General features: G+C 67.2%; 157 protein-coding genes and 3 pseudogenes (1 of these 160 cut by a window edge). 90 read left to right on the top strand and 70 right to left on the bottom strand.

Annotated features, from left to right (window positions below):
- Positions 1-29: 29 nt before the first annotated feature.
- Positions 30-356, bottom strand: a complete 327-nt coding sequence (locus tag U4Y91_RS19275; protein WP_321806384.1) for a DUF4148 domain-containing protein — start codon at positions 354-356, stop codon at positions 30-32.
- A gap of 2,568 nt (positions 357-2,924) precedes the next feature.
- Here U4Y91_RS19275 and U4Y91_RS19270 point away from each other — a divergent pair.
- The gene (locus U4Y91_RS19270; RefSeq protein ID WP_321806383.1) at positions 2,925-4,241 is read left to right on the top strand and encodes a replication initiation protein; all 1,317 of its coding nucleotides are present in this window, start codon (positions 2,925-2,927) and stop codon (positions 4,239-4,241) included.
- Between the two features lie 89 nt (positions 4,242-4,330).
- Here the strand turns inward: U4Y91_RS19270 and U4Y91_RS19265 are convergent, their stop codons facing one another.
- The 4 genes from U4Y91_RS19265 to U4Y91_RS19250 all read right to left on the bottom strand — a co-directional run bounded on the left by U4Y91_RS19265 (position 4,331) and on the right by U4Y91_RS19250 (position 9,065).
- Positions 4,331-5,362: a ParB/RepB/Spo0J family partition protein gene (locus U4Y91_RS19265; RefSeq protein ID WP_321806382.1), complete on the bottom strand. Its 1,032-nt coding sequence runs from the start codon at positions 5,360-5,362 to the stop codon at positions 4,331-4,333.
- Positions 5,355-6,050 carry a ParA family protein gene (locus U4Y91_RS19260; protein WP_006759638.1) on the bottom strand — a complete coding sequence of 232 codons (696 nt, stop codon included), beginning with the start codon at positions 6,048-6,050 and terminating at the stop codon, positions 5,355-5,357. Before U4Y91_RS19260 ends, U4Y91_RS19265 begins: the two co-directional genes overlap by 8 nt.
- Before the next feature lie 126 nt (positions 6,051-6,176).
- Positions 6,177-6,353 (bottom strand): hypothetical protein, encoded by a 177-nt coding sequence (locus tag U4Y91_RS19255; protein WP_321806381.1) that lies wholly within the window; start codon positions 6,351-6,353, stop codon positions 6,177-6,179.
- A 1,587-nt stretch (positions 6,354-7,940) separates the two neighbouring features.
- Positions 7,941-9,065, bottom strand: a complete 1,125-nt coding sequence (locus U4Y91_RS19250) for an MBL fold metallo-hydrolase (RefSeq protein ID WP_321806380.1) — start codon at positions 9,063-9,065, stop codon at positions 7,941-7,943.
- 83 nt (positions 9,066-9,148) lie between these two features.
- On the opposite strand from U4Y91_RS19250, the gene U4Y91_RS19245 reads away from it, so the two are divergent.
- From U4Y91_RS19245 to U4Y91_RS19230, 4 genes are all read left to right on the top strand, one after another.
- Complete coding sequence (locus tag U4Y91_RS19245) at positions 9,149-9,799, top strand: TetR/AcrR family transcriptional regulator (RefSeq protein ID WP_321806379.1); 651 nt, start codon at positions 9,149-9,151, stop codon at positions 9,797-9,799.
- A 193-nt stretch (positions 9,800-9,992) separates the two neighbouring features.
- Complete coding sequence (locus U4Y91_RS19240; RefSeq protein ID WP_044849164.1) at positions 9,993-10,484, top strand: flavodoxin family protein; 492 nt, start codon at positions 9,993-9,995, stop codon at positions 10,482-10,484.
- A 604-nt stretch (positions 10,485-11,088) separates the two neighbouring features.
- A complete protein-coding gene (locus U4Y91_RS19235) occupies positions 11,089-11,868 on the top strand; it encodes a ProQ/FinO family protein (RefSeq protein WP_321806378.1) in 780 nt (259 codons plus the stop codon).
- 882 nt (positions 11,869-12,750) lie between these two features.
- Complete coding sequence (locus U4Y91_RS19230; protein WP_321806377.1) at positions 12,751-13,812, top strand: DMT family transporter; 1,062 nt, start codon at positions 12,751-12,753, stop codon at positions 13,810-13,812.
- Between the two features lie 125 nt (positions 13,813-13,937).
- Here U4Y91_RS19230 and U4Y91_RS19225 read toward each other — a convergent pair whose 3' ends face one another.
- The 9 genes from U4Y91_RS19225 to U4Y91_RS19185 form a co-directional block, all read right to left on the bottom strand.
- Entirely contained in the window at positions 13,938-14,303 is a 366-nt protein-coding gene (locus tag U4Y91_RS19225; protein WP_321806376.1) for a bleomycin resistance protein, read from the bottom strand.
- A gap of 118 nt (positions 14,304-14,421) precedes the next feature.
- Positions 14,422-15,012 carry a nitrogen fixation protein NifQ gene (locus U4Y91_RS19220; RefSeq protein ID WP_321806375.1) on the bottom strand — a complete coding sequence of 197 codons (591 nt, stop codon included), beginning with the start codon at positions 15,010-15,012 and terminating at the stop codon, positions 14,422-14,424.
- An 85-nt stretch (positions 15,013-15,097) separates the two neighbouring features.
- On the bottom strand, positions 15,098-15,523 hold the full coding sequence (locus U4Y91_RS19215; RefSeq protein ID WP_321806374.1) for a TOBE domain-containing protein: 426 nt from the start codon (positions 15,521-15,523) through the stop codon (positions 15,098-15,100).
- A 193-nt stretch (positions 15,524-15,716) separates the two neighbouring features.
- The gene (locus tag U4Y91_RS19210; protein WP_321806373.1) at positions 15,717-17,216 is read right to left on the bottom strand and encodes an efflux transporter outer membrane subunit; all 1,500 of its coding nucleotides are present in this window, start codon (positions 17,214-17,216) and stop codon (positions 15,717-15,719) included.
- On the bottom strand, positions 17,213-18,166 hold the full coding sequence (locus U4Y91_RS19205) for an HlyD family secretion protein (RefSeq protein ID WP_321806372.1): 954 nt from the start codon (positions 18,164-18,166) through the stop codon (positions 17,213-17,215). The genes U4Y91_RS19210 and U4Y91_RS19205 overlap by 4 nt, the downstream gene beginning before the upstream one ends.
- A gap of 2 nt (positions 18,167-18,168) precedes the next feature.
- Positions 18,169-18,381 carry a DUF1656 domain-containing protein gene (locus tag U4Y91_RS19200; protein WP_321806371.1) on the bottom strand — a complete coding sequence of 71 codons (213 nt, stop codon included), beginning with the start codon at positions 18,379-18,381 and terminating at the stop codon, positions 18,169-18,171.
- A gap of 34 nt (positions 18,382-18,415) precedes the next feature.
- The gene (locus U4Y91_RS19195) at positions 18,416-20,566 is read right to left on the bottom strand and encodes an FUSC family protein (RefSeq protein ID WP_321806370.1); all 2,151 of its coding nucleotides are present in this window, start codon (positions 20,564-20,566) and stop codon (positions 18,416-18,418) included.
- Positions 20,563-21,042 (bottom strand): MarR family winged helix-turn-helix transcriptional regulator, encoded by a 480-nt coding sequence (locus tag U4Y91_RS19190; protein WP_321806369.1) that lies wholly within the window; start codon positions 21,040-21,042, stop codon positions 20,563-20,565. Before U4Y91_RS19190 ends, U4Y91_RS19195 begins: the two co-directional genes overlap by 4 nt.
- A gap of 269 nt (positions 21,043-21,311) precedes the next feature.
- Positions 21,312-23,021 (bottom strand): dihydroxyacetone kinase family protein, encoded by a 1,710-nt coding sequence (locus U4Y91_RS19185; protein ID WP_321806368.1) that lies wholly within the window; start codon positions 23,019-23,021, stop codon positions 21,312-21,314.
- Between the two features lie 355 nt (positions 23,022-23,376).
- On the opposite strand from U4Y91_RS19185, the gene U4Y91_RS19180 reads away from it, so the two are divergent.
- Positions 23,377-24,585: a collagen-like triple helix repeat-containing protein gene (locus U4Y91_RS19180; protein WP_321806367.1), complete on the top strand. Its 1,209-nt coding sequence runs from the start codon at positions 23,377-23,379 to the stop codon at positions 24,583-24,585.
- Between the two features lie 165 nt (positions 24,586-24,750).
- Here the strand turns inward: U4Y91_RS19180 and U4Y91_RS19175 are convergent, their stop codons facing one another.
- The gene (locus U4Y91_RS19175; RefSeq protein ID WP_321806366.1) at positions 24,751-25,869 is read right to left on the bottom strand and encodes a sigma-54 interaction domain-containing protein; all 1,119 of its coding nucleotides are present in this window, start codon (positions 25,867-25,869) and stop codon (positions 24,751-24,753) included.
- A gap of 514 nt (positions 25,870-26,383) precedes the next feature.
- Here U4Y91_RS19175 and msuE point away from each other — a divergent pair.
- The 4 genes from msuE to U4Y91_RS19155 all read left to right on the top strand — a co-directional run bounded on the left by msuE (position 26,384) and on the right by U4Y91_RS19155 (position 31,092).
- Positions 26,384-26,944: an FMN reductase gene (gene msuE / locus U4Y91_RS19170; RefSeq protein WP_321806365.1), complete on the top strand. Its 561-nt coding sequence runs from the start codon at positions 26,384-26,386 to the stop codon at positions 26,942-26,944.
- A gap of 36 nt (positions 26,945-26,980) precedes the next feature.
- Positions 26,981-28,084 carry a dimethylsulfone monooxygenase SfnG gene (gene sfnG, locus U4Y91_RS19165; RefSeq protein WP_321806364.1) on the top strand — a complete coding sequence of 368 codons (1,104 nt, stop codon included), beginning with the start codon at positions 26,981-26,983 and terminating at the stop codon, positions 28,082-28,084.
- 181 nt (positions 28,085-28,265) lie between these two features.
- Positions 28,266-29,495 carry an SfnB family sulfur acquisition oxidoreductase gene (locus U4Y91_RS19160; protein WP_321806363.1) on the top strand — a complete coding sequence of 410 codons (1,230 nt, stop codon included), beginning with the start codon at positions 28,266-28,268 and terminating at the stop codon, positions 29,493-29,495.
- A 148-nt stretch (positions 29,496-29,643) separates the two neighbouring features.
- Positions 29,644-31,092, top strand: coding sequence for an APC family permease (locus U4Y91_RS19155; protein WP_321806362.1), 1,449 nt, complete (start codon positions 29,644-29,646; stop codon positions 31,090-31,092).
- 43 nt (positions 31,093-31,135) lie between these two features.
- Here the strand turns inward: U4Y91_RS19155 and U4Y91_RS19150 are convergent, their stop codons facing one another.
- Positions 31,136-31,783: a LysE family translocator gene (locus U4Y91_RS19150; protein WP_321806361.1), complete on the bottom strand. Its 648-nt coding sequence runs from the start codon at positions 31,781-31,783 to the stop codon at positions 31,136-31,138.
- 105 nt (positions 31,784-31,888) lie between these two features.
- On the opposite strand from U4Y91_RS19150, the gene U4Y91_RS19145 reads away from it, so the two are divergent.
- Positions 31,889-32,737, top strand: coding sequence for a LysR substrate-binding domain-containing protein (locus U4Y91_RS19145; RefSeq protein ID WP_321806360.1), 849 nt, complete (start codon positions 31,889-31,891; stop codon positions 32,735-32,737).
- Between the two features lie 24 nt (positions 32,738-32,761).
- On the opposite strand, the gene U4Y91_RS19140 is transcribed toward U4Y91_RS19145, so the two are convergent.
- Positions 32,762-33,652: a LysR substrate-binding domain-containing protein gene (locus U4Y91_RS19140; protein ID WP_321806359.1), complete on the bottom strand. Its 891-nt coding sequence runs from the start codon at positions 33,650-33,652 to the stop codon at positions 32,762-32,764.
- A gap of 153 nt (positions 33,653-33,805) precedes the next feature.
- Between U4Y91_RS19140 and U4Y91_RS19135 the strand changes: the two genes are divergently transcribed.
- Positions 33,806-36,859, top strand: a complete 3,054-nt coding sequence (locus U4Y91_RS19135; protein ID WP_321806358.1) for an FAD-binding and (Fe-S)-binding domain-containing protein — start codon at positions 33,806-33,808, stop codon at positions 36,857-36,859.
- An 81-nt stretch (positions 36,860-36,940) separates the two neighbouring features.
- Here the strand turns inward: U4Y91_RS19135 and U4Y91_RS19130 are convergent, their stop codons facing one another.
- From U4Y91_RS19130 to U4Y91_RS19120, 3 genes are all read right to left on the bottom strand, one after another.
- A complete protein-coding gene (locus U4Y91_RS19130; protein ID WP_321806357.1) occupies positions 36,941-37,243 on the bottom strand; it encodes an XRE family transcriptional regulator in 303 nt (100 codons plus the stop codon).
- A gap of 88 nt (positions 37,244-37,331) precedes the next feature.
- Positions 37,332-38,486: a branched-chain amino acid ABC transporter substrate-binding protein gene (locus tag U4Y91_RS19125; protein ID WP_321806356.1), complete on the bottom strand. Its 1,155-nt coding sequence runs from the start codon at positions 38,484-38,486 to the stop codon at positions 37,332-37,334.
- 626 nt (positions 38,487-39,112) lie between these two features.
- Positions 39,113-40,015 carry a DMT family transporter gene (locus tag U4Y91_RS19120; RefSeq protein ID WP_321806355.1) on the bottom strand — a complete coding sequence of 301 codons (903 nt, stop codon included), beginning with the start codon at positions 40,013-40,015 and terminating at the stop codon, positions 39,113-39,115.
- Positions 40,016-40,072: 57 nt separating this feature from the next.
- On the opposite strand from U4Y91_RS19120, the gene U4Y91_RS19115 reads away from it, so the two are divergent.
- The 4 genes from U4Y91_RS19115 to U4Y91_RS19100 all read left to right on the top strand — a co-directional run bounded on the left by U4Y91_RS19115 (position 40,073) and on the right by U4Y91_RS19100 (position 43,003).
- A complete protein-coding gene (locus tag U4Y91_RS19115) occupies positions 40,073-41,053 on the top strand; it encodes a LysR substrate-binding domain-containing protein (protein ID WP_321806354.1) in 981 nt (326 codons plus the stop codon).
- Between the two features lie 162 nt (positions 41,054-41,215).
- The gene (locus U4Y91_RS19110; RefSeq protein ID WP_321806353.1) at positions 41,216-41,875 is read left to right on the top strand and encodes a nitroreductase; all 660 of its coding nucleotides are present in this window, start codon (positions 41,216-41,218) and stop codon (positions 41,873-41,875) included.
- 33 nt (positions 41,876-41,908) lie between these two features.
- Positions 41,909-42,376 (top strand): sodium:proline symporter, encoded by a 468-nt coding sequence (locus U4Y91_RS19105; protein WP_321806352.1) that lies wholly within the window; start codon positions 41,909-41,911, stop codon positions 42,374-42,376.
- 153 nt (positions 42,377-42,529) lie between these two features.
- Positions 42,530-43,003, top strand: coding sequence for a hypothetical protein (locus tag U4Y91_RS19100; RefSeq protein ID WP_321806397.1), 474 nt, complete (start codon positions 42,530-42,532; stop codon positions 43,001-43,003).
- An 89-nt stretch (positions 43,004-43,092) separates the two neighbouring features.
- Here the strand turns inward: U4Y91_RS19100 and U4Y91_RS19095 are convergent, their stop codons facing one another.
- From U4Y91_RS19095 to U4Y91_RS19065, 7 genes are all read right to left on the bottom strand, one after another.
- Positions 43,093-43,482, bottom strand: a complete 390-nt coding sequence (locus U4Y91_RS19095) for a carboxymuconolactone decarboxylase family protein (RefSeq protein ID WP_111017994.1) — start codon at positions 43,480-43,482, stop codon at positions 43,093-43,095.
- 15 nt (positions 43,483-43,497) lie between these two features.
- A complete protein-coding gene (locus U4Y91_RS19090; RefSeq protein ID WP_321806351.1) occupies positions 43,498-44,910 on the bottom strand; it encodes a purine-cytosine permease family protein in 1,413 nt (470 codons plus the stop codon).
- Between the two features lie 115 nt (positions 44,911-45,025).
- Positions 45,026-46,495 (bottom strand): aldehyde dehydrogenase, encoded by a 1,470-nt coding sequence (locus U4Y91_RS19085; RefSeq protein ID WP_321806350.1) that lies wholly within the window; start codon positions 46,493-46,495, stop codon positions 45,026-45,028.
- 12 nt (positions 46,496-46,507) lie between these two features.
- Entirely contained in the window at positions 46,508-47,545 is a 1,038-nt protein-coding gene (locus tag U4Y91_RS19080) for an LLM class flavin-dependent oxidoreductase (protein ID WP_321806349.1), read from the bottom strand.
- A gap of 11 nt (positions 47,546-47,556) precedes the next feature.
- Positions 47,557-48,492 carry a flavin reductase gene (locus U4Y91_RS19075; RefSeq protein WP_321806348.1) on the bottom strand — a complete coding sequence of 312 codons (936 nt, stop codon included), beginning with the start codon at positions 48,490-48,492 and terminating at the stop codon, positions 47,557-47,559.
- A gap of 1 nt (position 48,493) precedes the next feature.
- A complete protein-coding gene (locus U4Y91_RS19070; RefSeq protein ID WP_321806347.1) occupies positions 48,494-49,312 on the bottom strand; it encodes an alpha/beta hydrolase in 819 nt (272 codons plus the stop codon).
- On the bottom strand, positions 49,281-49,883 hold the full coding sequence (locus tag U4Y91_RS19065) for an amino acid synthesis family protein (protein WP_321806346.1): 603 nt from the start codon (positions 49,881-49,883) through the stop codon (positions 49,281-49,283). The genes U4Y91_RS19070 and U4Y91_RS19065 overlap by 32 nt, the downstream gene beginning before the upstream one ends.
- 107 nt (positions 49,884-49,990) lie before the next feature.
- On the opposite strand from U4Y91_RS19065, the gene U4Y91_RS19060 reads away from it, so the two are divergent.
- The 10 genes and pseudogenes from U4Y91_RS19060 to U4Y91_RS19015 form a co-directional block, all read left to right on the top strand.
- Positions 49,991-50,281 carry a DUF1330 domain-containing protein gene (locus tag U4Y91_RS19060; RefSeq protein ID WP_321806345.1) on the top strand — a complete coding sequence of 97 codons (291 nt, stop codon included), beginning with the start codon at positions 49,991-49,993 and terminating at the stop codon, positions 50,279-50,281.
- 127 nt (positions 50,282-50,408) lie between these two features.
- A complete protein-coding gene (locus U4Y91_RS19055) occupies positions 50,409-51,098 on the top strand; it encodes a GntR family transcriptional regulator (RefSeq protein ID WP_321806344.1) in 690 nt (229 codons plus the stop codon).
- Between the two features lie 206 nt (positions 51,099-51,304).
- The gene (locus tag U4Y91_RS19050) at positions 51,305-52,273 is read left to right on the top strand and encodes a flavin reductase family protein (protein WP_321806343.1); all 969 of its coding nucleotides are present in this window, start codon (positions 51,305-51,307) and stop codon (positions 52,271-52,273) included.
- A 150-nt stretch (positions 52,274-52,423) separates the two neighbouring features.
- A complete protein-coding gene (locus tag U4Y91_RS19045; protein WP_124530047.1) occupies positions 52,424-53,464 on the top strand; it encodes an ABC transporter substrate-binding protein in 1,041 nt (346 codons plus the stop codon).
- 141 nt (positions 53,465-53,605) lie between these two features.
- The gene (locus U4Y91_RS19040; RefSeq protein ID WP_124921528.1) at positions 53,606-54,490 is read left to right on the top strand and encodes an ABC transporter permease; all 885 of its coding nucleotides are present in this window, start codon (positions 53,606-53,608) and stop codon (positions 54,488-54,490) included.
- Between the two features lie 86 nt (positions 54,491-54,576).
- On the top strand, positions 54,577-55,377 hold the full coding sequence (locus tag U4Y91_RS19035) for an ABC transporter permease (RefSeq protein WP_124921529.1): 801 nt from the start codon (positions 54,577-54,579) through the stop codon (positions 55,375-55,377).
- A gap of 11 nt (positions 55,378-55,388) precedes the next feature.
- Positions 55,389-56,495 carry an ABC transporter ATP-binding protein gene (locus tag U4Y91_RS19030; RefSeq protein WP_124921530.1) on the top strand — a complete coding sequence of 369 codons (1,107 nt, stop codon included), beginning with the start codon at positions 55,389-55,391 and terminating at the stop codon, positions 56,493-56,495.
- 11 nt (positions 56,496-56,506) lie between these two features.
- The gene (locus U4Y91_RS19025; protein WP_124921531.1) at positions 56,507-57,214 is read left to right on the top strand and encodes a GntR family transcriptional regulator; all 708 of its coding nucleotides are present in this window, start codon (positions 56,507-56,509) and stop codon (positions 57,212-57,214) included.
- Between the two features lie 117 nt (positions 57,215-57,331).
- Positions 57,332-58,792, top strand: coding sequence for an NAD-dependent succinate-semialdehyde dehydrogenase (locus tag U4Y91_RS19020; RefSeq protein ID WP_321806342.1), 1,461 nt, complete (start codon positions 57,332-57,334; stop codon positions 58,790-58,792).
- A gap of 192 nt (positions 58,793-58,984) precedes the next feature.
- Positions 58,985-59,401, top strand: a pseudogene (locus U4Y91_RS19015) (methyl-accepting chemotaxis protein); the annotation flags it as partial.
- 18 nt (positions 59,402-59,419) lie between these two features.
- On the opposite strand, the gene U4Y91_RS19010 reads toward U4Y91_RS19015, so the two are convergent.
- The 5 genes from U4Y91_RS19010 to U4Y91_RS18990 are packed head-to-tail and all read right to left on the bottom strand — an operon-like array spanning position 59,420 to position 64,709.
- Positions 59,420-61,093, bottom strand: a complete 1,674-nt coding sequence (locus tag U4Y91_RS19010; protein WP_321806341.1) for an electron transfer flavoprotein-ubiquinone oxidoreductase — start codon at positions 61,091-61,093, stop codon at positions 59,420-59,422.
- A 21-nt stretch (positions 61,094-61,114) separates the two neighbouring features.
- Positions 61,115-61,780: a HutD family protein gene (locus U4Y91_RS19005; RefSeq protein WP_321806340.1), complete on the bottom strand. Its 666-nt coding sequence runs from the start codon at positions 61,778-61,780 to the stop codon at positions 61,115-61,117.
- Positions 61,777-62,721, bottom strand: a complete 945-nt coding sequence (locus tag U4Y91_RS19000; RefSeq protein WP_321802390.1) for an electron transfer flavoprotein subunit alpha/FixB family protein — start codon at positions 62,719-62,721, stop codon at positions 61,777-61,779. Before U4Y91_RS19000 ends, U4Y91_RS19005 begins: the two co-directional genes overlap by 4 nt.
- A complete protein-coding gene (locus U4Y91_RS18995; protein ID WP_321806339.1) occupies positions 62,718-63,497 on the bottom strand; it encodes an electron transfer flavoprotein subunit beta/FixA family protein in 780 nt (259 codons plus the stop codon). The genes U4Y91_RS19000 and U4Y91_RS18995 overlap by 4 nt, the downstream gene beginning before the upstream one ends.
- 27 nt (positions 63,498-63,524) lie before the next feature.
- On the bottom strand, positions 63,525-64,709 hold the full coding sequence (locus U4Y91_RS18990; RefSeq protein WP_321806338.1) for an FAD-binding oxidoreductase: 1,185 nt from the start codon (positions 64,707-64,709) through the stop codon (positions 63,525-63,527).
- Positions 64,710-64,886: 177 nt separating this feature from the next.
- Between U4Y91_RS18990 and U4Y91_RS18985 the strand changes: the two genes are divergently transcribed.
- Positions 64,887-65,852, top strand: coding sequence for a LysR family transcriptional regulator (locus U4Y91_RS18985; protein WP_415750480.1), 966 nt, complete (start codon positions 64,887-64,889; stop codon positions 65,850-65,852).
- 17 nt (positions 65,853-65,869) lie between these two features.
- The gene (gene hutG, locus U4Y91_RS18980) at positions 65,870-66,679 is read left to right on the top strand and encodes an N-formylglutamate deformylase (protein WP_321806336.1); all 810 of its coding nucleotides are present in this window, start codon (positions 65,870-65,872) and stop codon (positions 66,677-66,679) included.
- Between the two features lie 212 nt (positions 66,680-66,891).
- Here hutG and U4Y91_RS18975 read toward each other — a convergent pair whose 3' ends face one another.
- Entirely contained in the window at positions 66,892-67,494 is a 603-nt protein-coding gene (locus U4Y91_RS18975) for a helix-turn-helix domain-containing protein (protein ID WP_124488097.1), read from the bottom strand.
- A 250-nt stretch (positions 67,495-67,744) separates the two neighbouring features.
- Between U4Y91_RS18975 and glnT the strand changes: the two genes are divergently transcribed.
- From glnT to U4Y91_RS18950, 5 genes are all read left to right on the top strand, one after another.
- Positions 67,745-69,133, top strand: coding sequence for a type III glutamate--ammonia ligase (glnT, locus tag U4Y91_RS18970; protein ID WP_321806335.1), 1,389 nt, complete (start codon positions 67,745-67,747; stop codon positions 69,131-69,133).
- A 12-nt stretch (positions 69,134-69,145) separates the two neighbouring features.
- A complete protein-coding gene (locus U4Y91_RS18965) occupies positions 69,146-70,054 on the top strand; it encodes an amidophosphoribosyltransferase (RefSeq protein WP_321806334.1) in 909 nt (302 codons plus the stop codon).
- A complete protein-coding gene (locus U4Y91_RS18960) occupies positions 70,042-70,731 on the top strand; it encodes a protein glxC (RefSeq protein WP_193093122.1) in 690 nt (229 codons plus the stop codon). The genes U4Y91_RS18965 and U4Y91_RS18960 overlap by 13 nt, the downstream gene beginning before the upstream one ends.
- 25 nt (positions 70,732-70,756) lie before the next feature.
- On the top strand, positions 70,757-72,118 hold the full coding sequence (locus tag U4Y91_RS18955) for an FMN-binding glutamate synthase family protein (protein WP_034191060.1): 1,362 nt from the start codon (positions 70,757-70,759) through the stop codon (positions 72,116-72,118).
- A 187-nt stretch (positions 72,119-72,305) separates the two neighbouring features.
- On the top strand, positions 72,306-73,703 hold the full coding sequence (locus U4Y91_RS18950; protein WP_321806333.1) for an ammonium transporter: 1,398 nt from the start codon (positions 72,306-72,308) through the stop codon (positions 73,701-73,703).
- 197 nt (positions 73,704-73,900) lie between these two features.
- Here U4Y91_RS18950 and U4Y91_RS18945 read toward each other — a convergent pair whose 3' ends face one another.
- Entirely contained in the window at positions 73,901-74,206 is a 306-nt protein-coding gene (locus tag U4Y91_RS18945; RefSeq protein WP_321806332.1) for a hypothetical protein, read from the bottom strand.
- 322 nt (positions 74,207-74,528) lie between these two features.
- Between U4Y91_RS18945 and U4Y91_RS18940 the strand changes: the two genes are divergently transcribed.
- Entirely contained in the window at positions 74,529-75,476 is a 948-nt protein-coding gene (locus tag U4Y91_RS18940) for an SDR family oxidoreductase (RefSeq protein ID WP_321806331.1), read from the top strand.
- Positions 75,477-75,527: 51 nt separating this feature from the next.
- Here the strand turns inward: U4Y91_RS18940 and U4Y91_RS18935 are convergent, their stop codons facing one another.
- The 8 genes from U4Y91_RS18935 to U4Y91_RS18900 all read right to left on the bottom strand — a co-directional run bounded on the left by U4Y91_RS18935 (position 75,528) and on the right by U4Y91_RS18900 (position 85,011).
- Complete coding sequence (locus U4Y91_RS18935) at positions 75,528-77,876, bottom strand: DUF1989 domain-containing protein (protein ID WP_321806330.1); 2,349 nt, start codon at positions 77,874-77,876, stop codon at positions 75,528-75,530.
- Between the two features lie 113 nt (positions 77,877-77,989).
- Positions 77,990-79,360, bottom strand: a complete 1,371-nt coding sequence (locus U4Y91_RS18930; protein ID WP_321806329.1) for an NAD(P)/FAD-dependent oxidoreductase — start codon at positions 79,358-79,360, stop codon at positions 77,990-77,992.
- A gap of 73 nt (positions 79,361-79,433) precedes the next feature.
- A complete protein-coding gene (locus U4Y91_RS18925) occupies positions 79,434-80,300 on the bottom strand; it encodes a bifunctional methylenetetrahydrofolate dehydrogenase/methenyltetrahydrofolate cyclohydrolase FolD (RefSeq protein ID WP_321806328.1) in 867 nt (288 codons plus the stop codon).
- Complete coding sequence (purU, locus tag U4Y91_RS18920; RefSeq protein ID WP_321806327.1) at positions 80,297-81,154, bottom strand: formyltetrahydrofolate deformylase; 858 nt, start codon at positions 81,152-81,154, stop codon at positions 80,297-80,299. Before purU ends, U4Y91_RS18925 begins: the two co-directional genes overlap by 4 nt.
- Positions 81,155-81,237: 83 nt before the next feature.
- Positions 81,238-82,368, bottom strand: a complete 1,131-nt coding sequence (locus U4Y91_RS18915) for an aminomethyltransferase family protein (RefSeq protein WP_321806326.1) — start codon at positions 82,366-82,368, stop codon at positions 81,238-81,240.
- A gap of 48 nt (positions 82,369-82,416) precedes the next feature.
- Positions 82,417-83,433, bottom strand: a complete 1,017-nt coding sequence (locus U4Y91_RS18910; RefSeq protein WP_321806325.1) for a DUF3445 domain-containing protein — start codon at positions 83,431-83,433, stop codon at positions 82,417-82,419.
- Between the two features lie 10 nt (positions 83,434-83,443).
- Positions 83,444-84,379, bottom strand: coding sequence for a PDR/VanB family oxidoreductase (locus U4Y91_RS18905; protein ID WP_321806324.1), 936 nt, complete (start codon positions 84,377-84,379; stop codon positions 83,444-83,446).
- Entirely contained in the window at positions 84,376-85,011 is a 636-nt protein-coding gene (locus U4Y91_RS18900) for a dimethylamine monooxygenase subunit DmmA family protein (RefSeq protein ID WP_321806323.1), read from the bottom strand. Before U4Y91_RS18900 ends, U4Y91_RS18905 begins: the two co-directional genes overlap by 4 nt.
- A 224-nt stretch (positions 85,012-85,235) precedes the next feature.
- Between U4Y91_RS18900 and U4Y91_RS18895 the strand changes: the two genes are divergently transcribed.
- From U4Y91_RS18895 to U4Y91_RS18885, 3 genes are read left to right on the top strand one after another with little or no spacing between them, the layout of a single operon-like run.
- Complete coding sequence (locus U4Y91_RS18895) at positions 85,236-86,327, top strand: sensor histidine kinase (RefSeq protein ID WP_321806322.1); 1,092 nt, start codon at positions 85,236-85,238, stop codon at positions 86,325-86,327.
- Entirely contained in the window at positions 86,327-86,980 is a 654-nt protein-coding gene (locus tag U4Y91_RS18890; RefSeq protein ID WP_321806321.1) for a response regulator, read from the top strand. The genes U4Y91_RS18895 and U4Y91_RS18890 overlap by 1 nt, the downstream gene beginning before the upstream one ends.
- Before the next feature lie 17 nt (positions 86,981-86,997).
- Entirely contained in the window at positions 86,998-87,759 is a 762-nt protein-coding gene (locus U4Y91_RS18885; protein ID WP_321806320.1) for a PAS domain-containing protein, read from the top strand.
- A 116-nt stretch (positions 87,760-87,875) separates the two neighbouring features.
- On the opposite strand, the gene U4Y91_RS18880 is transcribed toward U4Y91_RS18885, so the two are convergent.
- A complete protein-coding gene (locus U4Y91_RS18880) occupies positions 87,876-89,564 on the bottom strand; it encodes an APC family permease (RefSeq protein ID WP_321806319.1) in 1,689 nt (562 codons plus the stop codon).
- Between the two features lie 350 nt (positions 89,565-89,914).
- Between U4Y91_RS18880 and U4Y91_RS18875 the strand changes: the two genes are divergently transcribed.
- The 7 genes from U4Y91_RS18875 (at position 89,915) to U4Y91_RS18845 (ending at position 94,551) form a co-directional block, all read left to right on the top strand.
- Positions 89,915-90,262 carry a hypothetical protein gene (locus U4Y91_RS18875; RefSeq protein WP_321806318.1) on the top strand — a complete coding sequence of 116 codons (348 nt, stop codon included), beginning with the start codon at positions 89,915-89,917 and terminating at the stop codon, positions 90,260-90,262.
- A 10-nt stretch (positions 90,263-90,272) separates the two neighbouring features.
- Positions 90,273-90,839 (top strand): TetR/AcrR family transcriptional regulator, encoded by a 567-nt coding sequence (locus U4Y91_RS18870; protein ID WP_321806317.1) that lies wholly within the window; start codon positions 90,273-90,275, stop codon positions 90,837-90,839.
- Between the two features lie 226 nt (positions 90,840-91,065).
- Positions 91,066-91,491: an organic hydroperoxide resistance protein gene (locus U4Y91_RS18865; RefSeq protein WP_321806316.1), complete on the top strand. Its 426-nt coding sequence runs from the start codon at positions 91,066-91,068 to the stop codon at positions 91,489-91,491.
- A 67-nt stretch (positions 91,492-91,558) separates the two neighbouring features.
- Positions 91,559-92,593 (top strand): alpha/beta hydrolase, encoded by a 1,035-nt coding sequence (locus U4Y91_RS18860; RefSeq protein ID WP_321806315.1) that lies wholly within the window; start codon positions 91,559-91,561, stop codon positions 92,591-92,593.
- Positions 92,594-92,868: 275 nt separating this feature from the next.
- A complete protein-coding gene (locus U4Y91_RS18855) occupies positions 92,869-93,240 on the top strand; it encodes a CidA/LrgA family protein (RefSeq protein WP_321806314.1) in 372 nt (123 codons plus the stop codon).
- Positions 93,237-93,971: an LrgB family protein gene (locus tag U4Y91_RS18850; RefSeq protein ID WP_059526012.1), complete on the top strand. Its 735-nt coding sequence runs from the start codon at positions 93,237-93,239 to the stop codon at positions 93,969-93,971. Before U4Y91_RS18855 ends, U4Y91_RS18850 begins: the two co-directional genes overlap by 4 nt.
- 244 nt (positions 93,972-94,215) lie before the next feature.
- Complete coding sequence (locus U4Y91_RS18845) at positions 94,216-94,551, top strand: hypothetical protein (RefSeq protein ID WP_321806313.1); 336 nt, start codon at positions 94,216-94,218, stop codon at positions 94,549-94,551.
- A gap of 156 nt (positions 94,552-94,707) precedes the next feature.
- Here U4Y91_RS18845 and wrbA read toward each other — a convergent pair whose 3' ends face one another.
- Together wrbA and U4Y91_RS18835 are read right to left on the bottom strand one after the other, a co-directional pair.
- Positions 94,708-95,310: an NAD(P)H:quinone oxidoreductase gene (wrbA, locus tag U4Y91_RS18840; RefSeq protein WP_321806312.1), complete on the bottom strand. Its 603-nt coding sequence runs from the start codon at positions 95,308-95,310 to the stop codon at positions 94,708-94,710.
- A 61-nt stretch (positions 95,311-95,371) separates the two neighbouring features.
- Positions 95,372-96,097, bottom strand: coding sequence for a pirin family protein (locus U4Y91_RS18835; protein ID WP_321806311.1), 726 nt, complete (start codon positions 96,095-96,097; stop codon positions 95,372-95,374).
- 127 nt (positions 96,098-96,224) lie between these two features.
- On the opposite strand from U4Y91_RS18835, the gene U4Y91_RS18830 reads away from it, so the two are divergent.
- The 3 genes from U4Y91_RS18830 (at position 96,225) to U4Y91_RS18820 (ending at position 99,656) form a co-directional block, all read left to right on the top strand.
- On the top strand, positions 96,225-97,139 hold the full coding sequence (locus tag U4Y91_RS18830; protein WP_321806310.1) for a LysR family transcriptional regulator: 915 nt from the start codon (positions 96,225-96,227) through the stop codon (positions 97,137-97,139).
- 94 nt (positions 97,140-97,233) lie between these two features.
- The gene (locus tag U4Y91_RS18825) at positions 97,234-98,355 is read left to right on the top strand and encodes a Fic family protein (RefSeq protein WP_321806396.1); all 1,122 of its coding nucleotides are present in this window, start codon (positions 97,234-97,236) and stop codon (positions 98,353-98,355) included.
- A gap of 317 nt (positions 98,356-98,672) precedes the next feature.
- Positions 98,673-99,656 (top strand): lysozyme inhibitor LprI family protein, encoded by a 984-nt coding sequence (locus U4Y91_RS18820; RefSeq protein ID WP_321806309.1) that lies wholly within the window; start codon positions 98,673-98,675, stop codon positions 99,654-99,656.
- Positions 99,657-99,881: 225 nt separating this feature from the next.
- On the opposite strand, the gene U4Y91_RS18815 is transcribed toward U4Y91_RS18820, so the two are convergent.
- A complete protein-coding gene (locus tag U4Y91_RS18815) occupies positions 99,882-101,150 on the bottom strand; it encodes an alginate lyase family protein (RefSeq protein ID WP_321806308.1) in 1,269 nt (422 codons plus the stop codon).
- A gap of 553 nt (positions 101,151-101,703) precedes the next feature.
- On the opposite strand from U4Y91_RS18815, the gene U4Y91_RS18810 reads away from it, so the two are divergent.
- The 8 genes from U4Y91_RS18810 to U4Y91_RS18775 all read left to right on the top strand — a co-directional run bounded on the left by U4Y91_RS18810 (position 101,704) and on the right by U4Y91_RS18775 (position 108,913).
- The gene (locus U4Y91_RS18810; protein ID WP_321806307.1) at positions 101,704-102,714 is read left to right on the top strand and encodes an AraC family transcriptional regulator; all 1,011 of its coding nucleotides are present in this window, start codon (positions 101,704-101,706) and stop codon (positions 102,712-102,714) included.
- An 11-nt stretch (positions 102,715-102,725) separates the two neighbouring features.
- Positions 102,726-103,400 (top strand): NAD(P)H-binding protein, encoded by a 675-nt coding sequence (locus U4Y91_RS18805; RefSeq protein WP_321806306.1) that lies wholly within the window; start codon positions 102,726-102,728, stop codon positions 103,398-103,400.
- Between the two features lies 1 nt (position 103,401).
- A complete protein-coding gene (locus U4Y91_RS18800; RefSeq protein WP_321806305.1) occupies positions 103,402-104,382 on the top strand; it encodes a patatin-like phospholipase family protein in 981 nt (326 codons plus the stop codon).
- A gap of 108 nt (positions 104,383-104,490) precedes the next feature.
- Complete coding sequence (locus U4Y91_RS18795) at positions 104,491-105,108, top strand: START domain-containing protein (protein WP_321806304.1); 618 nt, start codon at positions 104,491-104,493, stop codon at positions 105,106-105,108.
- 111 nt (positions 105,109-105,219) lie between these two features.
- Positions 105,220-106,053 carry an oxidoreductase gene (locus U4Y91_RS18790; RefSeq protein ID WP_321806303.1) on the top strand — a complete coding sequence of 278 codons (834 nt, stop codon included), beginning with the start codon at positions 105,220-105,222 and terminating at the stop codon, positions 106,051-106,053.
- Between the two features lie 40 nt (positions 106,054-106,093).
- A complete protein-coding gene (locus U4Y91_RS18785) occupies positions 106,094-106,942 on the top strand; it encodes an SDR family NAD(P)-dependent oxidoreductase (RefSeq protein WP_321806302.1) in 849 nt (282 codons plus the stop codon).
- 451 nt (positions 106,943-107,393) lie between these two features.
- Positions 107,394-107,807 (top strand): DoxX family protein, encoded by a 414-nt coding sequence (locus tag U4Y91_RS18780; protein ID WP_059449243.1) that lies wholly within the window; start codon positions 107,394-107,396, stop codon positions 107,805-107,807.
- Positions 107,808-107,968: 161 nt separating this feature from the next.
- Positions 107,969-108,913, top strand: coding sequence for an SDR family oxidoreductase (locus U4Y91_RS18775; protein ID WP_321806301.1), 945 nt, complete (start codon positions 107,969-107,971; stop codon positions 108,911-108,913).
- A 463-nt stretch (positions 108,914-109,376) separates the two neighbouring features.
- On the opposite strand, the gene U4Y91_RS18770 is transcribed toward U4Y91_RS18775, so the two are convergent.
- Positions 109,377-109,991 (bottom strand): c-type cytochrome, encoded by a 615-nt coding sequence (locus tag U4Y91_RS18770; RefSeq protein WP_321806300.1) that lies wholly within the window; start codon positions 109,989-109,991, stop codon positions 109,377-109,379.
- Between the two features lie 519 nt (positions 109,992-110,510).
- Here U4Y91_RS18770 and U4Y91_RS18765 point away from each other — a divergent pair.
- The gene (locus tag U4Y91_RS18765) at positions 110,511-111,092 is read left to right on the top strand and encodes a hemerythrin domain-containing protein (protein ID WP_321806299.1); all 582 of its coding nucleotides are present in this window, start codon (positions 110,511-110,513) and stop codon (positions 111,090-111,092) included.
- A gap of 70 nt (positions 111,093-111,162) precedes the next feature.
- On the opposite strand, the gene U4Y91_RS18760 is transcribed toward U4Y91_RS18765, so the two are convergent.
- The gene (locus tag U4Y91_RS18760; protein ID WP_321806298.1) at positions 111,163-111,534 is read right to left on the bottom strand and encodes a DUF3564 family protein; all 372 of its coding nucleotides are present in this window, start codon (positions 111,532-111,534) and stop codon (positions 111,163-111,165) included.
- Between the two features lie 107 nt (positions 111,535-111,641).
- On the opposite strand from U4Y91_RS18760, the gene U4Y91_RS18755 reads away from it, so the two are divergent.
- The 5 genes and pseudogenes from U4Y91_RS18755 to U4Y91_RS18740 all read left to right on the top strand — a co-directional run bounded on the left by U4Y91_RS18755 (position 111,642) and on the right by U4Y91_RS18740 (position 115,501).
- Positions 111,642-111,845, top strand: a complete 204-nt coding sequence (locus tag U4Y91_RS18755) for a hypothetical protein (protein WP_321806297.1) — start codon at positions 111,642-111,644, stop codon at positions 111,843-111,845.
- 370 nt (positions 111,846-112,215) lie between these two features.
- Positions 112,216-112,642: pseudogene (locus U4Y91_RS36775) on the top strand (RNA-directed DNA polymerase); the annotation flags it as partial.
- Positions 112,643-113,008: 366 nt separating this feature from the next.
- On the top strand, positions 113,009-113,338 hold the full coding sequence (locus U4Y91_RS18750) for an H-NS histone family protein (RefSeq protein ID WP_321806296.1): 330 nt from the start codon (positions 113,009-113,011) through the stop codon (positions 113,336-113,338).
- 259 nt (positions 113,339-113,597) lie between these two features.
- Positions 113,598-114,845, top strand: coding sequence for an MFS transporter (locus U4Y91_RS18745; protein WP_321806295.1), 1,248 nt, complete (start codon positions 113,598-113,600; stop codon positions 114,843-114,845).
- Between the two features lie 89 nt (positions 114,846-114,934).
- The gene (locus U4Y91_RS18740) at positions 114,935-115,501 is read left to right on the top strand and encodes a DNA-binding protein (RefSeq protein WP_321806395.1); all 567 of its coding nucleotides are present in this window, start codon (positions 114,935-114,937) and stop codon (positions 115,499-115,501) included.
- 207 nt (positions 115,502-115,708) lie between these two features.
- Here the strand turns inward: U4Y91_RS18740 and U4Y91_RS18735 are convergent, their stop codons facing one another.
- The 4 genes from U4Y91_RS18735 to U4Y91_RS18720 all read right to left on the bottom strand — a co-directional run bounded on the left by U4Y91_RS18735 (position 115,709) and on the right by U4Y91_RS18720 (position 119,098).
- On the bottom strand, positions 115,709-116,785 hold the full coding sequence (locus tag U4Y91_RS18735; protein ID WP_415750478.1) for a polyamine ABC transporter substrate-binding protein: 1,077 nt from the start codon (positions 116,783-116,785) through the stop codon (positions 115,709-115,711).
- A 276-nt stretch (positions 116,786-117,061) separates the two neighbouring features.
- Entirely contained in the window at positions 117,062-117,283 is a 222-nt protein-coding gene (locus U4Y91_RS18730; protein ID WP_321806398.1) for a hypothetical protein, read from the bottom strand.
- A gap of 397 nt (positions 117,284-117,680) precedes the next feature.
- Positions 117,681-118,373 carry a pentapeptide repeat-containing protein gene (locus U4Y91_RS18725; protein WP_321806293.1) on the bottom strand — a complete coding sequence of 231 codons (693 nt, stop codon included), beginning with the start codon at positions 118,371-118,373 and terminating at the stop codon, positions 117,681-117,683.
- Between the two features lie 86 nt (positions 118,374-118,459).
- Positions 118,460-119,098, bottom strand: a complete 639-nt coding sequence (locus tag U4Y91_RS18720) for a TetR/AcrR family transcriptional regulator (protein WP_124488064.1) — start codon at positions 119,096-119,098, stop codon at positions 118,460-118,462.
- Positions 119,099-119,327: 229 nt separating this feature from the next.
- On the opposite strand from U4Y91_RS18720, the gene U4Y91_RS18715 reads away from it, so the two are divergent.
- From U4Y91_RS18715 to U4Y91_RS18700, 4 genes and pseudogenes are all read left to right on the top strand, one after another.
- Positions 119,328-120,452, top strand: a complete 1,125-nt coding sequence (locus tag U4Y91_RS18715) for a Rieske 2Fe-2S domain-containing protein (RefSeq protein WP_321806292.1) — start codon at positions 119,328-119,330, stop codon at positions 120,450-120,452.
- Between the two features lie 12 nt (positions 120,453-120,464).
- Entirely contained in the window at positions 120,465-122,201 is a 1,737-nt protein-coding gene (locus tag U4Y91_RS18710) for an FAD-dependent oxidoreductase (protein ID WP_321806291.1), read from the top strand.
- Positions 122,162-122,671, top strand: a pseudogene (locus tag U4Y91_RS18705) (acetoacetate decarboxylase); the annotation flags it as partial. The gene U4Y91_RS18710 and the pseudogene U4Y91_RS18705, both read left to right, overlap by 40 nt.
- 54 nt (positions 122,672-122,725) lie before the next feature.
- Positions 122,726-123,976 carry a saccharopine dehydrogenase family protein gene (locus U4Y91_RS18700; RefSeq protein ID WP_321806290.1) on the top strand — a complete coding sequence of 417 codons (1,251 nt, stop codon included), beginning with the start codon at positions 122,726-122,728 and terminating at the stop codon, positions 123,974-123,976.
- Between the two features lie 160 nt (positions 123,977-124,136).
- On the opposite strand, the gene U4Y91_RS18695 is transcribed toward U4Y91_RS18700, so the two are convergent.
- Positions 124,137-125,006 (bottom strand): LysR family transcriptional regulator, encoded by an 870-nt coding sequence (locus U4Y91_RS18695; protein ID WP_321806289.1) that lies wholly within the window; start codon positions 125,004-125,006, stop codon positions 124,137-124,139.
- A gap of 138 nt (positions 125,007-125,144) precedes the next feature.
- Here U4Y91_RS18695 and U4Y91_RS18690 point away from each other — a divergent pair, with 138 nt between their 5' ends.
- On the top strand, positions 125,145-126,323 hold the full coding sequence (locus U4Y91_RS18690; RefSeq protein WP_321806288.1) for a multidrug effflux MFS transporter: 1,179 nt from the start codon (positions 125,145-125,147) through the stop codon (positions 126,321-126,323).
- Positions 126,324-126,458: 135 nt separating this feature from the next.
- Here the strand turns inward: U4Y91_RS18690 and U4Y91_RS18685 are convergent, their stop codons facing one another.
- Entirely contained in the window at positions 126,459-127,553 is a 1,095-nt protein-coding gene (locus tag U4Y91_RS18685) for an AraC family transcriptional regulator (RefSeq protein ID WP_321806287.1), read from the bottom strand.
- A 258-nt stretch (positions 127,554-127,811) separates the two neighbouring features.
- Here U4Y91_RS18685 and U4Y91_RS18680 point away from each other — a divergent pair, with 258 nt between their 5' ends.
- From U4Y91_RS18680 to U4Y91_RS18670, 3 genes are read left to right on the top strand one after another with little or no spacing between them, the layout of a single operon-like run.
- Entirely contained in the window at positions 127,812-129,203 is a 1,392-nt protein-coding gene (locus tag U4Y91_RS18680; protein WP_321806286.1) for an APC family permease, read from the top strand.
- Between the two features lie 54 nt (positions 129,204-129,257).
- Positions 129,258-130,655, top strand: a complete 1,398-nt coding sequence (locus U4Y91_RS18675) for an aspartate aminotransferase family protein (RefSeq protein WP_321806285.1) — start codon at positions 129,258-129,260, stop codon at positions 130,653-130,655.
- A 36-nt stretch (positions 130,656-130,691) separates the two neighbouring features.
- Positions 130,692-132,116: an aldehyde dehydrogenase family protein gene (locus tag U4Y91_RS18670; RefSeq protein ID WP_321806284.1), complete on the top strand. Its 1,425-nt coding sequence runs from the start codon at positions 130,692-130,694 to the stop codon at positions 132,114-132,116.
- Between the two features lie 67 nt (positions 132,117-132,183).
- Here U4Y91_RS18670 and U4Y91_RS18665 read toward each other — a convergent pair whose 3' ends face one another.
- Entirely contained in the window at positions 132,184-133,038 is an 855-nt protein-coding gene (locus tag U4Y91_RS18665) for a FadR/GntR family transcriptional regulator (protein WP_321806283.1), read from the bottom strand.
- 233 nt (positions 133,039-133,271) lie between these two features.
- Between U4Y91_RS18665 and U4Y91_RS18660 the strand changes: the two genes are divergently transcribed.
- From U4Y91_RS18660 to U4Y91_RS18625, 8 genes are all read left to right on the top strand, one after another.
- Positions 133,272-134,480 carry an ABC transporter substrate-binding protein gene (locus tag U4Y91_RS18660; protein WP_321802505.1) on the top strand — a complete coding sequence of 403 codons (1,209 nt, stop codon included), beginning with the start codon at positions 133,272-133,274 and terminating at the stop codon, positions 134,478-134,480.
- Between the two features lie 69 nt (positions 134,481-134,549).
- Complete coding sequence (locus U4Y91_RS18655) at positions 134,550-135,410, top strand: branched-chain amino acid ABC transporter permease (RefSeq protein WP_124521209.1); 861 nt, start codon at positions 134,550-134,552, stop codon at positions 135,408-135,410.
- Positions 135,407-136,450, top strand: a complete 1,044-nt coding sequence (locus tag U4Y91_RS18650; RefSeq protein WP_321806282.1) for a branched-chain amino acid ABC transporter permease — start codon at positions 135,407-135,409, stop codon at positions 136,448-136,450. Before U4Y91_RS18655 ends, U4Y91_RS18650 begins: the two co-directional genes overlap by 4 nt.
- Positions 136,447-137,214: an ABC transporter ATP-binding protein gene (locus U4Y91_RS18645; protein ID WP_321806281.1), complete on the top strand. Its 768-nt coding sequence runs from the start codon at positions 136,447-136,449 to the stop codon at positions 137,212-137,214. Before U4Y91_RS18650 ends, U4Y91_RS18645 begins: the two co-directional genes overlap by 4 nt.
- Entirely contained in the window at positions 137,211-137,912 is a 702-nt protein-coding gene (locus tag U4Y91_RS18640) for an ABC transporter ATP-binding protein (protein WP_321806280.1), read from the top strand. The genes U4Y91_RS18645 and U4Y91_RS18640 overlap by 4 nt, the downstream gene beginning before the upstream one ends.
- A 34-nt stretch (positions 137,913-137,946) precedes the next feature.
- Positions 137,947-139,227 (top strand): Zn-dependent hydrolase, encoded by a 1,281-nt coding sequence (locus U4Y91_RS18635; RefSeq protein ID WP_321806279.1) that lies wholly within the window; start codon positions 137,947-137,949, stop codon positions 139,225-139,227.
- Entirely contained in the window at positions 139,224-140,726 is a 1,503-nt protein-coding gene (locus U4Y91_RS18630; protein ID WP_321806278.1) for a M81 family metallopeptidase, read from the top strand. The genes U4Y91_RS18635 and U4Y91_RS18630 overlap by 4 nt, the downstream gene beginning before the upstream one ends.
- Before the next feature lie 120 nt (positions 140,727-140,846).
- Positions 140,847-142,043: a beta-propeller fold lactonase family protein gene (locus tag U4Y91_RS18625; protein ID WP_321806277.1), complete on the top strand. Its 1,197-nt coding sequence runs from the start codon at positions 140,847-140,849 to the stop codon at positions 142,041-142,043.
- A gap of 177 nt (positions 142,044-142,220) precedes the next feature.
- Here U4Y91_RS18625 and U4Y91_RS18620 read toward each other — a convergent pair whose 3' ends face one another.
- Positions 142,221-142,979, bottom strand: a complete 759-nt coding sequence (locus U4Y91_RS18620) for a hypothetical protein (RefSeq protein WP_321806276.1) — start codon at positions 142,977-142,979, stop codon at positions 142,221-142,223.
- A 149-nt stretch (positions 142,980-143,128) separates the two neighbouring features.
- Positions 143,129-143,263: a hypothetical protein gene (locus tag U4Y91_RS18615; protein WP_006750603.1), complete on the bottom strand. Its 135-nt coding sequence runs from the start codon at positions 143,261-143,263 to the stop codon at positions 143,129-143,131.
- 419 nt (positions 143,264-143,682) lie between these two features.
- Here U4Y91_RS18615 and U4Y91_RS18610 point away from each other — a divergent pair, with 419 nt between their 5' ends.
- The 5 genes from U4Y91_RS18610 to U4Y91_RS18590 all read left to right on the top strand — a co-directional run bounded on the left by U4Y91_RS18610 (position 143,683) and on the right by U4Y91_RS18590 (position 148,813).
- Positions 143,683-144,114, top strand: coding sequence for a hypothetical protein (locus U4Y91_RS18610; protein WP_321806275.1), 432 nt, complete (start codon positions 143,683-143,685; stop codon positions 144,112-144,114).
- Between the two features lie 107 nt (positions 144,115-144,221).
- Complete coding sequence (locus U4Y91_RS18605) at positions 144,222-145,034, top strand: alpha/beta hydrolase (protein ID WP_321806274.1); 813 nt, start codon at positions 144,222-144,224, stop codon at positions 145,032-145,034.
- Positions 145,035-145,219: 185 nt separating this feature from the next.
- Positions 145,220-146,389 carry a class C beta-lactamase gene (ampC, locus tag U4Y91_RS18600; RefSeq protein ID WP_321806273.1) on the top strand — a complete coding sequence of 390 codons (1,170 nt, stop codon included), beginning with the start codon at positions 145,220-145,222 and terminating at the stop codon, positions 146,387-146,389.
- A 249-nt stretch (positions 146,390-146,638) separates the two neighbouring features.
- Positions 146,639-147,550 carry an NAD-dependent epimerase/dehydratase family protein gene (locus U4Y91_RS18595; RefSeq protein WP_321806272.1) on the top strand — a complete coding sequence of 304 codons (912 nt, stop codon included), beginning with the start codon at positions 146,639-146,641 and terminating at the stop codon, positions 147,548-147,550.
- A gap of 360 nt (positions 147,551-147,910) precedes the next feature.
- Positions 147,911-148,813 carry a LysR substrate-binding domain-containing protein gene (locus U4Y91_RS18590; RefSeq protein ID WP_321806271.1) on the top strand — a complete coding sequence of 301 codons (903 nt, stop codon included), beginning with the start codon at positions 147,911-147,913 and terminating at the stop codon, positions 148,811-148,813.
- Between the two features lie 192 nt (positions 148,814-149,005).
- On the opposite strand, the gene U4Y91_RS18585 is transcribed toward U4Y91_RS18590, so the two are convergent.
- The 7 genes from U4Y91_RS18585 to U4Y91_RS18555 all read right to left on the bottom strand — a co-directional run bounded on the left by U4Y91_RS18585 (position 149,006) and on the right by U4Y91_RS18555 (position 158,730).
- Entirely contained in the window at positions 149,006-150,400 is a 1,395-nt protein-coding gene (locus U4Y91_RS18585; protein WP_321806270.1) for an efflux transporter outer membrane subunit, read from the bottom strand.
- A complete protein-coding gene (locus U4Y91_RS18580; RefSeq protein ID WP_321806269.1) occupies positions 150,397-153,588 on the bottom strand; it encodes a multidrug efflux RND transporter permease subunit in 3,192 nt (1,063 codons plus the stop codon). The genes U4Y91_RS18585 and U4Y91_RS18580 overlap by 4 nt, the downstream gene beginning before the upstream one ends.
- Positions 153,585-154,829 carry an efflux RND transporter periplasmic adaptor subunit gene (locus U4Y91_RS18575; protein ID WP_321806268.1) on the bottom strand — a complete coding sequence of 415 codons (1,245 nt, stop codon included), beginning with the start codon at positions 154,827-154,829 and terminating at the stop codon, positions 153,585-153,587. Before U4Y91_RS18575 ends, U4Y91_RS18580 begins: the two co-directional genes overlap by 4 nt.
- Before the next feature lie 280 nt (positions 154,830-155,109).
- Positions 155,110-155,466 (bottom strand): DUF4148 domain-containing protein, encoded by a 357-nt coding sequence (locus U4Y91_RS18570; RefSeq protein WP_321806267.1) that lies wholly within the window; start codon positions 155,464-155,466, stop codon positions 155,110-155,112.
- A 173-nt stretch (positions 155,467-155,639) separates the two neighbouring features.
- Positions 155,640-156,782, bottom strand: coding sequence for an FAD binding domain-containing protein (locus U4Y91_RS18565; protein ID WP_321806266.1), 1,143 nt, complete (start codon positions 156,780-156,782; stop codon positions 155,640-155,642).
- A 37-nt stretch (positions 156,783-156,819) separates the two neighbouring features.
- A complete protein-coding gene (locus U4Y91_RS18560; protein ID WP_321806265.1) occupies positions 156,820-157,695 on the bottom strand; it encodes an alpha/beta hydrolase in 876 nt (291 codons plus the stop codon).
- Between the two features lie 315 nt (positions 157,696-158,010).
- Positions 158,011-158,730 (bottom strand): TetR/AcrR family transcriptional regulator, encoded by a 720-nt coding sequence (locus U4Y91_RS18555; protein ID WP_321806264.1) that lies wholly within the window; start codon positions 158,728-158,730, stop codon positions 158,011-158,013.
- A 351-nt stretch (positions 158,731-159,081) separates the two neighbouring features.
- Here U4Y91_RS18555 and U4Y91_RS18550 point away from each other — a divergent pair, with 351 nt between their 5' ends.
- Genes U4Y91_RS18550 through U4Y91_RS18540 form a run of 3 tightly spaced genes read left to right on the top strand, consistent with a single transcriptional unit; the run spans position 159,082 to position 162,260 of the window.
- On the top strand, positions 159,082-159,813 hold the full coding sequence (locus tag U4Y91_RS18550) for a YoaK family protein (protein ID WP_321806263.1): 732 nt from the start codon (positions 159,082-159,084) through the stop codon (positions 159,811-159,813).
- Positions 159,814-159,861: 48 nt separating this feature from the next.
- Complete coding sequence (locus U4Y91_RS18545) at positions 159,862-160,803, top strand: glyoxalase (RefSeq protein ID WP_321806262.1); 942 nt, start codon at positions 159,862-159,864, stop codon at positions 160,801-160,803.
- Positions 160,804-160,817: 14 nt separating this feature from the next.
- Positions 160,818-162,260 (top strand): alginate export family protein, encoded by a 1,443-nt coding sequence (locus U4Y91_RS18540; protein ID WP_321806261.1) that lies wholly within the window; start codon positions 160,818-160,820, stop codon positions 162,258-162,260.
- A gap of 18 nt (positions 162,261-162,278) precedes the next feature.
- Here the strand turns inward: U4Y91_RS18540 and U4Y91_RS18535 are convergent, their stop codons facing one another.
- Positions 162,279-163,184 (bottom strand): LysR family transcriptional regulator, encoded by a 906-nt coding sequence (locus tag U4Y91_RS18535; protein ID WP_321806260.1) that lies wholly within the window; start codon positions 163,182-163,184, stop codon positions 162,279-162,281.
- Positions 163,185-163,304: 120 nt separating this feature from the next.
- Between U4Y91_RS18535 and U4Y91_RS18530 the strand changes: the two genes are divergently transcribed.
- Together U4Y91_RS18530 and U4Y91_RS18525 are read left to right on the top strand one after the other, a co-directional pair.
- Positions 163,305-163,955, top strand: coding sequence for a DsbA family oxidoreductase (locus tag U4Y91_RS18530; protein WP_321806259.1), 651 nt, complete (start codon positions 163,305-163,307; stop codon positions 163,953-163,955).
- A gap of 200 nt (positions 163,956-164,155) precedes the next feature.
- The gene (locus U4Y91_RS18525; protein ID WP_415750479.1) at positions 164,156-165,193 is read left to right on the top strand and encodes an MBL fold metallo-hydrolase; all 1,038 of its coding nucleotides are present in this window, start codon (positions 164,156-164,158) and stop codon (positions 165,191-165,193) included.
- A gap of 22 nt (positions 165,194-165,215) precedes the next feature.
- Here the strand turns inward: U4Y91_RS18525 and U4Y91_RS18520 are convergent, their stop codons facing one another.
- Positions 165,216-166,124 carry an AraC family transcriptional regulator gene (locus U4Y91_RS18520; protein ID WP_321806257.1) on the bottom strand — a complete coding sequence of 303 codons (909 nt, stop codon included), beginning with the start codon at positions 166,122-166,124 and terminating at the stop codon, positions 165,216-165,218.
- 397 nt (positions 166,125-166,521) lie between these two features.
- Here U4Y91_RS18520 and U4Y91_RS18515 point away from each other — a divergent pair, with 397 nt between their 5' ends.
- The 3 genes from U4Y91_RS18515 (at position 166,522) to U4Y91_RS18505 (ending at position 172,225) form a co-directional block, all read left to right on the top strand.
- Complete coding sequence (locus U4Y91_RS18515) at positions 166,522-169,413, top strand: ATP-binding protein (RefSeq protein ID WP_321806394.1); 2,892 nt, start codon at positions 166,522-166,524, stop codon at positions 169,411-169,413.
- A 165-nt stretch (positions 169,414-169,578) separates the two neighbouring features.
- The gene (locus U4Y91_RS18510) at positions 169,579-171,474 is read left to right on the top strand and encodes an amidohydrolase (RefSeq protein ID WP_321806256.1); all 1,896 of its coding nucleotides are present in this window, start codon (positions 169,579-169,581) and stop codon (positions 171,472-171,474) included.
- Between the two features lie 79 nt (positions 171,475-171,553).
- Entirely contained in the window at positions 171,554-172,225 is a 672-nt protein-coding gene (locus tag U4Y91_RS18505) for a phosphohydrolase (RefSeq protein WP_321806255.1), read from the top strand.
- A 353-nt stretch (positions 172,226-172,578) separates the two neighbouring features.
- On the opposite strand, the gene U4Y91_RS18500 is transcribed toward U4Y91_RS18505, so the two are convergent.
- From U4Y91_RS18500 to U4Y91_RS18485, 4 genes are all read right to left on the bottom strand, one after another.
- Positions 172,579-173,691: an alkene reductase gene (locus U4Y91_RS18500; RefSeq protein ID WP_321806254.1), complete on the bottom strand. Its 1,113-nt coding sequence runs from the start codon at positions 173,689-173,691 to the stop codon at positions 172,579-172,581.
- A gap of 161 nt (positions 173,692-173,852) precedes the next feature.
- Entirely contained in the window at positions 173,853-175,070 is a 1,218-nt protein-coding gene (locus U4Y91_RS18495) for an MFS transporter (RefSeq protein WP_321806253.1), read from the bottom strand.
- A gap of 663 nt (positions 175,071-175,733) precedes the next feature.
- A complete protein-coding gene (locus U4Y91_RS18490) occupies positions 175,734-176,651 on the bottom strand; it encodes a LysR family transcriptional regulator (protein ID WP_321806252.1) in 918 nt (305 codons plus the stop codon).
- A gap of 71 nt (positions 176,652-176,722) precedes the next feature.
- Positions 176,723-177,467, bottom strand: the final stretch of a protein-coding gene (locus U4Y91_RS18485) for a xanthine dehydrogenase family protein molybdopterin-binding subunit (protein ID WP_321806251.1). It continues 1,517 nt past the right edge of the window; the window shows 745 of its 2,262 coding nt (coding positions 1,518-2,262); the start codon falls outside the window, past its right edge; its stop codon occupies positions 176,723-176,725.

Genomic DNA, 177,467 nt, shown 5'->3' with positions numbered 1-177,467 from the left:
CGATGCGGGGCTTTTCTCGCGAGGGGCGCTTATTGGCTTGCGCCAGCGGCTTCGCCCGCCTTCTTCTGAGCGTTCTGCAGGTTCTGCGGATAGTTCGGATCGTTGGCCGCCGGCTTGTAACCCGCGTCTTCGAGTTTCTTCAGTTCGGCGGTGTTCTTCGCGCGCGCTGCCTTGTGTTCGGCTTTGCGTTTTGCCCGTGCTGCCTTGCGTGCTTCACGCTTCGCAGCTTTCGCATCCGATGCGGCGGATGCGGCCGGTGCGCTGGCGTCGGTCTGCGCGAACACCGGAGCGGCCGAGCCGAAGAGGAACGCGGCTGCCGTAGCAGCCAGCGTCAGTTTTTTGATCTGGATTCGCATCGCTGAACTCTCTTTTCTGATTGGTCACGGAGTGAAAGTACATCGAAATACCGCCCCTGCCCCTGGCCGGTCTTCATGTCACGATCAGGGCCTTTGCATCATAACCGCGTTGCAAAAAATGTGGCGCTATCGTGCGCACATTCTTGGGGATACACGTATGGGAAACGTCGCATCGTCACGTCTCCCGCGTGCCCGTCCGATCCTCGTTTCGCCGGGACCACGGCAATGCATCGCGCTCGCGGATCACGCGACGTGCGCGACCGCCGCAAACATGTGACGAAGCGCATTGTTCCGTCGATACGATGCAGGTTGCCGATGAGGATGAGATCCGTTTCGGCGCATCGCGCGCGCGTACGACGCCGCCTGTTTCATCCGTGGAATTTGCTGTTCCCGCAACGCGATCGTCGCCTCATGAGCGGAACACGCGACGAAACCGGGGACCTGTGCGTCATGTTGCGATTTGCGGCCGCGCGAACGATGGCTCCTCCCATAAATGACCACGATTCATTCCGTGCCGAGTCCGCCCCGTTCCGCTACACGTCGGCCCGATACGGTGCGAACGATCGGGTAACCGGTGGCCGCATGCATGGTTACCTGTTCGGCACGGTTGGTCGCCACTTCTGGGAGATGACATTTGCAGGCAGAGACGACATTTGCCGCACAAGGTGAGCGCTTCGATCGGCATTCGTTCACGATCGCGCATCAGCGTCATACGAGCGGTCGCATGTGCGCATGCGCCTCGCGCGTCATCGTATCGGCGTCACGAAGAGTTTTGCACCTGTGCGACAGGCACGCCGGCGCGTCTGGCGCTGCGCGCATACGTCACAGCTTTTCCATCGGGTGCCTGTATCTCGTGCGGACGCGTCGCACGGACGGTCCATCAACCCAAGGGGCACCTTGTCGGTGAGCCTTTACAGGACCCGATAACTTCCGGCGGTGAGCATTTTCGGGATTCGAGTGTGTGTCCGGCGAGGGTGAGCCTGGTTGACGGCGCTCGCCTCACGTTCGGAACAATGTCGGGATCGTCGTGATCGAGGCGCGCTTGATCGTCGTCTCGACCGGCACAGGGATGCGATTCTTGTCCAGCCTGTCGAGATGCCGTACCGATTCCGATACAGGCCCAAAGGTAGAAAACTATGAGGCCGAATGAACGGAGCAAGAGCCGGGGGTTTCGTCCGCGCACTGGTCACTGACCGAAAAGTGCCGGACGAGCCGGCGCGCGATAGCCGAAGACTTATCCACGGAAGCGCGGGCACAGACGCCAAAAAAACCGCTTCCAGATGAATTCCGGAGATTTCCCACTGCCCTGAAGCGTGCCCGCAATATTCCTGTGTCGGGCGCGATGGCCGTCGCCTACGGGTAATCCCGGACGGAGAAACCTCCCGCTGGGAGCATTTTCCGATCCCATAGGTGGGAACCTATGTCCTGAAAACGCGGATTCCTTCCCATAAGTTTCTACGTTTGAGTGTTTGTTAGTAGGTACTCACCTCCGCGGGAAGCCTTGTCAGGCCTGGGAGGCTTGCAGAATGAGGCCAAATATCGGGGGATCCACAGGCTGGAGACCTGGATTGCTGTGCCCGTCGAGCCCATTGGAGTCCCTTTGGTAGCGGTTTATGGGGGTTGTTTTTCTGCACAGGCACACGTGTGTTTACATCTTTGGTAAACAACGTTTACTTCTTTAACTACTTTTAGACGGCTCACAGCCTTGTCTGGCAAGGGTTTGACAGGTGTTCGGTACCCATTTATGGGAGCACAGGCGGAAGTGTATGGGGTTTCAGGTCTGTGGATTTGGGGAATCGGGTACCGCGTTGTGGGAAATAGGGGTTGTGGATATGGGGCACGCGTAGCCTGTTATGGGAATTCGGCCCAAAAATGCTTCAGGTAGCCCTCTATGGGGGAATCCATTGGTAGCCATTTATGGTGCGTTCCAGCTGATCTGTTTGTGGCGCCGGGCACAGCATTTTATGTGGGGTAGCCGGTTATGGGGCGGACTTCAGGTAGTCGTTTATGGGTGCCCTGTATTGACCGCGTGATCTCGTTTGGCTCGTCCCTTTCGTTGTGGCGTCCCATAAACAGGATCAGGCCGGTAGAAAGGTTGCCTTCTATGGGGGAATCTGAAGGTAGTCATCCATGGGGAGCATTTTCGCCTGCCGGGCACCGTTGAAGACAAAACGCCCCGCCGGTGGATTTCGACAGGTACCCATTCATGGGGTGTGTTAAAGGTAGCGCGTTATGGGAGGAACGCTGATCGTGTTGCAGGGCACCACGAATCGGGTTCGCCAATCCAGTTCGAGTCGATTGTTTCCCATGAATGGGTACCTTCGATAGGGCAAGTCTTATGCCGGATCCTGGCGACAAACCACACAGGTAGAAGGTTTTGGGAGCTGTTTTTGACCGAAAGGTATATGGATATGGGGCTCCGAACAAATAGGAAAACTTGGATTTTTCCTTTTGTGATAGGATGTTAGCATCGATAGTGAAAGTGATACTGTAGAAAGAGGCGTTGCTCGGTGGCTTGAAAAGGTATAAAGTCCGCCATCAACACGGTCACCTTCTCCGGACATCACGATGCCGCGCAAGCCCGCAATCAAAGGCTCCGACAAGCAGGTTTCGCTATTTCAGACGCCCGAGCCTCCCGATCTGTTGCGCAAGGCGGTCCAGGCCATTCATATCGCTCCGAAGTCCGGAAAGATCGGACTGCAGCAGCGCAAGATGTTCAGCTCGTTGATCAAGAACGCCCTTCGTCAGGAAGCGTTCGAGCCCGGCCGGACGAGCTTCTCGATCTCGATCGCCGCGCTCTCGCACGAAAGCGGGTTGAACAGCAACAACACGAAGTACGTGAAGGACACGGTCAACTCGCTGATCAGTACCGTCGTCAACTGGGACTACCTTGCGGCCGACCGCTCGACGGTGTGGAAGGCGTCGGGCCTGCTCGCGGGCGCCGAGCTCGAGCAATCGGTGCTGAAGTACAGCTTCTCCGACCAGATTCGCAGCGAGCTGCTCAATCCGGAGATCTACGCGCTCATCGATATGCGGATCGCGCGCGAGTTTCGGCGCTCGCACTCGCTTGCCCTGTGGGAAAACACGGTGCGCTACGAGGGGATCGGCATCACGGCGAAGATTCCGCTGCCAAAATTCCGCGATCTCATCCTCGGTCAGGACAAGGCATCGCAATCGTACAAGGAGTACAAGCTCTTCAAGAGCAAGGTCCTGGTGCCGTGCATTCAGGAGGTGAACGAAGTTTCCGACCATACGCTCGAGCTGATCGAACACAAGTCAGGTCGCAGCGTGGAGGCCGTCCAGTTCAAGGTGACGCGCAAGCAGAGCGCGGATTTGGTCGAGGAAGGCGACGTCAAGAACGAAGCACTCGTCGACGAAGTCGCCAAGTTCGGCATCCCGCGTTCGGAAGCGCGCCGGCTGATCACGCAGTACGGTGTGCAGCGCATCAAGGCGGCAATCGCCTATACGCTCAATCGGACTACGAAGAAGAATGCAGCCCCTGTCGACAACGTGGCCGCGTATTTCCGCAAGGCACTGACACACGGCTATACGCTGGCCGACGGTCAGGGGACCGAAACGGCCGCGCCGGCAAAGGAATCCGCGCAGAGCAAGCAGGAACAGATTCGCGACAAATACCTGGCGGCGAAGGTCGACGAAGCCGGTGCGTATTTCCGCGAGCTGGAGATCGACGACCAGACCAAGCTGATCGAGCGCTACAACGAGACGGTGGCCGGTTCGAAGGATCTCACGCTGTCGCCGAAGAAGAAGGCGAGCAAGCTGGCGCAAACCAGTTTCTTCCGTTGGCTGGCGATCGACACCTGGGGTGAACCGACCTCGGACGACTTGCTGGAATTCCTGCTGAAAAGCAGCCTCGCGACCAACTGATCAAGGCCTCGCAGCCTGGCATGCGCCGCGCGCCGGACTTCATCCGGTTGCGCGGTGCCATGCAGGCGCGGGGCCTTTGTCTTGCGCGCCTACTTTTGCGCGGTTTCAGCCAGTTCGGCGACGTACGCGTCGATTACGGTCTTGAGCCGGTCGGCGAGTGCTTCCTGGTGAGACGCATCGACCCCCTTCAGTTGCAGATCCAGACGCCCGTCCGGATAGGTCTTCAACTGACCGATCGCGCGTGATTCGAGCGCGAAATCGTGACGGGCGCTGTAGCGCGTGCGCCCTGCCTTCTTGTTGCCGTCGCTCTGCGCGCGCAGGAAATTCTCGAGGTCGCGCACCGACTTTTTCCGGTCGATCACCGCGGTGAGCAGCCGGTCGGCAGCCGGTTCGCCCAGGCGCTCGAAAATCAGCTTCAGGAAGTACGCCGCCTGCAGGCCGACCACATCGTTCGCGCTGGCCATCCGTTCGAGCAGCGTGTTGGGCAGTGCGTTCAGCGACAGCGTCTTGCTGATCGATGCCTTGTCCTTGCCGATCTTTTCCGCGAGCGTGTTCTGGTCGGGGAAGACCTTTTCGTCGAGAAGACGCTTCCACGCGACCGCATCGTCGAAGATCGTCTGGCGCTCGTGGTCGTGGTTGGCGCGATACGCGATCGTATAGAGCTGCTCGGGCGTGTGGTCCGTGCGAAACGTCGCGTTGATCGTCTCGTCGCCGTTGATGCTCGTCGCGCGCAGGCGGCGTTGCCCGTCGATCACGACGAGCTTGCCGGGAAATTCCGGGAGCCGCGTGACCTTGATCGGCTCGATCTGCCCTTCCCGCTTCAGTGTCAGTGCGAGTTCGTGCAGGCTCGATTCCGAATAGAACACGCGCGGGTTGAACGGGTTCGGGATGCAGTCCTTGACCGCGACTTTCTGCGGCGCGCCGAGGTCGATCGCATCGGCGGACGTGGTCGAGGTGGGGGCGACGGGGGGAGCGGCTTCGACGGCGGGATTCGACGCGGGCACCGGCTCCGGCAGGCGAGTTTCGAGCGCCGCGTTTTCCTGCGCGAGCCCGCGCAGCAGGCCGGCCGCGAGATGCAGGTTGCCGGTCGGCTTCTTCTCTTTTGAGGTGTCCTTAGCCATGAGCGGCTCCGGTAGCGCGCGTCGACGCGATGTATTGGGCCATTTCGGTGACCAGCCGCTCGATTTCCGCGCGGGCTTCCTTCAGCCCCTTCAGGTATCGATTGTGATGATGGATCGTGGTGCCGAGGGCGAACGTCTGCCGGTAGACCTCTCGCTGCGCGATCTGGCTGTCGAGCAGATGCTCCCCTATTTCTTCAGCCCTTAGAATTTTTAAAATTTCTTCACGCATTTTAGTTTTTCCATTGACGCTATTCAGCATCAGCGCGGAAGACAAATTCGGGTTCCGAACGGCGCGCATCGACTCGATCATCCGAATCATCGCGACGGTGCTGTACAGGTCGGCTGGCGATGGGGACAGCGGTACGAGGCAGAAATCGGCGACTTCGAGAACGGACGCGATGCGCGGGTCTTCGAGGTTGCCCGGGCAGTCCACGACGATCACATCGAAATTTGCATCCTGCTTCTTGATCTCGCCGCCGATGCCGCGACCGGCGGGGGCCAATGACAGAACCGTCATCGGGAGCGTATTTTCCCCGCTCGTGACCCATCTGACCGAGGTGCCTTGAGGGTCGGCATCGATCAAGGCGACCTTGTTACCGCCGGCCTCGAAGGCCGCCGCGATATTGACGGAGATGGTCGTCTTTCCAGTACCACCTTTTTGATTACTAACGGCGATCTTGAAAGCCATTAAATTCCTCCAAGGAGTTTTGCGTAATATATGCAGTTGTTGTTGAAAAGTCCAGAAAAGTGTTAGATGGGCAGAGAAATTTTCTGATCAATGTGGTTGTCACGTGACAAGCAGGCCAAATGGCTATCAGATTATTCCTTGAATTGAAATCGGCTGAAAAATAAAAACGAACAACACTTCATTCGAGATGGAAAGTGCTAATGGAGTGCTGAGGACTTCAGCGGTGGAAGCGACAACAATCGCGGTGCGGTTTCCAAGGATGATTTCGTTTTCGCCCTGGAAATGCTGGGGCAGGTCTTCCATCTACTTGCGATCTTGAACGGCGTCGGAATCTGCAGTTGTCACGTGACAAGTCGATGCGGATGACTAGAACCGCAAATGCCCGTCGACGGGGCATATGCAGATTCGACGCGCAGTGGACTCGTTGGGGATTCTTTCTTCCTCTTTCCTCATTGCAGCTGTTGCACTCAGATATGCTGGTGCTGCGACTGCGACTGCGACTGCGACTGCGACTGCGACTGCGACTGCGACTGCGACTGCGACTGCGACTGCGACTGCGACTGCGACTGCGACGGATGCGGTTGTTACGTGACAACCTGCCTCAGTGGCGATTCCGGGCGGATTCGCTTGCCTCAATGCACCACTATAGAAGTCGCTAGCGTGAAGAAATTCGTGCGATATACGAAGTGGACGTGGTCGATCGGGTCAGGTCACGGATGGGCAAGCCGTTCGAGTCGCACGGTTGTCACGTGACAACCGCTGAGGTCTCATGTCGGCATGACCTGCTTGATACCGATGCGGGGTCTTCATTGGTAAGCCAAACGAACATGTTGTGCGAGCTGGAATGTGCGAGCGAGCGGCACTGGCCGGGTGGCTGGGCGCATCCTCTTGCATTCTTGAACTGCGCGGGCTCTCAATCTCCGCGCGGCATAACAGACAGGCGTCTTGGGGGGCTATGATATGACCCCAATAAATCGGGCCGATCTGCATTCACCGTTACCACGACGACACGGCAAGGGAGGGGGAGGGTTGATATTCGGAGCTTTGTTGTGTCAACGAGTAATTCGATGGTGGCGGGCATCGGCATCGTTTCGCGTATCTTTATCGCGCGACGGCTTTTGGGGGCGAATTCATGCATGTCGGCGAGGCGAGTTGACGCAAATCGGCGGGGTCGTGAAACATTTCTCCAAAAAGGTCCGTCTCCGTAAACCCTTGTCGAGCAACCAGTTGCGCCACTTTCTTCATGTTGTTTCACGCAAACTGAGCATGATTGATGGGCAAAATGGGGGCGCATGGATCTCGAGCGTGCTATCGGGATCAAGCGATGGAAAACGAGGCAAAATCGTATCAATAAAAACGTACTTTGTAGTGAACAATACGTTCCGCTTTAAGGAGGCGATCGACATGCCGTCGACCTGCGACGCGCGCCGAACAAACCGACGGGGATTCAAGAAATGCGACTCCCCTCTTCATCGCCAGTTGTCACGTGACAACGCGCTGCCCCGGCGGTGCCGGATTGCGAATCTGTGGGTGTTAGGAGAAATCGAAGCGGGCGCCTGGCCGATGTTGAATTTACGGAGCGCCCCAAGACTGCGTCGAGCTAATACTGATTCTGTAGACGGCCTCGGATGAGCGTCTCCGATGGACTCGGCCAATGTCTATCGCAGCGCATACGAAAACGGGGATCTGCAGAATCTGCGTCAAGAAGGTAAAGCACATTGCCACCATCGGGCCGGCCGTGTCTATCTCGGATAGCGCCGGAGGTCAGATTTCCGGCCTCACCGATCATCGTCACCGACCATCAACAACGCGTTCGCTACCAAGCCCCGTATCGCGATGAAAATTCGCCGCCGCGACGTTTCCGCCCAGAAACCGTCGCGGCCATCGAACCTACTTCGTCGCTTGCGATGCGCACAGTTGCCACCGGCGTGTCTTCGTTGCGGGAGTCTTTGCCGGTTCATCGACCGATCGCCACCAGCGCTCGCCGCGATGCGGCTTATTCAGATCGAGTCGCTCGCCCATCCTGGGCGTTGACAGCTCGACGCCACGCACCATGGCCAGCGCGGTGACGCGCTCGAACGGTTCTTGCCAACGGTGCATTGCGAGATCGAACGTGCCATTGTGAATCGGCATCAGCGTGCGACCGCGCAGGTCGATGTGCGCCTGCACGGTTTCTTCCGGCTGCATGTGCACGTACGGCCATTGCGGGTCGTATGCCCCGGTCTCGATCAGCGTCACGTCGAAGGGCCCAAGACGTTCGCCGATTGTCCGGAAACCGTCGAAATAGCCGGTGTCGCCGCTGAAGAACACGCGTAGATCTTCGTCGATGACGACCCACGACGCCCACAGCGTGCTGTTGCCGTCAAACAGGCTGCGCCCGGAGAAGTGCTGCGCCGGTGTCGCGATCAGCGTCAGGCCGTCGACGTCGATGCTCTGCCACCAGTCGAGCTGGCGTACCTTCTGCGAATCGATACCCCATTCGATCAGGCGGTCGCCGACGCCCAATGTCGTGACGAACACGCCAGTGGTGGCCGCAAGCGCGAGCACCGTGTCACGGTCGAGGTGATCGTAGTGATCGTGAGACAGGATCACGCCGCGCAACGGCGGGAGGTCCTCGAGCGCAATCGGCGGCGCATGGAAGCGCTTGGGGCCGACGCGCCGGAACGGCGATGCACGTTCGGCAAATACGGGATCGGTCAGCCAGAACTCACCGCGCAGTTTCAACAGTAGCGTGGAATGCCCCAGCCGATACAGGCTGCGGTCAGGGGCCGCGTCGAGTTGTTCGCGAGTCAGCGAATCGATGGGCAATGCGCCTGTCGGAACCGTGTTGCGCGGCTTGTTGACCAGCATGTTCCATGCGATACCGAGCGTCTTGCCGAAGCCTTCGACCGGTCGCGGTGCGACGTTGCTGAAGCGTTCGCCGTTGTGCTGCGGCGACTCGCCGGACAGCGTGCGGCCACGCCTGGCGGCGGCGAAACCCAGTACGCGATGAAGAAAAACGAGAGGCGAAGCCATGTCGATTCGTCCGGAAATGAAAGTACACCGAGCAGTGTAGTTTATCCCTGGGAAAAGTAAACTCAGCGGTGTAAAATTTTTGTATGGATACGAGCACTTCTCCCCAGCGCCTGACCGACCGAAAGCGTGCGGCAATAATCGCCGCGGCGATCGAGGAATTTCTCGCGGCCGGCTATGACGCAACCAGCATGGATCGCATTGCCGCGCGCGCCGACGTGTCGAAGCGCACCGTCTACAACCACTTCCCGGGCAAGGAAGCATTGTTCGCGGCGATCCTGCATCAGCTGTGGGACGCGACGCTCACCGCCGGCGCGCCGGCCTACTGCGCCGACGTGCCGCTGCGCGATCAACTGCTCGCACTGCTGGGCCGCAAATTGCGGTTGCTGAACGACGAAGCGTTTCTCGCACTCGCACGCGTCGCGATCGGTGCGGCCATCCACTCGCCGGAACGCGCGCGCGACATGGTCGAACGCATGGGCGAGCGCGAAGAAGACGTGACGGTCTGGATTCGTGCGGCCGCGGCGGCCGGCCGGCTGACGGTGACCGATCCGGTATTCGCCGCGCATCAGCTGCACGGAATCGTGAAAGCGTTCGCGTTCTGGCCGCAGGTGACGATGGGCCAGCCGCCGCTCGGTGTGCGGGAGCAGAAGAAGGTCGCGGAAACGGCTGCCGACATGTTTCTTGCGTACTACGTGCGTGCGGACCGCGCTGGTGCGAGTACCGGGCAGGACTGACCGCGCGTCGTGCGAAGCGCGCAGTGGAACAGGCGCGTCGATATACTCGATGTGCGCTGCGTCTGCCACCTTGAAGAATGTGCCATTCGACAACGGACGAACGCAGTCCCGGGCACACACGTCGACGTAGCCCGTTTGAGCCGTACCGACGTGTGCGGCGGACGCATTTGAAACCGAACGCGAGCGAACCCCGATGAAGACGCTGTTGATCGTCTATCACACGATGACCGGAGGCACGCAGCAGATGGCCGAGGCGGCCGCGGATGCCGCGCGCCAGCAACCGGGCGTCGACGTCAGGTTGCAGCGTGCGGATGCGACGAGCGCGGATGACGTGCTCGCCGCCGACGCCTACCTCTTCGCGACGCCGGAAAATCTCGCCGCGATGTCCGGGCTGATGAAGGATTTCTTCGATCGCTGCTACTACGCGGCACTCGATCGCGTGAACGGCCGTCCGTATGCGGCGATGATCTGCGCAGGCAGCGACGGACAGAACGCGTTGCGCCAGATCGACCGGATCGCGACCGGATGGCGGCTCAGGAATGTAGCGCCGGGCCTGATCGTCTGCACCCATGCGCAGACGCCGGAGCGCATCCTCGCGCCGAAGACGATCGGCAGCGAGGATCTCGCGCGCTGCGCGGAGATCGGCGCGGGCCTTGCCGCAGGGCTTGCGCTCGGCGTGTTCTGATTCGCGGCGATCAAGCCGGCCGGCGCGGAGCCGCAACTGCGCGCAACGACCGGAGCGCGACGTCTCGTGTGCCGCGTTCGATGGCCGCGAGTACTGGCGATGCGCACATTTGCGGGACACCGCTCCTGCGAACCGCATTGCCGTTCGCGGCAGCGACACCCAGCGACACCAATAGCATGTCGATGCCCTGGTCAGTCTTGGCCGATACTCGCGGTCGATGATGTTCGGTCACGGGCTTTTCACGTGAGGCGCACTGAGGCGAGAAAGTGAAGCAAGAAAGTCCAGAAAGCGACACTACGTAACGCGTGTGTCGATACCTGTCGAAAACGCCGCCATAATGCGCATCACGACTGCGCGGACGCCTTGCCTGCCACCCGGATCCGTCAAATCCGAACCGGTGAGTCAACCGACTGCCGCGCGTACCGGTATACTTCCACTCCTGCCTTTGTCCGGCATCGTGGCCGGGTGCCTGAAACAGTGGTGGTGGCGATGCGGCCCCGCAATGATCCGCATCGGTGGCAGACGAGCCGCAGGCGATGCGGCGAACGCCGATGTGCGGAATGGCCGCACGAACCACACCTTATATTCCTGGTGGATTGAATTTATGGGTTTTGAACAACTTGCCGAATTGCGGGCGCAGCTCGCAGCCAAGGCCAAGCAGGAGCGCAACGCGAAGCGACCGGCTACGCAACCGGACGCAGGCGCGAAGCCGAAGTCCGGCGACCGGCCCGCTCGTGGAGCCAAATCGGGTGCCGGGGCCAAAGCGCCGTCCGGCGCGAAGCCCGCCTCGGCGAAGCCGTCGACGCCGGTCGATCCGGTCATCGTCGCGATCGGCAAACTGCAGCGCCGGTTCCCGCGCGCGTTCCCGAAGAATCCGGCTCCCAAGGTGCCGCTGAAGGTCGGTATCTGGGACGATCTCGCTCGCGAGGCGCAAGCCGTCGGCCTGAGCGAAGCCGAACTGCGCGAGGCGATGTCCACGTGGTGCCGCGGCAATCGCTACTGGTCGTGTCTCGTCGAAGACGCGGTGCGGGTCGATCTGCAAGGTAACGAAGCCGGACGCGTGACGCATGACGATGCGGCGCGTGCGCGCCGGCTGAAGTCGCGTCGTCCGGGCAACAAGGGCGGCGCACAAGCAGCGAAGGGCGCACCGCAGCAGCCGAAGGCGGATGCACAGCCCGACACCGCCGCGCCGCAGCCGGCAGCCGCGGAAGCACCGGCCGCCGCAGCACCGGTCGACGCAGCACCGGTCGACGCAGCACCGGTCGACGCAGCACCGGTCGACGCAGCACCGGTCGACGCAGCACCGGTCGACGCAGCACCGGTCGACGCAGCACCGGTCGACGCAGCACCGCAGGCCGAGCAGCAAACGGCCGCGAGCGAGTAACACGCGATGCGCCGCCGCGCGATATGCGCGGTGACGGGCGGCCTTCACCGCGCATATCGCGCATCACATGACAGACCGACCTGTCCTTGCCCGGGCGGGTCGGGACTGCCTCCGCTGGTCGCACAGCCAGTCAGTCTCACCCGATCAGCATCGAACTGCCAATCGAACCGACGACGAAAGCACGTCGGCGGACGCGGCTTGCGCAACGTGTCGCTTACGTCGGGCGCGCGCGGCGACTACGCATCGGGGAGCGTCGGCGTGCATCGTGAATGCACGGTGCCGTCCCATCCGGAGAACGTTTCGCAGGCGGGCGTCCCGTGCGACTGCGTAGCCACGCTTGCGCGCAGATGGTCGACGCGTGCGCCATCGGGTGCGTGACCAACGCACATCCGCTTGCGTTCAATCACGATAATTCGTTTTCCTAATTTAATCGGGTCGGAGATGAAACCCGGATTCGCACCCCCGCGAATATGTCTCGCGTGAACTGTTGTCAGGCGTGAAGTACGGCTGTATTCGAGGGCCGGATGTGCGATGTCCGGACGCGTCGCCACGGCCGCCCGCTCGTCAGTTGGCGACCCGTAACACAAGCGCGATAATCTCCCCGGCACGAGTCGTCGGGCCGGCCTGCATTGCCGACCGCGCATGATGCGACAGGAACCTGAAAGTCTGCGCAGTTCGCCCGACATTCCCCGACACTGAAAGGCACCGGCAAACCGCAAGCGCTACCGCATCGCACGCAACCTGCCGATTCCATACGCCCGACGCCCGACGCCCGACGCCCGACGCCCAACGCCCAACGCCCAACGCCCAACGCCCAACGCCCAACGCCCAACGCCCAACGCCCAACGCCCAACGCCCAACGCCCAACGCCAAGACCGCATCATGAACCCGAGACATTCCGCGATTCTCGTCGCGCTCACCGCCGCCGCGCTGTTCGGCGCCGCGACGCCGCTCGCCAAGGCACTGATCGGCGCGATGTCGCCGTTCATGGTCGCGGGCCTGTTCTATCTCGGCAGCGGGATCGGCCTGGGCGTCGGGATCCTGCTGCGCGGTTTGCGCCGCCGCCGCGCGCCGGCCGAGGGCGCAGCGCCGCTGCAGCGCGTGGACCTGCCGTGGCTCGCCGGCGCGATCGCGGCCGGCGGCGTCGCGGGTCCGGCGCTGCTGATGCTCGGGCTGTCGAGCACGCCGGCCGCAACGAGTGCGCTGCTGCTCAATCTCGAAGGCGTGCTGACGGCGGTCATCGCGTGGGTCGTGTTTCGCGAGAACGTGGATCTCCAGGTGTTTCTCGGCATGGTCGCGATCGTCGCCGGCGGCACGCTGCTGTCTTGGGTGCCGGGGCGCGCGGGCGTGCCGGTCGGCGCGCTGCTGATTGCCGGCGCATGCCTGTGCTGGGCGATCGACAACAACCTGACCCGCAAGGTCGCCGCGAACGATGCGATGGTCATCGCGTGTGTGAAAGGCCTGGTCGCCGGGCCCGTGAACATCGGCATCGCGCTCGCGACGGGTGCGTCGCTGCCCGCCGTTCCGGCCGCGGCCGCCGCGATGCTGACCGGCCTCGGCGGCTACGGGATCAGTCTCGTGTTGTTCGTCGTCGCGCTGCGCCATCTCGGCAGTGCTCGCACGGGCGCGTATTTTTCGGTGGCGCCGCTGTTCGGCGTCGTGCTGTCGTTGCTGATCTGGCCGGCGCTGCCGTCGGTCACGTTCTGGATCGCGGCCGCGCTGATGGCGCTCGGCATCTGGCTGCACGTGCGCGAACGGCACGAACACGAGCACGCGCATGAGCGGCTCGAGCATACGCACCGGCATCGGCACGACGAACATCATCAGCACGCGCACGACTTTCCGTACGACGGCGATGAACCGCACACGCATCCGCACGTGCATCTGCCGATCACGCACAGTCACGCGCATTTCCCGGACATTCACCACCGCCATCGACACTGATCGCGCGGCACGGGAGCACGACCCGCGCTGCATGCCACGCGCATCGCAAGGTAACCGTTTATGGGGCCGTCGTTCGTGTCCGCTGCACGGCTGCGGCGTCGATCGACGGGGCGAACCGTAGCGCGTCAGTCGTCCGTCTGAATCAACCGGATCAACGATCCGTCCGGGTCGATCAGCGCGCCGACGGTGCCGCCCCATGCCTCGCGTTTCGGCCGATGCGCGCGCGGCCAGCCGGTCGTTTGCTCGGGAATGCCGGCGGCGAGTACCTCGTCGAAAAACGCACCGACGTCGGCGAGCCGGAAGCAGCAGCTGAACCAGCTCGTGGCAGGATCGAGACCGGGATGCGGAAAGAATTCCAGCAGCAGGTCGCCGCGTCTCAGGATCATCCAGCCGTCGTCGCGCCAGGTTTCGACGAAGCCGAGCTTCGCGTAGAAATGCGACGTGGCTTCGAAATCGCGCGACGGCAGATTGGGACTCGCAAAATCGGACAAGGCTGTTCCTCCGGTGGGCGTAGCGATCGAACGAACGCGCGGGAAAAAGTGCGGACGGATGTCGCGCATGATCGGTCAAACGATGCGCACCGGCAAGCCGCGCAGGCCGCCGCCGCGACTATCGTCCCGGGGGAAAGCAGAATCCGAAATCCTCGCAGCCCGGGCATCCTGGGGCGGGCCCGGGCGGCAGGCCGAGCGATGCGGCCGCTTCTTGCGCGAGAAATTTCTTCCAGCGCAGGTTCGCGACATTGCGTGCGGCGAGCGCGGGGAAATAGCGGTCGAGCAGCGCGGATACCGCGGCGCGTCCGTCGAGGCTGAGATCGCGCCACAGGTGATCGGGGCGCAGGCACGCATGCGCGATGATGGCCGCGACGCAGTCGGCATCGTCGCGTGCGACGGCGCAATGCGCATCCTGCATCAGCCGCGCGTGCAGTGTCGCGACGAACTGCGCGTGCGCGGCCGGCAGCGGCGCGATGGCGGCCGCCGGCACGAGCGCGGCGGCATCGTCCGAACCCAGGCGCGGAAACTGGCGGGCAAGCAGGCCGCTCAACCGCGCGGGAGACAGGCCGAGCAGCGCGAGCTCGTTGCGGCATGCGCGTGCCGCAACGAGGGTGCCGAACAGACGTGCATCCGGAGAATCGGCGTCGGCCGCCCCGGACAGCAGCGATTGCAATACGCGCTCGTGCGCGTGCTCGAGCATGGACGTCATGGTGTGCGTCTGCGCGCCGGTCGAGCGTCGCACGCCGCTCGCGGGCGCGGCGCACGACGGATCGTGAGTGCGGTCGACAGGGCGCTCACTCGACCCCGACGATCACGCTCGACGCCTTGAAGATGGCGGACGCGGCCTTGCCGCTCGCGAGGCAGAGACGATCGACGCTGTCGTTGGTGACGATCGCGACGATCTCGGCACCGCCCGCCGCCTTGATCACGACTTCCGAATTGACCGCACCTTTCGCGATCGACGACACGGTGCCCGCGACGCAGTTGCGGGCCGACACCTTGTTGCTGTCGACGTCGACCATCACGATCACCGACGATGCCTTGATGAGCGCGAACGCGTTCGTGCCGGCCGCGAGGCCCAGCGATGCGACGCTGCCATGCGTGATCACCGCGACGATGTCGAGGCCGTCCTGGGTACGCAGCGTGATTTCGTCGTTGACCGCACCGGGCTTGACGGCGCCGATCTGGCCGGCGAATTGATTACGGGCGCTGGTTCGCATGATGACTCTCCGGGAAATGGGCAGCCCGACGGGCGGGCGGCGAATGACGGAAACTGCGGACGAGTTTACCGGCAACGCAGGCGACGCGCGACGTCGGCATCGACATACCGGACATGCGAAACCGCGCACGATGGCGCGGGACGGCAGACGTGTCGTGCACGCCGGCTGCCGCCCCGCGCGCGCTTACTCGCGCTTACTTTGCAGCGGCCGGCGCAGCAGCCGATGTACCCGCCGCCGACGTCTGCTGCGCCGCAGCGGGCGCAGCATCGCCTTCCCATCCGCCGCCGAGCGCGAGGAACAGCTTGACCTGGTCGGCGGCGACCTGGCCCTCGGCCGCGGCGAGCTGCGCGCGCACGCTCGTCAGCGTGCGCGTCGCATCGAGATCGGAGATGAACGACTCGCGGCCGGCCGTATAAAGCCGGTGCGTTTCGTCAGCGGAACTGCGCGCCGATTCGTAGGCCGTGCGCAGCGCATCGGTGCGCTGCACGTCGGCAGCATAGGTCGCGAGGCTCGACTGCGTTTCGCGCAGCGCGTTCAGCACGACGCCGTCGAAATGCGCGAGCGCGCCACCGGTCGCGGCTTCGGCCTCGCGCACGCGCGCGCGCTGGCCGTTGACCGGAAACGACCAGCTGATCAGTGGTCCGAACGACCAGCGATTGGTGGTGGACGAGAACAGGTCGGCGGCGACGCCGACCGAGCCAGCCGACGCGCCGATGCTGACCGACGGAAACAGCGCGGCGGTCGCGACGCCGATCCGCGCGGTCGCGGCGGCCAGCTGACGCTCGGCTTCGCGCACGTCGGGGCGGCGGCGCAGCAGCGCGGCGCCGTCGCCGATCGGAATCGGCTGGCGCAGCTTCGGCAGCCGCTCGCATTCGGCGACCGCCTTCGGCAGGTCGGCCGGCGAGCGCGCGAGCAGCGCGGCGAGCTGGTACTGCGCGATCTTGCGGCGGCCTTCGAAACGCGGGATGTCGGCCGCGAGCGTGCGCACCTGCGTGACGCCGCGCGTGACGTCGGTCTGGTTGCCGCGCCCCGCGTCGCGCAGCCGTTGCGACAGCTTCACGCGCTGCTGCTGCAGCGCGAGCGACTGCTTCGCGATCGCGAGCTCGTCGCCGGCGGAGCACGATTCGACGTATGCGCGCACGACGTCCGCGACGACCGTGATGCGCGCGAGGTCGGCGGCCGCCTGCACGGCTTCGCTGTCCGCGCGCGCAGCCTCGACGCCGCGTCGCAGCTTGCCGAACAGGTCGAGCTCGTACGACACGCTGATGCCGACCGCGCCTTCGTTCACGACTGGCAGCTTGTTTTCGAGCAGATACTGTTCGGCCGATTCCTGCGCGCGCTGCACGGCGGCTTCCGCGCGGCCGGAGAAGCCGCCCTGTTCGTTCGCGACTTCCAGCGCCGCGCGCGAACGCGCGAGGTTGGCCGCGGCGACGCGCAGGTCGGTGTTCGATTTCAGCGCGCTGCGCACGAGTTCGTCGAGCACGGGATCGTCGTACAGCTGCCACCAGTTGCCGGGCACCGCGTCGCGCGACACGAGCGTGCCGTTCGCGTCGTCGAGCGCATGGTTCGCGAGCGGCGCATTCACGTACGCCTGCTGCGGCAGCCTGTAGTCGGGGCCGACGGATTTGCACGCGCCGAGTGCGAGCGCGAGCGGCGCGAGTGCCGCCGCGAGGCGCAGGCCGTGCCGCTTCATTGCGAGGCTCCCGTCGCGCTGATGGCCGCGGGTGCGGATACCGCGGAGGCGCCGGCGGTCGGCTTGGCGTTAGCGTCGCGGCGCGTGTCGGTGCGCATCGCGACGGTCGCGGTGCGCCCTGCGATCATCCGGAAGTCGTCGGGCACCTCGTCGAGCACGACGCGCACCGGCACGCGCTGCGCGAGCCGCACCCAGCTGAATGCCGGATTCACGTTCGGCAGCAGGTTCGCGCCTTGCGTGCGGTCGCGATCCTCGATCGCGGCGACGATGCTCTGCACGTGGCCGCGCAGCGGCCGCGGCTCGCCCATCACGACGATGTCGACCGGCTGGCCGATGTGAATGCCGCGCAGCTTGGTTTCCTCGAAGTAGCCGTCGACGCGGAACGAATTGCGGTCGACGACCGACAGCACCGCGCGACCGGCCGGCACGTATTCGCCGACGCGTGGCGCGCGATCGTTCAGGTAGCCGTCGACGGGACTCACGATCGTCGTGCGCTGCAGGTTCAGCTTCGCGGTGTCGAGCGACACCTGCGCGTCGGCGACGGCGGCTTCGCCCTGCTCGACGCGCGTGCGGCTTTCCTCGACCTGTTCGCTGGCGACCAGGTTGCCGAGCTGCAGGTTGCGCGCATATTCGCGCTTCGCCTGAGCGAGGGTCGCGCGGCGCTGCGCGAGCGTCGCGTCGGCCAGCCGTTGCGCGAGCGCGTAGCGGGCCTGGTCGATCACGAACAGTACCTGGCCGCGCTTCACCTCCTGGTTGTCGGCGACCTGCACCGCGGTGATGAGCCCCGCCACGTCGGGTGCGACCTGGATCACGTCGGCGCGCACGTGGCCGTCGCGTGTCCACGGCGAGAACATGTAGTAGTTGATGATCCGCCACAGCACGAGGGCGGCCACGACGACGACGATCAGGGTGAGCAGGATCTGCCCTGCCGAGAGCCAGGTTTTTTTCACGGTTAGCTAGCCATGAGATGGTGAGACACGATGACGACCGCGGCAAGCACGAACACGTAGATGCCGAGGTCGAAGATCGAACGGTGCCAGACGAGGCGGTAAAAGCCGACGCGTTCGAGCAGCGCGCGCACGACGATGTTGATCAGATAGGCGATCAGCATCAGCACGAGCGGAGCCGGCACGAATACGCCGAAGATGTCGATTTCGCCGATCATGGTCGCGGTCGGAAAGACAGGTTGGAAAGCGGGATCATGCGCGTGCTCCGTCCGGTGCGGCTTGCGGCGGCTGCGCGGATGCGGCCGGGTACAGCGACAGGCGCAGGCCGACGAGCGCGTGCAGCGTATCGCGCAGCCGGCGGTGCGTCGCGGGCGTGACCGGCGCCGCGGGCGCGCCGGGCGTCGTGCCGCCGTCCGCCGGCGCGGCGGAAGTGCCGGGCAGGTTGCGCCCGGCCACGCGCTGCAGCGCGTCGTCGATCGATGCGAGCAGCGCGGGCGGTGCAGGCTGGCGCGCATTCGCGGCCGCGCAGCGCGTGTAGTGATCGTTGACGCCGGCCAGCACGCGGTCGATCGCATCGGGCACGTCGCCCGTCAGCTTGCGGCGCGAGCGGCGCAGGTCGAGCGCGTTCAGCGCGATGCGCAGGTCGCGGAAACTCTCGATCGACGGATGGCGGTGGTCGTCCGACGCGCCGAGGCGCGGCAGCAACTGCGTGACGCGATCGAGCATGCGCGACGCATGGTTGCGCTGGTCGTCGAGCGGCTGCGTCGACGCGGAGCGCGCGACGTCCTCCCAGCCCGAGCGCAGCAGGCGCCGCACCGCGAGCTCCGCGCCGAACGGACGCGTCGCGCGCGTCCATACGTATGCAAACAGCAGCCCGGCGACACCCGCGAGGTTGCTGTTCAGGAACACGAAGAAGTCGGCGTCGTATGCGCTCTGGATGCTGATGAAGGTGGCGGTGTTCACCGCGACGAGCATCGTCACCATGTTGAATTGCGGGCGCGGCAGCAGCGTGCCGATCAGGATGAACGGCCCCGCGAACATCAGCACGAGCATCGGGAAGTCGTGCACGTGCGGCAGCACGACGAACAGGTACAGCCCGGCGAACACGACGCTCGCGGCCGTCGACAGGAAGAACTTGAACACCAGCGGCGCCGGTTCGTCGAGCGCGGCGAAGAAGCTGCACGACACGGCCACGAGCGTGACGGCCGCGGCACCATCGTGCCAGCCGGACGAGATCCACAGCCAGCACGCGAACACGATCGCGAACACGACGGTCAGCGTCGAGAACAGCATCATCCCGCGATCGAAGAAGCGTTCGGTGCCGCCGAGCCGCCAGTGCCGGTAGCGCGGCTGCCAGACACCCGACTCGTTCGCGATCAGTGCGCGCAGCGAGCGGCAGTCCTGCCAGATGTCGATGACCTGGCGCAGCCGCCACAGCGCGTTCGACAGCAGCGCGCCGTCCCAGCTCGTTAGCGCGCCGTCGGCCGGCTGCAGCGCGGCGATGCGCTCGCGCAGGTGGTCCGCGACCGGGTCGTGGGCCATGTCGCCGTCGCTGCCGGCCTTCACGGCCGGCAACGGCGCGTCGAACCACTTCGCTGCGTCGGCGAGCAGCGCGTCGAGCGCCGGCGGCCGCACGTGCAGGTCGCGCATCAGCGCGATCAGCGGATCGGCGAGCGACGACATCAGCGGCAGGAACAGCTGCATCCGGCCGGCGAGCGCCTGCGCACGGGCGAGCACGCGCGGGTGCGCATGGTCGTAGCTCAGCTGGCTCAGCAGGAATTCGAGGCCGGTGATGGTCGCGGCGAGGCGCTGCCGGCACGCGGACAGCGCCTTGCCCGCGATATGCCCGGACAACGTCTCGCGGCCGTAGAACGCGGCGTCCTTGAACCATGCGTCGGTACGCTCGATCAGCGTCGGCGCGAGCCGGTTCGGGAACACGGCGCTGCCGACCACGCTCGCGCACACGATGCCGAGCACGATTTCCTCGGTTCGCGCGATCGCGACGTCGAAGATCGTCGACGGATCGGTTACCGTCGGCAGCGCGACCAGCGGCATCGTGTAGCCGGCGAGCATGAACACGTAGCTGCGCGCGGTGCGGTCGGAGATCGCGAGATAGAGCAGCGTGCCGCACCATGTCGCGACGATGATGCTGAACAGGAACGGCGTCTCGACGAACGGCGGCACGAACAGGATCGCGGCGGCCGCGCCGAGCGCGGTGCCGAGCGCGCGATACAGCGCCTTCGAGCGCGTCGCGCCGACGAACGGGTTCGACACGATGTAGACGCTCGCCATCGCCCAGTAAGGGCGCGGCAGCTGGAAATACAGGCCGAGGTACAGCGCCAGCATCGACGCGGCGAACGTCTTGCCCGAGAACAGCCAGTCGCGAAGGCTCGGATAGGTCATGACGCGGAATCGGCGGGGCGGGACGGACGCGACGCCGGATGCTGCGCATCGGCCGCGTTGAACGCGTTCAGCACGCGCAGCGTCGCTTCGAGATCGGCGCGCGTGATGCCCTTGAGCACCTGGGCGCGCAGCACGCGCAGGTCTTCTTCCATCTTCGCGGTGACCGCGCGGCCGGCGGCCGTCAGCGAGATCGTCTTCGCGCGGCGGTCGTGCGGATCCTCGTCGCGGCGTGCGAGGCCGGCCGCGCACAGCTGGTCGAGCAGGCGCACGAGCGACGGCCCCTCGATGCCGACGTGTTCGGCGAGCGTACCCTGGCGCACGCCTTCGCCGAGGCGGCCGGCGATCAGCAGCGGCGTCGCGCAGGCCTCGGATACGTTGTACGCGGTCAGCATGGCGTCGCTCGTGCGGCGCCACTTGCGCGCGGTGAGCACCAGCAGGCTGCTGACGGCGAGGCGGAGGTCGTGCAGATTGGTCATGGGCGAGATGATAGGAGCAAAAACATTCGATAGCAAACTATCGGTTTTGTCACCCGGGTGTCATGCCGCACGCCGGGGCGCCGGCCTGCAACGCGCAATTCGGACGTCCGGCCCGGAGCGGGTCAACTTGTAAGGTTGCGAGCGCGCGGTGCGCCGTGATGCCGCGCGGCAACCCGATGGATCGACCGGATCACGCCGTCTGGTCCGACCGGGAGATCGCGCCCGGCGAACGCCGGCTCGCGAGGCCGGCGCGTCGCCCGGATCCCCGCCTACCGCACGTACGGCAGCAACGCGCGCAGCCAGTACGCGACCGCCACCGCGCCGCCGTCCGGCGTGCCGATCGCGCGTTCGCCGAGATAGCTCGCCCGTCCCGCACGCGGTGTCATGCCGGCCGTCTGCTGCGCGCCGTGTTCGGCGGCGTCCACGGCGGCCGCCCATGCGCTCGCGGGGTCGCGGTCATGGTCGAGTGCGTGGTCGAACGCATCGGCGGCGGGCACCAGCGCGTCGAGCATCGTCCGGTCGCCGGCGCGTGCGCCGCCCAGTTCGGCGATCGCATCGGCTGCGCTGCGCAACGCCGCGGCCCAGTCGCGCGCCGACGGCTCGGCGGTATCGGCCGCCGCGGCGAGGCGCCGCGACGCGCGCAGCAGCGCGGTCGCGTAGAACGGTCCCGAACTGCCGGCGATCGCGCGGCGCAATGCGGCGCCGAGCGCCGCGAGCGTGCCGGCCGGCGTGCCGTGCGCGGCGTCCGGCAACGCGAGGATCGCCTGCGCGGCGCGCTGCATGCTCGCGCCGAGATCGCCGTCGCCGGCGGCCGTGTCGAGTTCCGTCAGGGTCGCCTCGTGGTCGATCAACGCCTGCGCGACCGCATGCAGCGCAGGCTGCAGCCGGGCGGCCCACGCGCGACCGGCCGCATCGAGCGGCGCCAGCGGCTCGTCGTGCGCGGCGGCCGCGGCCACGCGAATCTGCGCGTTGACGGCGCCGCCGCCCGGCCATGCGCGCGCCTGCGTCGGCGCGTCGAGCAGGGCGACCCGTTCGTCGTTCAAGCGCAGCAGCGAGATCGAGCAGCCGGGCATGTCCAGCGCGGACAGGAACGTGCCGGCCCATGCGCGCGTGACGGTGATGCCGCGCCGGCTCAGGTTGTCGTACGCGGCGCGCAGCACGATCGCCAGTTCCATGTCCGGCGTCGCGCCGAGACCGTTGACGAACAGTGCGACGCGTTCGCCGCGATCGAGCACGAGGTCGGTGACGATGCTCGACAGCAGCGTCTCGACGAGCGCGTCGGCCGGCATCGGCGCGGTGCGTTCGACGCCTTTCTCGCCATGGATGCCGAGGCCGAGCTCGATCTCGTGATCGGCGAGGCTGAACCCCGACTTGTCGGCGCCGGGGATCGTGCAGCCGTCGAGCGCGACGCCCATCGTGCCGAGGTCGGCGGCCGCGTCGCGTGCGATCGCCGCGACGCGGACAAGCGGCAGCCCGCGCGCGGCGGCCGCGCCGGCCAGCTTGTGGATCAGCACGGTGCCGGCGATCCCGCGCCGCTGGCCGCGCTCGACGCGGCCGCGCAGCGACACGTCGTCGGCGACGATCACCGTCTCCACCGGAATGCCCTCGGCGCGCGCGAGTTCGGCGGCCAGCCCGAAATTGAGGCGGTCGCCGGTGTAGTTCTTCACGACGAGCAGCGCGCCGTTCGGGCCGGCGCTCGCGCGGAGCGCGGCGAGCACGGCGTCGGTCGGAGGCGACGTGAACACTTCGCCGCAAACGGCCGCGCTCAGCATCCCTTCGCCGACGTAGCCGCCGTGCGCGGGCTCGTGACCGCTGCCGCCGCCGGACAGGATCGCGACGGGGCGCCGCGACGGTTCGGGCAGCGGCTGGCGGACGAGCACCTGCTCGTCGCCGAGGATCGCGACATGCGGCGACTGCCGCGCGATGCCTTCGAGCATTTCGCGCACGACATCGGACGGGTGGTTCACGAGCTTTTTCATGGCGACGGTTTCCTGACGATGGGACCGAGCCCGGCGGCACGCGGGTGGTGCCGCCGGGCTGCGTACTGTGGATGGTAGACGGTGGATGGCAGGCGGCGCGCTCCGAAAGCAGTGCGCCGCGCGCTCGGCGTTACGTAACATCGAAGCATTCGTAGCACGAATGTAACGATAACAGTGCCGCTCATGGGCATGAAACGCATCGATCGCGATCGCGGGCAGGCGCTTGTACGGGCGCGCGGGCGCCGGCACGGCGGCGGGAAGGCCCCGTTCGCTCGCGCCAATGGCATGGAAAATGCTGTTTCTTCCTCCGGTCCTCAATCGAACATTCCATCGCCCGGACCGCGAGGAGACCACCATGTATCGCACCCGCATTGTCACGTCCGCGGCGTTGCTCGCCGCCGCCGGCGTGCTGGCCGCCTGCGGCGGCAACGACGTCGCCGCGCCGTCGAGCGCCGCCGCGAGCACCAGTGGGGCAACCATCGCCGGCAACGCGCCCGGCAGCAACACGCCGGACGGAGGCTGGGGCACCAGCGGCGCCCCCGGCACGCGCGGCGTCGTGAGTACCGCCGGCGCGCTCGCGGTCGGCGTCGGCTCGACCGTCAGCGCGGTGTCGTTGCCGGTACTCGGCAACGCCGTGACGCGCAGCGCAGGCGACACGATCTCGAGCGTCAGCACGATTTCGCGCGCCGCGACCGATGCGCTCAGCGACGGGCTCGGCAGGATCGGCTCGACGTCCGATCCGGTCGGCACGACGGTTGCCGGCCTCGGCGACGTCGTCGGCGCAACGGCGAATCCGGTCGCGGGCCTCGCGCAGACCGTCCGCGCGCTCGGCTCGGGGCCGCTGGCGCCCCTCGTGCCGGTGACCACCCCCGTCGGCGCGGCGCTCGACACCGTGGCCGGCGGCCTCGGCACGGCGGGCAATACGGTTGGCGCGACGCTGGCGTCGGGCGCCGTGCAGCAGGTCACGCAGCCGCTCAGCTCGGCCGTCACGCCGCTCGTCATCACGGCCGGCCAGGCAACGCAGCAGATCGGCGCGACCACGGGCCTCGGGCAGCCGGTGGCCGGCTTGCTCGGGCAGGTCGGCGGCGTGCTGGCGACGACCGGCTCGCGGATGGGCGCCGTTTCGTCGCAACCGGCGGTCGGGGCGGTGGGCGCAGTCGTCGGCGCGCTCGGCAATACCGTCACGAACGCAGGTGGACTCGTGAACGCCAGCGGCCCGAACGGCGCCGCGCCGATTCCCGGCCTGATCGTGAGTCTCGCGGGCGCTTCCGTCACCACCGTGCAGAACGGTCCGTCGAACGGCGCGCCGAGCGGTTCGAGCGCGTCCGGCCCGCTCGGCGGCTTGCTGTCGGGGGCCGGCTCGACGCCGCTCGGGTCGCCGACCGGTGCGCTCGGCGGCGCGGCCGGTGCCGGCGCGGCGAGTCCGCTTGCTCCGGTGACCCATCTCGTGTCGACGGTCACCGGTGTGGTCGGCGGTGGCGCGGGCGGCGCCGGTGCCGCAGCGAATCCGCTCGCGCCCGTTACGTCGTTGCTCGGCGGTGTGACGGGCGGCGTCGGGAAATAGTGGCGTACCGCGCGGCGAGCGGCCGGATGACGCGCGGCTCGCCGCTGCGGGAACGCGCGCCGCATCGTCTGCGCCGAGCCACGCCGTCGACGATGCGCGACGCGCCGACGCGGCCGTCACCCGCAGCGCTGACGTGCGGCACCGCGTGCAGCCGCGCGATCGCGCCTACTTGGCTGCCGCGATCGCTTTCGCGCGAATCAAGCGCGCACGCAGCACATTGCGGCTGATGCCGAGCAGGCGCGCGGCCTGAATCTGGTTGCGGTGACTGAAGTCGAACGCGACCCGCATCACGGTGTCCTCGATGTGCTCGAACAGGTTCTCGTGCGCCTCGTCGAACAGCGCGCACAGCGCCAGCTCGAGCGCTTCCTGGGCAGGCACCCGGCTCGCCGCTTCCCGCGCGGCCGTGACCGGCACGCACGACGACGACAGGTTCAGGTCGGTGTCCTGCAGTGCATCGTGGCGGCTCACCAGCAGCGCGTGATGCATCACGTTCTCCAGTTCGCGGATATTGCCGGGCCACGAATGCGCTTCGAGCCGGCGCGCCGCGCGCGGATCGATGCTGCGCGGCCCGTAGCCGAGACGGCCGCGGTATGCGTCGAAGAAGTGGCGCGCGAGCGGCAGGATGTCGCCGGGCCGTTCGCGCAACGTCGGCACGTCGAGCCGCACGACGTTGAGCCGGTAGAACAGGTCGCCGCGAAACCGTCCGTCCGCCACCGCCTGCTGCAGGTCGACGTTGGTCGCGGCCACCACGCGCACGTCGATCGGGATGCCCGTGCGCGAGCCGAGCCGCACGACTTCGCGCTCCTGCAATACACGCAGCAGCTTGACCTGCATCGACAGCGGCAGGTCGCCGATCTCGTCGAGAAACAGCGTGCCGCCGTTCGCGGCCTCGAACCAGCCCGGCTTCGTGCCGGCCGCGCCCGTGAATGCGCCTTTCTCGTGACCGAACAGTTCGCTGTCGACGAGCGTGTCGGAGAGCGCGCCGCAATTCACGGCGACGAACGGCCCGCCGCCGCGATGGCTGACGTCGTGCACGTGGCGCGCGATCAGCTCCTTGCCGGTGCCGGTTTCGCCGACGATCAGCACGTTCGCGTCGCTCGGCGCGACGCGCCGCACGCGCTCGAGCAGCGCGAGCGAACGCGGATCGACGAATACGTGCGCGCGTGGGCGGGCCGGTGCGTGCTGCGCCGGAAGGGCGGGAGCGGGCGCGCTATGCGATTCGTCCGGCTGCGCGGTGACGACACGAAGATTGACGGGACGCGGCGTGGCAAACAGGGAAGTCATGGCGATGAAAGCGTGAGTCGGTCGAACGGGCCGGACCCGCGCCGGCGGGCGCCGCGGTCCGGTTGCTGCCCGGTCAGCAGAGTGTTCAGTGTTTTGCGCCGCACGGGAAACATCGATTTCTGATAACGAAAGCGGGATTGCTGCGCAGGATGCAACGGCGCGGGAACGTGCTGCCGTGACAGCGGATTCGACGGCATCGCGCTCGGCGCGATGCGCGCGGGTCGTTGCAACCGGACGGCTGGAGCGCGCGACACTGCTGATTGAGCAGCAGCGCATCAGCACGGCTGTTTCCGCCGGTTCATCATCGTGCGGAATATCGATGTGACGTGATTTCCGGAACACTTGCCACGGTCGACCATATGGCTGCGGAAGCCATGCCAGGCGGGCGATCGAACAATACTTCGCGATGCAGAGGATCGACGCGATCGCGCCTGCGTCGACAATGGCACGCTCCTTGCGAACCCGACACGGTATCGGCGCGACAACGCGCAGCTCGACAACGGGAACGCATGGCATGAGCAACACCCTCAACGTCGTCGCCATCTCGGGCGGCCTGCAGCGGCCGTCACGCACGCTGGCGCTGACGAACGCGATCGTCAGCGCGCTCGGCGATGCCTTGCCGATCGACACACGGTCGATCGAACTCGGCGAAATCGGCAGCCGGCTGGCCGGCGCGCTGAAGCGCGCGCAGGTACCGCCCGATCTCGACGCGCTGATCCGCGCGATCGAGACGGCCGATGCGCTCGTCGTCGCGAGCCCCGTGTATCGCGCGTCGTACACCGGCCTCTTCAAGCACCTGTTCGACCTCGTGCATCACGAGTCGCTGGTCGATGTGCCGGTGCTGCTCGCGGCCACCGGCGGCAGCGAGCGGCATGCGCTCGTGATCGACCATCAGCTGCGGCCGCTCTTCAGCTTCTTCCAGGCGCGCACGCTGCCGATCGGCGTGTATGCGGCCGAAAGCGATTTCGACCGCTACGAGATCGCGAATCCTGCGCTGCGCGCACGCATCGCGCTCGCGGTCGAGCGTGCGGTGCCGCAGCTGCGTCCTCGCGCGCTTGCCGCCGCGACCGCATAGCCCGTCTCTCGTTTTCCCATTCGATCAGGACTTCTCATGAGCATTCACGAACCTTCGGCCGGCGGCGTCAAATTCGCATACTGGGTGCCGAACGTCAGCGGCGGCCTCGTCGTCAGCACGATCGAGCAGCGTACCGACTGGAGTCTCGAATACAACCAGGCGCTTGCGCGCACGGCCGAGGCGGCCGGCTTCGACTACGCGCTGAGCCAGATCCGCTTCACGGCCGGCTACGGCGCCGAATACCAGCACGAGTCGGTCTCGTTCAGCCAGGCGCTGCTGCACGCGACGACGAAGCTCAAGGTGCTCGCGGCGATCCTGCCGGGGCCCTGGCATCCGGCCGTGGTCGCGAAGCAGCTCGCGACGATCGACCATATTTCGAACGGTCGCATCGCGATCAACGTCGTCAGCGGCTGGTTCAAGGGCGAGTTCACCGCGATCGGCGAGCCGTGGCTCGAGCACGACGAACGCTATCGGCGCTCGAAGGAATTCATCCAGGCACTGAAGGGCATCTGGACGCAGGACAACTTCACGTTCAAGGGCGACTTCTACCGCTTCAACGACTACACGCTGAGCCCGAAGCCCGTGCAGAAACCGCACCCGGAGATCTTCCAGGGCGGCAGTTCGCGCGCGGCGCGCGACAACGCGGCCAGCGTGTCGGACTGGTACTTCACGAACGGCAATACGCCGGAGAACCTGAAGGCGCAGATCGACGATATCCGCGCGAAGGCCGCTGCGAACAACCATCGCGTGCGGATCGGCGTCAACGCGTTCGTGATCGCGCGCGACACCGAGGAAGAGGCGCGGGCCGTGCTCGACGACATCATCCGGCACGCACATGTGGAAGCCGTGCATGCGTTCGGCGATGCGGTGAAGGAGGCCGGAAAGGCGTCGCCGGAAGGCGAGGGCAACTGGGCGAAATCCACGTTCGAGGATCTCGTGCAGTACAACGACGGCTTCCGCACGAACCTGATCGGCACGCCGCAACAGATCGCCGAGCGGATCGTCGCGCTGAAGGCGATCGGCGTCGATCTCGTGCTCGCCGGGTTCCTGCATTTCATCGAGGAAGTCGAGTACTTCGGCAAGCGCGTGCTGCCGCTCGTGCGCGAACTGGAAGCGCAGCGGCAGGCGGTTGCCGCGTGACGCGCGGCGCCTGCGCGCTGAGGCGCTGAAGCGCTGAGGCAGGCCGCGCACCGGGCGGGCGAACGGCCTGCCTGCGATGAGCGTCGCAGGTGAGGCGCCTGACGCTTCGCCCATCGAAACAGGCGGTCGACGGATGCCTGCGCGGCGTCGTCGATCCATGCAGTTTTTTGCCGGAAATTCCATGTCCACGGAAATCATCGAAGAAAATACACGACCGCAAGCAGACGCTGCGCCCGTTCCCGTCATCGGCTCCGATGCCGAAGCGCTCGACGTCGCACATCAGGTCGCGGCGCGACTCGCCGAACATGCGGCGCTGCGCGATCGCGAACGGAAGCTGCCGCTCGACGAAATCGAGCTGTTTTCGTCGAGCGGGCTGTGGGGGATCACCGTGCCGCGCGAATACGGCGGCGCGGAAGTGTCGAACGTCACGCTCGCGGAAGTGATTGCGATCGTCTCGCAGGCGGACCCGTCGATCGGGCAGATTCCGCAGAATCACTACTGCCTGATCGAGGATATTCGTCTCGAAGGCAACGAGGCGCAAAAGCGCTTCTTCTTCGATCTCGTGCTGAAGGGCGCGCGCTACGGCAATGCGTTTTCGGAAGCGGGCGGCAAGAACGTGCTCGACATCCGGACCCGCGTGCGCCGCGACGGTGACGGATTCGTGCTGAACGGCCGCAAGTTCTACTCGACCGGTACGCTGTTCGCGCACTGGATTCCGGTGCTGGCCCTCGACGAGGCGGACCAGGCGGTACTTGCATTCGTGCGGCAGGGCGCGCCGGGGCTTACCGTGGTCGACGACTGGAGCGGCTTCGGCCAGCGCACCACCGCGAGCGGCACGGTGATCGCCGAGAACGTGCGCGTAAGCGCGTTCGAGATTTTCCACACGCAGCGTTCGTACGATCGCCCGACCTTCGCGGGCCCGTTCGCGCAGATCACGACGGCCGCGATCGATCTCGGCATCGCGCGCGCCGCGCTGCAGGACACGATCGCATTCGTGCAGCAGCATGCGCGGCCCTGGATCGACAGCGGCGTCGAGCGCGCGAGCGAGGACCCGCTGACGATCGCGCAGATCGGCGACATCGCGTACCGCGTGCATGCGGCCGAAGCGCTGCTCGCGCGCGCGGGGCGCTTCGTCGACGTCGCGAAGCGCGAGCCGGACGAGGACACGGTCGCGCAGGCCGCGATCGCCGTCGGCGAGGCGAAGATCGCGACGACCGAGGTATCGCTGCTCGCGGCGAGCAAGCTGTTCGAGCTGGGCGGCAGCAAGTCGACGCTCGCGAAATACAACTTCGACCGCCACTGGCGCAACGCGCGCGTGCATACGCTGCACGATCCCGTGCGCTGGAAATACCACGCGATCGGCAACTACTACCTCAACGGCGTGAAGCCCGCGCGCCATTCGTGGAACTGACGAACCCGCGCCGGCGTCGTCGCCGCGACGTCGTTCCGATGCGCGCCGCGGCGCGCATTTTCGTACGGGCGCACGCAGCGGCCCGCGTCGAGGCCATGCCACGGACGCGGCACACGCCGCGCCGCCTCAATCATGACAAGGTGAATCGATGAGTCATCCAGCCACAACCGCGCAGGCGCTACCCGCGCCGGGCACCGCGCCGCAGGCAGGCGGCCTGCGGCGCAATTACCTGAGCCTGCCCGAGCTGATCGCGCAGTCGATCGGCCTCGTCGGCGTGTCGGGCGGGATCGGCGTGCTGATTCCCGCGGTGTTCGCGACGGCCGGCAACGGCACCTGGCTCGCGTACCTGTTCGCGATCGTCGCGCTGCTGTTCTCGTCGTGGAGCATCTCGGTGTTCGCGCGCGATTCGGCGTCGCCGGGCGCGCTGTATGCATACGTGTCGGCCGGCATCGGGCCGACATGGGGCGCCATCTGCGGCTGGTCGCTGCTGATCGCCTATGCGGTGGCCGCGGCGGGCATCCTGCAGGGCACGATCAACACGTTTCTCGTGCTCGGCCGCGAAACGGGGCTGCTCGGCGCCGCCACGCCGCTCGGCACGGTGCTCGGCCTCACGATCGTCACCGCGTTTGCCGCGTGGTACATCGCGTTCCGCGACATCCGGCTGTCCACGCGTTTCACGCTGTTCGTCGAGCTCGCGACGCTGCTGCTGATCGCCGCCGTCGTGATCGGAACGATCGCATTCGGCGGTCATCCCGTCGATCGCGCGCAGCTCACGCTCGAAGGCGTGAAGCCGACGCAGCTGCAGCTCGGGATGGTGCTGGCGTTCTTCAGCTTCACCGGGTTCGAGAGCGCGACCGTGCTCGGCGCCGAGGCGCGCGACCCGTTCCGCGCGATTCCGCGTGCGGTGCTGATCAGCGTGGTCGGGCCGGCGCTGCTGTTTGTGGTCGGCGCGTACGGGATGGTCGGCGCGTTCCACGGGCAGACGCCGCCGCTCGATCGCGTCGACGGGCCGCTCGCGGTGCTCGCGCACCGGCTGGGCGCCGGATGGGTCGGGGTGCTGATCGACGCAGGGGTGGCGCTCAGTTTCTTCGCGGCATTCTTCTCGTCGATCAACGCGGCGGCGCGCATCGTCTATACGTTCGGACGGCAGGGCGTGCTGCATGCGTCGACCGGGCGCGCGCACGAGACGAACGCGACGCCGCACGTCGCGGTCGCGCTGATCGCGGTGCTCGCGCTGGCGACGGCGCTGGTGCTGACCGCACGCGGCACGGCGCTGCTCGATTCGTACGGCTATCTCAGCTCGATCGCCACCTACGGCTGGTTGCTCGCCTACGTGCTGGTCGCGATCGGCGCGCCGCTCTATCTGCGCCGGCAACACAGGCTGCGCGCGCGGCACGTCGCGATCAGCGTCGTCGCGGTCGTGCTGCTCGCGATTCCGCTCGCCGGCAGCGTGTATCCGGTGCCGGACGGCGTCTATGCATGGCTGCCTTACGTGTTCGTCGCGTTGCTGGCGGTCGGGCTCGCCTGGTTCGTGGTGCTGCGCGTGCGGTTTCCGGAGCGGCTGCGCGACCTGGAGGCCGAATTGCTGACGAAGTGAACGCGCGGCGGCGCGATGTACCTCGGTACGTGCATCGCAGCCGTCACGCCACACCCGCCATGCTCGACGCCTCGACGAGCATCTGCACGCCGAGGCCGCCGAGCACCGCGCCCATCGCCCAGCGCTGCGCGAGCAGCAGCGCCGGTCGCCCGTGCAGGAACGTCGCGATGCGGCTCGAGCCGATCGCGACCAGTCCGTTCGCCGACGCGAACACCGCGATCAGCAATGAACCGAGAAAGAGCGACTGGCCGAACACGCTGCCTTGCCGGTAATCGATGAACTGCGGCAGCAGCGACACGAACAGCATCGCGAGCTTCGGATTCAGCACGCTGGTCGTCGCGCCCATTGCGAGCAGCCGCAGCGGCTGCTCGTTCGGCAGCGTCTTCACCTCGAACGGTGAACGGCCGCCGGGCCGGACGGCCTGCCACGCGAGGTAGAGCAGATACGCGGCGCCCACCACGCCGAGCACGGTGCCCGCGTACGGCACGCTCAGGAACAGCGTCGTGATCCCGAACGCGGCGCCGAACATGTAGAACAGATAGCCCACCATCACGCCCGCCAGCGAAATCAGCCCGGCGGTGCGCCCTTGCGCGATCGAGCGCGACATCACGTAGACCATGTTCGGCCCCGGCGTGACTGCGAGCATGCCGCCGATGACCAGGAATCCGTAGAGCGAGCCGGAGGTTTGCATGGTGCTGCTTCCCGCGATGAATGTCGATGACGTCCATTGTCCGGCCATGGAAGAGGACAGTAAAACGGGATAAACTGAATCGATTGATCAGATTTTCTGAATGACATGAAAAAGCTCGATCTCGATGTGCTGGCGATGGTGGTGGCCGTGGCGGAGTCCGGCTCGTTCGCGCAGGGCGCGCAGGCGGTGCACCGGTCGCCGTCGGCGGTGAGCATGCAGATCAAGGCGCTGGAGGATGCACTCGGCAAGCCGCTGTTCATCCGCGACACGCGCAACGTCACGGCCACCGACGACGGCCGCATGCTCGCCGAATACGGCCGCCGGATGCTGGCGCTGCGCGACGAGGCGTGGGCGTCGGTCGTGCGGCCGGAGATCCGCGGGCGCGTGACGATCGGCGTGCCGGACGACTACATCTCGTCGCTGCTGCCGCAGGTGCTCGGCAAGTTCGCCGCGATGCATCCGCGCGTCGAAGTGCGCGTGATCGGCCAGCCGAGCAGCGCGCTGGTGCCGATGCTGAAGGACAACACCATCGATCTTGCCTGCCTCACGCGCATCAAGGGCGTGACCGGCGAGCTGGTGCGGCGCGAGCCGATCGTGTGGACCGGCTCGACGAAACGGAACGTATGGGAAGAGCGGCCGCTGCCGGTCGCGCTCTTCACGCACGGCAGCATGGCGCGCGATCATGCGCTCAAGGCGCTGAACCGGCAGAAGATTCCGTTCCGGATGTCATACGAAAGCCCGAGCTTCCTCGGCTTGCTCAGCATGGTCGAGGCTGGCCTCGCGATCGCGCCGCTCGCGCGTTGCAGCATCCCCGCGCATCTCGTCCAGTTGTCACAGAACGAAGGGCTGCCGCCGCTCGACGCGATCGAGGTCGTGCTGGCGCGCAGCGCGCAATCGGCGCGCCCGCTGTGCGACTACCTCGCCGAACAGATTCTCGATGAATGGCGCGCGTGAGCACACCGCGCGGCTGCCTGCGCGTCAGCACGATTTCAACAGCCATTCCCGAAACGCGACGAGCGACGGCAGCGTGTCGTTTTCCGGCGGATACACGAGGTAGTAGCTGCGCTGGCTGGTGATCGCGTCGCCGACCGACACGAGCTCATTGCGGCTCAGCTCGTCTTCCACCAGCACCTTCGGCACGAGGCCGATCCCCATTCCCGCCCGCACGGCCTGGATCAGGTGCGACGTCAGCTCGAAACTGGGACCGATGCGCATCTCGCGATGATCGAGGCCGAAATGCGAGAACCATTCGGCCCACGCGTGCTGATTGCTCGTCACGCCCAGCAGCGTCTGCCCGACCGCCCATGCCGGCGCGCGCGGGCCGGCCTTGCGGCGCCCGGCTGACTCGGGGCGCGCGATCGCGATCAGGAACTCGTTGTACAGCCGGTGCGCGTGCAGGCCGGGCCAGTCGCCCGCGCCGACGGTGATGGCCGCGTCGAGATCGTCGGTATGGAAGTCGATGCCGCCGATCCGCGAATGCAGGTGCACGGTCACGCCCGGATGCGCGGCATAGAAATCGTGCAGGTGCGGCAGCAGCCATTTCGAGCCGAAGGTCGGCAAGGTCGCGAGCCGCAGCGTGCCGGCGCCGGCCTGGTGCGACATCGCCTGCAGCGTCGCGCCGCGGATGCGCCCGAGCGCGCCGCTCAGCTCGACGAAGTAGCGCCGCCCGACTTCCGTCAGCTTCACGGAGCGGCCTTCACGCCGGAACAGCGGCACGCCGAGCTGATCCTCGAGCGTCTGGACCTGCCGGCTGATCGCGCTCTGGCTCAACGACAGCTCGTCGGCCGCACGCGTGTAGCTTTCGTGGCGCGCGGCGGCCTCGAACACGAGCAGCAGTGACATGGATGGGGTCAGGCGACGGTAATTCATGAGTTTTATGCAAGTTTTGCCGGGGGAGAATTCGTTTGTTTCTCGCGCTGATTCGCACGATACTGGATTTCCGGGTTGCGTGGAATCTTGCTCAAAACTCATGTTTGCGATCGAGGCCGCGCACCGGCTCCATCCACATTGCGCTTTCATCCCATGCCGATCGCTCCGTTGCCCCGTCCCGCCAGCCCGCCCGAGGGTCGTTACCGCGACTTTCTCGCCGCCCTCCAGGCGGCCGGATTCGCCGGCGAAATCCGCGCGGACCATGCGAACCGGACCGTGCAGGCGACCGACAACTCGATCTACCAGCGCCTGCCGCAGGCGGTGATCTGCCCCGCGCATGCGGACGACGTGCGGCTGCTCGCGCGCCTGCTGGCCGAACCCGCGCACCGCGACGTCGCGGTGGCGGCGCGCGGCGGCGGCACGGGCACCAACGGGCAGTCGCTGACCGACGGCGTGGTCGTGGACCTGTCGCGCAACCTGAACCGGATCCTGGAAATCAATGCCGGCGAGCGCTGGGTGCGCGTGCAGGCGGGCGTCGTCAAGGACCAGCTCAACGCCGCGCTGAAGCCGCATGGCCTGTTTTTCGCGCCCGAGCTGTCGACGTCGAACCGCGCGACGGTCGGCGGGATGATCAACACCGACGCGAGCGGGCAGGGCAGCTGCACGTACGGCAAGACACGCGACCACGTGCTCGCGCTCGACTTCGTGCTGATGGGCGGCGAGCAGCTGCACAGCGACGCGCTCGCGGACGACGAACTGGAACGCCGCTGCGCACGGCAGGACCGGGTCGGCAAGGTCTATCGCACCGCGCGCCGCATCAGCGATGAAAAGGCCGCGCTGATCGACGCGAAGTTTCCGAAGCTCAATCGCTGCCTGACCGGCTACGATCTCGCGCACCTGCGCGAACCGGACGGCCGCTTCAACCTGAACAGCGTGCTGTGCGGCGCCGAAGGCTCGCTCGGTTTCGTGGTCGAGGCGAAGCTGAACGTGCTGCCGATCCCGAAGTATTCGGTGCTGGTCAACGTGCGCTACGCCGGCTTCATGGACGCGCTGCGCGATGCGCGCGCGCTGCTCGAACTCGAGCCGCTGTCGATCGAGACGGTCGACTCGAAGGTGCTGATGCTCGCGATGAAGGATTTCGTGTGGAGCAGCGTGGCCGAGTATTTCCCGCAGGACGATGCGCGTCCGACGCTCGGCATCAACCTGATCGAATTCAGCGGCGACGACGCCGGCGACGTCGATGCGCGCGTGCGTGCATTCGTCGAGCATTTGTGCACCGACACGAGCGTCGAGCGGCTGGGCCACACGCTCGCGACCGGCGACGACGCGGTGAAGCGCGTGTACGCGATGCGCAAGCGCGCGGTCGGCCTGCTCGGCAACGTGCAGGGCGAGGCGCGCCCGCAGCCGTTCGTCGAGGACACCGCGGTGCCGCCCGAGAATCTCGCCGCGTACATCGCCGAATTCCGCGCGCTGCTCGACGGCCACGGGCTGCAGTACGGGATGTTCGGCCACGTCGACGCGGGCGTGCTGCACGTGCGTCCGGCGCTCGACATGAAGGACCCGAAGCAGGCCGCGCTGGTGCGGCCGGTGTCGGACGCGGTGGCCGAACTCACGCAGCGGCATGGTGGCCTGTTATGGGGCGAGCACGGCAAGGGCGTGCGCTCCGAATATGCGCCGGCGTTCTTCGGCGAGCTGTATCCGTCGCTGCAGCAGCTGAAGGCCGCGTTCGATCCGCACAACCAGTTCAACCCGGGCAAGATCGCGACGCCGCCGGAGCCCACGCTGCGGCTCTTGAAGATCGACGAGGTGCCCACGCGCGGCGACCACGACCGGCAGATCGACGAGCGCGTGTGGCAGCACTACGGCACGGCGATGCACTGCAACGGCAACGGCGCGTGCTACAACTTCGATCCGGACGACGCGATGTGCCCGTCGTGGAAGGCGACGCGCGAACGCGTGCAGTCGCCGAAGGGGCGCGCGTCGCTGATGCGCGAATGGTTGCGTCTGCAAGGAAAGGCCGGAGTCGACGTCGTCGCGGCGGCGCGTGCACGGCAGCCGCTCCTGCGCGGTTTCGCGCAACGCTGGCGCAACAGCCGTGCGGCGCGCAACGGCGAAGCCGACTTTTCGCACGAGGTGTACGACGCGATGGCCGGCTGCCTCGCGTGCAAGTCGTGCGCGGGGCAGTGCCCGGTCAAGGTCAACGTGCCCGAGTTCCGCTCGCGCTTTCTCGAGCTGTATCACCAGCGCTACCTGCGGCCGCTGCGCGACTACCTGATCGGCTCGCTCGAATTCACGATGCCGTGGATGGCGCGCGTGCCCGCGCTGTACAACGGGCTGATGCGCGCCGGCTGGGTGCGCACGCTGCTCGAGCGGCACGTCGGCATGGTCGATAGTCCGCTCCTGAGCCGCTTCGACCTCGCGGCCGTGATCCGGCAATGGAAGGTGCGGCCGGCCGATCCGCAGGCGCTCGCCGCGTTGAGCGATGTGCAGCGCGCACGCAGCGTCGTCATCGTGCAGGACACGTTCACGCGTTATTTCGACACCGAGCAACTGGCGACGCTGATCGAACTGGCCGCGCGGGTCGGCTTCCAGGTGTGGCTCGCGCCGCTCGCGCCGAACGGCAAGGCGCTGCACGTGCAGGGCTTTCTTCGCGCGTTCGAGCAGGCGGCGATTCGCAACGCGACGCAACTGGCCGCGCTCGCGCGCGCGGGTGTCGCGCTCGTCGGCCTCGATCCGGCGATGACGCTCACGTATCGGCAGGAATACCTGAAGGTGACGGGGCTCGCCGACGTGCCGAAGGTCGCGCTGCCGCAGGAGTGGTTGCTGGATGCGATGCCGGAGGCCGGGGCGGGCGCGCACGACGTATCGGCAGCGTACCGGCTGCTGCCGCATTGCACCGAGAAGACCAACGCGCCCGACAGCGGCAAGCAGTGGGCACAGGTGTTCGCGCGTCGCGGCTTGCGCCTGGCGGTTCAGGCGGCAGGGTGCTGCGGGATGTCGGGGACCTACGGGCACGAGGCGCGCAACCTGCAGACGTCGCGCACGATCTATGCGCAATCGTGGGCCGCGCATGTCGATGCGCCGGAAGAGGAGGGTGAAGCGCTGGCGACCGGGTATTCGTGCCGCAGCCAGGTGAAGCGCATGTCCGCGCGGCAGGTGCGTCATCCGCTGCAGGCGCTGCTCGAGCATGTGCGTGCGGCGGCGTGACGGGCAGGCCGCGAGCGCGGCGCGGCAGCGCGCGTGACGGTGTCGAGCGGCACCGGCGATGCCGCTACCGACCGTTGCGGCTCAGGAGCCGGCTTTCGCGGTCTTTCGCGTGCGCGGCTTGTCCGCCGCCGGAAACGCGCCGACGCCGCGCGGCCGTTTCGGCTCGATGTCCGTCTTGCCGATCACGTGCCGGAAATCGATCTCGTGTGCGGCGAGCGCGCCGATGAGTGTCGCGATGACCGCGAGGTGGGAAGGGACGGTGCCCTTGCTCGAATAGTTCGTGATGGAACTTTCGTTCATCCGGATCAGCCGGGCGAACTCGCGCGCCGTCAACTGCGCTTTCTTCAACTCCTGTTGAAATTCCGCATACGCCATTGCACACATGTCGCCTCATCTCCGCAAAACTTGAACCGGCCCCGCGCGACGCCGGCGCAAACGGGTGGCGTTCCCGTCGTGCCGGCGTCGCGAGGCGTTACATCTTCACCTGGTCGAGGAAGGTCTTCTTGCCGCTCTTGTAGCCGTAGATCGAGATGATCCCGTGCGTCAGGTCGCCCTTCGCGTCGAACGTCGTCGTGCCGATCACGCCTTCATACTTCGTCGACGGCATCGCGGCGAGGATCTTCGCCGGGTCCGTCGAGTTCGCGCGCTTCATCGCGTCGACCGCGATGTAGACCGCGTCGTACGCGAACGGCGCATCGAACTTGATGCCCTGGTTGAAGCGCTTCTGGTACTTGGCGAGGAACGCCGCGCCGCCCGGCATCTTCTCGAGCGCCGCGCCCGCCTGCGAGCACAGCACGTTGTCGGCGGCCGGGCCGGCCAGCTCGGCGAGCGAGTCGGTGCACACGCCGTCGCCGGACAGGATCTTCGCGCGCAGGCCGAGCTGCTTCGCCTGCTTCGCGAGCGGGCCGCCGGTGGCGTCCATGCCGCCGTACATGATCGCGTCCGGGTTCTCGCCCTTGACCTTGGTGAGAATCGCGCGGAAGTCGACGGCCTTGTCGTTGGTCGCGTCGTGCGACAGCACCTTCAGGCCGAGCGCCTTCGCCTTCTTCTCGAATTCGTTCGCGAGGCCCTGGCCGTACGCGGTCGAATCGTCGATCACCGCCACGCTCTTCACGCCCTTCGACTGCGCGTAGCTCGCGAGTGCCGGACCTTGCTGCGCGTCGGTCGCGACCACGCGGTAGGTCGTCTTGAAGCCCTGCAGCGTGTAGGTCGGGTTCGTGGCCGACGGCGAGATCTGCACGATGCCCGCGTCGCTGTAGATCTTCGAGGCCGGGATCGACGTGCCCGAGTTCAGGTGGCCGATGACGGCGACGACCTTGTCGTCGACGAGCTTCTGCGCGACCTGCGTGGCCTGGCGCGGGTCGGCCGCGTCATCCTGCGCGTCGAGCTGCAGCGTGATCTTCTTGCCACCGATCGTCAGGCCCTTCGCATTGATTTCTTCCACCGCGAGGCGCGCACCGTTCTCGTTGTCCTTGCCGAGGTGCGAAATGCCGCCCGTCGTCGGTTCGACGCTGCCGATCTTCACGACCTGGTCGGCCATCGCGCCCGACGCGGCCGCAAATGCGGCGGCCGCCAGTGCGACGGTGATCAGGGGTTTGCAGCGCATGCCGACAGTGCTTCGTTCCATCTGCCATCTCCGTTGATTGATATTTCTGGTGCCGTCCGGTTTGCCGCGCGCCCTTGTGAGGCGCTCGGTGTGCCGGACGAATCTCCGTGACCCGTGACGGGTCCGGCTTGCATGTCGCCCGGGCCGTGCCCGAGCGAGCGGGTGATTTCGTCCGGCGACACGCAATTCGTATGAATATATCCGAACGCGTTTGCGCCCGCTTCCGCGAATTGCCCAGCCTTGCGCAAATGTGATGCGATTGCGCGGCCGTTTCGCGATGCGTCGCGGCGCCCGGCGGCCCCGTGCCCGTGGAACCGGGCCGGCCAGCCGGCGACGGAGCTTCAGCTGTCCGTCTTGCGCCGTCGATTGCTTCGATTATTCGACCGGGCCGCTCCCGATGACCATGGACAGCGCGATGCAATCAATCCGGAACTGTTCGGTCGATTTGTCTGCACAGTTTCATCGCCGTGGCGCGGCGAAGCCGCCATCGGCTTGTTGCAACTAACGGTCAAGCCCGGCCGCGTCGGCGAATGGCGGCGAGCCGTTCGGCGCAGCTGTGCGTCCGGCTTTGCAGATGACGAGGCCGGTTCGGCCGGCTCGCTGCCGGATCGTCCGGACCGGCGTTGCCGCCCGGCGCGGCCGCATGCCTACGTCCGTCCGCGCAAGGCCACGAATATCACGCCGGCAATCGCCAGCAGGCCGCCGCACACCGTCTCGATGCCGGGCCGCTCGCCTGTCAGCGCCATCGACAACACCGTCGCGACGGCCGGTGTCAGGTAGAGGAAATTGGCGGCGCGCGCCGCGCCGAAGTAGCCGAGTGCGAAGGTCCAGGTCGCGTAACCCAGCGCGGCGGGAAAGATGCCGAGCACCAGGACGGCGAGCGCCGTGTCGCGTGACGCGCCGCCGCCGAGCGACGCGAGCGCGCCGGGCAACCATGGCGTGAGCAGCAGCGCACCGGCCAGCAGCGTATATGCTGCGCAGGGCAGCGCGCCGTACACGGGAATCAGTCGCCGCTGCAGCACGAAATAGCTGGCCGAACACAATGCCGCGCCGAGGATCAGCGTGCTGCCGGAGCCGAGGACGAGGCCGCCCGGCTGGCCGTGCGCGATCACGGCGATGCCGGCCAGGCTGACCAGCGAACCGAGCCATCCGCGGCGATTGAAGCGTTCGCGCAGAAACACCGCGGCCAGCAGCGCCGTGAAGATCGGCAGCGTGTTCACGATGAAGCTCGCCGCGCCGGCCGACACGGTCTGCTCGCCGGTATTGAGCAGCGCGTTGTAGAGTGCGATGCCGAGCAGGCCGCAGACGAGAAAGCGCAACGCGTCGCCTTTGGCCGGCATGCGAGGCCGCCGCCACGCGAGCCATGCGGTTACGAGCACGGCCGCGGTCGCGAAGCGCGCGGCCGCGAGTTGCAGCGGGGCCAGCCCGTGCAGGCCGATCCGGATGAACGGGAAGGCGGAGGCCCACGAGACGATCGTGAACGCCACCGCGCCGGCCGCGACGAGCGGCAGTCGCGCGCTGCGCGACGAGGGGGAGGAAAGCGTGTTCATGCGGCAATGGTGCGGCGACGCGAGATGTTAAGCTAGCGCACAGATCAACCAGCGGGTATGAATATGGCTCACAGCTCGGTGCGACGCCGGGCCGATGGCCCGGCGCGAATGCAGCAGCAAGTGGCGGACGCGCTGCCGTCGGTCACGTCGTCACCCGGCCCGCGGCCGCCGCTGGCCAGCCTGGAGACCGTCTGTGCGGTGGCGCGCCTGGGTTCGTTCCTGGCGGCCGCCGACGCGTCCGGCGTCACGCACGGCGCGATCAGCCGGCGCGTGGCGTCCGTCGAGAACTGGCTGGGCATGGCGTTGTTCGAACGTCATGCGCGTGGCGTGCGGCTGACGCCGGACGGCCAGCGCTTCGTCGGCCGGATCGAACAGGCGTTCGCGATCATCGACGGCGCGGCCGACCAGTGGCGCTCGCCGCGTACGCCGCGACTGGTCAGGATGAGCGTGGTGCCGGCATTCGCGCAGCTCTGGCTGCTCGAGCGCCAGCACGCGCTCGAGAGCGAGGCGCCCGCGTTGCGCATCGAGCTCGGCATCGAGCTTCGCAATGTGGACATCGCCGCTGGCGAAGCGGATCTGTCGATCCGGTACGGGCGCGGCAACTGGCGTCAGCTCGAGACCCGCGCGTTCATGCCGGAGACGCTCCATCCGGTCGCGCATCCGCGGCTCGCCGCGCAGCTGGCCGCGCGGCGCCGTCGCAACGACGCCGCCGCGCTGCTCGAGATGCCGCTGCTGCACGACTCCGACGTGACCGGCTGGCGCACCTGGTTCGACGCGCTCGGCATACCGTTCAAGCCGCGCGCGCAGGATCGCCGTTTCGAGGACTACAACCTGGTGCTCGCGGCGGCCGAGGCGGGGCTCGGCGTGGCGCTGGCGCGGATGCCGCTCGCGGATGCGTATCTCAAGCGCAGCGCGCTCGTCCGTGTGAGCCGGCATGAGGTCGAGTCGCCGCTCAGGTATCACTTCGTGCATGCGAAGGGCGAGAATCGTCCGGAGGTGCTCGCGCTGATGGAGCGGATGCGGGCCGCGCTGGGATAGGCGGCAGGGGCGTCGAGGTGTGCGACGCAGGCGGCGCGGATGGCGCCGCCGCTCGACCCGGGATACCGGATCGTCGACAATGCGACCGCGGAAAACCGCGGGACCCGACAGATTAACGAGAATCGAGCGTGTTGAACCGTTCGAATGCAGAGGGAATGAGGAATGAATAGACCAGACAAGTCGTCGAAAGCGCGTGCGGCGCTCGACCAGCTGTTTTCGGGCATGGCGCCCGCGGACGCGCAGCAGCGCGCGTCGCGCCCGGGCAACCCGTTCGAAGCGGCAGGCGACCCCGCCGGCGCCGACGGCCGCGTCGAAGTCACGCTGTCGACGAGAATCCAGTTGCGCGGCTATCCGGGCGCGGATGCGTTCATGAAGCGCATGGCCGAAGCCTGGGGCCTCGCGTGGGGCCCGTACGACGCCGTGCGGGCGACGGCGACGCTGCCGGCCGGCTGGCGCTCGCGCCGGCTGCCGGAAGTCACGCAGATCGTCGACGAACGCGATGTGCTGCGCGCGGAAAGCAGCCTGCAGGGCGGCGAGCTGTCGTATCTGAAAGTGCATCCGCGCTATTACATCGATGCGCGCAAGGGGTTCGGCTGGCGCAAGTCGTCGAAGGCGTCCGATGATCCGGATCTCGACGGCCCCGACTGGAACTGCTACGTGATGGACCGGGAAAAGTCCGCCGAGGTGCACGAACTGACGACGTCGTCGTCGAAGGCCGATCTGGACAACGCGCGTGCGACGTTGCTGAAATGGCTCGACGAGCACTACCCGAAGCATCGTGATCCGTTCGCATACTGGACGGATTGCGAACGTCCGCTGTAAGTCCGCACGGCGCGCGGCCATCGCGGAGCACCATTGAAACGGAACGGTCCGGTCCCGATTCTCTGGGCAGCGTTCGGCGCGGCGGTCGGCTCGACCGTCATCGAGCTGCTGCTCTGGCCGATCGCCGGAGAAGACCCCTTTCACAACCTGCTTCGCGACGCGCGCCTGACGGCCGCCCTCGTGATGGGGCGAGCCGTGCTCGGCGCCTCCGCGGGCTTCGATCCGACGATCATGGGCGTGGCGACGCTGGTGCATGCCGCGCTGTCGCTTGCCTATACGGCCGTGCTGGCGAGGATGGTGCGCAACCTGTCGCCCGGCGCCGCGCTGGTGGCGGGCGGCGCGTTCGGACTGGTGCTCTACGGCATCAACCTGCACGCGTTCACCGCGATCTTCCCGTGGTTCGTTCCGGTGCGCGGCGCGATCACGCTGGTCGCCCATGTGGTCTTCGGCGTGATGGCGGCGGGCGTCTACTGCATCGTCCGGCGTTCGCCGCGCGCATGATCGTCGGCGGTTCGTGCATCACGCATGCGTATCCCGACCCCAGGAATAATCGGGCATGCCACATCGTCTAATGGTCGGGTGACCCATACGAAGCCGCGCGTCGTCCGTGACGCCAAGGCTCGGGTGGTCGGGGCAACAATGCAGGAGCCGATCATGTGCAACTTGTTTCGGGTCGGGATGGGCGTCGTCTGTCTCGGCTGCTCCATGTGCGTGCTTGCGCAAACCTATGACGACTCGCCGGACGAAGGCGCCCGCTGCCGTGCGGTCGTCATGCAAGCGGAAATCGACGGCACCGAACAGCAGATCGTCGGGCGCGCGTGCCGGCAAGGCGACGGCACCTGGCAGATGATGCAGAGCACGGACGGCAGCATCGTGTGGTATCCGGATACCGCCTATCCGTACGCCGACCCTTGGTACTGGGGGCCGGCGGTGTTCGTCGGCACGGGCGTCAGCTTCGTCTTCATCGACCGTTTTCATCATCGCCATCACTTCGACCACTTCGGTCACTTCGGTCACTTCGACGGGGGTATGCGTGGCCGCGTCGGTGCTCCGATGGGCACCGGCTTTTATCGTGGCCCGGCCTTCGTCGGCGGCGAGCACGGCTTTGGTGGAATGCGCCGGCATTGAGCCGGCGCACACGGCGCGGCGGACGCCCCCCGCAGTGTGCGTGTGCAGCGTCATCGCGATCTCGCATTACACGTGCGCGAGCGGCTCGCTTACTTCAACGCCCCTTCGGCCACCAGCACTTCATGTGCAGCCTTGAACGCGCTGAGCCCGTGCGGGATCCCCGAATACGCGGTCGCATGCAGCAGCGTCGCCTTGATTTCATCGACGCTCACGCCGTTGTTGAGCGCGCCTTTCACGTGCAGCTTGAGTTCGTTCGTATGACCGGCGGCGGTCAGCATCGCGAGATTGAGCAGGCTGCGCGTCTTGCGGTCGAGTGTTTCATCGCCCCATGCCCAGCCCCACGCCCACGCCGTGGTTGCGCGCTGGAACGCCATCATGAAGGCGTCGGCCTTTTCCATCGACGCATCGACATATTCCGGGCCGAGCACTTCCCGGCGGATCGGCAAGCCCTTCTGAAACAGAGCATCATCTTCGTTCATGATTGATTTCCTCGGTTATTCCAAAGCCCCGGCGCCCGCCGGGCACCGTCCGCGCGAACGCGAACCGTCCTTTGACGCGAACAGGTAGCAGACCGTCGCGGTGACGACGAGGCCCACTATCCACGACACGTCCGCGCCGCCGAGAACCGATGCCCACGAGCCGTGGAAGAAGCTCTCCTCCATGAACGGCACCTGGACCGCAATCCCGAGCGCGTAGATCGCGATGGCCTTGACGTTGAACGCCCCGTACACGCCACCACTGCTGCTGATGATTTCCGTGACCCGGTAGCGGCGGTTGTTGACCAGGTAGAAGTCGATCAGGTTGATCGCGATCCACGGCGCCAGCACGATGCGCAGCGCGAAGATCGCGTTGAGGAAGATCGAGATGAAATTGCTCGATGCCCACAGTGCAGCCGCGGTCGACGCCACCAGCAGCACCGCCGACACGACGACGCGCACATTGCGGCCGGGCACCCAGTGCGGCCGGAACGTCTGCGCGGCGGTGATGAACGACAGCACCGCGCCATACAGGTTCATCCCGTTGTGGCCGATGATGTTGACCAGAAACAGGAAGATCAGCACGTAGCCGAACGCGCCGGTCTGCTCGCGGATCGCCTGCATCGCGTCCGACGAATGGCCGGTGCTGACGGCGAGCACGCCGAACAGGAACGCGAAGATCGTCCCCAGTGACGTGCCGAAGTACGTGTACGCAAAGGTCCTCCCGAATCCGGCGGAAGCCGGCAGATAGCGCGAATAGTCGGACGTATAGGGCGCGAAGCTGATCTGCCAGACCGCACACAAGCCGAACATCGCGAACCAGTTGGCGAGATCGAAATGACCCTGCTGGAACATCCGCGCATCGAGGCCCGGCACCATTAGCGCGATGCCGACCACTAGTGCGCCACCCATGAACCACGCGCCGATCTTGTTGAAGCGATGAATGAAGTGGCAGCCGATCACGCCGACCAGCGTCGCGAGCACCGCGCCGATGACGGTTGCGATCGGCACCGGCACTGCGGGCGCCGCCGTGTGGAGCGTCTTGCCCGCGAGAATGATGTTCGACACGAAGAAGCCGAGATAGATCAGCGTGGTGAAGCACACGACCAGCAGCGACCCGTAGCGGCCGAATTGCGCGCGGCTCTGGATCATCTGCGGCACGCCGACCAGTGGCCCCTGCGCGGAAGTGAGCGCATGAAAGATCGCGCCGAAGAACTGTCCGGCCGCGATCGCGACGATCGCGCTTATCAGGTCGAGGTGGAACACCAGTACCGACGTCGCGCCGGAGATCACGGCCAGCGGGGCGAGGTTCGTGCAGAACCACAGGGTGAAGAGGTCGGCCGGCTTGCCGTGCCGCGCCTCCGGCGGAACATATTCGATCGAGTTGCTTTCGATGGCGAGAACGCTACCGTCGCTTTCCTGCTTTGTCATGTTGTCTCCATCTTTATTGCCGGGGCCATGCGTCGCCGCATGCGCCTGATGACGCGCGCGGCGCGGCATGGCCTTTGCGGCCTTGAGTCGATACTGCCGGCGAAAGCGTAGCCGCTCAGCGCATCACGAACGGGTCGCTGATCGGATCGTCCGACGTGCGCAGCCACACGGACTTCGTGGTCGTGTATTCGAGCGCGGCGCTCAGGCCGCCTTCACGGCCGTGCCCGGACAGCCCGAAGCCGCCGAACGGCACGAGCGGCGACACGGCCCGATAGGTGTTGATCCACACGATGCCGGAGCGCACGCGCTTCGACACGCGGTGCGCACGCGTCAGGTTGGTCGTGAAGATGCCGGCCGCGAGGCCGTAGGCGGTGCCGTTTGCCTTCTCGATCGCTTCCTGTTCGGATTCGAACGTGTCGACCGACAACACCGGGCCGAACAATTCGGTCGTGATGCTGTCGGCTTGCGCGACGCCGGTGCAGTCGAGGATCGTCGGTGCGTAGTAATACCCGTCGCGCTCCAGCCTCTTCCCGCCTGCGAGGACCTTGGCACCCTGGCGCGCCGAGTTCTCGACGACCGTCTGGATGTTGCGAAGCTGCCGTTCCGTACACAGCGGGCCGTACTCGGTTTCCCGCTCGTTGGGTGAACCCACGCGAATCCGCGACACACGCTCGACCAGCAGCGCAAGGAACTGCTCCTTGACGGAAGCCTCGATCAGCAGGCGCGAACCCGCGACGCAACTCTGGCCGCTCGCCGCGAAGATCGCGGCGACCTGCGCATTCACCGCGCTCTGGATATCGGTATCGGCGAACACGATGAACGGTGATTTGCCGCCGAGTTCGAGCGACACCTTCGCGAGGTTGTTGGCCGTGTTTCGCACGATGTGGCGCGCGGTCTCGGGGCCGCCGGTGAACGCGACCTTGTCCACGCCCGGGTGGCTGCTCAGCACCGCGCCGCATTCCGGGCCGAAGCCGGTAATGACGTTGACGACGCCCGGCGGGAATCCTGCATCGTGCACGACGCGCGCGAACTCGAGCAACGGTCCCGGCGCTTCCTCGGACGCCTTCAGCACCACCGTGCAGCCGGCCGCGAGCGCCGGGCCGATCTTGACCGCGGACAGGAACAGCTGGCTGTTCCAGGGCACGATCGCGGCGACCACGCCGAGCGGCTGCCGCTCGAGCCACACCTGCATGTCCGGCTTGTCGACGGGGATGCTGCTGCCTTCGAGCTTGTCGGCGATGCCCGCGTAGTAGCGGTAATACTCGGCGACGTACGCGATCTGGCTCGACGTTTCCCGGATGATCTTGCCGGTGTCGTTCGTTTCGATTTCGGCGAGCCGCGGTGCAGCTTTTTCGACGAGATCGGCGAGCCTGTACAGCAGCTTGCCGCGCGCGGACGCGGAAAGCCCCGCCCAGGCCGGATCGGTCAGCGCGCGACCGGCCGCCGCTACCGCGCGGTTCACCTCGTCGGTGCGGGCTTCCGGCATCTGTGCCCACACGGCGCCGGTCGCCGGATTGATGCTGCCGAACGTGGCGGCACCGGGCCCGAACTGCCCGTCGATATACAGCTGAAAATGCACATTCATGGCATCGTCCCCTTACTGGAACGCCGGCATCACGTCGCGGATCATCCGCTCGAGCGACGCCTTCTTGCGCTCGAAGCTCATGCCGGTATCGATCCAGAACGAGTACTCGTCGAAGCCGAGCTCTTCATAGGCCTTCAGGCGCCCGATCACTTCCGCAGGCGTGCCGATCACGTTGTTCTTGCGCATCGCTTCCGGCGTGTAGAAGGGGTGCGCCGCGATTTCGTCGCGGCTCAGCGGCTTGATCATCCCGCGGCTGACCGGACGCTCGTTCTTGAACCACGCGCCGAAGTAGTTGTAGAACACGTTGACTTCGTCGGCGGCCAGCTGCGCGTCGTCTTCGCTGCTCGCCACGTAGGTGTGACGCAGCAGCATGATCTGCGGGCGCGGCACGTCGCTGAACTTCGCGCACGCGGCATTGAAGTGGCCGACGAGCTTCTCGACTTCCTCGTCACCGAGGTGCAGCGGCGTGACCTGCACGTTGCAGCCATTGGCCACCGCGAACTCGTGGCTGTTCGGATCGCGCGCGGCCACCCAGATCGGCGGATGCGGCTGCTGCAGCGGCAGCGGTGACGACGTCGTCGACGGGAATTGCCAGAACTCGCCGCTGTGCGCGTAATCGCCTTCCCACAGCTTTTTTACGGCCGGGATGAGTTCGCGCATGCGCTGGCCCGCGCCCCACGCGTCGAGGCCCGGCATCAGGCGCTCGTATTCGAACGAGTACGCGCCGCGCGCGATCCCGAGCTCCAGGCGGCCGCCCGTGATGATGTCCGTCATCGCCGCTTCGCCGGCGAGCTTGATCGGATGCCAGAACGGCGCGACGACCGTGCCCGTGCCGAGCCGCACGCGCTTCGTCTTGTTCGCGAGGTCGACGAGGTTGATGAATGGGTTCGGCGCGATCGTGAAGTCCATGCCGTGGTGCTCGCCGGTCCAGACGGCATGCATGCCGCCGCGGTCGGCGATCTGGCACAGCTCGACCATCTCGTCGTACAGCTGCTTTTGGCTGGTCTGGTCGGAGACGCGCTCCATGTGAACGAAAAGCGAAAAACGCATGATGTGACCTTTCAGGAAAGAAGCGGGCGGATGGTGCCGGTGCTGTGATCGCCGAAGTACAGGCCGTAACTCTTCAACTGGCTCTCCTTGCGATAGCGCTCGAGCATGCTGGCGAGCGCGCTGTCCTGGAACGCGTCGGCGTCGAGGTCGTCGAGGCTCACGAATTCGCCGGCCGCCGCCGCTTCGTCCGGTGCGCTGCAGAGGAACGAGATGTACTGGTAGTGCGTCTCGGTATTGTTGTAGACCGAATAGATGAAGCTTGCCGATGCGTCCGGCTGGTATTGCCGGAACAGTTCGGCGAGCGCCTTGTCGGCGCCTTCGTTGCCGATTTCCCGGGTGGGCAGCGCCCACTTGCGGTCGGCCGTCTGCACCATCAGGACCTTGTCGTCGCGCGTGATGATCGCACTGACGATGACTTTCGGTCCGGCGATTACTTCGGCCGACAGCTTCGCCGGCGTGAAATAGCCGCCGCGGTAGTAGCCGAGCCCCGCGTAGCCGGCGGAATGGAACGCCTCGATCTTGCCGATGATGAGCGCGTGATCGCCCGCGTCGATCACAGCGTGCGTCGTGCAGTCGAACCACGCGCTGACGTCGTCGATCAGGGGGTTGCGATGCGCGCTCAGGTGCCAGCCGACGTTCGCGAAGCGATCGTCGCTCGGTCGCGCGAAGGTGTTGGAGAGGTCCTTTTGTCCTTCGGCGAGGATGTTGATCGCGAAGTGGCCGGTCGTGGAAAACGTCTGGAAATTGCTCGACGTCTTCGCGATGCTGATGAGGAGCAGCGCCGGATCAAGCGATACCGACGAGAACGAGTTCGCGGTGAAGCCGAGCGGCTGGCCGTCGTCGCGCGCGGTGGTGACGATCGTCACGCCGGTCATGAATGCGCCGAACGCATCGCGCAGCTCCCGCGTGTTGATGATCGGCGTTTCCTGGCTGATTGCTTGGCTCATGTCACACTTCCGATTTCAGGGTTTCCGCCTGCGGCACGGTCTGCAGCCACGCACGCAGCGCGCGATTGACGGCGTCGGGCGCGGTCAGGTTCACCATGTGGCGCTCGTTCTCGATCACGACAGCCTTGCCGTCCTGCGCGGCCTGCGCCATCTGCCGGGCCATCTCGGGCGTCGAATTCGGGTCGTCCGACCCGGTGAGCACGAGGGCAGGGCACGCGATCCGGTGCCAGCCGTCCGCATATACGTCGTCACCGTTCGCGAACGCGGTGTACGCGGTCGCGTAGCCGGCCAGATCGACCGACTGCAGCCACGATTCCACCTTCTGCGCGGCGGCCTGCTGCGCTTCTTCCGCGTTGAACCAGCGCCGCAGCGGCGTATCGACGTCGATGGTGCCCGAGCGCAGTTCGGCGGCACGTTGCAGCACGGCCTCGCGCGCCTGTTCGGTGCGGCGGTACACGCCGTTCAAGACTGCCACGCGCTTGACCAGATCGGGCCGCGTCACGGCGACGCCGGCGGCGATCAGCGAACCCATCGAGTGGCCGGCCAGGTTGACGGGGCCGACCTTCAGCGCCTCGATGAACCCGATGGCCCACTGCACGAACTGCTGCAGGTCGGCGTCGGTGTCGAGCGCATCGCTCATCCCGTGGCCCGGCATGTCGACGGAGATCACGCGGAAATCGCGCGACAGGTCGTCGATCTGCGGATACCACGCGGCCGCCTGCATGCCGACCCCATGAATCAGCACCAGCGGTTCGCCGGTGCCGTGGTCGAGACAGTTGGCGACGCGCTTATTTGACAGCAGCAGGGTTCTTGACGTCATTTCCGAGCTCTGCGAGATCCTTGTAGCGGTCGCCGATGCGGTGATGCGGACGGCCGGCGGTCGCGGCGCCGATGGCGATGACCAGTTCGTCGGCGGCCGGTGCATCCGGGATCGAGAATTGGAGCGTCAGGTAGTGCGAACGGCGACCTTCGTCATTCTTGTCCATCATCGGGATCAGCAGCGGTGCATTGGCCGGGCCGCGCGTGTTGTTGAACGCAAGGTACGACTTCGCGCCGACGGCCGTGCGATAGATGTTGCCGAAGTGCAGCGTATGGATCAGCGCGGATGCATGCTCGATTTCACCGTCGAGGCCGACGATCGCGCTCTTGCCGAACGCTTCGACCGCGTCGCCCGAACCGGCCTCGTCGAGGATCAGTTTGGTCAGGTGTTCGCTGAGCTGCGGGGCGATCGCGCGAATCTCCGGCGACAGGTCCTCGACGTACCCGCGGCCTGCCCACGGGTTCTTGATGACGGCGACCGCGCCGATCATCTTCAGTGGTTTGGCAGCGACCTTGTCGCCATCCACGTAGAGCGTCTCGACATGGAGGACGGATTTCCGAATCAGGCTCATGGCACCTTCCTTTCGTGCGTTGATTGTGCGATTCATTGTGGTATACCATGTTACGGCATGCCATGAGTGTAAACCCGTATCAAAAATTTCCTAAGCGGAGGTGAGAAATGAGTGCGTACTGGATTGCCCACGTGCAGGTGCTGGATCCCGTGAAGTACAAGGACTACACGGACATCGCGCCGCAGGCGTTCAAGAAATTCGGTGCCGTGTTCCTGGCGCGTGGCGGCGCGTCGAAGACGCTGGAGGGCGACGCGTTCGAGCGCCACGTCGTGATCCGCTTTCCCGACATGGAAACGGCGCTCGCGTGTTATCACTCGCCGGAGTACCAGGCGGCGAAGGCGAAGCGGGATGGACATTGCCGGGCGCAGATCGCGATCGTCGAGGGGCTCGAGGGCTGATCGCTGGGCACGGGCGCAGGCCGGGCGGGATGGAAGACGCTGGCAGTTAGGTCATAATATGGCATTCCATGTTTGCGGACGGCTCGCGGCCGGCTGCAGGCCCATACCCGTTTCCAGAGTGCCGCTCATGCAAGACCTGAAAATCGACCGCAATGCCAAGACCCTGCGCGAACTGACGCTCGACAAGCTGCGTGGCGCGATCGTGCAGGGCTATTTCCGGCCGGGCGCGCGGCTCGTCGAGCGCACGCTGTGCGATGAGCTCGGCGTCAGCCGCACGGTGGTGCGCGAGGTGCTGCGGCACCTCGAGACCGAAGGGCTGGTCGAGACCGTGTCGCGGCAAGGGCCGGTGGTCGCGCGGCTCGATCCGGCGCAAGTCGGCGAGATCTACGAACTGCGCGGCCTGCTCGAAGCCAATGCCGCGCGTGCCTGCGCGGAGCGCGCGACGCCCGAAGTCGTGCGGCAGTTGCGAGAAATTCGTGCAACGATCGAGGACGCGTTCGAGAAGCAGGAATTGCCACGCGTGCTCGAATTCACCGAGCGTTTCTACGAAACGCTGTTTGAAGCCGCAGGAAAGCAGGTGTCGCTGACGGTGGTCAAGACGCTGAACGCGCGCATCAACCGGTTGCGCGCGCTGACCATCGCGATGCCGGGGCGCGGCGGCGATTCCAACACCGAGATGAACCGCCTGCTCGACGCGATCGAGCAGCGCGACGGCAACGCGGCATCGGCCGCGTCGGCTGCGCACATCAAGCGGGTTTCCGAGCTGGCGCTGTCCGCGCTCGCGCAGCAGCAGGACGAGGCATCCAGCGATAGTTGATGGAGCCCGAGCGCGAGCATCCAGACGTGCGAATTGACCTGGAAGGCCGCCGGCGTGCTACGCCGGCGGCCTTTTGTTTTGGCTATTGAATACGTGGCGATCCGCAGTTGCATCATGGTTTTCCATGATTTTTGACACGTTGTTGTCGACCATAAGATGGCATACCATAATCTCATCGAGTAGCGCAGTAATCAGGGGAGCACGCCATGACTGAGTCGATGACCGGGTCCACCGCGCAGCAGGCATTCGACACGCTCGGATTCCGCCGCGCCCTCGGCGCATTCGTCACCGGCGTGACGGTCGTCACGACGATCCAGCCCGACGGGTCGCCGCGCGGTTTCACCGCAAACTCGTTCACGTCGGTGTCGCTCGATCCGCCGCTGATCCTCGTGTGCATCGCGAAGACGGCGTCGAGCCATGCGGTGTTCTCGGCTACGCAGCGTTTTGCCGTCAGCGTGCTGGCGGAAAACCAGACCAACGTATCCGGCGTGTTCGCATCGAAGGCGCAGGACAAGTTCGCGCAAGTGCCGTGGGACACGCGCAAGACGGGCGCACCGGTGATCCGGGATGCGGCGGCGAGCTTCGACTGCGTGACTCACGACGTGGTGGATGCAGGCGATCACGTCATCCTGATCGGGCGCGTGGTCGATTTCGCGCAGACGAGCGCGTCGCCGCTCGGCTATTGCCGAGGCGCTTACGTGAACTTCACGCTGTCGCAGGACGCGTTGTCCGCGGCAGGCGGGCATGCCGAGGTGGGTGCGATTCTCGAACATCGCGACGGGCTGGTGCTCGTCGATACGCCGCACGGGCTGCGCTTGCCGACCGGCACCCGGCTCGATCCGGCGAGTGACCCCGCGAGCCTGCGCGGCGTGCTCGCGAAGCTCGGGCTCAACGCGCATCTCGACTTCCTGTTCGCAGTTTTCGAATCCGCCGGCGGGCGCGAGGCGGGCGTCCATATCTATTACCGCGGCCGTGTGATGCCCACCGGTTCGCCGTGGTTCGACAGCAGCATCCGTATCGTGCCGCTCTGGCAAGTTCCGTGGGACGAGATCGCCGACCCCGCCGTGCGCTCGATGCTCGAACGCTACGTGCGTGAACGCCGGCAGGACGCGTACGGCATCTATGTCGGCGATACGGAGGCCGGCACCGTGCAGACACTTGCAGTCGCGCATTGAAGCGACTTGCCGCAATCAGGCGTGGCGAAGACACAAGAATCAGGATCATGATGCCGGCGAGGTTTGCGCCGCCGGTCTGAAGGCGCGTATTCGAATGGCTGCCATCCCGGCGGTCGCGACGCGCGGCGTTTCCCCTTGGAGAGAGAGACCATGAGCAGCAGAAGCATCCCGCGTTTCGCAGCGTCGCGTCTGGCATGTATTGCACCGTTGGCCGCCCTGTGCGCCGCGCCGGCATTGGCCGCCGATCCGATCGTGTTCACCAGCTGGGGCGGCACGACCCAGTCGTCGCAACAGAAGGACTGGGCGCAGCCGTTCACGCAGGCGAGCGGCATCAACGTGCTGATGGACGGGCCGACCGACTACGGCAAGCTCAAGGCGATGGTCGACAGCGGCAACGTCAGCTGGGACGTGGTCGACGTCGAGGGTGACTTCGCGTATGCGGCGGAAAAGGCAGGGCTGATCGAGCCGATCGACTATTCGGTGGTGAACAAGGCCGAACTCGACCCGCGCTTCGCGACGCCGTCTGCGGTGGGCAGCTTCTATTATTCGTTCGTGCTCGGCTACTACAAGGCGAAATACACGAGCGCGCAGCCGCAGAACTGGGCGGACCTGTTCGATACCAAGCGCTTCCCTGGCAAGCGCACCTTCTACAAGTGGTCGGCGCCGGGCGTGCTCGAGATCGCGTTGCTCGCCGACGGCGTCGCGCCGAACAAGCTGTATCCGCTCGACCTCGACCGCGCATTCAAGAAGCTCGATTCCATCAAGGGTGACATCGTCTGGTGGAGCGGCGGTGCACAGTCGCAGCAGTTGCTCGCGTCGGGCGAAGCGCCGATCGGCATGTTCTGGAACGGCCGCCTGCATGCGCTCGCGCAGACAGGCGTGCCGGTCGGCATGTCATGGAACCAGAACCTGACCGCCGCCGACATGCTCGTGATCCCGAAGGGCGCGAAGCATCGCGACGCGGCGATGAAGTTCCTCGCCGCCGCGACGGGTGCGCAGGCGCAGGCGAAATTCGCGGCCGACACCGGTTATGCACCGATCAACGTGAAGTCGGCGGCGCTGATGCAACCGGCAATTGCGAAGACGCTCCCGGACCAGTACAAGGCCACGCAGATCAACCTCGACATGAAGTACTGGGCCGAGAATCGCGACGCGATCGCGAAGCGCTGGTACGCGTGGCAGTCGAAGTAAGCCGGCGTGGCAAGTCGTATGGATCTGAATTCTGTTCAGGAGGCCGAACCGGATCGAGCCGGCGCGGCCGAGCAACGAACCTGCATGGGGCCAGCGGTAACAGGCACTGAAGTGCTGGCGCTGGCCGACCAAGGAGCCACCATGCCAAACCTATTGAGTACCGTCGCGCATCCGAGCGCGCCGCCGCCGCGCAAGCGGCGCGACTGGCGCAGCATACGGCTGCTGACGCCCGCGATGCTGCTGCTCGTGATCTTCTTCCTGCTGCCGGTGCTGTCGCTGCTGTTGCGCAGCGTGCTCGAACCGACGCCCGGGTTGCACAACTACGAGCAGCTGCTCGGCTCGACGACGTACGTGCGCGTGTTCGGCAATACGTTTCTTGTTGCGACGGTCGTCACGCTCGTCACGCTGATCGTCGGCTTTCCGATGGCATGGCTGCTCGCGATCGCGCCGCGCCGGCTCAGTTCGGTGCTGTTCGCGATCCTGCTGCTGTCGATGTGGACGAACCTGCTCGCACGGACGTTTGCATGGATGGTGCTGCTGCAGGGAACGGGGCCGATCAACCGCGCGCTGATGGCGCTCGGCGTGATTCACGAGCCGCTGTCGCTGGTGAACAACCTGACCGGCGTGACGATCGGCATGACCTACATCATGCTGCCGTTCCTCGTGATGCCGCTGCATGCAACGCTGCGCGGCATCGACCCGTCGACACTGCGCGCGGCCGCGGTGTGCGGCGCGAGCCGCTGGCAGGCGTTCTGGCGCATCCTCGTGCCGCTCGCGATGCCGGGCGTGGCCTCCGGCGTACTGATGGTGTTCGTGATGGCGCTCGGTTACTTCGTCACGCCGACGCTGCTCGGCGGCCCGTCGTACATGATGTTGGCCGAACTGATCGCGCAGCTCGTGCAGGAACTGCTGAACTGGGGCCTCGCCGGCGCCGCGGCCTTCGTGCTGCTCGCCGTGACGCTCGCCCTCTATGCGTTGCAACTGCGCTTCACCGGCAGCGCGCACGCCACCACCGGAGGCCGCTGAGATGAAACAACCCTCAAGCTCACTACGTTCGCTGCTTCCCGGGGGGGCGCCAGCCTCACTTGGGGCGGCCCGGCGGGAGGACTGACATGTTGCTCGATTTCGATCGCCTGGGCGCGCTGCGCTGGATCCTCGTGGCCGTGGGCGCGGCTGTTGCGTTGTTCCTGCTGTTGCCGATCGTCTTTATCGTCGCGCTGTCGTTCGGCGATTCGCAGTGGCTCATCTTCCCGCCGCCTGGCTGGACCCTCGAATGGTACCGGCAGCTCTTCACCGACGCGGGCTGGATCGACTCGCTGCTGACCAGCGCGAAACTGGCGGTGATCGTCACGGTGCTGTCCGTCGCGATCGGGTTTCTCGCGTCGCTGGCGCTCGTGCGCGGCAAGTTCCGAGGCCGCGAGGCCGTGCGGGGTTTCTTCCTCACACCGATGGTGCTGCCTGTCGTCGTGCTTGCCGTCGCGCTGTACGGGTTCTTCCTGCGCATCGGCCTGAACGGCACGATGACCGGCTTCGTGATCGGCCATCTGATCATCGCGCTGCCGTTCTCGATCATCTCGATCAGCAACTCGCTCGTGAGCTTCGACACGGCGCTCGAAGACGCGGCGCTGATCTGCGGCGCGTCGCCGCTTACCGTGAAGCTGCGCGTCACGCTGCCTGCCATCCGGCTCGGCCTCTTCGCCGCCGCGATCTTCGCGTTCCTCGCATCGTGGGACGAAGTCGTCGTGTCGATCTTCATGTCGAGCCCGACGCTGCAAACGCTGCCCGTGCGGATCTGGGCGACGCTGCGGCAAGACCTGACGCCGGTCGTCGCGGCCGCTTCGTCGCTGCTCGTCGGACTCACGACCGTATTGATGCTGGCGGGCGCCGTGGTGCGCCGCGCACGCGCTCACTGAGGTAACACGCCATGACTGCATTCCTGCAAATCCAGCGCCTGCGCAAGACCTACGACGACGTCGTCGCGATCGACCAGGTGTCGCTCGACGTGCGCAAGGGCGAATTCATGACCTTCCTCGGGCCGTCGGGTTCGGGCAAGAGCACCACGCTCTACATCGTCGCGGGCTTCCAGGAGCCGACCGACGGCCGCGTGCTGCTCGACGGCAAGCCGCTGCTGTCGGTCGCGCCGAACCGGCGCAATATCGGGATGGTGTTCCAGCGCTATACGCTGTTCCCGCATCTCACCGTCGGAGAGAACGTCGCGTTCCCGCTGCGCGTGCGCCGCCGGCCCGACGCCGAAGTGCGCGCGAAGGTCGAGCAGATGCTGAAGCTCGTGCATCTGTCCGAGTGCCGAGACCGGATGCCGGCGCAGCTCTCCGGCGGCCAGCAGCAGCGCGTCGCGATCGCGCGTGCGCTGGCATACGATCCGCCCGTGCTGTTGATGGACGAGCCGCTCTCTGCGCTCGACAAGAAACTGCGCGAGGAAATCCAGCTCGAATTGCGCCGCATTCACCAGGAAACCGGCGTGACGATTCTCTATGTCACGCACGACCAGGAGGAGGCGCTGCGCCTGTCGGACCGCATCGCCGTGTTCAACCAGGGGCGCATCGAGCAGGTCGGCACTGGCGAGGAGCTTTACGCGAACCCGGCATCGCGCTTCGTCGCGAGCTTCATCGGGAACTCGAATTTCCTGCCGGTCAAGGTGATGAAGCACGGCGACGGCCGCATCGGCGGCGTGTTGCCCAACGGCCTCGAAATGGCGTCGGACATGTTCCACCCGACGCTCGCCGCCGGCGACGAAGGCACGCTGATGATCCGCCCTGAACAGATGCGTATCAGTTCGCTGCAGCGCGCGAGCGGCACGAATGGCTCGAGCGCCGCGGCGGCCTTGCCCGTGACCGTGCGCGACGTCACCTATCTCGGCGATGCGATGCATTACGCGGTCGCGACGCCTTGGCAGCAGGAAATCTCGATCCGCATGCCGGCCGCGCATCGGCACGACAACGGCATCGTGATCGGCGCGCAGGCACTCGTCGACTGGGACGCACGCGACGCGCGCCTTTTCGCGCAAGCATGACGGTGGCAGTCATGAGTCCTGCTCCGCCGTCCCTGAAAGTCCAGCGGCCGACCGCAACGCTGCGCGAGCTCGCGCTCGAGAAGATGCGCACCGCGATCCTCGATGCGCATTTCCAGCCCGGCGAGCGGCTGGTCGAGCGCTCGCTGTGCGAGATCCTCGGCGTGAGTCGAACCGTCGTGCGCGAGGTCTTGCGGCATCTGGAAACGGAAGGTCTCGTCGCCTCGATCCCGAACCAGGGGCCGATCGTTGCGGTCCTCGATTTCGACACGGCCGCCGAGATCTACGAAATACGCGCGTTGCTGGAGGGCGAGGCGGCGATGGCCTGTGCGCAGCATGCGGACCAATCGCTCGTCGCCGAGCTGGGCGCGTGTATCGACCAGATCCGGCAAGCGTTCGATGCGCAGGATCATCAGGCGGTGAAGGTGCTCACGTCGGCATTCTACGAACGCATGTTCATCGCCGGGCAAAAGCAGGTCGCATGGGAAATCGTTCAGACGCTGATCGCGCGTATCAACCGGCTGCGTGCGCTGACGATCGCGTCCGACGATCGCGGGCACCAGGCGGTCGAGGAGATGCGCGCGATTCTCGCGGCCATCGCGGCGGGCAACGGCGTGGCGGCGCGCGAGGCGGCCATCGCGCACGTGCACCGGGTAGCCGAGATCGCGCGCAGGCTGCTCACGCACGGTCATGAGAGTGCATCGTGGCGTCAGGCGGGGTAGCGCGCCTGGCTTCGTGATGCAGTGCCTCGCGCCGCCCGTCATTTGAAATTCTCCGTATTCGCGGCTCGAGTCGTGCTCGGGTCGCCTCCTGCATTTTTATCCCCGGAAGGACCGATCGTGGAATTGAACACGCTGTTGCAGGACCCGGCGCTGTTGCGTCAGCAGGCTTATGTCGACGGGCAATGGTGCGACGCCGACTCGGGCGAGCGCTTCGACGTGCTCGACCCGGCGACGGGCGCGACGCTCGGCACCGTACCGCTGATGGGCGCCACGGAGACGTCACGCGCGATCGACGCCGCGAATGCCGCGTGGCCCGCGTGGCGCGCAAAGACGGCGAAGGAGCGCGCATGCATCCTGCGCCGTTGGTACGAACTCGTGATCGAGCACGCCGACGATCTCGCGTTGATCCTCACGGCCGAGCAGGGCAAGCCGCTGGCCGAAGCGAAGGGCGAGATCGTCTACGGTGCGTCGTTCATCGAATGGTTCGCGGAAGAGGGCAAGCGCGTGGCCGGCGACACGCTCGCGACGCCCGTGGCGGACAAGCGCCTCGTGGTCATCAAGGAGCCTGTCGGCGTGTGCGCGGCGATCACGCCGTGGAATTTCCCGAACGCGATGATCACGCGCAAGGTCGGCCCGGCGCTTGCGGCCGGCTGCCCGATCGTCGTGAAGCCTGCCGAAGCCACACCATTCTCGGCGCTCGCGCTCGCGGTGCTCGCCGAGCGCGCGGGGGTGCCGAACGGCGTGCTCAACATCGTCACCGGCAACCCGAAGGCGATCGGCGGCGCGATGACGAGCAGCCCCGTGGTGCGCAAGCTGTCGTTTACCGGATCGACCGGCGTGGGGCGGCTGCTGATGGCGCAGAGCGCGCCCACCGTGAAGAAGGTGACGCTCGAACTCGGCGGAAACGCGCCGTTCATCGTGTTCGACGATGCCGATCTCGACGCGGCCGTCGAAGGGGCGATCGCGTCCAAGTACCGCAACAACGGACAGACGTGCGTGTGCACCAATCGCTTCTACGTGCATGAGCGCGTGTATGACGCGTTCGCCGCGAAGCTGGTGGCGGCGGTGAAGGGCCTGAAGGTCGGGCACGGCACCGAAAGTGGCGTGATACTCGGGCCGCTGATCAACGATGCGGCGCTCGGCAAGGTCGAAGCGCACATCGCGGACGCGCTCGCCAAGGGCGCCACAGTGGCGACCGGCGGAAGGCGGCATGCACTCGGCCATGGCTTCTTCGAGCCGACGGTGCTGCTGAATGCCACCGCGCAGATGGACGTTGCGCGTGAAGAGACGTTCGGGCCGCTCGCACCGCTGTTTCGCTTCTCGAGCGACGACGAAGTCGTGAGGCTCGCCAACGATACCGAGTTCGGGCTCGCCGCCTACTTCTTCAGCCGCGACATCGGGCGTGTGTGGCGGGTGGCCGAGCAGCTCGAATACGGGATGGTCGGCATCAATACGGGCCTCATTTCCAACGAGGTCGCGCCGTTCGGTGGCGTGAAGCAGTCGGGAATCGGCCGCGAAGGGTCGCACTACGGCATCGACGATTATCTGGTCATCAAGTATCTGTGCATGGCGGTCTGATCGCCGGTTCGTTTGACTGAAAGAGGGCGCCGACATGGATACGTGGTCGTCCGGAAACATCGGACTCGCGCGCGATCGCATGAGACACACGCATCGTCAATGCGGGCGAACTCGCCGGCATCGCGATACCCGACCGGGTAACGCTGCAAGTCGTTGCGATTTGCCTCGCGATGAAGATGATGGCGAACGGATGACGCTGCCGTGGAGGCTGCCCGCGCTGGCGAGCAGGGGCGCGGATTCGCCGTGGTGGCGAGCGAAGTGCACGGTCCGGCACAGTCCTCGGCTTCGGCTGCGAAAGAAATCGAGGAACTGATCAGCACTTCTGTCGCCCTGATTCAGGACGGCGCCACGCAGGCGACGGACGTCGGCGCGACGACGGGACACGTCAAGCAGGCGATCAGGCCGGTGTCCGATATCGTCGGCGAGATCGCCGCTGCGTCGGACGAGCAGAGCCGCGGGATCGAACCGGTCAATCAGGCCGTCGTGCGGCAGAATGGGGCTTTTGTCGAGCAGTCGGCAGCAGCGGCACGTTTGCTGGAAGAGCAGGCAATGAATCCGGGCAATGCTGGCTCGGTATTCAAGGTCTCGGAGAGCGAAATGTCTGCATGAAAGTGGGCGATCTCGACGTTACATGCTTGGATAGTTCGGCCCGCCGCCGCCTTCCGGCGTGACCCACACAATGTTCTGCGTCGGGTCCTTGATGTCGCAGGTCTTGCAGTGCACGCAGTTCTGCGCGTTGATCACGAGGCGATCGCTGCCGTCGTCGTTCTTCACGAACTCGTACACGGCCGCCGGGCAGAAGCGCGCCTCCGGTCCCGCGTAGGTCCGCAGGTTCACGTTCACCGGCACGCTCGCGTCCTTCAGCGTCAGGTGCGCCGGCTGGTTCTCCTCGTGGTTCGTGTTCGAGATGAACACCGACGACAATCGGTCGAACGTCAGCTTGCCGTCCGGCTTCGGATACTCGATCGGCGTGCACTGCGATGCCGGCTTCAGCATCTCGTGATCCGCATGCTTGTGGTGCAGTGTCCACGGCACGTTGCCGCCCATCACCTTCTGTTCCAGCCCGACCATCAGCGTGCCGAGGTAGAGACCCTTCGCCATCCACTGCTTGAAGTTACGCGCGCGGTACAGCTCCGTGTACAGCCACGATTGCCTGAAGGCGTCCGGATAAGCGTTGAGCTCATCGCTCTGACGACCGGCCTGCAGCGCGTCGAACGCGGCGTCGGCCGCGAGCATGCCGGTCTTGATCGCCGCGTGGCTGCCCTTGATCCGCGAGGCGTTCAGGAAGCCCGCGTCGTCGCCAATCAGCGCGCCGCCCGGGAACACCGTCTTCGGCAGCGACAGCAGGCCGCCGGCCGTGATCGCCCGCGCGCCGTACGACACGCGCTTGCCGCCTTCGAGGAACGCGCGGATCGACGGGTGCGTCTTGTAGCGCTGGAATTCCTCGAACGGCGACAGGTACGGGTTCGTGTAGCCGAGGCCCACCACGAAGCCGACCACGACCTGGTTGTTGTCCATGTGATACAGGAACGAGCCGCCGTAGGTATCGGACTTCAGCGGCCAGCCGGCCGTGTGGATCACGAGGCCCGGCTTGTGCTTCGCGGGATCGATTTCCCACAGTTCCTTGATGCCGATCCCGTAAGCTTGCGGATCGGCGTTCGCGTCGAGCTTGAACTTCGAGATCAACTGACGGCCGAGATGGCCGCGGCAGCCTTCGGCGAACAGCGTGTACTTCGCGTGCAGTTCCATGCCGAGCTGGAAGTTCTCGGTCGGCTCGCCGTCCTTGCCTACGCCCATGTTGCCGGTGGCGACGCCTTTTACGGAACCGTCGTCGTTGTAGAGAATCTCCGCAGCGGGAAAGCCCGGGAAGATCTCGACGCCCAGAGCTTCCGCCTGCTGGCCGAGCCAGCGGGTCACGTTGCCCAGCGAAATCACGTAGTTGCCGTGGTTCTTGAAGTTGTCGGGCAACGCCCAGTTGGGCGTCGTGACCGCGCTCTTTTCCGACAGGAACAGGAAGCGGTCTTCCGTCACCTCGACGTTCAACGGCGCACCCTGTTCCTTCCAGTCGGGAAACAGCTCGGTGATCGCGCGCGGGTCCATCACCGCGCCCGACAGGATGTGCGCGCCGATCTCGGAACCCTTCTCGAGCACGCACACGCCGATCTCGGTGCCTTTCTCGCCGGCCAGCTGCTTGAGCCGGATCGCGGCCGACAGTCCGGCCGGGCCGCCGCCGACGATCACGACGTCGTATTCCATCGATTCGCGCGGGCCGTATGGTTCGACAAACGAAGCGTGTGACATGAGCAGGTAGGCGGGCAGGGATTAGCGTTCGACCGACTCGATCGCGATCGAGATCAGGCGGGAGTCAAGTGCGTCGGACTGCAGATCGATTTCTTCGCTGCGACCGTCGAGCCACAGGCCATGCATCGGCAGCAGGGTCTGGGTACTGAGCGACGCGCTGCTGAAGCGCCATTGGCCGGCCGCGCAAATCAGCAGATGCGTCGGCGCCGGCGTCACGCGGCGTGAATGCGTCGCCACGCTCACGGTGGCCCGGCAGGCGGCGCGGCGCGTCATCACGTTCAGTACGTGCGTGGGTCGCACGATATCGGTCGTCCACACCGGCAAATCGCCGGGAAAGCATGCTGGCACGATCGGGTGCGCGACGAGATGCCCGTCCTGCGCGCGCAGTTCGACGCTCGAGTTGTCGACCGGCACGAGTATCCGGTCGACGCCCGGAAACTGCGAGAAGCGGGCCGGTCCGTCGAGCGTCGCGAGACTGATACGCCAGTCTACATTGCCGTCGGCGTCGATGCGGTTGGCGATCGTTCGCGTGACGCCGGCGCCGTTCGCCCAGGCTTCAGGCTCGACTTGCGCGCAATCGACAAACCTGACGGACGGGTAGTGCGATGCCGACGATGCACTCCCGCTGGATGAACGTGGTGCAGGTACGCGCGGGACGCCGCCCTGCCCGGAATCCGGGTGCGTCATGCGCCACCCCCGGCGTCGATGTGACGTTCGAGGGCAGCCATCACGTCGAACAGGTCCCCCACGAAGCCCACGTCCGCGAACGAGAAGATGGGCGCATCCGGATCCTTGTTGACGGCGACGATCAGCTTCGAATCCTTCATGCCGGCCAGGTGCTGAATGGCCCCGGAGATCCCGAATGCGAGATAGGCGTCGGGGGCGACGGTCTTGCCTGTCTGGCCCACCTGAATGGCGTTCGGTGCATAGCCGGCGTCGACCGCGGCGCGCGATGCGCCGAGGGCTGCGCCGAAACGCGATGCGAGTGTGCCGAGCCGCACCATGTTCTCGCCGGACGCGAGCCCGCGCCCGCCTGACACGACGATCGGCGCATTCGCGAGATCGACGCCGGCTGTCTGAGTGCTGTTGCGTTCGACGAGCGTCGTCGCGGCGAATGCGGGCGGCGCATCCACGGAATCGATCGGTGCCGGTTCCGCACGCGCGCCTGCCGCCGCGAACGACGATGCGCGCACGGTCGCAAAGCTGGTCTCGCGCGCGCTTTCGACGGTCGCGACGATGCTTCCCGCATACAGGCCGCGCACGAAGCGCCCGTCGTCCGTGATGCCGGTCACGTCCGCGACGAACGCCGCGCCGGCGAGGGCCGCGGCCCGCGGCAACGCGTTCCGGCCCAGCGTGCGATGGGCGGCCGCGATCAGCGTGTAGCGTGGCGCCAGTCCGGCAAGCAGCACGGCGAGGCTTTCCGGCGTGACGGCGCCGGCCGTGCCGGGCAGATCGGGCCGGAGTACACGGTCGACGCCGTCGATCAGCGCGGCTTGCGCGGCCGCCGCGGGATCGAGCACCAGCACGTCGACAGGATGCCGGCGTGCCGTTGCGGCAGTCACGACGCGCCGGACCGTATCCGGCAGCGTATGGTCGGCCGTGGTTTCGGCGATGACGAGCGTTCTCATGCGGAGGTTCCTGTATGAGCAAAGACGTGGTGTGCAGCGAGCGCGGCGATCAACGCATCGATGTCGGCAACGCGGTGACCTGCGCGCTGTACCACCGGCTCGTCGAGTTGCACCGCGCGCGACGACGGCACGAGATCGACCGGGAACTGGGCGGCATGAATGACGGCAAGCGGCTTCTGTTTCGCCTTGACGATGCTCGGCAGCGTCACGCGTCGCGGTTCGGCCAGGCGCAGGTCGGCGCTCACGACGGCGCGTCCGGTCAGCCGCCAGGTTGCGGTGCCGCTGTCGTCGCCGCACGTGACGCGCCAGCCGTCGCCTTCGGGCGCGAGAGCGGTCGCGTCGAGACCTTGCGGCCAGCCGAGCAGGCCGGCGAGCATCGGCGCGACGCCGCCGGTGTCGTCGTCGATCGCCTGCTTGCCGCAAAGCACGAGGTCGTACGGCGACGTGCCGAGGTACGCGTGGAGCAGCCGTGCGACGCCCAGCGAGTCGAGCGACGCGGCGACGTCGCCGGCGTCGATCAGGATCGCGTCGTCGGCGCCCATGGCCAGGCCGGTGCGCAGCACGTCCTGGCAAGCGGCCGCGCCGCACGTGACGACGCTCACCTGGGCGGCATGGCCGGCCTCGCGCAGGCGCAGCGCCATCTCGAGCGCGCATTCGTCGAACGGGTTGATGGACATCTTGAGGCCGGTCGTCTCGATCGAACCGGTTGAACCGACCCGCACGCGCACGTTCGGATCGACGACGCGCTTGACGGGCACCAGTATCTTCAGGGGCATGGAAATGTCTCGTCGAAAGGATGGGGATCAGGACACGGCGCCGAGGCCGTACTTGCCGGTGAGCAACGCGCCGGTCGCAAAGCGTTCGAGCGAGTAAGGGGCGAGCGACACGTCGGTCGGCTGTCCGAGCGCATGCTGTGCGAGCAGTTTGCCGATGCCGGGCGACAGCTTGAAGCCGTGGCCCGAGAAGCCGAAGCCGACCACGAGTCCCTCGATGTCGCCGACGTTGCCAAGCACCGGGTTCCAGTCGGGGGTCACGTCGTAGACGCCGGTCCACGACGACGCGAGTCCGGCTGTCTCGTAGGCGGGAAAGCGTTCGGCGACCTGCGCACCGACTTCGGCGACGTAATCCAGCGAAATGTCGCCCTGTTCGGTTTCCGGCGCATTCAGCGTCTCGCCGACGACGCCCTCGGAGACCAGCATCTGGCTGCCGCCGTAGCTGCGGTAATAGAGCATGCCGGGCGAGCCCAGGTCCTTGAACGCCGGCATCTGGAACGAATATCGTGCGTCGCACTCGAGCGCCAGCACGGTGTGCCGTTCCGGCTTGACCGGGAGCGGGACGTCGATCCAGCCGGACAGTTCCGGCGTCCAGATGTTCTGCGTACTGATCAGTGTGCCGCACATGAAGCGGCCGGCACTCGTGTCGACGCCGACGATGCGGCGGCCGTCACGCACGACCCCCGTGACGGTCGTGCCTTCGAGAATCTTCACGCCGCACCGGCGTGCCGATTTCGCGAAGCTCGTCGCGACGAGATAAGCGTCGGCGAAGCCCGCTTCCGGCTCGAAGCCGATTAGCGCCGCGTCGTCGAACCGTGCGATCGGCAGGCGGGCATGTGCGTCGTCCCGATCGAGCAACTGCACCTCGATGTCCATCGCGCGTTGCGCGTCGAGCGACGCGCGCAGCGGCTCGAGCTTCGCCCCCTCCGGCGCGCAGATCATGTAGCCGCACTTGACGAGCCCGCACGACGCCTCGTCGTCGCCGACGTATTCGGCGAAGTTGTTGAAGGCCGACCACGACGAGCGCGCCAGCTCGACGTTCTGGCGGACCGAGTAATGCGTGCGCAGCAGGCCGGACGATTGCGACGTGGTGCCGGCGCCGATCATGCCGCGTTCGATGACGAGCACGTTGCGTGCGCCGAGCGATGCAAGATGATGCGCGACCGACGTGCCGATCACGCCGGCACCGATCACGATGAAGTCGAAGTGGCTCATGGCTTCCCTCTGGATGGACGACGTGCCGATTCTAGGGAGCCGTGGTGCCGCCGAATTTTGTATTAGGCAAACTTATGCAACGCGCCCGGAAGTGCTCATCCTGCGTCCGGGCGGGCCGAATCGGCGCACCATTCGTTCCGTCTTGCCGGAATGGACGCCGCCGCCACTGGAGCCGCTATGCGACGCACCCTATCGCCCATCGACCTGCGTGCCCTGCAGGCCTTCGTCGCCGTGTGCGAGACCGGTTCGATGACCGCCGCGGCCAGGCGGATCGGTGTCAGCCAGAGCGCGATCAGCCAGGCGATTTCCGCCCTCGAGCGCGAACAGGGGACGGTGCTGTTCGATCGGGACAGCCGCCCGCCGCGCCCCAATATCGCCGGCCGGGCATTGCTGGAACTGGCCGGCCCGCTGCTCGAGCATGCGCAGATGGTCAGCACGCGCGTCGGCGATGCGTCGGACGCGGGGCGGGTGCCCGTGCGGCTCGGCTGCGTCGATTCGTTCGCGGCGACGGTCGGCCCGGAACTGATTCGAGCGGTGTCGGGCACGTCGCGGCAGATTTCGATGTGGTCCGGGATCACGCCGGGTTTGAGCAAGCAATTGCATGACCGGGAGATCGACGTCGCCGTATGTACGCAGACCACGCTCAGCGATGCGCGTATCGTCGAGGTCCCGTTGTTCTCCGAAGCATTCGTCGCGGTCGTCGCGCGCGCGCATCTGGCCGGGCGTCCGCAGGCCGACTGGCGAACGCTGGCCGCCGAATTGCCGTTGATCCGTTACACCGCACGTTCCGTGATCGGCCAGCAGGTCGAGCGATTTGCGCGCCATCTCGGCATCGACTGCCCGAGGCGCTTCGAATTCGACGCGACGGATCCGCTGCTGAGCCTGGTTGCCGCCCGGCTCGGCTTCGCGATCTCGACGCCGCTGTGCCTGTGGCAGGCGCGCCATTACCTCGGCGACGTCGTGGTCGTGCCGTTGCCGGCCGGCCGGCTCGGCCGGCGCGATTTCTTTCTCCTGCACCGACAGGGCGAGTGGGAGGACTTCGTCACGGAGATCATCGAGCTGACGCGCGGCGTGCTCGACCATTCGATCCGGCCGGCGCTCGCGCGCGCCGTGCCGCAGTTACCCGAAGATGCATTGCTTTGATTCGTACGGAGTGCTCGATGAGTGACCTATACATGCTGCAACGCGGCGATGCGCCGCTGCTGATTTCGATTCCGCACCTGGGAACGGCGATACCCGCGCCGTTGCGCGATGCGTACACCGACCGCGCGCTGACACTCGCCGATACCGACTGGCACCTCGACCGACTGTACGCGTTCGCGACCACGCTCGGCGCGACGATCCTCGGTGCGACGGTTTCGCGTTACGTGATCGACCTCAATCGTCCGTCGGACGACGAGAGCCTGTACCCCGGCCAGACGACGACGGGCTTGTGTCCGACCGAAACGTTTCGGGGCGAGCCCGTCTATCGCGAAGGATGCGAACCGGATGCGGCGGAGAAAGGTCGCCGGGTCGACGCATACTGGCAGCCGTATCACATGGCGCTGGCGGCCGAGCTGGCGCGGCTGCGCGAGCGTCACGGGCACGTGCTGCTATGGGAAGCGCACTCGATCGCGAGCATGCTGCCGCGGCTGTTCGACGGCAAGCTGCCCGACCTGAACATCGGCACGCAGGACGGCAGGACCGTCGCGCCGTCCGTGCAGGCCGCGGTCGAGCGCGAGGCTGCGGCAAGCCCGTTCACGTGGATCGCCAACGGTCGCTTCAAGGGCGGCTTCATCACCCGCTCGTCCGGCCGGCCGTCGCACGGCGTGCACGCGATCCAGCTGGAGATGTGCCAGTCGACCTACATGGACGAAGCCTTCCCGTTCGCCTACGACACCGAACGCGCGGCCCGCGTGCAGCCGACCGTGCGCCGGATGATCTGCGCGGCGCTGGATGCGCTGGCGGCGCTGCCGCGGTTCGCAGCATAAGGAACGCTGATACATCTTCGTAATCAGGGTTCCCGTATCAGTGCGGCGTTGCACCGAAGTTGGCGTGGCGCTGCACCCGTAGCACGCAGGGGGCGGGTTCTCACCCGGTGACGCATGGCTGCCATCCCGCTCGAAGTGTTTATTCATGGGAATCTTTGATTCCTGTAGATAAACCTGGCACGAGGCTTGCGTTATCTCTCGCGACGGGACGGTCATTCGTCGGCAGGGGGGCCGTAGACGAAGATCGACAGGAACTGGATCGGGGTCTTGATCAGGCGTTCCGGGCCGTGCGGTACGTCGGCGCGGAACGTCAGGGTGTCGCCCGGATGCAGGATGTAGGTCTGCTGACCGTGCCGGTATTCGATCACGCCCTTGAGCATGTGGATGAACTCGGTGCCGGGATGCTCGAAGACGGGAAAGCGTTCCGCCTGGTCCTCCATCGTGATCAGGAACGGCTCGAAGGTTTTGCGCGGGCCCTGGTCGTAGGCGAGCAGATGGTAGGTGTGGCCGCTTTTCGTGCCTTTACGGACGACTTCCATGCCGGCGCCCTTCTTCACGAGCTGGGCGCCGCCCTGCGGGACGTCGAAGTTGCGGAACAGCACGGCCATGGAGACGCCGAGCGCCTGGGCAATGCGGTGGAGTACGTCGAGACCGGTCGAGGTCTGTGCGTTTTCGATCTTCGACAGCATGCCGCGGCTGATGCCGGCCTGTTCGGCGACCTGGGCGATGGTCAGCCCATGGCTCTGGCGAAGCTCGCGGATGGTCGACCCGAGATAGCGTTCGAGCGGGGTCTTGCTGTCGTCAGCGGTATGCATCGTCGACCTCGGCAAAAGGGGCAAGGGTAGCAGATTGCGGCGTGCGCGCCGGCACGGTCGGGACCGCCCGGCTTGCGCGCCGCAAGTTTCATATGGGGAATTATTGTTTCACAACAATAAATCACTCCGCATGCAGAAGGCGTGGTCGCAGCGTACCGGACGCGGTGCTTGCCCATGTCGCGCAATTGAGCCGCTCGCCAGTCGGGCGGATTCCGCAAACCAGTGAACGACGCAGTTGCAAGGAGAGACGATGAACCTGAACGATGCGAGCCCGTTGCCAGTCAACGCGCTCGGAAGCGTACCCCGCTTCGATTCGGTGGACGAAGCGCAGACATACCTTGCGCAACACGGTGTGAAGTATGTGCTCGCGCAATTCGTCGACATTCACGGCGTGGCCAAGGCGAAGTCGGTGCCGGTCGCGCATCTGGGCAGCGTGCTGACCGCGGGCGCGGGTTTCGCGGGCTTTGCGATCTGGGGTGTCGGCATCGAGCCGAACGGGCCGGACTACATGGCGGTCGGCGATCTCGCGACGCTGACGCCGGTGCCGTGGCAGTCCGGGCTGGCGCGCATCGCGTGCGACGGTCATGTCGACGGCGTACCGTGGGCGTTCGATTCACGCGTGACGCTGAAGAAGCAGGTGGCCCGCCTGACCGAGCGCGGATGGACGCTTTTTACCGGCCTCGAGCCCGAATTTTCGCTGCTGAAGCGCTCCGCGTCGGGCACGCTCGAGCCTTGCGATCCGAGCGATACGCTGGCGAAGCCCTGCTACGACTACAAGGGGCTGTCCCGCACGCGCGTGTTCCTGGAAAAGCTCACCGAATCGCTGCGCGCGGTCGGCATCGACGTCTACCAGATCGACCACGAGGATGCGAACGGGCAGTTCGAGATCAACTACACGTATACCGATTGCCTGACGTCGTGCGATCACTACGTGTTCTTCAAGATGGCCGCGTCGGAAATCGCGAACGAGCTCGGGATGATCTGTTCGTTCATGCCGAAACCGTTCGCGAACCGCCCGGGCAACGGCATGCACATGCACATGTCGATCGGCGACGGCAAGCGCAACCTGTTCGCCGACGACGACGATACGCTCGGCATGGGCCTGTCGACACTCGGCTACCGCTTCACGGCGGGCCTGCTCGCGCATGCGCCCGCGCTGGCGGCGCTCTGCAACCCGACGGTGAACTCGTACAAGCGCCTCGTCGTCGGGCGCTCGCTGACCGGCGCGACCTGGGCGCCGGCCTACATCAGCTACGGCGACAACAATCGCTCGACCATGGTGCGGATGCCGGGCGGTCGGATCGAACTGCGTCTGCCGGACGGCGCATGCAACCCGTATCTCGCGACGGCGGCCGTGATCGCCGCCGGGCTCGACGGCATCGACCGCGACCTGTCGCCGGGCGCGCCCGCGAACGAGAACCTGTACGAGTGGCCCGCGCAGAAACTCCGCGACCACGGCATCGGCGTGCTGCCGCAAAACCTCGGCGAGGCGCTCGACGCGCTCGAAGCCGACCGGACGATCTGCGATGCGCTCGGGCCGGTGGTCAACGAGTTCATCAAGCTCAAGCGAATGGAGTGGCTGGAATACATGCGCCACGTATCGGACTGGGAAATCAAGCAGTACGTCGAATTTTTCTGAGGAGCAGGCAACATGTGTGGAATCGTAGGATTGCTGGTCAAGACACCGGCGTTGCGCGACCGGCTCGGCGAACTGATGGTGCCGATGCTGATCGGCATGACCGAACGCGGCCCGGATTCGGCCGGTCTCGCGGTGTTCGGCGACGCGGTCGAGCCGAACCAGCGCAAGCTGAGCCTGTACTCGGGCTTTACCGATGAAGGCGAGCATTTTCCGTGGGACGTGCTGCTCGATCGGCTGAAAGCGTCCGTCGACGCCGCGGTGCGTGTCGATGCGAAGGGAAACCACGCAGTGCTGACCGTCCACGCGCAGGCCGACACGGTCAGGCACTGGCTGAACGAGCATTACCCGCGCGTGTACCTGCTGTCGGCCGGGCGCTCGATCGACCTGTACAAGGACATCGGCCTGCCCGCGGACATCGCCGCGCGTTACGCGTTCGGCGGCCTCAAGGGCTCACACCTGGTCGGCCATACGCGGATGGCGACCGAGTCCGCGGTGACGCCGGATCGCGCACATCCGTTTACGGCCGGCGAGGACTTCTGCCTGGTCCACAACGGCTCGCTGTCGAACCCTTACGGCGTGCGCCGGATGCTGGAGCCGAAGGGCATTCACTTCGATACCGACAACGACACGGAGGCGGCGTGCCGCTTCCTCGAATGGCGACTGCGCGAGGGCGACACGCTGCCGGTGGCACTGCAGAAGGGCTTCGAGGAGCTCGACGGCTTCTACACGTTCCTGATGGGGACGCCCACCGAGCTGGCGCTGATTCGCGACCCGTTCGCATGCAAGCCGGCCGTCGTTGCCGAGAACGACGACTACGTCGCGATCGCGTCGGAGTTCCGCTCGCTCGCGCATCTGCCGGACATCAGGAACGCCAAGGTATTCGAACCCGCACCCGAGGAGATGTACGTATGGAACGCATGACATTCGACTTGGACAGCGCAACCGTCCGGGACGTCAACCAGTACCTGCACGGCAGCGCGGACGTGCTCGACGGGCAGGCGATCGTCGTGGCCTCGCCGAACGGCGCGCACAACATCGCGGTCGGCGTGGATGCCGACGTGACCGTGACGATCGATGGCCACGCCGGCTATTACGCCGGCGGCATGAACCAGCGCGCGACGATCGTCATCGAGGGCAGCGCCGGGACCGGCGTCGCGGAAAACATGATGAGCGGCAAGGTGCACGTGAAGGGTTTCGCGTCGAACGGCGCGGGTGCCTCCGCGCACGGCGGGCTGCTCGTGATCGACGGCGATGCCGGGTTGCGTTGCGGCATCTCGCTGAAGGGCGGCGACATCGTCGTCGGCGGGTCGGTCGGCAGCTTCTCCGCATTCATGGCCCAGGCGGGCCGGATGGTGATCTGCGGCGACGCGGGCGACGCACTCGGTGATTCGCTGTACGAAGCAGTGCTCTACGTGAAGGGTGAAGTGAAGTCGCTCGGCGCGGACGCGCAGTTCGAGCCGATGGCCGACGCCGACTTCAGTGCCGTCGCGGCGCTGCTCGATGCGGCCGGCCTCGACCACGATCCGCGCGCGTTCAGGCGCATCGCTTCGGCCCGCACGCTCTACCACTGGAACGCCGACGCGAACCAGGAATATTGAATCCACGCTCCATCGAGGCAACGCCATGGAAGTCAAACCCATTCATTTCGCCCGCTTGCAGCAGGAAGAGTCGTACGGCTACGACCGCAAGACGATCGACTACATCCACACGGCCGCCCAACGCGGCCTGTACGAGATTCGCGGCCTCGGGGCGAAGCGTCACGTACCGCACTTCGACGATCTGCTGTTCCTCGGTGCTTCGCTGTCGCGCTACCCGCTCGAAGGCTATCGCGAGAAATGCACGACGCAGACCGTGCTCGGCACGCGCTTCGCGAAGAAGCCCGTCGTGCTCGACATCCCGATCACCGTGGCCGGGATGAGCTTCGGCGCGCTGTCGGCGAACGTCAAGGAAGCGCTCGGCCGCGCGGCGACGGCGGCCGGCACGTCGACGACGACCGGCGACGGCGGGATGACGCAGGAGGAGCGCCGTTCGTCGAAGACGCTCGTCTACCAGTGCCTGCCGTCGCGCTACGGCTTCAATCCCGACGACGTGCGCCGCGCCGATGCGATCGAGGTCGTGATCGGGCAGGGTGCGAAGCCGGGCGGCGGCGGCATGCTGCTCGGCCAGAAGGTCAATCCGCGCGTGGCGTCGATGCGCACGCTGCCGGCGGGCGTCGACCAGCGCTCGGCGAGCCGCCATCCGGACTGGACCGGCCCGGACGATCTCGCGATCAAGATCCAGGAACTGCGCGAGATCACGGACTGGGAAAAGCCGATCTACGTGAAGGTCGGGGCAACGCGCACGTTCAATGACGTGAAGCTCGCGGTGCATGCGGGCGCGGATGTCGTCGTGGTCGACGGGATGCAGGGCGGCACGGCGGCAACCCAGACCTGCTTCATCGAGAACGTGGGCATTCCGACGCTGGCGGCGGTCCGTCAGGCCGTCGCCGCGCTCGAGGACCTGAACATGAAGGGGCAGGTTCAACTGATCGTGTCGGGCGGCATTCGCACCGGTGCGGACGTCGCCAAGGCGCTCGCGCTCGGCGCGGATGCCGTCGCGATCGGCCAGGGGGTGCTGATGGCGCTCGGCTGCAACAGCGAATCGTACTTCCAGGACGGCATGCTGCATTCGGCTGCGGCAGATTACGCGGCGCTGCATACGTCGCCGGGTTTCTGCCACCACTGTCATACCGGCAAGTGTCCGGTGGGTGTGACGACGCAGGACGCGGTCCTCGAAAAGCGTCTCGAGCCGGAAGAGGGCGCGCGTCGTGTGCGCAATTACCTGAAGACGCTGAACATGGAGCTGACCACCATCGCGCGCGCATGCGGCAAGCAGAACGTTCATCACCTGGAGCCGGAAGATCTCGTCGCGCTGACGGTCGAGGCGGCCGCGATGGCGCGCGTGCCGCTGGCCGGCACGTCGTGGATTCCCGGCGAGCGGTCATGACCGCGGTGTGACGGTGCGCGACATGGCGCCGCGCAGTAGCGGGCGGCGTCATGTCGTCGGTCGCTTCAGACGCCGCGACCCGCTCGGTGCCGCCGTGCGGTGTCGCGGTCATTCCCGATTTTGCTGGTTCGTCATCGGTTATCGCGTGCATCGCGAGGCGGTGCATGCCCTGGTTCGAGGAAACGACATGAAAAAGACGATTGGCTGGATTCTGTGCGCGTGGCTCGCGTTGCTGGCGCTGCCCGGGTTCGCGGACGACAAGGTGGCGGCGGTGCCGGTGCCGAACAAGGGCGACACGGCGTGGATGATCGTCGCGACGCTGCTCGTCGTGATGATGGCGGCACCCGGGCTCGGCCTTTTCTACGGCGGAATGGTGCGGGCGAAGAACATGCTGTCGATCCTGATGCAGACGCTCGTGGTGTTCTGCCTGCTCGGCGTTCTGTGGGCGGTATACGGTTACAGCATCGCGTTCACCGAAGGCAACGCGTTCTTCGGCGGGCTCTCGAAGGCGTTCCTGGTCGGCATCACGCCGGATTCGACTGCCGCGACCTTCAGCAAGGGCGTCGTCATTCCGGAGTTCATCTACGTGTCGTTCCAGCTGACGTTCGCCGCGATCACGCCCGCGCTGATCGTGGGGGGCATCGCCGAACGCGCGAAATTCTCCGCGGTGCTGGCGTTCATGGTGTTGTGGTTCACCTTCTCGTACCTGCCGATTGCGCACATGGTCTGGTACTGGGCGGGCCCGGACGCTTATACGAGCGCCGCGGCGGCCGACAAGGCCGGCGCGACGGCCGGCTTCTTGTTCCAGAAGGGCGCGATCGATTTCGCAGGCGGCACCGTGGTGCATATCAATGCAGGCATCGCGGCGCTGGTCGGCGCGATCATGATCGGCAAGCGGGCAGGGTTCGGCAGGGAGACGATGGCGCCGCACAATCTGACGATGACGATGATCGGCGGCTCGCTGCTGTGGGTCGGCTGGTTCGGATTCAATGTGGGCTCCGCGCTCGAGGCAAGCGGCGCGGCCACGCTCGCATTCGTCACGACGCTTTTGGCAACCTGTGCGGCGACGGTGTCGTGGACCTTCGTCGAATGGTCGCTGAAGAAGAAGCCGTCCATGCTCGGCGCGGTGTCCGGCGCGATCGCGGGGCTGGTCGTGATCACCCCGGCATGTGGATTCGTCGGGCCGATGGGCGCGATCGCGATGGGGTTGATCGCGGGTATCGTCTGCTATTGGGGCGTCAACGGGCTCAAGCGCCTGCTCGGCGTCGACGATTCGCTCGACGTATTCGGGGTCCACTGCATCGGCGGCATCGCGGGTGCGTTGCTCACCGGCGTATTCGCGTCGCCGTCGCTGGGCGGCACCGGGATCTACGACTACGTGGGGAACAAGGTCGCCGACTACCACATCGGCGAGCAACTGATTGCGCAGTGCTGGGGCGTCGGGACGTCGCTCGTGTGGTCGGCGGTCGTGTCGGTTGCGGCATTCAAGCTCGTCGACATGACGATCGGTCTGCGTGTCGACGGTGAGCGCGAACGTGAGGGTCTCGACGTCAGTTCGCACGGGGAGACGGCTTACCATTCGTGACGATCGGCGTAGCCGCAAACGCGCATTGTGCGCCGGTTCGCCGCCCCTATCGGGGGCGGCTGAACTGCATCGGTTGTAAAGCGGGGCGGCGAGATTGATTAAGGGAGCGCATCGACGGATGACTGAATCCGGCAGCAATTCGTCGTTCATATCTCTGCCCGACGAACGCTTCGATTGCCGGCGCTCCAGTGCGGAAGTTACTTGCCGTGCTCCTCCCATACCTTCGACCATGAACGAATCGCCTGCAGATTCGTGCGGATATCACGTAGTACGCCGTCGGCACCCTCGGGATGAAATTGATGTCTGCGAACGCTGTAGAAGTCCTGGGCGAGGCTCCTGATGTTACCTACCCTGTCGGCGCAGTAGCCGCAGCGAGCGCGAATGCGACCATGCAGAAGCTCAAGTTGTTCCAAGGCCGAAGGATTTGGCGCAGCGAGATCGTTTTCGCGAAAAATTGCTTCTATCTCGGCTGCGACGTCGCGAATGATTTCAGATGTCTTCATGGAAAACTTTATCCATAACACCGTGGGCGATAGCGATGTCAGATAGGTGCAAATGGGATTTAACAAATTATAACGTTTCGGTCGCGCCATTTTCTTGTTTTTCAAAAATAAATCAACAGTGGTACAAGTTTTCGTGGGCACTCCCGGTGGCGTCTAATGCGAGTTATTTGGCGCGCTTTGATAATGATTAAGCGCAATGCAAATCACATAATGAAGTAATGTGAATTTATGAAAACCCGCGCCATGGGGCATTTCATCGGCAAGCGAGTCGTCATTGCCGGTGGTCCCGGTGGCTTCAGCGTCGGCGCGGCCAGGTGTGGTATTGAACCTGACAATGGGAGAGCAGGTGATGGACCCGATAACCGCGTTGGGCTTTTCCCGACGCAGCACCGCGGAGCAGGTCACCGAGGGCCTGGATCTCTCCGGCCGGACGATCCTGATCACGGGTTGTAATTCTGGAATCGGTCTTGAAACGACGCGGGTTTTGGCAATGCGCGGCGCCCGCATCATTGCGGTCGCGAGGGATGAGGACAAGGCGCGCGCCGCCCTGGCAATCGCCGATGCCGCGGATGGCATGGCCGTTGGAGCCGAACTGACCGATCTCGCTTCCGTCGCCCGCGCCGCCGACCGCATTCTCGCGTGCGGCATCACCCTCGATGCCATCATCACCAATGCCGCGATAATGGCGCTGCCAACGCTGGAGACGGTGAACGGCGTGGAAAAGCAGTTCTTCGTCAACCATGTCGCCCATCATCTGCTGGTGACGCGGTTGCTGCCTTCAATCAACCGCTCGCGCCCGGGCCGGATCGTCATTGTGGGCAGTCATTCCCATAATTTTGCGCCAGGCGGGAAAGGCATTGATTTCGACAATCTCGATGGTAGCAAGGGCTATCGCGGCTTTCCGTTCTATGGCCAGGCGAAGCTCGCCAACATCCTGTTCGCGAACGAGCTTTCACGCAGAGTGGCTAATGTCGGAATCACTGCAAACGCACTCCATCCGGGACTGATCGGCGCCACGGGCCTGCATCGGCATATGCGCGGGCCATTCAACTGGATCGTCTCGGCTGCGATGCTGTTCGGCAAAACGGTGCCGCAGGGCGCGGCGACAACTTGCCTGCTGGCCGCGCATCCTGCGCTGAACGGCGTCACCGGCCGTTATTTCGCAGATTGCCGTCCGGCCAAATCCTCAGCCTTTGCCCAGGACACCGATCTCGCCCGGCGCCTCTGGGACCGCACCGAGGCAATCATCGCGTCCCACGGAATGACCTGATCCCGAACGCTTCAGTTGCCTGAAGGTGCGTGCAAGAGGCAATCGCATCCGCTAGCTGCGCACGCGCGCCTTCTCCGGATCGTAGAAGACCGGGGCGGTCACCCGCGCGTCGATGCGCTTCTGCTGGCCGTCGAGCTTGCCGACGTGGAGCACGTTGCCCGGCTCGGTGTGGTGCACGTCGATTCGCGCGAGCGCGATGCTCCTGCCGAGGATCGGCGAGCGCATGCCGCTCGTGACGACGCCGACCTGTGCCCGCCCGTTGTGCACGCAATCGCCGTGATGGGCCGGTTCGTTGCCGGCGAGTTCCAGCCCGACGAGCCGGCGGTGCGGATGCACGCTGCGGCGAAGCAGCGCATCGCGCCCGACGAAGTCGTCGGTCTTCGTCGCGAGCGGAACGCTGAAGCCGATGCCGGCCTCGAACGGATCGGTTTCGTCGGTGAATTCGTATCCGGCGAACACGAGCCCGGCTTCGATCCGCAACAGGTCGAGCGCGTCGAGACCGAGCGGCACGAGTCCGTGCGGCTGGCCCGCCGCCCAGATCGCGTCCCATACGGCTTGCGCGCCGCGCGGATGGCACCAGACCTCATAGCCGAGCTCGCCGGTGTAGCCGGTCCTGCTGACGATGACGGGGCAGCCGTCGTCGTTGCCGAGGCGGCCGATCAGGAAGCGGAACCAGCCGAGGCTGTCGAGCGACGGCTGGGTCGCGGGCGTGCGGATCAGTGCGCGCAGAATCTCGCGGCTGCGCGGCCCCTGCAGCGCGACATTGTGGATCTGGTCGGACGACGACTTGACCCATGCCTTCATGCCGAGCTTGTTCGCCTGCTCCCGCAGCCAGATGCCCGCGAAATCGTCGCCGCAGATCCAGCGGAACGTGTCGGGACCGAGCCGCATCAGCGTGCCGTCGTCGAGCATTCCGCCGTGCGGATGGCACATCGCCGAGTAGACGACCTGGCCGACCGCGAGCCTGCGCACGTCGCGCGTCAGGCAGTATTGCAACAGGGCCTCGGCGTCGGGGCCGGTGACGTCGAACTTGCGCAACGCGGACAGGTCGACGATCGCCGCGCGCTCGCGGCAGCCGTAGTATTCGTCGATCGCGCCGTAGCCGTCGAACCGCGCCGGCAGGTGCCAGCCGCGGTAGTCGGCAAAGTGGCGCGTGAGCGCCGACGTGCGGGCGTGGAAGCCCGACTGGCGCGTCAGCACGGGCGGGGCGTCGGGGGTGGGTCTGATGGCGGTGGACATGGTGAAGCGCGCCTCGCTCGAATAGGTTCGGATCCGGATGTCGGTCGGTTGCCACGCGTTCGCGGGGTCGATGTCGTCGGGGCACGACGTGCTGACGCACAGCAGCGGCTTCAGCGCGCGCAGCAGTACGTAGTCGCCCGGGCGCGACCACGGCTCGTCGATCGTCATCTGGCCGTGCGCGTCGATCGCCGTGTTGAAGAAGAAATTGATCGCCGGCCAGCCGGGACGCGCGGCGACGCCGTATTCGGCGAGCGCCGCACTGATGTTGTCGCTGCAGTTCGCATGGCCCGGGTAACCCTGCGTGTCGTAATAGCGCGCGGTGCACGCGAGCGCGAACGTGTCGTGCCGGCCGACGGTATCGTGCACGACTTCGAGCATCGGCTGCATGAGCTGATCGAAAAACCGCGAGTACAGACCGGGCACGGGATACGCATGGCCGTTCAGCGTGCGGGTGACGGTCGGATCGAGACCGACTTCCCGGTGACGGCCGAGCGCGTCGAGATCGAATGCGACGAAATCGGAGCATTGCCTGCCGTCGACGTCGACGATCTGCAGGTACTCGCCGGCCGCAACCGTATACGCGACGGCCGTTCCCGGACGGATGACGAAATCCGCGAGCGGCTCGGCGAGCGGCACGCTCGTCTGCGTGGCAGCGGACGGGCCCGCGCGAACGACGGACAGCTGAAGCTCCGTTGCCGGCTGGCCGACCCGGTCCACGGGCACGGGGCCGCCGGGCGCCGCGACGATCGCGACGAGCGGCTCCGGCGCGACGAACGTGCGCATGGTGCCGGCGCGGGTGTCGCCGGACCAGAGGACGGCGCCGTCGGGCAACGGCTTGCCCGTCAGCCCGTGCCGTTCGAACAGGGTGGCGAGATCGGTTTGTGCCGCGGACCCGCCGTTCAGGCATTCGGCGATGAAGCGCGCGCTGTCGTCGGGCGTCAGGTCGAGCGCGGCCAGCGCACTGCCGCCGTCGCGCACGCGCAATGCGAGCAGCTCGGCGCGTTGCCGGCCTTCGACGTCGATCACCTGCAGCGTATCGCCGGCATCGAGCTTGACGGCGGCGAGCCCCGCACCGGCGACGCGATGGCGTTCGCGGCCGGACGCATGGGTGGACAACGCGGGTTCGTGCGGCCGCGACACGGTCGGTGGGCGAATGAGCATGAACGTTCCTTGAATGAATGGACGGGCGCGGGCCGCGATGCGCGCGGCCGCGAACGGCACGGCGGGCGTCGCGGCACCCGGTTGGATGACGCGACAGCGCAATGCCGCGAAGGTCAGCCAGCGCGAACGCGCGGCTCGGGCGCACGCTCGCCGAGGTAAGCGTCCATCGAATCGTCGAGCGCGTCGAGCCACGGCGTGTGATGCGGCGGCGACTGGGTGCCGGTCATCAGCGAGCGATAGGATTTGTCGCGATAGCCCATGATGTTCTCGTGCTTGTCGTGTTTCCACGCGAGAAACGTGCGATTGACGCCGGCGATGTCGAAGCTCGGATAGTCGGTCGCATCGATCAGGTCCTGGATATAGCTGCCCTGATACTCGAACATCTGCTGGTTGGTGACCAGCGTTTCCTCGCGCGCGCGCCACGCGAGACTGTCGGCGTGCATCGCGTCGAAACCGGGCAGCGCGATGCGGCCGAGGATGACGTCGCGTGCGTACCAGGCTTGCGCGTCGAACATGTTGAACGAGTACCAGAGGTCCTGCATGCCGAGATAGATCAGTTTCGGATTGCGTTCCCAGAAGATGCCCTTGTACAGGTCGAGCGGCCAAAGCCGGTTGTTCGTCTTCAGGCGCAGGCTGTCGGGCAGGAACGGGAAATGGTGCTGGTATCCGGTGCAGAGGATGATCGCGTCGATCTTCTTGCTGCTGCCGTCGGCGAAAAACGCGACGTTGCCGCGCACGCGCTCGAGCAACGGCTTTTCCTCCCAGTTCGCCGGCCAGTGATAACCCATCGGCGCCGTGCGATAGCAGCTCGTGATGCTGCGCGCGCCATACTTGTAGCATTGCGAACCGATGTCCTCGGCCGAATAGCTGCTGCCGACGAGCAGGATGTCCTTGTCCTTGAATTCGAGCGCGTCGCGAAAGTCGTGCGCGTGCAGGATGCGTCCGCCGAAGCTGTCGAAGCCGGGGAAGCTCGGCATGTTCGGGGCCGAGAAATGGCCGCACGCGTTCACGACGTAGTCGAAGTCTTCCGCGTACACGACGTCCTTGTCGAGATCGTGCACGGTCACCGTGAAGCGGCCGCTCGCGTCGTCGAACGCAACCTGGCGCACGACGGTGCCGAAGCGGATGTCCTTGCGCACGCCGGCCTTCTCGACGCGTCCCTTGATGTAGTCCCACAGCACTTCGCGCGGCGGATACGACGCGATCGGCTTGCCGAAGTGTTCCTCGAACGTGTAGTCGGCGAACTCCAGGCATTCCTTCGGGCCGTTCGACCACAGATAGCGGTACATGCTGCCGTGGACCGGCTCGCCATGTTCGTCGGTGCCGGTGCGCCACGTGTAGTTCCACATGCCGCCCCAGTCGCGCTGCTTCTCGAAGCAGACGAGCTGGGGGATGTCTGCGCCCTTCGCCTGGGCCGACTGGAAGGCGCGAAGCTGGGCCATGCCGGACGGGCCCGCACCGATGATTGCAACACGTTGTGTCATCGCGTTCTACCTCGTTGGAAGTGGTTAGCCGTGGTTCGGCGAACGGCGCGTGCCGTTCGTGCGCGGACGCGGGTCACGTCGCGCGCTGCCGCCGCGCCGCGAGCGCGGTGTTCTTCATCAGGAAGGCGATCGTCAGCGGACCGACGCCGCCCGGCACCGGCGTCAACGCGCTGGCGACGCGCGCCACGCTGTCGTGGTCGACATCGCCGACCAGCCGCGTCGCGCCGCCGGATTCGATGCGGTTGATGCCGACATCCACGACGACCGCGCCCGGCTTGATCCAGTCCGCATCGACGAGCCCCGGCTTGCCGGCTGCCGCGACGACGATGTCCGCCTGGCGGCACAGTTCGGCGGCGTTCGCGCTGCGCGAGTGGACGGTCGTCACCGAGCAGTCGGACTGGAGCAGCAGCGCGGCCATCGGCTTGCCGACGATGTTCGAGCGCCCGACGACGACTGCATGCTTGCCGCGCAAGTCGCCGACGATCTCCCGCAGCAGATGCATGCAGCCCGACGGCGTGCACGGCACGAGCGCGTCCTGGCCGAGCGCGAGCCCGCCGACGTTGTCGCGATGGAAGCCGTCGACGTCCTTGCGCGGATCGATCGCGTCGATCACGGCCGCGGCGTCGAGCGGCGCGGGCAGCGGCATCTGCACGAGAATCCCGTGGACATCGGGGTCGGCGTTCAGCTCGGCGACGAGCGCGAGCAGGGCGGATGCGGCGGTGTCGGTGGGCAGCCGATGCTCGATCGAACGGATGCCGACCTGCTGCGCGCGCAGCATCTTGTTGCGCACGTAGACGTGGCTCGCCGGGTCATCGCCGACGAGCACGACCGCGAGGCCGGGCAGCACGCCGTCGCCGCGCAGCCGCGCGACGTCGTGCCGGACGGATTCCAGCAGCGCGTCGGCGATCGCCTTGCCGTCGATGATCGTCGCGCCGCTCATCGGAAGATCACCGTGCGGTTCTGGTTCAGGAACACGCGGTGCTCGGTGTGATACTTGACCGCACGCGACAGCGCGACCGTCTCGGTGTCGCGTCCGATCGCGACGAGATCGGACGGCTGCAGCACGTGGTCGACGCGCTGCACCTCCTGCTCGATGATCGGCCCTTCGTCGAGGTCGGACGTCACGTAGTGGGCGGTCGCGCCGATCAGCTTCACGCCGCGCTCGAACGCCTGGTGGTACGGCTTCGCGCCCTTGAACCCCGGCAGGAACGAGTGGTGGATATTGATCGCGCGGCCGGCGAGCCGCTCGCACAGGTCGTTCGACAGGATCTGCATGTAGCGGGCCAGCACGACGAGTTCGGTGCCGGTTTCGTCGACGATGCGCATCAGTTCCGCCTCCTGCCGCGTTCGGGTGTCCGGCGTGATCGGCAGGTAGATGAAGCGGATGCCCTCGCGTTCGGCCATCGGCCGCAGATCCAGATGGTTCGACACGACCGCCGTGATCTGCATGCGCAGCTCGCCCTTGCGGAAGCGGTACAGCAGGTCGGACAGGCAGTGGTCGAACTTGCTGACCATCAGCAGCACCTTCATCGGTTCGCCGGCGCTTTTCAGTTGCCACTGCATCGAGAAATCCCGGGCGACGCTCGCGAAATCGCGCTGCAGGTGCTCGACGTTGCCGTTCGCGCCGGTGTTGAAGCGGAACACGGCGCGCATGAAGAACGTGCCGCTGACCTCGTCGTCGTATTGCGCCAGCTCGCCGATGTAGCAGTTCGACGCGGCGAGATGAGCGGTGACGGCAGCCACGATGCCGGACGTGGCCGGGCAGCTGATCGTCAGGATGTAGTTCGGATTCACGTCGTGTGTCCTCGAAACGGATCGGAATGCGGGAAAGGCCGGCCGTCGCCGGTCATGTACGGTCATGCATGGTCGTCAACGCGTCAGCCGACGGCGGTGCGCTTTTTCTTGTCGGGATCGTCGAACGGCAACAGCGCGGTGGTCGCGCGCGTCTCGACGCTGCCCTTCACCACGAGCGGCACGCCCGCACGGGCATGCCGGACGTCGAGGCGGGCGAGCGCGAGCGAGCGCCCCGTCAGCCGCGAATACATCGCGCACGTGATCACGCCGGCCGCCTTGCCGTCGTGCCACAGCGTGTCGCCGGCCTGCGCGGCCTTCGCGGCCTCGAGCTCGACGCCGAAGATCCGGAACCGCTCCTTGCCGGCGAGCCGGAAGTGCTCGGCCGCGCCGCAGAATTCGGTCTTGCCGGGCGACACCGTGAAATCGAGGCCGAGTTCCCACAGCGTGTCGCCGGCGCGCTCGTCGGCAAACGGGTACATCTCGGAGTTGTCGTACGGATAGAACAGCAGGTAGCTCTCGACGCGCAGCCAGTCGAGCGCGGTGAATGCGCAGGGGACGATGCCCATCGCCCGGCCCTTGTCGAGGATCGTGTCCCAGATGAACGGCGCGTCGGCGGCCTTGCAGAAGATCTCGTAGCCGCGCTCGCCGGTGTAGCCGGTGCGCGAGATCATCGCCGGCCGGCCGAACAGGCGCGTCTGCACATGGTGGAAGTACGGCAGGTTGCGGATGTCCGGCACGTATTCGGCAAGGAAGTCGACCGCGACCGGCCCCTGCAGCGACAGGTCGTACAGGTCGTCGTCGAACAGCACGGCGACCTGCCGGCCGTACGCGGAGCGCACGAGGCGCTCGTACCCCGCGCCCGCGCCGTGGACGACCATGAACGCGTTGGGGCCGGTGCGGTAGACGATGCAGTCGTCGATGAACTTGCCGCTCTCGTCGAGCAGCGTCGCGTACACCGACTTGCCGGGATACAGCTTGCCGATGTCGCGCGTCGTCGCCCAGTTCAGCAGGCTTTCGGCGTGCGGACCGACGTAGTGCACCTTCTTCAGCCCCGATACGTCCATCAGGCCGGCGCGGGTGCGAATGGCCTCGTGGTGATCGGCGAGATCGGTCGCATAGGTCCATGCGGTGCCCATGCCGTTCCAGTCCTCGAGATTCGAGCCGAGTGCGCGATGCCGGTCCGCGAGGGCGGAGATGCGCCAGGAGTTCGCCATCTTGAATGCTCCAAACGAAAGTGAAGGTCGATTACGGAAAACGCCGGGTCAGGCGTCGACGTCGAACCGGCTGAGCCACTCGACGAGCGTGTGCCGGTAGCGGGTCATGCCCTTGTATTCGGCGATCGGGTCGGGCAGGTCGCGCAGCACGCGGTGCAGCCGGCGCGCCCACACCGGGTTGCCGACGAGGTCGGCCATGCTGCACAGGTAGGTGCGGATGCCGAACATCAGCGCATTGCTGCGCGGCAACCGCGCCATCAATTGCAGCTCGACGCGCAGGTGCACGGCCTCGCCGACGTTGTCGGGCGTCACGCGCCCGCGGTCCGCGCCCCACTGGTGATAGGTCTCGGGCGACGTGTCGAGGCGCGGATGAATGGTCAGCGTCCAGTTCAGGCGGCGCACGGGGTGGTCTGCCTGCACGCCGAGCAGGTATTTCAGCGCGCGGTCGAATACGCCCGCCTGGTGCGCGAGCGGCACCGGTGCGTGCCATTGTTTGAAGCTCATTCCCGCATCGAACGCGAGCGACCAGTCGGCCGGGCCGGTGACGACGCCGGCGTCCATGTACAGGTCGCCGTCGCGCTGGTCGAGCAGCGCGATGTCGCCTTGCGTCTGCCGCATGACGTATTCGAGCGGGCCGTACGGCAGCGTGCGCGCGTCGCCGAACACGAAGGCCTGGTCGAGGTCGAGCGCGTGGTTCCGCCAGTGCCAGCGATCGCCGTCGCGCTCGAGCGCGAACCACGCCGGATAGTCGTGCGCGAGATGCGTCATGATCATCTCCAGCGTGTCCCAGCACGCGGTCTCCATGTGCGGCATCACGATCGCGCGGCGCGGGTCGGCGTCGAGCACGCGTGCGCGTTCGGCGATCTCGGAACGGTAGTGCTCGTCGATGTCGAAGTGGTGCGCGTAGACCGAGCCGGGATCGCGCGGCGTCGCGGGCTCGAGGTTGACCGAATACATGTACCGGTCCTCGGGGAACGGAAACGGGAAGCGCGCGATCGCCGCCGGGCTGTTGCGGAACGAGAAGTCGTCGCGATAGGTTTGCGCGGGCTTGATGAATACGCTCATGGCTCGGATCTCACAGGTCGAGGGTCAATGCGGCGCCGCACGCGCGCGATACGCAGGGCATCAGATGGGTGGCGCGCGCGTCGGCGTCCAGGAACGCATCGCGATGCTCGACTGCACCGTCGAGATAGCGCGTCGCGCACTGGCCGCATGCGCCGCCGCGGCACAGATTCGGCACGTCGATGCCGGCCGATTCGAGCGCCTCGAGCAGGCTTTGCTCGGCGCCGACCGCGATGCGGCGGCCGCTGCGGCGCAGGTCGACCGCGAACGGCTGGCCCGGCGCCGGCGCCACGAATGCTTCCCAGTGCACGCGGCCGGCCGGCCAGCCGAGCGCGGCGGCCGCGGCGCGCACCGCGTCCAGCAGGTTTGCGGGGCCGCACACGTAGACGTGCGTGCCGAGCGGCTGCTTTTGCAGCATCGCGATCGCGTCGAAGCGTGCGTGCACGCCGTCATAGCCGTGAAAACGCGCGCCGAGCCGCGCATCGAGCGATGCGCGATAGGCATCCGTCAGGCCCGCGCGGTACGCATAGTGCAACTCGTGGCTCGCTTGCCGGCGCTCGAGTTCCGCGAGATGCGCGATGAACGGCGTGATGCCGATGCCGCCCGCGACGAGAACGTGATGGCGCGCGGTGGCGTTCAACGCGAACAGGTTCGCCGGTGCGGTGATGCGCAGGCGCGCGCCGGGTTCCAGACGGTCGTGCACGAACGCGGAACCGCCGCGTGACGACGCGTGACGGCGCACGGCGATCCGGTAGAGGTTCCGTTCGGCCGGATCGCCCGCCAGCGAATAGGCGTTGCGATAGGTGCGGCCGCCGTCGTTCAGCACGACTTGCACGTGGCTGCCGGACGAGAAGGCCGGAAGGGGGCCGTCGAGCGCCGTCAGCGCCAGTTCGCGCACGACGGGCGTGAGCATGCGGGCTTCGGCCACGCGAACGTCGAGCAGGCTCATGCGCGGTCTCCCGCGCAGGGCCGGTCGGCATCCGCGCAGACGCCGAGATAGGCGCCGAGCCGCGCGGAGAAATGCTGGCGGACACTCAGGCGGACGTCGCATGACGGGCAGGTGACCTCATCGGGCTCGTCATGCCCGTCGTGCCCCTCGCGCCCGTCGTGCGCATGCGCGGTCCCGCAATGCACGCAGTACACGGTGCGCCGCGTGCCGGACACGGCCGCGGCCACCTCCTCCGGCAGCAGGCCGGCCGCCTGCGCGATACGCCGAATGTGCCAGACGAACGTCTCGTCGCCGCACACATAAAGACGCACGCCGACCGTGCTTTCATCCAGCCTGCGCCGCACGTCGTCTTCGAGCGTGTCGAGCGACGCGTGAAACACGGTCGGCAGGCCGGTTGCCTGCAGCTTGCCGAGCGTGACGAGCAGCGCGCTGCCCGGCAGCCCGGCGAGCGTGTTGACGAACGTCGGCAGCGCGTGGAGCGCGTCGCCTTGCGCGACCACGAGATGCGAGCGGGCCTCGGCGCAGGGCTGCAACGGCGCATAGTGCGGCAAACTCGGCGGCACGAACGGCGTGTGCGCCGGTTGCGGTTGCCGGCTGCGGCTGCCGGCTGCGAACGGTTCAATTGAGTGCATCGATCGGCTCCCAAAATGGGGCGTTTGCATCATGAATGGGCGTACGCTCGGCGACGGTCGTGACGTCACGTTTGCGTTCCTGTTGTTCAACATAGTTTCTTGCCAGTAATTGCCGTTCAATCCTGAAGAGGAGGTATGCCCTAAGAGGTAGCGCGCCGGAACGGCGCCGAAAGGCATGGAACTTGCGTCGTGGTTCGATCCTGGTTTGTCCGTGCCGAACGACCGTGACTCCTGACGACAGCCTGACCGACCGATGCATGCCGCCCGCCGGCGGCGCGTCGTTGCCGACGCGCTTGCGTGACGCGCTGCTCGCGTTTCTGGCCGGATACGTCAATGGCGCGCCGCGCCACGCGGCGTTTCATGCGTTCTTCACGGGGCTCGCGCGCGAATTGCCGGACGCGCGGATCGTGCTCGCGCTCGATGGCGGCGCGGGCTACGAATCCGCGCCGGACACGCTGGTGCGATGCACGCAGGGGCATCGCTGCAAGCTGCGGCACGCGGCAAGCGACGGCGCATGCGAACTGTGTCCGGACTGCGTCGGGCAGGGTCACGGGCGCGCGGTGCGCGCGCTCGGCGACGCGATGCTGGTGCTGGACCTCGCGCTGCCGGCAGCGCCGACGCTGCTGACGGACCTCGACATCGTCGCGGGCACGATCCGCGCGGCGCTGATGCGTCGCGCGCCCGCCGACGCGCACGGGCGCGACGCGACGAACCCGTCGGAGGCGCTGACACGCGAGTTGCACGACTCGGTCGCGCAGCAACTGGGCTTCATGTCGTTCCTGGTCGCTCGCCTGCAGCAACAGGACACGACCGGCAACCCGCTGTTGGCCGAACTGCGCACGATGACGACACGCCTGCAGCGCCAGGTGCGCGAGCTCATCACCAGCGCGCGGCTGACGCTCGACGGGCGCTCGCTGCAGCAGGCGCTGGCCGAGTCGGTCGCGGAGTTCTCGCGCCGCTGCGATGTGGTGTTCGAGCTCGACAATCGCGTGCCCGACCTGCGGATCGATCCGCGCATCGCGCTGCATATCCTGCAGATCGTCCGTGAAGCGCTGTCGAACGTCGTGCGTCATGCGCAGGCCGGGCATGCGTGGATCACGCTGCGCACCGACGGTGACGGTTTGCAGGTAGCCGTCGTCGACGACGGAATCGGGCTCAGCGAGGGATCGGCCGACCTGAACCACTACGGCCTCGACATCTTGCGCGAACGCGCGGCGGCGATCGGCGGACGCATCGCGATCGACGGCGGCGCCTGCCGCGGGACGCGCGTGATACTTGTCGTGCCGGACGGCGCGACATTCGGAGAGACATCCTGATGGAACCGACGACGCTGCTGTTGATCGACGACCACCCGCTGTTTCGCCGCGGCGTGGCCGAATTTTTTGGTGCGACCGGAGAATTTCGCGTGGTCGGCGAATCGTCGAACGGCGCGCAGGGGATTTCGCTCGCGGGCATGCTGCGCCCGGAGCTGGTGCTGATCGATCTGCACATGCCGGGGCTCGGCGGGCTGCAGGTGCTCGACGGGCTCAGGCGCAAGGAAGTCGATTGCGTGAAGGTGCTGCTGACGGCGTCGATGGAGCGCGACGAGCTGCGCGCGGCGGTGCGGCTCGGCGCCGACGGCTACGTGCTGAAGGAGTCGGAGCCGCAAGCGCTGCTCGCCTACGTGCGTAGTTGCATGCGGGGGCTCGTGGTGCTCGACGACGAACTCGCCGACGAAGACGGCGTCGCCGGCGCGCATGCCGACGCGCGGCCGGCCGACCTGACCGCGCGCGAAACCCAGACGCTGACGCTGATCGCCGACGGCATGAGCAACAAGCAGATCGCGCGCGTGCTCGGGATCAGCGAGGGCACGGTGAAGGTCTACGTGAAGAACCTGCTGCGGAAACTGGACGCGCGAACGCGGCTCGAGCTGGCGGCATCGGTGCACCGGCGCGCGATCGGCGCATCGACGCGGGAACGGGTGGCGTGATGAAGGACGGCGCGCTCGTGACTCAGCCTGTTCAGCCGACGCAGCCATCGAGCGGCGCGTTCGACGTGGACGATTGCCCGCTCGCGCTGCTGAAGCTGGACGGCGCGGGACGGATCGCCGGCTTCAACGTCGCGTGGACCGACGCGATGGAACGGCCCGCGGCCGGCCGGCGCTTCGTCGATTACGTGCATCCGGAGGACCGGCACATCTGGAGCGGCATGCTGCAGCGTGCGCGGGCGATCTCGCGCGGCGGTGTCCGCGAGCGTCTGCGCTGCGTGCGTCCGGACGGCGAACTGCGCTGGTTCGAGGTGTCGTTGAAGAGAAATGCCGGCGGATCGTCCGTTGCGCTGTCCGACGTGACGCTCGACCGCCGTCGCGAGACCTCGACGCAGGCGCACCTGAGAAGCGTCGCGGGGCTGCTCGACAGCATTCCGGGCCTCGTCTACCGCGGCCGCAACAACCGGCTGTGGACGATGGAGTACGTGAGCGCCGGATGCGAGGGCTTGACCGGCTATCCGCGGCAGTGGTTTCTCGACGGGCATGCGCATGCATTCGGACAACTGATCGTGCCCGAGGATGCCGATTACGTGTGGACGGGCGTTCAGCAGGCGCTGGCGGTGCGCGGCGTCTTCGATCTGCGGTATCGGATCAGGTGCGCCGACGGACGCATCAAGCCGGTGTGGGAGAACGGCGTCGGGATTTATTCGGCAAGCGGCGAGGTACTGGGCGTCGAGGGCGCGATCTTCGAAGTGCGGCCTGGCGATCGGTCGGGCGCCTGAGCGGCCGACGCATTCGCGCGGCAGGCCGCGCCCGCGCCGGATTGCCGGCGCGAAAGCGCGGCGCCCGGTCGTGAACCGGGCGTCGTTTCGATTCGCACGTAACCGCGACGGCGCGCTTATGGCGCGAACCAGTGCGTCGCAGCGACGACCGCTACGCCGAGCAGCAGCGTCAGGTACGGCAGATAGCCGGCCTTGCGCGGCTGCATGCTGCCGGATAATGCCATGTCCTCCCGCATCTGGTCCGGGAAGCGGCCCTTGTCGGTCACGTAATGCCGCCAGACGAACACCGGCAGGATCAGCGCGGCGAACATGAGGCCCGAGACCAGCGTGCCTTTGCCCCACACGTCGGCGCCGAACCCCATCAGCGCGAGGTTGACGAACGACAGCAGCGTGCCGAGCGCGAGCAGCCAGCGCGGCGCCCTGAACGGGCGCGGCCAGTTCGCGCGGTCGAGGCGGTGGATCCAGGCCGCGTTCAGGTTGAGGAAGTTGAAGATGATGTACCCGACGTTCGACATCGCGAGCACGACGGTGTAGTCGGACATCAGCAGCAGAAACAGGTTGAAGCCGAGATCGGTCCACATCGCGCGGGTCGGCGCGCCGTTCTCGTTCACGTGCGACAGGTACTTCGGCAGCCAGCCGTCGACGGATGCCTGGTACAGCGTGCGCGACGATCCGGCCATCGACGTCATGATCGCGAGCACCAGCGCGAATACCAGCATCGGTTTCAGGATGTACTCGCCCCGGTTGCCGACGTGGACGATCTGCGCCATGGCTTCGGCGACGCCCATGCCGCTGAAGATGCCCGGCGACAGCACGCCGTCGTAGACGGCCGCCTGCGTGACGTTGCCGGCCGCATCCTTCACTTCGGGCGTGACGAGCTGGCCGAGGCCCAGCGCGCCCTGGAACGCGAGCGGGACCATCGTGAAGAACACGATGCACAGCAGGCCGGAATAGACGATGGCCTTGACCGTGTCGCGGCGCGGATCGCGAAATTCGCGCGTGTAGCAGACCGCGGTCTCGAAGCCGTAGGTCGACCACGCGGCGATGAACAGGCCGCCCGCCATCAGTTGCAGGCTCGCCAGATTCCATGTGCCGTCGATGACGCGGCCGGCCGCATCCTTCGCGAGCGGGTAGAGCGGCAGCAGGTGCGACTTGGGCAGGTCGCCGCTCAGGATCGGATAGACGCCGACGAGCAGCAGCGGCAGCAGCGCGGCGATCGCGAGAATCATCTGGAGTTTTGCGGCCTGCAGGATGCCGCGATGCTGGACCGCGAAGGTCGTGAGCAGGATGATCGCGCCGATCACGAAGGTCGCGTTGATGCGCAGCGACAGGCCGCTCGCGAGCCAGCCGAGATCGAGCAGCGTGATTTGCCAGGTGTTGATCGCGGCCGTGGCCGGGAACAGCATGTTCAGCACATAGCCCGCGCCCATGCCCGAACCGATCGCCAGCACCGGCGACCACGCGAACCAGTTGCACCACACGGACAGCGGCGCGAGCAGCTTGCTGTAGCGCACCCACGCGATCGCACCGTACACCGATGCGCCGCCCGACTTGTGCGGAAAGAGTCCTGCAATCTCCGCGTAAGAAAACGCCTGGACGAAGCCGAACAGGATCGAGATCATCCATACGATCCACGACGGCTTGCCGACGGTGGCCGCGATGGAGCCGATCGAGAAGAGCACGAGCGCGGGCACGCCGCTCGCGACCCAGAAGGCGCCGGTCCAGCTTATCTTGCGCTGAAGTCCGGCCGTCTCGCCATGCGCGGCGGGGAAATCCGCCGGTGCGCTGTCAGGGAGGGAACTCATTGGGATCTCCGTCAAGTCAAGTCGGGTTGGGTACGATGCGATCAACGATCGTTGGCCAATAACGCGCAAACAACCCTCATGAAGAGGTACTCCTTCCGAGAGAGAGCCGGCGTCGCACGGCGACGGAGGGGAGATGCCGGCACGCGATCGGGCGCGCATGTGCGGAAATCGCGCAGGCGAGGCGGGGCGCACTTCGTTAGGTTGACGAAGAAAATGGAACGAGCGGGTGGTGTCTGGTGAGTGGTGCGCCGCGACCCGAGCATGGACGGGTCATTCGAAACGTTCGTTGCCCACTCGTCGTCGCCTGTCCGGGTAGTTCCGCCCGCCGCAGCCCGCCGCCGCGCTCCGGCGTGACCCGCACGCTGTTGCGCGCGTTGATCGCGATTTCCTCGTGGTTCGCGTTCGAGACGAACACCGACGACAGCCGGTCGAACGTCAGCTTGCCGTCCGGCTTCGAATACTCGACCGGCGCGCATCAGCGCGGCATCACTGACGGTTGTCTGAATCGTCGCGAGCAGGCCGCGCTCCGCCTCTGCCCGGATTGCTCGTCCCAAGTTGTCGCATCGATTCACTCGCGCTGCAGGGCGGTTGTAAGCAGTCGCGGCGGCATGGCGACACGCGTGCCGACACCCGGGACCCGCCGGGCCTATCATCGCGCCCCACAAAAAAGTCTTGACTATCTATCTACGAATAGATAAAGTTCGATCCATGGAAACGAAGACGACCGTCCGCGAACAGATTCTCGACCACGCGATCACGCTGATGATGCTGCGCGGCTACAACGGCTTCAGCTATCGCGACCTGTCCGATCTGGTAGGCGTGAAGACGTCGAGCATCCACTACTACTTCCCGTCGAAAGACGATCTCGTGCTGGAAGCGGTGGCGGCGTACAGCGACGAAGTGCTTGCGGCGATGCGCGCGATCGATCCGGCGTTGCCGGCCGACGTCAAGCTCAGCCTCTACACGAAGCTGTTCGGCAGAACGCTCGGCGACGGCAATCAGATCTGTCTGTGCGGCATGCTCGCGGCGGACATCGAATCGTTGCCGGAGCGCGTGCGGCAGGCGGTTCAGGCCTTCTTCAAGGCCAACGAAAACTGGCTCGCCGAGTTGCTGGCGCAGGGCGCGAAGGAGCGCACGCTGCAGTTCAGCGGCAAGCCGGAAACGGCGGCGCGCACGTTGTACGCGGCGTTCCAGGGCAGCGTGCTGGCCAGCCGGCTGTTTCATACGCGGGCGCGTCTCGAGGATGTCGAGGCCGTCTGGAAAACCCGGTCCTGACGGACGGGGCAGGCAGTCAGGCGGTTCGCCGCCTTTTGTTGGGGCTTGCTATCTATCTTGTAGTAGATAGATCATTGGGCGGATGGATTCGATCATCCGCATTTTTTGGGGATATGTGTCTACCTATGAGTAGATAAACAAACGTGATGCCGTCGGCCAGGCCGTCGGCACGCGATCCCGGGTTGGAAGGCTGTTTCACTTACTCATCATTGAAAAGGAGTCTGTCATGTCGATCGAAAAAGTGCTGTACCGCGCTCATGCAAAAGCCACCGGCGGCCGTGACGGCCGTGCCACGGTGCCCGAAAGCGGTCTCGACCTGAAGCTGACCACGCCGCGCGAACTCGGCGGTGCGGGCGGCGCCGGCGCGAACCCCGAACAACTTTTCGCGGCCGGCTACAGCGCGTGCTTCATCGGTGCGATGAAGTTCGTCGCGGCCCGCGACAAGATCGCGATCCCCGCGGACGCCGCGATCGAAGGCAGCGTCGGCATCGGCGCGATCCCGAACGGCTTCGGCATCGAAGTCGAACTGAAGATCTCGCTGCCGGGCCTCGACCGTGAAACCGCGCAAACGCTGGTCGATCGCGCGCACATCGTCTGCCCGTACTCGAACGCGACGCGCGGCAACATCGACGTCACGCTGACGCTCGTCTGATCGCACGCACTACGAAGTAATCCGTCGTCATTCATTGCATTCACCGGTTGAGCCAAGGAGTCTCATCATGAAGATCGTCAAGCCGCTGCTGATCGCCGCTGCCGTTGCGGCCGCGTTGTTCACCGCGCCCGCCGCCTTTGCCGCCGGCAGCGACGGCGTCCGTCCCGATACGGCGACCAGCGGGTTGCTCGCCGTGCTGAACGGCCAGAAGGGGCCGGGCCTCGAAACGCTGAGCCCCGCGAAGGCGCGTCAGGTGCTGGTCGATGCCCAGCGCGGCGCTAAGGTCGACCTGTCCGGCATCGACGTATCGAACCGCACGATCGAGCAGGACGGCCTGTCGGTGCCGATCACGATCGTGCGCCCGCAGGGGGTGGCGGGCACGCCGCCGGTGTTCATGTTTTTCCATGGGGGCGGCTGGATTCTCGGCGACTTCCCGACGCATGAGCGCCTGGTGCGCGATCTGGTGGTGCAATCGGGCGCCGTCGCGGTGTTCGTGAACTACACGCCGTCGCCGGAAGCGCATTACCCGGTCGCGATCAACCAGGCGTATGCGGCGACGAAGTGGGTCGCCGCGCACGGCGCGGAAATCGGGGTCGACGGCAGCCGCCTCGCGGTGGTCGGCAACAGCGTCGGCGGGAACATGGCAGCTGTCGTGGCGCTGATGGCGAAGGACAAGGGCGGCCCGGCGATCCGCTTCCAGGGCCTGTTGTGGCCCGTGACGGACCACGACTTCAATACCGGTTCGTACAACGCGTATCAGCAGGGGCACTTCCTGACCCGGCCGATGATGAAGTGGTTCTGGGACGCTTATACGAAGAACGAAGCGCAGCGCAACGAGATCTACGCGTCGCCGCTGCGTGCGAGCACCACGCAGTTGAAGGGATTGCCGCCCGCGCTGATCCAGGTCGCGCAGTTCGACGTGCTGCGCGACGAAGGCGAAGCATACGGCCGCAAGCTCGACGCAGCCGGCGTCGATGCGACGACCACGCGCTATGACGGCACGATTCACGACTTCGGTTTGCTGAACGCGCTGGCCGAGGATGCGCCGACCAAGGCGGCGATGAAGGCGATGGCCAACGAAATCGCGACGCGCCTGAAGTAGGGCTGCGGGCGGCATTCGAACGGGTTCGAATGCGAACGGCGAAGCGGCGGGCTCGGGTCCGCCGCTTTCGCATGGGGATCGGGGCGACAGGGGCGTCGAAACGCGACACTGGCGGCCCGATCGAAGCGGCCCGATTCCAATCCCGATCGCGTGATGACCCGCGGTGCCCGCCGCGCCCATTGTTGGTACGATCCCGCGTATCGTCCACGCCGGCGTCGCATGCCGCCGGCCCATCGGCTGCACGGTCACGCGGCCACGTTCGGGAGAAGCGGTTCATGCTGCAGGCGTTCGCGGTCTTGCTGACCTTCCAGTGTCTCGGGGAAGGGGTGTCCTATCTGTTCGGCCTGCCGGTGCCGGGGCCCGTGATCGGCATGCTGCTGCTGTTCGGTTTCGTGATGCTGCGCCCGCAGGTGGCCGACGCGATCGAGCCGACCGCGCTCGAGCTGCTGCGCCATCTGTCGCTGCTGTTCGTGCCGGCCGGCGTCGGCATCATGGTGTCGGCCGACCGCGTGCGCGGCGATGCGCTGGCGGTCGTCGTCGCGCTGGCGGTGAGCACGTCGCTCGCGATCGCCGTGACGGCACTCGTCACGCGCGCGTTGCTGCGGCGCCAGCGGCGCGCGGACGGCGCGGCGGAGGGCACGCAATGACGGCCTTCCCGAAACTCGGCGCGATCTGGGTCTACCTCGCCGCGACCCCGCTGCTCGGCCTGACGATCACGCTGATTGCCTACCTGATTGCGCAGGCCGTCTATGCGCGGGCGCGCTTCAACCCGCTCGCGAACCCGGTGCTGATCGCGGTCGCGCTGATCGTCGTGCTGCTGACGATCACGCACACGCCGTATCCGACGTATTTCGAGGGCGCGCAGTTCGTCCACTTCCTGCTCGGCCCGGCGACCGTCGCGCTGGCGCTGCCGCTGTACCGCCAGTGGTCGAAGCTGCGGCGCGCCGCGGTGCCGCTGCTCGTCGGGCTGCTGGCGGGCTCGCTGACCGCGATCGTGTCGGCGGTCGGCATCGCCGCGCTGTTCGGCGCGTCGCACCAGACGATCGCGTCGCTCGCGCCGAAATCCGCGACCACGCCGATCGCGATGGCCGTCGCGCAGGAAATCGGCGGGATTCCGTCGCTGACCGCCGTGCTGGTGATCTCGACCGGCATCTTCGGCGCCGTGTGCGCCCGCGCGATCCTGAACGCGCTGCGCATCGAGGAGCCGGCCGTGCGCGGCTTCGCGCTCGGCGTCGCGTCGCACGGGATCGGCACCGCCCGCGCGTTCCAGGTCAGCGAGGAGGCCGGCGCGTTCGCGGGCCTCGGGATGGGGCTGAACGGCGTGCTGACCGCATTCGTCGTGCCGATCCTGCTGCCGGTGCTGTCGCGCTGGATCTGAGCGGCGCAGGGCAGCGGCGGCGCGCGATGCTATCGGTTTCCCTGATGGTCGCGCATCCCGTGCCGGCCCGCCGGGCGCCTGCCGCGGATGTATCGTTGCCGTTATCGGGAGAATTCAGGAACCGGCACGGACATTTGTGCAGCGATCGGCTAACGTTGCATCGGCGCCGTGGCGGCACGCCGACGTCCGTCGCGTGCGGGCCGGCGTTCGACCCACATCCAACAATCGACAAGGAGAACCGGTCATGACGAAGTCTCGCGTGGTTTCGGTGGCAGTGGCAGTAACGGCGTTGTTCGGTCTGCTGTTGACCGCCGCGCCGGCGGCATATGCGCAGGATCCGGCGTCCGCGCCCATTGAGAATCCGGCATCTGTACCGACGCAGAAGCAACTCGACAAGGCGCAAAAGAAAGCTGCCCGCAAGGCAGCGCGCGCGCGCCACGCGAAGGACCTGAAGGCGATCGGCACGGGCACCGGCTACCGGCTCACCAACGACCAGAGCAACTATCCGCAGAACGCTGTGGAGAAGGCGCCCGCGACGAAGGCGGCGCCGGCGCCGGCCGCGCCTGCATCGGGCCAGTAACGGCCGCAAACGGCCGCAAACGGCCGGCAAGGGCCGACGTTGGCTCAATGAGAAACGGCGCCGGGTTCGACCGGCGCCGTTCGCTCGTGTGTGTGCCGCGCAAGCGCCACGCGCCGCGGCCCCGGGGCTTCCCGGCACGCGCGGCATTCGTTCGCGTTACGACGCGAGCTTCGCGGCGAGTTCCGCGACGTGCTTGCCCTGGTAGCGCGCGATGTCGAGTTCGTTCGTGCTCGGCTGACGGCTGCCGTCCGCGCCCGCGAGCGTGGTCGCGCCGTACGGCGTGCCGCCCGTGATCTCGTTCATGTTGACGAGCCCGCTGCACGCATAGGGCACGCCGACGATCACCATCACGTGGTGCAGCAGCGTCGTGTGGAACGACGTGATGGTGGTTTCCTGGCCGCCGTGCTGCGTGCCGGTCGACGCGAACACGCTGCCGATCTTGCCGACGAGCGAGCCCTTCATCCACAGGCCGCCGGTCTGGTCGAGGAACGTGCGCATCTGGCCGGCCATGTTGCCGAAGCGGGTCGGCGTGCCGAAGATGATCGCGTCGTAGCCTGCGAGTTCGTCCACGGTGGCGACGGGCGCGGCCTGGTCGACCTTGACGCCGATCGCCTTCGCCTGGTCGGCGGGAATGGTTTCCGGCACGCGCTTGAGCGTGACCTCGACGCCGGGCACCGATTGCGCGCCTTCGGCGACGTGCTGCGCCATCGTTTCGACGTGCCCGTAGGACGAGTAGTAAAGAACGAGTACCTTGGCCATGTTGCGAATCTCCGATTATGAAGGCCCCGCTTTCAGCGGGGCCCGAGGTTCCAAGCGGGTGTCATGCCCACTCGGCCGTCACTTCGACCGGACGCAGGTCGAATACCAGCACTTCGGCATCCTTGCCGTCGGCGAGCGTCAGCGCCTGTTCGTCGCGGATGCGCGCGCCGTCGCCTTCGCCGAGCGTCACGCCGTTGACCGTCACGCTGCCGCGTGCGACATGCACGTAGGCGAAGCGGCCCGGTGCCAGTTCAAGCGTGGCGCGCTCGTCGCCGTCGAACAGGCCTGCGTAGATCCGCGTGTCCTGGCGGATCTTCAGCGAACCGCCGTTGCCGTCGGGCGACACGATCGGCGTGAGCTTGCCGCGCTTGTCGGCTTCCGCGATGTTCGTCTGCTGATAGCGCGGCTCGGCACCCTTCTCGGACGGTCCGACCCAGATCTGCAGGAAGTGGACGGGCGTCTCGTGCGAGTGGTTGAACTCGCTGTGACGCACGCCGGTACCCGCGCTCATCAACTGGACGTCGCCCGGCACGATCACCGACCCGGTGCCCATCGAATCCTTGTGCTCCAGCGCACCGTCGAGCACGTACGACAGGATTTCCATGTCGCGGTGCGGGTGCGTGCCGAAGCCGCGGCCCGGCGCGACGCGGTCGTCGTTGATCACCAGCAGGTCGGAGAAGCCGACTTGCTTCGGATCGTAGTAGTTCGCGAAAGAAAACGTGTGACGGGAGCTGAGCCAGCCATGCTCGGCACGGCCACGTTGGTTTGCTGCACGAGTCTCGATCATGATTTTTTCCTGGATGTCGCCGGACCTCGAAAGTGGGCCCGGCCGTTCGTTGAGATGAATCTTAGGTCAATCTATTTGACAAATAAATGGCCGTGGAGATAATGACTGTCGCTATGGAGTGGACAATATGGAACTCAACGACCTGAGGATCTTCGTCGCGACCGTCGATGCGGGCAGCTTCACGGCGGCGGCCGACCAGCTGATGCTGTCCAAGCAGTTCGTGAGCCGGCGCACGATGGCGCTCGAGGCGTCGCTCGGCGTGCGTCTGCTGCATCGCAACACGCGCAATCTCGCGGTCACGGAATCGGGGCAGGAGTTCTATGCGCGCGCGCAGCGGATCCTCGCCGAGGTCGCCGATGCCGAGCAGGCGATGTCGGTGCGCAGCACCGAGCTGCACGGCTCGCTGAAGATCAGCGCGCCGCTGTCGTTCGGGATCACGCACGTGTCGCCGCTGATCGCGGAATTCCTGTCCGCGCATCCGGCCGTGCGGCTGAACGTCGACCTGACCGACCGGCGCGTCGACCTGATCGGCGAGGGCTTCGACCTCGTGCTGCGGATCGGCACGCTCGAGGATTCGACGCTGATCGCGCGAGCGCTCGGCGCGTGGCAGATGATCGCGTGCGCGAGCCCCGCTTACCTGAAGCGGCAGGGCGTGCCCGCGACGCCGGCCGACCTCGCCGGCCATACGTGCCTGATGTACGGGCGCGAGCGGCGCGTCGGCTGGGAATTCCGGGTCGACGGCGCGGCGCGCACCTTCGACGTGCAGGGGCCGCTCGTCGCGAACAACGGCGAAGTCGTGCGCGACGCGGCGATCGCGGGGCTCGGCATCGCGCTGCTGCCGCATTTCATCGTCGGCGCGGCGCTCGACAGCGGCGCGCTCGTGCCGGTGCTCGACGCGTACGCGCCGCCGCCGATCACGCTGAACGCGGTGTTTCCGCAGCACCGGGAAGGGTTCGTCACGCTGCGGACGTTCATCGGGTTTCTGGCCGAGCGGCTGGGGAAGGCGGTGCCGGCGGCGAACGGCGGCGCGGACCGGCGGTAGAGGAGCGGGCGTGCGGTGAATCGAAGCGTAATCTCCGCAGAATTTGCGGAGATTGTTGGGTCATGCGGTGAATCGGTGGGATAATCTCCGCATCATGAGCGGAGATTACACCTTCATCTGGCAGTCGTCCGACTGGCCCGCCTGGCGCTTCGACCTCCCGGCACTCGCGACGTCACTGGCCGACGTCTGCCGTGCGCAAGGTTTGCTGGCCGGGCGACTGGCGGATGTCGGCCTCGCACTGCGCGATGAGGCCAGCCTGGCCGTATTGACGGAGGATGTCGTCAAGACCAGCGCCATCGAGGGCGACAACCTGAACGTCGCATCGGTCCGATCCTCGATTGCGCGCCGGCTCGGCGTCGATATTGGGGCGCTGGCGCCGGTTGATCGCCATGTCGAGGGCGTGGTCGACATGGTGCTGGACGCGACGGCCCGTTCGGCGGAGGCGGTGACCGAAGCCCGGCTGCGCGGGTGGCATGCGGCGCTTTTTCCGACCGGCTATTCCGGGATGTCGCGGATCACCGTCGGCGCGTGGCGTACGGATGCGAGCGGGCCGATGCAGGTGGTGTCCGGGCCGATCGGCCGGCAACGCGTGCATTTCGAAGCACCGCCTGCCGCGCGCCTGCCGAACGAGATCGAGCGCTTCCTGGGGTGGTTCAATACGACGCCGGTCGAGCCCTTGCTGATCCGGGCCGGCCTGGCCCACCTGTGGTTCGTCACGCTCCACCCGTTCGACGACGGCAACGGCCGCATCGCGCGCGCGCTTGGGGACCTGGTTCTGGCGCGCGCTGATCGGAGTCCGCAGCGCTTCTATAGCCTGTCGGCGCAAATCCAGCGCGAGCGCAATGCGTATTACGACGTGCTGGAGCGCACGCAGCGCGGTTCGCTGGACGTCACGGCATGGCTTGCGTGGTTTCTGGACGCACTGGGCCGGGCCGTCGATCACGCGCACACGACGCTCGATGAGGTCCTGATCAAGGCGCGCTTCTGGCAGCGATGTGCGGGCCTCGCGATGAACGCACGTCAGGTCAAGGTGATGAATCGCCTGCTCGATGGTTTCGAAGGGAAGCTGACGACCAGCAAGTGGGCCGCCCTCGCGAAGTGCTCGCAAGACACGGCGCTGCGCGATATCGAGCAGCTCGTCGCGCGCGGTGTGCTGCATCGCTCGTCGTCCGGCGGCCGGAGCACGAGTTACGAACTGGTGCCATTCGACGGCTGACGGCTGACGCCTGCTCGCGCTGCCGGCGTTCACGCGTCGCCATCACGGCGCGGACAGGCAAGGCCGAGGCATCGTGCGCATGATCGGTGTGGAAGGCGCGCCCGGTTCCGGTTACGCTTCGGCGGGCGGGGCGAGTGCCGCATGCCGCGCCGGGCATTTTTACCTCGAACGTTGCGGGCATGGCGTTTCTACAGGCCCGCGAACCAGCGACGATCCAGGCCATGACAACCCAGAACCGATCGAATGCTCGCGCCGGCGAGCGAGGGCAAGCCGCGCTTCGCGGCCGGCATGCGCGGAGCGTGAGCTCGCAAGCCGCCATGATGTTGGCAATACTGACGATCGCGCCGATGGCCGCGCATGCGGCCGGCTTCGACTGCGCGAAAGCCGCTTCGCCGACCGAGAAGACGATCTGCGCGGACGCCGGGCTGTCGTCGCTCGACGGCCAGCTGGCGGCGGCGTGGCTGAAGACGCTCGCGAAAGGCGGCGATACCGCCGCGCTGAAAGTGACGCAGTTGAAATGGCTCAAGCAGCGCGATCGCTGCGGCAACGATGCATCGTGCCTCGGCGATCGCTATCACGAGCGGCTCGCGAGCCTGAACGGCGCACCGCTTGCGGCCGACCGCTGGCAACAGACGTGGTATCGCGACAGCGACAACCCGTCGTTCGGCGGCGTGCTGACGTTCACCGGCACGGCACCGCGTCTGCACTTCGAACTGAGCGGCAACAACGGCGCGAATACCGGCGGACTCGGCGGCGATATCGACCTGCACGGCGACCGCGGCACGTTTCGCCAGGATCGATGCCGGCTCGATTTCAGCCGCAAGGGCGGCCGCGTGCAGGTCGCGCAGCAGGGCGGCGATGCCGATTGCGGCGCCGGTGCGGGCGTCGTGTATTCCGGCGAGTACGTGACGGCGTCGAAGGCGCAGGCGAGCGAGGCGGCTGACCTCGTGACGCTGAAGGTGCTGACCGACGCGCACCAGAACGCGATCGCGCGCACGCTGCTCGGCGCCGACTATCAGACGCTCGTCGATACGATCAACACCAGCGCGGACGAGCAGGATCTCGATGGCATGAACGCCGACGTGAAGTCGTACTGGGTGCGCGGCATCGCGACGACGAACGCCGCGATCGTGATGCGCCGGGGCACAGAGTTGTGGATCGGGCTGCTCGTGTTCGATGCCCATGACAAGGTGCGCATGCGCTACTACTCGAACGCGCCGGCGTGGAAAAAGACCGTGCCGAAGACCATTCGCGCCTGGCACGACAATCTCGACAAGACGCTGCCGATCGATTTGATGTGATCCGGCGAGCCGCTGCGCCGGGCATGACGAGGCCCTGGTCTTGGGCCAACGCTCTTCGCAATCGACGGCCGGCCATCCTGGCGACTGTCTTCAAGCTCGGCCGTGATGCGAGCGGCATCCGGCAAGATGTCCGCACCGGAAGAGATCTACCTCGCTGTCTCGGGGTGGGGAAAATTCAAAGGCGAACCGTGGGTTCACGATTCGCTGATCGCCAACAGTTGGCCGTCATTCAAGCGTATACGTCAACGTGCCATATCCCAGTTGATCGAAGCCGCCGCTGTTGGGACCATAGTCGCTACCGCCGCCTTCCGGCGCGACCTTGCGGGCAAAAGCCTCGACGTCCGGCGCGGAGAGCCCTTTCAGCACGACGTAGTGGTTATAGACGAGTGCCCATACAGGGCGCTCGTTACCGCGCGAATTCGGCGAGATGACGGGCTGCGTGACGTCGCTGTTCGTGTATTGAGTGTAAGGCACGTCCTTCCCGAGGTTGTATCGAGCGGCGTATTCCGCTCCGCGCAGGAACCGGTTGTCGTCATATCCGTAAAGATCGTCTCCCTGGCTCCAGGCCATCTGGCAGAACGCCCCGAGCAGCGCAATATCGAGCATGGTATGCCCCTGGTCGCGCCCGCTCTCCTGCACCTGAGCCAGCCCGTCCGGATACAACTTCCACACCACGTGTTCGATTGAGCCGTTGCCGGCGCCATGCCTGAAATAGTCGACCGCTTCGGCGTAGATGTCGTGGCGATCGGTCAGGATCCCGATCGACAGCATGGATGCCATGTTGGCGAGATCCCAGTTGGCCCAGTAGTGGTCGATCCTTGCGCCGTTGTGCCGAACCAGGAAGTCGTGGTTCATCGGATAGAACACGCCGAGCATCATCGACTGGAAGCGCCGGAAATCGTCGGCGCGCCACAGGGGAGACGTGCGCAGGATTTCGCCCGCGTTCGCCAACTGGTAGCCGTAAATACCGGAAGCCAGGAACTTGTCGGAACTGCCGCCGATCGTCGTCAGCGTGCGCGACCATGCGTTCAAGACTCCTATCGCGTGTTGTGCGTAGGCGTCGTCGCCGGTGATCTTCCACCGAAGTGCAAGCGCGTAGGCCGCGGCGGCATCATTGAAGAGCGTCGCGTAATTTTCCGGGTGGTCGGGGTTTCGGCCGCGATAGATGGCCGGCTGCGGATTCGGCTTCCAGTCGAGCGAAGCATGCCGATTGGCAACCAGGCGTTGCCAGCCGTCGAACCACGGCTGTCGCCGCGCGGCGACGTTCTCGCGCATGCGCGTGAAATCGCTCTCCGTATGCAGCAGGCCGGGGTGCACAAAAGGCGCGCCGGCCATTCGGGCGCCGGTCACAGTCTTCGGCTGCGTGCCGGTGTGCGACTGAGATGAAACCGTCGCGTCGGCAGGGTGCTGCGCCACGGCGGCGCACGCGCCGAGCATCACCACGCAAAGAACGGGAAGCGTGGCTGCTGTTCGCAAGGACGGACGAAATACCATATGGCTCCGATAATGGTTGCGCGGTCTTGCCGAAAAAGAACCGGCATGGATTCGAACAGGGACCGTCGCACGATGAACGGGCTGCCGGGAGAAAGCCGGCCTTGCCGAGTATGAACGGTCGCCGCGACGCTACGGTTGACAGTAAGCATACCGTAATGAATCGTTCGGATTCTTCGCACGCCTCGTCAACAGGCTTCGCTGACGAACGGCGTCCCGATGTTTTCAACACAAGTCGTGTTGATCGCTGGAGGCCGAAACGCGACCGAAACGCGACCGAAACACGGCGTCGCGCGGCCTGGTCGCCGTTCGAACGGCGAAAGTCGCCGGACCGGCATTCCCGATAGGTCTCGAGGATATGCCGTGAAGATACCGGGGCCGTGTCCCTGCTTTGCGTGCGCCCGCTCGCTATCTCTTGTGCAACTGCCGCCCCATCGATTGGCACATCCTGCGATCGATTTGGCGCGCATCGCATGTATCCGATCGTGGTTCAACAGCTAAGCTGTTACCGCACACCGGATCACGTCCGGCCATCATCGACTTTTGGTGCATACCCATGGCACGCAACCTCACTTTCTCTCTGGATATCGCATGGCGCACGCTGCTGAAGGACTTCGGCGTGCAGCCCGACCACGTGCTGCGCAGGGCGCGTCTGCCTGAAGACCTGTTTCACCGCGCAGATCGCGGGCTCGACACGGACGAGTACTTCCGCTTCTGGCGCGCGCTGGAGCTGGAAGCGAACGACCCCATGTTTCCGTTGCGCCTGGTCGAGATGGTGTCGGCCGAGGTATTCGATCCGCCGCTGTTCGCCGCGCTGTGCAGTGCCAACCTGATGCAGGCGGTGCAGCGCCTGGCCAAATACAAGCAACTTGTGGCGCCCATGAGGCTCGAGGTTGACGTGGATGGGGCTGGATCGCTGACGGTGTCGCCGCGCTGGTTGTCGGTGCAGACCGAGCTGCCCTATTCGCTGCAGGTGGCCGAGGTCGCGTTCTTCCTGCGGCTGGCTCGCCTGGCCACGCGCGAGCCCATGCAGGCATTGCGGGTGGTCCTGCCACAACTTCCGCCCGCTAGCTGTGCGCCGCGCTACCAGCGCTTCTTCGGCGTGCCTGTTCAACGCGGCGAGCGTCCGGCCATTACCTTTGGCGCCACCGATGCCCTGCGCCCCTTCCTGACCGAGAACGAAGGCATGTGGCGCGTGTTCGAGCCCGAACTGCGCCGTCGGCTCAGCGAACTGGACGCAACAGCCACCATGGCCGAGCGTGTGAGTGCGGTGCTGCTGGAACTGCTGCCCAGCAACACGGCCACGATCGAGAAAGCCGCCGAGCGCCTGGGGCTGAGCAAGCGCACGCTACAGCGTCGCCTCGAAGACGAAGGGGCGAATTTCCGCGCGCTGGTGAACACCACGCGGGAAAGTCTTGCCCGCCACTACCTCGGGAGCACGACGATGTCTGCTGGCGAAATCGCCTTCCTGCTTGGTTTCGAAGATCCCAACTCCTTTTACCGCGCCTTCCTGGAATGGACCGGGCAGACGCCGGATACCGCACGCAATGCCATGCGCCTGAACTGAGAACGACACCCATGACCCTGCAAGAGAAACAACGCAAAGTGCTGCTGGCAGGTGCCAGCGGACTCGTGGGCGGCCTGATGCTGAAGGCCCTGCTGGCCGACCGGACTGTCTCGGAGGTCCATGCCCTGAGCCGCCGACCCCTGGCTGTGCGCAACCCCAGGCTCCAGGTCCACCAGGTGGATTTCGGCCGCTTGCCCACGCTTGCGCAGGTCGACGAGGTGTACCTGTCCATGGGCACCACGATCAAGGTGGCGGGCAGCGAGACGGCCTTCCGAGCGGTGGACTTCGACGCCAACCTCGCCGTGGCCCAGGCCGCATTGGCGGCGGGCGCGCGGCGCGTGGGGCTGGTCAGCGCCGCGGCGGCGAACGCCCGGTCGTCCATGTTCTACACCCGCGTCAAGGGCGAACTGGAAGATGCGCTCAAGGCGATGCCCTTCACGGCGCTGGTCATCGCACGACCTTCGCTGCTGCTGGACTACCGGGACGGCCTGGGCCAGGCCACGCGGTACGGCGAGATCATCGCGATCCCCGTCGCCAGACTGCTCGCGTCGATCCTGCCCGGCGCCTACAAGCCCGTGCACGCCGAGGCCGTTGCCCAGGCGCTGATACGAACCGTCCCCACGTCCCGGGGCGTGGTGGTTCTATCCTCTGCCGAGCTGGCCCGGCTGGGCGCCGCGCAGAATTGAGATGGGAACGCGTTGGCTGCGCGCAGGCCTGCCTTTGATGCTGGCGGTCAGCCTGCTGAGCGCATGCGCAGGCGCGCCGAAGCTGGCGCGGCCCGGCTTCGAGGGCCTCTGGCTGGTCGACGGCGTCTTGCAGGCGCCAGCGACCGTGCCGCCTGTCGCACCGCTTTCCGCCAGACCCCGGTTGGCCCTTGTCCTGGGCGGCGGTGGTCTGCGCGGCTTTGGGCACGTCGGCGTGTTGCCGGCGCTGGGAGACGCCGGCATCCGCCCGGATCTGGTCGTGGGCACCTCCGTCGGCGCCATCATCGGCGCGGCCTATGCGTCGGGCCGGTCGCCCGGCCAACTCTGGCAGCAGGCCAACAGCATGCGGATGCGCGCGCTGGTCGATGTTGCCCTTAGCGGTCCCGGCTTCGTCAAGGGCGAGGCGCTGGCGAGCTGGGCCGACAGCCTGGTTGGCGGGCAAGCCATCGAGCGCTTCCCGGTGCGTTTCGCCGCCGTCGCCACGGACCTCGACCAGTCGCGGCCCTACGTGATCACGCAAGGTGATGCCGGCCAGGCGCTGCGTGCGTCGGCCGCGATTCCCGGCGTGTTCCTGCCGGTGCAGGCCGACGGCCACCTGCTGGTCGATGGCGGCGTCGCCGCACTGGTGCCGGTGCGGGCAGCGCGCGCGCTCGGCGCCGACGTCGTGATCGCAGTGGACATCTATTGCCACGGACCGCAATACCCTTCCAGTTCTGCGGTGTCGATGTGGTTGCGTGTGTCGCAGGCACAAAGCTGCTTGCTCTCGGGTCCGGAGGCCGCGTCGGCCGACGTGTTGATCGCGCCGCCGATCGCGCCCGCGGGCGTGGACGATGCCGAGGGCCGGGAAACGGCACGGCGCCTGGGCTACGACGCTGCCGTCGCGCAGTTGCCTGCCATCCGGTCGGTCTTGCAACGCCACGGCCTTGCAGCCCAGGTTGCACCGGCGCGAACGAAATTGCCCTGAGCCACGTTCGGGCTGGCGCCGATCGCCGTCCCTCTGGCGCGCGTCGCGAGTTCGCTGCGAAACCCGGCCCTCTATCGTGAAGGCATCTTCACTCCATGAGGTTTCGCGATGATCGCCCGACGCAATCTTCTTGCCACCGCCCTGCTGATCGGGCTGCTGGCCAGCCAGACAACCTTCGCACAGGACGGCTGGTCGCTCGCCAGGCAGGCCGATGGCATCAAGGTCTACGTGCGCAACGTCGACGGATCGCCGCTGCGCGAATTCCGCGGCGAGGTGCAGATCCGGGCTACCCCCGACGATGTCGTCAAGGTGCTGCGTGACGCCGATGCCTACCGTCAGTGGATGCCCGACGTGGCCGCTTCCGAACTGCTCAAGGCCACCGACACCGAGCAGTTCCATTACCTGGACAACAAGGCGCCCTGGCCGGTCTCCAACCGCGACGGCATCTACCACTTCACCTACACGAAGGCCGGCGACGGCGCGGTCACCGTGCGCGTGGAGGCGGTTCCCGACTACCTGCCGTTGCGCGAGGGCAAGGCGCGGATTCCGCAGGCCAAAGGTCTGTGGAAGCTGGTGCCCGACGCGGAGGGGGTGAAAGTCACCTATCAGATGCATGCATCCCCCGGCGGCGCCATTCCCGACTGGCTGGCCAACCGGACAGTGGTGGACACGCCCTACGGGACGCTCAAGGCACTGCGCAGCCGTGTGCAGCAGGCGGGCCGATGAACATCGAGACAGGTGCGGCGGCGCGGATCGCAAGCCGTTTGGCGCATGACGCGAGGCAAGAGACCTGCTTTTCCTGAAAAGCTAACGGCAACTCAACAAACGAGGTGCGACATGTCCACCACAGGAAAGAGAAAAACGGCCTTGGTCACCGGCGCATCGTCAGGCATGGGCAAGGCCATTGCCCAGCGTCTGATCAAGGACGGCTATCTGGTCTATGTCGCTGCGCGCAGTGTCGACAAGATGGACGACCTGGCGCGACTCGGCGCCGAGCCCCTGCGCATGGACCTCTCCAGGGACGACGAGATCGTCGACGGCGTCAAGTTCATCCTGTCCCGGACGGGCGGGGTGGACGTGCTGGTCAACAACGCGGGCTTCGGCCTGTATGGGCCGGTCGAGGAAATCGGCATCGACGAGGCGCGCTACCAGTTCGAGGTCAATCTGTTCGGCGCCGCGCGGCTCACGCAACTCCTGCTGCCTGCCATGCGGGCCAGGCGCTCGGGATACATCGTCAACATCACCTCGATGGGCGGCAAGATGTACAGCATCCTGGGGGCCTGGTACCACGCGACCAAACACGCACTGGAAGGCTGGTCGGACTGCCTGCGCCTGGAAGTGGCCGAGTTCGGCATCAAGGTCGTGATCGTCGAGCCCGGCGTGATCGAGACAGGCTTCGGTGATGCCGCCACCGACAGCATCGTCAAGCGTTCGGCCAGCGGCCCGTATGGCCGCCTGGTGCAGCTGGTGGCCAAGTCGATCAAGAACACATACGGACACGGCACCGGCAGCGATCCGCGCGTGATCGCGGACGTGGTCTCCAAGGCCGTCTCCAGCCGCAAGCCGCGCACGCGCTATGCGGCCGGCAAGTTCGCCAAGATGCTGATCCGCATGCGCGTCTGGCTAGGCGACCGCATGTTCGACCGCATCATCCTCAGTCAGATGCGCTGACAGGCCTTACGGCTTTTTTCTCAACATGGAGGTATTCGATATGAGATCGAAAGTCTGGTTCATCACGGGCGCCGCACGCGGATTCGGGCGCATCTGGGCAGAAGCCGCGCTGGCGCGCGGCGACAGGGTGGCTGCAACGGCCCGCAACGCCGGCTCACTGGACGTGCTTGCGCAGCGCTATGGCGACCGGGTACTTCCCTTGGCCCTGGACGTGACCGATGCGCAGCAGGTTGCGGCCGCAGTCACGCAGGCGCACCAGCATTTCGGGCGGCTCGACGTGGTGCTGAACAACGCCGGCTACGCGTTGGTCGCCGCCATCGAAGAAGCCAAGGTCGACGACGTGAAAGCCGAGTTCGAGACGAACTTCTTCGGTGCGCTGCGCGTCATCCAGGCGGCGCTGCCTGTCCTGCGCAGCCAGGGCAGCGGGCACATCCTGGGCGTCTCCAGCGTAGCGGGCATCGTGGCCGGTCCCATTTCCGGCTTCTACCACGCCTCCAAGTGGGCGCTGGAAGCCCTGCACGACAGCCTGGCGCAGGAAGTCGCCAATTTCGGCATCAAAGTGACGCTGATCGAGCCCGGTGCCTACGCGACCGACTTCGCGAGTCCCGCGTCCCTGAAGATCTCCGAGGGGCTGGAGGCCTACGCGGCGCTGCGTCAGCGAGCGTTCACGCGGGGGGCGGCCATGGAATTCGGCGAACCGCAGGCCACGGTGCAGGCCGTGCTGCAGGTCGTCGATACGGACAAGCCGCCGTTGCGTCTGTTCCTGGGTACCGAGGGCATGCCCGTCGTGCGCGCGGCCTATGCGGCGCGACTGGCCGAGTGGGAGCAATGGGAGGCTGTATCCAATGCGGCCCAGGGCGTCTCGATCCGCCAGACCATCGTCACCTGAGGTCATGCCGTGGCCGATGGCATCGGCATGTCCGGCGCGTGCGGGTCGGCGTATTCGCGGGCCGAGTGGGTCTCGAAGCTGCGCTGGCCGGCCCACCGGCGATCGCCAGCTGCCTTTGTATGGAAGGGAAAGCCGCGATAGCCCTTTCGTGTGCGATGCCCCGCCGGCCGCCTATGACGCGTTTGTTACGTGACAATTGTCCACCAAATCGAGACAGCCAATCTTGTTATGACGGATTGATGATTTCCGGTGAGACAGTAGACTGCACCCGTGCTTCGCCAGAACCGCTCCGCAACGCGCCACGACGGCGCCACCGGACGGATTCTTCGGCAGCGGGCCGGCCGGCCCGCAGTTCGATCGTGCGAGGCGGGTTCGTTGTCGATCCGTGAGTTCGCCGTTGCGGCGGACGTCGGCACCGAATGCGTCAAACCGTCAAATCAAGGTGATTGCTATGCGTTACGTTTCGCTGGAGTCGAAGAAGGACGAGCTGCTGCTGGCGGCTCGCGTGCTGATGATGATCCTGTTCGTGCTGTTCGGCTGGCAGAAGCTGAACGGCTTCTCGGGCACGGTCGCGTACATGGCGTCGACGGGTGCGCCGTCGCCGGAGCTGTCGGCGGTGATCGCGGTGGCGGTCGAGCTGGTCGGCGGCGCGCTGATCGCGGTCGGCTTCTATACGCGTCCGCTCGCGCTGGTGTTCGCGGTCTATACGCTCGCGACCGCGTTGATCGGGCATCGCTACTGGGCGCTGCAGGGCATGGATCAGTACCTCGCGATGATCAACTTCTACAAGAACATCAGCATCATCGGCGGGCTGCTGTTGCTCGCGGTGAGCGGGCCGGGGCGGTATTCGTTCGACCGGAAGTAAGCGGGCGCGAGCATTCGTGCTGCACGACGGGCCCGGTGCGTGGAAGCGCACCGGGCCCGTGTTTCATCATCTGCCCATCGTCGACGTGCGAGCGAAATCGACATCGGTTGCCGGTTCTCGTATAGATTGGGGCCCCTCATCCGCTTTCATCGTTGGCTACCGTGTCGCACCCGACCATCCTGCTCATCGGCGCGTCCGGCCTGCTCGGCCGTGCGGTTGCCGCATCGTTGTCCCGCGAAGCGTCGCTGACGCTCGTCGCAACCATCCGCAACCCGGACACCGCGGGCGCACGGCGCCTCGCATTGCCGCCGGAACACATCGTCCGACTCGACGTGCTCGATCAGCCGGCGCTCGAGCGTCTGTTCGACACGCGCCGCCCGGCGGCCGTGATCATCTGTGCCGCCGAGCGCCGCCCGGACGTCTGCGAACGCGACCCCGCGGCCGCGCGCGCGATCAACGTCGACGCGCCGGCCCGCATCGGCGCGCTCGCCGCGCGCTACGGCGCATGGACGCTCGGCATCTCCACCGACTACGTGTTCGACGGCAAGGCCGCGCCGTATCGCGAAGATGCCGCGCCGAACCCGCTGAACATCTACGGCCGCACCAAGCTGGAAGGCGAGGCCGCGCTGCTCGCCGCGTCGCCGCTTGCCTGCGTGCTGCGCCTGCCGTTGCTCTACGGCCCGATCGTCGACTGGCGCGAGTCGGCCGTCACGAGCCTCGTGCCGGCGATTGTCGCGTCCGCGCGAGCGGGCGCGGATGCGGTCGGCATGGACGCGTGGGCGATCCGCCATCCGACCTACACGCCGGACGTGGCGGACGTGATCCGCGACCTGACGCTGCGCCAGCTCGCGGGCTCGCCGGTCACGGGCATCCGTCATTGGTCGGGCGAGGAACCGATGACGAAGTACGACATCGCGCAACGGATCGCGGCCGCGCTCGGCATCGACGCCGCGCTCGCGCGGATCGACACGCCGGCCGATGCGACGCCGCGTCCGTACGACTGTCATCTGGATGCCGCGAGCGTGCGTGCACTCGGCATCGCGCATGCGACGCCGTTCGCGGCCGGGCTGCAAGCTGTGTTGCGCGACGCGCCGCCGCTGCCGTAAGTCGACGCACGCCGCGATGCCGTCACGCGCGACAACCGTCATCGTCCGTTCATCGGCGGGCGCAACACTGCGCAACATTGCCGCGTGCCGGGAAGCGTCCGGGCCGTGGGGCGGCGCGTCCGGTTCGCCGATGCCCTGACGTATTCGAAACATCACGAGAGCAAGAGAGAGCCGATCGTGGCGTGTCTTCGTATCGGATGCGATCGCGCGCGCGACCTCGTGCGTGCCTGTTCCCGGCCCGGCCGACTGCTTTCTGGCCGCGTTGCCGGACGAAGCGGAACGTTACGTCATCCATATCGAGATCGACACGTTCCATGCGCCGTGGCTCGGGACGAGCCCGGCTGAATCGGGGTCGATCGTGTCAGCTGTCATCGTGGTTGCATCCGCAAGTGTGGGTTGCGGACGCAATCGTGGATCGATTCAGCAGTGCCGGCGACGTGCGGAGGATTTCGCGCCTACGACCCTACTGCGATTCGAGCCATGTGGCGACCGCATTGGCGTCGTCAGGATCCAGCGTGTGAGCAACGGCCGTCATGACGGGGGAATTGGCACGTGTCCCGTTCTTGAAGAACTCGATCTGCCGAAGCAAATAGTTCACGTGTTGTCCGGCAAGCCGCGGGAACGCGCCGGCACCCTGGCCCTGCGGGCCATGGCACGACGCGCATGCCGGGGTCCCTCGGTCCGGTACGCCATGCTCGAAAATATCCTTCCCCCTTGCCATCAGCGCGGCGTTGCCTGCCTTGCCATGCACCGGTTCCTGATGCGAGTAATAGGCGGCAAGCGATGCAATCGTCGCATCGTCGAGCCGCGACGCAATACCCCACATATACGCGCGCGCATGCGTCTCGCCCCGCGTGTGCTCGCGGAAGCCCTTGAGCTGCACGGTGAGATATTCCGGTGTCTGAGCGCTTAAGCGCGGGAACATGGGTGATTCGCTGTGTCCCTGTGCCCCGTGGCAAGTGGCACAGACCTGCCGAGCCAGTTGCTCCCCGTCCTCGGCGCGTGCGTGCGACGGGACGCTGCCGATCGCGATGACGATCGGTAGCAGTGACATTGGCAAGAAAAACATCTTGTTCATCTTTCTTTGCTTCCAGTCGAACTGCGGTACAGCAAAACAGCAGGTATCGGTCGCTTGCTTTGGTATCGATGTCTTCCCTGGCGGGCTCATGCTTGCGTAGCGATACTGAATACAGTGTGAGAGCGCCGGAGATGGATATCTTGATTGAAGTCAACTACGAGTGTATTTCGACGCTCGCCGCGGGTGTTTCGCCGGTCCATCGCTGTCGCCCATTCTTGACACGATCGCGCTGGCGGCAGAGCACACCCGGACCTCGAAAACCAGGTGCCGGATCGATGACAAGCACGAGCGATTCAGTCGGCAGGGCGCCTGTTCAAATCGGCCGACGCATGCCCACTTCGCGCGTTGCCGGGCCGGCACACTCTTTGATCTCCCTCAAAGCCGTGGCGTCAGCACACTTTGATGTCGAGCCGCAGCCGACCAAGATGGGAATTATGAGCACTGGTTAACTGGCTCGCCGAGCAAGCGAGTCGATCAAGTGATCGCCAGTGCATTCCGCCTGTTTCCGTGAGGTTTGGTATGTTCTCGTTGGGGCCGCGGGCCGCGATCACCGTCATTCTCCGTGAGCACGAGCGGCTGTCCGCCGTCGTCGAGGGCATGCGGCGCTATGTCCATCTGCTTGCGGCTGGCAAGCCCGTTCCGGGTCTCATGGTGTTCCGGGCGATGCTCTATTACATTCGAGAGTACCCCGAGCAGGTACATCATCCGAAAGAGGAGCGCTACCTGTTTGCACCATTGCGGGATGCGGCTTCCGAATTCGACGGCGTCCTCGACGAACTGGAGACTCAGCACGCGCGAGGTGACGGGATGTTGACCAATCTGGAACACGCGCTGACCCGGTACGAGTTGAAAGGGGCGCCCGCATTAGCGGCCCTGGTGGCGCTGGTGGATGAATATGCCGAGTTCTATTCGGATCACCGGTGTACCGAGGAGACGCTGATCTTGCCGGCCGCGAGACGTCTGCTGTCAAACGAGGACTGGGCGGAACTTGACCTCGCCTTCGGAGCCAATCGCGACCCATTCGACGGGGTCAAGCTCGAAGCCGATCTCGGCAAGCTGTTCTCGATGATCGTCAATGCGATTCCGGAAACGGAAGATTAGCGGTTCGCGCGTGGGTCTCGGCCGAGGCTCTCTACCGAGCCAGGATGCCGGCTCCCTGTGTGCGACGCGCTCAGCGTGCGTCGTCTGCAAACAGCCGGTGCTCGGGTTCGGCCTGCTCGGTATCGAGACACTGCACGCGCCAGCGACCGGCATCCGGCGCGTGATGGGCATGCGGGTACCAGCGTGCCATGCCGGATGCACCGACGCTTGGTGCTTCGGCATTGCCGGACGCGAAGCCGTCAAGGACGATGAGCGGACGGCTGGCATCGGGCACGGCAAGCTGGATGCCGTCGCCGGTCCGGGCAAGCGTCCCCCATGAGGGCATTGCCATGGCGTAGTGGCCTTCACACGACCACTTTTGCTCGTCGAAATCAAGCCAGACGATCGCATACGCCGACGGGCCGGCATGCGCGAACGTGTCGAGATGAACGGTGATGCGCATGGTGGATTCCTGTGATGAGTGACTGCCGACATCCGGTGAGAGGGCATGGGTCCAGTTTAGGTTTGGCCGTGCGCCCGGCCTTGACGCACGTCAACCGGGTAAGCGGCATGACGGCCATCGACGATCGCCGGCTCGACGACTTCCGTCGTGGTTTTCTCGTGACGCTGATGCGGGCATTTCCTCGTCAATTCTTGCTGGCTTCGCCGCTCAGCGTGTCGACCTCGACCGCGGTCAACGTGGACTCCGGTGTATGCGCAAGCCGGTCGCACTCCGGCGAGGTCGGCCGGTTGACGAACGGGTCGGGACCATGAAACGTACAGAACACTTGTCCTGCCGGCAGTGCCGGGTCGAATCGCACTCGAATTTCGTGCTGCCCATCCATCCCAACCCCGATCGGCATTTCTCAATGCGGGCGCGCATGCGAAGGAGTGCGCGCGGGAGTGACCTGCCGGATTCCTTATCGGTTGCGCTCAACCGGTGGACTGCGGCGGGCTGGGGTGTCGGCCCGCATGTGACGCACCGCGTTTGGCTCAGACTGTAGTGCATTCGCCGGTGAGCGATGCGCGGTAGGCGCAGAACTCCGCGCGTCGATGCAATGGTGGGTGATTGCAGCGGCGCTATCCGTGTGGGATTGGAACAAAAGAATCCGCGGGAGTATCCAGGACGTTCTGCATCGCGTGATATGGCAATCATCGGCCGGTCGTGATGCGCGTCGTGCGCCGGCCGCCCGTTCAGCGGCCGTTGCCGCCGCGGCTCGCCGGCGTCGAGGTGCCGAAATGGCCGACGTGCGGCGACCGCGCGAACTGGCTCGGCATGAGCGCGAACTCGACTGTCCGACCGCTGGCGCGTCGATGCGCGCGGCAGCGACTCGCCGCTGCATCACTACGCGTATGCGTGCTACGACAAGCGTCGCGGCGGCTGCCGCCTGATCCTGACCAACTGCATCCGCCACGGACCGGCGTCGCGGAATCGCGCCGCGCATCCGGACTTCCGCGGATATCTGGCCGGACGGGTCGCCCATGCAAGCGCGCTGAACGCCGCGCGCGGTGCGAAGCTGCATGCGCTGTTCGCACGGATCGCGTGGGACGGGTGCCGCTTCGGCACGTGAACCGCCGCGCCGGCGTCGATGCTTGCGGGCCAAAGCCGGCGAGTGTGCGCCGGACCGCAAAAGTCCTCGAACATGACCGATGCGCACTGCTATCATTCGCGCCATGCCGCGCCTGTGCCAGGGTGCGGCGCCAGGCGGCGAGGAGGTCGCCGCCGAAGGCTCGCCGCGCGTTCGAACGCGGCGCGCCAAGTGTTGCGTGCCGATGTCATGCGGTTTTCGACGATGGTATTGTGTTCGGCACACTTCGAAAGCCTTACAGATCGAGGCAAACGATTCACACATCGCAACACAGATAGGCGGAACTTCGTGATAGGTTCTGCCATCGGAAGTTTTTTGAATAAAAACATGCCCAAAGAGGATGAATACATGACCCAGGCTCTGCAGGAACTCGAAGCACAACTTCGGGACCTGAACATCAAGCTGTCGGAAGCCAAGCAGAAGGAGAAGCAAGCCGCACTCGCGGCATTCAGGGAGCAGGTCCAGCTGTTGGGCATCACGCAGCAGGAAGTGCTGAGCGCCCTCGGCTACATCGTCCAGCGAAAACGCAAGGCGCCTGCCAAGTATTACGATCCGACGACCGGCCGCTCGTGGTCGGGCCGCGGCCCGCGACCCAAATGGCTCGAAGGCCGGGATCTCGATACGCTGCTCGTTGACCGCGAGGCCAAAACCTGGTGGCCCGGGGACGATCAGGGCTGAGGCAGCACCGCACCGGCACCGCGCCGGTGCCGTTCGACCCGCGCCGGCCTCACAACTCCCCGCTTCATCCCGTTCTTTCGGTGTCCCGGCCTGACTGCGGGATCGCCGGCTTCAACATCTTTCAAATTTATTACCGCCGCTGCCCGCTTCCGTTCCCGGAAGCGGGCAGCGCGGCGCTTTCTGCGTGCGCCCGTGCGCCGGCCCGTCATGCGCGGGAACAGGCTTTAGAATGTCGCCCGGACATTTCCGGCGGGACACCATGGCAGCAAACATGAAATCATCGGCGCTCGACGATCCGGCGGCGCCGCGCGGCGGGCAGGTCGGGGCATACGCGTGGAAGGCGCTGGCCGGCTCGGCGATCGGCTACGCGATGGACGGCTTCGATCTGCTGATCCTCGGCTTCATGCTGCCGGCGATCACCGCGGCTTTGCAGCTGACGCCCGGGCAGGGCGGCGCGCTCGTTACGTGGACGCTGATCGGCGCCGTCGCGGGCGGCATTCTGTTCGGTGCCCTGAGCGACCGCTACGGCCGCGTGCGCGTGCTGACCTGGACGATCATGCTGTTCGCGGTCTTCACGGGCCTGTGCGCGTTCGCGCAGGGCTTCCGGGACCTGCTCGTGTATCGCACCATCGCGGGCATCGGCCTCGGCGGCGAATTCGGCATCGGCATGGCGCTCGCGGCCGAAGCGTGGCCGGCGAGCAAGCGGGCGCGCGTGTCGTGCTACGTCGCGCTCGGCTGGCAGGCCGGCGTGCTGCTGGCCGCGCTGCTGACGCCGCTGTTGCTGCTCCATATCGGCTGGCGCGGGATGTTCGTGGTCGGCGTGTTGCCCGCACTGCTCGCGTGGGTGCTGCGCAACCGGCTGCACGAGCCGGAAGTCTTCGTGCAGCGCGCGACACAGCCGCGGGCCAACGCGTTCCGGATGCTCGTCGCCGACGCGCGCACCGCGCGCACGAGTCTCGGCATCGTGATCCTGTGCTCGGTCCAGAACTTCGGCTACTACGGGATCATGATCTGGCTGCCGACCTTCCTGTCGAAACAGATGGGCTTCTCGCTGACGAAGTCGGGGCTGTGGACCGCGGCGACCGTCGTCGGAATGATGGTCGGTGTCTGGACCTTCGGGCAGCTCGCCGATCGCATCGGCCGCAAGCCGACGTTCCTGCTGTACCAGCTCGGCTCGGTCGTGACGGTCATCGCGTACGCGCGCCTGTCGGACCCGACGACGATGCTGTGGGCCGGCGCGCTGATGGGGATGTTCGTCAACGGGATGGTCGGCGGCTACGGCACGCTGATGTCCGAAGGCTATCCGACCGCCGCGCGCGCGACCGCGCAGAACGTGCTGTGGAATATCGGCCGTGCGGTCGGCGGCTTCGGGCCGGTGGCGGTCGGCGCGCTGGCCGCGCACTACTCGTTCCAGACGGCGATCGCGCTGCTCGCCGGCCTCTACGTGCTCGACATGGTCGCGACGCTGTTCCTGATCCCCGAGCTCAAGGGCGTCGAACTCGAATGACGATGCATGACGATGCGCTGCGCGCGGCCGGTTTCGCGGCCCGCTGCCGCGCCGCGGTTCACTTCAACGATTCATCAACGGAATACACGATGCAACGCAATCACCGGACGATTGGCGTGATGGGCTCGGGCAAGGAACCGTGGCTCGCGTTTTCCGAGCCGCTCGGCGCATGGCTCGCGCAGGCCGGCTTCAACCTGCTGACGGGTGGCGGCCAGGGCGTGATGCTGGCGGTCGCGCGCGCGTTCGCCGGCGTGCCGGGGCGGGCCGGCCGGTCGATCGGCATCCTGCCGACGCAGGCCGATCCGCACGCGGGCTTCGTGCCGCTCGACGGCTACCCGCATCCGTTCGTCGAGATCCCGATCCTCACGCCGCTGCCGCGCCGCGAACCGGGTGCCGATCCGCACACCATCAACCGGAACTACGTGAACGTGCTGAGCAGCGACCTGATCGTCGCGCTGCCCGGCGGGCCCGGGACCACCGAGGAGATCGCGCTGGCGCAGCGCTGGCGCAAGCCGCTCATCTGCCTCGGGCCGGACGGCGCGTTTCGTGAGCTCGCCGCGGGCGCGACGTGCACGTCGTCGCTCGACGACGTGATCCGTTTCATCGACGCAGCGTTCACGGCGGCGTTGCCGCATGCGGAGCCCGCGCAGCGATAGTGCGGCCGCAGCCGTGCGTCAGTCGCCGGGTGCGGGTGCCGACGGCGGCTGGTCGTGCAGCCGGTCGAGCGCGGCCCGTTCGGATAGGCCGTCGCGCAACCGCGGCCGTTTCCCGAAATGTGGACGATCGTCGCGGGAGCGCGTCGGCGCGTGCCGGCGAGCGGCCGACGATCTGTCGGGGCGGCCCGACCGGCCGCCCCGCGCTGGTCAGCGCCCCGTCTTCAGTTGCGCCCACAACCGGTTCTGGAGCCGGCGAATCTCGGGCGGCATCGGCTTGAGCAGCGTCATCTTGCTCAGCACCTCGTCGGCCGGATAGACCGACGGATCGCGCGCGATCGCGGGCTTCACGAACTGGCGTGCGGACTTGTTCGCGGTCGGGTAGAACACCGCGTTGGTGATCCCCGCGTTGACCTTCGGGTCCTGCAGGTAGTTGATCCACTTCAGCGCGGCATCGCGGTTCGGCGCATCCTTCGGGATCACCATCATGTCGAACCACAGCAGCCCGCCTTCCTGCGGATTCGCGAAGCGGATCTCGTACGGACGCTTCGCTTCCGCCGCGCGGCGATGCGCGATGCCGACGTCGCCGGAATAGCCGAACGACACGCACAGGTCGTTGTTCGCGAGATCGTTGATGTAACCCGACGAGTTGAACTGCGTGATGTACGGGCGCACCTTCTTGAGCACCTCGTACGCGGCGCGGTAATCGGCCGGATTCGTGCTGTTCGGATCCTTGCCCATGTACTGCAGCGTCGCGGCGAACACGTCGACGGCCTGGTCGAGGAACGATACGCCGCAGCTTTTCAGCTTCGCCATGTTGGCCGGGTCGAACACCAGCGCCCAGCTGTCGACCGGCGCCTTGTCGCCGAGCGCCTTCTTCACCGCCTGCACGTTGTAGCCGATGCCGTCGGTGCCATACGCCCACGGCACGCCGTACTGGTTGCCCGGATCGGCGTCGGCGACCATCTTCATCAGCAGCGGGTCGAGGTTCGACAGGTTCGGCAGCTTCGTCTTGTCCAGCGGCTGGTAGACGTTTGCCTGGATCTGCTTGGCCATGTAGTTCGACGTCGGCACGACGATGTCGTAGCCGGAGTTGCCCGACAGCAGTTTCGCCTGCAGCGTGTCGTCGCTGTCGTAATTGTCGTAGCGCACGTGCAGGCCGGTCTGCTTCTGGAAATTCGGGATCGTGTCCGGCGCGATGTAGTCGGACCAGTTGTAGATGTTCAGCTCGCCGGCGGCCTGGGCGTGCGTGGTGACGAAGGCGGCGATGCCCGCGACGGACATCATGGCGGCGGTTGCGATGGTGCGGCGAAGGGTGCGGAGGTGCATGGCGTGTCTTCCGTATCGATGTACGCGGCGCTCGGCGGTTGGCGAGTCGTCGCGCCACGGTTCAGGTGATGGACGTGTGGAACCGGCCAGCGCTCGAAACGAGCGCCGGCGGTGCATGATGATCAGGAGTCCGTTCGGCCTGCGAAGCGATTCGTGCGGACATGAAACGCGAGCCGATCGGGTCGCGAGTCACGCGACACGATCCGAAGATTGAACGGAACGGAGGGGGGCGAGCTAAGGCAGCAGCGACGCCACGTCGTCGGTGTGGATCGCGACGTACGCGCGCGCGGCGACGGCGTTGTGACGGCGGACGGAACGGCGGGACAGGATGGTGTAGATCGACAGATGCAGGCGAGGACTTTGCCGGCGGTCACTGTCGCCAGTGGACGAGATCGCGACGCGCACGTTGCGCGCATCGCCTCGTCTCCACCGCACCAGCGGGCCACGGATTCTCACGATTGCTCTCGACCGGGTTGTTGAAAGTATTGAACACCTGGCGACTCGCGGACGCACGCCGTTTCACGTGTCGATCGTCGCATTTGCCGCGCGGCGGCATCGAGACGATTAAGAAAAACGAAAGCATGATGCAAAGCGAAATCGCCGAAACATCGCGTTCCTGTGAATCATCAGGTAAATCGCTGTAAGGATGTCTCCGGATTTTCCCTAGTGATTCGAGCGCAGATGGATCCGGTCGTCGAGCGTGAGCGCCGGGTCGTGCGTGACGTGTGCCGGTCGGGGTGCGGCTGGAGTGATGAGAATATTCGACAGATTGCCGGCAGCACACGCGACATGCGCGGTTCGCGGCCGGCGTCGCGAATGTCGGCCGCAGGGCGAAGCAATGCGCGTGCGGTCGTCAGGCGACCCGAATCCCCAGATTCTCGATCAGCATCGCGGCCTGGTCATACGAGATGATCGCGCCGCGCAGCACGCCCGACGCGAGCAGCTTCGGCGTGCCGCCGAGCTCCACGTCGCGCAGGTCGGCCCCGTCGAACCGGACGTCGTTCAGATGCGCGTTGCGCAGGCTGCCGCCTTCGAACACGGCGTCGCGAAAGTCCGTGCCGGCGAGATCGGCATCCGAGAAGTCGAGCGCCACGAGCCGCGATTTCCGGAACGAGAAGCGGCGCAGGCTCGCGCCGACCAGCAACGTGTTCGCGAATTCGATGCCGAGCGACTTGCATTCCTCGAAGTCGGCGCCGGTGAGCCTGCATTCGTCGAAGCGCGCCGAGCCGAGCTTGCTGCGGCGCCAGCTCGTGTTGTTGAGATCGCAGGACTGAAACTGCGCGTCCTCGAGGTCGGCCGACGCGAAGCTCGTCTGGCGCGCGCGGCAGCGAATCCAGGCGGTCTGCGCGAGCGTCGCGCCGACGAACGACGCTTCCGCGAGCGCGCAGCGCTCGAATCGCACGCCGCGCAAATCGAGCCGCGACAGGTCCGCACCTTCGAGATCGCAGTCTTCGAGACGAATCGGCGCAGGCGAGCCTTCGACGAGAAGCAGCAGATCGGCGCGATCGAGCGTTCGGCCGGAGACGGAAACTCCGCAGGTCGTCATGGGGTAGTCCGGTGTGAGTTGAAATGTTCGAGGCCGGTATCAGAGGGTATCGGCCGGGCTGCGCGACATCGCGCGGGCGCCGCCGCTCAGCGCGCGGCCTTCATCCGGGCCGCGACCGGCTTGCCGGCCGGCTCGCGCTGGAACGTCCACAGGATGCGCATCTGCGCGCGCATCGCCTGCTCGTCAGCCGGAACCAGGCAGTACGCGAGCCCGATACGGCTGATCAGCGCGATGATGTCGTCGAGCGCGGGCACCCGCGCGCCGTGCACGGCGACGTATTCACGGTACGGCTTTTCAAGCACGCGCTGCCACATCGGCGCGATGTTCTCGACGATGTAGCCGAACACGTCGGTGGACAGGCTCGTGGCCAGATAGTTGTGGTGAAAGCCGCCGTGATGACGATCGCGATAGCGCACCGCGAAGCACACGCTCTCTTCGCAGTAGGCCTCGAAGTCGTGCTCGAAGGCGGTGAGCGCGCGCTGCATCTCGTCGAAGAACTCGGCGTTCTGGATGCCGATCACGCCCTGGATCAGCTCTTTCTTGGTGCCGAAGTAGCGGTACAGCGTGCGCCGCGAAATGTTCGCGCGGCGTGCGACGTCGTCGATCGACAAACGGTCGATCCCATGCTCGATCATCGCGTCGAGCGTTGCGCGCAGGATCGCGCTTCGCCCGTCGTTGACGCTGTCCATCCTGCTGGCGTCGCCCCAGCGCAGTTGCCGATCCATACCTTTCCTCGATGCCGTGCGTCGCGCGGCGTGTGCCGATGTGCCGACCGAATACGTCGGTTCGGAATTTTCGCACACGTTGTCACAAAAATGGAATTTGTGCCATTATGCGTCACAAAATAAATGATTTGTGACATAGCGCCGGGCGCATCGACCCGCCCGGCGTATTCCCGGCAAGGTCCGCCACGCAGGTGCAGGGCTGCGCCTTTCGACTGGAAGGAGACGATCCATGACCGAATCATCCGCGCCGGCCAGCCGGCATCCCGTTCACCGGATTCATGCCGCACCCATCGACGCGCGCTACGCGCGCGGCTGGCATTGCCTCGGGCTCGCCGACGACTACCGCGACGGCCGTGCGCACGGCCTGTCGATCTTCGGCACGCGCGTGGCGGTGTTCCAGGGCGAGGACGGGCAGTTGCGAATCCTCGACGGCTACTGCCCGCACATGGGCGCCGACCTCGGGCGCGGCCACGTCGACGGCAATGCACTCGTGTGTCCGTTTCACGGCTGGTCGTGGGCCGGCGACGGCACCTGCACTGCGATTCCGTATTCGCAGCGCATCCCGCCGAAGGCGCGCATCAAGTCGTGGCCGGTGATGGAGCGGAACCGCCTGCTGTTCGTGTGGAACGATCCGGAGGGCAATGGGCCCGATCCGGCGGTCGAGATTCCGCGTATCGACGCGTGCTTCTCCGATGCGTGGAGCGACTGGGCGATCGTCAAGTGGGTGATCGACACGAACTGCCGCGAGCTGATCGACAACCAGTCCGACATGGCGCACTTCGGCCCCGTGCACGGCGCGCCGATCGACTACTTCTGCAACACGTTCGCGGGCCCGGTGGCCTACCAGAAGCTGCGCGGCGGCAGCACGCGGCTGGCCGGCAGCGGCGGGTTGACGGCCGACTCGGCCTACTTCGGCCCGGCATACCACGTCACGCTGATGACGGGCGAAGCGCAGGGGCAGCCGCTCAGGTCGATCCTGCTCAACAGCCACGTGCCGATCGATACGAACAGCTTCGAGCTGCGCTTCGGCGTGATGGTCGAAAAGAATCCGGCGCTGACGGAAGGACAGAATCGCGCGATGGTCGACGGCTACGTGCTGGCCGCGCAGTCGGCATTCCGCGAGGACGTCGCGATCTGGGACCACAAGACGCGCGTCGACAATCCGCTGCTGTGCGAAGGCGACGGCCCGATCTATCGGCTGCGCCGGTGGTACCAGCAGTTCTACACGGACGTGGGCGAGCTGCCCGCGCGGCACGCGAGCGTCGAGGTGCACGAATACCGCGGCGAGCACGGCGCCTGGCGCCAGCTCGCCGACGTGCCGGCCGATGCGGCAAGCTGCCTTGGCACGATCTGAGCGGAGGCGATCATGCACGACGATCGACACGATTCGTTCGGCGACGCCACGTACGACGTGGTGGTGGTCGGTTCCGGCGCGGGCGCGATGACGGCGGCGCTGCGCGCGCACGACCAGGGGCTGTCGGTACTGGTGGTCGAGAAGAGCACCGTCTACGGCGGAACCACGGCGGTGTCCGGCGGCGGCATCTGGATTCCGTGCAACGACCAGATCGCCGCGCTCGGCGGCAGCGATTCGTATGACGAAGCAATCATGTATTTGCGCGACGTGGTCGGCGAGGATTTCGACGCGCAGCGCATCGATGCGTATCTCGACAACGGCCCGAAGATGGTCGCGTATCTCGCGAAGCACGCGCACACGCGGTTCAATGCGGTGCCGCGTTATCCCGACTACTACCCGGACCGCAAGGGCGGCAAGCCCGGCTACCGGACGATGGAGCCGGCGGCGTTCGACGCCGCGCGTCTCGGCGCGCATTTCGACACGTTGCGCGCGCCTTCGCCGGCGACGCTGATCGGCGGGCGCATCGCGATGACGCAGATCGAGGCGCACACGATCCTCGCGAAGGAGCGCGGCTGGCTGCGGCTCGCCGCGCGCCTGATGCTGCGCTATGCCACCGATTTCAAATGGCGGCGCCGCACGTCGCGCGACCGGCGCCTGACGCTCGGCAATGCGCTCGTCGCGAGCCTGCGCGCGGCGCTCGAGCAGCGCGGCATCGCGCTGTGGCTCGCAACGCCGATGCGCTCGCTGCACAGCGACGGCGCACGCGTGAACGGTGTGGTGGTCGAGCGCGACGGCCGGCCGTTCGGCATCCGTGCGACGCATGGCGTCGTGCTCGCGTGCGGCGGATTCGAGGCGAACCAGGCGATGCGCGACCAATATCTGCCGAAGCCGACGCGCGCCGAGTGGAGCGCGGCGCCGCCGATCAACACTGGCGACGGCATCCGCGCGGGGCTCGCGCTCGGGGCCGACGTCGCGCTGATGGACTTCGTATGGGGCGTGCCGACGGTGCGCGTGCCGGGCGAGGAGAAGCAGCGCGGGCTGTTCGTCGAGCGCTCGGCGCCGCGCTGCGTGATGGTCAACCGGCTCGGGCGGCGCTTCGTCAACGAATCGGCGCCGTATCCGGACGTGATCCACGCGATGTATGCGGACCATGCGAACACGCAGGCCAACGTGCCCGCATGGCTGATCTTCGATGCCGAATATCGCAAGCGTTATCCGTGCGGTGTGCTGCTGCCCGGCAGCGTGCAGCCGGACAGCAGGATCCCGCACGGCTGGCTCGACTCGGTCATCTATCGCGCGGGCACGCTGGCCGAGCTGGCCGCGAAGATCGGCGTGGATGCGCAGGGGCTCGCGCAGACGGTCGAGCGGATGAACGGTTACGCGCTCACCGGCATCGATACCGAATTCGGCAAGGGCGGCAACCTGTTCGATCGCTATTACGGCGATTCGTCGTCGAAGCCGAATCCGTGCCTCGGGCCGATCGAGCGTGCGCCGTTCTATGCGCTGCGGGTCGACCCGGGCGAGATCGGCACGAAGGGCGGCTTGCGTACCGATGCGCATGCGCGCGTGCTGCGTTCCGACGGTTCGGTGATCGACGGCCTCTATGCACTCGGCAACACGTCGGCGGCCGTGATGGGCAAGACCTACCCGGGCCCCGGCTCGACGATCGGGCCGGCGATGACGTTCGGCTATGTCGCGGCCGATCACATCGCGGCCGCGCGGCAGGCAGCGGAGGCGGTTGCGCAATAGACGCGATGCGGCGCCGGAGCTTCTTCGCGCATGTGCTTGCGCTGCCCGTCACCATGGAAATCGCACGGGTGCGCGGCGTGCACGGCTATCAGCTGCCCAAATGGCTCGCCGATATCGACATGAACATCGGCGCACGCGTGAGCGCGCGGATCGCCGGGCCGGACGGTCGGCCGGACCTGACGCTGAACGCGCCGTCGCCTGCGCCGATCGACGTGCTGTCGCAGTCGCGGATGGGCACGAATACCATGGTCAATCTCGTCGACGGCGTGTGGCACCAGAGTTCGGTGCAGACCAATACGCTATCGTTCGCACAGCGCGTGTTGCCGCGCGGCATCGAGCCGGTGCGGCACGGCGGGCCGCTGAGCCAGCTGCTCGACGGGCTCGGTGTGTCCACCATCGTGCGGTTCGACGTGGTCAGGGATGCCCAGCTGGTGCTGAATCTGCCGACGCCATTGGGGAACGTTCAATGAACCCGTTCGATGAATCCGGCTGCTCGTAGCCAACCCGTTTCAGAGGAAACATCGATGACCCAACCGACTCATGATCTGGATCTCGTCGTATTCGGCGCCACCAGCTTCGTCGGGCAGATCCTGACGCGCTACCTGTCCGAATACCTGTCGGGCAGCGGAGAAACGCTGCGCTGGGCGATCGCCGGCCGCTCCGAGGCGAAGCTCCGGCAGGTCAGGGGCGCGCTGGGCGCCGCATGGCAGGCGCTGCCGATCATCGTGGCCGATGCAGCCGACGAAGCGCGGTTGCGCGCGCTGTGCGTGCGGACGCGCGTCGTCGTGTCGACCGTCGGCCCGTACGCACTGTATGGCGAGCCGCTGGTGCGGATCTGCGCGCAGACCGGCACGGACTACTGCGATCTCACCGGCGAGACGCAGTGGATCAAGCGGATGATCGAACGGTACGAACCGGCGGCCAGGCAATCGGGCGCGCGCATCGTGCATTGCTGCGGTTTCGATTCGGTGCCGTCGGACCTCGGCGTCCTGTTCCTGCAGCAGCACGCGCGGCGGCAGTGGGGCCGGCCGGCCACGCAGGTGAAGATGCGCGTGAAGACGCTGAAGGGCGGCGCGTCGGGCGGAACGGTCGCGAGCGTGATCAACGTCGTGCGCGAAGCCGCGGCCGATCCAGCGTTGCGCCGCGAACTGCTCGATCCGTATGCGCTGTGCCCGAAGGATCATCGCTTTACGGTGCGGCAGCACGCGGTCCGGTCGGCGGAATTCGATCGCGACGGCGGCACGTGGATTGCGCCGTTCGTGATGGCGGCCATCAACGAGCGCGTCGTGCATCGCTCGAACGCGCTCGCGGACAACGCGTACGGCAGCCGGTTCGCGTATGACGAAGCAGTCATCACGGGCACGGGTTTCAAGGGCCGCCTCGCCGCGCTCACGATGGTGGCCGGCCTCGGCGCGTTCATGGCGGGCGTTCTCGTCAAGCCGGTGCGCAGCCTGATGGAGCGCTTCCTGCTGCCGAAGCCCGGCGAGGGGCCGAGCGTCGCCGCGCAACTGGCTGGCCGTTTCGACCTGCGCTTCTTCGGGCGCGCCGACGACGGGCGGACGCTGCGCTTGAAAGTTACCGGCGATCGCGATCCGGGCTACGGCTCGACCGGGAAGATGCTGGGCCAGGCCGCGCTTAGCCTCGCGCTGGATTGCAGCCGCGACGGCGAGAAGACGGGGCGCGGCGGCGGCTTCTGGACGCCCGCGACGATGTTCGACGAGCGCTTCGTCGAGCGCCTCGTGCGTCATGCCGGGTTGCGTTTCGAGGTGCTTTGAGCGTGTGGCGCACGCGTCCCGGTCGACAGGAATCGAAAAAACAAAGGATCGCGAATCAACGTGAGGAGGCAGCTTGCTGCAACCGCGGGTCCGACACGATCCCGCCGTGCTCGTAGATCGCGCGCGTGAGCCGCTGCAGGCCTGTGTCGCGGCGTGCGCGTCAGTGCGCGAACGTCTCGACGAGCGCGTCGACGACGACGCGCACCCGCGCCGTATGCGCAAGATCCTGATGGAGCACGAGCCACGTCTCGTACGGTTTCGCGCGGTGCCGTCCGGGCCAGATGCGTACCAGCTCCGGATCGCGCTGCGCGAGGTAGGCGGGCAGTTCCCCGAGCGCGAGACCGGCGCGCACGAACGTGGCCAGCATCAGGCTCGAATCGAGTTCGGCCACCACACGTCCGTCGGCGGCCGATTCGCCGGCCAGCGTGTCGTGCTGCTGTTGCATGACGCCCGGCTGATAACGCGCGATGTCGTGGCCCGCGAAGCGGCCGCCGGGCCGCGGTTCGCCGAAGCGATCGAGATAGCGCCGCGTCGCGTAGAGCCCGACGTCCCAGCGCGCGAGCAGCCGCACGATCAGGTCGGGCTGGTCGGGACGCGACGTGCGTACCGCGATGTCGGCCTCGCGGCGCGCGAGATCGACGATGCGCGTTGTGGTGCTCAGCAGCACGCGCACGTCGGGATGGCGTTGCTGCAACCGTTCGATCGCCGGTACCACGAAGTCGACCGCGAGCGCATCGGTCGTGGTCACGCGCACTTCGCCGGCCACGCGCGCGTCCGCGCCTTCGCTGCGCCGTTCGAACGACACGGCCAGCCGCTCCATGCTCTCCGCGGTATCGAGCACCTGCCGGCCGCTGTCGGTCAGCGCGAGCCCGCCGGTGGTGCGCAGGAACAGCCGGCTGCCCAGCGTGCGTTCGAGCGTGCCGAGGCGGCGCCCGACCGTCGTCTGATCGATGTCCAGTTGCTCCGCCGCGCCGCGTAGCGTGCCGGCGCGATGCGCGGCGAGAAAGATGCGAACGTCGTCCCAGTTCATGTCGTGTCGTGGTGATGCAGATTTGCAGGTATGGCGTGCGATTTCGTGCATTTTCACATGGTCGGTCGAGCTCTACCATGCGGCGCCTGAGTTCAACCACATGCGCGCCGGCCGCACCGGCGTGCGAGGAGCCTTGTCGTGCCGCGTCTTTCCCTGATTCTCGTCATCGCGATGCTGAGCGCATTCGGCCTCATCGCGTCGGACGTCTACCTGCCCGCGATGCCGGGCATGGCCGCCGATTTCGGCGTCGCCGGCTGGCGGATGCCGCAGACCGTGTCCGCGTACTTGCTCGTGCTGGCGTTCGCGCAGCTGGCCTATGGGCCGCTGTCCGATCGCCACGGCCGCAAGCCGGTGCTGGTGGCCGGCATCCTGATCTACGTCGGCGGCTCGCTCGGGTGCGCGTCGGCCGGCAGTTTCGCGACGTTCGTCGCCTGGCGAATGGTGGAGGCGGCCGGCGCCGCGTCGGGGCTCGTGATCGGCCGCGCGGTGATCGCGGACACGTGCGACAAGCGGGTGTCCGCGAAGGTCTACGCGGTGATTTATCCGCTGGTGTCGCTGTCGCCGGCGCTGGCACCGGCGCTCGGCGGGCATCTTGCCGTATGGGCCGGCTGGCGTGCCGACTTCCTGTTCGTCGCGGCATTCGGCGTGGCCGCGCTCGTGACGACGCTGGCGCTGCTGCCGGAAACCCGGCCCGCGCATGCACGCTCCCGCACGTCGCCGTTCGCCGGGTTCGGCAACGTGCTGCGCGATCCCGCGTTCCGCCGCTACACGCTGGTGGTGTGCGCGATCTACTGCGCGTGGTTCGTCTACCTGACGCAATCGCCGTTTCTGTTTGCGGCGGCGGGCGTGGACGAGGCGCGGCGCGGCTGGCTCTACCTGCCGCTGACGGCCGGCATCGTCGTCGCGAACGTCGTGGCGAAGCGCCTGCTCGACTGCTGGCCGTACGACCGCATCGTCGCGGCGGGCATCGTGTGCTTCGTGCTCGGCGGCGTCGCGTTCGGCGTCGCTCGCGCGTTCGGGATCACGGGCGTCGCCGCGACCGTCGTGCCGATGTGCATCGTCAGCCTCGCGAACGGTTCGTCGCTGTCGCTGGCCGTATCCGGTGCGGTGGCAGGCCGGCACGGCCATGCGGCGAGCGCGTCGGGGCTCGTCGGCTTTTGCCAGATCGGCAGCGCGGCGCTGGTCGCGACGCTCGTCAGTGCAACGGCCGGCACCGGGCAGACCGTGCTGACGATGTCGATCCTGGTGCTTTCGTTCGTTGCGCTCGCGGCATGCGTTGCGCGGCCGACGCTCGCACGCGCGGTCGATCCCGCATGAGGCAGGAACGGGCGGAAGGCCGGGGCGCGGTGCGACCGGGCCGATCGGTCAGTCGATATCAAAAGCAGTCCGAAGCAAGATCGCAACGCCCGGCGCGCAAGCCCGCTCGATCCTGATCCTTCGTTCGCGGACGGCTCACGTGTCGTCGTTCGCGCCCGCGCGCGGCGTCTTGCCGGTCCAGCGCCGGTACGCATGGCGGAAGCTGCGTGGCTCGCTGTAGCCGAGCCGCTCCGCGATCGCGGCCACGCTCAGCGCCGGCTCGTCGAGCAGCCGCACCGCCTCCTGGCGACGCACGTCGTCGAGCAGCGACTGAAACGTGATGCCGTCCTTGTCGAGCCGGCGTCGCAAAGTGCGCTCGGTCAGGTGCAGCGCGTTCGCGAGCGACGTCATCGACTTGAAGCGCGCGAGGTCGCGCGCCATCAACTCCTTCGCGCGATCGGCGAAACGCGTGCCGACCGACGCGGCCCACTGCCGTTCGAGCGCTTCGCATTGCCCGTGCAGCGCATTGAAGCTGACTTCGTTCGCGAGCCGCGGCGCTTCCGTGCCGTTCACGCTCGTGAACACGAGCCGGTTCTCGCCCGCATTGAACGTGACCGGGCAGTCGAAGTGGCGCGCGTAGTCCGCGCCGTTGCGCGGCGTGCGGCGGGCGAGATGCAGCTGCGCGGGCCATACCGGCTTGCCGACCAGATCGGACACGATCAGGCGCAGGCTCGACAGGCACATGTCGGTCTGGAACACCTCGAGGTCGGGTTCGCCGTTGTAGCGGCCGATCGTCACGCTCATCCCGCGCGCGTGCGCGTGCACGCGCACATCGAAATACAGCCCCATGAACAGCGGAAACTGGCTCATGCACCGGAACGCCTGCATCACGGAGCCGCTGATCAGCATCGCGTAACCGGCGAGGCCGAGCGTCGACACATGGAGCCGCGCGCCGATCGACAGGCCGATCGACGGTACGCCGCTGCAGCGCAGCAGGTTGCGGAAGCAACGCTGCTCCTGGCCGCGATTCACGTGCAGGTTCGGTGACGCGACTTCGGCCGCGCCGAGGCCGGTGCCCGCGAGCAGCGCGGCGCCGTCGATGTGCCGGACGCGGCATTCGTCGAGCGCGACCGCGATCGCGTGCACGGTGGCGGGAATGTCTTCCTGGCGTCCGGCCGGACGCGCGAGGCCGAGCGCCGAACGCAGGCTGCGTTCGGCGCGGCTTTGGGGTCGATGGGACTTGCTGTCCATGGCGAGGGGCGGCGACGGGTTCGCGTAGAACATAGCCGGAATGTCCGCGAAACGCCAGAGGGCCCGCATCACCGGGGGGCAGGCCGGCTGCCACGCGTCCGGAAATATCCCCCGATTACGTCCGCTTTTCTCATTCGTCGGCGATTTTTTGGCGCACCACACTCGTTTCCGGGTCGCGCAATGCCTGCAGTGCCTGCACGGCACGCATTGCCGACGAGACGAGTGTTGATGTCATGGACCACGCCACGTGAGGACAGCATGAAAGACACCAGGCCGGAGCAGCGCACGCCCAGCGCCGCGACACACGACGTGCGGGCGCGCACGGACGGGCATGCCGACGCGGAGCCACGCGCCGCGCATTCGCTCGGGCTGTTCACGCTGGTGATCTTCGGCCTCGCATACATGCTGCCGATGACGGTGTTCACGACCTACGGGATCGTCACGCGCGAGACCAACGGACACCTGACGATCGCGTATGCGGTCACGCTGGTCGCGATGCTGCTGACCGCGCGCAGCTACGGCCACATGGCGCGGCTGATGCCGAGCGCCGGTTCCGCCTATACGTTCGCGAGCCGCAACTTCGGCACCTCGGCCGGCTTCATGGTCGGCTGGGCGCTGCTGATGGATTACCTGTTCATCCCGATGATCAGCTACCTCGCGATCGGCATCTACATGAAGCAGCTGTTTCCCGCGGTGCCGGCCAGCGTGTGGATCGTCGCGAGCATCGCGCTGGTCACCGGGCTGAACATCGTCGGCATCCGGCTCGTCAACCGCGTGAACCTGATCCTGATCGCGAGCCAGCTCGTGTTCATCGCGGTCTTCGTCGCGGCGGCCGCGCATGTCGCGGCCGGCGAGGGGCTGGCGCCGACGCTCGCGCTGCCGTCGTCGGGCGACGCGCGGGCGATCTTCGCCGGGTCCGCGATCCTGTGCCTGTCGTTCCTCGGTTTCGATGCGGTGTCGACGCTGGCGGAGGAAACGCGCGAGCCGCGCCGCACGGTGCCGCGCGCGATCCTGCTCTGCACGCTCGCGAGCGGCCTGCTGTTCATGCTGATCGCGTATGCGGGACAGGTGGTGTTCCCCGACTGGCACGCGTTCAAGGATCTCGATTCGGCCAGCCTCGAACTGATGCGGCGCATCGGCGGCGGCACGCTGTCGGCGCTGTTCGTCGCGGTCTACGTGGCCGGCTGTTTCGCGAGCGCGATGGCCGGCCAGGCGAGCGTCACGCGCGTGCTGTTCGCGATGGCACGCGACCGGGTGCTGCCCGAGCGCGTGTTCGGCCACCTGCATGCACGGTTGCGCACGCCGGTGCGCGCGACGCTCGCGGTCGGTGTCGTGTCGCTGTCCGCGCTGTTCATCTCGCTCGATCTCGCGTCGACGATGATCAGCTTCGGCGCGCTCGTCGCGTTCGCGGTCGTGAACCTGTGCGTGATGCGCAGCTATCTCGGCCGCGCGGAACATCGCCGCTTCGCGGGCTGGATCAGGTTCGGAGCGGTGCCGGCGCTCGGCTTCGCGATGAACGTCTGGCTGTGGTCGGGCCTGTCGCGCCAGACCTTCTACGTCGGCATCGGCTGGCTCGTGATCGGGCTGTGCCAGCTGCTGTGGCTCACGCGCGGCTTCACGCGCCCGGCGCCGACGCTGTCGATGAACTGAATGACCGGCCGGCTTCCGGTTGCCGGTTTCGAATCCCTGAAGGAGGAATGACCCATGAACGGTGTTGACGTCAATCTCGATGCGGACCTGCAGGCGCTCGGCAAGCGCCATCTGCTGATGCACTTCACGCACGCCGATGCGTATCGCGACCACGCGCTGACGGTGTTCGACCGCGGCGAAGGCTGCTGGCTCGTCGATCGCAACGGCAAGCGCTACTTCGATGGGCTCGCCGGGCTGTACTGCGTGCAGGTCGGCTACAGCCACGGCGCGGAGATCGGCGACGCGATCCGCGAGCAGATGGTGCGGCTGCCGTTCGCGACCAACTGGGGCTACGGCCACGAGCCGGCGATCCGCCTCGCGCACAAGCTCGCGGCGCTCGCGCCGGACGGCCTGAACCGCGTGTTCTTCACGTCGAGCGGCTCGGAGTCGAACGAATCGGCGATCAAGCTGGTGCGCCAGTATCACCAGGCGCGCGGCGAGCCGCAGCGGCGCAAGTTCATCGCGCGTCGCGTCGCGTATCACGGCACGTCGTTCGGCGCGCTCGCGCTGAACGGGATGACCAACTTCCGCAAGCATTTCGAGCCGCTGATGGCGGGCGTGCGGCACGTGAGCAACACGAAGCGCTACGGGCGGCCGGAAGGCGAGACCGAAGCGCAGTTCACGCGCCATCTGCTCGACGAGATCGAAGCGCTGATCGTCCAGGAAGGGCCGGACACCGTTGCCGCGATCGTCGTCGAGCCGCTGCAGAACGCGGGCGGCAGCCTGACGCCGCCGGCCGGTTATGCGCAAGGGCTGCGCGCGCTGTGCGACCGGCACGGCGTGCTGCTCGTGGCCGACGAAGTGATCTGCGGGTTCGGCCGGCTCGGCGAATATTTCGGGTCGACGCGTTACGGGCTGAAGCCGGACCTCATCACGTTCGCGAAGGGGATCGCGTCGGGCTACGTGCCGCTCGGCGGCGTGATCGCGAGCGACACGGTGGTCGACACCGTGCTCGCCGGCCCGCAGCAGATGTTCCTGCACGGCGCGACCTACGGCGGCCATCCGGTCGCATGCACGGCCGCGCTCGCGAACCTGGCGATCATGGAGCGCGAAGGCGTGCTCGCGAACGTCCGCGCCAACGAAGCGGTGTTCCGCGAGACGCTCGACGGCCTGCTCGAGCTGCCGTGTGTCGGCGACGTGCGCGGCGACGGCTATCACTACTCGCTCGAACTCGTGACCGACAAGGCCGCGCGCCGCTGGGCGGCCGGCATCGGCGCGCAGGCGTTCGTGTCGACGCTGCTCGCGCCCGCGATCTTCGAAGCCGGGCTGTTGTGCCGCGCGGGCGTCGACCACGAAGGCACGCCGATCGTGCAGTTCTCGCCGCCGCTCGTGATGTCGCGTGACGAGATCGTGTGGTTCGTCGCGAAGATCCGCGACATTCTCGCCGACACCTATGCGCGTGCGACGCGCTGAGCGCGGCGCCGGCATCCGTCATTCAAGGAGCATTCGATGCGAACTTCACGACAGAGTTATATCGCCGGGCAGTGGCTCGACCCGGACGACGCGCGCGCGATCGACGTGATCGATCCGGCGACCGCGAAGCCATATGCGCGGCTCGCGATCGGCGGGCCGGCCGACGTCGACCGTGCGGTCGGTGCGGCGAAGCAGGCATTCGACACGTATTCGCGCTGGACGGTCGGCGAGCGCGTCGCGCTGCTGCAGCGCGTGCTCGAGATCTACCGGCGCCGCTACGACGAAGTCGCGCGCACGATCAGCCAGGAAATGGGCGCGCCGATCGCGTTCGCGCGCGCGATGCAGGCCGCCGTCGGCACCGCGCATCTCGAACAGACGATCCGTGCGCTGCAGTCGTTCCGGTTCAGCACGCAGACCGATGCGCTGCTGGTGTCGCACGAGCCGATCGGCGTGTGCGCGCTGATCACGCCGTGGAACTGGCCGATCAACCAGATCGTCTGCAAGGTCGCGCCGGCGCTCGCGGCGGGCTGCACGATGGTGCTCAAGCCGAGCGAGATCGCGCCGTTCAGCGCGATCCTGTTCGCGGAGATCCTGTACGAAGCGGGCGTGCCGCCGGGCGTGTTCAACCTCGTGCACGGCTACGGGCACGAGGTCGGCGATGCGCTGTCGCGGCATCCGGACGTCGACATGGTGTCGTTTACGGGCTCGACGCGTGCCGGTGTCGAAGTCGCGAAGGCCGCGGCCGATACTGTGAAGCGCGTGCACCAGGAACTCGGCAGCAAGAGTCCGAACCTGATCCTGCCCGATGCCGATATCGAGGACGCCGTCACGCGCGGCGCGCGCAGTTGCTTCAGCAACAGCGGGCAGTCGTGCAACGCGCCGACGCGGATGTTCGTGCACGTCGATCAGCTGGCCGCGGCCGAGGCGGCGGCGCGCAAGGAGGCGGAGCGCACCGTCGTCGGCGATCCGCGTTCGCCGGAAACGGGCATCGGGCCGGTTGTCAGCCGCACGCAGTTCGACCGCATCCAGCAGCTGATCCGGCGCGGCATCGACGAGGGCGCGACGCTCGTCGCAGGCGGGCCCGGCCGTCCGGACGGGCTCGGCGACGGCTTCTACGTGAAGCCGACGGTGTTCTCGAACGTCACGCCGGACATGACGATCGCGCGCGAGGAGATCTTCGGGCCGGTGCTGTCGATCCTGACCTACCGGACCGAGGACGAAGCCGTGGCGCTCGCGAACGATTCGGTCTACGGGCTCGCGGCCTACGTGCAGACGAAGGATCTCGAGCGCGCCCGCCGGATCGCGGCGCGCTTGCGCGTCGGCAACGTGCACATCAACTATCCGGCTTGGAACCCGGCCGCGCCGTTCGGCGGCTACAAGCGTTCGGGCAATGGACGCGAGTATGCGGAGTTCGGCCTCGTCGAATATCTGGAGACGAAAGGCACGACGGGGTACGCGTGAGCGGCGGTGGCCGATCGCCGCCGAACGGTCGGCTTTTGCCGCGAGCCGGCTTCGCGTGTGCCGACAGTTAGTTGTCCTCGCGATCTGCCGCGGCCGCGTCGGTGCCCGAAACGGGCGCGGCGGCCCGCCTGCGGATTTCGGAGTCGAGGATCAAGCGCCCGCGCAGCTTCCCTTTCATCCGTTTCACGTGCTTGGGCGCCTCGGTCATGTGCTCGACCATCAGCGCACGTACGCGCTCGGCATCGCGCGCTCGCGCGGCCAGCAGGATCTCCTTGTGGATCGACACGTTCGCTTCGCCGAAGCGCTTGTGCTCCACGAGCGGCGTATCGTTCCTGAATTCGATCAGCTGCCGGATCATCTCGTTGATCAGCTCGCAGCTGAAGCGCAGGAAGGGGTTCGGGTTCGCGGCTGCGAGGATGTCGTGGAACGTCGTGTCCTCCTGCCGCTGGCGCAGCATGTGGCCGCGGTCGTGCACGCCCGACGCGCCGTCGCAGCACGCGATGTTCGCCTCCAGCGCCGCGAAGTCGCGCTCCGTCAGGTGCGGCACGGCGCCCGCCGCCAGCTCGGGTTCGAGGAGCTTGCGCACCGTGTAGATGTCGTCGATCGTCACGTCCTTGAAGAACAGGTAGTTCTGCAGGAGTTGCAGCGTGCGGTCGAGCGGCACCTCGACGACCATCCCGCCGCCCGACGGCCCCGTCGTGACCTTGATGAGCCCCTGCACCTCGAGCGACTTCAGCGCCTCGCGGATCGTGCTCTTGCTCACCGCATACAGCTGCTGCAGCTCCGCCTCGCGCGGCAGGCGGTCGCCCGGCTTCAGATCCTTCTCGGTGATCAGCCGCTTGATCTCCTCGGCGACGAGATCCGCCCGCTTCGGCTGCTTGATTTCGACCGCGAGGCCCGCCCTGGCTCGGTCCATGACCATCTTCAAGACTCCTTTGTCTGACTGCGCGCCACGTCATCGTCGACGATCCGTTCCGGCGCGGGGTACGGAATTTTGCCTGATTGACACCAATTTTGATCAACTCTAGCATCAGGTTGATCCTATTTATCATGATAAATAGGATCAACCGGCGACGCGCATCCTGCAGGGCGTGGATACGGTTTGGGTTTGGCAGTCGGTCGCATCGTGTGTCCCCCTTTATCAGGAGCGTCAACTTGAATCGCCGAGAACTGTTGAAACTGGCCGCGCTGTCGGCCGTGCCGGGTGCGCTCGGCAGCATGTCGTCCCGTGCCGCGTTCGCGCAGGGTTCGACCATCCAGCTTGCATGCCCGGTGCCGATGTCGGGGCCGTTCGCCGCCAATGGCAAGTACGCCGATCTCGGCATGCAGCTCGCCGTCAGGCAATACGGCAAGGTGCTCGGTGCGCCGCTCGCGTATACGGCACTCGACACCGAGGGCAAGCCCGCGACCGCCGTGCGGCGCGTGCAGGAGATCGCGCAGCAGAAGGGGGCCCGCTTTTTTGCGGGCGGCATCCTGTCGTCCGAATCGCTGGCGATGGGCAAGGAAGTCCAGAAGGCGGGCGGCGTGTTCATCACGACGGCAGGCGCGGACGAACTGACCGGCAAGGACTGCAACGATGCGACGTTCCGCTGGTCGGTGCCGACCTTCGGCGCGATCGAGCAGACGGTGCGGCCGTTGCTCCAGATGCTGCCGAAAGCGAAGCGCTGGTACACGATCACGCCGCAATACGTGTTCGGCGAGGGCTTGCTGTCCGCCGCGAAGGCGATTTTCAAGGAGAAGGGCATCGAGCATGTCGGCAACAGCTACCACTCGCTCGCCGAGAAGGAGTTCAGCGGCTACCTGACGAACGCGGCGGCCGCGCAACCCGACGTGCTGCTGATCCTGAACTTCGGCTCGCAATCGTCGGACACGCTGCGCCAGGCCGTCAGCTTCGGGATGAAGCGCAACTGCACGATCCTGCTTGCGTGGGCATCGGGCCTCGAGCAGTTCGAGGCGCTCGGCCCCGACATCTGCGACGGCGTGTATTTCGGCGCGCAGTACTGGCACGGCATCGATTCGCCGCTGAACCGCGACCTCGTGAAGCGCGCGAACGCCGCGTTCAAGGCGAACCCGAACTACAGTCTCGCGGGTTCGTACATCTGCTCGAAGATCCTGCTCGACGCGATGGTGAAGGCCGGCAGTGCCGATCCGAAGAAGGTCGTCGCGGCGATGGAAGGCATGAAGTACGACGGTCTCACGGGCCCCGAAGAAATCCGCAAGGGCGACCACCAGGTGCTGAAGAACTACTACCTGCTGAAGGGCAAGCCGAAGAGCCGGATGAAGAACGCGGACGACTACGCGGATATCGTCAGCTCGGGGCAATCGTTCCTGTCCGTCGACAAGACGGGGTGCAAGCTCGCGTAACGCGATGGGCGCGTTCGCGGCCGTCGCGCGCCGCGGACGTCCGTTTCACTCCTTTCCGATACGGAAGCCATGAACGTCTATCTGCTGCAGATCGTCAACGGCATCGGCGTGGGCATGCTGTATTTCCTGCTCGCCGTCGGCCTGTCGATCGTGTTCGGCCTGCTGCGCTTCGTGAACTTCGCTCACGGCGCGTTCTATCTGCTCGGTGCGTACCTCTGCTACCAGGCGCTGCAATGGTCGGCAAACTTCTGGGTGGCGCTCGCGGTCGTGCCGCTCGTCGTCGGCGCGTTCGCGTGGATCGTCGAGAAGCTCGTGCTGCGTCACGTGTATGCGCAACAGCATGAATTCCACATCCTCGCGACCGTCGGGCTCGCGCTCGTGTTGCAGGAGTGCGCGATCCTCGCCTGGGGCCCGCTCGGCGACAACGTGCCGCCGCCCGACGCGCTGAACGGCGTCGTGATCTGGGGCGGCTTCGTCTACCCGAAATACCGGCTGTTCGTGATCGCGTTCACGGCCGTGCTTGCCGGACTGCTGTGGTGGGTGCTCGAAGGCACGCGGCTCGGCAGTACGGTGCGCGCGGGCAGCGAATCGACGGAGATGGTGTCGCTGCTCGGTATCAACGTGACGCGCGTGTTCAGCCTCGTGTTCGCGCTCGGCGCGGCCACCGCCGCGCTCGCCGGCGTGCTCGCGGCACCGATCCGCGGCGTCGATCCGTTCATGGGCATCGAGGCGCTCGGCGTCGCGTTCGTGGTGGTCGTCGTCGGCGGGATGGGGAATTTTCTCGGGGCGCTCGTCGGCGGGCTGCTGGTCGGCATCGTGCAGAGCCTGATGAGCACGCTGTGGCCGGAAGGCGCGCGCCTGATGATCTACGTCGCGATGGCGGCCGTGCTGCTGCTGCGTCCGAACGGATTGCTGGGGAGGGCCGCATGATCGAATCGTCGAAACCGCTGCCGCCCGCGGCGGCAGCCTCGCCGCGCGCGCGGCCGTGGCACGGCGCGCTGCGGCGGCCGGAGGGCTGGCTCGCGGTGGCCGTCGCGTGCGTGCTGCCGCTGGCGCTGAGCTCGGGCTCGCTCGCGACCGAAGTGCTGGTGTTCGCGCTCGCCGCGCTCGGTTGCAACCTGCTGCTCGGCTACACGGGGCTGCTGTCGTTCGGGCAGGGCATCTTCTTCGGGCTCGGCAGTTACGCAGCGGGGCTGGTGCTGACGCATGGCGTCCGGTCGGTGACGGCTGCGCTCGTCGCGGCCGCCGTGCTCGGTGCCGCCGCGGCCGCGCTCGTCGGCTGGTTCTCGATCCGGCAGCGCGGCACTTACTTCGTGATGCTGACGCTCGCGTTCGGGCAGTTGTTCTACTTCCTCGCGTATACGACGCCGGATGTGACGGGCGGCGACAACGGGCTGCTCGACATCCCGCGCCCCGCGCTGTCCGCGTTCGGGCATCCGCTCGTCTCGCTCGATTCGCCGTGGCGCTACTACGGCTTCGTCGCGGTGCTGTTCGTCGCGGTGTTCTGGCTGCTGTTGCGCGTATCGCGCTCGGTGTTCGGCCGGACGCTGCTCGCGATTCGCGACAACGAGGCGCGCGCGGCGGCGGCCGGCTACGACGTGCAGCGCTTCAAGCTCGCGGCGTTCGTGATCTCGGGCGCGGTCACGGGCCTCGCGGGGGCGCTGCACGCGCTGATGACGGGCATCGCGCCGCTGTCGAACATCGACTATCACACGAGCGAGATGATCCTCGTGATGACGGTGATCGGCGGCACGGGCAACCTGTTCGCGTCGGTGCTCGGCGCGGCATTCTACGTGCTGTTCGCGGATTGGCTGTCGACGCTGTGGCCGTGCTGGCTGCTGTTGCTCGGCCTCGTGCTGATCGCGGTCAGCCTGTTCATGCAGCGCGGATTGTGGGGACTCGGCGAACGCGTCGCGGCATCGCTGCGGCGCGCCGATCGCACTGCGGCTACGGCCAGGGAGCGGCAATGAGCGAAGCGATTCTCGAAGCGCGCGGCATCGTCAAGCGCTACGGCAAGTTCACGGCGCTGGGCGGCGTCGATCTGCGGATCATGCCGCGCACCGTGCATTCGGTGATCGGCCCGAACGGTGCCGGCAAGACGACGCTGTTCCATACGCTGACCGGCACGCTGCCGATCACGTCGGGCTCGATCCTGTTCGACGGTCACGACGTGTCGCGCGAACCCGATCACAAGCGCGTGCGGCGCGGCATCGCGCGCTCGTTCCAGGTGACGAGCCTGTTTCCGAACCTGAGCGTGCGCGAGAACCTGCGCGTCGCCGCGCAGGGCGTCGAATCGCGGCGCGCGTTGAATCCGTGGACACCGCCGCGCGGCGCACTCGCGCATGACGGCATCGTCGACGAGGTGCTCGAGCGGCTCGGCCTGCAGCGCTTCGCCGACACGGCGGCCGGCGTGCTGTCGCACGGCCAGCAGCGCCGGCTCGAGGTCGGGATGGCGCTCGCGGCGCGGCCACGCGCGATCTTCCTCGACGAGCCGACGTCGGGCATGGGCATCGACGACCTCGACGACATGAAGGCGCTGATCGGCGGCCTGCGCGACGACTACACCGTCGTGCTGATCGAGCACAACATGGGAATCGTGATGGACATCTCGGACACGATCACGGTGATGCAGCAGGGGCGCGTGCTGGTCGAGGGCAAGCCCGATGCGATTCGTGGCGACGCGCGCGTACGCAGCGCGTATCTCGGCAACATGATCACCGGAGGCCGCGCATGATGCTCGACGTGAAGGAGGTTCACGCCTGCTACGGCAAGAGCCACGTGCTGCAGGGCATTTCGCTGAACGTGAACGAAGGCGAGACGGTGACGCTGCTCGGCCGCAACGGCGCGGGCAAATCGACCACGCTCAAGACGATCGCGGGTGTCGTCGCGCCGACCGGCGGGACGGTGACGTTCGCCGGCCGTCCGGTGTCCGGGCAGCCCGCGCACCGGATCGCCGCGCGCGGCCTGTGCTTCGTGCCCGAGCATCGCGGCATCTTCCGGCTGCTGTCGGTCGAGGAAAACCTGCGGCTCGGCGCGCGTCGCGATTCGCCGTGGCAGCTCGACGACATCTACCGGATCTTCCCGCGCCTGAAGGAGCGCCGCCGCAACGGCGGCGCGCAGTTGTCGGGCGGCGAGCAGCAGATGCTCGCGATCGGCCGCGCGCTGATGAACCACCCGCGGCTCCTGATGCTCGACGAACCGGTCGAGGGGCTCGCACCGGTGATCGTCGAGGAGATCGTCGCGCAGTTGAAGCAGATCAAGGCGGCCGGCGTCGCGATCCTGCTCGTCGAACAGAACCTCGAAGTGTGCACGCAGCTCGCGGACCGCCACTTCGTGATCGAACAGGGCGTGATCGTCTACGAAGGCAGCAACGCGGCGTTCGCGGCCGATCACGAGGTGAAGGACCGTTACCTGGGTGTCGGCGTCGCGTAAGCGCCGGGCCCGTTCATTGCGAGGAATTCCACCGATGCAAGTTCTGGATTCGACACAGGGCGCCACGGCGTCCGGCCTGCGCGTCGACGGCGCGCGGCTGTGGGACAGCCTGATGCGTCTCGCGCGGATCGGCGCGACCGACAAGGGAGGCGTGTGCCGCCTCGCGCTCACCGAACTCGATCGCGAGGCGCGCGACCTGTTCGTCGCGTGGGCGAAGGAAATCGGCTGCACGGTACGCATCGATGCGATCGGCAACATCTTCGCGCGACGTGCGGGCGAACGCGACGACCTGCCGCCCGTGACGACGGGCAGCCATATCGACACGCAGCCGACCGGCGGCAAGTTCGACGGCAACTACGGCGTGCTCGCCGGCCTCGAAGTGCTGCGCACGCTCGACGACGCGGGCGTGCGCACGCATGCGCCGCTCGAGGTCGCCGTGTGGACCAACGAGGAAGGCTCGCGCTTCGTGCCCGTGATGATGGGCTCCGGCGTGTTCGCGGGTGCGTTCACGCTCGACCACGCGCTCGCGCAACGCGATCGCGACGGCATATCGGCGGGCGATGCGCTGGCCGCGATCGGCTATGCGGGCGACGCGAACGGCGCGCATCCGGTCGGCGCGTACTTCGAGGCGCATATCGAGCAGGGGCCGGTGCTGGAGGCGCACGACACGACGATCGGCGTGGTCGAGGGTGCGCTCGGGCAGCGCTGGTACGACGTGACCGTACACGGGATGGAAGCGCACGCCGGCCCGACGCCGATGGAACTGCGGCGCGACGCGCTGCTGGTCGCGGCCGATCTCGTGCGCGCGGTGAACGGCATCGCGCGGGCGCATCCGCCGCACGGGCGCGGCACGGTCGGCTGGGTCGACGTCCACCCGAATTCGCGCAACGTGATTCCGGGCCGCGTGACGCTGACCGTCGACTTGCGTGCGGCTGACGATGCGACGCTGGCGGCGATGGATGCGGAACTGCGCGCGGCCTGCGCCGATCTGGGTGCTGTGGCCGGCATGCGGATCGACGTCGAGCAGGTCGTGTATTTCGCCCCGCAGCCGTTCGACGCGGCACTCGTCGAGCGGGTGCGCGCGGGCGCAAGTGCGCTCGGGCTGTCGTCGATGAACGTGATCAGCGGCGCGGGTCACGACGCGGTGTATCTCGCACGCGTCGCGCCCACCGCGATGATCTTCGTGCCGTGCAAGGACGGGATCAGCCACAACGAAATCGAGGACGCCGATCCCGCCCACCTCGAAGCGGGCTGCAACGTGCTGCTGCATGCGATGCTCGGCGCGGCGGGCGTGGCGGAGGGCGGCACGCGATGAAGATCCTGATCGCCCGGATGAACCACGAAACCAATACGTTCTCGCCGGTGCCGACGCCGCTCGCCGCGTTCGGCCGCAACGGCCCCGACTGGGGCGACGACGCGTATCGCGCGAATCGCGGGATGCGCACCGCGATGGCCGCGTTCATCGATGCGGCTGCCCGCGAGGACGCCGAGATCGTCACGCCGGTGTCGGCGGCCGCGAACCCGAGCGGGCCGGTCGCCGCCGACGCGTATGCGGCGATCTGCGATGCGATCGTCGCGGCCGCGCCCGGCTGCGACGCGGTGATGCTCGACCTGCACGGCGCGATGGTCGCCGAGCAGAGCGCGGACGGCGAGGGCGACCTGCTCGCGCGCGTGCGCGCCGCGCTGCCCGATGCGCCGATCGCGGTCGCGCTCGACCTGCACGCGAACGTCACGCAGAAGATGATCGACCATGCGGACGTGATCGTCAGTTTCAAGACCTATCCGCACGTCGACATGTACGAGACGGGCGAGCACGCGGCGCGTGTGCTGCTCGACCGGCTGCACGGCCGCGCTCGGCCCGTGCTCGCGTGGCGGCAGCCGCCGCTGATGACGTCGACGCTGCGCAGCGCGAGCGCCGAAGGCGCGATGCGGCGCGCGGTGGAGGCCGCGCGTGCGGCCGAAGCCGACGGGATGCTGGCGGTATCGGTGCTGCCCGGCTTCTCGCTCGCGGACATTCCCGCGCCGTGCATCAGCATCGTCGTGGTCGCCGACGGCGACCGCGCAGCGGCCGACGCGGTGGCCGAGCGCATCGCCCGGCAGATCTGGGACGCACGCGACGCGTTCGTCTACCGCAGCGCGCCGCTCGCGGAATCGGTCGCGCAGGCCGCGGCGCTGGCGCGCGGTGCGGACCGTCCGGTGCTGATGCTCGATCACGGCGACAACTGCATGTCGGGCGGCCCGTGCGACACGATGGACCTGCTGGAGGAAGCGCTCGCGCAGGGGCTCGACGGGATCGTCAGCGGGCCGCTGTGCGACCCGGATGCAGTCGCGGCGCTGATCGACGCGGGCGTCGGCGCGACCGTGACCGTGCCGGTCGGCAACCGGATGCCGTCACACGCCGGCGCGCGGGGCACGCCGTTTCGGGCGACGGGCGTCGTGCGTGCGATCACCGACGGCGAATACGTGATTACCGGGCCGACGTATACGGGCCAGCGCGCGTACATGGGCCGCGCGGCGGTGCTCGATATCGGCGACGCGACGCTGGTCGTCACCGAGCGCACGCAGGAGCCGTGGGATCTCGGCGTGTTCGAGAGCGTCGGCATCGATCCGCGCCGCGCGCGATTCCTGCTGCTGAAGTCGCGGATGTACTGCCGGCCGGTGTTCGTGCCGATCGCGGCCGCGCTCGTCGAGTGCGACAGTCGCGGCGTGACCGGATCGGACTACGGGCTGTTCCGCTACGAGCGGCTCGCGCGACCCGTGTATCCGCTCGACGACGTCGGCCGGTGGGACAGCGCGGGCGTGCGCGCGACCTGAGCGGCGGGCACGAGACGCCGGTTTCGCGCGCTTTCGTGCATCATGCGGTTGCATCGACCCGTCGAGCAGCAGGGTCATGCCAGTCCTTGCGTCCGCAACCGATCCGGAGAACCGACCGCCATGCATTCGAATCGCTTTCGCCTTCGTCGCGCCCGCCTGCTCGCCGCGCTGACGCTCGCTACCACCGCCGTCACCGCCGTCACCGCGCACGCGGCCGACTGGATCGTGTCCGGCAACGACGGTAAGTATCAGCGCGTCGAAGGGCGCGACACCTATCTGGCGTCGCCGCCCGCCGACACGCTGACGCTGCTCGACGCGAGCGTGTTTCCGCCGAAGGTCGCGCTGCAGGTCGACGTCGAGAACGGCACCCAGGGGCCGCCGCAGGCCGTCGCGATCGCACCCGACGCGAAGCTCGCGCTGGTCGGCGCGCCGACGCGCTACGACCAGGGGGCGAGGCAACTCGTGTTCGATACGTTTCTGCAGGCCGTGAACCTCGATGCGTCGCCGCCGGCGATCACGCGCATCGAGCTCGGCACGCACCCGCAGGGGATCGCGATCGACCGGTCGGGCCGGCTCGCGCTGGCGGCGAACGTTGACGGCAGCGTGTCGATCCTGCGGATCGACGGAACGCAGGTGACACTCGACGGCAACCTGAAGATCGGCAAGAAGCGGCTCGCCGGGATCAGCTTCACGCACGACGGCAAGCATGCGCTCGTGTCGCTGCGCGACGAGCAGGGCATCGCGGTGCTGAACGTCGACGACGGCAAGGTGACCGACAGCGGCACGCGGCTGAGCACGGGCGTCGCGCCGTACACGATCGACGTGTCGAGCGACAATCGCTGGGCCGTCGTCAGCAACGTCGGGCTCGCGGGGCTGCCGGGCTATACGGGCACGCTCGCGGGCGATGCCGATTCGGTCGCGCTGATCGACGTGTCGCGCACGCCGTTCCGCACGGTCCAGTATTTGACGGTGCCGTCGCTGCCGGAAGGCGTCGCGATCTCGCCGGACGGAAAGTGGATCGCCGTGCAGGCGATGGACGGCTCGAACCTGACGCCCGACAACCCGGGCCGCCACAAGTTCGGCAAGGTGGTGCTGTTCGAGATCCGCAACGGCCGTGCGGTGCAGACGAGTGAAGTGCCGGGCGGCGAAGCCGCGCAGGGCATCGTGTTTACCGCCGACAGCCGGCACGTGATCGTGCAGTTCAACGTCGAGCGGCAGCTCGCGCTGTATGCGGTGCAGGGCGGCAAGCTGCGCGATACGGGCAAGCGCATCGCGCTCACGGGCGGGCCGTCGTCGTTGAGGACGTTGCCGCGGTGATGGGTTGAAGCGTTCGACGGGCTGGCCGACGCGTGCGTCGCGCCGGTCCGGGATGACGGGCTGCGTACGCAGCCCGAAGTCGCGATGACGGCGACGGTCAGCCGCCATCCGCCATCCGCAAGCCGAACTGCTCGCGCCGCTACGCGTCGTGCAGCGCCAGCCGTTCGCGCCCGCGGCTCATTGACCGAGCAGCGCCGGCAGGTTGCCCTCATAGAGATGAACGCCCGCGTGGACGGTCTGGAACCATGAACACGCATACAGCTTGCCGCCGCACATCCGCCATTTCTTGCAGAAAGACAGATCCTCCGACAGCGAGCGCCCGTCGGGTTCCCTCAGGAATTCGAAATGCTCGTACATGGAGGTCGAATTCGGCGACAGGTTCCGATAGCTCGGCGGAAACTGGACCTGCGTCTCGGGATAGGCCTGCGCCATCGTGTCGAATACGGGGCGCGCGATCATCATCAGGCCGGCGCCGCCCGAGTGGATTTCGGAAACCGCATCGAGCTCGATCCGGGACTGTGCACCGTCCACTGCATACGCGGTCTGGCTGTAATCGGCGCTGAACAACGCGAGCCGCTCGGGCGGCGCCGACGGATCCGAGCGCGCGGCCTCGGCGACCGCCGCCCAGTTGATGCTCTTGGACGGATACAGCCCGAGCATCACGTCGTGCTGCTGTTCGAACATCCGGATCACGTCGCTGCCGCGAAAGCCGATGTCCGCATCGATGAACATCATGTGCGACAGGCCGCTGTGCAGGAAGCGCTCGACCGCGACGTTTCGTTGCTGATGCAACAGTGCGGTGCCGCTCAGGTAGAAGTATTCGAACGCGAGGCCGGCGCTCAGGCACGCATGCTGAAGCTCCAGCAGCCCGTTCACGTAGGGCAGGTAACACATGCCGCCGTAGGCGGGCGTGGCGACGAAAATGCCTTGTTTCATGATCGGACGGCCTGCGTGGGGGTTGCCCTGTTCGTGCTGCGCGAGAATGACGATTCCGACCAGCATCTTACGCTGCGTCACGGCCCGCCGGCGGCGTTTTTCAGTGCGGCGGCGAATCGCGTGTGCCGCTGCCGCGCGCGCCGCCGCCGTTACGGACGCAGCAGGTCGAATCCGCCGAACACGACCACGCCGCTGAGCGCAATCATCGCGACCGAATGCTGGCCGAAATAGAGAATCGCGGCCGCGAGCCACGTGGTCAGGCAGAAGGCGCCGATGCGGGCCATCGTGAATTCCTCGAAATGCGTGATGAAGGGGGAGCGTGCCGAAGTCGGCGCGTCGTCATGTCGATGCGGGCGCGGGGCTCGCGTTGCGACGGCGCCGGACGGCATCGCGTATCGGGCCCGACCGGGCGGGCGCCGACGCGGGGTAGCCCGCGAGGCCTTGCCGGAAGCAGCCGGTGTGCTGCGGCAGCAGGCCAGCCGGCGATTTTACCAGCGTTGACGGCCGGCCAATCTGGCCCCTTCGCGACGATCGGCGGTACGCGCACGGCGCGGGCATCGCGGGGCATCGCGGGGCATCGCGGGGCATCTCGGGGCAGCCGGAAAGGCGGGGCTCAAGTTTCATCCGACGAATACCGTAAACCGGTTGCAAGGTATCCGCTGTTCAACCGACCCGAGTCGCACACTCACTACGGACCGACACGATGCAGATCGACCCTTCTTCCGCCGCGCAGACCTCGCCCGCCACCGGCAACGCCACCGCCAACCCGTCCGGCACCGGTGCCGCGTCGATGGCGACGTCCGCCGCGTCGTCGCCGGCGGGCAGTGCCGCGCAGTCGGACGGCGCGGGGCAGACGCTGGGCGCGTCGGGATCCTCGGCCGAGGATCCCGCGGTCAAGCAGTTGAAGCAACTCATCGAGCGCCTGCAGAAACAGCTCGCGCAGCTGCAGCAGCACATGGCGGCGGCCGCGCAGCGCGCGAAGCACGATCCGGCCGCGGCACTCGAGCAGCAGACGCTGAGCGCGGAAGCCAGCACGATCTCCGCCGCGCTGTCGACGGCGATCGCGCAGCTTGCGCAGGCGATCCAGAAGTCGGGCGGTTCGACGTCCGGCGGGCTGGTGTCGACGCGGGCCTGACGGCGCGGCGCCGTGCCGTCGCGCACCGCAGCGCGCGGACGCGTCGCGGCACGCGGTCGCGCGCATTACAATCGCAAGTTCGTCTCCCTCGCAAGGACGGCAGAACGATGAACGCGGAATTCGCCGACGACGACCTCGTCCGCTTCGACGCGCAAGGCGGCACGCCGTTGCCGGCGGCCGAAACCGAAGGATGGCTGGACCACGACGGCGCGCGCATCTGGCACGCGTCGTTCGGCCATGGCCCGCCGGTCGTGCTGCTGCACGGCGGCCTCGGCCACGGCGGCAACTGGGGCAACCAGGTGCCGGCGCTGCTCGCGGCCGGCTACCGTGCGATCGTGATCGACAGCCGCGGCCACGGCCGCAGCACGCGGGACGATCGCCCCTATTCCTACGAACGCATGGCCTCCGACGTGCTGGCGGTGCTCGATGCGCTGCGCATCGAGCGCGCACGCTTCGTCGGCTGGAGCGACGGCGCGTGCGTGTCGCTCGTGCTGGCCGCCCGCGCGCCGGCGCGTGCGGCGGGCGTGTTCTTCTTCGCGTGCAACATGGATCCGGGCGGCACGAAAGAGATGGTGCCGAGCCCGCTGATCGACCGCTGCTTCGCGCGGCACCGCAAGGACTACGCGCGGCTGTCCGCGACGCCGGACCGGTTCGACGCGTTCGTCGCCGCCGTCAGCGAAATGATGCGCACGCAACCGGATTACCGCGCGGCCGACCTCGCGGCGATCGCCGTGCCGGTCGCGATCGTGCAGGGCGAGCACGACGAGTTCATCCGCCCCGACCATGCAGCGTATCTCGCGCGCACGATTCCGGGCGCAACGCTGACGATCCTGCCGGGCGTGAGCCACTTCGCGCCGCTGCAGCGGCCGGCGCGCTTCAACGCCGCGATGCTGGCGTTTCTCGACCGGTTGCCGGGCTGACATGCACAGGACCGGTTCACGCGCCGCATAAGATTTTCTTTAGGCTCGCGCAACATATCGTCGATTGTTGGTTGGCGGCCGCCAGCGGATAGTCCTGCTTCGACGGGCCGGCTGGCGCAGCGTCCGCGCGGCGCGGCATGATCCGTTGTTCATGCAACCATCTGAAAATCGAAGGAACCGCACCCATGCGATTCAACGCGATCCGCATCGCCGCGACCCTGTTCGTCGCCGCATGCGCCGCCGCCACGGCCGGCCGCGCGGCCGCCGCCACGCAGGACGAGATTCACGACACCGTGACCCGCCACGTCGCGCCGCTGATGAAGCAGTTCGCCATTCCCGGCATGGCGATCGGCATCGTCGCCGACGGCAAGCCTTACGTGTTCGACTACGGCGTGAGGTCGACGCAAACGGGCCAGCCGGTGACCGGCGACACGCTGTTCGAGATCGGCTCCGTCAGCAAGACGCTGACCGCGACGCTCGCATCCGACGCGCAGGAGGGCGGCGAGCTGTCGCTGTCGGATCCGGCCGGCAAGTATCTGCCCGCGCTGCAGGGCAAGCCGTTCGGTGGCGTGACGCTGCTCGAGCTCGGCACGCACACGCCCGGCGGGATGCCGCTGCAGGTGCCCGACAGCATCCGCGACGACGCGGGCCTGATGCGCTATCTCGACGCGTGGCGTCCCGCGTACACGCCGGGCACGCGCCGCACCTATTCGAACGTCGCGATCGGGATGCTCGGGCAGCTCACCGCGAAGGCGATGAACCGCGACTTCGCGGGGCTGATGGAACAGCGGCTGTTTCCCGCGCTCGGGATGACGCACACCTATATCAACGTGCCCGCCGCGCGCTACGCCGACTATGCGCAGGGCTATACGCAGGACGGCAAGCCGATCCGGATGACGGGCGGCATGCTGTGGCAGCCGGCGTACGGCGTCAGGACGACGGCGGCCGACCTGCTGCGCTTCGTGCAGGCGAACATGGGGCTCGTCGAAACGGCGCCGCGGCTGCAGCGGGCGCTCGAACGCACGCACACCGGTTATTTCCGCGCGGGCCCGTTCACGCAGGACCTGATCTGGGAACAGTATCCGTATCCGGTCGCATTGCCGACGCTGCTCGCGGGGAATGCGCCGCCGATGCTCCACGACGCGACGCCCGCGACCGAACTCAACCCGCCGCTCGCACCGCGCCCGGACGCGTGGATCAACAAGACCGGCTCGACCAACGGCTTCAGCACCTATGTCGCGTTCGTCCCCGCGAAGCGGCTCGCGATCGTGATGCTCGCGAACCGCAGCTTCCCGATCGAGGATCGTGTGAGGACTGCGTACCGGATCGTCGAGTCGCTGGGCGGCAAGCCGTAGCCTGGAGGATCCTGCTTTGACGCGGCGGCGCCGCCGATCTTCCCGCCCGGTTCAAAACTCTTTTCACGATCCGCCTCTTTCGCCGCCCGTGCGCGGCATCGATACTGACGCGACAGGCCGCGTTGCGCAGGTTCGACGCGCCGCACGGCCGACAGCGACGGCCCGCGCCCATCCGAACACCGGTGCGCGCGGGCCGACTCATTTCCGCGAGGCGCGGGCAGTTTCGCGGCCTCGCCATCGGAGCGGTGGATGAAGGGCATCAAGGTATTCGTGACGGGCGCGGCCGGCTACATCGGCGGCTCGGTGGCTGCACGGCTGGTATCGGAAGGGCATGTCGTCACCGGGCTAACGCGCGACGGCGAGAAGGCCGCGACGCTCGCGGCGGCCGGCATCATGCCGGTCATCGGCACGCTCGACGACACGGCGCTGCTGCATGCGTTCGCGAGCGACGCGGACTGCGTGATCAACGCGGCGAGCAGCGACCACCGCGCATCGGTCGAGACGATCGTCGCGGCGCTGAGCGGCTCGGGCAAGACGTTCCTGCACACGAGCGGCACCAGCGTGATCGCGGACGACGCACAGGGCGCGCACGGCGACGCGCCGGTGTTCGACGAAGCGACGCCGGTCGTCGCGCCGGCCAAGCCCGAGCGCCGTGCGATCGATCAGCTCGTGATGTCGGCGGCGACGCTCGGCATCCGCTCGGCGGTCATCTGCAACAGCATGATCTACGGCGACGGGCTCGGCATCCGGCGCGACAGCGCGCAGCTTCCGCTGCTCGCGGCGATCGCGCGCGAGGCCGGCGCGGTCCGCGTGATCGGCAAGGGGCTGAACCGCTGGTCGAACGTGCATGTCGAGGACGTCGCCGATCTCTACGTGCGCGCGATGCGGCAGGCGGCGCCCGGCACGCTGTATTTCGCGGAGAACGGCGAAGCGTCGTTCGCGGACATCGGCGCGGCGCTCGCCGCACGTCTCGGTTTGCCGTCGGTCGTCGAGTGGGACATCGTCGAGGCCGAGCAGGTGCTCGGCCATTCGCGTGCGCATTTCTCGCTGGCGTCGAACAGCCGCGTGAAGGCCGTGCGCGCCCGGCAGGAACTCGGCTGGGCGCCGCGGCACGGCGCGATGCAGGACTGGATCCGCCACGACATGCCGGTCGCGGCCTGACGCCGCAGAATTGCTCCGCAGCACGCAGCACGCAGCACGCAGCACGCAGCACGCAGCACGCAGCACGCAAAACGCAAAACGCAAAACGCAAAACGCAAAACGCAAAACGCAAAACGCAAAACGCAAAACGCAAAACGCAAAACGCAAAACGCAAAACGCAAAACGCAAAACGCAAAACGCAAAACGCAAAACGCGCCCTCCCGGGCGCGTGCGCCCGCCGGCCCGCGATCGCATTGATCGGACAATATTGGCCGCGCATTCTTGAATCTGAATCAACTATGATTCGCGCCGGCTCCCGCTTATCAAGCGGGCGCTGCGGCACTATCGTGACGGTTCTGAAACCGTCACCGATTCCCGACCATGAAGACCACCCTCGACGAGATGCTCGCATTCGTGACCATCGCCGATACCGGCTCGTTGACGGGGGCGGCGGACAAGCTCCACCAACCGACGTCGGTGATGAGCCGGATCCTGCGGCGTCTCGAGGAAAAGCTCGACACGACGCTGATCCGCCGCACGACGCGCCGGCTCGAAGTGACGGAAGAGGGCAAGCTGTTCCTCGAATACGCACGCGAGATCATCGCGTCGGTCGAATTCGCCGAGGAACAGCTCGTCAGCCAGCGCGAGAAGCCGGCCGGGCGGTTGCGCATCAACGCGGCGATGCCGTTCATGCAGCACGTGATCGCGCCGATGATGCCGGGCTTTCGCGAAGCGTTTCCGGCAATCGCAGCCGAACTGCATACCAGCGACGAAATCATCGACCTGCTCGAACAGCGCACCGACGTCGCGATCCGGATCGGCGAGCTGCGCGATTCGACGCTGCACGCGCGCAAGCTCGGCAGCAGCCGGCTGCGCATTCTCGCGAGCCCTGCGTACCTGGAGAAGGCCGGCGTGCCGACGCGCGTGGCCGATCTCGCGAACCATACGCTGCTCGGCTTCGTGCAGCCCGAAACGCTGAACCACTGGCCGCTGCGCACCGCGGACGGCGACGTATACCGAATCCATCCCGCGCTGCAGGCGTCGAGCGGCGAGACGCTGCTGACGCTCGCGCTGAACGGCGCGGGCATCGTGTGCCTCGCCGATTACATGACGGGCACCCATCGCCGCGACGGCAGCCTCGTCGAAGTGCTGGTCGACGACACGACCGAATTTCGCCAGCCGATTCATGCGGTCTACTATCGCAACGCGACGCTGTCGTCGCGCATCGTCAGTTTTCTGGACTACTTGAGCGCACAGCTGAAGGAAGGCGGCGATATCGACTGAAGGGGTGCGCAAACCGCCGCTCGTCTCGTGCGAAGGGCGACGTGTTCGATCGATATCGGGCACGTCGCCCTTTTTTCATGGCGACCGACGCGACCGACGCGACCGATGCGACCGATGCGACCGACGCGACCGACGCGACCGACGCGACCGACGCGACCGATGCGCCGCACCAGCCGCATCGCACCAACCCGACTATTGCCCGAGCGCGGTCATCAGCCTCACCTGCGCGAGCATCTCGTCGGTGCGCGCCTGCGCGAGCGAATCCTCGGCCGCGAGCAGCGAGCGCTGCACCTCCAGCGTGTCGATGAACGCCGATTCGCCGCTGCGCCACGACCGGTTGATCTGCGTATAGGCATCGCGCGCATTCGACGCCGCGCGTTCGAGGCGCTCGGTCCGGCTGTGATCGCGGGCGGTTGCCGCCAGCGACGTTTCGACGTCGCTGACCGCGCCGAGCACGGTCGAGCGATAGGCGGCGACGGCCTGATCGGCCTGCGCGCGTCGCAACGCGACGATGCTGCGGCGCCGTCCGCCGTCGAACAGCGGCGCGCTCGCGCCGGCGCCGGCCATCCAGGCGAGCGAACGCGCGAGCGTCGCGCCGGAGAAGCCGTCGACGGCCGCGCCGATCACGCCGATCAGCTGCAGGTGCGGCTTGAGATCGGCTTCGGCCACGCCGATGCGCGCATACGCGGCGACGACCCGCGCTTCGGCGGCGCGCACGTCGGGCCGGCGGCGCAGCAGGTCGGCCGGCGTGCCGATGCCCGGCGCCGCTGCCGTCCACACCGGCCCCGGCGCGGGCGGATCGAGTTGCGCATAGACGTCCTGCGGCGTCGCCGCGGTGATGATCGACAAGCGGTGAATCGCGGCCTGCCGCTGCAACTGCAGCGCGGGCAACTCGGCGAGCGTGGTTTCCGCCTGCGCGGCGGCGCGATCGACGTCGGCGATCGGCACGACGCCCGCGTCGAACAGGCGCCGCGTCGATGCCTCGGTGCCGCGCTGACTTTCTGCGTTCTGCTCCACCAGCGCGAGCCGCTGCTCGAGCCCGCGCACCGTCACGTAGGTGCGCACGGCTTCGTCGATCGTCGCGATCCGCACGGCGGCCGCGTCGTTCTGCGCGGACGCGATGTCGGCGTCCGCGGCCGACACGCCCTGGCGGATGCGCCCGAAGATGTCGATTTCCCATGCCACGCTCGCATTCAGGCCGAACGCATTGCCGGTCGTCGACGTATCGGTCGGGAACGCCTGCGACGCGGACAACCGCCGGCGGCCGGCATCCGCATTCAGGTCGAGCGACGGGAACCACTGCGACGCGGCGCCGATCCGTACCGCGCGGGCCGCGTCGATTCGCGCGACCGCCGCCTTCAGGTCGAGGTTGTTGGCGAGCGCGCGATCGACCAGCCGGTCGAGAATCGGATCGTGAAAGCCGTGCCACCACGCGTCGGTCGCGGCGGCGGGGCCGCCGGCGGCGAGCTCCGCGTTCGCGTAGGTCGCGGCGAGCGGTGGCGGGGCGACGGTGGCGACCGGCGCGCTCGTGCACGCGGTCAGGACGGCCGCCGCGGACAGCGCGGCCACGAGTCGGATGAATTTCATTGCACCACCTCCGCGGCCGCCGCCGCGACGCCGGACCTGCGCGTCGCGAGCCGGCGGACCAGCACATAGAACACAGGCGTGAACAGCAGCCCGAAGAACGTCACGCCGATCATCCCGAAGAACACGGCCGCGCCGACCGCCTGGCGCATTTCCGCGCCGGCGCCTTCGGAGATCACGAGCGGCAGCACGCCGAGAATGAACGCGAGCGACGTCATCACGATCGGGCGCAGCCGCTGCACGCACGCGTCGACCACCGCGTCGACCAGCTCCCTGCCGTCGGCCTCGAGCTGCCGCGCGACCTCGACGATCAGGATCGCGTTCTTCGCGGCGAGCCCGACCAGCACGATGAAGCCGATCTGCGTGAGGATGTTCACGTCCTGGCCGAGCGCGCGCACGCCGAGCGATGCGGCCAGCAGGCACATCGGCACGATCAGCAGGATCGACACCGGCAGGCTCCAGCTGCCGTACTGCGCGGCGAGCACCAGATAGACGAGCAGCACGCACAGCGGGAACACGAGCAGCCCCGTGTTGCCGGCCGTGGTCTGCTGGTACGACAAGTCGGTCCATTCGAACGAGATGCCCGGCGGCAGCACCTGCTTCGCGAGCGTCTCCATCGTCTTGATCGCAAAGCCGGAACCGAGCCCGGGTGCGGTATCGCCGTTGATCTCGGTGGCCGGATACAGGTTGTAGCGCGGTGCGCGATCGACGCCGAGCGTGTCGTCGATGCGCGTGACGCTGCCGATCGGCACCATGTCGCCGTCGCGGTTGCGCACCTTCAGGCGCCCGAGGTCGGATGCCGCCACGCGGAACGGCAGGTCGGCCTGCGCGGTGACGCGATAGGTGCGCCCGACGATGTTGAAGTCGTTGATGTAGGTCGAGCCGAAATACGTTTCGACCGCATCGTTGATCTCCTGGCTCGGCACGCCGAGCATCTCCGCCTTCTCGCGATCGAGTTCGACGTGAACCTGCGGACTCGTCGCCGAGTAGGGCGTGTAGACGCCGACCATGCCGGGCGTGCGGTTCGCGGCTTCGACGAGATCCTGCGTTGCCTTCGCGAGCGCGGCCGTGCCGAGGCCGTTGCGGTCTTCGAGCCGCATCGCGAAGCCGCCCGTGCTGCCGAGGCCCTGCACCGGCGGCGGCATCGCGACGACGATCGACGCTTCGGTGATGCCCGCGAGGCGCTTGCGCAGCTCGGCCGCGATCGTGTCGATGGTCAGGCCCTGCGCCTTGCGTTCGGGCCAGGGCTTGAACACCGGGAACAGGCCGGCGCTGTTCGCCGAGTTCGTGCCGGTGGCCGCGTTGACGCCGGAGAACACCGGCACGCGCGCGACGCCCGGCACCGACAGCGCGATGTCCTCGATCTTGCGCGCGACCGCGCTCGTGCGTTCGAGCGTCGCGCCGTCGGGCGTGCGCACCAGCACGACCAGGTAGCCGCGATCCTGCGCGGGAATGAAGCCCTTCGGGCTCGATACCAGCAGATAGCCGGTCGCCGCGATCAGCACGACGTACAGCACGCTCATCGCGGGGATGATCCGCACGAGCTTCCTGACCAGCGCGCCGTAGGCGTCGGACACGCGCTGGAACACGCGGTTGAATGCATCCGCGAAACACTGCACCGCGCGCGTGAGCGGCGCGAGCAGCGCGGCCGTGCGCGACGTCGACGCCGGCGCATCGTGCGCGTGGTCGTGCGCCTTCAGCATCATCGCGGACAGCGCGGGCGCGAGCGTCACCGACGTGAAGAACGAGATCGCGGTCGACACGGCGATCGTCACGCCGAACTGGCGGAAGAACTGGCCGGAGATGCCCGGAATGAACGAGGTCGGCACGAACACCGCGCACAGCACCAGCGTGATCGCGAACAGCGCGCCGCCGACTTCCTTCATCGTCAGCAGCGTCGCATCGCGCGGCGCGGCGCCGGCCGCCAGGTGCCGCTCGACGTTCTCGACCACGACGATCGCGTTGTCGACGACGATCCCCACCGCGAGCACGAGGCCGAACAGCGTCAGGTTGTTGATCGAGTAGCCGAGCACGGCCATCGCCGCGAACGTGCCGACCAGCGACACCGGAATCGACAGGATCGGGATGATCGACGGCCGCCAGCCCTGCAGGAACAGCAGCACGACGAACACCACGAGCACGACGGCCTCGTAGATGGTCTTCACGAGTTCGTGGATGCTGTCGCCGATGAACGCGGTCGGGTTGTAGCCGATGTTGTAGACGATGCCCTTCGGGAACGCCTTGCCGAGCTCGGTCATTTTCTTCTCGACCGCGTCCATCGTCGCGACCGCGTTCGCGCCGGGCTGCTGCAGCACCTGCAGCGCGATGGTCGGGTGGCGCAGCATGTAGCTGTCGGTCGCGTACGCGAGCGCGCCGACCTCGATGCGCGCGACGTCCTTCAGCCGCACGAGACGCCCGTCCTGCCCCTGCTTGACGACGATGTCGCTGAAATCCTCGGGCCGCTTCAGGCGCCCTTCGAAGATCAGGTTCGGCTGGAACGCCTGGTTCGTGATCGGTGCTTGCGCGACCACGCCGCCCGCGAGCTGCGTGTTCTGCGCGCGCACCGCGGCGATGAGGTCGTGCGGGCTCAGGCCGAACGACGCGACGCGTTCCGGGTCGAGCCAGATGCGCATCGAGTATTCGCGCGCGCCGAGCGGGTTGATGTCGCCGACGCCGTCGATCCGCTTCAGCACGTCGGCGACGTTGCGGATCGCGTAGTTCGACACGTACAGCGGATCGTAGCGCTGGTCCGGCGAGTAGATGAAGATCGTGCCGAGCTGCGTCGGCGACGACTTGCGGACCGACACGCCGCTGCGCTGCACGGGCTCGGGCAGGCGCGGCGTCGCGAGGGCGACGCGGTTCTGCACCAGCACCTGCGCCTTGTCGACGTCGGTGCCGGGCTTGAACGTCGCGGTGATGTTCAGGCTGCCGTCGGAGGTCGCCTGGCTGTACATGTACAGCATGTCCTCGACACCGTTTACTTCGAGTTCGATCGGCGTCGACACCGTTTGCGACACGGTTTCCGCGGACGCACCCGGGTAGCTCGCCTGGATCACGACGGTCGGCGGCGCGATGTCCGGGTACTCGGACACCGCGAGCGAGAAATAGGCCAGCGCGCCGGCGATGGTCAGCACGATCGACAGGACGATCGCGAGCACCGGCTGCTGGACGGACAGGCGGCCGAGGTTCATTGCGCGCTCCCGGTCGCGGTGCTGGACGAAGCAGTTGCGTTCGCAACTTTTGCCGAAATCGGCGCATCTGTCGCATTCACCATCTGCGCCGCATCGATCGCGCGCGGCACCGCGTTGACCTGGTCGCCGGCCTGCACGCGCTGGAAGCCGTCGACGATCACGCGGTCGCCGGCCTTCAGCCCCGCATCGATTTCGCGCAGGTTGCCGAACAGGCGGCCGGGGGTCACCGGGCGCACCGACACAGTGCCGTTCGCGTCGACGAAATACAGCACGCGGCGCGTCGCGTCGGTCGCGACGGCCGAATCCGGCACGAGCAGCGCCGCGTGCGCGACGCGGCTCGACAGCGACACGCGGCCGAACTGGCCGGGGCTCAGGCGTCCATCCGGATTCGCGACGCGCGCGCGCTGGCGCAGCGTGCCGGTCGAATTGTCGAGGCGGTTGTCGACGAAATCCATCGTGCCCGACAGCGACGGCTTCACGTCGCCCGGCAGCGCGATCGCCACCTGTCGCGACGACGCGCTGCCGCCGTGTTGCGCGGCTTCGCGCGTGTAGCGCAGGTAGCTTTCCTCGTCGACGTCGAAGTAGATGTCGATCGGGTCCTGCGACACGATCGTCGTCAGCACCGTGGCTTCGCTGTCGCCGCCCTTCACGAGGTTGCCCTCGCTGACGCGCTTGCGGCTGATGCGCCCCGACATCGGCGCGACGATGCGCGTGAACGACAGGTCGAGCCGCGCGCGTTCGAGCGCGCCTTGGGCGCTCGTCACGTCGGCCTGCGCGCTTTGCACGGCCTGGCGGCGCTGGTCGTACAGGCTCTGCGCGATGGTGTCGGTCTTGATCAGGACGCTGGCCCGCTCGAAATCCTGCCGGCTCAGCTTCAGTTGCGACTGCGCGCGTTCGAGCGTGCCTTGCGCGGCCGTCACCGCTGCCTGGTACGGGCGCGGATCGATGACGAACAGCAGGTCGCCTTTCTTCACGGTCGCGCCGTCCTGGAACGCGACGCGTTCGAGATAGCCGCTCACGCGCGGGCGCACGTCGACCGTGTCGACCGCTTCGAAGCGGCCCGTGTAGACGTCGACGTCGTTCACGTTGCGCGCGACGGGCGCGCTGACGATCACGTTCGGCTTCGGGGTCGGCGCGGTGTCGTCCGAGCGGCAGCCCGTCAACGCGAGCAATGCGGCGAGCGGAAGGGCGGCCAGCACGGCCGGTCGCGCGAAGCGCTTCAATCCTGGGTAGCTGTTCATGTTCTTCGCTGTATCGAATGACGCGCACGGCGCCGGATGGTGCGCAGTATCGTGCGTGGCGCGCGATGGATAAACGGACGCGGCGTCATAAGAACTTGTACTGCGCAGTCACGAATCGCGCGGTGCGGCGACGATGCGCGGGGCAGGGGCGTAAGGCGGGGAGCGGCGCGACGACGCGCGGCCCGAACGCCTGTTCAGGCGATTCGGGCCGGCGATGCGGAGGGGACGGACGAGCGGGGGCGCGTGGCGGGCAAGGTGCTCGCGCGCGCGTCGATGCCGCTCAATGACCGCGATAGATCGCGTCGCGGCCGTTGGTCGTCAGTGCGCGGCCGGATGCGCTGGTGCTGGTGCCTGCGCTGCCGTAGCCGGTCGTGTCGGCGGCCGGTGCGGTGATCGGGGCTGCGTTCGCTGCCGCTTGCGCGACGGCGTTTTCACGCACGCGCTTTTCGGCGGCGAGGATCGCGACCGGATACTGGTTGTGGTCCAGTGCCGGCGTATAGCCGACGGCCGCGAGGCGGGCCATTTCGGCCTTCACTTCGGCGCGGGTCAGCGGGTGGTCATGCTGCTGCGCGAACGAAACGGCCGGCGTGGCGATGATCAGTGCGGCAAGCGTGGAAGAAACGAGCGTTTTCATCATGGGTACCTATCGGGTCGAGTGAATCGCAACCACGTCGTCGTCGTTGCGAGTGCTGCCAATATAGGTATCCTGACGCCGCGGAAAAACGGGCCGCCGGTGAAATCATTCTTGATCCGGAATCACGAATCGGCGGTCGATGCAAACGATCGGGCCCGCACCCGGCGGCCGGCCGGTCACGCGCGCCCCATGATCCGCGTGCCGAGCGAGATACCGAGCGCGGACAGCGACGCATTGGCCGCGAGCTGCGCGGCTTCCCAGCGTGACAGCGCGGCGTCGAACGCGTTGGCGGGCACGCCGCCGCGCAGCGCCTCGGCAAGACCGACCGCGTTCTCCGCCGCTTTCGCGACACCGGCGGCCGTATGCGGCCGCACGAGGCAGGCCGCGTCGCCGAGCAGGACGGCCCGGCCGAACGCCATGCGCTCGACCGCGAGATCGAGGATCGCCTGTGCGAACGGCGCCTGTGTCGCGTCGACGAGCGCGGCGAGCGTCGGTGCGAGCATCCGGCGGCCGGCATTCACGAGTTCGACGCGGTTGTCGTCGCGCATCGCGCCGGGCGGCAGCGAACCGTCGCGCTGCGTGCCGTCCTGCCCGAGAAACAGCGACGGCAGGCGATCCGGCGCGAGCCGCCGGTACCAGACCCAATTCACGCGCCGCTTGCCGGGCGCGATCGCGCCGTCGCGGCCGGGCACCAGATAGGTCAGGAACAGATGGGCGTCGCCTTGCTGGAACGTGAAGCGGTCACGCAGCAGCTGCAGCACCGTGTCGGGAAGCAGGTGCTCGTCGACGAGCCCGCGCCACGCGACATACCCCGCGTACGCGGGCCGCGCATCGGGCAGCAGCTGCGCGCGGACGGCCGAGCGGCCGCCGTCGGCACCGACCAGCAGGTCGGCCTGCTCGACGCGGCCGTCCGAGAAACGCGCGATCACGCGCGCGCCGTCCTGCTCGAACCGGTCGAACGCGACGCCGGCGTGCAGGACGTCGGCGGGCAGCGCGCGCTTCAGCGCCGTGTAGATCACGTTCCAGGCGGTCTGCGTCTGCGGCATGGACAAGCGTTGCACAATCCGGTCGTGCGCGTCGACGTAGATCCGGTCGCCCGAATCGACGCCCGCATCGCGCGGCACCGGCACGCCGCCGAACGCGAACGCGCGCTCGATCGGCGGCTGCAGCACGATGCCGCCGCCGCGGCTGTCGAGATCGTTCGGCGATTGCTCGAAGACCTTGACGCGCCATCCGGCCGCACGCAGCGCGGTGGCTGTGAACAGTCCCCCCACCGATCCGCCGACGACGATCGCCGACGGGCCCGAAACGTCGCTCATGATTTCTTTCCCCCGATGATTCGCCGCACGCGGCGGTTCAACCTTCCCAGTGCTCGAGGAAGTCGAGCAGCAACGCGTTCACGCGCTCCGGCTGTTCTTCCTGCGGCAGATGCCCGCACCGCGCGATCGGCTCGGCGCGCAGGTTCGTCGCCATGCTCTCCCACACGGATTTCATGTCGAACAGCTTGCCGACCGCGTAGAAATCCTCGCCCCAGATGGCCATGGTCGGGCACGCGATCAGGACGTCGGCGTCGACGAGATCCTGCTTTACGTCCTCCGCGTTCGCGCGATAGTCGGCCAGCGCGCCGCGCACGGCGCCCGGGTGCCGGTACGCACGCACGTACGTGTCGAACGCGTCGCCGGAGATCGCGTGCGGGTTGTAGCACCAGTCGGAGAAGAAGTGGCTCAGCCACTCAGCTTCCTTGCCGGCGATCAGCGCCTCGGGCAGGTCGGGCACCTGATGGAACAGGAAGAACCAGTACGCGCGCGCCGTTTGCGCGGTCATGTTCTGCGCGACGATGCGCGTCGGCACGTTGTCCATCACGACGAGCCGGTCGACGCGCTCGGGGAAGTCCTTCGAGAAGCGCGTCGCGACACGCGCGCCGCGATCGTGGCCGACGAGCGCGATGCGGCCGATGCCGAGCGCATCGAGCAGCCCGGCTACGTCACGCGCCATGTTGCGCTTGTCGTAGCCGGCGGCCGGCTTGTCGGTTTCGCCATAGCCGCGCAGGTCGGGCGCGATCACGCGGTAGCGCCGCGCGAGCGCCGGGATCTGGAAGCGCCACGCGAAGCTGGTTTCCGGGAAGCCGTGCAGCAGCACGACGACCGGCCCGCTGCCGGCATCGATGTAGTGCTGGCGGATGCCGTTCGCGGTGACGGTGTGATGCGTGATCGAAGGCGCGTCGTGGCTCATGGGGTGGTCCCTGTCCGGTTCGGTGTGCGCGCAGCCGGAGGCGGGCGCAGATGCCGTTCGAGGATAGGCGAAGCGATCGGCGCGCCGGATAAATTGTTCTGAAATCGTCTGGCGGCGCGCGGCGCGGCCGGCGTTCTACGCATCATGGCGATCAGGTCGCGGCCCGGTGGCCTGCGTCCTTTGAGCATCGCGTGAAGCGTGCCGCACACCGCACACCGCACACCGCACACCGCGTGCCGACGCAGGCGCCCGCGCCCGCGCCCGCGCGTGCGAATGCCGGATCTCGATTCGACCGTCGGCGAGCGCCGCGCCGGATTACGCGCGCCGGCGGCGCCGGCCGCCCGCGCCGGACGCGAGCTGCTTCAGCGTCGCGGGGGTGCCGTGGAGAAACGCGTCGACCAGCCGCGCGATTTCGGTGTCGAGATCGTCGGGCACCGGCAGGCCGTAGACCCACTTGCGGACGCCGAAATAGAAGATGCTCGCGTGCAGGCTCCAGACCAGTTCGATTTCCGCGTTGCGCTGCGCCTCGGTCGCCGGCGTCGCGATGTCGTATTCGTGCCGCAGCTCGCGCAGCACCGGCAGGAACACGCGTTCGCGCAGCCGCGACAGGTAGCGCGTGTTGAAACCCTCGCGGCTGAGCCCCGCGAAGATGAAGGTGCGGATCCATTCGCGCCGCAGGATGGTTTGCGCGTACGCGCGATAGAACGTGACGAGCCGTTCCTGCAGCGGGACCGTGCGATCCGCGATCAGTTTTTCCCAGTCGGAGTTCCACGTGTAGATCTCGTCGTACACGCGGTCGATCAGCGCTTCCTTGCTCGGGAAGTACCGGTACAAGAGCGGCTGGGTGACGCCGATCTGCCGCGCAAGCTCGCGCGTGCTGCCGGAAAAGCCGTGCGTCGCGAAGTGCTCGATCGCCTTCTCGACGATCTGCCGCTCGCGCGCTTCCGGCGCGAGCCGGCGGCCCGGCGTGACGGCGTTGCCGTCGGCGTCCGTCCCGCGCTCGCGGGCCGGCGTGCTGCGTTTTCTTTCGGTCATGCATCGGCTCCTGATGGCGCGCTTAAGCTATCGATCGAAAAATAGCACGTTCGGGGGCGCGAATCCGGTTCGCGGCGCGGCTTTCGACGTGACGCGCGCGGTGGTCCGCGCCGCGCCGCCCCGGCCATCCCGTCGGGCGCGCGAGCGGCATTTTCAGAAAAATTCAGCGGCGCCGCCATGACATTAAGACGCGCGTTGACTAGTCTTGCCTTCGAACCGCCGCATGGGCCGGACGCCAGTCGGCGCACCGGGCCATGCGGCGCAACCGGAGCGGAACATGCGTGATCAGATCTCGCCGGACGCAGGCATCACGTGCGCCGGCGCAACCGTCGCCATCCAGGGGGCCGGGTCATGCCGACGCAGCCGGTAACCGCGGCCGCGGCGCCCGACCACGTGCGCGGCGAGGACGTGTTTCTCGCGTCGATCGCCGGCTACGTCGACACGCTCGGCTTCGTCGCGCTGTTCGGCCTGTTCACCGCGCACGTCACCGGCAACTTCATCCTGATCGGCTCGGGGCTGGCCGGCGTCGGGCAAGGGCTCGTGATCAAGTGGCTCGCATTCCCGGCCTTCATCGCCGGCATCGTCGGCGCGCGCGTGCTCGACCACCGGATGCGTTCGCTCGGCCACGGCCCGCGCGCGCGTTCGCTGTATGCACTGCAGGCCGTGCTGCTGGCCGGGTTCATGCTGGCCGGCGTGATGGCGTCGCCGATCGCGGATGCCGACGCGCCGCGCACGATCCTGTGCGGCCTGCTCGGCGCCGCGGCGATGGGCGTCCAGAACGCGCACGGCCGGCTGACGGCACGCTCGGTCGTCGCCAACACGGTGATGACGGGCAACGTCACGCAGGCGGTGATCGATGCATTCGACTGGCTCGTGCCGCTCGCCGCGCCGGCCGAACGCGAAGCCGCGCGCGTGCGGCTGCGGCGCACGCTGCCGCCGGTCGCGGGCTTCGCGCTCGGGGCCGGCGCGGGGGCCGCAGCCTATGTATCCGCCGCGTTCTGGGCGCTGGCGTTGCCGCTCGCGGCCTTGTGCTTCCTGGCCTACCGATCCGGCCGGCCCGACGGCGGGCCGGCGTCACGCTGAATCCGCGCGCGGCGTACGGCCGCGCTTGTCACTTTCAAGGAGATTTCGATGATTGCACTGAAGTTGCGACAGGTATTGCGGATGATGGCCGCATCGACGGCCATGTTCGGCGCATTGCTGGCGAATGCGCCGGCCCACGCGGACGAGACGCGTCTGCTCGGGACCTCGTCCGCGCAGGTGCCGGCCGTCGCGGTCGGCCCGCAATACGATACGACGCACGTGTGCGTCGCGCCGGAAGACTTCGACCGCTTCACCGACAGCTTCGTCGCGACGTTCGGCGGCAAGAAGTCGCAGCAGGGCGTGTTCCAGGTCACGCCGACGCCGAGCCAGACGATGTCGCAGCTCGTGCTGACGCCGGTCGGCACGATCTCGGTGTTCGGCTTCAAGACGCCGATCCCGTATCCGTTCTGCGAGGAGCGCACCGGCTATCTCGTCACCGACATGGACGTCGCGATGAAATCGGCGCGCGCGCACGGCGCGGACGTGGTCGTCGACACGTTCCCCGATCCGATCGGCCGCGACGCGATCATCCGCTGGCCGGGCGGCGTGAACATGCAGCTGTACTGGCACACCCAGGCGCCGCACTACGACCCGCTGCAGACGGTGCCGGAAAACCGCGTGTACGTGTCGCCGGAAAGCGCGAGCAAGCTGGTGCACGACTTCGTCGCGTTCTCGCGCGGCAAGGTCGTGTCCGACGTGCGCAAGGCGCCGGGCATCGAGATCGGCCGGCCGAACGACACGTATCGCCGCATCCGCATCGAATCGGGCTTCGGCAAGATGACGGTGCTGGCCACGGACGGCCGTCTGCCGTATCCGTTCGGGCGCGAAATGACGGGCTACGAAGTGCCGGACCTCGCCGCCACGCTGGAGAAGGCCAAGGCCGCAGGCGTGACCGTGCTGGTGCCGAGCTTCTCGTCGGACGGGCGCGATGCGGCGCTCGTGCAGTTCCCGGGCGGCTACGTCGCCGAGATCCACGCGCGGTCGAAGTGATGGGACGGCGGGCGATGAGGTGGGCGTGGCGGGGCGTGCTGCCGGCCGCCGTGCTGGCGGGCGGCGTCGCGACGTACGCCGGGACGGCGGACGCTGCCGAGGACACCGCGGCGCCGGCCTCGGCCGCCGGCACGACGTGCACCGCGAAGCGGCCCGCGGTGCTGTTCAACCGCTGGCAGGAAGACTGGTCGGTGCTCGCGAATCCGTGCGTGCCGCGCAAGCCGCTCGACGGGCTGAAGTACATCCCGCTCGGCGGCGACCCGTCGACCTACCTGTCGCTCGGCGCGAACCTGCGCGAGCGTTTCGAGCTGAACAACGCGCCGCTGTTCGGGCTCGGCGCCGCGCACGACGACAACTACGTGATCCAGCGCGCGACGGTGCACGCGGATCTGCGCTATGCCGGGCATTTCCAGGCGTTCGTCCAGTTCGTCGATGCGCGGCCGTTCGGCAAGGACACGGTCGGCACGGTGGACAAGGATCAGCTCGACATCGAGCAGGCGTTCGTCGCGTATGTCGATCAGCTGGGTGGCGGCACGTTCAAGGCGCGGATCGGCCGGCAGGAAATGGCGTACGACCTGCAGCGGTTCGTGTCGGTGCGGGACGGCCCGAACGTTCGTCAGGCATTCGACGCGCTGTGGGCGGATTACGAAATCGGCAACTGGCGGCTGATCGGCTATGTGACGCGTCCGGTGCAATATCGCAACGACGCGGTGTTCGACGACGTGTCGAACCGGCACCTGAGATTCGACGGCGTGCGGATCGAGCACAACGCGGTGGGGCCGGGCGAACTGTCGGCCTACTGGTCACGCTATACGCGCGACAACGCGCGCTATCTCGCCGGCGCCGGCACCGAGCGGCGCGACGTGTTCGACATGCGCTACGCGGGCAAGTCTTCCGGGTTCGACTGGGACGCCGAGGCGATGCTGCAGACCGGCCACATCGGCCAGGACACGATCGGCGCATGGGCGTTCGGCGCGCTCGGCGGCTACACGTTCGCGAAAGCGCCGGGCACGCCGCGCATTGGCATCCAGGTCGACGGCGCGTCGGGCGACAAGCATCCCGGCGACGGGCGCATGGGCACGTTCAATCCGCTGTTCCCGAACGGCTATTACTTCACGCTCGCCGGCTACACGGGCTACAGCAACCTGATTCACGTGAAGCCGTCGCTGACGTTCAAGCCGGCCGGCAACGTGACGGTGCTGACCGCGGTCGGTTTCCAGTGGCGCCAGACGACCGCCGACGCGATCTACGGGCAGGGGATGCAGGCGGTGCCCGGCACGGCCGGCAAGGGCGGCGCGCGCACGGGCATGTATGCGCAGGCGCGCGTCGACTGGCTCGTCAATGCGAACGTGGCGCTGGCGGTCGAGGCCGTGCATTTCCAGGTCGCCGATTCGATTCGCGCGCTCGGCGCGCGCAATGCCGACTACGTCGGCATGGAGGCGAAGTTCGGCTGGTAACGCGGCAAGCCGCGCGGCTCACGGCTGGGCGCGGGCCAGCGCCTCGACGAAATCGATGAACGCGGTGACGCGCTTCGAGCCGCGCTGATTCGGCAGGTACAGCGCGGTCACGACCGAGCGCGCCGCATCGGGTGTGACGTCGTACGCTTCGAACAGCCTGCGCAGGCGGCCCGACTGGACATCGGCATCGACGAGCCAGTCGGGCAGCAGCGCGATGCCGGCGCCGTCGAGCACGGCCTCGCGCAATACTTCGCTGTGGTTCGATTTCAGGCGCCCGGCGACCAGCACCCGCGTCGTGCCGTGCGCATCGGCGAACGACCACGCCTGCTGGTCGCCGCCGAAGTGAAAGCGCACGCACGCGTGATCGACCAGTTCGCCCGGCGTTACCGGCGTGCCGTGCGCGTCGAGATAGTCGTGGCTCGCGACGACATAGCGCTGGAACGTCGCGAGCTGCCGTGCGACGACCTCCGCGGAAGGCGCCGCTTCGCCGAGCCGGATCGCGACGTCGATCCGGCCGGCGACGAGATCGACGCGTTCGTCGGTGAGCTGCAGGTCGAGGTCGAGTTTCGGACGGCGCGCGAGGAAGGCCGCGACATGCGGCGCGATGCGGCGCACGCCGTACGCGACCGGCACCGACACGCGCAGCGGCCCGGACGGCTCGTCGCCGCGATCGGCGACGAGCGCGTCGGCTTCCGCGAGTTCCTCGAGCAGCCGCTTCGCGCGCGCGTAGTAGACCGAGCCGGCATCCGACAGCGTGACCTGGCGCGTCGTGCGGTTCAGCAGCGCGGTGCCGAGCGATGCCTCGAGCGCATCCACCGCGCGCACCACCGACGAGGCCGCGAGATCGAGACGCCGTCCCGCGCTCGAGAAGCCGCCGGCTTCCGCCACTTCCACGAACGCGCGCAGCGCGGAGAATTTGTCCATGTCGTTGACCTTGTACGTCGGTGTCGTTGTGCGTGCCGCAACGATGCGTTGCGTGCCGCTCGCATTCTATCGCCGGTCGGCAAGCGCTATCTTCCGGACTGCAATCAACAGGAGAGCGCAATGCATGCCGTCGAAGTCACTGTCACCTACGATCTCATCTGCCCGTGGTGCTGGATCGCCGAGCGCAGGCTCGCGGAGGCGATCGACGAAGCCGGGCCGGCCGGCAACGTGAGCGTCCGGTTCGTGCCGTTCGAACTGAACCCGACGATGCCGGCCGGCGGCATGGACCGCAAGGCGTACCGCAGCGCGAAGTTCGGCAGCTGGGCGCGCTCGCAGGCGCTCGACGCGCATGTGGCCGATGCCGGCCGCGCGGCGGGCATCGTGTTCGATCATGCGCGCATCGCGCGTACGCCGAACACCCGGCTCGCGCACCGGCTCGTCTGGTTCGCGCAACAACGCGGCAGCGCGGTCGCGCTCGTCGATGCGCTGTTCGCCGCGTATTTCCGCGACGGCCGCGATATCGGCGATGCGGACGTGCTCGTCGAGATCGCGATCGGCGCCGGCTTGCCGGGCGATACGGTGCGGGCGTTCCTCGCATCCGGCGAAGGGCTCGACGCGGTGATCGCGCTCGAAGCCGACGCGGTGCGCGACGGTATCGCGTCGGTGCCGTCGACGCGCATCGGATCCACCGTCGTCAGCGGCGCGCAGCCGGCCGCCGTGTTTCGCGGCGCGTTGCTGGCCGCGCAGCGCGCGCATGACGCGGCAGCCTGACGCGGTGCCCTGAAGCCCGGCCGGCGCCGGTCCGGCCCGGCCCGGCTTCAGAACGTTTCATGTCCGCCTCAGGACAAGGGCGCGAGCGGCCGGTAGGCTCGATGTCGCGCGTACAGGCCCGGCCGACCGTCGGACCGGCAAGCGTCGCGCGACGTCGATACGCAACCGGGGGATCGGACATGAACTCACTGAAGCGGCGCATGCGCGCGCTGCGCGCGGGCGGCGTGCTGCTCGTCGTGTGGTACGTCGGCCTGCTCGCATCGGTCGCATCGGTCGCATCGGTCGCATCGGCCGCGTCGGTCGCCTCGGCGGCATCGGTCACATCGGTCACATCGACCGCATTCGCCGGCCAGCCGGGCGGCGGCAGCCAGCCGCCGGGTTTCTACCGGCAGACGCTCGGCGGCCTGCAGGTCGTCGCGCTGTCCGACGGCACACATCCGTTTCCGGTCGACACGGTGTTCCGCGGCGTGTCGAAGGACGAGATCCGGCGCGATCTCGACCGCGCCTTTCTCGAGCCGCCGGTACAGGGGTCGATCAATGCGTTCCTGGTCGACACGGGATCGCGGCGGATTCTCGTCGATACGGGCGCCGGCGTGCTGTACGGCGACTGCTGCGGCAAGCTGCTCGACAACCTGCGCGCGGCCGGCTACGTGCCGGAGCAGATCGACGAGGTGCTGCTCACGCACCTGCACAAGGATCATGTCGGCGGCATCGTGTCGAACGGCCGGATGACCTTTCCGAACGCGATCGTGCGCGTGAACGCGCTCGAAGCGGACTACTGGCTCGACCCGGACCACAAGGCGCAGGCACCGGCGTTCCTCGCGTCGTTTTTCGATGCAGCGGCCGCGTCGGTCGCGCCGTATGTCGCGGCCGGCCGCTTCAGGACGTTTCGGGGCGAAGCGACGCTCGCGCCCGGCATCCGTGCGGTGCCGATGCCCGGCCATACGCCGGGCCATACGGCCTATCTGATCGAGAGCGGCGGTGCCGGGTTGCTCGCGTGGGGCGACATCGTGCACGTCGCGGCGATCCAGTTGCAGGATCCGGATGCGACCGTCCAGTACGACAGCGATGCCGATGCGGCGCGCCGCACGCGGCGCGACGTGCTCACGCGAGTGGCCGGCCGGCGCTATCTGGTCGGCGCCGCGCACATCGCGTTTCCCGGGCTCGGGCACTTGCGCAGGGACGGGGAGCGGTACGACTGGGTGCCGGTCAACTACGACGCGACGCCGCTGCGCTGACCGGATGACGTGCGCGACGGCGTCAGCGCGTCATGCCGCGCCGCCATGCGCCGGGCGGATGGCCGACGATGCGCGCGAAGATGCGGTTCAGGTGGCTCTGGTCGGCGAAACCGCAGACGGCCGCGATTTCCGCGAGCGTCATGTCGGTCGTCTCGATCAGATGGCGGGCCCGGATCACGCGCTGCTCGAGCAGCCATTGATGCGGCGTGCGCCCCGTCGTGCGCGAGAACGCACGGATGAAATAGCCGCGCGACAGATCGCATTCGCTCGCGACTTCCTCGATCGATACGCCGAGGTTCGCCTTTTCCATCAGCAGTTCCTTCGCGAGCGCCGTCTTGGCCGGCGACAGCAGGCCCTTGCGCTGCAGGTCGCGCGCCTGCGCATTGCCGTAGCGGCCGGCGAGATGCGCGCCGATCGCGACCCCCATCTGCTCGACGAACAGCGTGTTCAGCGCGCCCGGCACGTCGAGGCTGTCGGCGACCGCATGCGCGAGATGGCCGAGCACCGGGTCCTGCACGTCGGGCGCGCAGGTCAGGCCGCCGATCGCCGTGCCGTCGTGTTCGCGGCCGAGGTGGTCGAGATAGCTGTGCGACAGCTCGATCAGCACGAAATCGAACTTGCCGTAAAGGTCGGCGCGGAAATTCCGGGAAAAGTCGCGAATGTAGATCGAGTCGTGCTGGAACCGCCGCTCGGATTTGCCGGTGCCGCCATAGATCGTGCGCCGGTGGCCGCCGTTCAGCGACACGCCGATCAGGAAGCCGCGATCGCTGGCGGCCATCTCGATGCGCTCGAATTGTTCGTCGCGCATGCATTTGCGGTGGAGCGTCAGGCCGCCCACCGACCGTTCGATATCCTTGGACAACAGGCTCGACACGCATCCGAGCGTATCTTTCGGCGGCGCCGCTGGCACCGCGGCGAAAGGATCTGACATGACGGAACGTCCTTCAATGGGGGTACGGCATACGAGCAGTTTTACGTGCAAGTTTATACGGCGCACGCGCCCGGCCCAGCATAACTTGAATAAATGTCCGCTTGCCGATGAAAAAATCGCCGTCCGGCCGAGCGCCGGCGCCGACGCTCGACCTGCTGGCGGAAGTGACAGGTCGAACGATATCGCCCCATTTATATCCGCGCGGCCCGCGTTTCCGCCGCGGGCCGAGGCGGCGGGCGCCAGTGCATTTTCGTTCAAGATTTTTATTGATACGGCGTTTAGACTCGGGCCACTTTTTGAGACTTTGCGCCCGCCTGCCTTGCAGCCGGGCGCGGACTCCCGCCCCGGTGAACCGCGTGTTCACATGGCGGTCATCGTGGGGAACCTGGAGGCGGCCATGATCCAGATCGGGAATTTGTCGGTGGATTTCGAGCAGCGCGACATACGCGACCACGGTGCGTCGTTGCGTATCGGCGCACGTGCGCTCGACATCCTGGAAGTATTGCATCGCGCGAACGGCTCCCTCGTATCGAAGGACGACATCATGGACGCGGTGTGGCCGGGCCTGATCGTCGAGGAGAACCGGCTGCAGGTGCACGTCGCGACGCTGCGCAAGGCGCTGGGCCCGAACCGCGACCTGATCAAGACGGTGCCGGGCCGCGGCTACCTGCTGATCGCGCATCCGCCGGTCGCGCACGCGGTGGCGCCGCGCGCGTCCGAGGTTCCGCCCGAGGCGGCCGCGGCGCCCCATCCGGTGCCGCTCGTCGGGCGTCAGACCGAGATCGGGCAGATCGTCGACATGCTCGAGCGGGCATCGGTCGTCACGCTGGTCGGCGCGGGCGGCATCGGCAAGACGAGCCTGGCCGAGCGCGTCGCGCATGAACTGCGCGGCCGCGCCGGCGAGCGCGTGCTGTTCGTGGAACTGGCGCGTGCGGCGACGCGCGACGACGTGCTGCGCGCGATCGGCGCGGAACTCGGGCTCGACGCGGATGGCGTGCCGGCCGTCGAACGGATCGGCGAGGCCTTCGCCGCGTCGCGCGGCCTGCTCGTGCTCGACAACGCCGAGCACGTCGTCGACCTGGCGGCCGACCTCGTCGAAACGCTGACGTCGCACGCCGCGCCGCTGCGCGTGCTCGTGACGAGCCGCGAGCCGCTGCATATTTCGGTCGAGGCCGTGTTTCGCGTAAGTCCGCTGGCGGTGCCGGACGCCGATGCCGGCGTCGACGAGATCGTGCGCCATTCGGCCGTCGAGCTGTTTCTGGCGCGGATTCGCGCCGCCACGCCCGATGGCGCGGTCGATGCGGCCGGCATGCGGCTGATCGGCGACATCTGCCGGCGCCTCGACGGGCTGCCGCTCGCGATCGAGCTGGCCGCCGCGCGGGTCGCGACGCTCGGGCTCGAGGTCGTCGCGGCGCGTCTCGACGACCGGCTGAACCTGCTGACGGGCGGGCTGCGCTCGGCGTTGCCGCGTCACCAGACGCTGCGGGCCACGTTCGACTGGAGCTACGTGCTGCTGGATGCGGCCGCGCGGTCGCTGTTTCGCCGGATGGCCTGCTTCGTCGGCCCGTTTACGTTCGATGCCGCGCGCGACGTCGCGATGGACCCGGGCATGCCGTCTGCCGAGATGATCGCGCTGCTCGGCGAACTGGTCGCGAAGTCGCTGGTGGCCGTCGAGTTCAACGGCGCGCAGGCGCGCTACCGGCTGACCGAATCGACCCGCGCGTACGCGCTCGAGAAACTGCACAACGAAGGCGAGTTCGACGCGGTCGCCGCACGTCATGCGCGCTACGAACGCGAGCAGGCGGAGGCCGCGATGCTGGCCCAGGCCCAGGCCGCGCTTGCGGCCAGCCTGCGCGCCGGCGCGGACATCGCGCCGCTGCGCGAACTCGCGGCGGCCGGGCCGCCGGCCGCGGAAATCGACGCGCTGGCGCATGCGTTGCTCGAACCGGCGCGCATGCGCGAAAGTTCGATCCCGGCGAGACGCGCGCTCGACGCGCTCGATGCCGGCGCCCACGGCGCCGTCGACGCGGCACGCGAGATGCGCCTGCGCGCGACCTACGCGGCGGCGCTGCTGCATACCGACGGCGATACGCACACGGCCGCCGCGATGTGGGACAGGACGCTCGGTCTCGCGGGCCGGATCGGCGACGAGGCGTTCGACGCGCGCGCGCTGGTCGGGCTGTGGAACACGATGCTGACGCGCTCCGACATTCATGAATCGCTGCGCTACGCGACGCGCTTCGAGCGGGCCGCGGAGCGGCGCGGTGACCGGCCGCAGCGGCTGCTGGCGGACGCGATGGTCGCGACCTCGCTGCATTACTTCGGCGAGCATGCGCAGGCGCGCGAGCGGCTGGAGGCGGCGACGGCCGAGCTGGCCATCGCCGGCGAGCCGCCCTGTGCGCAAGCGGCGCTGGGCATCGACGTCGCGACGCTCGGCCGGACGATGCTGACGCGGCTCGTCTGGATGCAGGGCGATGCGGAATATGCGATGCGGCTGGCCGCGCAGGCGGTCGAATGCGCGCGCCGCAGCGGCTCGGCGCCGGCATTGTGCGTCGTGCTCGGCGCCGCGGCCGTGCCGATCGCGTTGCGCTACGGTGATCACGACGCGATTTCCGATTATCTGGCGACGCTGCGCTCGACCGCCGATGCGCACGGATTCGACATCTGGCGCAGCCATGCCGAATGTCTCGCCGGGCTGTTCGACATGCAGGCCGGCCATCCCGGCGCCGGGCTCGCGCGGCTCGAGCCCGCGCTGCGGCGCATCGAAGCGAGCGGCTTCCGGCGCCTGCTCGCGCCGCTGGTCGTCGCCTACGCGGAAGGGTTGACGCGCACGGGCCGCGCGGCCGACGCGTGCACGAAGCTCGACGCGACGCTCGCGCGCTGCCGCGCGCACGGCGAGCATCTGTTCGTGCCGGAACTGCTGCGCGCGCGGGGGCTGGCGATGCTCGAACAGGCCCGCACCGCCGACCCGGATCTCGCGATCGCGTGCGAAGCCGACGGGCACCGTCACCTGCTGATGGCGATTCATGCGGCGAACGGCCAGGGTGCCGCGATGTGGGCGCTGCGCGCCACGCTGGACCTGGCCGATCACCTGATCGAGCGCGGGCGCACCGCGCAGGCGTCGTCGCTGGTGGCCGACCTGTCGGGGCATGTCGACCCGCAATCGCGGGCGTTCGACGTGCGCCGCCTGGCGCGCCTGCAGAACTTCGTTCGCCCGGAGGCGGCTGCGTCGACGGGCCTGACGCGCAAGCGACGCGAGGCGACGGATGCGATGCAGTCGGCGGCGTAACGGCGTGCCGGGCCCGCGCCGGGCACCGTCGCGTCCGCGCGCCGCGGCGCGGCGGCCTGATCGTGCAATGTTCAAGGGGGAAGGGATGGTCGGTGTATCGTCAAACCGGGTGCATGCCGCGTGCGGCCGCATGCCGGCGTTCGGCGCGAGCAGGGGGGGCTGAGGGTGCTCGACACGACGGCATTCGCCGAAGCGGCGGACCTCATCGTCTACAACGGCAAGATCGCGACGCAGGACGCGCGGCAGTCGTTCGTGACCGCGCTCGCGGTGAAGGACGGCCGGATTCTCGCGAGCGGCAGCGGCCGCGACGTGCTGCGCCATGCGCGCGACGGCACGCCGCGCATCGACCTGAACGGCCGCACCGTGATCCCGGGGCTGAACGATTCGCACCTGCACATGATCCGCGGCGGCATGAACTTCAACCTGGAGCTGCGCTGGGACGGCGTGCCGACGCTGGCCGACGCGCTCTGCATGCTGCGTCGCCAGGTGCTGCGCACGCCCGCGCCGCACTGGGTGCGCGTGGTCGGCGGCTGGACCGAATTCCAGTTCGCGGAAAAGCGCGGGCCGACGGTGGCCGAACTCAACGCGATCGCGCCCGACACGCCGGTCTTCATCCTGCACCTGGGCGACAGCGCGCTGCTGAACGCGGCCGCGCTGCGCGCGATCGGCTATGGCCGCGACACGTCCGATCCGCCCGGCGGCGAGATCCAGCGCGATCGCCTCGGCCGGCCGACCGGCATGCTGATCGCGCGCCCCGACATGGGCATCCTGCATGCGGTGCTCGAGCGCGCCCCGAAGCTCGGCCACGACGACCAGATCAATTCGACGCGGCATTTCATGCGCGAACTGAACCGTTTCGGCGTGACGAGCGCGATCGACGCGGGCGGCGATTTCCAGGCCTATCCGGACGACTACGCGGCGATCATGGCGCTCGCGAAGCGCGGCGAACTGACGGTGCGCATCGCGTACAGCCTGTTCGTGCAGCACGCCGGGCGCGAGCTCGACGACTACTCGCGGTGGGTGACGCTGGCCAAGCCCGGCGACGGCGACGCGTTCCTGCGGATGAACGGCGCCGGCGAACTGCTGGTGTATTCCGCGGCCGATTTCGGCAATTTTCTCGAACCGCGCCCCGACCTGCCCGACGCGCTCGAGGCGGAACTGGCCGTCGTGGTCCGGCTGCTGGTGCGGCACCGCTGGCCGTTCCGGCTGCATGCGACCTACGACGAATCGATCGGCCGCTTCCTGAACGTGCTGGAAGCCGTGAACCGCGAGGTGCCGTTCGACGGGCTGCGCTGGTTCTTCGATCATTGCGAGACGATCTCGGATGCGAACATCGCGCGCATCGCCGCGCTCGGCGGCGGCGTGACGGTCCAGCACCGGATGGCGTTCCAGGGCGAGTACTTCATCGCGCGCTACGGCGCGGAAGCGGCCGCGCGCACGCCGCCGATCCGCGCGATGCTGGCGGCCGGGCTGCCGGTCGGCGCGGGTACCGATGCGACGCGCATCGCGAGCTACAACCCGTTCCTGTCGCTGTACTGGATGGTGTCCGGGCGCACCGTCGGCGGCACGGCGCTTTACCCCGAATGGAACCGGCTCGGCCGGATGGAAGCGTTGCGCCGCTACACGGTCGGCAGCGCGTGGTTTTCGAACGAAGACGATCGCAAGGGCGCGCTGGTGCCCGGCCAGTATGCGGATTTCGCCGTGCTGACGGACGACTACTTCACGATCGACGAGGCGCAGATCAAGGCGCTCTCCTCGGTGCTGACGGTCGTCGGCGGCAAGGTCGTGCATGCGGACGACGAGTTCGCGCCGCTGGCGCCGCCGCCGTTGCCGGTCAGCCCCGCGTGGTCGCCGGTGGTCGAATTCGGCGGTTTCGGCCGGCGTCGTCCCGTGGCGGCGGCGTCGCTGCGCGCGGCGGCCGGCTGCAGTGCCGCTGCCGCCCGCGCGGATGCCGGTGCCGTGCGCGGTCCCGCGGCGCGTTTCGCGCGGCGCCTGCAGGTGGCTGCGCGGGATGTCGTCGAGCAGTGCGAAGCATTCGGTTATCCCGGCGTTGCCTCGTAGGCGGCAGGTCGGCGGCCCGCCGCGTGCGGCCCGATGAACAGACAATTTTCCGCCCCGGCGCGGGGCAGAAGGAGACGAGATGAGTGCTGCGCCGACGTGCGCATCCGCCGATGACGAAGTCGCCGGCGTTCGCATTCCGCGGACGCCGATGGCGATCGAGGCGGCCGAAGCAGCGTGTGCATCGTTGCCGCCGGTGCTGACCGGTCATGCGTGCCGGGTGTTCGTCCTGGCGTCGCTTGCCGCGCGCCGTGCCGGCGAGACGCTCGATGCCGATGCGCTGTATGTGGCCGCGATGTACGCGAACATGGGACTGAGCACCGCCTATTGCCGCTCGAGCGCGCGCTACGAGGTCGACAGCGCCGATGCCGCGCACGCGTTCCTGCTGCGGCATCACATGTCGCAGCGCCAGTGCGACGACGTGTGGCGCGCGATCGCGCTGCATACGACGCCCGGTGTGGCTGCGCGCGTCTCGCCGCTGGCGCGCGCGCTGGCCGAGGCCGTGGCGGCGGACCTGATGGCCAGCGGCTTCGACGCGTATTCGGCGGCCGAGCGCCGGGCACTGCTCGCCGCGTACCCGCGCGGAGAAGGGTTCGGCGATGCGTTCCTCGATGCGGTCGCACGTGGCGTCGCGCACCGGCCGGCGTCGACGTTCGGCACGTGGAGCGCCGATGTGCTCGAGCGTGCCGACCCGGATTTCCAGCGGCCGAATTTCTGCGGGCGCGTGCTGGGCGCGCGCTGGAAGGACGCCTGACGGCGTCGTTCCGGCGCCGGCGGCGCGAGCTTGCCGCGGCGGCAGCTCGGCTGCCGCTGCGGCGCCGGGGCGTTCAGGCGTTCGGACGCTCAGGCGCGCCGGTGCTCAAGTGCTCAAGTGCTCAAGTGCTCAAGTGCTCAAGTGCTCAAGTGCTCAAGTGCTCAAGTGCTCAAGTGCTCAGGCGCTCAGGCGCTCAGGCGTCCAAGCGCTCAGGCGCTCAGGCGCTCAGGCGTTCAGGCGTTCAGGCGTCCAAGCGCTCAGGCACTCAAGCACTCAAGCACTCAAGCACTCAAGCGCCCAAGCGCCCAAGCGCCCAAGCGCCCAAGCGCCAAGGCGCCCAGGCGCCCAGGCGTTCAAACGTTCGCGCCCGCCGCGTCATGACGCGCATAGTCGACGTAGCCCGCGCGGTCGCCGCCATACCAGCCGACCGTCTTCGGTGCGGCGAGCGGCGCCTTCGCCGCGATGCGCTCGACGAGATCGGGGTTCGCGATGTAGGCGCGCGCGAACGCGACGAGATCGGCGTCGCCCGCGTCGATCAGCGCCTGCGCGGCGTCCGGCGCGATGCCGCCGTTGACGATCAGCGCGCCGCGGTACGCGTTGCGCGTGTTCGCGACGATCCGCGGCAGGTCCGGCTCGCCGCTCCAGCCGTTGGTGTCCGCCGCGTGCAGATAGGCGACGCCGGCTTCGTCGAGCATGCGGCCGACGTACGCGTACGTCGCGTCCGGATCCGCGTCGCGCACGTTGTTGTACTTCGCGTACGGCGAGATGCGCACGCCCACCCGGTCGAGCGGCATCACGCCGCCGACCGCGTCGACGATTTCCTCGAGAAAGCGCGCGCGGTTCGCGACCGAGCCGCCGTAGCGGTCGTCGCGGCGGTTCAGCGTCGACGACAGGAACTGGTGCGGCAGGTAGCCGTTGGCCGCGTGAATCTCGACGCCGTCGAAGCCGGCCGCCTTCGCGCGCAGCGCGGCCCGGCGGAATTCCTCGACCGTCGCGGCGACCTCGTCGGTCGTCATCGCGCGCGACGGCGTCGCGTGAATCTTCGTGTAGTAACCGTTCTGCAACTGGGCCCACACCTGCAGCTGTTCGAGATCGTCGTTGACGCCGGACGGCGACAGCGGCGCTGCGCCGCCGAGCAGCGTCAGCGAGCTGACCCGGCCGCCGTGCCACAGCTGCGCGAAGATGCGGCCGCCGTTCGCGTGGACCGCGTCCGTGATCTGCCGCCAGCCGGCCGCCTGCTCGTCGGTGACGAGCCCGGGCGTCAGTTCGAACGCCGCGGAGGCCGGGCTGACGTTGGTCGCCTCGGTCACGATCAGGCCGGCGGACGCGCGCTGCGCGTAGTATTCGGCCATGAGTTCGGTCGGCTGGCCGCGCGACGGCGCGCGCGAGCGCGTCATCGGCCCCATCACGACACGGTTGGGAAGCGGCAGGCCGCGCAGATCGTAGTGGCTGAGCAGGGAAGACATGAAGGATTCCTCTTCAGTGGAGCAGGGCGCCGCCGCATGTCGTCCGGTTGCGGCCGGTGCGGCGGCTGGCGCTGCGGAAAGTCGGAGATGACGTGCCGGCAGCATTCCGGTGCGCGAAGCGCCCGCTCGGGATTCGCGCGTGAACCGGTGCCGGCGCCGGTTCAAGCCTGGGCGTGGCGTTGCGCGTGCGGCCGCCCGATCACGAGGTAGTGGGCGAGCGCGACGATCGGGAACGCGCCGGCGACGGCCGCGACGAGCGGCCAGCCGCCATGCTCGTACAGCGGGCTCGCGAGCGCGGAGCCGACGGCGCCGCCGACGAAGATGCTCGTCATGTACAGCGCGTTCAGGCGGTTGCGGCTCGCCGCATGCAGCGCGTAGATCTCGCGCTGGCCGAGCACCATATTCATCTGCACCGCGAAGTCGAGCACGATGCCCGTGACGACGAGGCCGTACAGCCCGGCGCCGTGGACCAGCGCGACCGCGTACGACAGCGCACCCGCGACCAGCGCGATCAGCGTGGCCCGCACCGTATGGCCGGCATCCGCGAGACGGCCGGCGACGGGCGCCGACGTCGCGCCGATCGCGCCGACCAGCGCGAACAGGCCGATGGCCGATTGCGACAGGCCGTAGTGACGCGTGAGCTCGACCGGCACGGCGGTCCAGAACAGGCTGAACGACGCGAACATCAGGCCCTGGTAGAACGCGCGATGGCGCAGCACCGGCATCGTGCGGACCAGCTGCAGCAGCGAGCCGATCAATTCGAAATAGGTCGCGCGATGATCGGGCTGGCGCGACGGGATCGTCAGCGCGAGCACGGCCGTCACGAGCGTCATCAGCACGGCGGCGGCGGCGAACACGAAGCGCCAGCCGAACGCGTCGGCCACCACGCTCGACAGCGGGCGCGCGAGCAGGATGCCGAGCAGCAGCCCGCTCATGATCGTGCCGACCACGCGGCCGCGGGAATGATCGGGCGCGAGGTGCGCGGCGAGCGGCACCAGGATCTGCACGGCGACCGAGCTGAAGCCGATCAGCAGCGAGATCGCGAGAAACGGCCCGGGCGTATGCACCATCGCCGCCGCCGCGAGGCTCGCGATCGACACGACGGCGGTCGTGATCATCAGCTTGCGGTTTTCGAGCAGGTCGCCGAGCGGCACGATGAAGAACAGGCCGAGCGCGTAGCCGATCTGCGTCAGCGACACGATGAGGCTCGCGGTCGCGCCGGACATGTGCAGGCTCGGCGCGATGAGTTCGGTGATCGGCTGCGCGTAGTACAGGTTCGCGACGATCGCGCCGCAACTGAACGCGAACAGCAGGATGAGGCCTTGCGTGAGCTTGGTCGCGTGCCCGTGGGCCGCGAGCGGGGTGGATTCTGCTGACATGGTCGACTCCTTCGAAAGAGATGTCGGGTGCCCGGTCGTCGGGCGGATGAGGCGGTGTGTGTCGCGGCGAAACGGAAGCCGCCGCATTGCCGTCAAGATTATTGATCGATCGATAACAAGGGAATACGGCCGCCGCGCAATCGAGCATTGCGCGGCGCGCAAAGGGGGCGGATCGTGGGCGGCGTCATGCGCGCCCGCCGCGGCCGGGTTCGGCCGCGAACCGCATGCCGGTGGCGGCGAGCCCGGCCGGTGCGAGCGCGCAGGTGGACGCCGGTGGCGGCGAGCCTGGCCGACGCGAGCGCGCAGGTGGACGCCCGGGAGCGGCCAGATGGCCGCGCAACGGTTTGCCGTGCGTGTCGGGAAAGGTGGTCAGGCGGCGCAGCACCGTGACCGCGCCGCCCTGAGCGGGCCACGGCCGGTCGCGACGTTCGTGGACGGCGGCCTCGCGGCCGATGCAATGCAGCGTGACGGCGGCGGCCCCGTCCGCGATGGATGGCGCCGCCGGCGATCGCGATCTTCATGATGGCCTCTCGTCGCGGGCCTCGGGCGCGGATATCGCGGATCGCGAAGCCCATGAACCAGTCTGGATCGCGCGGACTGAATGGTCTTGAAACCCCGCCTTAAATCACCTGATTCATGCGGGATGCGGCGGGGTTGTCGCGTTCAGCCGCGCTGGCCCTGCAGCGTCGGGATCTGCGCGAACAGGCCGGCGAGCCAGTCGACGAAGACCTTGAGCTTGACGGGCGTGTGCCGGTTGGGCGGATACAGGATCGAGATCGGCCGCGGCGGCGTGTTGAAATCGGTCAGCACCTCGCGCAGGCGCCCCGATTTCAGGTACGGCTCGACTAGGTACAGCGAGGTCTTGATCAGGCCGATCCCCGCGACGCCGCATGCGATGTAGGTGTCGGCGTCGTTGACCGCGACCGTGCCGCACATCTGGATGATGCGCGTCTCGCCGTCGACGACGTAGTCCCACGGCCGCGGCCGGCCCGTATCGGCCGACATGTGGCTGACCGCGATGTGCTGGGCGAGGTCGTCCACCGTGCCGGGTGCGCCGCAGCGCTCGAGATACGCGGGGGCCGCGCAGGTGCAGGTGGTGAGGCTGCCGATCCGTTTCGCGACCAGCCCCGAGTCGTCGAGCGCGCCGATGCGCACGACGCAATCGACCCCCTCGCCGACGAGGTCGATCTGCCGGTCCGTCACGCCGAGTTCGACCGAGATGCCCGGATGGGCGGCGAGGAATTCGGGCAGCGCGGGCACCATGATCTGTTTCGCCATTGCCGGCGGCAGGTTCACCTTCAGGCGGCCGCGCGGCACGTTGCGCGCCTGCGAGACGGCCGCTTCCATGTCGTCGATCTCGCGCAGCACGCCGACGCAGCGTTCGTAATAGGCCTGCCCGTCCTCGGTCAGCGAGATGCGGCGCGTCGTGCGGTTCAGCAGCCGGCAGCCGAGATGCTGTTCGAGCGTGCTCAGCAGCGCGGACACGCGCGGCGTCGTGAGCCCGGTGGTGTCCGACGCGCGCGTGAAACTGCCCGTCTCGACGATACGCGTGAACACGCGCATCGAAAGCAAGGTATCCATCGTTCAGAAATCTCCAGCCTGTCGGGTTGCCGGCGCCGGTCTGTGCCGGCGCGGTCGGTTGTGATATGCGGCTATGCGTCGATCCGTTTCCTGAGCGAATCGCCGGCGAACGGCATTTCGCGCATGCGCTGGCCGGTCGCGTCGAAGATCGCATTGGCCAGCGCGCCGGCGGTCGGCCCCATCGACGCCTCGGCCGCGCCGAGGAACGGCGCACCGGGGCGATTGATCAGATGCACCTTGATGCTTTGCGGGGCCGAGCCGAACCGCAGGATCGGATAGCTGCTCCAGTCGAAACTGCGAATGCGCTGCGTATCGTATTTCAGCGCCTCGTACAGTGTCCAGCTGGCGGCCTGCACGATGCCGCCCTCGATCTGGTTGCGGATGCCGTCCGGCGACACGACCTGGCCGGCGTCGACCGCGACTTCCGCGCGATCGAGCGTCACGTGGCCGGTCTCCGGCTCGACCGTGATCTCGATCGCGATCGCAACGTAGGCCATCAGGTTCTTGTATTTGCCGAACGCGAAGCCGACGCCGCGGTTGCGCGCGCGCGGCGGCCGCGGCCAGCCGAACCGGGCCGCGGCGAGCTGGATCACCTGCCGCGCGCGAGGGTCCTGCATGTGGCGCAGGCGGAATTCGACCGGATCGATGCCGGCCGCGTGCGCGAGTTCGTCCATGAAGCTCTCGATGGCCCACACGTTGGTGTGCGCGCCGAGCGAGCGCATCGCGGAAGTCTGCAGCGGCATCGTCGGCGAGAAGTTGTTGACGATGTGCATGTTGGGCAGCGCGTACAGCGGGATCGCATTGCGATCGCCGCCG

It is taken from the genome of Burkholderia sp. BCC1993 (assembly GCF_905339865.1).
Classification (GTDB): domain Bacteria; phylum Pseudomonadota; class Gammaproteobacteria; order Burkholderiales; family Burkholderiaceae; genus Burkholderia.
Note: the sequence above shows the minus strand (reverse complement) of the source record. Positions and strands in the feature narration are given on the sequence as shown.

What these genes read in the sequence shown, in the direction of transcription:
- U4Y91_RS19275 (WP_321806384.1), bottom strand. Translation starts at nt 356, where the DNA reads ATGCGAATCCAGATCAAAAAACTGACGCTGGCTGCTACGGCAGCCGCG.
- U4Y91_RS19270 (WP_321806383.1), top strand. Translation starts at nt 2,925, where the DNA reads ATGCCGCGCAAGCCCGCAATCAAAGGCTCCGACAAGCAGGTTTCGCTA.
- U4Y91_RS19265 (WP_321806382.1), bottom strand. Translation starts at nt 5,362, where the DNA reads ATGGCTAAGGACACCTCAAAAGAGAAGAAGCCGACCGGCAACCTGCAT.
- U4Y91_RS19260 (WP_006759638.1), bottom strand. Translation starts at nt 6,050, where the DNA reads ATGGCTTTCAAGATCGCCGTTAGTAATCAAAAAGGTGGTACTGGAAAG.
- U4Y91_RS19255 (WP_321806381.1), bottom strand. Translation starts at nt 6,353, where the DNA reads ATGGAAGACCTGCCCCAGCATTTCCAGGGCGAAAACGAAATCATCCTT.
- U4Y91_RS19250 (WP_321806380.1), bottom strand. Translation starts at nt 9,065, where the DNA reads ATGGCTTCGCCTCTCGTTTTTCTTCATCGCGTACTGGGTTTCGCCGCC.
- U4Y91_RS19245 (WP_321806379.1), top strand. Translation starts at nt 9,149, where the DNA reads ATGGATACGAGCACTTCTCCCCAGCGCCTGACCGACCGAAAGCGTGCG.
- U4Y91_RS19240 (WP_044849164.1), top strand. Translation starts at nt 9,993, where the DNA reads ATGAAGACGCTGTTGATCGTCTATCACACGATGACCGGAGGCACGCAG.
- U4Y91_RS19235 (WP_321806378.1), top strand. Translation starts at nt 11,089, where the DNA reads ATGGGTTTTGAACAACTTGCCGAATTGCGGGCGCAGCTCGCAGCCAAG.
- U4Y91_RS19230 (WP_321806377.1), top strand. Translation starts at nt 12,751, where the DNA reads ATGAACCCGAGACATTCCGCGATTCTCGTCGCGCTCACCGCCGCCGCG.
- U4Y91_RS19220 (WP_321806375.1), bottom strand. Translation starts at nt 15,012, where the DNA reads ATGACGTCCATGCTCGAGCACGCGCACGAGCGCGTATTGCAATCGCTG.
- U4Y91_RS19215 (WP_321806374.1), bottom strand. Translation starts at nt 15,523, where the DNA reads ATGCGAACCAGCGCCCGTAATCAATTCGCCGGCCAGATCGGCGCCGTC.
- U4Y91_RS19210 (WP_321806373.1), bottom strand. Translation starts at nt 17,216, where the DNA reads ATGAAGCGGCACGGCCTGCGCCTCGCGGCGGCACTCGCGCCGCTCGCG.
- U4Y91_RS19200 (WP_321806371.1), bottom strand. Translation starts at nt 18,381, where the DNA reads ATGATCGGCGAAATCGACATCTTCGGCGTATTCGTGCCGGCTCCGCTC.
- U4Y91_RS19195 (WP_321806370.1), bottom strand. Translation starts at nt 20,566, where the DNA reads ATGACCTATCCGAGCCTTCGCGACTGGCTGTTCTCGGGCAAGACGTTC.
- U4Y91_RS19190 (WP_321806369.1), bottom strand. Translation starts at nt 21,042, where the DNA reads ATGACCAATCTGCACGACCTCCGCCTCGCCGTCAGCAGCCTGCTGGTG.
- U4Y91_RS19185 (WP_321806368.1), bottom strand. Translation starts at nt 23,021, where the DNA reads ATGAAAAAGCTCGTGAACCACCCGTCCGATGTCGTGCGCGAAATGCTC.
- U4Y91_RS19180 (WP_321806367.1), top strand. Translation starts at nt 23,377, where the DNA reads ATGTATCGCACCCGCATTGTCACGTCCGCGGCGTTGCTCGCCGCCGCC.
- U4Y91_RS19175 (WP_321806366.1), bottom strand. Translation starts at nt 25,869, where the DNA reads ATGACTTCCCTGTTTGCCACGCCGCGTCCCGTCAATCTTCGTGTCGTC.
- msuE (WP_321806365.1), top strand. Translation starts at nt 26,384, where the DNA reads ATGAGCAACACCCTCAACGTCGTCGCCATCTCGGGCGGCCTGCAGCGG.
- sfnG (WP_321806364.1), top strand. Translation starts at nt 26,981, where the DNA reads ATGAGCATTCACGAACCTTCGGCCGGCGGCGTCAAATTCGCATACTGG.
- U4Y91_RS19160 (WP_321806363.1), top strand. Translation starts at nt 28,266, where the DNA reads ATGTCCACGGAAATCATCGAAGAAAATACACGACCGCAAGCAGACGCT.
- U4Y91_RS19155 (WP_321806362.1), top strand. Translation starts at nt 29,644, where the DNA reads ATGAGTCATCCAGCCACAACCGCGCAGGCGCTACCCGCGCCGGGCACC.
- U4Y91_RS19150 (WP_321806361.1), bottom strand. Translation starts at nt 31,783, where the DNA reads ATGCAAACCTCCGGCTCGCTCTACGGATTCCTGGTCATCGGCGGCATG.
- U4Y91_RS19145 (WP_321806360.1), top strand. Translation starts at nt 31,889, where the DNA reads ATGAAAAAGCTCGATCTCGATGTGCTGGCGATGGTGGTGGCCGTGGCG.
- U4Y91_RS19140 (WP_321806359.1), bottom strand. Translation starts at nt 33,652, where the DNA reads ATGAATTACCGTCGCCTGACCCCATCCATGTCACTGCTGCTCGTGTTC.
- U4Y91_RS19135 (WP_321806358.1), top strand. Translation starts at nt 33,806, where the DNA reads ATGCCGATCGCTCCGTTGCCCCGTCCCGCCAGCCCGCCCGAGGGTCGT.
- U4Y91_RS19130 (WP_321806357.1), bottom strand. Translation starts at nt 37,243, where the DNA reads ATGTGTGCAATGGCGTATGCGGAATTTCAACAGGAGTTGAAGAAAGCG.
- U4Y91_RS19125 (WP_321806356.1), bottom strand. Translation starts at nt 38,486, where the DNA reads ATGGAACGAAGCACTGTCGGCATGCGCTGCAAACCCCTGATCACCGTC.
- U4Y91_RS19120 (WP_321806355.1), bottom strand. Translation starts at nt 40,015, where the DNA reads ATGAACACGCTTTCCTCCCCCTCGTCGCGCAGCGCGCGACTGCCGCTC.
- U4Y91_RS19115 (WP_321806354.1), top strand. Translation starts at nt 40,073, where the DNA reads ATGAATATGGCTCACAGCTCGGTGCGACGCCGGGCCGATGGCCCGGCG.
- U4Y91_RS19110 (WP_321806353.1), top strand. Translation starts at nt 41,216, where the DNA reads ATGAATAGACCAGACAAGTCGTCGAAAGCGCGTGCGGCGCTCGACCAG.
- U4Y91_RS19100 (WP_321806397.1), top strand. Translation starts at nt 42,530, where the DNA reads ATGTGCAACTTGTTTCGGGTCGGGATGGGCGTCGTCTGTCTCGGCTGC.
- U4Y91_RS19095 (WP_111017994.1), bottom strand. Translation starts at nt 43,482, where the DNA reads ATGAACGAAGATGATGCTCTGTTTCAGAAGGGCTTGCCGATCCGCCGG.
- U4Y91_RS19090 (WP_321806351.1), bottom strand. Translation starts at nt 44,910, where the DNA reads ATGACAAAGCAGGAAAGCGACGGTAGCGTTCTCGCCATCGAAAGCAAC.
- U4Y91_RS19085 (WP_321806350.1), bottom strand. Translation starts at nt 46,495, where the DNA reads ATGAATGTGCATTTTCAGCTGTATATCGACGGGCAGTTCGGGCCCGGT.
- U4Y91_RS19080 (WP_321806349.1), bottom strand. Translation starts at nt 47,545, where the DNA reads ATGCGTTTTTCGCTTTTCGTTCACATGGAGCGCGTCTCCGACCAGACC.
- U4Y91_RS19075 (WP_321806348.1), bottom strand. Translation starts at nt 48,492, where the DNA reads ATGAGCCAAGCAATCAGCCAGGAAACGCCGATCATCAACACGCGGGAG.
- U4Y91_RS19070 (WP_321806347.1), bottom strand. Translation starts at nt 49,312, where the DNA reads ATGACGTCAAGAACCCTGCTGCTGTCAAATAAGCGCGTCGCCAACTGT.
- U4Y91_RS19065 (WP_321806346.1), bottom strand. Translation starts at nt 49,883, where the DNA reads ATGAGCCTGATTCGGAAATCCGTCCTCCATGTCGAGACGCTCTACGTG.
- U4Y91_RS19060 (WP_321806345.1), top strand. Translation starts at nt 49,991, where the DNA reads ATGAGTGCGTACTGGATTGCCCACGTGCAGGTGCTGGATCCCGTGAAG.
- U4Y91_RS19055 (WP_321806344.1), top strand. Translation starts at nt 50,409, where the DNA reads ATGCAAGACCTGAAAATCGACCGCAATGCCAAGACCCTGCGCGAACTG.
- U4Y91_RS19050 (WP_321806343.1), top strand. Translation starts at nt 51,305, where the DNA reads ATGACTGAGTCGATGACCGGGTCCACCGCGCAGCAGGCATTCGACACG.
- U4Y91_RS19045 (WP_124530047.1), top strand. Translation starts at nt 52,424, where the DNA reads ATGAGCAGCAGAAGCATCCCGCGTTTCGCAGCGTCGCGTCTGGCATGT.
- U4Y91_RS19040 (WP_124921528.1), top strand. Translation starts at nt 53,606, where the DNA reads ATGCCAAACCTATTGAGTACCGTCGCGCATCCGAGCGCGCCGCCGCCG.
- U4Y91_RS19035 (WP_124921529.1), top strand. Translation starts at nt 54,577, where the DNA reads ATGTTGCTCGATTTCGATCGCCTGGGCGCGCTGCGCTGGATCCTCGTG.
- U4Y91_RS19030 (WP_124921530.1), top strand. Translation starts at nt 55,389, where the DNA reads ATGACTGCATTCCTGCAAATCCAGCGCCTGCGCAAGACCTACGACGAC.
- U4Y91_RS19025 (WP_124921531.1), top strand. Translation starts at nt 56,507, where the DNA reads ATGAGTCCTGCTCCGCCGTCCCTGAAAGTCCAGCGGCCGACCGCAACG.
- U4Y91_RS19010 (WP_321806341.1), bottom strand. Translation starts at nt 61,093, where the DNA reads ATGTCACACGCTTCGTTTGTCGAACCATACGGCCCGCGCGAATCGATG.
- U4Y91_RS19005 (WP_321806340.1), bottom strand. Translation starts at nt 61,780, where the DNA reads ATGACGCACCCGGATTCCGGGCAGGGCGGCGTCCCGCGCGTACCTGCA.
- U4Y91_RS19000 (WP_321802390.1), bottom strand. Translation starts at nt 62,721, where the DNA reads ATGAGAACGCTCGTCATCGCCGAAACCACGGCCGACCATACGCTGCCG.
- U4Y91_RS18995 (WP_321806339.1), bottom strand. Translation starts at nt 63,497, where the DNA reads ATGCCCCTGAAGATACTGGTGCCCGTCAAGCGCGTCGTCGATCCGAAC.
- U4Y91_RS18990 (WP_321806338.1), bottom strand. Translation starts at nt 64,709, where the DNA reads ATGAGCCACTTCGACTTCATCGTGATCGGTGCCGGCGTGATCGGCACG.
- U4Y91_RS18985 (WP_415750480.1), top strand. Translation starts at nt 64,887, where the DNA reads ATGCGACGCACCCTATCGCCCATCGACCTGCGTGCCCTGCAGGCCTTC.
- hutG (WP_321806336.1), top strand. Translation starts at nt 65,870, where the DNA reads ATGAGTGACCTATACATGCTGCAACGCGGCGATGCGCCGCTGCTGATT.
- U4Y91_RS18975 (WP_124488097.1), bottom strand. Translation starts at nt 67,494, where the DNA reads ATGCATACCGCTGACGACAGCAAGACCCCGCTCGAACGCTATCTCGGG.
- glnT (WP_321806335.1), top strand. Translation starts at nt 67,745, where the DNA reads ATGAACCTGAACGATGCGAGCCCGTTGCCAGTCAACGCGCTCGGAAGC.
- U4Y91_RS18965 (WP_321806334.1), top strand. Translation starts at nt 69,146, where the DNA reads ATGTGTGGAATCGTAGGATTGCTGGTCAAGACACCGGCGTTGCGCGAC.
- U4Y91_RS18960 (WP_193093122.1), top strand. Translation starts at nt 70,042, where the DNA reads ATGGAACGCATGACATTCGACTTGGACAGCGCAACCGTCCGGGACGTC.
- U4Y91_RS18955 (WP_034191060.1), top strand. Translation starts at nt 70,757, where the DNA reads ATGGAAGTCAAACCCATTCATTTCGCCCGCTTGCAGCAGGAAGAGTCG.
- U4Y91_RS18950 (WP_321806333.1), top strand. Translation starts at nt 72,306, where the DNA reads ATGAAAAAGACGATTGGCTGGATTCTGTGCGCGTGGCTCGCGTTGCTG.
- U4Y91_RS18945 (WP_321806332.1), bottom strand. Translation starts at nt 74,206, where the DNA reads ATGAAGACATCTGAAATCATTCGCGACGTCGCAGCCGAGATAGAAGCA.
- U4Y91_RS18935 (WP_321806330.1), bottom strand. Translation starts at nt 77,876, where the DNA reads ATGCTCATTCGCCCACCGACCGTGTCGCGGCCGCACGAACCCGCGTTG.
- U4Y91_RS18930 (WP_321806329.1), bottom strand. Translation starts at nt 79,360, where the DNA reads ATGACACAACGTGTTGCAATCATCGGTGCGGGCCCGTCCGGCATGGCC.
- U4Y91_RS18925 (WP_321806328.1), bottom strand. Translation starts at nt 80,300, where the DNA reads ATGAGCGGCGCGACGATCATCGACGGCAAGGCGATCGCCGACGCGCTG.
- U4Y91_RS18915 (WP_321806326.1), bottom strand. Translation starts at nt 82,368, where the DNA reads ATGGCGAACTCCTGGCGCATCTCCGCCCTCGCGGACCGGCATCGCGCA.
- U4Y91_RS18910 (WP_321806325.1), bottom strand. Translation starts at nt 83,433, where the DNA reads ATGAGCGTATTCATCAAGCCCGCGCAAACCTATCGCGACGACTTCTCG.
- U4Y91_RS18905 (WP_321806324.1), bottom strand. Translation starts at nt 84,379, where the DNA reads ATGAGCCTGCTCGACGTTCGCGTGGCCGAAGCCCGCATGCTCACGCCC.
- U4Y91_RS18900 (WP_321806323.1), bottom strand. Translation starts at nt 85,011, where the DNA reads ATGCACTCAATTGAACCGTTCGCAGCCGGCAGCCGCAGCCGGCAACCG.
- U4Y91_RS18890 (WP_321806321.1), top strand. Translation starts at nt 86,327, where the DNA reads ATGGAACCGACGACGCTGCTGTTGATCGACGACCACCCGCTGTTTCGC.
- U4Y91_RS18880 (WP_321806319.1), bottom strand. Translation starts at nt 89,564, where the DNA reads ATGAGTTCCCTCCCTGACAGCGCACCGGCGGATTTCCCCGCCGCGCAT.
- U4Y91_RS18870 (WP_321806317.1), top strand. Translation starts at nt 90,273, where the DNA reads ATGGAAACGAAGACGACCGTCCGCGAACAGATTCTCGACCACGCGATC.
- U4Y91_RS18865 (WP_321806316.1), top strand. Translation starts at nt 91,066, where the DNA reads ATGTCGATCGAAAAAGTGCTGTACCGCGCTCATGCAAAAGCCACCGGC.
- U4Y91_RS18860 (WP_321806315.1), top strand. Translation starts at nt 91,559, where the DNA reads ATGAAGATCGTCAAGCCGCTGCTGATCGCCGCTGCCGTTGCGGCCGCG.
- U4Y91_RS18855 (WP_321806314.1), top strand. Translation starts at nt 92,869, where the DNA reads ATGCTGCAGGCGTTCGCGGTCTTGCTGACCTTCCAGTGTCTCGGGGAA.
- U4Y91_RS18850 (WP_059526012.1), top strand. Translation starts at nt 93,237, where the DNA reads ATGACGGCCTTCCCGAAACTCGGCGCGATCTGGGTCTACCTCGCCGCG.
- U4Y91_RS18845 (WP_321806313.1), top strand. Translation starts at nt 94,216, where the DNA reads ATGACGAAGTCTCGCGTGGTTTCGGTGGCAGTGGCAGTAACGGCGTTG.
- wrbA (WP_321806312.1), bottom strand. Translation starts at nt 95,310, where the DNA reads ATGGCCAAGGTACTCGTTCTTTACTACTCGTCCTACGGGCACGTCGAA.
- U4Y91_RS18835 (WP_321806311.1), bottom strand. Translation starts at nt 96,097, where the DNA reads ATGATCGAGACTCGTGCAGCAAACCAACGTGGCCGTGCCGAGCATGGC.
- U4Y91_RS18830 (WP_321806310.1), top strand. Translation starts at nt 96,225, where the DNA reads ATGGAACTCAACGACCTGAGGATCTTCGTCGCGACCGTCGATGCGGGC.
- U4Y91_RS18825 (WP_321806396.1), top strand. Translation starts at nt 97,234, where the DNA reads ATGAGCGGAGATTACACCTTCATCTGGCAGTCGTCCGACTGGCCCGCC.
- U4Y91_RS18820 (WP_321806309.1), top strand. Translation starts at nt 98,673, where the DNA reads ATGATGTTGGCAATACTGACGATCGCGCCGATGGCCGCGCATGCGGCC.
- U4Y91_RS18815 (WP_321806308.1), bottom strand. Translation starts at nt 101,150, where the DNA reads ATGGTATTTCGTCCGTCCTTGCGAACAGCAGCCACGCTTCCCGTTCTT.
- U4Y91_RS18810 (WP_321806307.1), top strand. Translation starts at nt 101,704, where the DNA reads ATGGCACGCAACCTCACTTTCTCTCTGGATATCGCATGGCGCACGCTG.
- U4Y91_RS18805 (WP_321806306.1), top strand. Translation starts at nt 102,726, where the DNA reads ATGACCCTGCAAGAGAAACAACGCAAAGTGCTGCTGGCAGGTGCCAGC.
- U4Y91_RS18800 (WP_321806305.1), top strand. Translation starts at nt 103,402, where the DNA reads ATGGGAACGCGTTGGCTGCGCGCAGGCCTGCCTTTGATGCTGGCGGTC.
- U4Y91_RS18795 (WP_321806304.1), top strand. Translation starts at nt 104,491, where the DNA reads ATGATCGCCCGACGCAATCTTCTTGCCACCGCCCTGCTGATCGGGCTG.
- U4Y91_RS18790 (WP_321806303.1), top strand. Translation starts at nt 105,220, where the DNA reads ATGTCCACCACAGGAAAGAGAAAAACGGCCTTGGTCACCGGCGCATCG.
- U4Y91_RS18785 (WP_321806302.1), top strand. Translation starts at nt 106,094, where the DNA reads ATGAGATCGAAAGTCTGGTTCATCACGGGCGCCGCACGCGGATTCGGG.
- U4Y91_RS18780 (WP_059449243.1), top strand. Translation starts at nt 107,394, where the DNA reads ATGCGTTACGTTTCGCTGGAGTCGAAGAAGGACGAGCTGCTGCTGGCG.
- U4Y91_RS18770 (WP_321806300.1), bottom strand. Translation starts at nt 109,991, where the DNA reads ATGAACAAGATGTTTTTCTTGCCAATGTCACTGCTACCGATCGTCATC.
- U4Y91_RS18765 (WP_321806299.1), top strand. Translation starts at nt 110,511, where the DNA reads ATGTTCTCGTTGGGGCCGCGGGCCGCGATCACCGTCATTCTCCGTGAG.
- U4Y91_RS18760 (WP_321806298.1), bottom strand. Translation starts at nt 111,534, where the DNA reads ATGCGCATCACCGTTCATCTCGACACGTTCGCGCATGCCGGCCCGTCG.
- U4Y91_RS18755 (WP_321806297.1), top strand. Translation starts at nt 111,642, where the DNA reads ATGACGGCCATCGACGATCGCCGGCTCGACGACTTCCGTCGTGGTTTT.
- U4Y91_RS18750 (WP_321806296.1), top strand. Translation starts at nt 113,009, where the DNA reads ATGACCCAGGCTCTGCAGGAACTCGAAGCACAACTTCGGGACCTGAAC.
- U4Y91_RS18745 (WP_321806295.1), top strand. Translation starts at nt 113,598, where the DNA reads ATGGCAGCAAACATGAAATCATCGGCGCTCGACGATCCGGCGGCGCCG.
- U4Y91_RS18740 (WP_321806395.1), top strand. Translation starts at nt 114,935, where the DNA reads ATGCAACGCAATCACCGGACGATTGGCGTGATGGGCTCGGGCAAGGAA.
- U4Y91_RS18735 (WP_415750478.1), bottom strand. Translation starts at nt 116,785, where the DNA reads ATGATGTCCGTCGCGGGCATCGCCGCCTTCGTCACCACGCACGCCCAG.
- U4Y91_RS18725 (WP_321806293.1), bottom strand. Translation starts at nt 118,373, where the DNA reads ATGACGACCTGCGGAGTTTCCGTCTCCGGCCGAACGCTCGATCGCGCC.
- U4Y91_RS18720 (WP_124488064.1), bottom strand. Translation starts at nt 119,098, where the DNA reads ATGGATCGGCAACTGCGCTGGGGCGACGCCAGCAGGATGGACAGCGTC.
- U4Y91_RS18715 (WP_321806292.1), top strand. Translation starts at nt 119,328, where the DNA reads ATGACCGAATCATCCGCGCCGGCCAGCCGGCATCCCGTTCACCGGATT.
- U4Y91_RS18710 (WP_321806291.1), top strand. Translation starts at nt 120,465, where the DNA reads ATGCACGACGATCGACACGATTCGTTCGGCGACGCCACGTACGACGTG.
- U4Y91_RS18700 (WP_321806290.1), top strand. Translation starts at nt 122,726, where the DNA reads ATGACCCAACCGACTCATGATCTGGATCTCGTCGTATTCGGCGCCACC.
- U4Y91_RS18695 (WP_321806289.1), bottom strand. Translation starts at nt 125,006, where the DNA reads ATGAACTGGGACGACGTTCGCATCTTTCTCGCCGCGCATCGCGCCGGC.
- U4Y91_RS18685 (WP_321806287.1), bottom strand. Translation starts at nt 127,553, where the DNA reads ATGGACAGCAAGTCCCATCGACCCCAAAGCCGCGCCGAACGCAGCCTG.
- U4Y91_RS18680 (WP_321806286.1), top strand. Translation starts at nt 127,812, where the DNA reads ATGAAAGACACCAGGCCGGAGCAGCGCACGCCCAGCGCCGCGACACAC.
- U4Y91_RS18675 (WP_321806285.1), top strand. Translation starts at nt 129,258, where the DNA reads ATGAACGGTGTTGACGTCAATCTCGATGCGGACCTGCAGGCGCTCGGC.
- U4Y91_RS18670 (WP_321806284.1), top strand. Translation starts at nt 130,692, where the DNA reads ATGCGAACTTCACGACAGAGTTATATCGCCGGGCAGTGGCTCGACCCG.
- U4Y91_RS18665 (WP_321806283.1), bottom strand. Translation starts at nt 133,038, where the DNA reads ATGGTCATGGACCGAGCCAGGGCGGGCCTCGCGGTCGAAATCAAGCAG.
- U4Y91_RS18655 (WP_124521209.1), top strand. Translation starts at nt 134,550, where the DNA reads ATGAACGTCTATCTGCTGCAGATCGTCAACGGCATCGGCGTGGGCATG.
- U4Y91_RS18650 (WP_321806282.1), top strand. Translation starts at nt 135,407, where the DNA reads ATGATCGAATCGTCGAAACCGCTGCCGCCCGCGGCGGCAGCCTCGCCG.
- U4Y91_RS18645 (WP_321806281.1), top strand. Translation starts at nt 136,447, where the DNA reads ATGAGCGAAGCGATTCTCGAAGCGCGCGGCATCGTCAAGCGCTACGGC.
- U4Y91_RS18640 (WP_321806280.1), top strand. Translation starts at nt 137,211, where the DNA reads ATGATGCTCGACGTGAAGGAGGTTCACGCCTGCTACGGCAAGAGCCAC.
- U4Y91_RS18635 (WP_321806279.1), top strand. Translation starts at nt 137,947, where the DNA reads ATGCAAGTTCTGGATTCGACACAGGGCGCCACGGCGTCCGGCCTGCGC.
- U4Y91_RS18630 (WP_321806278.1), top strand. Translation starts at nt 139,224, where the DNA reads ATGAAGATCCTGATCGCCCGGATGAACCACGAAACCAATACGTTCTCG.
- U4Y91_RS18625 (WP_321806277.1), top strand. Translation starts at nt 140,847, where the DNA reads ATGCATTCGAATCGCTTTCGCCTTCGTCGCGCCCGCCTGCTCGCCGCG.
- U4Y91_RS18620 (WP_321806276.1), bottom strand. Translation starts at nt 142,979, where the DNA reads ATGAAACAAGGCATTTTCGTCGCCACGCCCGCCTACGGCGGCATGTGT.
- U4Y91_RS18615 (WP_006750603.1), bottom strand. Translation starts at nt 143,263, where the DNA reads ATGGCCCGCATCGGCGCCTTCTGCCTGACCACGTGGCTCGCGGCCGCG.
- U4Y91_RS18610 (WP_321806275.1), top strand. Translation starts at nt 143,683, where the DNA reads ATGCAGATCGACCCTTCTTCCGCCGCGCAGACCTCGCCCGCCACCGGC.
- U4Y91_RS18605 (WP_321806274.1), top strand. Translation starts at nt 144,222, where the DNA reads ATGAACGCGGAATTCGCCGACGACGACCTCGTCCGCTTCGACGCGCAA.
- ampC (WP_321806273.1), top strand. Translation starts at nt 145,220, where the DNA reads ATGCGATTCAACGCGATCCGCATCGCCGCGACCCTGTTCGTCGCCGCA.
- U4Y91_RS18595 (WP_321806272.1), top strand. Translation starts at nt 146,639, where the DNA reads ATGAAGGGCATCAAGGTATTCGTGACGGGCGCGGCCGGCTACATCGGC.
- U4Y91_RS18590 (WP_321806271.1), top strand. Translation starts at nt 147,911, where the DNA reads ATGAAGACCACCCTCGACGAGATGCTCGCATTCGTGACCATCGCCGAT.
- U4Y91_RS18585 (WP_321806270.1), bottom strand. Translation starts at nt 150,400, where the DNA reads ATGAAATTCATCCGACTCGTGGCCGCGCTGTCCGCGGCGGCCGTCCTG.
- U4Y91_RS18580 (WP_321806269.1), bottom strand. Translation starts at nt 153,588, where the DNA reads ATGAACCTCGGCCGCCTGTCCGTCCAGCAGCCGGTGCTCGCGATCGTC.
- U4Y91_RS18575 (WP_321806268.1), bottom strand. Translation starts at nt 154,829, where the DNA reads ATGAACAGCTACCCAGGATTGAAGCGCTTCGCGCGACCGGCCGTGCTG.
- U4Y91_RS18570 (WP_321806267.1), bottom strand. Translation starts at nt 155,466, where the DNA reads ATGATGAAAACGCTCGTTTCTTCCACGCTTGCCGCACTGATCATCGCC.
- U4Y91_RS18565 (WP_321806266.1), bottom strand. Translation starts at nt 156,782, where the DNA reads ATGAGCGACGTTTCGGGCCCGTCGGCGATCGTCGTCGGCGGATCGGTG.
- U4Y91_RS18560 (WP_321806265.1), bottom strand. Translation starts at nt 157,695, where the DNA reads ATGAGCCACGACGCGCCTTCGATCACGCATCACACCGTCACCGCGAAC.
- U4Y91_RS18555 (WP_321806264.1), bottom strand. Translation starts at nt 158,730, where the DNA reads ATGACCGAAAGAAAACGCAGCACGCCGGCCCGCGAGCGCGGGACGGAC.
- U4Y91_RS18550 (WP_321806263.1), top strand. Translation starts at nt 159,082, where the DNA reads ATGCCGACGCAGCCGGTAACCGCGGCCGCGGCGCCCGACCACGTGCGC.
- U4Y91_RS18545 (WP_321806262.1), top strand. Translation starts at nt 159,862, where the DNA reads ATGATTGCACTGAAGTTGCGACAGGTATTGCGGATGATGGCCGCATCG.
- U4Y91_RS18540 (WP_321806261.1), top strand. Translation starts at nt 160,818, where the DNA reads ATGAGGTGGGCGTGGCGGGGCGTGCTGCCGGCCGCCGTGCTGGCGGGC.
- U4Y91_RS18535 (WP_321806260.1), bottom strand. Translation starts at nt 163,184, where the DNA reads ATGGACAAATTCTCCGCGCTGCGCGCGTTCGTGGAAGTGGCGGAAGCC.
- U4Y91_RS18530 (WP_321806259.1), top strand. Translation starts at nt 163,305, where the DNA reads ATGCATGCCGTCGAAGTCACTGTCACCTACGATCTCATCTGCCCGTGG.
- U4Y91_RS18525 (WP_415750479.1), top strand. Translation starts at nt 164,156, where the DNA reads ATGCGCGCGCTGCGCGCGGGCGGCGTGCTGCTCGTCGTGTGGTACGTC.
- U4Y91_RS18520 (WP_321806257.1), bottom strand. Translation starts at nt 166,124, where the DNA reads ATGTCAGATCCTTTCGCCGCGGTGCCAGCGGCGCCGCCGAAAGATACG.
- U4Y91_RS18515 (WP_321806394.1), top strand. Translation starts at nt 166,522, where the DNA reads ATGATCCAGATCGGGAATTTGTCGGTGGATTTCGAGCAGCGCGACATA.
- U4Y91_RS18505 (WP_321806255.1), top strand. Translation starts at nt 171,554, where the DNA reads ATGAGTGCTGCGCCGACGTGCGCATCCGCCGATGACGAAGTCGCCGGC.
- U4Y91_RS18500 (WP_321806254.1), bottom strand. Translation starts at nt 173,691, where the DNA reads ATGTCTTCCCTGCTCAGCCACTACGATCTGCGCGGCCTGCCGCTTCCC.
- U4Y91_RS18495 (WP_321806253.1), bottom strand. Translation starts at nt 175,070, where the DNA reads ATGTCAGCAGAATCCACCCCGCTCGCGGCCCACGGGCACGCGACCAAG.
- U4Y91_RS18490 (WP_321806252.1), bottom strand. Translation starts at nt 176,651, where the DNA reads ATGGATACCTTGCTTTCGATGCGCGTGTTCACGCGTATCGTCGAGACG.